The organism is Aquitalea sp. USM4 (assembly GCF_004328945.1).
Taxonomy (GTDB): domain Bacteria; phylum Pseudomonadota; class Gammaproteobacteria; order Burkholderiales; family Chromobacteriaceae; genus Aquitalea; species Aquitalea pelogenes.
In genome coordinates, this window is record NZ_CP029539.1 from 4,117,302 (window position 1) to 4,291,790 (window position 174,489).

The 174,489-nt window shown below is 58.2% G+C and carries 169 protein-coding genes, 4 tRNA genes and 1 other RNA gene (1 of these 174 cut by a window edge); 70 read left to right on the forward strand and 104 right to left on the reverse strand.

The window, feature by feature from the left end; all coding sequences use genetic code 11:
• Window positions 1-329: the 3' end of a zinc-dependent alcohol dehydrogenase family protein gene (locus tag DKK66_RS18875; RefSeq protein ID WP_131360518.1), read on the forward strand. The gene continues 712 nt to the left of window position 1, outside the view; 329 of the gene's 1,041 nt are visible here — the last part of the coding sequence; its start codon lies off the left edge, out of view; the stop codon is at window positions 327-329.
• Window positions 330-395: 66 nt separating this feature from the next.
• On the opposite strand, the gene DKK66_RS18880 is transcribed toward DKK66_RS18875, so the two are convergent.
• A complete protein-coding gene (locus tag DKK66_RS18880) occupies window positions 396-1,325 on the reverse strand; it encodes a LysR substrate-binding domain-containing protein (RefSeq protein WP_131360520.1) in 930 nt (309 codons plus the stop codon).
• Window positions 1,326-1,372: 47 nt separating this feature from the next.
• Between DKK66_RS18880 and DKK66_RS18885 the strand changes: the two genes are divergently transcribed.
• The 5 genes from DKK66_RS18885 to DKK66_RS18905 all read left to right on the forward strand — a co-directional run bounded on the left by DKK66_RS18885 (window position 1,373) and on the right by DKK66_RS18905 (window position 7,445).
• Window positions 1,373-1,777 (forward strand): nuclear transport factor 2 family protein, encoded by a 405-nt coding sequence (locus tag DKK66_RS18885; RefSeq protein WP_045848214.1) that lies wholly within the window; start codon window positions 1,373-1,375, stop codon window positions 1,775-1,777.
• Between the two features lie 326 nt (window positions 1,778-2,103).
• Window positions 2,104-3,783, forward strand: coding sequence for an ABC-F family ATP-binding cassette domain-containing protein (locus DKK66_RS18890; protein WP_131360522.1), 1,680 nt, complete (start codon window positions 2,104-2,106; stop codon window positions 3,781-3,783).
• Window positions 3,784-3,853: 70 nt separating this feature from the next.
• A complete protein-coding gene (locus DKK66_RS18895; protein ID WP_165494234.1) occupies window positions 3,854-4,360 on the forward strand; it encodes a hypothetical protein in 507 nt (168 codons plus the stop codon).
• A 458-nt stretch (window positions 4,361-4,818) separates the two neighbouring features.
• Complete coding sequence (locus DKK66_RS18900; protein ID WP_131360526.1) at window positions 4,819-6,099, forward strand: transporter; 1,281 nt, start codon at window positions 4,819-4,821, stop codon at window positions 6,097-6,099.
• A gap of 11 nt (window positions 6,100-6,110) precedes the next feature.
• A complete protein-coding gene (locus DKK66_RS18905) occupies window positions 6,111-7,445 on the forward strand; it encodes a sigma-54 dependent transcriptional regulator (RefSeq protein WP_131360528.1) in 1,335 nt (444 codons plus the stop codon).
• 74 nt (window positions 7,446-7,519) lie between these two features.
• On the opposite strand, the gene DKK66_RS18910 is transcribed toward DKK66_RS18905, so the two are convergent.
• From DKK66_RS18910 to DKK66_RS18980, 16 genes are all read right to left on the reverse strand, one after another.
• On the reverse strand, window positions 7,520-8,188 hold the full coding sequence (locus DKK66_RS18910) for a hypothetical protein (protein ID WP_131360530.1): 669 nt from the start codon (window positions 8,186-8,188) through the stop codon (window positions 7,520-7,522).
• 50 nt (window positions 8,189-8,238) lie between these two features.
• Window positions 8,239-8,943, reverse strand: a complete 705-nt coding sequence (locus tag DKK66_RS18915) for a C39 family peptidase (RefSeq protein WP_082086585.1) — start codon at window positions 8,941-8,943, stop codon at window positions 8,239-8,241.
• Between the two features lie 52 nt (window positions 8,944-8,995).
• Window positions 8,996-9,814 carry a hypothetical protein gene (locus tag DKK66_RS18920; protein ID WP_131360532.1) on the reverse strand — a complete coding sequence of 273 codons (819 nt, stop codon included), beginning with the start codon at window positions 9,812-9,814 and terminating at the stop codon, window positions 8,996-8,998.
• Window positions 9,815-9,878: 64 nt separating this feature from the next.
• The gene (locus DKK66_RS18925; protein WP_131360534.1) at window positions 9,879-10,457 is read right to left on the reverse strand and encodes an adhesin; all 579 of its coding nucleotides are present in this window, start codon (window positions 10,455-10,457) and stop codon (window positions 9,879-9,881) included.
• Window positions 10,458-10,467: 10 nt separating this feature from the next.
• On the reverse strand, window positions 10,468-10,908 hold the full coding sequence (locus DKK66_RS18930; RefSeq protein WP_131360536.1) for a hypothetical protein: 441 nt from the start codon (window positions 10,906-10,908) through the stop codon (window positions 10,468-10,470).
• A gap of 439 nt (window positions 10,909-11,347) precedes the next feature.
• Entirely contained in the window at window positions 11,348-12,595 is a 1,248-nt protein-coding gene (locus DKK66_RS18935) for an MbnH family di-heme enzyme (RefSeq protein WP_370302687.1), read from the reverse strand.
• Window positions 12,484-13,398 carry an MbnP family copper-binding protein gene (locus DKK66_RS18940; RefSeq protein WP_131360540.1) on the reverse strand — a complete coding sequence of 305 codons (915 nt, stop codon included), beginning with the start codon at window positions 13,396-13,398 and terminating at the stop codon, window positions 12,484-12,486. Before DKK66_RS18940 ends, DKK66_RS18935 begins: the two co-directional genes overlap by 112 nt.
• Window positions 13,399-13,444: 46 nt before the next feature.
• Window positions 13,445-15,814 (reverse strand): TonB-dependent receptor, encoded by a 2,370-nt coding sequence (locus DKK66_RS18945; protein WP_131360542.1) that lies wholly within the window; start codon window positions 15,812-15,814, stop codon window positions 13,445-13,447.
• 81 nt (window positions 15,815-15,895) lie between these two features.
• Entirely contained in the window at window positions 15,896-16,795 is a 900-nt protein-coding gene (locus DKK66_RS18950; RefSeq protein ID WP_131360544.1) for a FecR domain-containing protein, read from the reverse strand.
• Window positions 16,792-17,298, reverse strand: coding sequence for an RNA polymerase sigma factor (locus DKK66_RS18955; RefSeq protein ID WP_131360546.1), 507 nt, complete (start codon window positions 17,296-17,298; stop codon window positions 16,792-16,794). The genes DKK66_RS18950 and DKK66_RS18955 overlap by 4 nt, the downstream gene beginning before the upstream one ends.
• A gap of 80 nt (window positions 17,299-17,378) precedes the next feature.
• Window positions 17,379-17,960, reverse strand: coding sequence for a response regulator transcription factor (locus DKK66_RS18960; RefSeq protein ID WP_131360548.1), 582 nt, complete (start codon window positions 17,958-17,960; stop codon window positions 17,379-17,381).
• Between the two features lie 108 nt (window positions 17,961-18,068).
• The gene (gene cydX / locus DKK66_RS18965; RefSeq protein WP_082693332.1) at window positions 18,069-18,164 is read right to left on the reverse strand and encodes a cytochrome bd-I oxidase subunit CydX; all 96 of its coding nucleotides are present in this window, start codon (window positions 18,162-18,164) and stop codon (window positions 18,069-18,071) included.
• Window positions 18,165-18,181: 17 nt separating this feature from the next.
• Window positions 18,182-19,318 carry a cytochrome d ubiquinol oxidase subunit II gene (gene cydB / locus DKK66_RS18970; RefSeq protein ID WP_131360555.1) on the reverse strand — a complete coding sequence of 379 codons (1,137 nt, stop codon included), beginning with the start codon at window positions 19,316-19,318 and terminating at the stop codon, window positions 18,182-18,184.
• A 3-nt stretch (window positions 19,319-19,321) separates the two neighbouring features.
• Entirely contained in the window at window positions 19,322-20,905 is a 1,584-nt protein-coding gene (locus DKK66_RS18975; RefSeq protein WP_131360557.1) for a cytochrome ubiquinol oxidase subunit I, read from the reverse strand.
• A complete protein-coding gene (gene cydP / locus DKK66_RS20250; RefSeq protein WP_165494235.1) occupies window positions 20,902-21,063 on the reverse strand; it encodes a cytochrome oxidase putative small subunit CydP in 162 nt (53 codons plus the stop codon). The genes DKK66_RS18975 and cydP overlap by 4 nt, the downstream gene beginning before the upstream one ends.
• A 4-nt stretch (window positions 21,064-21,067) precedes the next feature.
• On the reverse strand, window positions 21,068-21,397 hold the full coding sequence (locus DKK66_RS18980) for a hypothetical protein (protein WP_131360559.1): 330 nt from the start codon (window positions 21,395-21,397) through the stop codon (window positions 21,068-21,070).
• Window positions 21,398-21,661: 264 nt separating this feature from the next.
• Between DKK66_RS18980 and DKK66_RS18985 the strand changes: the two genes are divergently transcribed.
• Genes DKK66_RS18985 through DKK66_RS18995 form a run of 3 tightly spaced genes read left to right on the forward strand, consistent with a single transcriptional unit; the run spans window position 21,662 to window position 24,580 of the window.
• Window positions 21,662-22,771, forward strand: coding sequence for an ABC transporter substrate-binding protein (locus tag DKK66_RS18985; protein ID WP_131360561.1), 1,110 nt, complete (start codon window positions 21,662-21,664; stop codon window positions 22,769-22,771).
• A complete protein-coding gene (locus tag DKK66_RS18990) occupies window positions 22,768-23,802 on the forward strand; it encodes an iron ABC transporter permease (protein ID WP_131360563.1) in 1,035 nt (344 codons plus the stop codon). The genes DKK66_RS18985 and DKK66_RS18990 overlap by 4 nt, the downstream gene beginning before the upstream one ends.
• 1 nt (window position 23,803) lies before the next feature.
• On the forward strand, window positions 23,804-24,580 hold the full coding sequence (locus DKK66_RS18995; RefSeq protein ID WP_131360565.1) for an ABC transporter ATP-binding protein: 777 nt from the start codon (window positions 23,804-23,806) through the stop codon (window positions 24,578-24,580).
• An 18-nt stretch (window positions 24,581-24,598) separates the two neighbouring features.
• Here DKK66_RS18995 and DKK66_RS19000 read toward each other — a convergent pair whose 3' ends face one another.
• On the reverse strand, window positions 24,599-25,030 hold the full coding sequence (locus tag DKK66_RS19000; protein ID WP_131360567.1) for a four-helix bundle copper-binding protein: 432 nt from the start codon (window positions 25,028-25,030) through the stop codon (window positions 24,599-24,601).
• 407 nt (window positions 25,031-25,437) lie between these two features.
• Here DKK66_RS19000 and DKK66_RS19005 point away from each other — a divergent pair, with 407 nt between their 5' ends.
• From DKK66_RS19005 to arsA, 12 genes are all read left to right on the forward strand, one after another.
• The gene (locus DKK66_RS19005) at window positions 25,438-26,112 is read left to right on the forward strand and encodes a FadR/GntR family transcriptional regulator (protein WP_062790388.1); all 675 of its coding nucleotides are present in this window, start codon (window positions 25,438-25,440) and stop codon (window positions 26,110-26,112) included.
• Window positions 26,113-26,151: 39 nt separating this feature from the next.
• Entirely contained in the window at window positions 26,152-26,946 is a 795-nt protein-coding gene (locus DKK66_RS19010) for a transporter substrate-binding domain-containing protein (RefSeq protein WP_062790348.1), read from the forward strand.
• 79 nt (window positions 26,947-27,025) lie between these two features.
• On the forward strand, window positions 27,026-27,694 hold the full coding sequence (locus tag DKK66_RS19015) for an amino acid ABC transporter permease (RefSeq protein WP_062790385.1): 669 nt from the start codon (window positions 27,026-27,028) through the stop codon (window positions 27,692-27,694).
• Complete coding sequence (locus DKK66_RS19020) at window positions 27,691-28,341, forward strand: amino acid ABC transporter permease (protein WP_131360569.1); 651 nt, start codon at window positions 27,691-27,693, stop codon at window positions 28,339-28,341. Before DKK66_RS19015 ends, DKK66_RS19020 begins: the two co-directional genes overlap by 4 nt.
• Window positions 28,328-29,059: an amino acid ABC transporter ATP-binding protein gene (locus tag DKK66_RS19025; RefSeq protein WP_131360572.1), complete on the forward strand. Its 732-nt coding sequence runs from the start codon at window positions 28,328-28,330 to the stop codon at window positions 29,057-29,059. Before DKK66_RS19020 ends, DKK66_RS19025 begins: the two co-directional genes overlap by 14 nt.
• A 28-nt stretch (window positions 29,060-29,087) precedes the next feature.
• Window positions 29,088-30,116: an allantoicase gene (alc, locus tag DKK66_RS19030; protein ID WP_131360574.1), complete on the forward strand. Its 1,029-nt coding sequence runs from the start codon at window positions 29,088-29,090 to the stop codon at window positions 30,114-30,116.
• Window positions 30,113-30,613: an ureidoglycolate lyase gene (locus DKK66_RS19035; RefSeq protein ID WP_131360576.1), complete on the forward strand. Its 501-nt coding sequence runs from the start codon at window positions 30,113-30,115 to the stop codon at window positions 30,611-30,613. Before alc ends, DKK66_RS19035 begins: the two co-directional genes overlap by 4 nt.
• Before the next feature lie 205 nt (window positions 30,614-30,818).
• Window positions 30,819-31,178 carry a helix-turn-helix transcriptional regulator gene (locus DKK66_RS19040; protein WP_131360578.1) on the forward strand — a complete coding sequence of 120 codons (360 nt, stop codon included), beginning with the start codon at window positions 30,819-30,821 and terminating at the stop codon, window positions 31,176-31,178.
• A gap of 5 nt (window positions 31,179-31,183) precedes the next feature.
• Window positions 31,184-31,597, forward strand: coding sequence for an arsenate reductase ArsC (locus DKK66_RS19045; RefSeq protein WP_131360580.1), 414 nt, complete (start codon window positions 31,184-31,186; stop codon window positions 31,595-31,597).
• 9 nt (window positions 31,598-31,606) lie between these two features.
• Window positions 31,607-32,683 carry an ACR3 family arsenite efflux transporter gene (arsB, locus tag DKK66_RS19050; RefSeq protein ID WP_207389823.1) on the forward strand — a complete coding sequence of 359 codons (1,077 nt, stop codon included), beginning with the start codon at window positions 31,607-31,609 and terminating at the stop codon, window positions 32,681-32,683.
• A 10-nt stretch (window positions 32,684-32,693) separates the two neighbouring features.
• Window positions 32,694-33,059, forward strand: coding sequence for an arsenite efflux transporter metallochaperone ArsD (gene arsD / locus DKK66_RS19055; RefSeq protein ID WP_131360582.1), 366 nt, complete (start codon window positions 32,694-32,696; stop codon window positions 33,057-33,059).
• 13 nt (window positions 33,060-33,072) lie between these two features.
• Window positions 33,073-34,824 carry an arsenical pump-driving ATPase gene (gene arsA / locus DKK66_RS19060; protein WP_131360584.1) on the forward strand — a complete coding sequence of 584 codons (1,752 nt, stop codon included), beginning with the start codon at window positions 33,073-33,075 and terminating at the stop codon, window positions 34,822-34,824.
• Between the two features lie 47 nt (window positions 34,825-34,871).
• Here arsA and DKK66_RS19065 read toward each other — a convergent pair whose 3' ends face one another.
• Window positions 34,872-35,747: a helix-turn-helix domain-containing protein gene (locus DKK66_RS19065; protein WP_131360586.1), complete on the reverse strand. Its 876-nt coding sequence runs from the start codon at window positions 35,745-35,747 to the stop codon at window positions 34,872-34,874.
• Window positions 35,748-35,967: 220 nt separating this feature from the next.
• Here DKK66_RS19065 and pobA point away from each other — a divergent pair, with 220 nt between their 5' ends.
• On the forward strand, window positions 35,968-37,140 hold the full coding sequence (pobA, locus tag DKK66_RS19070) for a 4-hydroxybenzoate 3-monooxygenase (protein ID WP_131360588.1): 1,173 nt from the start codon (window positions 35,968-35,970) through the stop codon (window positions 37,138-37,140).
• 233 nt (window positions 37,141-37,373) lie between these two features.
• Here pobA and DKK66_RS19075 read toward each other — a convergent pair whose 3' ends face one another.
• The 10 genes from DKK66_RS19075 to DKK66_RS19120 are packed head-to-tail and all read right to left on the reverse strand — an operon-like array spanning window position 37,374 to window position 46,672.
• Window positions 37,374-38,369 (reverse strand): NAD-dependent epimerase/dehydratase family protein, encoded by a 996-nt coding sequence (locus DKK66_RS19075; RefSeq protein ID WP_131360590.1) that lies wholly within the window; start codon window positions 38,367-38,369, stop codon window positions 37,374-37,376.
• Window positions 38,366-39,349 (reverse strand): fumarylacetoacetate hydrolase family protein, encoded by a 984-nt coding sequence (locus DKK66_RS19080; RefSeq protein ID WP_131360592.1) that lies wholly within the window; start codon window positions 39,347-39,349, stop codon window positions 38,366-38,368. The genes DKK66_RS19075 and DKK66_RS19080 overlap by 4 nt, the downstream gene beginning before the upstream one ends.
• Window positions 39,346-39,936 (reverse strand): cupin domain-containing protein, encoded by a 591-nt coding sequence (locus DKK66_RS19085; protein ID WP_197715523.1) that lies wholly within the window; start codon window positions 39,934-39,936, stop codon window positions 39,346-39,348. The genes DKK66_RS19080 and DKK66_RS19085 overlap by 4 nt, the downstream gene beginning before the upstream one ends.
• Before the next feature lie 54 nt (window positions 39,937-39,990).
• A complete protein-coding gene (locus tag DKK66_RS19090; RefSeq protein ID WP_131360594.1) occupies window positions 39,991-40,806 on the reverse strand; it encodes a cyclase family protein in 816 nt (271 codons plus the stop codon).
• The gene (locus DKK66_RS19095) at window positions 40,803-41,957 is read right to left on the reverse strand and encodes an MFS transporter (protein WP_131360596.1); all 1,155 of its coding nucleotides are present in this window, start codon (window positions 41,955-41,957) and stop codon (window positions 40,803-40,805) included. Before DKK66_RS19095 ends, DKK66_RS19090 begins: the two co-directional genes overlap by 4 nt.
• Window positions 41,958-42,017: 60 nt before the next feature.
• Window positions 42,018-43,148: an FAD-dependent oxidoreductase gene (locus DKK66_RS19100; protein WP_131360598.1), complete on the reverse strand. Its 1,131-nt coding sequence runs from the start codon at window positions 43,146-43,148 to the stop codon at window positions 42,018-42,020.
• 43 nt (window positions 43,149-43,191) lie between these two features.
• On the reverse strand, window positions 43,192-43,530 hold the full coding sequence (locus tag DKK66_RS19105; RefSeq protein ID WP_131360600.1) for a Rieske 2Fe-2S domain-containing protein: 339 nt from the start codon (window positions 43,528-43,530) through the stop codon (window positions 43,192-43,194).
• A 21-nt stretch (window positions 43,531-43,551) separates the two neighbouring features.
• Window positions 43,552-44,478 (reverse strand): VOC family protein, encoded by a 927-nt coding sequence (locus DKK66_RS19110; RefSeq protein WP_131360602.1) that lies wholly within the window; start codon window positions 44,476-44,478, stop codon window positions 43,552-43,554.
• 53 nt (window positions 44,479-44,531) lie between these two features.
• Window positions 44,532-45,692, reverse strand: coding sequence for a S9 family peptidase (locus DKK66_RS19115; protein WP_131360604.1), 1,161 nt, complete (start codon window positions 45,690-45,692; stop codon window positions 44,532-44,534).
• Between the two features lie 53 nt (window positions 45,693-45,745).
• Complete coding sequence (locus DKK66_RS19120; protein WP_207389824.1) at window positions 45,746-46,672, reverse strand: transporter; 927 nt, start codon at window positions 46,670-46,672, stop codon at window positions 45,746-45,748.
• Window positions 46,673-46,955: 283 nt separating this feature from the next.
• On the opposite strand from DKK66_RS19120, the gene DKK66_RS19125 reads away from it, so the two are divergent.
• Window positions 46,956-47,876, forward strand: a complete 921-nt coding sequence (locus DKK66_RS19125) for a LysR family transcriptional regulator (RefSeq protein WP_131360605.1) — start codon at window positions 46,956-46,958, stop codon at window positions 47,874-47,876.
• 320 nt (window positions 47,877-48,196) lie between these two features.
• Here DKK66_RS19125 and DKK66_RS19130 read toward each other — a convergent pair whose 3' ends face one another.
• From DKK66_RS19130 to DKK66_RS19140, 3 genes are all read right to left on the reverse strand, one after another.
• On the reverse strand, window positions 48,197-49,015 hold the full coding sequence (locus DKK66_RS19130) for a metal ABC transporter permease (protein ID WP_131360607.1): 819 nt from the start codon (window positions 49,013-49,015) through the stop codon (window positions 48,197-48,199).
• Complete coding sequence (locus DKK66_RS19135; protein ID WP_242673633.1) at window positions 49,008-49,739, reverse strand: metal ABC transporter ATP-binding protein; 732 nt, start codon at window positions 49,737-49,739, stop codon at window positions 49,008-49,010. Before DKK66_RS19135 ends, DKK66_RS19130 begins: the two co-directional genes overlap by 8 nt.
• 62 nt (window positions 49,740-49,801) lie before the next feature.
• Window positions 49,802-50,677, reverse strand: coding sequence for a metal ABC transporter solute-binding protein (locus tag DKK66_RS19140; protein ID WP_131360611.1), 876 nt, complete (start codon window positions 50,675-50,677; stop codon window positions 49,802-49,804).
• A 154-nt stretch (window positions 50,678-50,831) separates the two neighbouring features.
• On the opposite strand from DKK66_RS19140, the gene DKK66_RS19145 reads away from it, so the two are divergent.
• The 3 genes from DKK66_RS19145 (at window position 50,832) to DKK66_RS19155 (ending at window position 54,767) form a co-directional block, all read left to right on the forward strand.
• Complete coding sequence (locus DKK66_RS19145) at window positions 50,832-51,503, forward strand: DUF1826 domain-containing protein (RefSeq protein ID WP_131360613.1); 672 nt, start codon at window positions 50,832-50,834, stop codon at window positions 51,501-51,503.
• 34 nt (window positions 51,504-51,537) lie between these two features.
• A complete protein-coding gene (gene zigA, locus DKK66_RS19150; protein ID WP_131360615.1) occupies window positions 51,538-52,749 on the forward strand; it encodes a zinc metallochaperone GTPase ZigA in 1,212 nt (403 codons plus the stop codon).
• Between the two features lie 392 nt (window positions 52,750-53,141).
• Window positions 53,142-54,767 carry a methyl-accepting chemotaxis protein gene (locus DKK66_RS19155; protein ID WP_131360617.1) on the forward strand — a complete coding sequence of 542 codons (1,626 nt, stop codon included), beginning with the start codon at window positions 53,142-53,144 and terminating at the stop codon, window positions 54,765-54,767.
• A 304-nt stretch (window positions 54,768-55,071) separates the two neighbouring features.
• Here the strand turns inward: DKK66_RS19155 and DKK66_RS19160 are convergent, their stop codons facing one another.
• The 6 genes from DKK66_RS19160 to DKK66_RS19185 all read right to left on the reverse strand — a co-directional run bounded on the left by DKK66_RS19160 (window position 55,072) and on the right by DKK66_RS19185 (window position 62,022).
• Window positions 55,072-56,535: a coniferyl aldehyde dehydrogenase gene (locus tag DKK66_RS19160; protein ID WP_131360619.1), complete on the reverse strand. Its 1,464-nt coding sequence runs from the start codon at window positions 56,533-56,535 to the stop codon at window positions 55,072-55,074.
• Between the two features lie 162 nt (window positions 56,536-56,697).
• On the reverse strand, window positions 56,698-57,477 hold the full coding sequence (locus DKK66_RS19165) for an acetoacetate decarboxylase family protein (protein ID WP_131360621.1): 780 nt from the start codon (window positions 57,475-57,477) through the stop codon (window positions 56,698-56,700).
• A 2-nt stretch (window positions 57,478-57,479) separates the two neighbouring features.
• A complete protein-coding gene (locus DKK66_RS19170) occupies window positions 57,480-58,853 on the reverse strand; it encodes an acyl-CoA dehydrogenase family protein (protein WP_131360623.1) in 1,374 nt (457 codons plus the stop codon).
• Window positions 58,850-59,980: an acyl-CoA dehydrogenase family protein gene (locus DKK66_RS19175; protein WP_131360625.1), complete on the reverse strand. Its 1,131-nt coding sequence runs from the start codon at window positions 59,978-59,980 to the stop codon at window positions 58,850-58,852. Before DKK66_RS19175 ends, DKK66_RS19170 begins: the two co-directional genes overlap by 4 nt.
• Before the next feature lie 353 nt (window positions 59,981-60,333).
• Window positions 60,334-61,269 carry an electron transfer flavoprotein subunit alpha/FixB family protein gene (locus DKK66_RS19180; protein WP_131360627.1) on the reverse strand — a complete coding sequence of 312 codons (936 nt, stop codon included), beginning with the start codon at window positions 61,267-61,269 and terminating at the stop codon, window positions 60,334-60,336.
• A gap of 3 nt (window positions 61,270-61,272) precedes the next feature.
• On the reverse strand, window positions 61,273-62,022 hold the full coding sequence (locus DKK66_RS19185) for an electron transfer flavoprotein subunit beta/FixA family protein (RefSeq protein ID WP_131360629.1): 750 nt from the start codon (window positions 62,020-62,022) through the stop codon (window positions 61,273-61,275).
• Between the two features lie 283 nt (window positions 62,023-62,305).
• On the opposite strand from DKK66_RS19185, the gene DKK66_RS19190 reads away from it, so the two are divergent.
• Window positions 62,306-63,322 carry an AraC family transcriptional regulator gene (locus DKK66_RS19190; RefSeq protein ID WP_131360631.1) on the forward strand — a complete coding sequence of 339 codons (1,017 nt, stop codon included), beginning with the start codon at window positions 62,306-62,308 and terminating at the stop codon, window positions 63,320-63,322.
• A gap of 311 nt (window positions 63,323-63,633) precedes the next feature.
• Window positions 63,634-64,311: a TetR/AcrR family transcriptional regulator gene (locus tag DKK66_RS19195; RefSeq protein WP_131360633.1), complete on the forward strand. Its 678-nt coding sequence runs from the start codon at window positions 63,634-63,636 to the stop codon at window positions 64,309-64,311.
• 31 nt (window positions 64,312-64,342) lie between these two features.
• Here DKK66_RS19195 and DKK66_RS20255 read toward each other — a convergent pair whose 3' ends face one another.
• The gene (locus tag DKK66_RS20255; protein ID WP_165494236.1) at window positions 64,343-64,495 is read right to left on the reverse strand and encodes a hypothetical protein; all 153 of its coding nucleotides are present in this window, start codon (window positions 64,493-64,495) and stop codon (window positions 64,343-64,345) included.
• Between the two features lie 414 nt (window positions 64,496-64,909).
• On the opposite strand from DKK66_RS20255, the gene DKK66_RS19200 reads away from it, so the two are divergent.
• Together DKK66_RS19200 and DKK66_RS19205 are read left to right on the forward strand one after the other, a co-directional pair.
• The gene (locus tag DKK66_RS19200) at window positions 64,910-65,101 is read left to right on the forward strand and encodes a Com family DNA-binding transcriptional regulator (RefSeq protein WP_131361102.1); all 192 of its coding nucleotides are present in this window, start codon (window positions 64,910-64,912) and stop codon (window positions 65,099-65,101) included.
• Window positions 65,073-65,903, forward strand: coding sequence for a DNA cytosine methyltransferase (locus DKK66_RS19205; protein ID WP_131360635.1), 831 nt, complete (start codon window positions 65,073-65,075; stop codon window positions 65,901-65,903). The genes DKK66_RS19200 and DKK66_RS19205 overlap by 29 nt, the downstream gene beginning before the upstream one ends.
• A 195-nt stretch (window positions 65,904-66,098) precedes the next feature.
• On the opposite strand, the gene DKK66_RS19210 is transcribed toward DKK66_RS19205, so the two are convergent.
• From DKK66_RS19210 to DKK66_RS19220, 3 genes are read right to left on the reverse strand one after another with little or no spacing between them, the layout of a single operon-like run.
• Window positions 66,099-66,743 (reverse strand): FMN-binding negative transcriptional regulator, encoded by a 645-nt coding sequence (locus tag DKK66_RS19210; protein ID WP_124645559.1) that lies wholly within the window; start codon window positions 66,741-66,743, stop codon window positions 66,099-66,101.
• A 45-nt stretch (window positions 66,744-66,788) separates the two neighbouring features.
• Window positions 66,789-67,406 (reverse strand): LysE family translocator, encoded by a 618-nt coding sequence (locus DKK66_RS19215; RefSeq protein ID WP_131360637.1) that lies wholly within the window; start codon window positions 67,404-67,406, stop codon window positions 66,789-66,791.
• 23 nt (window positions 67,407-67,429) lie between these two features.
• Entirely contained in the window at window positions 67,430-68,119 is a 690-nt protein-coding gene (locus DKK66_RS19220) for a B3/4 domain-containing protein (RefSeq protein ID WP_131360639.1), read from the reverse strand.
• A gap of 43 nt (window positions 68,120-68,162) precedes the next feature.
• Between DKK66_RS19220 and DKK66_RS19225 the strand changes: the two genes are divergently transcribed.
• On the forward strand, window positions 68,163-68,765 hold the full coding sequence (locus DKK66_RS19225) for a helix-turn-helix domain-containing protein (RefSeq protein WP_131360641.1): 603 nt from the start codon (window positions 68,163-68,165) through the stop codon (window positions 68,763-68,765).
• 848 nt (window positions 68,766-69,613) lie between these two features.
• Here the strand turns inward: DKK66_RS19225 and DKK66_RS19230 are convergent.
• Window positions 69,614-69,704: transfer RNA gene (locus tag DKK66_RS19230), tRNA-Ser, on the reverse strand.
• Between the two features lie 63 nt (window positions 69,705-69,767).
• Window positions 69,768-70,898, reverse strand: a complete 1,131-nt coding sequence (locus DKK66_RS19235) for a GNAT family N-acetyltransferase (protein ID WP_242673525.1) — start codon at window positions 70,896-70,898, stop codon at window positions 69,768-69,770.
• A 73-nt stretch (window positions 70,899-70,971) separates the two neighbouring features.
• Between DKK66_RS19235 and DKK66_RS19240 the strand changes: the two genes are divergently transcribed.
• The 3 genes from DKK66_RS19240 (at window position 70,972) to lolA (ending at window position 74,415) form a co-directional block, all read left to right on the forward strand.
• The gene (locus DKK66_RS19240) at window positions 70,972-72,567 is read left to right on the forward strand and encodes an NAD+ synthase (RefSeq protein ID WP_131360643.1); all 1,596 of its coding nucleotides are present in this window, start codon (window positions 70,972-70,974) and stop codon (window positions 72,565-72,567) included.
• Between the two features lie 71 nt (window positions 72,568-72,638).
• Window positions 72,639-73,646, forward strand: coding sequence for a hypothetical protein (locus DKK66_RS19245; RefSeq protein ID WP_131360648.1), 1,008 nt, complete (start codon window positions 72,639-72,641; stop codon window positions 73,644-73,646).
• 160 nt (window positions 73,647-73,806) lie between these two features.
• Window positions 73,807-74,415, forward strand: coding sequence for an outer membrane lipoprotein chaperone LolA (lolA, locus tag DKK66_RS19250; protein WP_045848680.1), 609 nt, complete (start codon window positions 73,807-73,809; stop codon window positions 74,413-74,415).
• A gap of 30 nt (window positions 74,416-74,445) precedes the next feature.
• Here the strand turns inward: lolA and DKK66_RS19255 are convergent, their stop codons facing one another.
• Window positions 74,446-75,363 carry an alpha/beta hydrolase gene (locus DKK66_RS19255; protein ID WP_131360650.1) on the reverse strand — a complete coding sequence of 306 codons (918 nt, stop codon included), beginning with the start codon at window positions 75,361-75,363 and terminating at the stop codon, window positions 74,446-74,448.
• Between the two features lie 93 nt (window positions 75,364-75,456).
• On the opposite strand from DKK66_RS19255, the gene DKK66_RS19260 reads away from it, so the two are divergent.
• Both DKK66_RS19260 and serS read left to right on the forward strand, forming a co-directional pair.
• Window positions 75,457-76,767 carry a replication-associated recombination protein A gene (locus DKK66_RS19260; RefSeq protein WP_131360651.1) on the forward strand — a complete coding sequence of 437 codons (1,311 nt, stop codon included), beginning with the start codon at window positions 75,457-75,459 and terminating at the stop codon, window positions 76,765-76,767.
• Between the two features lie 282 nt (window positions 76,768-77,049).
• The gene (gene serS, locus DKK66_RS19265; protein ID WP_131360653.1) at window positions 77,050-78,336 is read left to right on the forward strand and encodes a serine--tRNA ligase; all 1,287 of its coding nucleotides are present in this window, start codon (window positions 77,050-77,052) and stop codon (window positions 78,334-78,336) included.
• A 102-nt stretch (window positions 78,337-78,438) separates the two neighbouring features.
• Here the strand turns inward: serS and DKK66_RS19270 are convergent, their stop codons facing one another.
• Window positions 78,439-79,350, reverse strand: a complete 912-nt coding sequence (locus DKK66_RS19270; RefSeq protein ID WP_207389826.1) for an N-acetylmuramoyl-L-alanine amidase — start codon at window positions 79,348-79,350, stop codon at window positions 78,439-78,441.
• Between the two features lie 263 nt (window positions 79,351-79,613).
• On the reverse strand, window positions 79,614-80,393 hold the full coding sequence (locus DKK66_RS19275) for an enoyl-CoA hydratase (protein ID WP_131360655.1): 780 nt from the start codon (window positions 80,391-80,393) through the stop codon (window positions 79,614-79,616).
• Window positions 80,394-80,692: 299 nt separating this feature from the next.
• On the opposite strand from DKK66_RS19275, the gene DKK66_RS19280 reads away from it, so the two are divergent.
• A complete protein-coding gene (locus tag DKK66_RS19280) occupies window positions 80,693-81,364 on the forward strand; it encodes a sulfite exporter TauE/SafE family protein (RefSeq protein ID WP_131360657.1) in 672 nt (223 codons plus the stop codon).
• 49 nt (window positions 81,365-81,413) lie between these two features.
• Here DKK66_RS19280 and DKK66_RS19285 read toward each other — a convergent pair whose 3' ends face one another.
• Genes DKK66_RS19285 through DKK66_RS19305 form a run of 6 tightly spaced genes read right to left on the reverse strand, consistent with a single transcriptional unit; the run spans window position 81,414 to window position 85,505 of the window.
• Window positions 81,414-82,301 carry a metal ABC transporter substrate-binding protein gene (locus DKK66_RS19285; protein WP_131360659.1) on the reverse strand — a complete coding sequence of 296 codons (888 nt, stop codon included), beginning with the start codon at window positions 82,299-82,301 and terminating at the stop codon, window positions 81,414-81,416.
• Between the two features lie 10 nt (window positions 82,302-82,311).
• Entirely contained in the window at window positions 82,312-83,187 is an 876-nt protein-coding gene (locus DKK66_RS19290; RefSeq protein WP_045848673.1) for a metal ABC transporter permease, read from the reverse strand.
• Window positions 83,187-83,930, reverse strand: coding sequence for a metal ABC transporter ATP-binding protein (locus DKK66_RS19295; RefSeq protein WP_045848672.1), 744 nt, complete (start codon window positions 83,928-83,930; stop codon window positions 83,187-83,189). The genes DKK66_RS19290 and DKK66_RS19295 overlap by 1 nt, the downstream gene beginning before the upstream one ends.
• Window positions 83,927-84,148, reverse strand: a complete 222-nt coding sequence (locus DKK66_RS20260; protein ID WP_165494237.1) for a hypothetical protein — start codon at window positions 84,146-84,148, stop codon at window positions 83,927-83,929. Before DKK66_RS20260 ends, DKK66_RS19295 begins: the two co-directional genes overlap by 4 nt.
• 8 nt (window positions 84,149-84,156) lie before the next feature.
• Window positions 84,157-85,083: a GTP-binding protein gene (locus DKK66_RS19300; RefSeq protein ID WP_045848670.1), complete on the reverse strand. Its 927-nt coding sequence runs from the start codon at window positions 85,081-85,083 to the stop codon at window positions 84,157-84,159.
• On the reverse strand, window positions 85,071-85,505 hold the full coding sequence (locus DKK66_RS19305; protein ID WP_045848669.1) for a Fur family transcriptional regulator: 435 nt from the start codon (window positions 85,503-85,505) through the stop codon (window positions 85,071-85,073). The genes DKK66_RS19300 and DKK66_RS19305 overlap by 13 nt, the downstream gene beginning before the upstream one ends.
• A gap of 145 nt (window positions 85,506-85,650) precedes the next feature.
• Between DKK66_RS19305 and DKK66_RS19310 the strand changes: the two genes are divergently transcribed.
• Window positions 85,651-86,091: a cytochrome c gene (locus tag DKK66_RS19310; protein ID WP_131360661.1), complete on the forward strand. Its 441-nt coding sequence runs from the start codon at window positions 85,651-85,653 to the stop codon at window positions 86,089-86,091.
• A gap of 90 nt (window positions 86,092-86,181) precedes the next feature.
• Window positions 86,182-86,619 (forward strand): cytochrome c, encoded by a 438-nt coding sequence (locus DKK66_RS19315; RefSeq protein WP_131360663.1) that lies wholly within the window; start codon window positions 86,182-86,184, stop codon window positions 86,617-86,619.
• Between the two features lie 76 nt (window positions 86,620-86,695).
• On the opposite strand, the gene DKK66_RS19320 is transcribed toward DKK66_RS19315, so the two are convergent.
• Entirely contained in the window at window positions 86,696-87,349 is a 654-nt protein-coding gene (locus DKK66_RS19320; RefSeq protein WP_131360665.1) for a cytochrome b/b6 domain-containing protein, read from the reverse strand.
• Window positions 87,350-87,626: 277 nt separating this feature from the next.
• Here DKK66_RS19320 and tyrS point away from each other — a divergent pair, with 277 nt between their 5' ends.
• The 5 genes from tyrS to DKK66_RS19345 all read left to right on the forward strand — a co-directional run bounded on the left by tyrS (window position 87,627) and on the right by DKK66_RS19345 (window position 94,398).
• Window positions 87,627-88,904 carry a tyrosine--tRNA ligase gene (gene tyrS, locus DKK66_RS19325; RefSeq protein ID WP_131360667.1) on the forward strand — a complete coding sequence of 426 codons (1,278 nt, stop codon included), beginning with the start codon at window positions 87,627-87,629 and terminating at the stop codon, window positions 88,902-88,904.
• A 10-nt stretch (window positions 88,905-88,914) separates the two neighbouring features.
• Window positions 88,915-89,943, forward strand: coding sequence for an NAD(P)-dependent oxidoreductase (locus tag DKK66_RS19330; RefSeq protein WP_131360669.1), 1,029 nt, complete (start codon window positions 88,915-88,917; stop codon window positions 89,941-89,943).
• Entirely contained in the window at window positions 89,937-90,725 is a 789-nt protein-coding gene (locus DKK66_RS19335; RefSeq protein ID WP_207389827.1) for a hydroxypyruvate isomerase family protein, read from the forward strand. Before DKK66_RS19330 ends, DKK66_RS19335 begins: the two co-directional genes overlap by 7 nt.
• A gap of 363 nt (window positions 90,726-91,088) precedes the next feature.
• Window positions 91,089-92,438, forward strand: coding sequence for a DEAD/DEAH box helicase (locus DKK66_RS19340; RefSeq protein WP_131360670.1), 1,350 nt, complete (start codon window positions 91,089-91,091; stop codon window positions 92,436-92,438).
• A gap of 172 nt (window positions 92,439-92,610) precedes the next feature.
• A complete protein-coding gene (locus DKK66_RS19345) occupies window positions 92,611-94,398 on the forward strand; it encodes an aminopeptidase P family protein (protein ID WP_370303015.1) in 1,788 nt (595 codons plus the stop codon).
• 71 nt (window positions 94,399-94,469) lie between these two features.
• On the opposite strand, the gene argS is transcribed toward DKK66_RS19345, so the two are convergent.
• The 9 genes from argS to DKK66_RS19390 form a co-directional block, all read right to left on the reverse strand.
• The gene (gene argS, locus DKK66_RS19350) at window positions 94,470-96,188 is read right to left on the reverse strand and encodes an arginine--tRNA ligase (protein ID WP_131360674.1); all 1,719 of its coding nucleotides are present in this window, start codon (window positions 96,186-96,188) and stop codon (window positions 94,470-94,472) included.
• Window positions 96,189-96,503: 315 nt separating this feature from the next.
• The gene (locus DKK66_RS19355; RefSeq protein ID WP_131360676.1) at window positions 96,504-97,976 is read right to left on the reverse strand and encodes a DUF3138 family protein; all 1,473 of its coding nucleotides are present in this window, start codon (window positions 97,974-97,976) and stop codon (window positions 96,504-96,506) included.
• A 133-nt stretch (window positions 97,977-98,109) separates the two neighbouring features.
• A complete protein-coding gene (locus DKK66_RS19360) occupies window positions 98,110-98,955 on the reverse strand; it encodes an ABC transporter permease subunit (protein WP_062790576.1) in 846 nt (281 codons plus the stop codon).
• Entirely contained in the window at window positions 98,952-99,860 is a 909-nt protein-coding gene (locus DKK66_RS19365; RefSeq protein WP_045848657.1) for an ABC transporter permease subunit, read from the reverse strand. The genes DKK66_RS19360 and DKK66_RS19365 overlap by 4 nt, the downstream gene beginning before the upstream one ends.
• Window positions 99,861-100,147: 287 nt before the next feature.
• Window positions 100,148-101,248: a polyamine ABC transporter substrate-binding protein gene (locus tag DKK66_RS19370; protein WP_131360677.1), complete on the reverse strand. Its 1,101-nt coding sequence runs from the start codon at window positions 101,246-101,248 to the stop codon at window positions 100,148-100,150.
• Window positions 101,249-102,135: 887 nt separating this feature from the next.
• Window positions 102,136-103,482, reverse strand: a complete 1,347-nt coding sequence (gene yegQ / locus DKK66_RS19375) for a tRNA 5-hydroxyuridine modification protein YegQ (RefSeq protein ID WP_131360679.1) — start codon at window positions 103,480-103,482, stop codon at window positions 102,136-102,138.
• Window positions 103,476-103,916: a hypothetical protein gene (locus DKK66_RS19380; RefSeq protein ID WP_045848654.1), complete on the reverse strand. Its 441-nt coding sequence runs from the start codon at window positions 103,914-103,916 to the stop codon at window positions 103,476-103,478. Before DKK66_RS19380 ends, yegQ begins: the two co-directional genes overlap by 7 nt.
• Window positions 103,917-104,081: 165 nt before the next feature.
• Window positions 104,082-104,294, reverse strand: a complete 213-nt coding sequence (locus DKK66_RS19385) for a hypothetical protein (RefSeq protein ID WP_045848653.1) — start codon at window positions 104,292-104,294, stop codon at window positions 104,082-104,084.
• Window positions 104,295-104,356: 62 nt separating this feature from the next.
• A complete protein-coding gene (locus DKK66_RS19390) occupies window positions 104,357-105,184 on the reverse strand; it encodes a ferritin-like domain-containing protein (RefSeq protein ID WP_197077289.1) in 828 nt (275 codons plus the stop codon).
• Window positions 105,185-105,363: 179 nt separating this feature from the next.
• Here DKK66_RS19390 and fliW point away from each other — a divergent pair, with 179 nt between their 5' ends.
• Together fliW and DKK66_RS19400 are read left to right on the forward strand one after the other, a co-directional pair.
• Window positions 105,364-105,807: a flagellar assembly protein FliW gene (gene fliW / locus DKK66_RS19395; RefSeq protein ID WP_131360681.1), complete on the forward strand. Its 444-nt coding sequence runs from the start codon at window positions 105,364-105,366 to the stop codon at window positions 105,805-105,807.
• A 39-nt stretch (window positions 105,808-105,846) separates the two neighbouring features.
• Entirely contained in the window at window positions 105,847-106,434 is a 588-nt protein-coding gene (locus tag DKK66_RS19400; protein ID WP_131360683.1) for a DNA-3-methyladenine glycosylase I, read from the forward strand.
• Here the strand turns inward: DKK66_RS19400 and DKK66_RS19405 are convergent.
• The 3 genes from DKK66_RS19405 to argE form a co-directional block, all read right to left on the reverse strand.
• On the reverse strand, window positions 106,425-106,682 hold the full coding sequence (locus DKK66_RS19405) for a hypothetical protein (RefSeq protein WP_062790574.1): 258 nt from the start codon (window positions 106,680-106,682) through the stop codon (window positions 106,425-106,427). The two genes, DKK66_RS19400 and DKK66_RS19405, sit on opposite strands and share 10 nt — an antisense overlap.
• Window positions 106,683-106,874: 192 nt before the next feature.
• Window positions 106,875-108,263 carry a sodium-dependent transporter gene (locus DKK66_RS19410; protein WP_045848649.1) on the reverse strand — a complete coding sequence of 463 codons (1,389 nt, stop codon included), beginning with the start codon at window positions 108,261-108,263 and terminating at the stop codon, window positions 106,875-106,877.
• A 123-nt stretch (window positions 108,264-108,386) separates the two neighbouring features.
• Window positions 108,387-109,568: an acetylornithine deacetylase gene (gene argE, locus DKK66_RS19415; protein WP_131360685.1), complete on the reverse strand. Its 1,182-nt coding sequence runs from the start codon at window positions 109,566-109,568 to the stop codon at window positions 108,387-108,389.
• 168 nt (window positions 109,569-109,736) lie between these two features.
• Here argE and ffs point away from each other — a divergent pair.
• Window positions 109,737-109,835: signal recognition particle sRNA small type (ffs, locus tag DKK66_RS19420), an RNA gene on the forward strand.
• A gap of 273 nt (window positions 109,836-110,108) precedes the next feature.
• Entirely contained in the window at window positions 110,109-110,432 is a 324-nt protein-coding gene (locus tag DKK66_RS19425; protein WP_131360687.1) for a DNA-binding transcriptional regulator, read from the forward strand.
• A gap of 107 nt (window positions 110,433-110,539) precedes the next feature.
• On the opposite strand, the gene DKK66_RS19430 is transcribed toward DKK66_RS19425, so the two are convergent.
• The gene (locus tag DKK66_RS19430) at window positions 110,540-110,989 is read right to left on the reverse strand and encodes a universal stress protein (RefSeq protein WP_045848646.1); all 450 of its coding nucleotides are present in this window, start codon (window positions 110,987-110,989) and stop codon (window positions 110,540-110,542) included.
• A gap of 119 nt (window positions 110,990-111,108) precedes the next feature.
• On the opposite strand from DKK66_RS19430, the gene DKK66_RS19435 reads away from it, so the two are divergent.
• From DKK66_RS19435 to xerC, 4 genes are all read left to right on the forward strand, one after another.
• On the forward strand, window positions 111,109-111,534 hold the full coding sequence (locus DKK66_RS19435; RefSeq protein ID WP_131360689.1) for a thioesterase family protein: 426 nt from the start codon (window positions 111,109-111,111) through the stop codon (window positions 111,532-111,534).
• Window positions 111,535-111,551: 17 nt separating this feature from the next.
• Window positions 111,552-111,965: a TerB family tellurite resistance protein gene (locus DKK66_RS19440; RefSeq protein ID WP_197077286.1), complete on the forward strand. Its 414-nt coding sequence runs from the start codon at window positions 111,552-111,554 to the stop codon at window positions 111,963-111,965.
• A 112-nt stretch (window positions 111,966-112,077) separates the two neighbouring features.
• Window positions 112,078-112,929 carry a MoxR family ATPase gene (locus DKK66_RS19445; protein ID WP_131360691.1) on the forward strand — a complete coding sequence of 284 codons (852 nt, stop codon included), beginning with the start codon at window positions 112,078-112,080 and terminating at the stop codon, window positions 112,927-112,929.
• Window positions 112,930-112,936: 7 nt separating this feature from the next.
• Window positions 112,937-113,809 (forward strand): tyrosine recombinase XerC, encoded by an 873-nt coding sequence (gene xerC / locus DKK66_RS19450; protein WP_131360693.1) that lies wholly within the window; start codon window positions 112,937-112,939, stop codon window positions 113,807-113,809.
• A gap of 87 nt (window positions 113,810-113,896) precedes the next feature.
• Here the strand turns inward: xerC and DKK66_RS19455 are convergent, their stop codons facing one another.
• The 5 genes from DKK66_RS19455 to apaG all read right to left on the reverse strand — a co-directional run bounded on the left by DKK66_RS19455 (window position 113,897) and on the right by apaG (window position 121,516).
• The gene (locus DKK66_RS19455) at window positions 113,897-115,354 is read right to left on the reverse strand and encodes an aminoacyl-histidine dipeptidase (protein WP_131360695.1); all 1,458 of its coding nucleotides are present in this window, start codon (window positions 115,352-115,354) and stop codon (window positions 113,897-113,899) included.
• A gap of 233 nt (window positions 115,355-115,587) precedes the next feature.
• Complete coding sequence (locus DKK66_RS19460) at window positions 115,588-116,382, reverse strand: TenA family transcriptional regulator (protein WP_045848640.1); 795 nt, start codon at window positions 116,380-116,382, stop codon at window positions 115,588-115,590.
• Window positions 116,383-116,412: 30 nt separating this feature from the next.
• Window positions 116,413-118,848 carry a bifunctional diguanylate cyclase/phosphodiesterase gene (locus DKK66_RS19465; protein ID WP_052694339.1) on the reverse strand — a complete coding sequence of 812 codons (2,436 nt, stop codon included), beginning with the start codon at window positions 118,846-118,848 and terminating at the stop codon, window positions 116,413-116,415.
• A gap of 394 nt (window positions 118,849-119,242) precedes the next feature.
• Window positions 119,243-121,039 (reverse strand): ABC transporter ATP-binding protein/permease, encoded by a 1,797-nt coding sequence (locus DKK66_RS19470; protein WP_131360697.1) that lies wholly within the window; start codon window positions 121,037-121,039, stop codon window positions 119,243-119,245.
• Window positions 121,040-121,135: 96 nt separating this feature from the next.
• The gene (gene apaG, locus DKK66_RS19475) at window positions 121,136-121,516 is read right to left on the reverse strand and encodes a Co2+/Mg2+ efflux protein ApaG (protein ID WP_045848637.1); all 381 of its coding nucleotides are present in this window, start codon (window positions 121,514-121,516) and stop codon (window positions 121,136-121,138) included.
• Between the two features lie 105 nt (window positions 121,517-121,621).
• Here apaG and rpe point away from each other — a divergent pair, with 105 nt between their 5' ends.
• The 4 genes from rpe (at window position 121,622) to trpE (ending at window position 125,349) form a co-directional block, all read left to right on the forward strand.
• Window positions 121,622-122,302: a ribulose-phosphate 3-epimerase gene (rpe, locus tag DKK66_RS19480; RefSeq protein ID WP_131360699.1), complete on the forward strand. Its 681-nt coding sequence runs from the start codon at window positions 121,622-121,624 to the stop codon at window positions 122,300-122,302.
• On the forward strand, window positions 122,302-123,063 hold the full coding sequence (locus DKK66_RS19485) for an SDR family NAD(P)-dependent oxidoreductase (RefSeq protein WP_242673527.1): 762 nt from the start codon (window positions 122,302-122,304) through the stop codon (window positions 123,061-123,063). The genes rpe and DKK66_RS19485 overlap by 1 nt, the downstream gene beginning before the upstream one ends.
• A gap of 18 nt (window positions 123,064-123,081) precedes the next feature.
• On the forward strand, window positions 123,082-123,747 hold the full coding sequence (locus DKK66_RS19490) for a phosphoglycolate phosphatase (protein WP_131360703.1): 666 nt from the start codon (window positions 123,082-123,084) through the stop codon (window positions 123,745-123,747).
• A gap of 138 nt (window positions 123,748-123,885) precedes the next feature.
• Entirely contained in the window at window positions 123,886-125,349 is a 1,464-nt protein-coding gene (gene trpE / locus DKK66_RS19495; protein WP_131360705.1) for an anthranilate synthase component I, read from the forward strand.
• A gap of 54 nt (window positions 125,350-125,403) precedes the next feature.
• Here trpE and DKK66_RS19500 read toward each other — a convergent pair whose 3' ends face one another.
• Both DKK66_RS19500 and DKK66_RS19505 read right to left on the reverse strand, forming a co-directional pair.
• A complete protein-coding gene (locus DKK66_RS19500; protein WP_165494238.1) occupies window positions 125,404-126,108 on the reverse strand; it encodes a LytS/YhcK type 5TM receptor domain-containing protein in 705 nt (234 codons plus the stop codon).
• 131 nt (window positions 126,109-126,239) lie between these two features.
• Window positions 126,240-126,935 (reverse strand): hypothetical protein, encoded by a 696-nt coding sequence (locus DKK66_RS19505; RefSeq protein ID WP_131360709.1) that lies wholly within the window; start codon window positions 126,933-126,935, stop codon window positions 126,240-126,242.
• A 362-nt stretch (window positions 126,936-127,297) separates the two neighbouring features.
• Here DKK66_RS19505 and DKK66_RS19510 point away from each other — a divergent pair, with 362 nt between their 5' ends.
• From DKK66_RS19510 to DKK66_RS19525, 4 genes are read left to right on the forward strand one after another with little or no spacing between them, the layout of a single operon-like run.
• Window positions 127,298-129,187, forward strand: coding sequence for a lytic transglycosylase domain-containing protein (locus DKK66_RS19510; RefSeq protein WP_131360711.1), 1,890 nt, complete (start codon window positions 127,298-127,300; stop codon window positions 129,185-129,187).
• A gap of 25 nt (window positions 129,188-129,212) precedes the next feature.
• Window positions 129,213-130,160, forward strand: a complete 948-nt coding sequence (locus tag DKK66_RS19515) for a complex I NDUFA9 subunit family protein (protein WP_131360713.1) — start codon at window positions 129,213-129,215, stop codon at window positions 130,158-130,160.
• Entirely contained in the window at window positions 130,160-131,392 is a 1,233-nt protein-coding gene (locus DKK66_RS19520; RefSeq protein ID WP_131360715.1) for a multifunctional CCA addition/repair protein, read from the forward strand. The genes DKK66_RS19515 and DKK66_RS19520 overlap by 1 nt, the downstream gene beginning before the upstream one ends.
• A 46-nt stretch (window positions 131,393-131,438) precedes the next feature.
• Window positions 131,439-131,813, forward strand: a complete 375-nt coding sequence (locus DKK66_RS19525; protein WP_045848627.1) for a lysozyme inhibitor LprI family protein — start codon at window positions 131,439-131,441, stop codon at window positions 131,811-131,813.
• Between the two features lie 39 nt (window positions 131,814-131,852).
• Here DKK66_RS19525 and DKK66_RS19530 read toward each other — a convergent pair whose 3' ends face one another.
• From DKK66_RS19530 to DKK66_RS19570, 9 genes are all read right to left on the reverse strand, one after another.
• A complete protein-coding gene (locus tag DKK66_RS19530) occupies window positions 131,853-132,551 on the reverse strand; it encodes an N-acetylmuramoyl-L-alanine amidase (protein WP_131360717.1) in 699 nt (232 codons plus the stop codon).
• On the reverse strand, window positions 132,545-133,348 hold the full coding sequence (locus DKK66_RS19535) for an RNA methyltransferase (protein ID WP_131360719.1): 804 nt from the start codon (window positions 133,346-133,348) through the stop codon (window positions 132,545-132,547). Before DKK66_RS19535 ends, DKK66_RS19530 begins: the two co-directional genes overlap by 7 nt.
• 3 nt (window positions 133,349-133,351) lie before the next feature.
• Window positions 133,352-134,674: an HDOD domain-containing protein gene (locus tag DKK66_RS19540; protein WP_045848625.1), complete on the reverse strand. Its 1,323-nt coding sequence runs from the start codon at window positions 134,672-134,674 to the stop codon at window positions 133,352-133,354.
• Entirely contained in the window at window positions 134,661-135,407 is a 747-nt protein-coding gene (locus tag DKK66_RS19545; RefSeq protein ID WP_131360721.1) for a class I SAM-dependent methyltransferase, read from the reverse strand. Before DKK66_RS19545 ends, DKK66_RS19540 begins: the two co-directional genes overlap by 14 nt.
• Before the next feature lie 6 nt (window positions 135,408-135,413).
• A complete protein-coding gene (motB, locus tag DKK66_RS19550; RefSeq protein ID WP_045848623.1) occupies window positions 135,414-136,316 on the reverse strand; it encodes a flagellar motor protein MotB in 903 nt (300 codons plus the stop codon).
• Between the two features lie 18 nt (window positions 136,317-136,334).
• On the reverse strand, window positions 136,335-137,192 hold the full coding sequence (gene motA / locus DKK66_RS19555) for a flagellar motor stator protein MotA (RefSeq protein WP_089085351.1): 858 nt from the start codon (window positions 137,190-137,192) through the stop codon (window positions 136,335-136,337).
• Window positions 137,193-137,507: 315 nt separating this feature from the next.
• On the reverse strand, window positions 137,508-138,887 hold the full coding sequence (locus tag DKK66_RS19560) for an aspartate aminotransferase family protein (protein WP_045848621.1): 1,380 nt from the start codon (window positions 138,885-138,887) through the stop codon (window positions 137,508-137,510).
• A gap of 224 nt (window positions 138,888-139,111) precedes the next feature.
• Window positions 139,112-140,443: a glutamine synthetase family protein gene (locus DKK66_RS19565; RefSeq protein ID WP_045848620.1), complete on the reverse strand. Its 1,332-nt coding sequence runs from the start codon at window positions 140,441-140,443 to the stop codon at window positions 139,112-139,114.
• Between the two features lie 53 nt (window positions 140,444-140,496).
• Entirely contained in the window at window positions 140,497-141,252 is a 756-nt protein-coding gene (locus DKK66_RS19570) for a gamma-glutamyl-gamma-aminobutyrate hydrolase family protein (RefSeq protein WP_131360723.1), read from the reverse strand.
• A gap of 469 nt (window positions 141,253-141,721) precedes the next feature.
• Between DKK66_RS19570 and DKK66_RS19575 the strand changes: the two genes are divergently transcribed.
• Together DKK66_RS19575 and DKK66_RS19580 are read left to right on the forward strand one after the other, a co-directional pair.
• Complete coding sequence (locus DKK66_RS19575; RefSeq protein ID WP_045848618.1) at window positions 141,722-142,267, forward strand: cupin domain-containing protein; 546 nt, start codon at window positions 141,722-141,724, stop codon at window positions 142,265-142,267.
• A 59-nt stretch (window positions 142,268-142,326) separates the two neighbouring features.
• Window positions 142,327-143,814, forward strand: coding sequence for an aldehyde dehydrogenase (locus DKK66_RS19580; RefSeq protein ID WP_131360725.1), 1,488 nt, complete (start codon window positions 142,327-142,329; stop codon window positions 143,812-143,814).
• An 80-nt stretch (window positions 143,815-143,894) separates the two neighbouring features.
• Here the strand turns inward: DKK66_RS19580 and DKK66_RS19585 are convergent, their stop codons facing one another.
• The 3 genes from DKK66_RS19585 to DKK66_RS19595 all read right to left on the reverse strand — a co-directional run bounded on the left by DKK66_RS19585 (window position 143,895) and on the right by DKK66_RS19595 (window position 148,083).
• Window positions 143,895-145,517: a methyl-accepting chemotaxis protein gene (locus DKK66_RS19585; protein ID WP_131360727.1), complete on the reverse strand. Its 1,623-nt coding sequence runs from the start codon at window positions 145,515-145,517 to the stop codon at window positions 143,895-143,897.
• 347 nt (window positions 145,518-145,864) lie between these two features.
• Window positions 145,865-147,466, reverse strand: a complete 1,602-nt coding sequence (locus DKK66_RS19590; RefSeq protein ID WP_131360729.1) for an NAD(P)/FAD-dependent oxidoreductase — start codon at window positions 147,464-147,466, stop codon at window positions 145,865-145,867.
• A gap of 116 nt (window positions 147,467-147,582) precedes the next feature.
• The gene (locus tag DKK66_RS19595) at window positions 147,583-148,083 is read right to left on the reverse strand and encodes a YajQ family cyclic di-GMP-binding protein (RefSeq protein WP_045848614.1); all 501 of its coding nucleotides are present in this window, start codon (window positions 148,081-148,083) and stop codon (window positions 147,583-147,585) included.
• A 193-nt stretch (window positions 148,084-148,276) separates the two neighbouring features.
• Here DKK66_RS19595 and DKK66_RS19600 point away from each other — a divergent pair, with 193 nt between their 5' ends.
• Window positions 148,277-148,915: a LysE family translocator gene (locus tag DKK66_RS19600; protein WP_131360731.1), complete on the forward strand. Its 639-nt coding sequence runs from the start codon at window positions 148,277-148,279 to the stop codon at window positions 148,913-148,915.
• Between the two features lie 83 nt (window positions 148,916-148,998).
• Here the strand turns inward: DKK66_RS19600 and DKK66_RS19605 are convergent, their stop codons facing one another.
• The 4 genes from DKK66_RS19605 to DKK66_RS19620 all read right to left on the reverse strand — a co-directional run bounded on the left by DKK66_RS19605 (window position 148,999) and on the right by DKK66_RS19620 (window position 153,723).
• Window positions 148,999-149,172 carry a DUF2788 domain-containing protein gene (locus DKK66_RS19605; RefSeq protein WP_233160942.1) on the reverse strand — a complete coding sequence of 58 codons (174 nt, stop codon included), beginning with the start codon at window positions 149,170-149,172 and terminating at the stop codon, window positions 148,999-149,001.
• A 206-nt stretch (window positions 149,173-149,378) separates the two neighbouring features.
• The gene (locus DKK66_RS19610) at window positions 149,379-150,605 is read right to left on the reverse strand and encodes an argininosuccinate synthase (RefSeq protein ID WP_045848611.1); all 1,227 of its coding nucleotides are present in this window, start codon (window positions 150,603-150,605) and stop codon (window positions 149,379-149,381) included.
• 44 nt (window positions 150,606-150,649) lie between these two features.
• Window positions 150,650-151,573: an ornithine carbamoyltransferase gene (gene argF / locus DKK66_RS19615; protein WP_045848610.1), complete on the reverse strand. Its 924-nt coding sequence runs from the start codon at window positions 151,571-151,573 to the stop codon at window positions 150,650-150,652.
• A 191-nt stretch (window positions 151,574-151,764) separates the two neighbouring features.
• Window positions 151,765-153,723: an aminotransferase class I/II-fold pyridoxal phosphate-dependent enzyme gene (locus DKK66_RS19620; RefSeq protein ID WP_131360733.1), complete on the reverse strand. Its 1,959-nt coding sequence runs from the start codon at window positions 153,721-153,723 to the stop codon at window positions 151,765-151,767.
• 262 nt (window positions 153,724-153,985) lie between these two features.
• On the opposite strand from DKK66_RS19620, the gene dinG reads away from it, so the two are divergent.
• The 6 genes from dinG (at window position 153,986) to rnk (ending at window position 160,263) form a co-directional block, all read left to right on the forward strand.
• Window positions 153,986-156,112: an ATP-dependent DNA helicase DinG gene (dinG, locus tag DKK66_RS19625; protein ID WP_131361110.1), complete on the forward strand. Its 2,127-nt coding sequence runs from the start codon at window positions 153,986-153,988 to the stop codon at window positions 156,110-156,112.
• A gap of 128 nt (window positions 156,113-156,240) precedes the next feature.
• Window positions 156,241-156,555: a DUF3579 domain-containing protein gene (locus DKK66_RS19630; protein WP_045848607.1), complete on the forward strand. Its 315-nt coding sequence runs from the start codon at window positions 156,241-156,243 to the stop codon at window positions 156,553-156,555.
• Between the two features lie 167 nt (window positions 156,556-156,722).
• Window positions 156,723-157,856, forward strand: a complete 1,134-nt coding sequence (locus DKK66_RS19635; protein ID WP_242673528.1) for a porin — start codon at window positions 156,723-156,725, stop codon at window positions 157,854-157,856.
• 107 nt (window positions 157,857-157,963) lie between these two features.
• On the forward strand, window positions 157,964-158,761 hold the full coding sequence (gene map, locus DKK66_RS19640) for a type I methionyl aminopeptidase (RefSeq protein ID WP_045848606.1): 798 nt from the start codon (window positions 157,964-157,966) through the stop codon (window positions 158,759-158,761).
• Window positions 158,762-158,887: 126 nt separating this feature from the next.
• Entirely contained in the window at window positions 158,888-159,742 is an 855-nt protein-coding gene (locus DKK66_RS19645) for a flagellin (protein ID WP_131360735.1), read from the forward strand.
• A gap of 110 nt (window positions 159,743-159,852) precedes the next feature.
• Entirely contained in the window at window positions 159,853-160,263 is a 411-nt protein-coding gene (gene rnk / locus DKK66_RS19650) for a nucleoside diphosphate kinase regulator (protein ID WP_045848604.1), read from the forward strand.
• 51 nt (window positions 160,264-160,314) lie between these two features.
• Here the strand turns inward: rnk and DKK66_RS19655 are convergent, their stop codons facing one another.
• The 4 genes from DKK66_RS19655 to DKK66_RS19670 form a co-directional block, all read right to left on the reverse strand.
• Complete coding sequence (locus tag DKK66_RS19655) at window positions 160,315-160,923, reverse strand: alpha/beta hydrolase (protein ID WP_131360737.1); 609 nt, start codon at window positions 160,921-160,923, stop codon at window positions 160,315-160,317.
• On the reverse strand, window positions 160,923-161,231 hold the full coding sequence (locus tag DKK66_RS19660; protein WP_131360739.1) for a ferredoxin: 309 nt from the start codon (window positions 161,229-161,231) through the stop codon (window positions 160,923-160,925). Before DKK66_RS19660 ends, DKK66_RS19655 begins: the two co-directional genes overlap by 1 nt.
• Window positions 161,232-161,293: 62 nt before the next feature.
• Window positions 161,294-162,703 carry a replicative DNA helicase gene (dnaB, locus tag DKK66_RS19665; RefSeq protein WP_045848601.1) on the reverse strand — a complete coding sequence of 470 codons (1,410 nt, stop codon included), beginning with the start codon at window positions 162,701-162,703 and terminating at the stop codon, window positions 161,294-161,296.
• 51 nt (window positions 162,704-162,754) lie between these two features.
• On the reverse strand, window positions 162,755-163,936 hold the full coding sequence (locus tag DKK66_RS19670) for an NAD(P)/FAD-dependent oxidoreductase (RefSeq protein ID WP_131360741.1): 1,182 nt from the start codon (window positions 163,934-163,936) through the stop codon (window positions 162,755-162,757).
• A gap of 129 nt (window positions 163,937-164,065) precedes the next feature.
• On the opposite strand from DKK66_RS19670, the gene sodB reads away from it, so the two are divergent.
• A complete protein-coding gene (gene sodB / locus DKK66_RS19675) occupies window positions 164,066-164,647 on the forward strand; it encodes a superoxide dismutase [Fe] (RefSeq protein ID WP_045848599.1) in 582 nt (193 codons plus the stop codon).
• 100 nt (window positions 164,648-164,747) lie between these two features.
• On the opposite strand, the gene DKK66_RS19680 is transcribed toward sodB, so the two are convergent.
• The 10 genes from DKK66_RS19680 to DKK66_RS19725 form a co-directional block, all read right to left on the reverse strand.
• Window positions 164,748-166,592 carry a SurA N-terminal domain-containing protein gene (locus DKK66_RS19680; protein WP_131360744.1) on the reverse strand — a complete coding sequence of 615 codons (1,845 nt, stop codon included), beginning with the start codon at window positions 166,590-166,592 and terminating at the stop codon, window positions 164,748-164,750.
• Window positions 166,593-166,669: 77 nt separating this feature from the next.
• Window positions 166,670-166,746 (reverse strand) — tRNA-Asp (locus tag DKK66_RS19685).
• 6 nt (window positions 166,747-166,752) lie between these two features.
• A tRNA-Val gene (locus DKK66_RS19690) sits at window positions 166,753-166,828 on the reverse strand.
• Window positions 166,829-166,870: 42 nt separating this feature from the next.
• The gene (locus tag DKK66_RS19695) at window positions 166,871-167,140 is read right to left on the reverse strand and encodes an HU family DNA-binding protein (protein WP_043572292.1); all 270 of its coding nucleotides are present in this window, start codon (window positions 167,138-167,140) and stop codon (window positions 166,871-166,873) included.
• A 176-nt stretch (window positions 167,141-167,316) separates the two neighbouring features.
• Entirely contained in the window at window positions 167,317-169,731 is a 2,415-nt protein-coding gene (lon, locus tag DKK66_RS19700) for an endopeptidase La (protein WP_131361114.1), read from the reverse strand.
• Window positions 169,732-169,874: 143 nt separating this feature from the next.
• Complete coding sequence (clpX, locus tag DKK66_RS19705; RefSeq protein WP_045848596.1) at window positions 169,875-171,155, reverse strand: ATP-dependent Clp protease ATP-binding subunit ClpX; 1,281 nt, start codon at window positions 171,153-171,155, stop codon at window positions 169,875-169,877.
• Window positions 171,156-171,171: 16 nt separating this feature from the next.
• Entirely contained in the window at window positions 171,172-171,804 is a 633-nt protein-coding gene (gene clpP, locus DKK66_RS19710) for an ATP-dependent Clp endopeptidase proteolytic subunit ClpP (protein WP_131360746.1), read from the reverse strand.
• A 24-nt stretch (window positions 171,805-171,828) separates the two neighbouring features.
• Window positions 171,829-173,136: a trigger factor gene (gene tig, locus DKK66_RS19715; RefSeq protein ID WP_131360748.1), complete on the reverse strand. Its 1,308-nt coding sequence runs from the start codon at window positions 173,134-173,136 to the stop codon at window positions 171,829-171,831.
• Between the two features lie 470 nt (window positions 173,137-173,606).
• Window positions 173,607-173,682: transfer RNA gene (locus DKK66_RS19720), tRNA-Thr, on the reverse strand.
• Window positions 173,683-173,726: 44 nt separating this feature from the next.
• Window positions 173,727-174,134: a hypothetical protein gene (locus DKK66_RS19725; RefSeq protein WP_131360750.1), complete on the reverse strand. Its 408-nt coding sequence runs from the start codon at window positions 174,132-174,134 to the stop codon at window positions 173,727-173,729.
• Window positions 174,135-174,489: the final 355 nt, after the last annotated feature.

A 174,489-nucleotide genomic window follows, 5' to 3' on the forward strand; every position in this document is an offset into this window, starting at 1 on the left:
TGGATGCGCTGGGCCATCCGGTCACCTGCTTCAACTCGATCAGCAATCTGCGCAAACGCGGCAAGCACGTGCAGGTGGGTCTGATGCTGGGCGAGCACAGCACCCCGGCCATTCCGATGAGCAAGGTGATTGCGCACGAGCTGGAAATCCTGGGCAGCCACGGCATGCAGGCGCATCGTTACGATGCCATGTTCGCCATGATGGCTGCGGGCAAGCTGGCACCGGAGCAACTGATTGGCCGCACCATCAGCCTTGAGCAGTCGATTGAAGTGCTGATGAATATGGACAGGTTCGAGGTGGCCGGGGTAACGGTGGTGACGGAGTTCTGACTCCCCGTCAGCCTGCTGCTTGCGGTCATGCAACGCATGGTGGATCGCCCCGCCGGGGCATCCACCTTATGCCAGGGCCAGCAGGGCTTCAGTCAGCTCGCGCAACTTGGGGCTGTGGCGGCCGGGCTCGGGCATCACCAGAAAATAAGCCAGCGTGCTGGTGGTCATGGCGGCAAAGGGCATCACCAGCTCGCCGCTGGCCAGCCGGTCTTGTGCCAGGCGCGGGTCTCCCAGTGCAATGCCGTAACCCAGTACCGCAGCCCCGGTGGCGGATTCCAGCGAGTCGAACTCGACATGCCGCCCTGCCATTTCCCCGCTGCCATATTGCCGCCACCAGCCCTGCCACGCTTGCTGGCCGGCATCGGCATGAATCAGGCAGTGCTGCTGCATGTCGGCCGGGCTGTGCAACTCGCGCGCCAGTGCCGGGCAGCACATCGGGGTAAGGTGTTCGGCAAACAGCCGTTCGGCATGCAAACCATGCCACTGGCCGTCGCCGCGCACCAGCATGGCGTCCAGCTCGGTGCCGGTGAAGTCGGGGGTATCGCTGATGGAAGTGCTGATGTCGACGCGGATGCCGGGCAGCAACTGTTGCAGGCTGTCCAGCCGTGGCAGGAACCAGCGCAGTGCCAGCGTGGATGGCAGGCGCAGGCGAATGACTTGCTGCTGCCGGCTGGCCAGCTGCGAAAACGCGGACAGCTCGGCCAATACCCGCCGGGCAATCTGTTGCAGTTGCTCGCCTTCCGGGCTCAGCTGCATACCGCTGGCGCTGCGCCGGAACAAGGCTAGCTGGTAGTACTGTTCCAGTTGCTGGATCTGGCGGCTCACCGCGCCCTGGGTGCGGTGCAGCTGGGTGGCGGCACGCGACAGGCTGCCCAGCTGGGCAACGGCGACAAACGCCTGCAAGCCCATGATGGATGGCAGGGGTTTGGTCAGTTCGCCAAGCAGGTATGCATCCGCTGCATATCCGGCTTCAGAATTTGTCGATATTCGGCTCATGGGCAAATGGCTAAGGTGATGACTCACACCAAACAAGGAATACAGCAATGTCCGGTATCGATACGGCGCAGTACGCAGCCAGGCTGACAGACTACCTGCAGGCACTTGAACAGAGCAATGTTGACGGGGTGGTCGCCCTGTTTGCCCCGCAGGCCACCATTTATTCTCCCCTGTTGGGATGGGTCAGCCCCGCATCGTTTTACCGCAAGCTGGCCGAGGCTTCCGGCAACAGCAAGATCACCCTGCTGGACCTCTTCCACAGCAGCCAGGGCAGCCGCCGAGCCACGGCTTATTTCCGCTATGACTGGGTGCTGAAAGACCAGAGCACTGTCAGCTTTGATTGCGTGGACGTGTTCGACTTCAATGCGGATGGCCTGATTGAAAAGCTGGTCATCATCTACGACACCCACACCATCCGTGCCGACCTGGGCGACCGCTTCAGCCCGGATTGACAGGCCACACACCACGCCATGGTGGAGCGCCCCGCCGGGGCATCCACCTTCCCCGCCGGTTACGCAGGGCGGAAGCCCCAGGATTTAGCGGGGTGTTCCGCCGCAACACGTTCATCCCGGCCCATGCCGGCTCAGTCGACAAAGCGCAGAACATGAGGCCATAGGCAGAAGCCCGCACGGCGCAGGAAGCATCTGCGTATAATCCCCACTTCGCCCTCGGCCCATGTGCTTGAGGGCGGTGTTTTTTCCTGGCACTCCGTCGCGACGAAAGTAAACGCCGGGCTACCGCTTTTCGCCACCCAAACCTTGCAGCACGGCATTCCCTCATGATCATCCTGAAAAACGTGGCCTTGCGTCGCGGCACCAAAGTCCTGCTGGACAACGCAACTGTCAGCATCAACCCCGGCGAAAAAGTCGGCCTTGTCGGGCGTAACGGCGCGGGCAAGTCATCGCTGTTTGCCGTGCTCAACGGCAATCTGCACGAAGACGGTGGCGATTTTTCCATTCCCAGCCAGTGGCGCATGGCGCAAGTGGCGCAGGACATGCCGGAAACCGCCCAAAGCGCCACGGAATTCGTGGTGGAAGGCGACCTCACCTTGCTGGCGGCACGGCGCGAAGTGGCCGAGGCCGAAGCGGGTGAAGACTACATGCGCATGGCCCACGCCTATACCGCGCTGAATGATGCCGGCGAGCATGACGCACCGGCGCGGGCACAGGCGCTGATTCTGGGCCTGGGTTTCAGCGTGGCGGAGCTGGATCAGCCGGTGAACAGCTTCTCCGGCGGCTGGCGCATGCGCCTGCAATTGGCGCGGGCGCTGATGTGCCCTTCCGACTTGCTGCTGCTGGACGAACCCACCAACCACCTGGACCTGGACGCACTGGTTTGGCTGGAAGCCTGGCTCAAGCAATACAGCGGCACCATGGTGGTCATCAGCCATGACCGCGAATTCCTGGATGCCGTCACCAACGTCACCCTGCATATCGACCACGGCAAGCTGGTGCGCTACGGCGGCAATTACAGCAAGTTCGAGGACATGCGTGCCGAACAGATGATTCTGCAGCAGGCGGCACAGGCCAAGCAGCAGGAAAAGATGGCCCACCTGCAAAAATTCATCGACCGCTTCAAGGCCAAGGCCAGCAAGGCCAAGCAGGCGCAAAGCCGGGTCAAGGCGCTGGAACGCATGGAGAAGATTGCGCCGGTACTGGCCGATGCGGAATTCCAGTTTGAATTCAAGGAACCGGGCAGCCTGCCCAACCCCATGCTGACCATGTCGCAGGCATCATTCGGCTATCCGGCAGCGGCAGATGCACCCGCAGGCACGCCGCCTACCGTGATTGTCAAAGGGGTGAACCGCTCGGTGCTGGCCGGCCAGCGCATCGGTATTTTGGGGGCCAACGGTCAGGGCAAGTCCACGCTGGTGAAAACGGTGGCCGAAGCATTGAAAGCCACCAGCGGCGAAATCATCCGCGGCAAGGGCCTGAGCATCGGCTACTTCTCGCAGCAGGAGCTGGACGTATTGCGCCCGGAAGACGACCCGTTGCAGCACATGCTGCGCCTGGTGCGGGAGACGCCAGCCCAGCTGCGTCCGCCCGCCAACGACTGCCGCGAGCAGGGCTTGCGCAACTTCCTTGGCACCTTCAATTTCAGCGGCGACATGGTCAAGCAGGCGGTGGGCAGCATGAGCGGCGGCGAAAAGGCCCGGCTGGTGCTGTGCATGATTGTCTGGCTGCGCCCCAACCTGCTGCTGCTGGATGAACCGACCAACCATCTGGACCTGGCCACCCGCGAAGCACTCAGCGTGGCACTCAACGAATTTGAAGGTTCGGTGATGCTGGTCAGCCACGACCGCGCCCTGCTGCGCGCCGTGTGTGACGAGTTCTGGATGGTGTCGCGCGGCGGTGTCAGCGACTTTGACGGCGACCTGGACGACTACCAGGTTTACCTGCTGGCAGAAGCCAAGCGCCGCCGTGAAGAAGCGGCGGGCAAACGCCAGACAGCAGCATAAGCAAGGCCTTGGCGGCTGGCCCGGCACAGGGCCATTGCCATGACCCATGCATATGAACCAGAATCGCGGCATGCAAATCATCAAGGACCGCCAGATGTCAGTCAGCAAGGGCTTTCGCCGGTATGGCACCATCGCAGTGATTACAACAGCATGTGCAGCCGGGCCTGCTGTTGCCGACAACAGCGGCATGCTGGCTGCCGGTCATTACCGGGTGGAAGGTGCGTGTTCGCAAACCTTCTATCTTGGTGCCAAAGCCCGGCCCCAATGTGACCATTATCTGGGCATCAGTGCGGATGACCCTGCCAGGCCCATTTTCATCTTTCCGCTGACCGACGGCGGCGGCGCATGGTTTTTTGTCACTACCGGGCAGCATGCAGGCAGTAGCGGCCGCACCAGTTATACGGTGGGCAAGGTTTACGACAAGGCGCTGAATGCCGAATTTGCCTACCCGGCAGGCGAATGCGAAATGACCGCTGGCCCCGGCGTACGCTGCACGGTATGGAAGGATGAAAGCCGCAGCACACCGGCACGCGAGCTGATTTTCACCGGCACAGGCAACTGGATGCGCACCCGATGAAATACCAGCGCAGCCAGCCTCATCCATCATCCGCAGGGTTCTGAACCACACCAGCCAGCAACAAGCCACTGCTGGCACCCCTCTTCGCCCGACACCACACCCCGTCCGTACGCGGGGTGTTTTCCTGTTCAGCCATCCATCGATTCATGGCCCGACCGGGCTGCACTTTACCCTGTTGCAACAGCCGGCTTTCCGCCTGAAGCATGCAGCAGGGGCAATTACCATGCGGCAAATAATGTCAATGACAACTTGGTGGGGCTTGCTTTGGCTTGGGCAGCAACTAGAATGAACAAGAAAGTAACAATTAATACAGTTTAAATTAATATCATATTAAATATCCAAGGGGCATCATCAAACTACCGATGTGGTAGCGGGGAAGTCTTCTTGCTGCATCCGGCTGCCAGTACAAGCCGGGGATACAGGTGGGCCAGCCGCACCAGCACGCCAAGGAAACCATCATGCAGCCGACTACCTTGCACTGCGCGCGAAACAGCCTGTTTCTTGCCGCACTGTCCTTGTCTTTTCCCATGCAGGTTCACGCCGATATCAGCCTGGAAAGCCTGCAACAACAGATCAGCGATCTGGCACAGACCAACCGCCAGCAGGAACAGCGCATACGCCAACTGGAACAGCAGCTGGCAGGACTAAACCGCCGTGATGGCCAGGCAGCTACCACAAGCACCGGCAATAACGGTGCTGGCAGCAGAAGCCCCGGCCCCGATACCCCGGCAAACGCCATGGCCATGGCGGGCAACAATGGCCCGGCTCTGCCGGTGGTCAGTGAAGTGCCCAAGAGTGTGGAAGACATCTATCAGGAAGCCAGCGGTTTTGCCCCCGGCAAGTTCTCCATCGAACCCAGCTTCACCTACACCCATTACGACACCCGCGAGCTGGTGCTCAATGGCTTTCTGGCGCTGGACTCCATCTTTCTGGGCAATATCAACCTGGACAAGGTGGTGAGCGACAGTCTGACGCTGGACCTCACCACCCGTTACTCGCCCAGCCCGCGCTGGCAGCTGGACATTGACGTCCCCTGGATAGCAAGGGACGCCACTTATTTTTCAGGCGGGGCTGGCGGGTCTGCCAGCACGGTTTCCCAAGGCTCGGTACGTCAGGGGCCTACCCTTGGCGATATCAGTGTCGGGCTGGGTTACAAGCTGGTGGAAGAAAACGCCGACTGGCCGGATGTGGTGTGGAGCTTGCGCGTGAAAGCCCCTACCGGGCGCAGCCCTTATGGCATCAAGCTGGTGCAATCGGCCGGTAACAACAATCTGTCCATGCCTGACCGGCTGCCCACCGGCAATGGCGTCTGGGGCATCACCACCGGCCTGTCCTTCGTCAAGACGGTGGACCCGGCCGTGCTGTTTGCCAGCGTGGGTTACACCCATTATCTGGATGGCCATTTCAGCGACATCAGCCCCACGGCAGGGGTGACCCAGCCGGGTGACGTGCGGCTGGGCGACAGCTGGAACTGGGGCGCCGGCATTGCCTTTGCGCTGAACGACAAGCTCAGCCTTGGCCTGTCCTATTCACAGCAGATCGTCGGTCAGGCGAGGGTGCGGCAGCAAGGCAGCGGCTGGAGCAGTGTGGTGGGCAGCAGCGCCAATGCCGCCAACCTGAACCTGGGCCTGACCTATGCCTACAGCAAGCGGCTGTCCATCATTCCCAATCTGTCCCTGGGCATGACACCGGACAGCCCCAACTATGCGTTTTCGGTGAAATTCCCCTACCGCTTCTGACGGAGCCGGCAATGAAATCGAGCAAAACATTGCTGGCGCTGGGGTCGGATGCCTTGCACCCCGTGCTGCAGGACTTGCACCAGCAGCACTGGCACATCACCCACCTGCACGACATACAGCAACACAAACCGCGACAGGCAGGCCCCTTCAGCGCAGGCCTGCTGTTACTGGACAACAAGCTGCAACGCAAACTGGACCTGCTGCAACAGCTGGGCAGTCAACTGGATATGGAATGGGTGCTGCTGACCGACCGTCAGCAGCTGGAGCACCCGGCGGTGCGCAGTTTCATCAATGACAGCTGTTACGACTTCCACTGCCTGCCGGTGGAGAGTGCCCGGCTGGCGGTGACGCTGGGGCGGCTGCACGGCAAGACCAGCCTCCGGCGGCATCTGCAACAGGAAGAAGCACCGGCGGAAGGCAAGCAGCTGGTGGGCGAACATGCCTGCATACGGCGTTTGCGGCAGGAAATCCGCCGCCTGGCCCGCGTCAATGTCACTGTCCTCATTACTGGCGAGTCCGGCTGTGGCAAAGAGCTGGTGGCCCGCTTGTTACATCAATACTCCGACCGGGCCGACGGCCCCTTCCAGGCAGTCAACTGCGGTGGCCTGCCGGTCAATCTGGTGCAGTCGGAATTGTTCGGCCACGAGCGCGGCGCGTTTACCGGCGCCTCGTCCGGCCGGATAGGCCGTATCGAGGCTGCCCATAACGGCACGCTGTTTCTGGATGAAATCGGTGACATGGCGATAGAAGCGCAGGTCAACCTGCTGCGCTTCCTGCAGGAGGGCACCATAGACCGGCTGGGTGACAATCGCAGCCGCAATATCGACACCCGAGTGGTGTCGGCCACCCATGTCGACCTCCCCACGGCAATCAGCAGCGGTCGTTTCCGGCAAGACCTGTACTACCGCCTGTGCGTCTGCCAACTGCATTTGCCGCCCTTGCGCGAGCGGCGTTCCGACATCCCCCTGCTGGCCAGGCACCTGCTGGCACAAAACGCCCAGCGTCTGGCTTTGCCAAATAAACGGCTGTCGTACGAGGCAATGGCCATCATGTTGCAACATGACTGGCCGGGGAATATCCGCGAAATGTCAAACCGCATCAGCCAGGGGCTGGCCATGGCCAGCGGCAAGGTCATCCGGCCCCAGGACATGGGGCTGGGCGGCATTGCCGTGCCGTCCCAGCGCAACAGCCTTTGCGCCATCCGCGACAATGCCGAGCGCGAGGCGGTGGAAATGGCGCTGGAGCTGCATGGACAGAACAGCAGCAAGGCAGCGCGCGAGCTGGGCATCTCGCGTGCCACCTTGTACCGTCTGGTCAAGAAATACGGGATAGGCCTCAGCAACTAGCCCGGGCTTGCTTCGCTCAGGAGAGATGCAGGCCGGTAATGGTCTCGCCGGTAGAAGTGTGGACCAGCACGGTTTCAGTGCAAGCCGATGCCGGACATCATGCTGCGGCTGGGCATGATGAAGTTCATCAAGCCTGCCTGTGGCTGCAACACCAGCTGGATATGCAGGGTGTTGCTGGTGACGATGCCGTTACCCGTCAGCCGCGAGAACTGCACCAGTTGGCCCTGCCCCAGCGATTGCCCCATCTGCCCGGCACTGCCCATGTCGATGCTCACGTCCAGTTGCCCGTTCACGCTACTGCTACCCTGGGCACTGGCTTGCCAGCCCGCCGGCATGCCGGCCGACGCTGCACCGTCATTGATGTCGATGGTGGTGACATTGCGTGACACATTGCCATTACCGGCTTGCTGGTTGACCTGCACCATGCCCTGCACCGAAGCCAGGCCGCCAGACAGGCTGACAGCGGCAGGATTGCCCGTACTCCCGCCCAGCGTATAGCGATTGATCACCGGTACGGCACCGGCCTGGGCGGTAAGCTGGACACCAGCCCCCTGCACCACACCGGCGGCATTTTGCCAGGTACTGAGCATCTGCACGCCAAAACGCACAATCTGCCCGGCATCCACATAACGCCCGCGCATGCTGTCGAGCACAGCGTCATCGACATAGGCCAGCATGGCCTGTGAGGGCAAGCTGCAACCCAGCAACAACAGCGCCGGCACTACCGTAGTCAAGGTACGCATGTGCTGCTCCCTGCCTTTGCCCGGCAATCCTGCAACCCTGCCGGCACAGGCTATAAGAAATCACTGTAAAGAAAACCGTATTCCACCAGATCGGCCGGCGACACCGGGGCCATGTTCACCATCAGCTGGCGGGCCGACAAGGGGCTGGGAAACTGGCGCAACGGCCCTTGCGGCCGGTAACCCGGCCCGGCCACTGCCAGCAATACGCCATTCCACTGCCGGGTGAAGTCCGCCATGGGAATGGCACGGTTACCCAGCGCAGGGTCTGCCACATACACGGTGTCGCGCGTGGCCATCTTCAATACCACAAAGTGCTTGTAGCCATTGATGTCCAACATGATCAGCGCCGGGATGCGCAATGCAGGCAGGCGTTCGGCACCACTGACAAAACCACTGGCGCGCAAGCCCAGCACATTCACGTAATGCTTCATGTCCAGCATGGAAAAACCCTGCTGGCGGACCACATCGGGATTGGCACCGGCCATCATTCCGGCAATGACCTGTTGCTCGTTCAGGTCCAGGCCGAATCCGTAGCGCAGCAAGGTGGTAAGCGCGGCGGCACCGCAACTGAAATCGGTTTTTTGTTCCACCACATAACGAAAGCGCAACTCGCGCAGGCTGTGCACCTGCTTGTATACATTACCGTCGCCGGTGTAGGCAGGCAGTGCCATGTCGGCGGCCTGGGCAAACTGCCCGCCACCGGAACAGAACAGCAAGAGCGGAATGGACAACAGCAAGCGGATGGGAAGTTTCATGGTCACAAACCGGCAGCACGGCCACAGGACTGCGCTGCCGGTCTCTCCGACGTTAGTGGGTTGCAGCAACCGACAGGCTGTTGACCTGCTGGTTGGACAAGCCTGCGGCATTGTTCAGGCCCACATTGCCACTGATGTTGTTGACCGAACCGGAAATGCCCGCCGTGCTGTTAAGCGGGAAGAAAGTGGTAACCGAAGTACCCTGATTGACCTGGGTGCCACCGGCAGAAGCCGTGGCCAGCACTGCGGCACTGGCGGACGACAGGGCAACATCGTTCTTTTGCTGGTTGCCGGCACCGGCTGCATTGTTGACACCGGCATTACCCTGGATGTTGTTCACCGAGTTGGTGACGCTGGCATCCATGCTGTTGGACGTGCCGCGCATCGGCTCGGCAAAGGTGTAGGTGTTGCCGTCATTCAGCTGCTCGAAAGAAACGGAAGCGGCTGCACCACTCTTTTTGCCGGATACCGAAGCAATGGCAACATTGTTGGCTTGCTGGTTGAAGTAGCCGGACGCATTGTTCACCCCGGCATTACCCTGGATGCCGGTGACACTACCCTTCACCGTGGCCTTGGACGGGTCAGTCACATTCAGCCTGTTATTCAGGTTCTTCTGTACATCATCCACCCGGGCCGAAGCCAGGGCATCTGCCTTGGGATCGAACACTTCGTAAACGGCAATGCCTTCCAGATAGGCGGTGCCGGTCAGGCTGACATTGGTATTGTTGTAAGTGTTGGACAGATTGTTGCTGATCTTGCTACTGGTGGAAGACGACGGGTCGTCAGGGCGGTCTGCCCCTCCGGCATAGGCTACGCCACACACACCAACAAGAGCGAGGAAAAGCACTTTTTTCTGCAGCATTGCGGTCATGATTATTCTCCAGGCGATTTGCTTGAATGCCGGTCATCACCATGCGGGTGACAGCCGGTACTGCTCACGGATTGGCCCATTGCACGGCCACTACATTGACAGCCTGATTGTGGCTGCCAGCAATCTGGTTCAGTTGCACCAGCCCCCGGCTACCCTGGAAGGCGGTTGCGGAAATATCGGTCTGGCTGTGGCTGCCATCCTTGACCACTGCCGGAGCGCTGCCGGCGGTACTGGCCAGCAGGCTGTCGGCAGCCGCCGATGGCAGCGTTGTCGCCTGCGGCCGGGGCGACAGCGCCAGGCTCAGGGCATTCAGGGACTGGTTGTCATTACCGGCGCTCTGGTTGATGGCCATCAGCCCCTGACCGCCAGAGAAAGCCGCACCGGAAATGCTGGCCGTGGCATCCGTCGTGGTGGTGGTGGTGGCCGCCGATGGCTGCCGCAACAGGGCGACACTGGCATGGCTGGCCGTGGTGGATACGGCCAGGGCCTGCAGATTGCCCTGCTGGTTGGCGTTACCGGCCGCCTGGTTCACCGCCAGTATTCCGCTGGCTGACTGTCCGCTGTTGTCGATCACAGCCTGCTCGGCGTGCGCCAGCGCATGCCCCAGGCAACTGCCAAGCCACAACAATTGCAGGATTCGCATATTGCCTCTCCTAGTGCGCCAGCCCGCTCAGGGGCTGAAAACCGGTCTGCAGCTGCTGGCTGATACCTGTTGCAGCAAGCCCGCCACCACTGCCACTCGCCCCAGCGGGCCTGGCAGCACCGGCACCGGTGACAGCGGCAAATGCCGTGACAGAAAGACCTTGCAGTTGTGCGCTCTGGCTGCCCACGCTGCCATGTACGGCACCCAGTACCATTTCGCCAGCCTGGCTGCTGATGCTGTCGACTTGCCGGGTGGCACCGACAATCACCACCGCAGGAGATGCGCTCACCTCGCTGACATCAGGACTGGGGTCGCCATGACGGATGGCACTGCGGCTGGGCACTTCCCTGCCGATGATGATGTCGCCATCCCCCGCCGCCTGTACCAGCCCATGCAGGGCTGAGCCGGCCAGAAACAGCAGAACCAGTTGCTGGATATTCCGTTTCATCATCAGCTCCCGTCGGCTTTGACCATGCCCCCTCTAGTGCAGAAAGCATGCCAGGCGCGCCAAGGTCTTATGACATAAGGGAAATTCCGCTTTCCCATGCCATCGTGCTTGGCCACTTGTGTCAGGGATGAAACAGAAACCGGCAAACAAGCCGCAATACCCGCAGCCGGGCAGCACAAGACAGCTGAAATACAGCTCTGGAGGCTGGTATTCGCTGGGCAAGACCACCCATCCCGCCTGCGCTGGCTGTATCAATCCTGAGAAATGCTGTTTGCGCCGAAATGGGAATGATGCGGCAAGGTGATCGCCCGCTGGCGGGGAACGACCACCCTGCGTCAGAGAAGGATGTGGCGCGGTGGCGAAGCTTGTGGCCTGGGCAGCCGACAGCGCTCCGGCAAGGTGGCGATGTTTTGCAGGAGGTTGGCCGTTCTGGAATGAGGGACTAGCGCCGGAACGGGTCGGCCAGCTCACGTCCATGCAAAAACTGCGGGTCGGTCAGCGTACCCAGAAACGCAATGATGTCCTGCTGTTCCTGGCGGCTCAGTTCGATATTGCCGATCAGCTCGCTCTTGTAGGGATTCAACCTGCCATCGCCCTGGTATTTTCCATGTGCAATCCTGCGGCCACCGGCGGCATAAAAGGCCAGTACGGCGGTTAAATCCGGCAGGCTGCCGTCATGCATGTAAGGTGCGGTAACGGCGATATTGCGCAGGCTGGGGGCGCGGAACTTGCCCATGTCCTCGGCCAGTCCGGTCAGCTCGTACACCCCGCGGTTACCCTCGGGAAATGCCCCCTTGCCGTCCAGGTTGTACAGCCCGGTGTTATGGAACAGCATTTCTTCCAGCCGGGTTTTGACTGATACGGTCTGGTCGCTGAAATTGAAACCGCCATGACAGTGAAAACATTCGGCCTTCTCGCCAAAGAACAGCGCCTTGCCGCGTAGCTCGGCGGCGCTCAGCCGGGCGCGACCTTGCAAGTAGCGGTCGTACCGGGCATTGCCCGACACCATGCTGCGCTCGAAGCTGGCAATCGCCCGGATGATATTGCGCCAGCTGATGGGTGCAGCATCCTGCGCAAAGGCCTGACGAAACAGACGCCGGTAGCGCTTATCCGCCTGCAAGCGTTGCAACACCCGCTGCTTGTTGCTGTCGTTTACTCCCATCTCCACCGGGTTTTCCCCGAACAAGGGCACGCTCATCTGCGTTTCCAGGCTGGTAAGTGCCGGATTGGCCCAGGTATAGCTGGCATTCCAGGCCACGTTCATCAGTGCCTGGGCACTGCGGGCGGTGTACTCGCCGGTGGAGCCGCGCGACACCGGCAGGCCATCGGTAAATGCCAGCCGCTGGATGTGGCAGCTGGCGCACATCAGCTTGCCATTGCCCGACAAGCGCTTTTCGTAGAACAGATAATGCCCCAGTTCGACTTTGGCCTGGCTCATCGGGTTATCTGCCGGCACCACCGGGGCAGCAAAACCGGCTGGCAAGCTGTCCGCCGCCTGTACGGGCGCAAGGCAAAGCAAACCCAGCAAGGCAAGCCCTCTGCATGCCCTGCGCATTCCGCACCCTCTTGCGCTCTGCTTCATGGCTTTTGTACCCGGACAAAGGCTGGCGATGTCTGTGGCAGCAGGGGCTGTCCGCGCCGATCTCCCGCCTCCAGCTGTATTTGCAACTGAGCAAACAGTGGCTTGCATTCCGGGTCGTCCATGCTGCTCATGCAGCCACTGGCCCCGCCCTTGTCCTCGGCCAGATTGCTGTCCGCCAGCAGGCGGGCCACATCCAGCACCAGATGGTCTTGTGCCGGGTCGAAATCCGGCAGCATCACGCTGACCCGGTTAGGGCTGAGGCAATGCACGGCACCGGCCTGGGCCGGGTTGCCACTACAGCCGGTGGAGCCCAGATGCAGCGTCCACACCGCTGCGCGGCCATTGCTGCGGGCCAGCCCGCCTTCCGGCAACAGTTCCAGCTTGATGAATTTGCGCCCCACCTGCCAGCTCCAGGCCATGGAGGCACGGTCCAGCGGAGCATCGGCCAGCTCGAAATTGCCATGATTGAGTGATACAGCCTGCCCTTGCGGGTCCAGACCTTGCACCGGTACACCGATGGTGAACAGCAAGCCACGGTAGTGCGCGGCAGGCACTTCTCCTTGCACGGTGTCATGCACTGGCCCGGTGGCTCCGGCGTGACAGCTGCCGCCACCGGGGACAAAGTCCAGCAAGGCAACATCATGCGACTGCCAGGCATCCGCATGCAGCTGCACTGCTTGCAGCTGGCCGTCGTCACGAATCAGGCGGATGTCCGACAGATAAAACTTGGCATCTTTCAGCCGGGTGGGCACGGCAGGCTGCCCCAGCGGCAACGCCGGGCTGGCACAGGAGAAGGCCTGCGCGCCGGCTTGCAAGGCAAAACGCAGGGCGACTTCCTGCCCGGCAGCCAGCCGTGGGACTGACAGCAAGCAGACAGTCAGCAGGCCGGTATGGAATAAACGCAGCAACATGACAGGACTCCAGCCAGGGGCCAAGGCCCCCGGCTTGCGGGCTGGCTTAGTACTTGCCGCGCAGGGTCAGCATGACATTGCGCGGTTCGCCATAGAAGTTGTAGATATTCGGCGTGCCAACCGAGGCGTAGTAGCGGGTATCAAACAGATTGTTGATATTCAGCGCCAGGCTGTAGTTCTTGTTGAACTGGTAGCCGATACGGGCATTGGCCACCACGTAGCCGCTGTTCACCACTTCGTCCGACCAACCACGCGAGCTTTGCGCACGGCTTTGGGCAATCAGCCCGCCACCCAGCGAGTAACCCTTGAGCCAGCCGGTATCGGCAAAGGTGTAGTTGCTCCACAGCTTGAACTGGTTGCGCGGGGTCTGGATCGAGTAGGTCTTGCCCTGGTTGCTGGGGTCGGACAGATACTTGGTGGTCATGTAGGTGTAGCCGGCCGTCACGTCAAAGCGGCTGTTTACCTTGCCCTGCACTTCCAGTTCCACCCCTTGCGATTCGATTTCCCCTGCATTCAGGTAGTAGTTGGAGCTGGGATAGGCCGGGTCGGCATAGGCGCGGTTCTTGTCGCGGATATTGAAGAAAGCCAGGGTTGCGCCCAGTCTGGAATCCAGAAAATCTCCCTTGGCACCCACTTCATACTGGCGGCCTACGCGCGGGTCCAGCGTGGAGCCGTCGGCCTTTTGCTGGGTTTGCGGCACAAAGATATTGGCGTAGCTGGCATACAGCGTCACTTGCTGGCTGATGTCGAACAGCAGTCCGGCATAGGGCGTAACGCGATTGCTGGCCTTGGCCCCGTCTTTCCAGTCGGTGACGGCAGACGGGGCAATATTGTGCGATTTGGCCAGGAAGGTGGTGGTGCGCGCACCCAGCAGCAGGGTGGTGGCATCGCTCAGATGCAGGCGACCCTGGGTGTAGAAGCCGCTTTGCCGGGTATTGCTTTCGCTGCCCGAGGTGTAGTTGATGACCGGCTCGGCCAGGCTGCTGCCGCTGGCATAGTTCACACCCGAATAAGTAGGCCCGCGACCGGAACGTCCCTTGCTGTTGTACTCATCCACATTGAAGCCCAGCAGCATGTCATGCTTGCGTCCCCACATTTCCAGCGGGCCGGACAGGCTTACGTCCATGCCGTCGCGGGTATAGGTGTAGTCACCGCGCATGGTGCTGTAGTTGATGGTGTTGGTCAGCGGATTAAGGCCGGACGAGGTGTAGGCATATTTGTAGTACAGCTCCTGCACCCGATGGTTCACATTCAGTTTGGCGGCCCATTCATTGCCAAACTTGTGTTCCAGCGCGGCGGACAATTCCTGCGTGTTGTAGCTGGTACGTCCCCAGTCCGGGGCATTGAAGGTGGAGGGTGATACCTTCAGCAACTGGTAGTGACCGCTGCTGTCGGTGGTGGTGTAAGTGGGCAAGCCGGACCATGGGTCCTTCACCGTCTGGTTCTGCCCGGTATAGCTGATGTCAAAGGTGGTTTGCGGGCTCAGTTCAAAACGCAACATGCCGGACAGCAGCCACTTGTTGCTGTGGGTGTGGTCGTAGAAATAGGCACGGTCTTCGCTGCTGGCAATCAAACGCCCCTGCACACTGCCGCTTTCATTCATGGCACCGGTGACATCGCCTACCAGACGGTTATTGCTCCACGAGCCGGTACTGGCTTCCCAACTGGCGGCAAAGTCCTTCTGCGGCTTTTTCTTCACCAGATTGACAATGCCACCGGGCTCGCCTACCCCGCGCAGCAAACCCGCAGGGCCGCGCAGCACTTCGATGCTTTCATACAAGGGCAGGTCAAACTGGTGCGAGGGCGACAGGCCGTTATAGGACGTCACCCCGTCATACATCACCCCTACCGAGTTGTAACCGCGGATCAGGTACTGGTTGCTCAGGGTGTCGTTGGCAATGACAGTGACACCGGTAGCCTGCTGCATGGCATCGGCCACCGTGGTCATGTGCTGGTCTTCCATTTGCTGCTTGCCTACCACCGATACCGAGTTGGCAATCTCGCGCAGGCTGACCGGCTTTTTGCCAAAAATGGCAGCCTTGTCGGCCTTGTAGCTGTCCAGTGCAGTGGCAGTCACCAGCACTTCCGGCATCAGCTGTGCATCCGTACTATTGCCAGCGTTGACAATGATGTAGCTGCCGCTGGCGGTTTTCCGGGCTTGCAAGCCACTGCCTTGCAACAGGTGGGCCAGCGCCTGTTCGGCGGACATGGAGCCATTCAGCCCGGCCGTGGTCTTGCCCTCCAGTACATTGCTGGCAAACAGCAGTTGCAAGCCGGTTTGCCCGGCCAGGCCGGTGAGCGCGGATGCCAGGCTTTGCGGCAGAATATTTACGGTCACATCCTGTGCCAGTGCGGCAGTGGTAAACAGGGCGGAAACCAGCACTGCCAGTCCCAGCGATTGATGGCCTTGTTTCATCTTCGTTTCTTTGTTTTGAGAGTTCATCACGGACAAGAAGGAAGACGAAGCAAACGGCAAAACCCTGACATGGTTCAGCAATTATTTTTTGCCAGTCAGCAATATGCCGCCATCGGCCTGCTGCTCTGCCTGCAAGGGCAGCATGGTGGTGAGCATGTTCAGCAAACCGTCACGGTCGTCGCCTTGCACGCTGCCGCTAAGCAAGAGGCTGGCCAGTGACGGGTCCGCCAGCCGCCAGACCTGGGCCGACTGCCCATTCACCGCCAGCAGCAAATCCCCCAGTGGCAGGTGGTTGAAGGTCCAGGCTTCCCCCTGCCAGTCAAAGCTGCCTGCAGACAAGGGCCCTGTCAGATGCTGGCCCTGATAACGGGCCTGTTGCCCGGCACCCAGTTGCAGCACCTGACCGGCAAGGCGCAACTCCACCTGCCCTTGCCGCACGTGGACGGCCACCTGATCCCCACTGCGCAGCACATCAAACTCGGTGCCGATGTCACGCAGTTCACCTGCTCCAGCCAGCACGCGCAGCGGGCGCGGGTTGGGTGCCACCCGGATGCTGGCCATGCCCTGCTCCACCACCAACTGCCGTTCGCCCCAGCGGTAGTCCACCCGCACCCGGCTATGGCCTCCCAGTGTCAGCTTGCTGCCATCGGCCAGGTATTGGCTGCTGCCCTGGCCATAGGCGGTGAACAGCGCAGACTGCACCGGCAAGTGCAGCAGGGTCCAGCCCCCTGCCACCAACAGCAACAGACAGGCCAAACGTCCGGCCCGGCCCCTTCGCCGTGCGCGGGTATTGGCCAGCTGGTCCATGGCACCCCACAGCCGACACTGGGCGGCGTATTCCTGGCGGTGTTCTTCCGCGGCATCATGCCAGCGCTGGAATTCGGCCTGCTGCTGCGGGCTCAGCCCTTCTTGCTGGCGCAACAACCAGCGGGCTGCCTCTTCCCGCAACTGCCGGACGACTGCATCCGGCGCAGGGCTCATGCCCACTCCACTTGCTGGCGCAAGGCCAGCATGGCGCGGATCAACAGTTTTTCCACGGCGTTGAGGCTGATGCCCAGTTCTGCTGCCAGCAGCTTTTGCGGGATGCCATCAAACCGGAAACGCATAAACGCCTGCCGACAGCGTGGCGGCAGGCTTTCAATTGCCAGCCGCAGTTGGGCCAGCTGCTGACGGGCCAGCACAATGCGTTCGGGAGAAGGCGCGGCACAGGCCTGCTGCTGGCAGGACTCCAGCGGTACCATCCACCCTGCATGGGCAGCCTTGCTGCGGTAGTGGTCAGTCAGCAGGTTACGGGCAATGTGAAACAGCAAGGCACGCGGCTGGCGCAGGCTGTCCAGCGCGTTGTCGCTTGCCAGGACACGGGCAAAGGTTTCATGGGCCAGGTCGTCGGCCAGGGCGGTACTGTCTACCTTGCCACTCAGGTAGCGGCGCAGTTCGACAATGTGGTTCAGATACAAAAAAGTGATGTCGGCAGAAAAAGGCATGGCAATAGCCAGGCTGGCAAATCCCGACATCATAGACAGCGAGCACAGGCTGCACCATGTGGCAAATTGTCACAGGGTAATCAGTTACCGTCCTCTGCCTCCAGGGGCTGTAGTGCCCCACCCCGGCCAGACAGAGCCTGCGCCACCGGAGGCGGATGCTTGGCCAGCATGCGCTGCAAGGTGCGGCGGTGCATGCCCAGCGCACGGGCGGTGGCAGAAACATTGCCGTTGTTTTCCAACAGGATGCGCTGCACGTACTCCCAACCCAGCCGCCGTACCGACACCGGCCGTGATGAAATGGGCAGCTCCGGGTCTGGCTCGGCCTGTTCGAAGGCCTGCAGAATGTCATCCACCGAAGCGGGCTTGGACAGATACTGGGTGGCACCCAGCTTGATCGACTCCACCGCCGTGGCAATGCTGGCATAACCGGTCAGCACCAGAATGCGGCTGTCACTGAAATGGTTGCGCAAGGCTGGCAGCAGGTTCAGCCCGTTCTCCCCTCCCAGGTTCAAATCCAGGATGATGCGCTGGCAACTATCCGCAGCATGACTCAGCGCCTCGCGGCCATTATGTGCCAGCAGCACATCCAGCTGACGCCGCCTGAGGGTGCGCGCCAGTACCTGGCAAAAATCGACATCATCATCCACCAGCAACACACTCATGTGTCACTCCTTCATCCATGCCTGACACACACAACACAGGCAGCAACACCAACAGCACAAAAGCGACGCAGCACATGCCGCGTCGCCCTGTACAACACTTACACTGAATCAGTCATCGTGATGCAGGTTTTCCTCGATCACCGCATTGATGACCCCCATGGCCACGGCCAGCGGCAGCCCCAACATCCAGGCGAAATACCACATGATTTTGTCCTTTCGCTTCAGTAAACACTCTTGCTGTTGGTACGGATGTGCTGCTCGGTCACCTTGCCGCGCATCACGCGGTAGCACCAGGCGGTGTAGCTCAGCACGATGGGGGTGAAGATCAGCGCGGCCCAGAACATGGTGTTCAGCGTCATCTGGCTGGAGGTGGCATCCCAGGCAGTCAGGCTGGAACGCGGGTCCGAGCTGGATGGCAGCAGGAAGGGAAACAGGCTGACACCCGCCGTGCCGATCACCCCGGCCTGCACCAGGCTGGAAGCGATAAAGGCCAGGCCCGCCTTGCGCACCAGCGCCAGCGACACTGCGGCAGCGGCACTGACAATGCCCAGCAGCGGCAGAGCCATGGTCAGCGGATAGTGCTGGTAGTTGGCCAGCCAGGCCCCGGTGGCACGCACCACGGTTTTGGCCAGCGGATTGGACTGCGCCGCCGCTTCGCCACCGGCGGTAATCACATAGCCATCCAGATGGCCCACCCACAGCCCGCCCAGCACAAACAGCACGATGGTCAGCACGCCAGACAGCATGGCCGCAGTACGGGCACGTTCCGCCATTTTCTCTTCAGTGCGCAGCATCAGGTAGGTGGCACCTTGCAGCAGGATCATGCTGGCCGATACCAGACCGCACAGCAGGGCAAACGGGTTGAGCAAGGCCCAGAAGCTGCCTTCGTAGAACACGCGCAGGGTGTCGTCAAAATGGAAAGGCACGCCTTGCAGCAGATTGCCGAATGCCACGCCAAAGATGACCGGCGGCACGAAACCACCGACAAACAGGCCCCAGTCCCAGAAGGCACGCCAGCGCGGGTCTTCCACCTTGCTGCGGTAATCAAAGCCCACCGGGCGGAAGAATAGCGACCACAACACTGCCAGCATCGCCCAGTAAAAGCCGGAAAAAGCCGTGGCATAAACAAAGGGCCAGGCAGCAAACACGGCGCCACCGGCAGTGATGAACCACACCTGATTGCCGTCCCAGTGCGGGGCGATGGTGTTGATCACCACCCGGCGTTCGGTATCGCTGCGGCCAACAAAGGGCAATAGCGCACCCACGCCCATGTCGTGACCATCCATGATGGCAAAGCCGATCAGCAACACGCCCACCAGCAACCACCAGATAAATTTGATTGTCGGGTAATCAAACATGACTCAAGCCTCCTTGCCAGCCAGTTGCGGCTTGCCGTGGGGTGCAGATTCTTGGTGATAACGACCGGTACCCAGACTGGCCGGGCCCAGACGGGCGTACTTCACCATCAGGAACATCTCGGCAACCAACAGGCCGGTGTAGAACAGCACAAAACCGGTAAGCGAAGCCACCACACTGCCCGCCGTCAGCGAGGAGGTGGACAGGTGGGTGGGCAGCAAGCCATACACCGTCCACGGCTGGCGGCCATACTCGGCCACCACCCAGCCCAGTTCGGCAGCAATCCACGGCAGCGGAATCCACAGCAGCGCCCATTTGAGCAGCCAGGTCTTGCCGGCAAAGCGGTTGCGCAGCGAGAACCAGAAGGCGCAGCCAAACAGCAGCAGGAAGCTGAAGCCCAGGCCCACCATCAGGCGGAAGCTCCAGAACATCGGTGCCACATTGGGGATGGTGCTCCAGGCCGCCTGGTCGATGATGGCCGGCGTGGCGGCGCGTACATCAGTCACATATTTTTTCAGCAGCAGGCCAAAACCCAGGTCGCCCTGATTCTTTTCGAAGGCTGCACGCAAAGCGGCATCCTGCGGTGCCTTGCGCAGTGCTTCCAGCGCAATGACTGCTTGCTGGCCATTCAGAATGCGCTGCTTGTTACGCGCCACAATCTGGTTGATGCCAGGAATTTCCTTGCTGGTGGAGCGGGTGCCAATCAGGCCCATCACATAGGGAATACGGATTTCGTAGTGATTGGTACGATTGTCCTGGTCCGGGATGGCAAACAAGGTCAGTGCGGCCGGTGCGGCTTCGGTATTCCAGATGCCTTCCATGGCGGCAATCTTGGTTTGCTGCGATTCCGCCACGGTGTAACCGGACTCATCGCCCAGCACAATCACCGACAAGGCCGACGCAAAACCGAAGGCCGCAGCAATGCGGAAGCTGCGACGGGCAAACGGCAGGTCACGGCCTTTCAGGATGTACCAGCTGGAAATACCCAGCACAAAGCAGGCGGCAGTGACATAACCGGCGCTGACGGTGTGGACGAACTTGGCCTGTGCCACCGGGTTGAACACGATGTCCCACATCGAGCTCATTTCCATGCGCATGGTCTGGTAGTTGAAATGCGCGCCTACCGGGTCCTGCATCCAGCCGTTGGCAATCAGAATCCACAAGGCGGACAGATTGGAGCCGATGGCCATCAGAATGGTCACCAGCAAATGTTTGCCGCGCGACAACCGGTCCCAGCCAAAAAAGAACAAACCGATAAAGGTGGATTCCAGAAAGAAAGCCATCAGGCCTTCAATGGCCAGCGGGGTACCGAAAATATCCCCGACATAATGCGAGTAATACGCCCAGTTGGTACCAAACTGGAATTCCATGGTAATACCGGTAGTCACCCCCAGCGCGAAATTGATACCGAACAACTTGCCCCAGAAGCGGGTCATGTCACGGTAGATTTCCTGCCTGGTAATGACATAGGTAGATTCCATGATAACCAGAATCCACACCATCCCCAGTGTTAACGGAACAAACAGAAAGTGATACAGGGCAGTTACAGCAAACTGTAGCCGCGATATATCTACCAGTGCTTCATTCATGGTGCTACCTCCTCGTGTTGCAACCAGTGCGTGGCTGCCTTGGTCGGCACAACAGCCGGCCGTTCACGGAAAAATGCCGACCACAATACGGCCAGCAGAATCAACTTCACCAGCAATACCAGGACAATATCCCGGCGATAATTTTTTTTGTCTTTCATGGCCTCATGCACCTGCAATAAAAAACAGCGACACCATGCCATATAACTGGCCCTGCCAGAATGCGACCAAATGTCGCAAGCCGCCAATACCCTTTATTTTCAAGTGGTTTTTCAAGTGCGGCATAATGTCGCAATCAGAAAAACATAGCGCATAAATAAAAAAAGCCGCCTCGGGGGAGGCGGCACTCAAAAAATGTTTGAAGTTTGTTTGAGGTAACAAAATAATATATTCATTACCGCAATATGAAAATGTGACACATTGCCGCAGGATGGCAAGCATTGAAATAATCATGAAATGAATTGCCCACCTGGTCAGGGTGGGCAATTCCTGCATGGTCAGTGCAGTTGAAACATTGGGTTAGCAAGCCTTGGAGTGCTTGTATTCCGGAATCCACTATAAATAAAAAGCCAAGCAAATAAAATGTGGCATATTGTCGCAGTTTAAAACAAACCCCTATAGAAACAGGGCCTGCATTTGAAATGCAGCCTACCAGCGCAGTACCAGCATCAGGACTGCATGCTGCGACAATTTGCCGCAGGCTCCCACACTGCCCTTTCCTTACAATGACGCGCTTGTCACCCCCATGTCGAAAGCATCATGACCAGCCGCCGCACCACTTTGCTTGCTCTTTGTCTCTCCTCCCTGCTTGCCCTGCCCGCCTTTGCCAAACCGCTCACCATCAGCGATGCCCTTAACCGCAAGGTGGTGGTGGATGTCCCGGCCAAACGCGTGGTGCTGGGTTTCAATTTCGAGGATTTCACCGCCATTGCCGGTACTGACGGCTGGAAGCGCGTGGTGGGCATCAGCAAAAACCCGTGGGCAGGCTGGCGTCCCGCCAACTGGGCGCGTTACCAGCAGGTGATTCCGGCACTCAAGACCATGCCGGACGTGGGTTATAGCGAGGACAACACCTTCAGCGCCGAAAAAGTGATTGCACTGAAGCCGGACGTGCTGATCCTGCCCGAAGGCAGCTTCAAGGTGCTGGGCACTGCCGTGCAGCAAATCACCCAGGCCGGCATTCCCATTGTGGTGATCGACTACAACGCCCAGACGCTGGAGCGGCACCTGGCCAGCACCCGTGCCATTGGCGCGGTGATGGGCAGCAATATCCGTGCTGAAGAACTGGCACAGCAATACCAGCGCAAATACCGCGACATCCTGCGCCGCGTGGCACTGGCCAAGGCCACCAGCAAGCCACGGGTGTATGTGGAACTGGGCCGCGACGGCGCAGACACGGTGGGCAATACCTACCGCGACACCATGTGGGGCAAGCTGCTGGACACGCTGGGCGCGGACAATCTGGCCAATGGCCGCATTGCCGCCAACTGGGGGCCGCTGAACCCGGAGGCCGTACTGGCCGCCCAACCGGACTACATCTTCATTGCCGGTTCGTCCTGGGTAAACCGCCCCAAGGCGGTAAAACTGGGCTATGACCATAGCGCGGCGGATGCGCGGGCCAGCCTGCAAGCCTATCTGGGCCGACCGGGCTGGAGCAGCCTGCCAGCCGTACGGCAACAGCATGTCTATGCCATCGAGCACGGCCTGTGCCGCAGCCTGAACGACTACACCGCCATGGCTTTTATCGCCAAGCAGCTGTACCCGGCCCAGTTTGCCGATGTCGACCCGCTGGCCGAATTGCGCCAGTACCACCAGCGCTATCTGCCTGTTGCCTATAGCGGCAGCTGGTTGCTGTCCCTCAAGCCATGAGCACGCTGAGCCTTTCGCTGGCTGGCCGCTGGCAGTCCCGGCTCAGCCGCAGTGGTTTGCTGCTGCTTGCCTCACTGCTGCTGGCTGGCAGCTTACTGCTGGACATTGCCAGCGGCCCGGCACAGCTGAGCATCAGCCAGGTACTGCACAGCCTGCTGCAAGGTGAAGGGGGCGATGGGGTCATCGTGTGGCAAATCCGCCTGCCGGTGGCGCTGATGGCGCTGGCAGTGGGAGCTGCGTTGGGCGTGTCCGGCCTGATCATGCAGACCGTGCTGCACAACCCGCTGGCTTGCAGTTATACGCTGGGCATTTCCGCCGGTGCCGGTTTTGGTGCAGCGCTATTCATTGTGGCGGGCAGCAGCCTGGGCCTGGCCGAGGCCTGGGGCCTGCCGCTGAGTGCGCTGGGCTTTGCCTTTGTGGCAGGCAGTGCGGTATTGCTGATTGGCCGCAGGCGCGGTGGCAATGCCGAATCCTATGTGCTGGCCGGCATTGCCTTGTTATTCCTGTTTCAGGCCTTGCTGTCCTTGCTGCAATACCTGGCCTCACCGGATGCACTTGCCCAGATCGTGTTCTGGCTGTTTGGCAGTCTGTACAAAAGCGGCTGGCATGCAGTGGGGCTGATGTGGCTTACCCTGCTGCTGGGCTGTGGCTTGCTGGCGCGCGACGCCTGGCGCTTTACCGCGCTGGGCCTGTCGGATGAGCGTGCCGCCAGCCTGGGTATTGCCGTGGCCCGCCTGCGCTGGCGGGCGCTGGCCCTGGTGTCCTTGCTGACCGGCGTGGCCGTGGCCTTTGTCGGCACCATCGGTTTTGTCGGGCTGATTGCCCCGCACATGGCGCGCATGCTGCTGGGCGAGGACCACCGGCTGTTGATTCCCGGTGCTGCGCTGTCCGGTGCCTTGTTGCTGTCGCTGGCCTCGGTGCTGGGCAAATGGCTGTCGCCCGGCGGGCTGATTCCCATCGGCATTGTGACGGCGCTGATCGGCCTGCCCTTCTTCCTGCTGTTGATCCTGCGCAGCAAAGGCGGGCAATAAGATGCTGCAACTCGAACAACTATCGGTAAGGCTGGCCGGCAAAACCGTACTGCACGGACTGAACCTTGCCAGCGGCCCGCAAGGCAGCATTACCTGCCTGCTGGGCCCCAATGGCTGTGGCAAGTCCACCCTGCTGCGCGCCCTGGCCGGGCAACTGGCCTATGGCGGCAGCATCCGGCAGGCCCATCAACCCGACTGGCAGCACCGTCACGGTACAGTGCCGGCCAGCGTGGCCTGGCTACCGCAGGACTGTGGCAGCAGCAGCCGGCTGAGTGCACTGGAAGTGGTGTTGCTGGGCAAGGTGCAAACCCTGGGCTGGCGAGTGCCGGAAAGCTTGCAGCAACAAGCGCGTCAGCAACTGGCACAGCTGGGTTTGTCTGCAGTGGAACAACAGCCGCTGGGCCAGTTGAGCGGCGGCCAGCGCCAGATGGTTTTTCTGGCGCAAGCCCTGATGCGTGAACCGTCCATCCTGCTGCTGGACGAACCCATCAGCGCGCTGGACTTGCAACACCAGCAACAGGTGCTGGCGCTGATCGAACAGCAAACCCGCCAGCGCAATATGCTGACCATCATGGTGCTGCACGACCTGAATGCCGCCCTGCGTTACAGCCAGCATTGCTGGCTGCTGCAACAGGGACGCGTGCTGGCGGCGGGCAGCAGTGCCGAGGTGCTGCACCCTGCCCTGCTAAGCCAGCTGTATGCCACGCCCATCTCCAGCATCAAGGCAGATGACGGCTTTGCGCTGTTTTACCACGGCCGTCAGGCCCTGCCGGCCTGAAAACCGTGGCATCCCCGCTCAGGCAGCAAAAGCACGGCACTGCTTGATGCAGGCAGCGCAGGACTCCATGCAGGCGCGGCACGGCGCGTGCATGCTGTGCTGTTTGCAGGCTTTTTCACATACGGTACAGGCCTCCAGCGCCACTTTGGCCATGGCCGGCAACAAGGCCGAATCCTGTGCTGCCAGGCTTTGCAAGGCAGTACAGGTCGCCAGCATCTGGTTGACAGCCTTGGAGCAATCAGCCATCGAATCATCACCATTACCCAGCAAGAACAGGCAATGAGCGAGGCAGCGCTGGCCATCCAGCACACACTGGCTGGCCGCCTCACCCAATGCCGCCGCTTTACTGACTGGCGGCTTGCCTGCAGGCATGGTTTCGGCACGCGCAGCTGCACTCATGGCAGCCAGGGTCAGGGCAGCTACCGCGCCCATGGCTTCACGACGTTCCATACATTCTCCTTTACCGGTCCGGGACATGAAGCCGTCATGCTACGCCAATTCAGCCATGCCGCACACAGCGTAAGTGGCGCAGCCCCTTTGGCAGATCAATCGCCTGACTGTTGTCGAGCGGTCACCCGGCTGTCTCCTTTCAATAAACACTCCCTGCCCTGATAGCGTCTGCCCCGCGAGATTCACTTTCACAGCGCGCCCGCTGGCTGACCATTTGGGTGCAGCCATGCCTTGCATCGGTGCATTGCAGCCCCCGGTTGCATGCCACCTGCCCGCCCCCATGAAGTTGCAATTCGCACCAAAGCCTTGTCTGGCGGGCTTCTTCAAACCTGGCACGATCATTGCAAGATGCAAGCCATACCACTGGTCAGACCAGTCTGACCGGACAGACCACCAGAGAGCACAACATGAACGTCCCACAACAAATTGCCCAAGCCTTGCAAAGAAAGCTGCAGGACGGCCACTACCGCGCCGGGGAAAACCTGCCGGGCCAGCGCGAGCTGGCCGAAGCCATGGGGGTGAGCCGCGCCTCGCTGCGCGAGGCCATTTCCATGCTGGAAGCACTGGGGCTGGTGAAGTCGCAGCCGGGCAAGGGCGTGCTGGTGACCACCGGTCAGGTGCGCCAGCACAAGGACATCCCGGCCGGGCCGTTTGCGGCCAGCCCGCAAGCCACTTTTGAATTCCGCATGGTGCTGGAACCAGCGGCGGCCGCGCTGGCCGCACGCCATATCACGCCGGAGGGCAAGGCTTTGCTGTGGCAGATCCAGTCCACGCTGGAAGACGCACTGAAAAACCAGGATCTGGTGGCCGCCGCAGAAGCCGACCTGGCGTTTCACCTGCAAGTGGCCCGCCTGTCCGGCAATGCCCTGTTTCATCAGGTAGCCCGCTCGCTGTCGGCCCCCATCGGCCACAGCCTGCGGCTGCCCTTTGCCGACCACCTGCATATCTGGGAAACCGCCCACGAGCATCAGGTGGTCACCGACGCCATTACCCAGGGCAAGCCGGAAGAAGCCCGTCTGGGAATGCTCAACCATTTGCGCAATGCCGCCGCCAGAGTGGGACTGCAGATGGACTCGCTCTAAGCCACGCCAACATCCTGTTCATTCCCTGGAGAAACCGTCATGCATCGTCGCACTTTCACCCTCGGCCTGCTGGCCGCCAGCCTGCTGGGTAGCCTGTGGGCCTTGCCGGCCAAAGCCGAACGCCTGGCCAGCATCAAACAGGCAGGCATCATCAAGATTGCCATTCCGGCGGACTTTCCGCCGTTTGGTTCCACCGGCCCGGACATGAAACCGCAAGGCTACGACATCGACACGGCAGAACTGATTGGCCGCGAACTGAAAGTGAAAGTGGAGCTGGTGCCGGTCAGCAGTGCCAACCGCATTGCCTACCTCACCACCGGCAAGGCGGATTTGTTGATTTCCAGCCTGGGCAAGAACCCGGAGCGGGAAAAGGTCATCAATTTCTCCGTCGCCTATGCGCCTTTCTTCAATGGCGTGTTCGGCACTAAGGATCTGACGCTGGACAAGCCCGAAGGGCTGGCTGGCAAGACAGTGGGCGTGACCCGCGGCTCGATCGAGGACCTGGAACTGAGCAAGGTGATTCCGGCCAGCGCCAACCTCAAGCGCTTTGAAGACAACAACGCCACCATTGCCGCCTATCTGGCCGGTCAGGTGCAAGTAGTGGCCACCGGCAATGTGGTGGCCGCCACCATCAATGCGCAAAGCAAGCGCCCGCGCCGGCTGGAGCAGAAATTCCTGATCAAGAACTCGCCATGTTACGTGGGGGTGAACAAGGACGATCCGCAACTGCTGGAACAGGTGAACCAGATCATCAACAAGGCCAAGAAGGATGGCGAGCTGAACCGCATCTCGCTCAAGTGGCTGAAAACACCGCTGGCCAGCGCACTGCTGTAAATCCAGCCTGTGGCAGCTGGCCGTGCCGCAGCATGCGGCAGGCAGGCTGCCCCTTTCCTGCCCACCCGGGAGAATGGTGATGAGTTATCAGTTTGACTTTCTGGCCGTGGCCAGAGAGGCGCCGGAACTGGCCGCAGGCCTGGCCCGCACCGTAGAGCTGACCGCAGTGGCCTGTATTGCCGGTTTGCTGATCGGCATTGTTGGTGCGGTATGCCGCGCCTGGCAGTTACGCCCGTTCAACACCCTGTTTGCCGTGTATGTGGAAATGTTCCGCAATACGCCGTTTCTGGTGCAGCTGTTTTTCCTGTTCTTCGGCCTGCCCACCCTCGGCATCGACATTGCACCGGACAGTGCGGCCATGCTGGCCATGGTGATCAACCTGGGTGCCTATGCGGTGGAAATCATCCGCTCCGGCATCGAGGCCACGCCCAAGGGGCAGATCGAAGCCGCCCAGGCGCTGGCCCTCAAGCGCTGGCAGATTTTCCTGCACGTGGTGCTGCGCCCGGCGCTGTTGCGGGTGTGGCCGGCCATGACCAGCCAGGTGGTGATCGTGATGCTGGGCTCGGCGGTGTGCGCGCAGATTTCCACCGAAGAGTTGAGCTATGCCGCCAGCCTGATCCAGTCGCGCAATTTCCGCGCCTTTGAAACCTATTTTGTCACTGCCGGGCTGTATCTGGCGCTGGCGCTACTGCTGCGCCAGACCCTGCTGCGCGGTGGCGGACGACTGTTGAAACGGGGACGACCATGAACGATTTCACCCTGGGCGACATCCTGCTGGCCTTGCTTCATGGCTTGCAGTGGACGGCCATCCTGTCGCTGACCGCTTTCGTGCTGGGCAGCTTGGGCGGGCTGATCATCCTGGCATCACGCCTGGCGCATCGTCCGGCACTGGTGTGGCTGGCCAAAACCTTTATCGAGGTATTCCAGGGCACGCCGCTGTTGATGCAGCTGTTCATCGTGTTTTTCGGCCTGTCGCTGGGCGGGGTGGAAATTCCGCCCTGGCTGGCTGCGGCACTGGGGCTCACCCTGTACACCAGCGCTTACCTGGCCGAAATCTGGCGCGGCTGCGTCAACGCCATTCCCAAAGCCCAATGGGAAGGGTCGGCCGCGCTGGCGCTCAACCGCTACCAGCAAATGCGCCATGTCATCCTGCCGCAAGCCCTGCGCATGGCCATTGCGCCCACCGTGGGCTTTCTGGTGCAGGTGGTGAAGGGCACTTCCGTTGCCTCCATCATCGGCTTTGTCGAACTCACCAAAACCGGCGGCATGCTGGCCAATGCCACCTTTGAACCCTTCCTGATTTACGGACTGGTGGCCGCAGGCTACTTCCTGCTGTGCTACCCGCTTTCGCTGTATTCGCGTCACCTGGAAAGGACACTCCATGTCGCTCGTTAACATTACCGGCCTGCACAAGCATTACGGCCCCAACCATGTACTGAAAGGCGTGGACCTGACGGTAAAGCAAGGCGATGTGGTCACCCTCATCGGCCGCAGCGGTTCGGGCAAGAGCACCTTGCTGCGCACCATCAACGGCCTGGAAAGCTTTGACCAGGGCAGCATCACCCTGGCCGGCCAGACCATTGGCAGCCGCGATGCCAAGGCCTTGCAGCAATTGCGCCTGCAAGTGGGCATGGTGTTCCAGCAGTTCAATCTGTTTCCGCATCTCACCGTGGGCGAAAACATCATGATGTCGCCGCGCGTGGTCAAGGGCGAGTCGCCCCATGTCCTGCGCGAAGAGGCCCACGCCCTGCTGGCCAAGGTGGGCCTGGCCGACAAGTTTGACGCCTGGCCGGACCAGCTCTCCGGCGGCCAGCAGCAGCGCGTGGCCATTGCCCGGGCGCTGGCGATGAAACCCCAGGTGCTGCTGTGTGACGAAATCACCTCGGCACTGGACCCGGAACTGGTCAACGAAGTGCTGTCCGTGGTGCGGCAACTGGCACAGGAAGGCATGACGCTGATCATGGTCACCCATGAGATGCGCTTTGCCCGCGATGTCAGCAACCACGTGGTGTTCATGCATCAGGGCAAGATTCACGAAGCAGGCCACCCGGCCGATTTGTTCTCCCGGCCGCAAACCCCGGAGCTGCAAAACTTCGTCAGCGCCGTGATGTGACACTGCCCGATCAAACCAAGGAAACACCATGAACCACGCTGTTTTGACTGCCCCAGCGGCCCTGCTGCCGGACTGGGCCAGCCAGGCCATCAACCTGGCCGACCCGCGCATTGGCGCACGCGGCCTGTATGCCAGCGACGAATTCTTTGCGCCGCTGGCGCGCATGCTCAACCCGGAAGCCGCCATTTTCGTGCCCGGAAAATACGACGAAAACGGCAAGTGGATGGATGGCTGGGAAACCCGCCGCAAGCGCCACCACGGTCACGACTGGAGCATCATCCGCCTGGGCAGGCCGGGGCGGATTGCCGGTTTTGATATCGACACCAGCCATTTCACCGGCAACTACGCACCGGCCATCTCGATAGAAGCCACCCATTGCGCCGACGACAGCCTGCAAGCACTGGAGCAGGCCGTGTGGCAGGAAATCCTCCCGTCCGTGGCACTGGGCGGCAACCAGCATCACCTGCTGCAAATCAGCAATGACGGTGTCTGGAGCCACTTGCGCCTGCGCATTTACCCGGATGGCGGCATTGCCCGCCTGCGCGTGTACGGCCAGCCGGATACCGCATCCGCACTGCAAGTGGTGGCAGAGCCGATTGACTTGGTGGCGATGGAAAACGGCGGCCGCCCCATTGCCTGGAACGATGCCCACTTCGGCCATCCGTCCAACCTGCTGTTACCCGGACGCGGCAGCAATATGGGGGAAGGCTGGGAAACCCGGCGGCGGCGCGAGCCAGGCCACGACTGGTGCATTCTGGCACTGGGCGTACCGGGCGTGATCGAACGCATTGTGGTGGACACCGCCCACTTCAAGGGCAATTTTGCCGATCGCTGCTCCTTGCAGGCAGCTAAGGCGCTTAGCAGCATGCCGGCCGCGCTGATTGCCGAAAGCCAGTTCTGGCCGGTGCTGCTGCCGGAAACCCCGCTCACCATGGATGCCATCCACCATTTTGCCGATACCGTGGCCAAGTTGGGGCCGGTCAGCCATGTGCGGCTCAACATCCACCCGGACGGCGGCATTTCGCGCTTGCGCCTGTTCGGCCAGGTGGCCAGATGAAGTCCGGCCCCCTGCTCCATGCCGAAACCCTGACGGCTGCAGCCTTCCAGCCCTTTGGTGAGGTGATGGAAGCCAGCCCGGATGCCCGGCAGTTTGCCATCAATGGCGGCAATACCATGCGTTTCCACGACCTGGCGCAGCTGGATGCCGGGCCGGATGGCCGCCTGATGGTCAGCATCTTTCGTGGCCAGCCACGTACCCTGCCGTTCGAGGTGCACATGATGGAGCGCCACCCGCATGGCAGCCAGGCTTTCATGCCGCTGTCCGGTCTGCCGTATCTGGTGGTGGTGGCCCCGCCCGGCGCCGCCCCCACTGCCGACACGCTGAGGGTCTTTCTTGCCGGACCGCAACAAGGGGTCAATTATGCGGCGGGTGTGTGGCATCACCCCTTGCTGGCGCTGCACCAGCCCTGCGACTTTCTGGTACTGGACCGGGACGGCAGCACCCCCAACTGCGATGAAGTGCAACTGCCATACCCGGTACTGATCAACGCCTGACAGCCCGTCAGGCTGTATTTCTTGATGATGCAGCCCAGGCGGGCTGCATCTGACACGCCTCCCAACGCAACAGCGCTGGTCCACCGCCCCGCCCGACTTGCCATGCGGTGCCAAGCAGGGAAAGGGTTTGTCCGCGAACAGGCACAGCGCCAGCGCAACAAATCCGTCATTTGACGCAATTTCATATTTCGATAAAAATGGAAATATGGAAATACTGAACGCCGCCGAAATTCTTGCCGCCCTCGGGCACGAGTCCCGTCTTGCCATCTTCCGCCTGCTGGTGCAAGCCGGCCCGGATGGCATCAACGCCTCTGCCATCGGCGAGCAACTGGGCATCCCCAATGCCACGCTGTCCTTTCATCTGTCGCACCTGAGCCGTGTTGGCCTGATCAAGGGCGAGCGCGAGAGCCGCTTCATCCACTATTCCGCCGCCTATGAAACCATGGATGAACTGATTGCCTTCCTGGCCCACAACTGCTGCCAGGGCAAGGCATGCCTGCCAAAGACCAGCGCGTGCGACAACGTCGCCAAGCGACGCAACAAGAAAACCGAACCCCAGGAATAATGACCATGAGCCAAGCAAAAACCGTCCTCGTGCTGTGTACTGGCAACTCCTGCCGCTCCCAGATGGGCGAAGCCATCCTTAACCACGAGCTGGCAGGCCTGGTGCGCGGCATTTCTGCCGGAACCAGCCCGCAAGCCAGGGTTGCCGATGGAGCCATCGAAGCCCTGCGGCTGGCGGGCCTGCCAACCGATGGCCTGTTCCCGAAAACCGTCGAAGACGTGATGGACCAGGACATCGATCTGGTGGTGAGCGTGTGCGACAACGCCAGGGAAACCTGCCCGGTCTTCCCGCGTCCGGTCAAGCGCATACACGTGGGTTTTCATGACCCGCACGGCGAGCCGCTGGAAAGTTTCCTGGCGGTGCGTGATGACATCCGTGCCCGTCTGGTGCCTGCGGTACGCGCCGCACTGGGTTTGTAAGGAGCCGCCATGTCTGTCGTGCAATGTGAAGTCAATGCCAAATCCGCCGCCGGCGCGCCCATGAGCGTGTTCGAGCGTTACCTCACGCTGTGGGTGTTCCTGTGCATCATCGCCGGCATTGCCGCCGGGCAGTTGGCACCGCACGTGTTTCAGGCTGTCGGCCAGATGCAGATCGCACAGGTGAACCTGCCGGTCGGCCTGCTGATCTGGGTGATGATCATCCCGATGCTGGTCAAGGTCGATTTCGGTGCCTTGCATGAAGTGAAGCAGCACCTTCGCGGCATAGGCGTCACGCTGTTTGTGAACTGGCTGGTCAAGCCGTTTTCCATGGCTTTTCTCGGCTGGCTGTTCGTGCGCCATCTGTTCGCCCCCATGCTGCCGGCCGAGCAGCTGGATAGCTATATCGCCGGGCTGATTCTGCTGGCAGCCGCACCCTGTACCGCCATGGTGTTTGTCTGGAGCCGCCTGTCCAGTGGCGACCCGCTGTTCACGCTATCGCAGGTAGCGCTGAACGACAGCATCATGGTGTTTGCCTTCGCCCCCATCGTGGCCTTCCTGCTGGGCATTTCGTCCATCACCGTACCCTGGGATACGCTGCTGACCTCGGTGCTGCTCTACATCGTCATTCCGGTTCTGCTGGCACAGGCGCTGCGCAAGGTCTTGCTGGCCAGGGGACAGGCCGCCTTCGATGCCGCCATGGCCAGAATCGGCCCGTGGTCCATCACGGCGCTGCTGGCCACCCTGGTGCTGCTGTTTGCCTTCCAGGGTGCCGCCATCATCAAGCAACCACTGGTCATTGCCTTGCTCGCCGTGCCCATCCTGATCCAGGTTTTCTTCAATTCGGCACTGGCCTACTGGCTGAACAAGGTGGTGGGTGAGAAGCATAACGTTGCCTGCCCGTCGGCACTGATTGGCGCATCCAACTTCTTCGAACTGGCCGTAGCGGCAGCCATCAGCCTGTTCGGGTTTGAATCAGGCGCAGCGCTGGCAACAGTCGTCGGTGTACTCATTGAAGTGCCGGTGATGCTGCTGGTGGTAAAAGTGGTCAATGCATCAAGGGACTGGTACGAGGCCCCGAACACTTAAGGAAAGAATCATGAAAAAACTTGAAGTTTTTGACCCGGCCATGTGTTGCTCCACCGGCGTGTGCGGTGTCGATGTGGACCCGGTACTGGCCCAGTTTGCAGCCGACCTGCAATGGGTGGCAGCGCATGACGTCACGGTTGAGCGCCACAACCTGGGGCAGGCACCTCAGGCCTTTGCCGCCAATCCGGCCGTGCTCAAGGAAATGGAAGCCGGCATGGACCGCCTGCCCATCCTCGCCGTTGACGGGCATATCGTCTCCACCGGCATGTACCCCTCGCGCACCCAATTGGCCCAGAAGCTGGGCATTGCGCTGACCACCGCCGAGAAACCGCGCATCAAGGCCGGCAGCTGCGGCTGCAAGCCCGGTACCTGCTGAACAGGAGTGCACCATGTCGCTGCCCATCATCCACACCCGCTACCTGTTCTTTACCGGCAAGGGTGGCGTCGGCAAGACCTCTCTGTCCTGCGCCACCGGCCTGGCGCTGGCCGAGGCCGGCAAGAAGGTGCTCATCGTCAGCACCGACCCTGCCTCCAATCTGGACGAGGTACTGGGTGTGGAGCTGAAGCAGTCACCGACAGCCATTCCCGGCGTGCCAGGCCTGTTTGCCCTGAACATCGACCCGGAAGCCGCCGCACAGGCTTACCGGGAAGGGATGGTGGCGCCCTATCGCGGTATCCTGCCCGCTGCAGCCATCCAGAGCATGGAGGAGCAATTCTCCGGTGCCTGTACCGTCGAGATTGCCGCTTTCGATGCGTTCTCGAAGCTGCTGGGCGACCCGGCGGCGACGGCCGGATTCGACCACGTCATCTTCGACACAGCACCCACCGGCCACACGCTGCGCCTGCTGACACTGCCTTCGGCCTGGGACGAGTTCATCTCCTCCTCAACCGGCGGCGCTTCCTGTCTGGGCCCGCTGGCCGGCCTGGAAAAACAGAAGGCCTTGTACGCTGCAACGGTAGCCCGGCTGTCCAGCGCCAGCGAGACCACCATCATTCTGGTCGCCCGCGCCGACACGGCCTCCTTGCGCGAGGCCAACCGCACCCGGCTTGAGCTGGCGGAACTGGGCATTGGCAAGCAGATGCTGGTCATCAACGGTGTGTTCTGCAGCGACACGAAAGGGGACGAGATTGCTGACGCAATGGCAGCGCGCGCCGCTGCAGCCATCGCCGCCATGCCAGCAGAGCTGGCAATGCTGACGCAAACCCGCATCCCCTTCCTGCCACGCGGCACGGTGGGGCTGGATGCACTGCGCGAGTTGGCACACCCGGAAACAGTCGCGGCACCACACTGCACCGCCATGCCACAAACCGCCCTGCCACCGAAGCTGCATGGTCTGATCGAGGATATCGCCGCAACAGGGCATGGCGTCATCATGACCATGGGCAAGGGTGGTGTCGGCAAAACCACGGTGGCTGCAGCCATTGCAGTTGCACTGGCAAAAAAGGGCCATCAGGTAGTGCTCTCCACCACCGACCCGGCGGCCCACACCGCAGCAACCATTGACGGTGCCCTGCCCGGACTGGTGGTGACACGCATCGACCCGGTGCAGGAAGTGAAGCAATACACAGCAGAAGTGCTGGCCAAGGCCGGACAGCATCTCGATGCAGCGGGACGCGCCTTGCTGGAAGAAGACTTGCGTTCGCCCTGCACGGAAGAAATCGCCGTCTTCCGCGCCTTCGCCCGCACGGTGGATGAAGGCAGAAACGGCTTTGTGGTGCTGGATACCGCACCAACCGGCCATACCATTCTCTTGCTTGATGCAGCCGAGGCCTACCACAGGGAAGTGATGCGCACCCAGGGCGACATGCCCGATGCCGTGCGCCAATTGCTGCCCCGGCTGCGCGACCCCGGCTATACCCGCGTGCTTATCGTGACACTGGCCGAAGCCACACCGGTCCATGAGGCAGAACGCCTGAGCGCCGACCTGGCGCGGGCAGGCATCCAGGCACATGCCTGGGTCATCAACCAATCGCTGTTGGCCAGTGGAAGCCGGCATCCCGTTCTTTGCCAGCGTGGTGCTTATGAAGTGCCATTCATCCGCCGCGTTGCAGACACGCTGGCGAGACAAACAGCACTGATACCCTGGCTGGCAGAAGCACCGGTTGGCGTGAAGGGTCTGGAGCACCTTGTCGGCACCTGACGCAAAGCAGATGAACGAGGTTTGACGTCAGGACCGAATGCATTGAGCTAGCGCAGACTGCTGCTGCGGAACAGGCCAGGTGCCATCCCTGCCTGCTTTTTGAAGAATCGGCAGAAATAGCCAGGGTCGGAAAATCCGAGTTCATAAGCCAGTTGAGAAATTGATGTACTGGTGTAAATCAGTTTCCGGCGCGCTTCCAGAAGTAGCCGTTCCTGGATGAAGCCAAAGGCGGATTTGCCGAAATTCTTCTGACTCAGGCGATTAAGCCGGCTTTCAGTCAGGTTGAGTTCTGCGGCATAACGTTCGACAGTCCAGTGCTCGGCATAGTGTGTTTCCACCAGTTCGCGAAACCGTACCGTCAGGCCAACAGTTTTTTCATCGGTGTTCTTTTCGGTTTGCAGTTGGACCCGCACCAGCAAAAGCAATAGCGCCCTCACCTGCCATACTTGCAGGCGGATGCTGGCAGGGCCGGGGTTATTGAACTCCGCGGCAATTTGTTCCAGCAAGGCCAGGATGCGTGCGGCACTGCAGTTTCCTTCATTTTCCAGAACCATCACACCGGCTTTTCCCTTGAGAATGGAAAACATCTGTGTTCCATCCTCGGATTCCGCCGCCAGCCCGGAAGCATCAAGCGTAAGGACATAGCCCCTGGTCTGTGATTCAAACTTGAAAGCATGAATCACCCCTGGCGGGATAATTACCGCAATTGCAGATTCATATTCCTGTTCTTCACTATCCAGCTGCACCCGCGCCGTGCCAGAAAAAACAAATAACAATTGCAACATGCCTTCATGGGTGTGCGTGTCTATCTGCCAGTTCCGGGCGGCACTGCGTGTCGATATTTCTTCTATATGGAGATATTCCCGGCTGATGCTGGTGGGCTCTTCTCCATACAAGGAAAATGCAGGTACAAGAATATTCATATCGGAAAAATACCAGCAAAAGAATGAATACAGTCTCAATCAGGCCAGTCTGCATAAAAAAAGTACAAGTCTTTGCACTGATTGTCCATTGGTGCAGCGGACCATGAAGACTAGTCTCTCCATTGCCAGCAACTGGCATCGCGGCAAACGGGTTCCGTGACAATTCCCGAGCTTTTGCATTTGCACAGGGAAGGCCGCGATTTTAAAAAGGAGACATGAATTGAAAACAAGTGTTTGCATTATCGGTGGCGGCCCATCCGGCCTTATGCTTTCGCAACTGTTGCATCTCAAGGGAATCGACACGATTGTCCTTGAAAGGCAAAGCCGGGAATATGTGCTGCGCCGCATTCGCGCCGGGGTTCTCGAACACGGTTTCGCAGCGTTGATGCGTGAAGCCCAGTGTGGCGAACGCATGGACCGGGAGGGCGAAATTCACGATGGCTTTATCATTGCCCATAACGGCAAACAGCGCCGTGTTGATTTGCACAAATACAGCCACGGCAGCTCGGTTGTTGTTTATGGCCAGACGGAACTTACCCGTGATTTGTACGAAGCACGTGATCGCATGAATGGCATCGTCATCCATAATGTAGAAGATGTTCAGCTTCATGATTTGCTATCCGCCAATCCGCATGTCACTTACCGGACAGGCGACGAAGTTGCACGTATTGATTGCGACTACATCATCGGTGCAGACGGTTTTCATGGTGTAAGCCGCAAGTCGATTCCCAAGACAGTACTGAAAGAATACGAAAAGGTTTATCCCTTCGGCTGGCTGGGTGTCCTGTCCCGTACCCGGCCGGTTTCGCCGGAATTGGTTTACGCCAGGCATGATCGCGGCTTTGCCCTCTGTTCACTTCGCTCGCAGGTGCTGAGTCGTTACTATATTCAGGTACCATTGACCGACAATATTGAGGACTGGCCCGACGACAAATTCTGGGATGAATTGAAACGACGTTTACCGGAGGAAATAGCAGCCCGTCTGGTTACCGGCCCTTCAATAGAAAAATCAATCGCTCCGCTACGGTCCTATGTGGCGGAACCCATGCGCTATGGCAGCCTGTTCCTTGCTGGCGATGCTGCGCATATCGTGCCACCGACCGGTGCACGTGGCCTTAATAGTGCGGCATCAGATATTTATTACCTGTATCACGCGCTGCTTGCACACTACCAAAACAATGACAATACCGGTCTGGATACCTACTCCGAGAAAGCACTTGCACGTGTATGGAAGGCGCAGCGATTTTCCTGGTGGATGACGACAATGCTGCATACTTTTCCGGAAAGTAATTTTTACGATCAGAAACTGCAACAAACCGATCTTGAATACCTGTTCTCATCCGAAATGGCTCAGGGAGCGCTGGCGGAAAACTACGTCGGATTACCGTTTTAACACCTGCCAGCTGATAATGTGGGTTTAATGGCGTGCAACACTTGCCATTAAACCCACAATTCTTTTCTGTCCTGTCATGAATCGGCTTTTCATGTTTGATCTCCATGGCTGTCTGAATCGGCACTAATATCCGGCACCACTCAATAGCGTGGCACTGGTTTATTCCCTATCCGTCGTGAAGATAAAAAGAGGGGTGGATGCGACAGCATGCCGCATCCACCCCAACTTCCCGGTCATGCTACAAAGCTGCTTGTCCGGGAAGCACAGGAGAAGGGAAACAATGCGCGCCGTACCAGCTCCTCTGCCGAGCCGTCATCGCGCAGCCCAAGACGTCGTGCAACGGCATCATCAAGGACGGGATAGCGGCCAAAGACGGCTTCCACCTGTTCTTGCGGGGCATAGCGCACCAGTGTCCGGCCATCGACGCCATACAAGGCAGAGAGGGTCTCCACCATTTGCAGCATGGACAGCCTGAGCACCGGCATCGCCCAGGTGCGCTCGCTGTGACCATCCGTGTCCAGCGCCGGGTCCATGGTTGCGGCATGCAGCAGATTCTCGGCACAGCGCCGGGCTGACATCCACCAGGCGGTGGCCTGCGGGCCGACCGGCAGCGTTACTGCTTCGCCTGCGGCCAGGGCATGCATCAGTTCGCTCATGAAGGCCGACACCAGCCCCGAGGCCACGCGCGGACGCGCCACAATGCCCGGCAGCCTTAGCGATCGGCCATCCAGCTGTCCACGGCGCGTTGCGTCGGCCAGCAGTATTTCGCAGGCGCGCTTGTGCGCGCCATAAATCAGCGCTGGCCGTGTGGGCGTGGCCGGCGTCACCGGGTCTGGCAAGGGCGTGCCATAGACGGCAATGGTGCTGGCATACACCACCACCGGTGGCCTGGCCGATGCCGCACGCTCGGCGACCAACGATGCAAACAGGTCCAGCGTGGCATCCAGATTGACGCGGCGGCTCAAGGCCGGATCGGCTTCAGCCGCGCCCCCAGGCAGGGCGGCCAGATGAAAGCAGACATCCGCTGCAAAACTGGCGATACGCGCCTGCACCTGCGCATCCTGCAATTCGCCTTCGATGCGCTCAACCGTGCCGGGCAGCGGCGGCAATTGCCGGTCCAGCGCCGCCAGAGCAGTGATGGGCTGAGCGCCCACCTGCCCTGCCTGCTGCAGCAACTGCAACAACACGGTGCCGATGAAGCCGCCTGCGCCAGTGACCAGAACCTTCATGACGCCTCCACCACGCGCTGTTGCACCACGCCGAAGGGGCCTGGGCGGCCATCCTCGTAGCAGGCCTGCATGCGGACCTCATCGCCAAAGCGCATGAAGCCGGTACGGATTTCGCCCAGGTCGATCTTTTCGATCACCCGTCGCTCCGCGATGCAGGCCGAGCCTGCCGTGCGCGCCACATTGGACACCGTACCGGAACCGATAATGCAACCGGCGGTGAGGCGGCGGCTGTGCGCAGCGTGGGCGATCAGCTGGCCGAAAGAGAAGTTCATCTCGCCACCGTGCGGCTGACCAAAACGCTCGCCATTCCACTGCACATGCAAGGGCATCTGCACGCGACCATCGCGCCAGGCCTCGCCCAGTTCATCGGGCGTGACGGCGATGGGCGCAAAAGCGGTGGACGGCTTGGCTTGCAGGAAGCCGAAACCGGTCTTCATTTCATGCGGACCAAGTGCGCGCAGGCTCCAGTCATTGAGCTGCACCACCAGACGCACGGCGCGCATGGCTTCATCCGGCGTCGCTCCCATGGCGACCGGGCCGATGACGACACCGAACTCGCCTTCGAAATCGATGCCCTCCTGCTCCGAAGGGAGCGGCACGTCCTGATGCGGGCCGAGGAAGTCATCGCTGGCGCCCTGGTACATCACCGGAACCGTGTCGAACTGCGGAATCGGCGGCGTCTTGAACGCCTCCTCCATCAGGCGGCCATGATTCAGAAAGGCCGAGGCGTCCAGCCACTGCGGCGCGCGCGGCAGTGGTGCCATGCACTGCTGCGGATCGAAGGCAATGACGCCCTCGGCGCGGCCTGCGTTGAGTGCCTGATCGTGTGCAATCAATGCCGCCAGCACCTCGTCCCAGCGCGCCATGGCATCGATCAGGCTGCGGGCGACCTGTGGCACCGGCAAGGCGCTGCGGGCATCGCGGGACACCAGCACCAGCCTGCCATCGGGGCTGCCGTCACGCAGTGTGGCGAACTTCATGCTGCATTCCCCCTGGAGAGTTGAGCGGCAATCGCCGGGTCGTATTGGCCATCAACCAGGACAAACAGCATGCGGCAAGGCTTGCCCGAGCGATTGGCCCAGGCATGGTTGGTGCCACGCTGCACCACCACGCTGCCGGGTTTCAGGGCGACTTCGCCGCGCTCCAGCACCAGCGTCATCTCGCCTTCGATGACGATGCCGTAATCCACAGATTCGGTGCGGTGCATCAGCGGATGTGGCGAGTCGGCCTGCACGGTGGAGGCGGCAGCTTCACCGATCTGGCTGAAGGCTTCGTGCATCTTGCTGTCGGCGCTGGCAAGAAACTCTGCGGTATCGGGCGGAATATCGACGAAGCGGATGCGCGTGCCTTGCTCCGGCGGCGAGAGCACCAGCGCACCCAGGGTAGGATCGGCACCGTTGTCCACGCACACCGGGGTGGTGCTGGTGCTCCATACCTCATGGAACAGCGTGCCGGGAATGGCTGCCACTTCAACGATGGTGGGCAGCGGGCCGTCGCTGCTGACGATAGACCGGCCTTGCGCGTCGTGGCCGGTGACGACGCGGTGAATGGGGGGAAAGGACATCATGAGCTCCTGTAAATGGCTTGCCTGGCGTCAGTCTGCTGCTGGTAAAGCAGGCATTCAGGGTTCGTCGAAAATCGCCACCGCCCGCGTCCAGCCGGCGCTGGCGCCACGGATCTTGTGCGGGAAGCAACTGATGGTGAAGCCATGGCCGGGCAAGGCTTCCAGGTTGTGCAGTTTTTCCAGGTGGCAATAGCCGATGTCACGGCCGGCCTTGTGCCCTTCCCAGATCAAGGCCTTGTTGCCGGTTTCGGCCACGCGCCTGGCGGTGTAGGAAAACGGCGCGTCCCAGCTCCAGGCATCGGTGCCGGTCAGGCGTACGCCGCGTTCCAGCAAATACATGGTGGCTTCGTAGCCCATGCCGCAGCCGGCACCGAGATAATCCGGCTGTCCGTAACGCGCACCGGCACGGGTGTTGACCACCACGATGTCCAGCGGCTGCAGCTGGTGGCCGATGCGCCTGAGTTCGGCTTCCACATCGGCGGCGGTAGCGACATAGCCATCGGGAAAATGGCGGAAGTCCAGCTTGACGCCAGGCTGGAAGCACCACTCCAGCGGCACTTGGTCGATGGTGATGGAGGGGCGCGCACCGCCGTTCCTGGCATCCTGGGTGGAATGAAAATGCCAGGGCGCATCCAGATGAGTGCCATTGTGTGTGGTCAGCGTTACCCACTCGGCAGCGGCGGCCTCGCCGTCGGGATAATCCTCGGGCCGGGTGCCGGGCAGCATGGCCATGAATTCCGGCAGGGTGTCGGCATGGGTCTGATAGGTGATCTTCGGCGCCAGCGGCGGCGGATCGGAGAGCACGTCGTTTTCAAGATAGATGGACAAATCGACAAAACGATGACGCCGACGGGCTTGCAAGGATGCGGTCATGCCAGTGCCTCCTGGGTTTGAACAGCGCTGCTGCGCGGCAGCCGCGAGAAACAGAACGATGCAGCCACACCCAGCACCAGCGTCACCGGCCCCAGGCTGGCATAACCCCAGCCCTGTACCAGCGTGCCACCGAGGATGGGGCCGATGGCCGCACCGGTCATCAGCATGGCGGGCGTGGCCGCCATGGCACGGCCACTGCGGTCCAGCCGGGCCATCAGGCCAAAGGCAAAGGTGTGGGTGAAGATCATCACGGCGGCAAACACCGAAGCCGCCGCCGCATAAGGCGCAAAGTGCACCGAGGACATGATCACCACCACCAGCAGGGCCTGCACCAGCGGGCCTGCCATCAGCACGGTGCGGGCCGGCAGGCGTTTTTCCAGCAGCGCAGCCAGCGGTGCCGGCAGCAGGTTGACGAAGCCCAGTGCGATCAGCACGCCGGTCACGGCGTTCAGGCCGAAACCACGATCACTGCCGACGCGTTCCAGAAAGCTGAAGGTCATGGATTGCACCAGCCCCATGCAGGCGATGCCGACAATGCCGTACCAGATCTGGCGCGGCACTGGCTGGCGAGGCTGGGTGACCCGTGGCAGACCATCCCCAGAAGGACGCGGAAAGGCCAGGGCGCAGGCCAGTGCACCCACGGCCATCACACCGGCAAACAGATAGAACAGCACCGGGCCACCCAGGCTGGCGACAATCGGCGGTGCAGCGCCGAGAAACAGGATGGCGAACACACCCAGCGCAATGCCCACCAGCGCAAAGCCGCGATGCGGATTGCTGCCCCTGGCGATGGTGCCGTGCGTAACGCTCAGCGACATCCCGGTGGTGATGCCGCATGCAGCATGCAGCGCAGCCAGCAGCAGGTAGTGGCTGGTTTGCGCCGCCACGGCAAACAGCAGGGCCGACAGGCTGAAGCCGATGGCGGCCTGCCAGCGCGCCGTGTCCGGGTTGAAGTACGGCGCCAGCATGGCGCTGGCCAGCACGGCCCCGCCCAGGAACAGCGAAGCCAGCAAGCCGGCCTGCATGGGGTCGAAATGGTAATGCGCCACCAGCGTGCCGACCCAGATCGGCAGCGCGACCAGGTCTATCATGCCGGCGCAATGCGCCAGCATCAGCGCAGCCAACGCTCGCTTGGAATTGCTCGTGATCATCTTGTCTCCTTGCGTTGCACGCAAATTGAGAAACATCAATCGTCCATGTGGTCCGGAAATTCAGATCGGCAGCGCCAGCGCGGCATGCGACTCGCGCATGATGCGGGAGTGCTCTTCCTTGTCGCCGCCTTCGACCTCGATCTCGCCCAGCCGCGCCGAGTTCTCCACCACCATGCGGCAGCGCTCCCAGCGGCGCTCTTCGAAGGCCGACAGGGCCAGCGGCACCTGGCGATGGCGCGCCAGCTCCTCGGCCAGCACCAGGGCGTCTTCAATGCCGATGCAGGCACCCGAAGCCAGGTGCGGGGTTGTGGCATGCACGGCGTCGCCGATGAGCACCACCCTGCCCCGGTACCACGGACGCGGCAAAAGCAGGCCCTCCAGTGGACGGAAGATGATGCGGGCCTTGTCGTCAATCTGCTCGCGAATGGTCTGCAACACCGGAGCGCTGAAGCCTTCCAGCAGGCCGCGCAGATGGCTGACGAAGGTCGCCGGATCAACATGCTCATTCACCGGGCGCGGCTCGGTGACGAAAAGGTACATCTCGTCCCGGGAAACCGGATTGACGCCCGGCTTGATGCGCGGCCCCAGCCACATGGTGGCCGTGACGATTTCTGGCGGGCGCGGCAGCACTGCACGCCACACCGCCTGACCGCTATAGCGCGGCTTGGGGGCGTCGGGAAAGACCTCGGCGCGCAGCTTGGAATAAAGACCGTCAGCGCCAATCACCAGGTCGTAGCGGCGGGTCTGGCCGTCGGTGAAGTCCACCTCGACTTGCTCGCCGACTTCGCGCAGTGCGGTGAAGGTGCAGCCCAGGCGCACGTCGGTACCCGCGGCGCGGGTGGCATCAGCCAGGATGCGGGCCAGTACCGGCCGCAGGATCGCGCCGCCGCCCGGTACATCGGGTGCAGCCAGGCGCGGCGTGGGCAGTTCGGCAACTTGCGGGCCATGCGGCAGATACAGGCGCACGCCGTCACCGGCTGCGCCTTCACGCAGGAAGGCGTCAAGCACACCCAGCTGCTTCAAGGCGCGCAGGGTGGCCGGTCCCAGACTGATGCCGGCGCCATAGTTGCGCCACTGGGCGTCCAGTTCGACCAGTTCGACGTGTGCGCCACGGCGGCGCAGGTCGATGGCGGCCGACATGCCGGAAAAGCCGCCGCCAATGATGAGGATGCGTTGTGCTGCTAGTGTCATGATGTGTCTCCTTTATTTTCTTGTTGAATTTTTCTTGCACGAATTAAATCTGCTCACCCCCGGCCACATGCAGGCCACCTGCGTCATCGATGCGCAATGGCACCGGGGTGAGCCTGTCGCCCAGGCAAGGGCCGAGCGTGCATAACCCGCTGAGTGGATCGAACAGCGCGCCATGGGCGGCACAGACCACGTGCTGGCCGCCAGCATCGAGATAGGCATCACGCCGCCACGGCAGCGGCGTGCCGTGGTGCGGGCAGAAGTCCCGCCAGGCGCGCAGCTGTTCGCCCTTGCGCAGCAGGAAGATGGTGGCCTGCCCTGCGCCTGCGGTATCGAAACCGCGCGCGCCGTCCTCGGGCAATTCGCTGATATGGCACAGGTACATGGCTGTCTCCGCGCGGCAAGGTCAGTGTGCCGCGCCAGGCGGCGGCGGGCTGCCCGGTGCCCACTTCTCACGGTACTGGAACAGGAACAGTTGCGAGGCATCCGCGCCCATGGGCGCTTCGCGCGCGGCCCACTGTTCATCGTGCAGGTCCATGTCGGCGTCGTATTCGACATGGCAGCCCAGCGGCGAATTGAAATACCAGAACCAGTTGCTGCCAAAGCGGTGGCGTCCCGGCCCCCAGAAGCTCTGGTAACCCTTCTCGACAAAGCGGGTCCCGGCCAGCAGCACTTCAGTAGGGCCGCCCATGTGGAAGGTGAAGTGTTCGCAGCCTTTCATGAAGGGCGGCGTCTGGATCATGAACAGGGTGTGGTGATCTTGCGTGCCGGCCGGGCGCAGGAAGGGCCCCACACCGGTGAAACGGTCAGTGCAGCTGAAACCCAGGCGCTGATAAAAAGCCTCGGCCCTGGCGACATCAGGCACGAAATACACCACATGCGACAGGGTGCGTGGCAGCGCTGGCAAGTCCGCAGGCAAACCCAGCTGATTGGGTGGGCGCTGGGTGTCGCCGGGGCTGTTGACCCGCTCGGAAGGCAGCGCCAGATCGCGCCGCACCGTCAGCTGGAAAGCCAGCGCAAAGCCCATGTCATCGACGCTGCGGACCACGCCATCGCGACGGCTGACTTCGCGGTCACGGCGCAGTTCGGCTTCGATGGCGTCCAGCGTGGCGGCATCGGCCACGCCATAGACGGTTTCGCGCAACAGGCTGGCCGTACCCATGGCCGGTGGCAGGGTGGCGTCGTCCACGGCGCGCAGCACGATGGCGGTACCATCGAGGGCTTCGAAACGGTCGCCGCCTGCATCTTTCAAGCCGTAGTCGCGCAGGTACTGGCGGCAGGCGGGCAGATCATCCACGCCGAAAACCAGGGCATCGGGGCCAATGATGTTCATCGGTATTTCCTTTGATTGACTGAGTGTTTTGGTATTGCGTAGTGCGGTGGACATCAGGCCTTGGTACGCCCGCCCAGGGTTTCGGCCACCCAGTCAGCGATGACGTGACCGGCATTGATGGAGTTGTCGAAACTGGCGTGCTGCACCCCGCCCTCACGCTCGGTGAAAATCTTCAATTCACGCTTGGGGCTGTTGACCAGTTGTTCGTAGGTGCGCTGCGCCCACTTGAGCGGAATCTGGCTGTCCTTCTCGCCGTGGGTTACCAGGAAAGGCACGCGGATTTTCTCGACCACGCCATCCAGATGCACGTCTTCGGCAATGCGCATGAAGTCGTCGATGTCCTTCGCACCCCACACCCAGCACACGTGCTGCCAGTAGTGCGGCACCGGGAAGTCGCCCTCTTTTTCCAGACGGCGCTTCTGCACATCGCGCCAGTCGTGATTGGCGCCCCACACCACGCCGCAGGCAAAGCGCGGCTCCATGGCCACCACGCGCGGGCAGTAGTAACCGCCCAGCGAGACGCCTTCGCAGCCGATGCGTGCCGGGTCCACGTCGTCGCGCTGTTCCAGCCAGTCCACCACGTGGCGCGCCCAGTGCTCGGCATCGAAACGTGCGGTCAGGCCGTGCAGGCGCAGGGCTTCGCCGGTGCCGGGCTGGTCGATCACCAGCGAGGAGACGCCCCGCTCGGCCAGCCAGCCGGGCAGGCCGACCATGTATTTCATTTCCTTGGTCGAATCCAGCCCATTGAGCTGGACCAGCACCGGTGCCGGGCCATCAACCTTGCTGGCGCGGACATACAGCCCGGAAATGACCTTGCCCTCATAAGGAATTTCCACGCGCTCGCAGTTCTCGCCCGACAAGGCAATGCCGCGCTGGAACACCTCCAGGAAGCGCCGGTACAGTTCCAGCCGGCCCGGTGCACCGTGCCCCTGCAGGCGTTCACAGGTCAGCAGATAGCTGGCTGCGCGCTTGTACTTGGCACCGGCCGAGAGCAAGCGCCCGCGCACTTCGTCCTCGGCAGCCAGGCTGCACAGCTTTTCTGCCATGTCGGCCCAGGTGGCGCGAAAGGCGGCAGTGCCTTCCGCGTCCGGCTGCCTGGCGGCATCTTGCAAAGGCGCGCACATGGCTTCGATTTCTCCGATACGCGCGCCCATCTCGATGGCGAGATCGACGGAAAGATTCCAGACATAGTTCGTCGGGAAGTAACGGAACATGGTTTTACTCCTTGGATGATGAGAGATGCCGGGGAATGCGGCGTCCAATAGGCTCAGTGCCGCCCGTCCAGCCACAGCGGCATGGCGAAGTTGATCCAGACGGCATTGCTCTTGGCCGTGTTGGCGGCATACACGCCTTGCTGGTAGTTCATGTTGATGTTGAAGCTGCCGGCGTTGTAGGCCACGGTCGGCCCGATGGCGAAGCTGCGGGCGCGGTTGCCGGTGATGGTGCTGCCGTTCTGGCTGTCGTCGGTGAACTGGTTCAGATAGGAGCCGGTCACGCCGACCTTCCACTTGCCGAAGTTCCAGCCACCAATGAAGTCGGCGACATAGGCCGAGCCAGAGCGGTAGTGGGTATCGCTGTTCTTGTCATTGAAGAGCAGGCGGTTGGAAATGCCCAGGTCCAGGCCGTCCGGGTCGTTGTGGCGGATGGCCAGTACCGGCTGGTAGGAGTTGTAACCCACGGCCACGCTGGTGCGGGCCGGGTCGTAAGCACCACTCTTGAGGGCAAAGTCGAACCCCCAGGTGACATTGGTGTTGGCCGCCACGTCCCAGCGCAGCAGCAGCGGGGTGACGGTGACGTTGGAGAGGCCATTGTGGGTCTCGCCCTGCCCCGCTACTTCGGTATGCAGTGAAACAAGCGGCAGCACCAGTTGCGAATACACCTTGGCACCGAGAAATTCCACGCCATAGGAAGCCAGCAGGCGGGTGGTGGAACTGAAAGCGTCGGACTTGAACGGAATGGGCCGCTTGTTACCCTGGTTGTCGTAGAGGCCGTTCGAACTGCTGTAGTTGAACTGTTCCACTGCGAACACCCCCGGAATGGGCGGCAAGGCGGCGATGTATTCACTGGTCGATCCGGTCGGGAATGGCGAAATGCCACTTTCAAAGGCCAGCGCGGATTGCATGCTGCCGGCACCCAGAACGCTCAAGGCAGCATAAGCGGCCAGCCGACGGGCTGGTGCGTGTTTGGTTTTCATTTTTGTCTCCTAGTCTCCTACCTTGCCTGGCTTGTTGTTTCGCCGTTGCGGCGTATTGTCTGGGCCAGGCAGAACAGCGGTGCGGGGAGCACCACCGACTTGCCGTGCCGGCCTTTTCTCGTGTTTCCCTGCGAGGCCGTGCAGCGGATGAGTCAACATTAAGAGCGAGGTTGATATTGATCAAATGGATTGTTTTGATTCATGCTATGGACGGCATCAATACCTGACCGCACCCAGCAAGCCTGCGCAAGCAGCGCTGGCCGCCCACCGTGGAGACTTGTCCATGCGCTTCAACAAGCTTGATCTGAACCTGCTGGTCGCTCTGGATGCCCTGCTCACCGAACTCAACATCAGCCGCGCCGCCGAGAAGACCAATCTCAGCCAGTCAGCCATGAGCAATGCCCTGGCGCGCCTGCGTGAATACTTCGATGACGAATTGCTGATCCAGGTTGGACGCCGCATGCAACCCACACAGCGCGCCGAGGTGCTGCGCGACGCGGTCAACGATGTGCTGCGGCGTATCGAAGGCTCCATCTCGGCCAAGCCAGCCTTTATTCCTGGCGAATCGAACCGGGAATTCCGCATCTCGGTGTCGGATTTCAGCCTGAGCGTGCTGATCCCGCGGGTAATTGCGCGTGCGCATGCCCAGGGGCCGCGTATCCGCTTTGCGCTGATCCCGCAGGTGCAGGACCCGACGCGCGCACTGGACCGCGCCGAGGTGGATTTGCTGGTGCTGCCGCAGGAATTCTGCACGCCCGACCACCCTGCCGAAGAAGTCTTTATCGAACGCCACGTGTGCGCGGTGTGGCGCGGCAGCGCCTTGTCCGAAGGCGAGCTCACGCTGGAGCGCTACATGAACGCCGGCCATGTGGTGATGGTGCCGCCCGGCACCAACTCCAGCTCGGTGGAAGCATGGATGGCCAACAAGCTGGGCTTTGCGCGACGCGTGGAGGTAACCAGTTTCAGCTTTGCCTCTTGCGTGGAACTGGTGCAGGGGACGGACCGTATCGCCACCGTACACAGCCGCCTGGCACACAAGCTGGCACCGCTGCTGCCGGTGGTATTGAAGGAAAGCCCGCTACCGCTGGCGCAGATGCATCAGATGATGCAATGGCATCGCTATCGCACCAATGACCCCGGCATTGAATGGTTGCGTCAGATCATCCTGGAGAGCGCGCGCGAGATGGAAGAGGACATGGGCTGATGAAGCCGCAGCTGCGGACAGCCCGGCCATGCCGGCAAATGAACTGGCTTGTGATAGGAAGCATTCGCCGGGGCATGACACGACAGCGGGCAAGGAAGATCTGTGCAGCACAAAAAACAGATGCCAGGCTGCCAGTACCGGGCGCAGCAAAAGAAGACCAAGTAGAGCTGCTGGCAGTGACCCAGCCTTAGCCTGGGCATACCGCAGCATCGGCTTTTACAGCGCTTACAAAGCCGATTCACGCATTGCGGGCTGCAGTGGTAGCGCGGGCTGGAACAGGGGTTGCGGTCCTGATGTCCGGCCCCCCATTCATCTCACCCTCACCCACACGATGGATGCCGCAGGCGTCTTTTGCTCTGTGCCTGCACTGCGGTCACGGCCAGGTAAGCGCCTCCACTGAGTGCGGTAATCCAGAAACTGCTTGGCCAGTCCGTATGGAAGGCCAGGGTAATGCCAAGCCACGCTTCAGCCAGTGCCAGTACCGCCGACAACACCACCCCGGCGCCGAGATGGGCGGTCAGTTTCTGCGCGGTTGCCGCAGGCCCTACCATCAGCGTGAAGACCAGCAAGACGCCAACAATCTGGATGCATTCAGCGGTGGTCAGGGCAACAATGGCCAGAAAGAGCATGGAAACATGACGCAAAGAAACGCCCTTGGCCTCTGCCAGCTCGGGTTGCAGACTGGCAAACACCAGGGGCCGGGCCATGAAGGCAAGCAAGAGCAGGCAAGCCATGCCCAGCCATCCCAATGTCCATAGCGTTTCGGTACTCACCCCGAGGACGTTGCCAAACAGCAAGGCCGTGGCTTGCGTGGCATAGGCCGTAAAGAAATGGAGAAACAGCATGCCCAGCCCCAGGGCCAATGAAAGGATGGTGCCGATCACGATGTCACTGCCCTGCAGGCGCTCGCCCAATGCCCCCATGGAAACGCCACCGAGCAAGGTAACCACAATCAGCCCCCACATGGGCGACACGCCAAGCAGCGCTGCGCCGGTTGCACCGGCAAAACCAACGTGTGACAAGGCATGGCCGGCAAAAGTCTGGCCGCGCATCACCAGAAAGAACCCCACCACACCGGCAAGCACGGACACCAGGCCCGCGGCGATGAAAGCGTTCTGCATGAAATCGTATTCAAGCATGGTGACAGTGCTCCTCTTTTTCCACTTCGCTATCGCCTGCCATCACGAAAATGCGGTTTTTCATGCGAATCACATCAATGGTGGAACCATACAAGCGCGATAACACCGGCGTGGTAATCACCTCGTCCACCTTGCCCAGCGCAGCCTGACCCCGTCCCAGATACAACACCTGGTCGATGGCACCGAGCAGCGGATTGAGTTCATGCGCGCTGAAGATCACGGTAATCCCCAACTCTTGCTGCACTTGCTTCACCAGCGTCACTACCCCGTGCTGGTGGTGCGGGTCCAGACTGATCAGGGGCTCATCCAGCAGCAGCAAGCGTGGCCGCCCCAACAAGGCTTGTGCCAGCAGCAGCCGCTGCCGCTCGCCCCCTGAGGTTTCCATGAGGGGGCGTCGTGCCAGCCCGGCAGCCCCCACCATGTCGAGCGCCCAGTGCACTTCCTGCCGCTCGGCCCTGTTCAGGATGGGCAGGCCCCATCGATGACCATTGCAAGCGCTGGCGACAAAGTCCCAGCCACGCAAACGCATGGTACCTGCCAGACTGCGCAGCTGCGGGATATAACCTATAGCAGCATTGCCGCGCGAGACCGGCTCACCCAGTACCTGGATGCTGCCACCAGCTGGCTGTATCAAGCCAAGTATCGTGCGCATCAGCGTGGTCTTGCCTGCCCCGTTGGGGCCGAGCATGCCAATAAAGAGTCCCTGGCCAATATCCAGGCTCACGTCGGACAAGACCGTCCTTCCTGCGAAAGAAACGGTCACCTGTTGCAATGAAAGTGCGTTCATCACTTGCCGGACAACAAGGCTTGATGCAGCGCGTTCAGTTGACCAAGCATCCAGTCCTGATAGTGCTTGCCTGCTGGCGTGGTTTCGGTGACGCCCACCACGGGAACTCTGGATTCCCTGGCAATCTTCTGAACCCGCTTGGCCGATTGGTCCGATGCCTGGCTGTTGTAGAACAGCACTTTCACCTGATGGGTTTTCAGGTCGTTTTCGAAGGCGGCAACGTCACTGGCACTCGGCTCGGTGTTGTTCATGACGGCCAGCTGGAATTTTTCATTACGCATCTTCAAGCCAAGTGCGCTTGCCATATACCCGAATACCGGCTCGGTGGCGGTAACAGGCGTGCCCGCGTATCTGGCATGCATCGACTTTACTTTGCTGTTGATCACCTGCAGCGAATCCAGGAAGCGTTTCAGGTTCTGTTCGTACTCGGCCTTGCTGGACGGATCCGCAGCCTCAAGCTCCAGCGCAATCGCTTTCGCCACCAGCGGCATGGTGGCCGGGTCGTACCACAGGTGGGGGTTGTCACCGGTTTTCTTTTGCATCAATTGACCGGCAACGATTTCCTTGCGACCCGGTGCTTTGGCAGCGGACAGCAGCTTGGCCATCCACGGGTCGTAATCGATGCCGTTGTACACCACCAGCCTGGCGGCACTCAGGGCCTTGGCTGTCGATGCACTGGCTTCAAACAGGTGTGGGTCCTGATCCGGGTTGCTCAGGATGCTGGTGACATGCACATGCTTGCCGCCAATTTGCTGCGCAACATCGCCATAGAAATTCTCGCCAGCCACAACGTTGATCGGCTGGCCGGATGCCTGTGCCAACAACGATGTGCAGGCCAGGGCCAGGAGTGAAGCAAGGCGGGTGATGCGATTCATGTGTATTCTCACTTTCAAATGTTATGTTATAACGCTTCGTCGATTCTATGTAATGATATAACATTGTGCAAACTATTTTGCTGCCCCCACCTGCCAGGCAAAACCGGATCGCCACGGTTGGCGGTGGGCACTGTGATGACCAGGAGCCACGACAATGACTGTCGCCCTCAAGCCAGCGCCTTGCGCTTTACCACCCACCACTTCATTCCACGATGCCGCCCGCTTGACCGATCTTGTACGCATTTTCGACGAAGATGTGCAGCTCTGCCTGTATCAGCGCAGCCCGGTGGAGTCCATCACCCGCTACTTTGCCGCAGCAGGCGAGCAAGGCTTGCTCGGGCTGGGATTCCGGCTCCTGGCCACCCCGGGCCAGCCACTGGATATTCCAGCACTTGCAGCACTGCCAGGACGTGACGCCCTGGTCCAGGACATGGCTTATCTGCTTGAAATTTATGGCGAACTGCTGGGCTGCCCACAGGTGGGCATGCGGCTTGAGGTGCTCGATCGTGCCATGTGCCCGCGCTTTCATGTCGACCGGACGGGCGTGCGTATGTTGTGCACCTACCAGGGCCAGGGTACCGAATGGCTCAGTGAGGAAGCCACCGACCGCAGCAAGCTGGGCAACCTGGCACAAGGGATGCCGGACGAGACTTCAGGGCTTATCCGTAACCCCAAGGCCATCCGGCAGGCTCCACCCTTTTCCCTGCTTCTGCTCAAGGGAACGCAATGGCAGGGCAATCATGGACGCGGAGCGATACACCGCTCCCCCACCCCGGACCCGCTTGAGCCATGCCGTGTACTACTGGCGCTGGATGCAATCTGGTAGCCCGCGCCCGATTTGAATTCCCAAGGAGAAAACCATGCAAAAACTTCCTGTCACCGTGCTGTCCGGCTTTCTTGGTGCCGGTAAAACCACCCTGCTCAATCACATCCTCAACAACCGTGAAGGCAAGCGGGTTGCCGTCATCGTCAACGACATGTCGGAAGTCAATATCGATGCCCGCCTGGTACGCGAGGGCGGCGCAGCCTTGTCCCGCGCCGAAGAAAAACTGATCGAGATGAGCAATGGCTGCATTTGCTGCACCCTGCGTGAAGACCTGTTGCTTGAAATTGGCCGACTGGCACGCTCCCGGCGCTTTGACTACTTGCTGATCGAATCGACCGGCATTGCCGAACCATTGCCGGTAGCAGAAACCTTTGTTTTCCGGGATGACGATGGAGCAAGCCTGTCGGACATTGCCCGGCTGGACACCATGGTGACGGTGGTCGATGCCTGTAATTTTTTGCGCGACTACAGTTGCCGCGACCAACTGACTGACCGAGGTGCAAGCCTGGGCGAAGAAGATGAACGCCGCGTGGTGGACTTGCTGGTTGAGCAAGTGGAATTCTGTGACGTCATCGTGCTGAACAAAACCGATCTGGTAAGCCCGCAAGAGCTGGACCGCCTCGACAGCATTCTGCGCTCGCTCAATCCGCACGCCGACATCGTGCGCAGCGCGTTTGGCACGGTCCCCCTCAAGTGCGTGCTCAATACCGGTCGCTTCGATTTCGACAAGGCATCAGAGGCCGCCGGATGGCTGGCCGAGTTGCGTGGCGAGCATGTACCGGAGAGCGAGGAATACGGCATCAGCAGTTTCGTCTACCGTGCCCGCCGGCCATTCCATCCACAACGGCTATGGGACTGGTTTTCATGCCAATGGTCCGGAGTGATACGTTCCAAAGGCTACTTCTGGCTGGCAAGTCGGCCTGATTTTGCAGGCAACTGGTCTCAGGCGGGTGCCATCTCGCGTCATTCCTGTGCCGGCCTGTGGTGGGCAGCGGTCGCCAGGGAAGACTGGCCGGAAGACCCGGAAAGTCTGGCAATGATTGAGGCGCGCTGGGAAGCACCATGGGGTGACCGCCAGCAGGAACTGGTAATGATCGGCATGAATATGGACGAAGCCGCACTGATTGCCCGGTTTGACGCCTGCCTGCTGACCGATGCCGAACTGGCAGCCACGGAAAAAAGCAGCGCCGGCCTGGCCGACCCCTTCCCAAGCTGGACCTTGAACCCGCCAGAGAACACTGCCTGAACTAGAGAGTCAGGAGTGAAATGCCTTGCTTGCTGGATACCGGCAAGATGAACGGAGCCATCTTCCGTCCGGTGTGCAAGGCAGCGCGCAGGCCAGACTGCCGCCAGACTGTTGGGCTCCGGCGGTTGGTCGTTCCAGACGGGTAGCCGCATCAATCACGCCTTCAGTCATCGTTGCCATATTGCGCTGGCTGCCCTGCCCGGCACAGACGCATGCCATGCCACAAGCCTGCACACACACTTCATTTCGTCATCAACAATAATATTCCCTTGTTCTGACCCGGGCTCTGGTCTATCAAAAGAAAGGCAATAAACCGGGTTATTTGTAAGGGATTGTTTTTTATCAATTTACCGGACAGACCCGACAAATCATAATAGTGGTGGGGAAAGATCATGTTGAGCCAACTATCCGTAAGACAAAAACTGCTCGGGGGCTTTACCCTGGTCATCATGCTGTTGTTCGTCCTGCTGGGCGTGGCGATTTTCAATATGAAAATCATCAATAGCAAAATCGTCGACATGACGCAGCACCGCTACCCCGAAATCAGCCTGGCCAATAGCATCACCACCAAATCGCTGGATATAGGCCAGCAAATCCGTAATGCCATCATATTCAGTGCTGACAATACCGAGGAGTACCTGGCAAAGGCCGACAAGCTGGACAAGAGCCTGGATGAAGACATGGCCAAGATAGAGCCGTTGCTTTCCACAGCAAAGGGCAAATCCTTGTTTGCCCAGCTGAAGCAGGAAGACCAGGCATTGAGCGCTGCGCTGGATCAGATCTACCCCTTGATTCGCAGCCACAAGTCAGCTGAAGCTGCGGCCATGGTGAAACAGAAGCTCTCTCCGGCCAACAATGCATACATTGCCAGCCTGAAGGAGTTTTCCTCCTTTCAGGAAGAGCTGATGCAAAAATCGATTCAGGATGCCACCGGCGCTTACCAGGAAGCCATGGTCAGCATGATGACGGTGGGTGGCATTGCCCTGCTACTGGCCATGACTTGCGCCCTGTTCATCGCCCGGCTGATCACCGTCCCGCTGCAAAAATCGGCACGGCTGGTAGAACAGATCCGCCAGGGAAACCTCACCGGCCAGGATGAGGACTACCCCAAGGCACGGGACGAAGCCATTCAGATTGCGCATGGTATTCAGGAAATGCGCAGTGGCCTGCGCGAGATCGTGAAGTCCATCCAGTTGAATGCACACAATGTGGCGGACTCAGCCCGAGAACTGTCCAGCATGGCAGAACAGGTAGCCAGCGGTGCCCAGCATCAGGCCGAAGCCACCTCTCAAGCCGCCGCCACCATCGAACAGCTGACAGTCAGCATCAACCACGTTGCCGACAACTCCGACGAAGCCAAGCGCCAGTCCCAGCAGACCGGCAGTCTGGCGCGTGACGGTGGCAAGGAAGTGATTGATTCGGTGGCCCGCATCAAGGATGTCAGCCATGCAGTCAGTGGCACATCTACCCAGATGAACATGCTGAGCAAGGAAGTGGAGAAAATTGACAGCATCGTCACGGTAATCCGCGATGTTGCCGACCAGACCAATCTGCTGGCACTGAACGCCGCCATCGAAGCCGCACGAGCAGGGGAAATGGGCCGAGGCTTTGCTGTGGTGGCCGACGAGGTACGCAAGCTGGCAGAACGAACCACTTCTTCCGCCAGTGAAATTACCCAGATGATCAACTCCATCCAGCATGGCGTCAGCCGCGTTGTTGGAAGCATGGATACCAGTCTGGATAGTGTGCAGGCCGTTACCAGCAGCACCGAACTGGCCTCGCAGACCATAGAACGGATTGGCAACAGCACCCACGCCATCGAGCGCAGCATTGCCAACATCACCGACGCTCTGGGTGAACAGCGTACCGCCAGTCAAAGCCTGGCTCAAAACATGGAGCGGGTGTCGCATATGGCCGAGGAGAACAGCGCCACCGTGGAGGAGTTGGCCACCACATCGGCCCAGCTAAGCTCCCTGTCCCATGATTTGCAAGGTATTACTGCGCGCTTTCAGCTATAGCATGTCAGCCCTTGGTGACACCCGTCCGGTTTACTGAAGGTATTGGTGGCCGCTTTCAATGGGAACGCGGCCATTTTCATCAGCTGTTCGCGCATCTGCATTGGCCGAGCTGCTGCCGAACAAGCCGACACAACGCCAACAGGTCGGCCAGAGCGGACACTCGACAGGTAAGTGTGGAGCGACAGGTTTACACGGAATACCAGACACATCCATTTCACGTGTCAATTAGAATCCTGGAGAGAGGTCTGTCCCGCTCTCCGAGGACAGCAGGACAGGCCACCATCCCGGTATCGACCTTGGCTTGTCACTTCAAAAGCGGGTCGGCTTTACCCAGGAAATACCGCAGCGTCAGCTTTTGCACCCATGATGCATAGGGAGGGTGAAAGAGCTGTGTCGGAAAAAATCGCCGCCGCTTGAATACAGTGCGCGCGTGTGACAACTCCCGGAAGCCTTCAATACCGTGGTAAGTACCCATACCCGAATTACCATTGCCACCGAAGGGCGCATCATGGTTCACCACATGCCAGCCCCAGTCGTTAATGGTGACCCCGCCTGAGCGCGTGCCGGCAAGCAGGATGTTCTGCTCCTGCCTGTCGTGTGAGAAGCAATACAGCGCCAGTGGACGCGGGCGCTGGGACAAATAGCGCAACACCTCATCCATGGAGTCGTAACCCAGCACCGGAAGAATGGGACCGAACAGTTCCTCCTGCATCACCCGCATGTCGGCACTGCAGTTAAGCACGATGTGCAAGGGCATGCGACGCCTCGGTTCATCGACATCACAGGGCGCACAGGGGATGACGGTTGCCCCCTTGGCACGGGCATCGGCCAGCATGTCCTGCAGGCGCTGGAACTGGCGTTCATTGATGATGGAGGTGTAGTTACGGTTGCTGGCATAACTAATGCCGACCATGGTTGCAAAGCTCTGTCGCGCCATGGTGATAAAGGCATCCATACGAGCCCGAGGTACCAGTGCATAGTCTGGTGCCACGCAAATCTGTCCGGCATTGCTGGTTTTGCCATGCACGATGCGTCTGGCTGCATCCTCAATAGGGTAGTCCACCCCTACCACTGCGGGTGACTTGCCACCAAGCTCCAGGGTAACCGGGATGAGGTTATCTGCCGCCGCCCGCATGATGGCCTTACCTACTGCAGGCGAGCCGGTAAACACGATGTGATTGAAAGGCAGTGAGGTGAACAACTCGTAGTCAGGCAGTTTTTCAAACACCACCACCACTTCGTCCTCGGCAAACACTTCTTCCAGCATGCGCGCCAGCACCCTGCCTGTTTTAGCGGCGGCCTCTGGCATTTTCAGCATTACCCTGTTTCCAGCAGCCAGTGCTGCCGCCAGCGGGCCTAGCGCCAGGTAGATCGGAAAATTCCAGGGCACGATGATGCCAACCACCCCCTTGGGTTGATATATCACCTGCAAGACATTGCTCTTGAACAACAATTCGGTCGAACGCCGTGACGGTTTCATCCAGCGACCAACATGGGAGATCAGATGGTTCAGCTCCAGCGTGGACCCCAGAAGGTCAAACAGCTTCGACTCCGTAGCAGAACGGCAGCCAAAATCGGCATTCATCGCCTCAACCAGCACATCCTGGTAACGACCGAGCTGCCGCTTGAGCAGGCCTAGCCTGGACCGTCGCTCCCTGGCATTGGAACAGGGATCGGCTTCAAATGCGGCCTGCTGGGCAGCAAAAATGCCTTGTAGCCAGCATCCCACGTCGCTTCGGGAGGCAAAATCGACATCATCACGCTTCATGCTGTTTTCCCTTTGTGCGTAAGCTCACTGGCGATGCTGCCGGATGCCCCGAAAGTAGATAACAAACAGATGGATCATTCGGCCTCATGTTTGCCAGCAAACAGCCCGCCAAGAGGACTGATGTCGCGTTGGCGGCCCCCATCAAATTCAGGCACGCGTTGCTCATGGCAGTGCTGCTCCGGCGTTCAGACGCAATTGCAGGCCGTCAGTGTGGGCAATGAAGGCTGGTCGTGCATCCTGCAGTCCCAGTGCACGCAGGTTCTCCGCCATGCGATGGTTAGTGCGGCCAATGTGCATGCGGACCGAGCCTGGCAGACACATTGGCCCTTTGGCACGGATATTGACCAGGGTTCGCAGCATTTGCCCATGGTGTGCGGAGTAGAGAATAAGATTGATCAAAGGGGCAGTTACCCCGGGACCAATCTTGCCGGACAGGCTGCATAGCGGACTACCACCCGCAGGATCATGCACCGCACCGTGGAACTGTCCCTGTTGCAGCGAGAAATCAATCGGTGTCACAAACTTCGGATAGCCCCAGATATCACGTCCGGCCGCACAAGCCGCCGGGGTGGTGACCGGCAGGTCAATCACATTGAAACCGACAATCCCCTTGTCCACCGACCTGAACAAGGAAAGCAGTGGCCTTGCCGGTTGCCGGCTTCCCTTTGGCACGCATGCAATGGCGGTACCTACCTCGTTGTAACTGCCGATGGAGGTGGTTCGGTATTGATAAAACGCCAGTACCGCCAGTGCCTTGCGGCCAAAACGGACAACATCCAGCCCATCACTCAACAAGCTTTGTGCACGCGCGCAGTCAACCCAGAAGAATGCCATGCACTGGGAACTGTCGTAATAGAGGATGGGCATCTCCACTTCGCCTTCCGAGGTGGAAACGGTGTTTCTCGGATATTGGAAAAACGCATCACTATCCCAAGGTTTCATGCTTACACCCCTACGGTAAATCGGTCATCCAGAAGATGACCCTGCCAGTCTTCAATGAGTGACAGGCGGTTGATCTGGTTTGTCCCTTCAAAAATCCGGGTCAGGCGCACATCACGGAATATCTGCTCCACACGCTGGTCGTGCAGACCGCCATGGTCGGCCAGAAGATCCATGGCCATTTCGCAGACATGCTGCGCGCGATCAGTAACATGGAACTTGCAGAGCGAGGCATGGAGCTGTCTGGGTTGCCATGCATGTCGCGCCTCCTGCCACACCAGGCTGCGTATGGCCCGGGTCTCGGCCACCATGCTGGCCAGATGCAGCTGTACATCCTGGTAGTGGATCAGGGGTTTGCCTGCCAGCGTGTACTGTCGGGCAAACCGGATGGCAGTTTCCGTTGCGGCACGGGCAAAACCCACGCCCATGGACGCCACCGGAATCCGCGAGGTATTGAGCGTAGCCCGGTTGATCAGCCACCCCTGGCGCAGCCCTCCGATGACACGGTGGTGAGGAACAAACACGTTTACAAACTCCACCTCGGCAGCACCGGACGCCCGCATGCCCATTTTCAGTTCGGTACGGGGTACCGCAACGCCCGCGCTGTGACTGTCGACATGGAAGCATGTCCAGGACTCCATCCCCTCGCCTTTCAGCGCTGCAAAGACCGTCATGCTCTTGGCAAGGTCTCCGCCGCTGATATAACACTTGCGGCCATTGAGCAAATATCCGCCCTCGGTCGGGGTGGCCACCACACCGGGCTTGTACTGCTCGGCACCATGACCTTCTTCCACATCAGAGCCGGCCTGCGGCTCGGTGATGGCAAAGGCGACAAGATGTGGCTCGCCTCGCAGGTTGCTGCGATATATCGGTAGCAGCTCGCGCATGATGGTCTTGATATTGCCGGAGAGCAGCAAGGGCATGCAGCCCAAGTGGTGGGCGGACAGCAGCAGCATGAGGCCGCCACAAGCCCGGCTGAACTCTTCTACCACCAGACTGCAAGCCCAGATGGGTGGCCGGGTAGTCGCCGCCCAAGGCAGGCTCCCCAACGGCGCGGGCAGGAAATAACTCAGCCAGCCCTCTTTACCGGCTTCAACCAGTAACGCCTGCACGGCAGGATGGCATTCCCCGGCGGCCAGGTGTGGTGCGCGGTCGATCTCGGCCGAAAGTGGCTGCAGATGCTGTTCGGCAAAGCGTCTTGCCTTCAAGCGCAGGCGGGCTAACCCACCCGGAAGGCGTGAGAAATCGGTTTCCCACAAATCGGGCAGCGGGCTATTGCTGACCAGCCGTGTCAGCAAAGGCAGATTGCGATAGTGCAGTTGGGGGGACAGCAGGTGATCAAACGGCAAATGGCCATCAAGATGAGCGATGCGTGTCATGCTTGTACCTCACCCAGCCCTGCCAGCAACAGCGGCAGCTCACGGGTGCCTCCTGCTTGCAACTTCAACATGTTCTGGTCACGCACGATTTTTTCAGCACCCAGATCGCGCATATAGCCAAGACCACCATGCGCCTGAACCGCCTGGTTGGCCGCGTGACAGAGCAAGGCATGCGTTGTGGCGCGGGCGCTTGCCACTTCCCGCATGGATAGCCTATCCAGCGGGCGTGACAGCCGCTGGATACCGGCATCAGCCTGTTGCACCGCTATCTCCAGCTCACCCAGCATCTGCTGGACGGCGGCATGCCCGGCAATCACTTTCCCGCCTTGACGGCGGACGCTGGTGAAATCGACAGTCATATCCTGCGCACGCGCCAATGCACCCGCACCGATGGCCAGCAGACCCAGCATGTCAAGCATCAACATACGGGCGTAGAACATCCCGTCATCTCTTGGCACCACGTGTACCGGCACATCCGCCATCGGCTCCAGCTGAACACGAAAGCTGCTCAGGTCATCAAAGCCATGTTGAGAGGACAATGTCTCCACCTGCATCCGGCTGCGCGGTGCCAGCTGCCATCCAATCCGCCCTTCCTGCCACACCGGCCACAATACAGACTGCCACACCGGCACTGCGGTCAGCACGCCGGGCTTGCTTTGGCGGTCCAGCCAGTCTTGCAGCTTGGGTTTGTCCTCTCCGGAGCACTCACCCGCCAGGTACTGGCCAAGACTGGCTTGCGCCAAGCCATAATGCCCGGTACTCAGCAGCGTGGTATCAAGCACCGTCGCCTTCTCCGCCCGGATTCCCAGAGCAGACATCACATGCCGGGCCAGCGCATAACGGTGCCAGGCAAAGGCAAGGCCCGCATTTGCATGGCCCACGTGGCGCAACAAGCCCATATTGAAAGCCATTGCCCCACTGCCCGTGACATCCTCCCACAGTGAAAAACCGGGCTCTTCCTGACCAAGCGGCAGCAGACCCATCTCGCTTGCTTCATTACTCAGCGCGAGCAGAACATCCAGGCTAACAGGTATTTCTGGGCGTTCAGATCCCGGAGCAATCCGTTCCCGGGCAAAGATGGCGACTTCAGCCAGCAAGCCGTCGACATCTTCCATCTCGATTGTCATCGTTTCCTCCTCCTTGTTTTGTTTTGCTGTCAACTACGTGTCATCAACTTAACAAGGAAGTCCCTTCACTCCGTATAGCGGCCACGGTCATAAAATCTTTTTTGCCGGACAATCGCCAACATGACTGGAGACAACCGCGACAGCAGCAGTGCCCGATACCTGGGCGCAGGTGGCTGGTTGCGGCCTTCTCATGCTGCAGGTTTGAATCAGGCACTTGAATCAGTGGATGGGAGGCGCTGGTCAGAACGGTTGCTGACCGAACAGGAGGAGAGATAGGGACTTAGGCTCAATTTTGGATACGTTTGCTGCACAGGCGTCAGACGTGTGACTGACACCCGTGCAGGGAGAATGGCTTATCTGGATAATTCCACCAGCAGTTCCGGCACCACGGTGAACAGGTCACCCACGATGCCGTAATCGGCCACCTGGAAGATCGGCGCTTCTTCGTCCTTGTTGATCGCCACGATCACCTTGGAGTCCTTCATGCCGGCCAGATGCTGGATGGCACCGGAAATGCCCACGGCGAAGTACAGTTGCGGCGCAACCACCTTGCCGGTCTGGCCAACCTGGTAGTCGTTCGGTGCGTAGCCAGCGTCAACCGCCGCGCGGGAAGCACCTACGGCAGCGCCCAGCTTGTCAGCCAGCGGTTCGATCACGGACTTGAACTGCTCTTCCGAACCCAGGGCACGACCACCGGATACGATGATCTTGGCAGCGCCCAGTTCCGGACGGTCAGACTTGGTCAGTTCCTGGCCGACAAAGCTGGACAGCTGTGCATCAGCCACAGCAGCCACGCTTTCCACGGCGGCAGAGCCACCCTGAGCGGCAGCAGCGTCGAAAGCGGTGGTACGTACGGTGATTACCTTGATGGCATCGGCCGATTGCACGGTGGCCAGCACGTTGCCGGCATACACCGGGCGTACGAAGGTGTCAGCGGATTCGATGGCGGTGATTTCGGAAATCTGTGCCACATCCAGCAAGGCAGCCACGCGCGGCAGCAGGTTCTTGCCAAAGGAGCTGGCCGGAGCCAGTACATGGCTGTAGCCCTTGGCCACTTCCACCACCAGGGCGGACAGTGATTCGGCCAGGCCATGGGCGTACTGGGCAGCTTCAGCAAGCAGTACCTTGCTCACACCAGCCACGCTCTTGGCCGCATCGGCAGCAGCAGCGGCGTTGTGGCCGGCCACCAGTACGTGTACTTCGCCCAGCTTGGCAGCGGCGGTTACGGTATTCAGGGTGCCTGCTTTCAGGCTCTGGTTGTCGTGTTCAGCGATAACGAGAATGGCCATGGCTTACAGCACCTTTGCGTCGTTTTTCAGTTTGGCTACCAGCTCGGCAGCGTTGGCTACCTTGATGCCGGCAGAGCGCTTGGCCGGTTCGGCCACTTTCAGCGTTTTCAGGCGCGGCGTGACGTCCACACCCAGGTCGGCCGGGCTGGTCTTGTCCAGCGGCTTCTTCTTGGCGGCCATGATGTTGGGCAGCTTGATGAAGCGCGGCTCGTTCAGGCGCAGGTCGGCGGTAACAACGGCCGGCAGACGCAGCTTGACGGTTTCCAGGCCACCGTCGATTTCGCGGATCACGTCCACGGTTTCGGCAGCGACATCCACCCTGGAGGCGAAGGTGCCTTGTGCCCAGCCCAGCAAGGCAGCAGCCATCTGGCCGGTCTGGTTGGCATCATCGTCAATGGCTTGCTTGCCGACGATCAGCAGCTGCGGCTGTTCCTTGTCAGCAACGGCTTTCAGCAGCTTGGCCACGGCCAGGGGCTGCAGTTCGGTTTCGGTTTCCACCAGGATGGCGCGGTCGGCACCCATGGCCAGGGCGGTGCGCAGGGTTTCCTCGCACTGCTTGACACCCATGGACACGACCACGATTTCGCTGGCCTTGCCGGCTTCTTTCAGACGGACGGCTTCTTCTACCGCGATTTCGTCAAAGGGGTTCATCGACATCTTGACGTTGGCGATATCCACATCAGAACCGTCGGCCTTTACGCGAACCTTCACGTTGTAATCGACAACGCGTTTGACACCTACTAGTATTTTCACAAGCATTATGTCCTCACTGGTTTCAAGTGACTGACTCAATCCTCCCGCTGGCCAAGTCATCACTCTTGTTATTACTAATGCTTCCTGCAAGCCAAGATCAGCCCAGATACAAACAGCCTGGCCGCTTGCATCAATCTAGTTGACTGAATCCACCCATGACAGGGCATGCCACATTTCTAAAAGCACGAAAATTACTATCCCTGTAAGCAGCAAATTACCACTAACTCCTTCCAACGCAACCTTGGTTAGCGGATTAAAAATTATTAAAAACGGACAGCCCACCATGAATGACTGGAATTTTGGACGCAATATCGCTGGCATAAAGCTGCTGGTGGAACTGGGAATGGATTACAGTATTGACGAAAAAAAATGCCTGAGCGGTACCGGAATAAAACATTCCAACCTGAATGATGCTGCTTTCATTGTGACCGGAGAGCAAGAATTACGTGTGATCAGAAATATCGTCACCCTGCTCCCTGGTGAGAAAAACCTGGGGCTATCAGCTGGCCAGCGCTATCATTTCACCACTTTTGGCATGCTCGGGTTTGCCATGGTAAGCAGTCCAAATCTGAAGATTGCACTTGAGCTTGCCCTGCGTTACTTCAATCTTACTTTTGCATTCTGTCAGTTCTCCATTGAAGAAACAGAACAGGAAGTTCGTGTCAAAATCAGTGCCGATCATCTGCCTGCAGAGCTGAGGAAGTTCTGCCTGGAACGCGATATCACCGCGCTGATAACCATTCAAAGGGAACTGCTGGAGGTAGACAGTATTCTGGTTCAAACCAGTCTTGCCATCCCTACCCCATCGAACCCACAGCCCTATATTGAATTTTTTGGTAGCCGGGTAGGCTTTAACAAGAAAATCACCCTGGCCCATTTTGACAAGAACAAGATGCAACAGCCCATAAGGCAGGCCAACCCGCTGACGCTGCAGCAATGCGAAGATCAATGCGCAAAGCTTATAGAAAGATATTGTTCGCGCATTGGCCTGGCGGCCAGAGTCAGGGCCAAACTGATCAATGACATTCATATGGACATGGAAAAAATGGCTGCCATGTTTTTCATGACTTCACGCACGCTACGCAGGCAGCTGGACGAAGAAGGCACTTCCTTCATCAAACTTAGGGATGAAGTACGTTGTGCCCTGGCAGAGGAATACCTGTCGGCGCTGAATTTGTCAGTAGATGAAACCTCACACCGACTGGGGTATGCCTCTTCCTCTTCCTTCATTGCGGCGTTCCGCAGAATGACGGGCAAAACACCACTATCCTTCAAAAGGACAAATGAAGGCGGCGTTTAAGACAAGGCGCGATATACACCTGACTCAGCTGAGTTCACCCGGGTTTAACAAATCATTGTAATATGACAGCCATTTTCCGGTTTTTTTTGCGAGGCTTATTGCAAGATTGTCCTCTCACAGTGATTTTTTGTCTGCCATCCATACATTCATTGCTTGCATTCTGGCCTATATTGCAAACAAACCCTCAAACAGATGCTTACTCGCATGAAGCACTGTTTGATCCATCATCATGTTTGCAAACACAGCAGATTGAGAAAATCCATCTCACCTAAGCTGCCCTTGCCGATACCTCTACGCCGGACAGTCAAGCCATGAGAAAAACCAGGAAAAATCGAAACACACCAGAGCTGATTATCAAGAAAAGTCTGGAGATGTTTAACAAGCAAGGAGAAAGAAATGTCACAACCAATCACATTGCGCAACAGCTTGACTTGAGCACAGGAAATCTTTATTACCATTATGGTAGCAAAGATGAAATCATTCTCGAATTGGCACGCAGATATACAAATGAATTTAATGAGATAATCCAGCGAAGCATTTCCAACAGCGTGGAATTTGGCAGCATTATCCAACTACTAGAAGATATCATAGGATTACGCTGGGAATATAGATTCATCATGCATGGAAAATTCGGAATGTTTCCATTCAATGAAAATATCAAATCCACATACTTTGCCACTGAGCATAGCAATATCGAATTGCCGGCCAGCAGATTTTTCCAGAAATTATATGATTTTGGAATATTCAATATTCAGCAGCAGGATCTTGATTTACTGGCCAGACAATTCAGCCTACTCCAGGAAGCATGGCTAAGTATGCAGATATTGAACATGCCCACACGCCCCAGCACTGAAATCATATCGGCTGGGCGTCATTACATGCTGAAATTCATTTATCCAACTTTAAACAAAGAATGGCAGTGCAAATGTGACTCTGTCTTTCTAGCCGAACCGCCATCAACTGCCACTCTATTTACATCACCTCAATAAATTCAGCAGCAAACATGCCATACATGATTGTCTACTGACCGGACCCGACGTTCGTTTCAGTAGATTTTTGCATCTCCAGAACATGCGGCCTGCCATCTTGCTGCTTGGCTGCATCGACATCATGCGTAATACCAAAGAACATTGCGATTGCAACAATTGCGGCCAAAGGGGCTGCCATGATCATGACTCGTTACTCCATTAACATTACCAGAAAATGGTAACATTTAGCGACGAATCATATTTCAGAGTATCGGACTTTTTATGTTTATTTCAGGAATTATGATTGGAAAATTTAGCAGCAACGTGAAAGAATTTGAATCATCCTGATTTGCCAGATACGCAGAGGGCTGCTTTCTTAACGAAAACAGCTATTCTTGATTCTGACCTGACTGATAGCCTCGACCGAAAACAATCACAAGTATCACCCCGCAGCGCGGTTTGGTCATAAGACGAGTGAATACAAAGCAACGTACCCACCCGGGTGTACCTTTATTCATATCCCTGCTTTGCTAGCTATCCGGCCAGGGCCAGCATTCATACCGCTCGCTGCCAGGCAAACGGGACAGTCCAGCAAAACGGGTCTTTGTCCACCTTGCCGATGTCACTACCCGAAATCCGCTGCGGCCATTGCGGCCGCAAACTCGCCGAGGGCCACGTGCTGGTCCTCAGCATCAAATGCCCGCGCTGCCGGGCACACAATCACCTGAAGGCCGCCGAGCCTCCTGCCAGCGCGTCATCGCACGCCACTGCAAAGGAAGCACATGCATGGCCCACACCCCACCATCGGTAGCCTGTTCGCCGGCATCGGCGGCTTCGACATCGGCTTTGAAAACGCCGGTTTCACCACCGCCTGGCAAGTCGAAATCAACCCCGTCTGCCGCGCCGTCCTCGCCGACCGTTTCCCCCACGCTCGCCAGTTCGACGACGTGCGCACCGTCGGCGCCCACAACCTTGGCGCCGTTGACGTCCTGGTCGGCGGCTTTCCCTGCCAGGACCTCTCCACCATGGGAGCCCGGCAAGGCCTGGCCGGCCAGCGCTCTGGCCTGTTCTTTGAAGTCTGCCGCCTCGCCCGCGAGTTACAGCCTCGCTGGCTGGTCCTTGAAAACGTCACGGGGCTGCTCTCTTGCCGAGATGGCCAGGACTTCCAGACAGTCATTTCCACGCTTGCCGAATGCGGGTATCTGGGATGCTGGCGGGTGCTGGATGCTTCATGCTTCGGAGTCCCCACAAAACGCCGTCGCGTATTCATTATTGCCGGTCTTCACGAGCATCCCCCCATCGAGCTGCTGGCTGACGCCAGCCCAATGGCAGCTGTTCCTGGCACGCCGCCAGCGCAACAATCCGGGCTCAAGCCTTTCCCTACACTACTTGCCGGACAGGCCCCCAGCCAGATCCCTATCCATGGTGCAGGCCTCATCGCTCAAGCCGACGGACGGGATTCGATGGCTGAGCGGGCCAGAGCGTCTGAGCATCATGGGCTTCGCCTGGGACTGGATGCGACCAACTTTGCAGAGGCTCAAGCTGCCGGCAACGCCGTTGTGCCGCAAGTCGTGGAATGGATCGCCCGGAAGCTGAGGGGGACTTATGCGTAGGGCTGGAGGGTAATCAGGATGAAGGGGGCAAAGGCCCCCTTCTGTTTGGGTGGATGTCGGCCTTAGCGGTCATTCACCGCCAGATTATTAGCTTCCGCTTTTGTAAGATTTTCAGTCGTTCTCGTGCTCTGTGAGGCGAAAGAAGAGGCAATACAAGCCAGTGGTTACAAAAAAATATCAAGATTCTAGTGTGCGCTATTTTCTTTGCCTCGCCAGTTCCAACATTGCGCTACCAATGACATGACTATCAGTGAAGCTTTCCAGCTGGAGCGCCTGCCCGGCTCCTCGCATATCTTTTAATTCCTCATCCTGTCCCAGCTTGTTTTTTCCGATTAAACGGGTAATGCCAATCTGAATACCGACAATATTTTTCAGCAGATCTTGCAGATAGTCCGGTGGCGCATCTGCCATTTTCCAAGGGACAGGCTGCTTGCCTTCATGCATTTTGGTCAGCCTACCTACCACGGCTCTCAGAAACTTGTCATCGTCGATAAAGCGGATCTGTCCATGGGCATGCACTACCATGTAGTTCCAGGTTGGAACCTGGCGCTGAGTTTCCTGTTTGCTGGGATAGTAATGGGGTGATACATAAGCATCCGCCGCCCGGAATGTCACCAGGACGTCATCTCCATCACTTACTTCACTACACAAGGGGTTTCGTCTGGCGATGTGTGCATTGAGCACCCCCAGTGTTCCCTCGTTGCGCAATAGTTCGAATGGCAAGTGATTGGCGTCCAGCCCGGATGTCCCGTGTGTGATCAGGCTACCAAATGGGTGTGCAGTAATGGTGTCATGCAGAGCTGAAATGTCCGTCTGAGCAAAGTGTTCTGGCAAGTACATAGATATCTCCATTTGCTGCCATCAGGGCAATTGCACCACATTCGTTCATGAATGACTCGCCAACGCAACCATCAAGCCCAGCACGACCATAATTGAGCCTGAGACACGTGTCATGAGTCTGGCACGAAGTGCTTTGCCACTGCTGCCGGATACCAGTTGATGAGCAAGAAAGACGGCAATCAGGTCTGCGCTGGTATTCAATAGGACACATACCGAACCCATCAAGACAAACTGGACTGTGGCTGATTGTTGTGGCTGGATGAATTGCGGGATGAAGGCCAGAAAGAACATGGCTGTCTTGATATTCATGGCTTCAACCACGATACCGTCCCGAAAAGCCTTCCATACACCATGCCCCTGGTCCGCTGCAGTATTGCTGCTACTTGCCGGTGCATTCCAGGTCTTGTAGCCCAGATAGATCAAGTAAGCTGCGCCAAGATATTTGAGCAAGCCATAGGCCAGTGGCGAACTGACAATCAGCAATGACAATCCCAGCGCCGCCGCCATGACATGCACCATGCCACCTAGCGCAGTACCAAGTGAAGAGGAAATACCTTCTGCCTTTCCCCCTGACACTGTCCTGGCTGCAACATAAGCAATGCCGGGTCCTGGGATGATGGCCAGTAATACCGCCGCCAGCAAAAATGGGAATGAAAGCAACATGGCTGTTTAATTCTCCGCTGAAATCAAGACAAGGTAATCAGATGGGAGTCAATCACCGAACCCGGCATCATGTGTGCTATACCTTGCATCAGTTCTTCACCCGCTTGGTGCAGTGCCTCGAGCGGCATTTGCGGCAGGCTTTCCAGAATGAACCACATGTGTTGATCAGTGGCGCTGAGCCTGGTTCTGACGCCTTGTCTCCAATTCCAACGCCGGCAGGTGACGCCTGCGTCATCACGCCAGATCACTTCCCCGACCTCTGGTGACTCGGTTGCCGGCTCGCCTGCCTTCATGGTGTCAAACAGCTCGCTGCCATCGGCAATAACGAGGCGGGGGGAGCCGATGTAAGCCGACAGATTTTCACCTCCAACCGGAATGGCGTAGCGCAAGCTGATGGCATTGTAGAGATCAACAACAGGGTCAATGGCAGGCAAGCCGCCATCTTTCAATACACGTTTGCGCAAGGCCTCGGCCGAACACGGCGTGCGCTGAGGCTTGGCACCAAAGGTACGGAAAACCTCGGCCCATGCTTGCAAATGCTCATCCGCCCATGTAGGACCTCCTGTCTGTACAAAGCCACAAGCCGCCTGTAACTGCTGTGTACCAAACTCGGGCACAGCCAGATCGGCTGCTGCCACACGAATGCTGACGGCTCGAAATCCTGGTGCAATTGAAGCAATTTCCGGGCTGATTGAAGGTAAAAATGCCGACATTGAGGTATCCTTTACTGACCGTTTCATTCCATATTACCGACCAATGTCCAAAATAGTCAATATACCGACCGATCCGGGTTCAGATGCGGAAACAATCAGTGCTGCCCTCGCGGCTCGACTCAAGCAGCATCGCAAAGAGCAGAAACTGTCCCTGGATGAGCTCTCGCGCCGGGCCGGGGTCAGCAAGGGCATGCTGGTGGAAATCGAAAAGGGCAATGCCAATCCCAGTATTGCCATCCTTTGCAAACTGGCAGCCGCCTTGGGCATTTCCGTTGCAGACATTGTGAATGTAGCCAGCACTCCATCGATTCATGTAATCGAACAACAGGACATTCCGGTGCTCTGGACGGGGCCAGCAGGAGGCAGCGCACGTTTGCTGGCAGGAACCAGTGGCCCGGACATGGTGGAGTTGTGGCGCTGGGAAATGCATCCTGGAGAGGTATTTACCTCCCCTGGTCACCCGCATGGCACATTTGAACTGTTCCATGTTGAACAAGGCGTATTGGAATTGTGCGTGGCAGATACGGTGACAACCATAAGCGCTGGCAATGCTGCGGTGGCCCGTACCGATGCACCGCATCATTACGCTAATCATGGCGATGGCTTGCTGATATTTACCATGACGGTTGCTGAGCCTGGTTCATGACAAGGTGTCAGGTAATCCACGGATTGCATTGTTCTTTTATGAACCGGCCAACTTGGTGGCCGGTTTCCTAATGAAAGCGGAACGCAAGACGAGCAAATGCAACTGACCGCTTAGGCCGAACTACGGACACGACACCCTGCCTTGAGGCAAGGTGTTTTCATTTGCAGGTAGTAGTAGAGAACGGAGAACCAGGACTTGACTACCCTCCTCCATCACAGGAAAGGGTAGCAGTAAGGAAGCGTTAGATTTTTGCGACCCAGTGCCAAAAAAAGCGCAAAAAGTGACAAAAACCCTGCAAATTGGCGGTGACAATAAAAGTGCAAACGAGTGCCAAAACTGCCGCAAAGTTACACCAGCATTACCAAGATCACCACAGGTCGTTACCGCGTTTACTTTACTACCAAGATGGCAAGCATCAACTACATCGTGGCCGGGTCTCCAACAGGAGCCAGCATGACTGATGCGAACGGTATCTTGCGAGCACGTGGAGGGGGAATGACTGTTGACTACGTGGAGATTGTGACCGGACCTGGCGGAACGACTTCCTTATCCGATTACGACACGATCAGTCTGGTGATCTTCGGGGGTAGAACCTAGCTTCTTTTGCAGGCCAATTTGCACATCCCTTGTGAAGTGAGCTGTGCAAAAAGTTGCGCGAAAATGTGCAAATTAGGCTGCGACGCTACAGTAACATTGGCATCGTTCATTGAGTTCCGATCCAGAGTATAGGAAGCCAAGAAAAAAACTGAACTCTTATCGCCAATGTGTAGGAGTGTTGTGTAGAACTCAGGGGCAAAAAAGCCTTGCAGAACCTGAATTTACTGTAAAAACAACACTTTAGGGGTGTTTGGCGGAGAGGGGGGGATTCGAACCCCCGTCAGGGTATTACCCTGAACACGCTTTCCAGGCGTGCGACTTAAACCACTCATCCACCTCTCCAGATGGCTGCTGAGGCTGTGTTTACTGCGTTTCGGCCTCAGAGGCTGCGCAGTATATAAGCCCTTAAGCGGCTGTGCAAGGCTTTTTGTAAGCGTCATGCAAAAAAAGCGTGGTGTGATAATCGGCGATGGCAGCGCGCTCACGTGCCAGCCAGTCGGCAATGGCACGACGAAATTGCGGGTGGGCAATCCAGTGGGCCGAGTGGGTGATGACCGGGGTAAAACCACGGGCCAGTTTGTGTTCGCCTTGCGCGCCGCCTTCGAAACATTGCAGCCCTTGCTGGATGGCGTATTCGATTCCGCTGTAATAGCACAGCTCGAAATGCAGGCAGTCCACGCTTTCCAGCGCACCCCAGTAACGGCCATAAAGCGTGCTGCCGTCTTGCAGGCACCAGCTGGCGGCAATGGGCTGATCTCCCCTTCTGGCGATGAACAGAACGCAGTGGCTGGGCAGTAAACGACCTGCCATGCGGAAGAAGTCCAGATTGAGATACGGCGGCGAGCGGTGTTCCAGATAGGTCTGGCGGTAGCAGCGTTCAAAAAACTGCCAGTGCAGATCAGTAATTTCTGCACCGCACAGTACTTGTATGCTGATGCCGGCATCACGCACCTTGCGCCGCTCCTGACGGATTTTCTTGCGCTTGCTTTGCGACAGTGCTGCCAGAAAAGCATCGAAATCGGCATAGCCCTGGTTTTGCCAGTGAAACTGCACACCGTGGCGAACCAGCCAGCCGGCCTGCTGCAATAGCATCAGTTCTTCTGCCACAGGAAACAGGACATGGGCCGATGAGAGTTGATAATCCGCCACCACTTGTTGCAGGCCGCCGATGAGCGCGGCTCTGGCTTCGCCCTGCCCCAGCAGGCGCTGACCGGTAACCGGGGTGAAGGGTGAAGCCAGCAGCAGCTTGGGATAGTAGTCCAGCCCGGCGCGTTGCCAGGCTTCGGCCCAGGCCCAGTCAAACACGTATTCGCCACGCGAATGGCTTTTGAGCCAGGCGGGTGCCAGGCCTTGCAGCTGGCCGTGCTGCTCGCTCCAGATGGGCAAGGGCTGCCAGCCGGTGGCCGCGGTGGCACAGCCGCTGTCATGCAGGGCGGTCAACCATTGCCGCTGCATGAACAGGCCGGCATTTGCGGCAAGGCGGTCCCATTCTGCCGCATCCAGGGCATTGAGTTGATCGGCCAGTTGCAGATTCACGTGGTTTCCTTTCGGGCAAGTGCGCATTCTTGGGGTAAAATCGACACTATCCAAACCCATGGTTGTGTTCAACATGCGTATTGCGCTCGCTCAGTTCAACCCCGTTGTTGGCGATATCGCCGGCAATACCCGAAAAATTCTCGATCTGGCCCAGGCTGCCATCGCCCAGGGGGCGGATGTGCTGGTGACGCCGGAGCTGGCGCTCACCGGCTACAGCCCGGAAGACCTGCTGCTGCGTGACAGCTTCTATCAGGCCTGTTCGGCCGCCATGGACCAGTTGCTGGAGCTGGATGGCATTACGCTGGTGATTGGCCATCCGGTCAAGCTGGGTCATGAACGTTTCAATGCGGCCACCGTGCTGCGCGACGGCAACCGCCTTGGCCAGTATCACAAGATGCTGCTGCCCAATAACGAAGTGTTTGACGAGTGCCGCTACTTTACTCCGGGTGCCACGCCACTGGTGTTCCAGCAGGGCGAACACAAGGTGGGCGTGCTGATTTGCGAGGATGTATGGTCGGTAGACCCTGCTGCCGAGGCCGCCGACGCCGGGGCGGATGTGGTGGTGGTACTCAATGCCTCGCCTTTCCATCGCAACAAGATTGAAACCCGGCACGAGGTGCTGCGCTACCGCAGCGAAGAAACCGGCCTGCCCTTTGCCTATGTCAACCTGGTAGGCGGTCAGGACGAGCTGGTATTTGATGGCGCGTCCTTTGCCGTCAACAAGGCTGGCGAAGTGGTTGCCCAGGCCGCCGCCTATGATGACGAATTGCTGCTGGTGGATTTTGCTGCGGGCGATCTGCAAGCCGCTCCCGCCAAGGCCACCCTGCCCGACCCGCTGGAAAGCGTGTACCGCGCGCTGGTGGTGGGTGTGCGCGACTACATCAGCAAAAACGGCTTCCCCGGCGTGCTGCTGGGGCTGTCCGGCGGCATCGACTCGGCCCTGACACTGGCCATTGCCGTGGATGCACTGGGCGCGGACAAGGTGCATGCGGTGATGATGCCCTCGCGCTATACCGCCGATATTTCCGTCATTGATTCGCGCGACATGATAGGCCGGGTGGGCGTGAAGTATGACGAAATTGAAATCTGGCCGATGTACGAAAGCTTCATGAATGCGCTGGCTGCCAATTTCAACGGCCTGGCGGAAGACACCACCGAAGAAAACCTGCAGGCACGCATTCGCGGTACCTTGCTGATGGCGCTGTCCAACAAAACCGGCAAGCTGGTGCTGACCACCGGCAACAAGTCGGAAATGACCACCGGCTACTGCACGCTGTACGGCGACATGGCTGGCGGCTTTGCCGTGCTGAAGGATGTGGCCAAGACCCTGGTATTTGCCCTGTGCCGCTGGCGCAATACCCAGGGTGAAATCATTCCGGAGCGCATCATCACCCGCCCGCCGTCTGCCGAGCTGCGTCCGGATCAGAAAGACCAGGACAGCCTGCCACCCTATGAAGTGCTGGATGCCATCATGGCGCGCTATGTGGAAGAAAACCTGTCGGCCGAACAGATCATTGCCGATGGCTTTGCCGAAGCCGATGTGCGCAAGGTGGTGCGTCTGCTGAAAATCAACGAGTACAAACGCCGCCAGGCACCGGTGGGCCCGCGTGTCACCCAGCGTGGTTTTGGCAAGGACTGGCGCTACCCCATCACCAACAAGTTCAGCTGAAGTCTGGCGGGCTGCACAGCCATGCAGCCCGTATGCACCTCCATTACATAACAAATGACTCCGGGATCACCATGAACCTTCGCCCTGCACTCGTCGCTCTTCCCCTTGCCGCCTTGTTGCTTACCGGCTGCGCCAGCCCGCTGGCCGGCAAACCGGCAGACCTCGCCACCCGTCAGGTACTGCGTGACAACCTGCAACATGCCAGTTACAACTTCAGCGGCGAGCTGGGCTTTACCTCGCTGCACGGCAGCAGCGCCGATGATGCCAAGCCGCAGCTGTCTTACACCATCAACCAGATAGCGCGTTCCACCAAGGTGGCCATCAATGGCGCGCTGGACCAGACCAGCAAGCGGATGGAACTGATTCCGTCCTTCCGCTTTGAACGGCGCAATCTGCAAGCCAGCCTCAGCCTGCCGCTGGAGCTGAACCTGCAGGATTTCTCGCTGCTGGTGGACCCATCCGCCTTCGACTTGTTCGTACCCGAGCTGTATAGCGAGCAAACACGTTTTGTCCGCTTCAAGCTGCCCAGCGACATCGCCGCCAGAATTCCGCTGGATGCCATGATAAAAGCCCTGCCCGGCCTGGTGGATGAAGGTTACGGCACGGTGGACAAGCAGGTATTTGCACTGGAGCCGCTGGATGACACCGCCCGCCAACTGGGTGCCAGCTACCAGTTGCGCATTGCCATGAATCCGCTGCAGGAAAGCCAGGTAGTGGTGCATATCGTGGATGGCCTGGTCAAGGTGATCCAGCAGGAGGCCGAGCGCCAGGGCCGTCCGGAAGATGGCAAGCAGGCTGCCGACGCCGCGCAATTGGTTCGCGCTCTGACACAGCGTTCGGCTGCCGACTTGCAAGCCACGCGCACGGTGTCGCACCTGTATGCCAACCGTCAGGGTCAGTTGCTGGGGATAAACCAGGAAATCACGCTGGACACCCCGCAGCTGCGCGGCCTGGCCTATCTCCACATGCGCTACAGCAATCACGGCAAGCCCGTGTTTGCCTACCAGCCTGCAGCGTCAGACATCATCGACTACGACAAGCTGCCCAAGCCGCAATGGCTGCAGGACCTGGCCAAGTAAGCATGGCCAACACTCTTTAACAGCATGATCCGAACCGCCGCCCCCACTTGCTGTCACACTTTGCTGCCCAGCAAGGTGAGCATGACAGGGGCGGCGTTTGCCATCCGGCGGTTGCCGGCACTGCCATGACAGTCACTTGCAATTGCCTCAAGGACCCCAGATGAAAAAATTTGCCCTGGCCATGCTGGCCACCGTGCTGACCTTGCCGGTACAGGCTGCCGCCATCGCCCAGCTCAAGGCCTTTGTCAATGACACCAAAACCCTGTCCGCCAGCTTTACCCAGGTGGTCAGCGCCAAGAACAAGAAAGAAGAAGTCTCCGGTCAGCTGGAAATCTCCCGTCCCGGCAAATTCCGCTGGAGTTACAACAAGCCGTACGAACAGCTGATTGTCGGTGATGGCAAGACACTGTGGATTTACGACAAAGACCTGGCCCAGGTCACCCGCAAGAACCTGGACGGCGCACTGGGCAGCAGCCCGGCTGCGCTGCTGGCCGGCAATAATGCCATCGAACGCGACTACATCCTGAAAGAAGCCGGCAAACAGGGCGATGTGGAGTGGCTGAGCGCCAGCCCGAAAAAACAGGACAACACCTTCAACGCCATCCGCATGGGCTTTAGCAACAAGATGCTGGTGGAAATGGAGCTGACCGACAGTTTTGGCAATAACACTCGCATCCGCTTTGCCAATCAGCAGAAAAACCCTGCCCTGGCTGCCAGCCATTTCAGTTTCACCCCGCCCAAGGGAGCGGATGTGGTCAGCGGCGACTGAACAGCCGCCAACTGACGTGCACCGGCCAGCTCAGGGTGACGGCTTCCAGCCGGACTGCTGCAAAAAGCGGTCAACCTGGCGGGTATAGTCGCCAGCCACGCCCAGCTGCTGGTTGATCTGAGCGTGGCTCAGGTCCTGCGGCATTACCTGCACCACCACCCCGGCTTGCCTGCCTTTGTCAGCCAGGCCTCGCGCCTGCTTGCAGGATTCCGCCCGCTGCAAGGAGCACACGGCCAGTAGCGGCGGCGTGCCAGCGCCCAGCAAACGGGTGGGCGACAAGCGGTCCCAACGCGCGGCATCGCTACCAAAAGCCTTGTCATACAAGGGGAAATGCGGGCCTCGCATGATGTCCGCTACCTCCAGCGCTGCACTGTCCAGCAGCACGCTGGACACCCAGGGCTGCACGCCATGGCGCTGGCGCAGCGCGGTATCGGTACTCAGCAAGCCGACAAGGTGCGCCCCAGCCGAGTGTCCCATCAATACCAGCTGCCGCCTGTCTGCACCCCATTCGGCAGCATGCGCCTGCACCCAGGCCACCGCGCGGGCCACATCATCCGCCTGATCCTCCACCGGGGCCTGCGGCAGCAGGCGATAATCCAGCGACACCAGCACCACCCCGGCAGGCAGCCAGTGCGCCAGCTTGTTATCCACCACATTGACCGCCTGCTTGCTACCCACACGCCAAGCCCCGCCATGCACCATCACCAATAATGGCCGGCCCTGCCCTTCGTCTGCCGGCAGATAGACATCCAGTCGCTGGCGCATATCAGGGCCATACGCCAAGTCCGCCAGCTTGCGTGCACCAGCAGGCAAACGGCCACTGCTGGCAACATCCTCCTCTGCCAGAGCATCGTGACTGGCCGCCCGCTGCTGCAACCAGTTCTGCAGGGGGCCAGCCTGCACCGGCAATGCCAGCAGCAGCCATAAACAGAGTACAACCGGCTTCATTCCGCACCTCCTCAATTCCAGTTCACGGTGCCTGCGGCAGGCAGAACACAGCTGATATACTAGCAGCCTGTTTCTTTTGCCGTGTCAGCCACCATGAATGATCTGTTTGCCCAGGAAGCCAAAAAACCGTTGGCCGAGGCACTGCGCCCCGCCGCACTGGATGAGGTAATTGGCCAGCAGCACCTGATCGGCCACGGCAAGCCGCTGCGGCTGGCAGTGGAATCCGGCACCTTGCACTCGATGATTCTGTGGGGCCCGCCCGGCGTGGGTAAAACCACGCTGGCGCGTATTCTGGCCGGCAGTTTCGATGCCGAGTTCATTCCGCTCTCTGCCGTGTTTTCCGGGGTAAAGGATATTCGCGACGCGGTGGAACAGGCGCATGCCGCGCTGCAACGCTCTGGCCGTCACACCATCCTGTTTGTCGATGAAGTCCACCGCTTCAACAAAAGCCAGCAGGACGCGTTTTTGCCTTTTGTCGAATCCGGCCTGCTCACCTTTATTGGTGCCACCACGGAAAACCCGTCGTTCGAAGTGAACTCCGCCCTGCTGTCACGAGCGCAAGTGTATGTGCTGAACAGCCTGGGGGAGGACGAACTGGTGCTGTTGTTCCAGCGTGCGCGCGACAAGGGCGCGCTAGACGGACTGGAATTCGACGAGCAGGCCATCGCTGCCCTCACCGGCTATGCCGATGGCGATGCACGGCGCTTTCTTAACCTGCTGGAGCAAACCCGCACCGCCGCGCTGGCACGCAAAACCGGCCAGATCACGCAGGACTTTCTGGCCGAAGTGCTCAGCGTCAACGCCCGCCGCTTCGACAAGGGCGGCGATGCTTTCTACGACCAGATTTCCGCCCTGCACAAATCGGTGCGCGGCTCCAACCCGGATGCCGCCCTGTACTGGCTCACCCGCATGCTGGATGGCGGCGCGGACCCGCGCTACCTGGCGCGCCGCCTGGTACGCATGGCCTGGGAAGACATTGGTCTCGCCGACCCGCGCGCCATGCAGATTGCCAACGACGCCGCCACCACCTACGAGCGGCTGGGCAGCCCGGAAGGCGAACTGGCTCTGGCGCAAGCCGCCATCTACCTGGCGGTGGCGGCAAAGAGCAATGCCGGCTACATGGCCTACAACCAGGCGCGCGCCTTCATCAAGCAGGACAAGAGCCGCCCGGTGCCGGTACACCTGCGCAATGCGCCCACCAAGCTGATGAAAGAGCTGGGCTATGGCCATGAATACCGCTATGCCCATGACGAACCGAATGCCTATGCCGCCGGCGAAAGCTATTTGCCGGACGACATGCCGGAACCGGGCTGGTATCAGCCGGTGCCGCGCGGGCTGGAAATCAAGATCGGGGAAAAACTGGCCCTGCTGAAAAAGTGGGATGAGGAAGCCGGCAAGAAGTAAGGCCGCAGCGACCAAGGACTAGCCAACAGGACGTCGCCTGCCAGCATCTACAAGCCCGCCAGCATTGCTTATAATGCTGTTTTTGCCAGCAACAGGCAGGACAAAGCCCGCCTGTTACCGTTACACTTGCGTTTTACAGAATGAGTGGGTGCTGCCAGCCACAGGCAGACGTGCAGCGCCACACAGCGGTTGCTTTCCCTCCGCATGCAGGATTCAGTAAGGGGCTGATGCTGTTGCACAGCCCGCTACCAGCAAGACACTTCAATACCATCAGGATTTTCCATGCTAGACATTCAATTGCTCCGTAACGATCTGGACGCTGTTGCTGCCCGCCTGGCCAGCCGTGGCTACACCCTGGACACCGCCGCTTTCACCACAATGGAAGCCGACCGCAAATCCCTGCAAACCCGCATGCAGGAACTGCAATCGCGCCGCAATGCCACTTCCAAGCAAATTGGCGAAGCCAAGCGCAAGGGTGAGGATGTGTCTGCCATCATGGCCGAAGTGGCGAACCTGGGTGATGAACTGAAAGCCGCCGAAGCCGCCTTCGAAGCCGTGCAAGCCAAGCTGGATGCCCTGCTGATGAGCATTCCCAACCTGCCGAACGAATCCGTTCCGGTAGGCAAGGACGAGAACGACAATGTGGAAGTGCGCCGTGTTGGCGTGCCGCGCCAGTTCGACTTTGAAGTAAAAGACCATGTCGACATCGGCACCCCGCTGGGCCTGGATTTCGACACCGGTGCCAAGCTGTCCGGTGCCCGCTTCACCGTACTGAAGGGCGACATTGCCCGTCTGCACCGCGCGCTGGCGCAGTTCATGCTCAACACCCATACCGGCGAGCATGGCTATACCGAGCACTACACCCCGTACATCGTCAATGACAGCGCCCTGCTGGGCACCGGCCAGCTGCCGAAATTTGCCGAAGACATGTTCAAGGTGACCAAGGGTGGTGAAGAAGGCACGGTAGACCAGTACCTGATTTCCACCTCGGAAATCACCCTGACCAATACCGTGAGCAACAGCATCCTGAAAATGGAAGAGCTGCCGCTCAAGCTGACCGCGCACTCGCCCTGCTTCCGCTCCGAAGCTGGCAGCTATGGCCGTGATACCCGTGGCATGATCCGCCAGCACCAGTTCGACAAGGTGGAAATGGTACGTATCGAGCATCCGGACCACTCCTATGCCGCGCTGGAAGAAATGGTCGGCCATGCCGAAAACATCCTGAAGGCACTGGAACTGCCCTACCGCGTGATTACCCTGTGCACGGGCGACATGGGCTTTGGCGCTGCCAAAACCTACGATCTGGAAGTATGGCTGCCGGCGCAGAACACCTACCGCGAGATTTCCAGCTGCTCCAACTGTGAAGCCTTCCAGTCGCGCCGCATGTTGGCCCGCTTCAAGGACGAAAACGGCAAGAACCAGCTGGTGCATACCCTGAATGGTTCCGGTCTGGCTGTAGGCCGTACCCTGGTGGCGGTACTGGAAAACTACCAGAACGCCGATGGCAGCGTGACCATTCCGGCCGTGCTGCGTCCTTATATGGGCGGCAAGGAAAAAATCGGCGGCTGATATCCGCCGGTTCTGCCAGACAAAAAAGCCACGACATGTCGTGGCTTTTTTGTTTGGTGAAGCAAGTCTGCTTGACGGGCCTGGGAGGAAATCAGCCAATTGTTACTGGCGGTATTTTTCCAGCAAGGCTTTGGCAATGGCCTCGGTTTGTGCATCGGCATTACCGCTGTAGTCTGCCGGGCGAAAGTGCATCTGGAATGCACTGATGGTTTTGCGGGTGTCTTCATCCAGCTCACCGCTTTGCGGAATCTGGTCATAACCATAGCGTTTCAGGCTTTGTTGCACTTCCAGCACCACGGCCGCCTGTTTGGGCGCGCGCCCTGCAAGATGTTTTTCCACCGTTTGCGGGTCCGGCCAGGCGCCGATTCCCATGCCGGCCAATTGCTCCCAGGGAAACAAGGGGCCGGGGTCGGACTTGCGCAAGGGTGCCACGTCGCTGTGACCCAACACGTTGTAAGGCTGGATCTGGTTCCGGGCAATCACATCCTTGAGCAGGATAGACACGGCCTTGATCTGTTGAGGCGTATACGGATACCACTGACGCCAGCCAGAAGGTAATTCGGTGTAGCCACGGTTGACCATTTCCACGCCCACCGAAGACGCATTCAGCGCACGCCAGCCGCCCCAGCTACTGACGCCGGCATGCCAGGCACGCTTGCTTTCCGGCACTAGCTGCATGATGACTGGCTCTCCACCACGCCATTGCGGGTTTTCCGGCACCAGATAATGTGTGCTGACCTGCGGACCGGTCAGCATGGCGAGGGAATCTGCCTGATTCAGTGCCGTGTAATGCAGGATGACAAAACGGATGCGCTCGTCCTGGCCCTGGGCGGTAAAGCTGGTATTCAGCAAGTAATGCTCGGCTATTTTTTCGTAGGCAGGCCGGCTTGCTGGCGGTTCAGCCTGCTTGGCCGACATGGTGTTGCTGCAGCCAGCCAGAACAAGCTGACTGGTGCTCAGGACAATGGTTTTATACAGATAACTGCGGGAAAGAACTGTTTTTTTGGTTTTCATGGGACTCTGGCTTTGTTGATCAATTAAAAAAGCAATCAATACTTGCTTTTTGATTGAAAATAATTATCAACAACATCAAAATCAGACGGTACTGACCAAAGTTCCAGTTTTCCTCTCTATAAATTAGGAAATTCTGAATCACAACCAGCTTGGCAAACACCTCAGCCCCGACACATCACTGCCATTCAACAGCCGCTTCGGACAATAAAACAGCCGGGACCCGCCCGGCTGTTTCATGGTCTACTTCCATCGACAAATCAGTATCAATCTTCGTCCGCCCAGCTTGGGGACCGCTTGCCCAGAAACGCTGATACCCCTTCCAGCTGTTCCTCTTCCCCGATCAGGGACAGCAAGGCCTCTCGTTCCCGTTGCAGGTGCTCTTCCAGCGTGGCACCAGCACTGGCTTCAATCAGCTGGCGCGCACGCGCCACCGCCTGCGGCGCCTGATTCGCCACCTTGCCCGCCAGGCTTACTGCCATGATCTTGGCAAAACCCGGATCGACAATTTCTTCCACCAGGCCGATTTCATAAGCCTTTTCCGCACTCAGGATTTCGCCACCCAGCAGAATGCGCTTGGCCCAGGACACACCTACCTTGTCGGCCAGCGTCTTGCTGCCACCACCGGCCGGCAACAGGCCAACCCGGGCTTCCGGCAAACCCAGCCTGGCGCCGCGTTCCACCACCATGTAGTCACACATCAGCGCGCATTCCAGCCCGCCGCCCAGGGCATAACCGTTGATGGCGGCAACCGTCACGCCGGAATAGTTGCGCAGCGCTGCAAATGCGGCGGTAAAGGCGTCCAGCATTTCGGCTACATCCTGCTTGCTGCCCTTGCTGAACAGATTCAGATCAGCGCCAGCACAGAAGAAAGCGTCTCCAGCCCCGGTGATCACCACTGCGCGCACCGAGCTGTCCGCTTGCAGCTTGGCCATTACGGTAGCCAGTTCATGCAGGCTGGCGATGGTCCACACATTGGCGGGAGGATTGTTGATCGTGATGATTGCAGACTGGCCCAGATGTTCGAGCGTCAAATACTTGGCCATGTAGTTTCCTCAGTTTCTTTGTGGGTCGTTACACATTGCAGCACCTGTCCGTTTGGCCTTTTTATTTGTGGCCTCCCCGATTACGGCAGGAAAGAATGAGCATTCTCAGGGCTTGGCGCGCCTTTTTCCAGCGCGAATGACCGTTTCCCCGTACTTTTTTTCTAGCTGGCTTTCCTCCTCAATGCCAAACAGAATTTGGCTTTTTTTTATTATTACATTGTCACAATTTGCTTAAAAATCAGGCAAGCCGAGCTAACAAGCCCTCTGGTAGAATAGGGATTTAAGCAACAGGTTGTCGCATGTTAGAAACGGGTTTCTGGGTGATTTTCCTGGCCGGCCTGCTGGGCGGCGGACATTGCATGGGGATGTGCGGCGGCATTGTGACGGCGCTGACCCTGAATCTGCCTGCCGGGCAGCAACGCTGGAAAATCATGTTGTCGTACAACAGCGGGCGCTTGCTCAGTTATGTCAGCGCAGGCGTGTTGCTGGGTGGCCTGGCTGAAGCCGGCTTGAGCCTGATTGCCACCCGACCGGCACAAATGGCCTTGCTGGTACTGGCCAACCTGATGCTGATTGCCATGGGCCTGTATCTGGCCGGGCTCTCCAGCGCCATTACCACCCTGGAAAAAATCGGCCGTCCGGTTTGGAGCAAACTGCAACCCTTGCTCGCCCGCCTGCTGCCCATCCGCAGTGCCAAAGCCGCCTTGCTGGCCGGCATGCTGTGGGGCTGGTTGCCATGCGGCCTGGTGTATAGCGCCTCGCTGTCGGCACTGGCCAGCGGCAAGGCCTTGCAAGGCGGCCTGCTGATGCTGGCATTCGGCCTGGGCACGCTGCCCAATTTGTTGCTGATGGGGGTGTTTGCCGACACGCTGCGCCAGTTCATCCAGCGCAAGCCGGTGCGTTTGCTGGCGGGCTTGCTGGTGGCAGGCATGGGGCTGACCCGCTTACTGCTACTGGCAATGCAGGCATGAAAAAAGCCGCCCGGTGTGATTGGGGCGGCTTTAGGATGCCTCGCGCAGTTTAGCGGAAGGACTGCATGATGGTTTCCACATTGTGGTGGAACAACTTGAGATAACTGCTGGCCGGGCCATTGGGCTTGGACAGGGCATCGGCATACAATTCGCCGCCAATCCTGACCTTGGCTTCGCGGGTCAGTTGTTCCAGCAGGCGCGTGTCGGTCATGTTTTCCATGAACACCGCATTCACCTTTTCCTGACGGACCTGTTTCACCAACTGCGCCACGCCCTTGGCCGATGCTTCTGCTTCGGTGCTCACGCCCTGGATAGCCAGCATCTTGATGCCATAACGCTCACCAAAGTAGCCAAAGGCATCGTGCGAGGTCAGCATCTTGCGTTTGGCGGCCGGGATGGCTGCAAACTGCTTGGCCGCCCAGTCGTCTTCCTGCTTCACCCGCGCGGCAAAGTCGGCCGCACGGCGGTTGTATTCGTCCTTGCCTTGCGGGTCGGCCTTGATCAGCGCGGCAGTGATATTGCGGATGTATACCTGCACCCGTTGCGGGTCGTGCCAGGCATGCGGATCCACCACATCGTGGCCATGCGCTTCGCCCTCTTCCTCCGGTGCCATGCGGGTCTTGATTCCCTTGCCGGCTTCCACCATCACCCCCTTGTAGGCGGATGCCTTGGTGAGCCGACCCATCCAGCCTTCCAGCCCCAGTCCGTTGGTGACAAACACGCGGGACGCCGACAGCGCCTTCACATCGGCCGGGGAAGGTTGAAACACGTGGGCGTCCTGATCCGGCCCTACCAGCGACACCACATCCACCCGCTGGCCACCGATTTCACGGGTCATGTCCGCCACAATGCTGAAACTGGCAACAACCGGCAGCTTTGCCGCCATGGCCGCCATGGGCAAACCCAGCAGCAACAGGCTCAACAGACTTTTTTTCACACCGAACTCCTCAGGATTCAAAATGCCGCGCGCGGATATAGCGCGGCAGAGCACCGCCCGCCGGAGCGAACAGCAGGGAAAAGAGGTAGAACAAGCCGGCCACCAGAATGATGGCGGGGCCGGAAGGCAGCTCGAAGTGATAGGACAGCAACAGGCCGGCCAGACCACTGCCAAAGGCCACGCTTACTGCCATCACCAGCATGCCTTCTACCGTTTCCGACCACAGCCGGGCGGTAATGGCGGGCAGCATCATCAGGCCCACCGCCATCAGCGTACCCAGTGCCTGAAAGCCGGATACCAGGTTCAGCACCACCAGCATCAGGAAGGCCATGTGCCACAGGCCACCGCGCGCGCCTACCGAGCGCAGGAACACCGGATCCAGGCTTTCCAGCAACATAGGGCGATAGATAAAGGCCAGGGTGATCAGGGTGACCGAAGCAACACCACCCACCAGATACAAGGCAGCGTCGTCCACCGCCAGCACCGAACCGAACAGGATGTGCATCAGGTCCACATTGCTGCCGCTCTTGGACACCAGCAGCACGCCGATGGCCAGTGACAACAGGTAGAACGCCGCAAAGCTGGCATCTTCCTTGATACCGGCAAAGCGCGTGGCAAGACCCGCCAGCACCGCCACCAGCACACCGGCAACAAAGCCACCCAGACTCATGGCCGGCAGGCTGAGGCCGGCCAGCATGAAGCCGACGGCAGCGCCGGGCAGCACGGCATGGCTCATGGCATCACCCATCAGGCTCATGCGGCGCATCACCAGGAACAGGCCGATGGGGCCGCTGCCCAGCGACAGGGCCAGGCAGCCGGCCAGCGCCCGGCGCATGAAGGCAAAGTCGACAAAAGGTGCAATCAGTACATCGTAAAGGTGTTGCATCAGGCATTGACTCCATCAACCTGACACACCGCGGCACGGTCTTGCCAGTGGGCGGCCGTATCCACCGCCCGTTTCAGATTGGCATCGGTCAGTACCTGCTCGGTACGACCCCAGGCCACCACTTCACGCGCCAAGAGCAGCGTGTGCGGGAAATAGGCACGTACCTGCTCGTAGTCGTGCAGAACCGCAATGATGGTGCGGCCTTCTTCCTTCCAGCGCCGCACCAGTTCCAGCAGGTCGAAGGTGGTTTTGGCATCCATGGCGGTGAACGGCTCGTCCAGCAGGATCAGCCGCGCATCCTGCAGCAGGATGCGGGCGAACAGTACGCGCTGGAATTGCCCGCTGGACAGCGCCGAAATGGAGCGGGTGGCAAAGTCGGCCAGGCCCACTTGTTCCAGTGCATCCATGGCCTGGCCAAGGCCGGCACGCCCTACCCGGCCAAACGGCCCGGTACGGTGCCACAGGCCGGTGGCCACCAGGTCGAGCACGCTGACCGGCAAGGAGCGGTCGATTTCCGACTGCTGCGGCAGGTAGGCAATGTCCTGACGGACAAAGCCATCCAGCCGGGCATGGCCGGAATCGGGCTTGAGCGCGCCGATCATGGCTTTGAGCAAGGTACTTTTACCCGCGCCATTGGGGCCGAAGATGGCCGTGGCATCGCCCGTGACAAAGCTGCCCGAGACATGATGCACGGCCGGATGGCGCTGGTAAGACACCGTCAGATTATCCAGTGCGACCTTCATGCCACCTCCTGCAATGCCCACAGCACCACCGCCCACAACACGGCCAGCACCAGCGCCACCAGGGCCAGCCGTTGCCAGGCCGACATGGCCAGCAGGCTGATGGGGGGACGCAGGTTGGCGGCAGTCAGGTGCTGGTGCGGGGCGGCACCATGCTGATGGCCATGGGCATGCTCATGCTGATGCGCATGGTCATCGGGTGAAGAATGTTGATGTTTCATTGTTTGATTTACTCGAAGCAGGCTTGCAGCGCGGCCTCGACCGCGGCGTTATCCAGGGCTGGCGCAATCAGCTCGAAGCGGCTGTCACGCCGCCAGGACACCTGACTGGCTCCCCACTGCCCTTCGGCCCAGTTCAGCCACACCCAGCTGTCCAGCACCTTGAACACGCCCTTGGCGCGCACCAGTCCGGGCACCAGCTTGGGCAGCCGGTCAAAAAAGTCGGTCAGTTGTTCGCCGCTGAAGGACTGCTCCGGCGGGAAGGTCCAGCCGGCGGAATCCCAGCCATTGCCACTATCAGCCGGAATGGCTGGCCGGTAGCGCGGCTTGACGGTGACGGCGGCATCCAGCCATTGCACATCCACCAGGCCATCCCGCACCTCGGCAATGACCGATTTGGGTGGAAACAGCTTGCCCGCCTGTGCATGGAAGGCTTGCAGGGTTTCCACGTCGGCCATGTCGATCTTGTTGGCCACCAGCACGTCGGCAATGGCCACCTGGTCGCGGTACAGGGGCTGACGCAGGTAGTCCGGGCTGACAAACTGGCGCGGGTCCACCAGCGTCAGCACCGCGCCCACTTCCAGCGCATCGCCCAAGGGCTTGGCGCGTAACTCGTCGATCACCCCGGCAGCATGGGCAAGGCCGCTGGCCTCGATCAGCAGGCGGTCCGGCCGCTCGCGTCGCAGCAAGGTAGCCACGGTGGTGGTCATTTGCGGACCGGCCACGCAGCACAGGCAGCCACCGGCGATTTCCGCCACCGGCAGGTCGTCGTTCATCAGCGCGGCACCGTCGATGCCCACTTCACCGAATTCATTGACGATGACCGCCCACTTTTCACTGGCCGGTCGGGTAGCAATCAGATGACGCAGGGCCGTGGTCTTGCCCACGCCCAGAAAGCCGGTAAACAGATTGACAATGGTTTTTTTCATATGCGGCATGCCTTGCAAAGTCCGGTCAGCGTCAGGTTCTGGCGGCTCAGGGTAAAGTCGGCGGCGTCTGCCACATCGTGCAAGCCGGCCAGTGCCGCCATCACGTCGACTTCCTGCACCTTGCCGCAGGTTTCACATACCAGAATCATGCTTTCGTGCTGACACTCGAAATGGTCACAGACAACAAAGCCGTTCAGGGCATCCACCCGGTGCAACAGGCCCTGCTCCACCAGAAAGTCCAGCGCGCGGTATACGGTAGGCGGGGCGGCAATGCCGCGTTCCTTTTGCAAATCGGCCAGCACCTGATAAGCCTTCACCACGCCCTGATGGCGCAGCACCAGCTCCAGCACCTGACGGCGCAAGGCGGTCAGCTTGCAGCCACGGCGCTCGCAATGCGCTTCGGCGGCCTGGATGTAATCCGTGCGGTTCATTGACGGCTCCTGTTAACGATGGCGAATGTTACTGTATAACATCACGACAATACAACCATTAACACTCAGTGGGTATTGTCTGTCATCCGTCCGTGTTAGCCTGCGTTATCCCCTGTAGCAGCTTGCAACCTTCAAAGGAGTTCACATGAAAAAAACCCTCATGCTCAGCCTTTGCGCCGTTCTGGCCAGCTCTGCCTTCGCCGCCACCGATCCGGTATCCGCCCGTCAGGACATTTTCAAGCAGTTCAAGAAAGACGCCGGTGCCATGGGCAAGATGGTGAAGAGCGATGCCATCAACAAGGAAGAATTCAGCAAGCTGGCTGCCCATCTGGATGAAGTGGCCCAGCAACCGTGGCAGCACTTCCCGGCTGGTACCGCCAGTGGTCAAACCGCCAAGAAGACCGAAGCCAAGGCCGAAATCTGGAGCAAGCCTGCCGAATGGACCAAGGCGACAGATGCCTTCAAGGCAGAGACCGCCAAGCTGAAGCAAGTTGCGGCAGCGGGAGACACCGCCAGCATCAAGAACCAGTTCGCCGCGGTGCAGAAGACCTGCAAGGCCTGTCACGACGCCTTCCGTAAAGACTGATAGAATTTTCACCCGCCGTTGCGGTGGTCTGGCCTTGCCGGACAGGCCGCCACAACGGCTTATCCAGCCAACCACCCCGACACAGAATCCATGAAACACACTGTTACTGCCCTGCTGCTGGCTGCCCTGGCCATTCCTGCCGCCATGGCCGACTCCCCGGCGGAAATCCGCACCCAGAGCTTCAAGAAAATCCTGCGTGCCTTCGAGCCGATGGGCATGGTGGTACGCGACCGCGACCCATACAACAAGGCAAAATTCATTGCCATGGCCGACAGCCTGAAGCAGATTTCTGCCGAACCGTTCAATCATTTCCCGGCTAACAGCATTGATGGCAAGAGCCGCGCCAAGCCGGAAATCTGGAGCCAGCCAGCCAAGTTCCAGGCTGCGCGCGACACCTTCCTGAAAGCCGTCAACGACCTGGACAGCACCGCCCACAATGGCGACCTCGCCAGCATCAAGAAGAGCTACGGCGTGGTGGCACAAAGCTGCAAAGCCTGTCACGACAGTTTCCGTGGCCCGGAAAAATGAATCTGTAGCCAGCCACACGACAGCAAAACAAAAAGCCCTGACAACTCAGGGCTTTTTCGTTAATGCAAGATCATGCTCACAAGCGGGTCAGTAGCAGATACACCCCGCCACCCGACAACAGCAGGCTCAGCAAGGCCAGCTGCCAGGCACGGAAATACGGAGCCGGTGTCTGGCCATCGGCAGCCTGATAGCCAGTCAGCATGGCGCGCACCAGGTTCTGCTTCTTGATCACACGGTAAGCCACAATGGCAGCAATGTGCAGGCCTACCAGCAGCAGGATGAGGTTGAACAACAGCTTGTGAAAGCGGGTGACGGATTCGGACAGCTCGCCCGAAATCAGCCGGGCCAGCGGGCCATCAAAAGTGTAGCTGTCCACGTCGGTGGCAAACAGGCCGCTCCCCACCTGCACCAGCAGCACCGCCAGCAAGGCCAGCACCATCAGCGCGCCCAGCGGATTATGGCCAGGACGCGGTGTCCACTTGCCTTGCAGATAGGCGCGAATGGCCGCCGGGCCTTTGACAAACTGGCTGAAACGGGCGGTTTCGCTACCGATCACGCCCCAGATCAGCCGGAACAGCAGCAGCACGGCAATCGCCTCGCCACTCCAGATGTGATATTGCAACCAGTCGCCACCCTGCTCGCCGGTGAACCACATGCCGCCAAACAGCACAACCAGGCTCCAGTGAAACAGGCGGGTTGGCCAATCCCATACCTTGATGCTCTTTTCCATGCGCAACCTCGTGCGGCAAACAGTGCAAAGAGGGCAGTTTAACCAGCTGCCCACTTACTGCCTACTGCCAAGTGTTGAAGAACTGTTGCCAAGGCCCGCCGTATGGACAATGCCGGAAAAATGCCGGAATTGGATTCTGATCAGGCCGTTTTCGGGTAGTATTACCCCTTTCGCCGTCCGTGATAGCGCAGCTTGCCCAAGCACGGCTGACCACAGACGGCCAACGCACTGACAGCCCGCTGCGGCTGTGTTTTCACGCATTGAGTTGGAGAAAGTAATGACCCAAGCTTCACTGATCGAGGATCTGGAGGCCCGCGGCCTGATCGCGCAAACCACAGACGCCGCCGCCTTGTCCGAACTACTGGCCAAGGAACAGGTAACCCTGTATTGCGGATTCGACCCGACTGCTGACAGCCTGCACATCGGCAGCCTGGTTCCCATTCTGATGCTCAAACGCTTCCAGCTGGCGGGCCATCGCCCGATCGCCCTGGTGGGCGGTGCCACCGGCATGATCGGCGACCCCAGCTTCAAGGCCACCGAACGCAAGCTGAACACCCCGGATGTGATTGAAGGCTGGGTGGACAAAATCCGCGCCCAGGTTTCGCCCTTCCTGTCCTTCGAAGGCGACAACGCCGCTGTCATGGCCAATAACTACGACTGGTTTGGCGGCATGGGCGCACTGGAATTCCTGCGCGACATCGGCAAGCACTTCTCGGTCAACGCAATGATCAAGAAAGAAGCGGTGCAACAGCGCATCAACCGCGACGACCAGGGCATTTCCTACACCGAGTTCTCCTACAGCCTGCTGCAGGGTTATGACTTTTCCGAGCTGAACCGTCGCCTGGGCTGCAAGCTGCAAATCGGTGGTTCCGACCAGTGGGGCAATATCACCGCCGGTACCGACCTCACCCGTCGCCTGAACCAGCAGCAGGTGTTCGGCCTGACCATGCCGCTGGTCACCAAGTCCGATGGCACCAAGTTCGGCAAGACCGAATCCGGCACCATCTGGCTGGATGCGCGCAAGACTTCACCCTACGCCTTCTACCAGTTCTGGCTGGGCACCGCCGATGCCGACGTGTACAAGTTCCTGCGCTACTTCAGCTTCCTGTCGGTAGCGGAAATCGCCGCCATCGAAGAAGCCGACAAGGCCCGTGATGGCAAGCCGGAAGCCCAGCGCATCCTGGCCGAACAAGTGACCGAACTGGTACACGGCAAGGCAGCCCTGGCCGCCGCCCAGCGCATTACCCACAGCCTGTTCAGCAACGACCTGTCCAGCCTGACCGAGGACGACTTCGCCCAACTGGCACAGGACGGCCTGCCGCACTTCGTGCTGAATGCGGCTGAGGACAGCCTGATCGACGCGGTGGCCAATGGCGGCCTGGCCAAGTCCAAGAGCGAGGCACGTACCTTCATCCAGAGCGGCGCGGTCAGCATCAACGGCAACAAGGCAGACAGCATCGAGCATCGCTTTACCGCCGATGACCGACTGTTCGGTCGCTTCAGCCTGCTCAAGCGCGGCAAGAAGAACTATGCGCTGATTGAATGGCAGGCCTGATACCGGCCTGATGCCCGCCTTGTCGGGCAATGCCACGGCGGCCCGCTTCTGCACATGCAGACGGGCCGTTTTTTCATGTCATCACCGCAAGGCTCGACGCGGTAACGACCAAACCAATAGAATTTCGCCATCCTCCATTGTCCGCAGGGCTAGCTTCATGGAAAGAATCGGTTTTATCGGACTGGGCCTGATGGGCCTGCCCATGTGCCGCAGGCTGCAGGCTGCCGGCTTCCCGCTCACCGTCTGGAACCGCTCGCCGGACAAGCTGGAACAGGCCCGCGCCGAGGGCATGTCCGCCTCAACATCGCTGGCGGAACTGGCGGGTGCCAGTGACATCATCATGCTGTGCATTGCCGATGCCGCTGCGGTGCAAAGTGTGGTGGCGCAATTGCACCCGCTCTTGCGCGCCGGCCAGCTCATCATTGACCTGTCCAGCATCGACCCCGACACCACCCGCCGCTGCGCAGAGCAGCTTGGCCAACAGGGTGCCAGCTGGGTGGATGCGCCGGTATCCGGCGGGGTAAGGGGGGCGGAACAAGGCACACTGGTGATCATGGCCGGTGGCAGCGAGGCGGACATCCAGCGCGCCAGCCTGCCCTTGCAAGCCTTGTCGCAGCGCATTACCCGCATGGGCGATGTCGGCAGCGGGCAGGTGACCAAAATCTGTAACCAGCTGGTTGTGGCCGCCAATGCCATGCTGATTGCCGAAGCGGTGGCGCTGGCCGAAAACAATGGCGTTGATGCCAGCCTGCTGGCACCAGCGCTGGCTGGTGGCTTTGCCGATTCGCTACCCTTGCAGATTCTCGCCCCGCGCATGGCGGCACGTCAGGCTGAGCCGGTACAGTGGAAGGTGGCCACCCTGCTGAAGGATCTGGACAACGCCGGTCAGCTATCAAAACAAAGCCAGTCCGCCACCCCGCTGGCTGCGCTGGCCAGCCAACTGATGCGCCTGCATGCCGCACAAGGCCATGCCACAGCCGACCTCAGCAGCGTCATCAATCTGTACCAGGACCATCATCAGGAAACCAGACCATGTTGAAACTCTGTGCCAACCTCAGCATGCTGTTCAGCCACCTGCCGTGGCCGGAGCGCTTTGCCGCCGCCCGCGCCGCCGGTTTTGCTGCAGTGGAAATCCAGTTCCCCTATGAACATACGGTGAAACAGCTGCAAGGCTGGCTGAATCAGCATCAACTGAAGCTGGTACTGATCAACGCTCCGGCCGGAGACCTGATGCAAGGCGGCACCGGGCTGGCTGGCCATTCAGGCAAGGAGGCGGAATTTGCCAGCGGCCTGCAGCAATGCCTGCATTACGCCACGCAACTGGGCGTGGAAGCGGTGAACATCCTGCCCGGACGGCTGGCCGAAGGCAGCAGCCGCACACAGGCCCTGGCCACACTGAATGCCAATCTGCTGATGGCTGCTGATCTGCTTGGCCAGCATCACATCCGCTGCACCGTGGAGGCCATCAACCGCCACGACATGCCCGGTTTTCTGGTGAGCACGCTGGCCGAATTGCAGCAACTGCCCGCTCACCCCAATCTTTTCTGGCAAATCGACCTTTATCACATGGCCAGCATGGGCGAAGCGCTATCCCCCTTGCTGGCACAACACTGGCAACGCATCGGCCACTTGCAGCTTGCCGACTACCCCGGCCGTGGCGCGCCGGGCAGCGGTGCGCTGGACTTTGCCAGCTTATTCAGTCAAATCAAGGCACTGCCTTATGCCTTCTGGAGTGGTGCAGAATACCGTGACAATAACGGTGACATGGGGTGGCTGGCCTCACTGCCAGGCCAGCAGGACGATGCTGCACTGCGGCACTGAAACTTGCAGCCGGCTGCAATTTTTGATTTTTTGCCACATCTCCTGACAGGGAATCAATCACTTAGCAGGCCATTTTGCAGAAAAGGCTTGCAAACGGCTATTTTTTACCGTAGAGTGCGAACCCTTCTGATTTCCAAATTCCACCGGCAGATTCAGCAGCAGCAATGCAGCAACTGCCGGCGTGATGCTTCATCGTCCCTGACCGATATTCCAGGCTTCGTCCACGTAGTGTCTCTTTTGACTGGACTGCTGTTCGCCGCTTGCACAGGTTGGTGCCGATGACCGACAGCCTCACACGAGGCTGCTAACCGCCACATCTCCTGGCCAAGCGACACCGGCTCTACTCCGGTTTGAAAGGACATTATGCATTTCTCCGACCTGGGCGTTGCCCCGACCATCCTGCGTGCACTCGAAGCTGCCGGTTACGACACCCCCACCGGCGTACAAGCCGAAGCCATTCCTGCTGCCATTGCTGGCCGCGACCTGCTGGTTTCCGCTCAAACCGGTAGCGGCAAGACCGCAGCCTTCCTGCTGCCGGCCCTGACCAAGTTGTCCGAGCGCTCCACCGGCAAGGGCCAGGGCCCGCGCGTTCTGGTGCTGTGCCCGACCCGCGAACTGGCGCAACAGGTGGAAAAGAACGCCCTGGAATACGGCAAGGACCTGCGCTGGATGCGTACCGCCTGCCTGGTGGGCGGCGCCTCCTTCGGCTACCAGACCCGCGCCCTGTCCCGCCCGATCGACCTGATCGTGGCCACGCCGGGCCGTCTGATGGACCACATGCGCTCCGGCCGTGTTGACTTCTCCCGCCTGGAAATGCTGGTGCTGGACGAAGCCGACCGCATGCTGGACATGGGCTTCATCGAAGACATCGAAACCATCGTCAAGGCCACTCCGGAAAGCCGTCAGACCGTACTGTTCTCCGCTACGCTGGATGGCACCGTTGGCCGCATGGCTGAAAAAATCACCCGCGAACCGCAGCGTATCGAAATTGCCCGTACCGAAACTTCCGGCGGCACCATCGAAGAACACCTGCTGTACGCGGACGACCTGAACCACAAGCATCGCCTGCTGGATCACATCCTGAAAGAGTCCGGCTTTGACCAGTGCGTGATCTTCTCCGCCACCAAGGCTTACAGCGAAGAACTGGCTGACAAGCTGTCCGACCAGGGCTATTCCGCTGCCTGCCTGCATGGCGACATGCCGCAAAGCTGGCGTAACCGTACCCTGAACGACCTGCGTCGCGGTCGTATCAAGATTCTGGTGGCCACCGACGTTGCTGCGCGCGGTATCGACGTTCCCACCATCACCCACGTGGTGAACTTCGACCTGCCGAAACAGGCTGAAGACTATGTACACCGTATCGGCCGTACCGGTCGTGCCGGTCGTGACGGCACAGCCATCACCCTGGCGGAATCGAAAGAATTCCACAAGGTACGCCGCATCGAGCAATACCTGAAGCGTCAGATCACCGAAGGCGTGATCGAAGGCATGGAACCGACCCGTCGTCCGCCGAAAGGCCCGCGTCGCAATGGCAAGCCGGGTGGCTACGGTGCCCAGGGTCAACGTCGCGGTGGCAGCGGCAACGGCTATGGCCGCGAACGTCGCGAAGGCGGCTACGGCCGTGGTACCGGTGGCAATGGTGGCGGCAGCTACGACCGTCGTGGCCCGCGCTCTGCCGGTCAGGGCCAGCGCAGCACCCAGCGTGCCGACTAAGCACCCAGTCGTTCAGCAATACAAGAAGGCGATCCACGGATCGCCTTTTTTGCGCCTTGCCGTCCCAGGCATGCACAAAATGCATGGCGACCCCGGCATAAACTCGCTTGTCAGCCTGCCATGCGCGCACCAGAATAGCTGTACACACAGCACTGGATAACGCATGACTACCCTGCTCACCATTCCCCAGCGCCTGGCCGCCTTGCGCCAGGCCATGCAACAACAGCATATTGCTGCCTGCCTGATTCCCTCTTCCGACCCGCATCTGTCCGAATACCTGCCCGCCTACTGGCAGGCCCGGCAGTGGTTGTCCGGTTTTCACGGCTCGATGGGCACGCTGATTGTCACGCAGGATCAGGCCGGACTGTGGGCAGACAGCCGCTACTGGGAACAGGCCGCCAGGGAGCTGGACGGCAGCGGCATCACCCTGATGAAAATCCAGACCGCCGCCAGCAGCCAGCATCTGGACTGGCTGGCTGAAAACCTGCAAGCCGGACAAACCGTAGCGGTGGCAGGCGACGTACTGAGCCTGGCCGCAGCCAATGCGCTGCACAGCAGCCTGAGCGCACGCGGCATTGCCCTGCGCACCGAGCTGGATTTACCCGCGCAGATCTGGAGCGACCGCCCCTCATTGCCACAAGCCGCCATCTACCCACACCGGCCACCGTTTGCCAGCACCAGCCGCCAGGACAAACTGACCGCAGTACGACAGGCCATGCAGCAGCACGCCGCGGATTACCACTTCATTTCCACGCTGGACGATATTGCCTGGCTGCTGAACCTGCGCGGTGCGGATGTCATTTACAACCCGGTGTTCATCAGCCACTTGCTGCTGGGCCCGGACAGCTCCACCCTGTTTGTTGATGGCAAGAAAGTGGATGCCAAGCTGCAAGCCGAACTGGCAGCTGACGGCGTGCAACTGGCCGATTACCACAGTACCAAGTCGGTACTGACTTCCCTACCCCTCAGCAGCACCATGTTGCTGGACCCGCGCCGCATCACGCTGGGTTTCCATCAGGCCATGCCACAAAGCATGCCGCGCGTGCAGGCCATCAACCCCAGCACCCTGCTGAAAGCCTGCAAGACCGCCGCCGAGGCAGAACACATCCGCCACACCATGGAGCAGGATGGCGCTGCGCTGTGCGAGTTCTTCGCCTGGTTCGAACAGGCAGTCAACCGCGAGGCCATCACCGAACTGACCATCGACGCGCAGATTACCGCCGCCCGCGCCCGCCGCCCCGGCTTTGTCTCGCCCAGCTTTGCCACCATTGCCGGCTTCAATGCCAACGGCGCCCTGCCGCACTACCGCGCCACGGAACAGGCCCATGCCAGTATTGCCGGTGACGGCCTGCTGCTGATTGACTCCGGTGGTCAGTATCATGGCGGCACCACCGACATCACCCGCGTGGTGGCGGTCGGTACGCCCAGCCCGGAACAAAAGCGCGACTTCACCCTGGTGCTCAAGGGTACGCTCAATCTGTCGATGGCCCACTTCCCGCGTGGCACCCTGTCGCCGATGCTGGATGCACTGGCCCGCGCTCCGATGTGGCAACACGATATCGACTTCGGCCACGGCACCGGCCATGGCGTGGGTTATTTCCTCAATGTGCATGAAGGCCCGCAAACCATCTCGCGCAGCCTGCCGGATGCCAGCATGGCAATGCAGGAAGGCATGATCACTTCGGTGGAACCGGGCATCTATCGCCCCGGCCAGTGGGGGGTACGCATCGAGAACTTGGTATTGAATGTACCAGCACAGAAAAACGGCTTTGGCGACTTCCTGCGCTTTGAAACACTGACGCTCTGCCCGATCGACACCCGCTGCATCGAGCACAGCCTGCTGTCCCGTCAGGAAGTAGACTGGCTGAATCACTACCACGCCGAGGTACAACGCCGTCTGCTGCCACTGGTGACAGGCGCTGCCCGTGACTGGCTGCTGCACGCCACCCAAGCCATCTGAGCAAGACAAACCACAATGAAAAACGCCCTGGAATCCAGGGCGTTTTTTCATACCAGGCCAGACAGAATGGCTTACATTGCTTCCAGCACCTTGATGCCCAGCAGGTCCAGACCGGTGCGCAGGGTCTTGGCAGTCAGCGCAGCCAGTTGCAGGCGGCTGGCACGTACCTCGCCTTCGCTCTTCAGGATCGGGCAGGCCTCGTAGAAGCGGGAGAACAGCGTGGCAATCTGGTACAGGTAGTTGGACAGGTAGTGCGGGTAGCAACCTTCCGCCACCGACAACAGCGTGTCCTCAAACTGGGCCAGTGCCGCAGCCAGATGTTTTTCTGCCGGCTCGGTAATCACGATGGGCGCATTGGCGTCCACGTTTTCTGCCTTGCGGAATACGCTCTGCACGCGGGTGTAGGCGTATTGCAGATACGGCGCGGTATTACCTTCAAAGGCCAGCATGGTGTCCCAGTTGAAGATGTAATCGCTCATGCGGTTTTTGGACAGGTCGGCATACTTCACCGCACCAATGCCCACCGCCGCAGCGATTTCGCGCTTCTCGTTCTCGGACAGCTCCGGGTTCTTTTCCGACACCAGCGCATAGGCACGCTCTTCCGCCTCGTCCAGCAGCTCGATCAGCTTGACGGTGCCGCCGGAGCGAGTCTTGAACGGCTTGCCGTCGTCGCCCATCATCACGCCAAAGCCGATATGTTCCAGCTTCATGCTTTCCGGGGCAAAACCCGCCTTGCGGCAGATGCTGAACATCTGGGCAAAGTGCTGGCTCTGGCGCGCATCCACCACATAGATGACGCGGTCCAGATTCAGCACCTTGTGACGGTAGCGCACTGCGCCCAGGTCGGTGGTGGTGTACAGGAAGCCGCCGTCTTTCTTGCGGATGATCACGCCCATCGGCTCGTCGTCCTGGGTGCGGAATTCCTCCAGGAACACCACCTCGGCGCCTTCGCTTTCGCTCAGCAAGCCTGCGGCACGCAGCTCTTCCACAATCACCGGCAGGTCGTCGTTATAGGCGGACTCACCGCGCACATGCTCGCGCTTCAGGCCGACATTCAGCTTTTGATACACCGCTTCGCAATGCTTGAGCGAGATGTCGACAAACTGCGCCCACAGCTTGAGCACTTCTTCATCGCCACCTTGCAGACGCACCACGTAGTCACGGGCGCGGTCGGCAAATTCTTCGCTTTCGTCAAAACGCACCTTGGCATTGCGGTAGAAGGTTTCCAGATCGGAAAGCTCCAGCGCGTTGTCACCCGCCTGACGGATTTCCACCAGATAGGCGGTCAGCATGCCGAACTGGGTACCCCAATCGCCCACGTGGTTGGCACGCACGACATCGTGACCCAGGAATTCCATCACCCGCGCCAGTGCATCGCCAATAATCGACGAACGCAGATGACCGACGTGCATTTCCTTGGCCAGATTGGGCGAGGAATATTCCACCATCACCCGCTGTGCTGCCACAGGGCTGATGCCCAGCTTGTCGTCCTGCAGGGCAGCTTCACTGCGACGGGCCAGGTATTCGGGGGCAAGATGAATGTTGATGAAGCCCGGACCGGCAATTTCCACCTTGTCGGCAATGCCTTGCAGGTCCAGCGCGGCCACTACTTTCTGGGCCAGCTCACGCGGATTGGTCTTGAGCGCCTTGGCCGCACCCATCACACCATTGGCCTGGTAGTCACCGAATTCCGGTTTGGAAGCCGGCTGGATCACTGCCGGCGCGTCCGGCGCACCGGCAGCTGCCAGTGCTGCCTGTACCCGTTGATTGATCAACTGCAAAATTGTCATGCTTGCCCCATATTGCCGTGAAAACGAAAAAACGCCTTCGTTTTCGAAAAATTTAACAGTGTCGATTGTATGCCCCCAGGCCTTGACGGGCAATGTTTGCATCGCAGCAAAAGTGCATCGTGCGCGCCAAAGCAGTGCAAATCACGCACCTTGCAGGCAGATCATGCCAAAGGGGTGAGCGCCCGCCGTCCGTATATTTGCACTCACCATCGCTTTGCACGCGCGAGTACCTGCCCACACGGATCCACCCCGACGGCAAGGCAATAAAAAATGGCCTCCAGCGGAGGCCATTCGTGACAACAGGACAAACCAGGATCAGAAGCTGTAAACCGCCTGAGCCGCGAAGATATCGTTGCTCTTGCGATAGTTGCCATCGCTGCGCAGGAATACATCGCGATTGGCCCAGTCGTGACGGATTTCCATCTTCAGGGTCAGCTGGTCGGTCGGGTAGAACAGCAGGGCTGCGGTCAAAGCCTGACGGGTGGCGCCGGAGCAATCAGTACCATTGACACTGCTGCTATTGAAACAAGCCTGGGAAATACCGAAGCCGTTGGTGCCATCCACACCACTGGACTGACCCAGCGCGATACCACCGCCACCACCACCGTTCTTGCTGTCATTCAGGTAGTCATAACGCAGGGTGCCCCCCATGCGGCCGAACCACTCGGAATTCCATTTCTGGTGGGCCAGCAGCGAGAAGCCATACCATACGGCATCGCCACCGTTCCAAGCTGCCTGCTTCTGCCGACCGTAGTCGATTTCGGCATTGTAGACGCTGTCAGTACCGGTCAGCGTCATGTCCAGCTCGCCAAAGTAGTAGGCCCCGTAGGCGCTGTTGGACGTGCCCTGATAACCATAAGTGCCGTCAGCATCACCATTACTATTGGTGTGCGCATACAGGCTTTGACGACCGATATTCATCGAGCCGCCAATGTCCAGATTGCTGGTCATGGTGTAATCGACACGGCCCGTCACCGTCGGCGTGCTGTTGCTGTGGGTATGCTGGTTCGCGTCGTTTGCACTGTTCGGATTGGTGTGGAACTGCTCGTTGGCAATCATGAACTTGGTGGCCCACGAACCATGCGACCAGTTGAAGCCGGCACCAACATAGCTGCCCGGGTCGCTGAAGTCATACAGCAGGCCATGGGTGATGGTGTTCATCTGGTTGGATTGCTGGACTTCATAGCCACCAAAGCTGTTCATCAAACCTGCCACCAACTGGGTAGTGTCGGACACCGGGAAGTTGATGATGGCGGTATTGATGATATTGTTGCCCGCGCTGCTGTTGCCACCGCTGGTCAGCAGGTTGTTGCCGGAACCACGGTTAGGCAGGATGCTGACTTCGGCACTGGGCGCCATCGGGCCAACACCAAAGGTTTTCTTGATGTCCAGGTAGACATCACCAAAGGTGCTGTTGGTGTAAGCATACTGGTTGCTGTGATTGACAAACTGGAAGCCGGCGCTGCGACCCAGACGGCTGGCCACATAGGTCGGGTCCATGTAACCGGTAATGCTCAGACCGGCAATCGGGCCTTCGCTGGCATCGGTGGTCAGCTTGTCGACCTTCATCTCCATGCCGGCCACGCGCTGCTTCAGTTCGGCATTGGCGTCATCGGCCTCGGGTGCCTTGGCGGCAGTTGCGGCATTCACCGCCTGTTGCAGCTGTTGCATTTGCGCCTGCAGGGCCTCTAGCTGGGCCTTGAGCTTGGCGATTTCGTCTCCCTTGGCGTCGGCCATGGCCACACCGGGAAGACCTGCGATCAGTGCGCTGATCAACAATTTCTTCATTTCATTTCTCCCTTGTACTACAGCATGAACAGCTTTGCTCCTACGCTGACAGAACAAACGGGGCAACAGCCGGACTGGTCTGACTGCCCAACCCACTGCTACCCCGTTGTCGTTACACTAATCCCCTGCTGACTCAGGCTGCCTTGAAGGCCAGCTGCATTTCACGTTCACGCTTGCGCTGCATGGAACGCATGTACAGATTGCCCGCTACCACACCCACCGACACCACCAGGATGAACAGGGTGGCCAGTGCGTTCATTTCCGGGTTCAGACCCAGACGAACCCGCGAGAACACCACCATCGGCAAGGTGGTGGAACCCGGACCGGACAGGAAGGCGGTCAGCACCAGGTCGTCCAGCGACAGGGTGAAGGACAGCAACCAGCCGGACACCAGTGCCTGGGAAATCAGCGGCAGGGTAATCACGCAGAACACCTTGAGCGGACGTGCACCCAGGTCCATGGCGGCTTCTTCCAGCGAACGGTTCAGTTCACGCACACGGGATTGCACGATGATGGCTACGTAGGACACACACAGCATCACGTGACCAATCCAGATGGTGAACACACCGCGGCCTTCCGGCCAGCCCAGGGTTTGCTCCATGGCCACAAACAGCAGCAGCAGAGAAATACCCTGGATCACTTCCGGAATCACCAGCGGGGCATTGATCATGCCGGCGAACAGCGGAAACAGACGGAAGCGGTTGAGCCGCGCCATCACGAAACCAGCCCAGGTACCCACCACCACCGATGCCGTTGCCGTCATCAGCGCAATCTTGATACTGAGCAGGGCTGCAGTGATGAGTTCGTCATCCTCCAGCAGCGCCCAGTACCACTTGGTGGAGAAACCGGACCACACCGTCACCAGCTTCGATTCGTTGAACGAATAGATGATGAGCAGCAGGATGGGCAGGTACAGGAAAGAGTAGCCGAAGCCAAGTACCGCATAAGACAGCGGCTTGCTGGGTTTCAAGGTGCTCATTTCACTTCCTCCATCACTTTTGCTTGGTAATGCTGGAACATGGCCATGGGCACCAGCAGCAGCAGCACCATCGCGCAAGTCACGGTAGCCGCCATCGGCCAGTCCATATTGTTGAAGAATTCATCCCACATCACGCGGCCGATCATCAGCGTGTCGGAACCACCCAGCAGTTCCGGAATCACGTACTCACCCACCGCCGGAATGAACACCAGCAGGCTGCCGGCGATGATGCCGTTCTTGGACAGCGGCAGGGTTACCTGCACAAAGGCCTTCCACGGACGGGCACCCAGGTCGTAGGCAGCTTCCAGCAGGCGCAGGTCCATTTTCACCAGGTGGGAATACAACGGCATGATCATGAACGGCAGGTAGGAAAACACCATGCCGATATAAACACCCCAGTTGGTGTGGTACAGGCGCAGCGGGGTATCGATGACGCCCAGCCACATCAGGAACTGATTGAGGAAACCGTCGTTCTTCAGGATGCCGATCCACGCATAGACGCGAATCAGGTAGGACGTCCAGAACGGCAGCATCACCATCATCATCAGGGTGTCACGGGCAGATTCAGACGCACGGGCAATGTAGTAAGCCATCGGGTAACCGATCAGCAGACACAAAACCGTGGACACAAAAGCCATCTTGACCGAGCTGATGTAGGTGGCGAAGTACAGATCGTCACCCAGCATGAACTTGTAATGGCCGATGTTGAGCACCAGGGTGAAGACATCGTCTTCCATCTTGGTGAGCGGTGTGTAAGGCGGAATCCCCAGTTGCTGCTGGGAGAAGCTGATGCCTACCACCAACAGGAAGGGCAACAGGAAAAAGACAAACAGGAACAAAAACGGAACACCAATCACGGTTGTCCTGCCGGACGGTAACCATCGACTGAATTTGAGACTTTTCATGATTTAGCACCACTTGGCCGGGGAACCCGGCTTGCCAAGCCCATCTTTACAGCCATCATATCAAGGCCCTGTCACGACTCGCCCTGATGTGATGACTTACGTTTCACAGCAACCCGACCCTACCGGACCGGCTTGCAACCCTCACTCCAGATACTTTTTCTAGCCAGCCACCTGCCCGTTGCCGAACGGCAGCTGACGCTTGCATCAGCCTGCGCGGAGAAAACCCCGGCATGCCGTGCTGTCTTGCAGCACCGGGGTGCAAACACCCCGGTGATTCAGGACTCGGTTTAGCGGCCGGTCTTCAGCTGGGTCCACAGACGGTTCTGCAGACGCATGATGTCAGCCGGCAGCGGCTTGAGCAGGAACAGGGTCTTCATGACCGATTCCGGCGGATAAATGGACGGATCGTTGGCGATTTCCGGCTTCACGAACTTGCGGGCAGCTGCGTTGGCCGTGGGGTAGAACACTTCATCGGTAATCGCGGCATTGACTTCCGGATTCTGGATGTAGTTGATCCACTTGTGAGCGGCTTCCACGTGCGGCGCATCTTTCGGGATCACCATCACGTCAAACCAGATCGGCGCGCCGGATTTCGGAATCACATAGCCCAGCTGATAGGTACGCTTGGCTTCAGCGGCACGGTGCTTGGCAATGTTGACGTCACCGGACCAGCCCAGCGCCAGGCAGATATCGCCATTGGCCAGGTCATTGATGTAGCCGGAAGAATTGAACTGGGTGATGTAGGGGCGGATTTTCTTCAGCAGTTCGAAGGCGGCCTGGTAGTCAGCCGGGTTCTTGCTGTTCGGGTCCTTACCCAGGTGGTGCAGTGCGACTGCGAAAACGTCGTTGGCCTGATCCAGCACCGAAACGCCGCAGCCCTTCAGTTTGGAAACATATTTCGGGTCAAACAGGATGTCCCAGCTGTCCAGCGGAGCACCAGCGCCCAGAATGGCCTTCACCTTGGTGAAGTTGTAACCCAAGCCGTCGGTACCGTAAGCCCAGGGCACACCGTGGGCATTGCCCGGGTCGGCATCCTGGATCTTGGCCATCAGGGCCTTGTCCAGATTCGCCAGGTTCGGGATCTTGGACTTGTCCAGTTTCTGGTAGATGCCCGCCTCGATCTGCTTGGCCATGAAGTTGGAGGTCGGAACCACGATGTCGTAGCCGGCACGGCCGGTCAGCATCTTGGCTTGCAAGGTGTCGTCGCTGTCGTAAACGTCATACTTCACCTTCACGCCGGTCTGTTTTTCAAAGCCGGGAATGGTGCCCTTGGCAATGTAGTCGGACCAGTTATAAACGTTCAGTACCTTGTCTTCTGCCAGAACGCCAGCACTTGGCAACAGCAGAAGCAGCGAACACAGCACTTTCTTGACAAGTTTCTTCTTCATTACAGGCTTCCTATGTATTGCAAGACCATAAATTCCCTTCGTCAGGAGACGCGAGGGACCTGATGCACTGCACCTCATGAGACCAGTCGGGGATTCTCCCTCCTATCCGGTCACGCCAAACCCGGGGCGAATGTGACACGCCTATTCACCAAGCAATAAGTGTGCACGACATTTATAACCCCATCCTATCCATTCTGGCTATTTCCAATCCAGAACGGCAGGTAACTGTCAGGCAAGAGACGAAGGACAAGGCAAACGGGTTGCCAGTCTTTTCACATTATTGTTATCGCAGGAAAGCCGTGAAACGCTGCCGGCACCAGGCCGACTGCACTTCGACAGGTTCAGGCTAACGCTCGAACCAGCCTCCTCCGTTGTAGATATCACCTCGGTTATGTTTAATAAAATCCACAAATTGTGTTGAGGTGTTACAGCTTTTTAACCACAAAGACATTCAGCCGCAACATGATTTTTTTTTGCAGCGCAAGAAAACGGCAGGCGGCAGGGGCTTGACATCTGCACAGCACGCACACGTCGACACATCTGATCATTTATCGGGCATATCCAGCGCCACAGCGCCAAATTGACTTAACATATGATCAAAAACCACGCCCCGCTTGGTGATTCAAGGGTTTAGCCACCACCTGCGCGGGCCACGCCCTGCAGCAGGGCCGGCAACGGCATACAGTACCCCTGATCGGATTAACGCGCCGATTCAGCCAGCGGTAGACAAAAAAAGTTTTTTCTTGCTTCACCTCAGAATGAGGCAGTTTTGCCACAGATCAAATCTGGCCATGCCTTGCTGTGCGTACCGACGAAATAAAAGCGGTTTGCCCCTTCAGGCAAGCCGCTTACGTTTTAGCACTGTTTGCACAGTGGCATGCATTTGATCAGATCAGGCGTGCCAGCAGCGCTTTCTCCATGCCAGCCATATCCGGAATACGCACCTGCATGCCGTTACCGGCAGCCAGATCGACCGCCACACCGTTACGGGTCATCTGGGTCAGCTGCACGATGCGGTTACCACGCGGATGGATCACCTCGATGCGATCCCCCACCGCAAAGCGGTTCTTCACCTCGACCAGCGCCCAGCCATCGGCATCCACTTGCAGCACATCGCCCACATACTGGCTTTGCTTGGCCTTGGAATGGCCGTCCAGGTAATTCTGGTAATCCTGGGTCTGGTGACGTTCCAGGAAGCCCGGGGTGTAGCCACGATTGGCCAGGCCTTCCAGCTCGGCCAGCAGGCTGTAGTCAAACGGGCGGCCGGCCACGGCGTCATCGATGGCACGGCGATACACCTGCGCGGTGCGGGCCACGTAGTACAGGCTCTTGGTACGCCCTTCAATCTTCAGCGAATCCACACCGATCTTCACCAGCTTCTCCACCTGCTCCACCGCACGCAGGTCCTTGGAGTTCATGATGTAGGTGCCATGCTCGTCTTCGATGATAGGCATCAGCTCGCCCGGACGGCTGCCCTCTTCGATCAGGTAGGTCTTGTCGGCCAGCGGATGGCGTTCGGCACCACCACAGGCGGCAAAGCTCTGGTTGGCTTCTTCCAGTGCCTTGTTGAAGTCCAGCTTGATGGTTTGCACATCCCCCGCGTCATCGCCCTGGGTGTCGTGCATCTTGTAATCCCAGCGGCAGGCATTGGTACAGGTGCCTTGGTTCGGGTCGCGGTGATTGAAATAACCGGACAACAGGCAACGGCCGGAGTAGGCAATGCACAAGGCACCGTGTACAAACACTTCCAGCTCGATATCCGGGCATTCCTGACGGATTTCGGCAATCTCGTCCAGGCTCAGCTCGCGCGACAGGATGATGCGCGACACACCCAGCTTCTGCCAGAACTTCACCCCCATGTAGTTGACGGTATTGGCCTGCACCGACAGGTGGATTGGCACTTCCGGCCAGCGCTCGCGCACCATCATGATCAGGCCGGGGTCAGCCATGATCAGCGCATCCGGCTTCATGGCAATCACCGGCTCCATGTCGGCCATGTAGGTCTTGATCTTGCTGTTGTGCGGCAACAGGTTGCTGGCCACAAAGAACAGCTTGCCGCGCGCATGCGCTTCATCAATACCGGTTTTCAGTTCTTCAAGCTTGAAGTCGTTATTGCGCGCACGCAGCGAATAGCGCGGCTGACCGGCATAGACCGCATCCGCGCCAAAATCGTAGGCTGCGCGCATCTTGTCCAGCGTGCCGGCGGGCAGCAGCAATTCCGGGGCTTTTAACATAGGGCTTCGCTTTCTTGTTGGGACAGGCAGGCAATCGGCAAGGGCATGCGATCCGGCGGCACAAACGCGCGCCGCGATACATCCTGATTCAACCTGTCATCCGAGTAATATTGGAACAACACCGCCTTGGCGTCGTGCAATACATCATCACACTGCGCCAGAAAAACCGGCCATTCCTGCACCATGGCCGGCATCTGCTGGGCACGGTGATACAGGATGGACAACAAGGACATGGTGAGGGTGTGATGGTATTTTTCTGCCGCGCCCTGCGCCATGGCATAGCGCGACAGCGCACGCGCACAGCGCACGGCTGCCTCCGGCGCCGGATACTGGCGACGGTAAGCCCAGGCAGCATACAAATGCGCCTGGTGGGTAAATTCGGATGCAGGCAGCGTGCTGGATTCCAACTGACGCAAAAACGCCTGATAGTCCATGATCCGGGGTCTCCGAAAACTGTAAAAACAAAAAGGCCCCGCCGTATCAGGGGCCTTTTTTCTATGTTGCGGCGCGATTATGCGCCGCCGGACGCGGCATCGTCAAGCTTGGCATCAGCATGGAGCAAATCCATTAAGCCCATGTTTTCAATGCCATTTTCTGCTTCATGGTTTTTTGGCCAGCATCGCCAGCAGTAGAAGCTGCACCAGCAGTGACCACACCATCAGTACGCCCCAGCACACAGTCAGTACCGGCTCCTGGGCAAAGCTCAGACTGCTCATCATTGCGGCGCTCAGCACAAAGGCCAAGGTAGCTGCCAGCAGGCACAGCACCGCCTGTTTGCGCCGCATGCGGATACGGCGAATGACATTCCACATTATCAGTCTCCTTCATCATCGTTTTCATCAGCGGGGCAAGGCCTCCGCTACATGCACCAGCGTCAGTTGGCGCTGATGCCTGGCTGTTCTGGTTTGGCCTGCTGCAACCATTGCAGCTCGGCCTCGCTAAATCCGGCGCAACGCCGGGCATCCATATTGTAGCTGCCACGATGGGCGGTCAGGTCATACTCGTCCAGCAAGGCGCAAAACGCGGTCATCGGCTCCAGGCCACGCGCGCGGCACAGCCAGTGAAACCAATGATTCCCCACCTGAACATGGCCGATTTCATCTTCAAGAATGATGTCGAGAATCGCCACGCTGGCATGGTCGCCAATATTGGCCAGTTTGCGCTTCAGCTCGGGGCTGGCATCCAGCCCCCGCGCTTCCAGCACGCGCGGCACCAGCGCCATGCGGACCAGCACATCGTGATCGGTACGATGGCAGATTTCCCACAAGCCGTTATGCGCCGGGAAATCACCATAGTCATGGCCCAGTTGCTGCAAACGCTGTTGCAGCAGGCGAAAATGTTTGGCTTCCTCCGCCGCAATGCGCAGCCAGTCGGTGACGTAGGCGTCCGGCATGTCGCGAAAGCGCCAGGCGGCATCCAGCGCCAGATTGACGGCATTGAATTCGATATGGGCAATGGCATGCAGCATGGCCGGCTGGCCCAGCGGGGAGCCGGTCCTGCGTCGTGGCACCTTGGTGGCATGCACCAGCTCCGGCCTTGCCGGATGACCAGCCAGCGGCAGGCGTGACAAGGGCGCGTCCAGCCGCTGCAAGTGGCCCGCCTGCCAGGCAGCGTGGATATGGTCGGTAGCGGCCAGTTTGGCTGCGACATCGTTACAGCACAAGGCCGCTTCAATCTGTGGATACAGGGATTCAGGCTTCATCATGGTGCTGCATTCTAACGGTTTGCACTGCATTCGTGCGCTGATGCACCCTGGCGCACCATCGCACACACGGAATTTCATGGTCTGTCTCATCCTGCAAGCGCCATCCACCCTACAAGAACATCGTCGGCACCATGGGCTTGATGCATAATGCTGTCATCTGCCACAGGGAGAACAACATGCTGTTCAATTCCAGCCAACTCGGCACCGTAGAAGTGGATGAAAGCACCATCATCAATTTTGACCAGGGTATTCCGGCTTTGGAAAACTGCACCCAGTTCAAGCTGTTCCATAATGCCGACAGCGCCAATCCGTCGGTATTCTGGATGCAGTCGCTGGACGATGCCGGCATCACCCTGAGCGTGACCCACCCGACTCAACTGGGCGTTCGCTACGAGGTGGAACTGAATGACGAGGAAGTTTCCCGCCTGGAACTGAGCAAGCCGGAAGATGCCGTGATCCTGGTATTGCTGTATCAGGAACAGTCCGAAACCGAATCCCACCCGGCACTGGGCGAACTGAAGGCAAACATCCGCAATCCGCTTATCCTCAACCTGTCCAGCCGCAAAGGCCTGCAGAAAACCGGCCTGTCCTGCGACATCCTGATGCACAACCTCGGCTAAACCCGGCCCGGCACCAGCCGGGCTGCCCCGGAGCCTTTCATGACTGTCTCTACAGTACCGCGCTGCCCCTGGTGCGGGGATGATCCTTTATATATTGCCTATCACGATGAGGAATGGGGCCGTCCGCAACACGACGACACCAGGCTGTTTGAAATGCTGATTCTCGAAGGTGCCCAGGCAGGCTTGTCCTGGATCACCATCCTGCGCAAGCGCGAAGGCTATCGCCGGGCCTTCCATGGTTTCGACCCGCAGCGGGTGGCGCAGATGACCGAAGAGGATGTCGAAAGGCTGATGCAGGACAGCGGGATTGTCCGCAATCGCCTGAAGATACGCAGTGCCATTCGCAATGCGGCGGTGTTCCTGCAATTGCAGCAAGAGCACGGCAGTTTCGACCGCTGGCTGTGGAGCCACACCCAGGGGCAGAGCGTGCTCAACCACTGGCCGACATTGCAAGATTGCCCGGCCAGCACGGCATTATCCGACCAGATCAGCAAGTCACTGAAAAAAGCCGGAATGAATTTTGTCGGCAGTACCGTGATTTATGCTTACTTGCAGGCAACCGGGGTAGTGAATGACCACTTGCTGGCTTGCCACTGCCACCCGGCCTATGGCAAGAGTCAGGCCTGAGCCGGGCTGAACACCACGGTGCGGAACATGCCGTCGGTGGAATGAAAGGGGTGAGCCTGCACCGGCTCATCCTCCTGACAAAATGCCATCATGCGCCAGCCGTGAATCAGCTCACGCACTTCCTCTTCCGACCACGGCCCTTCCATACGGTCCGGCACCAGTGCCGACAACTCCTGACACAGCGCACGCAGGCGGCCCGGAACCTCAAGCTGCTGCAGCGTAAAAACCAACTTCCGCTGATGACTCATACTTCACCTCTCACCCCTGTGGGTGTGCAGTAAGCCATCATCATTTCATGTCTTATTATTAAAATCCAGTTAAATCACCATTCGTAATTTGATTTAATAATACGCAAAACCATTTGATAGCTTTCCATGAAAACAAAAAGGGCCATCCAATCCGGATGACCCTTCTGTTCAAGCAACCACGCTACCGGGAACTCAGAACAGCTTCAGCCCCTTGAGCATCACCACCAGAATCAGCAGCGGCGAAACAAAGCGCACCACCACCAGCAGTACCCGCACCAGCGCCTCGTTGTGCAACTGGCCTTCATTGGACAAGGCCGCCTTCAAACGGTCAAAACCCCATACCCAGCCGACAAACAGGCAAAGGAAGATACCACCCAGCGGCATCAGGATATTGGATGTGACAAAGTCGAACAGGTCGAACATGGTCATGCCAAACAGCTTGAAGTCAGCCATGGTGCTGTTGGACAAGGCACAGCTTGCGCCAAACAGTGCCAGCACCAGCAGGTTCAGCACCGTTGCCTTGGGACGGCTGATGCCAAAACGCTCGCTCAACACTGATACCGGCACTTCCAGGATGGACAACATGGCACCCGTCGAGGCGATGGCAGCCAATATAAAGAAGGCCACCATGAACAGCTGGCCCATCGGCATGCTAGCAAACACGGCAGGAATGGTGATGAACAGCAGCGACGGCCCGGCTTCCGGCTTGAAGCCAAAGGCAAACACTGCCGGGAAAATGGCAATACCAGCCAGCATGGACACAAACAGGTCGGCACACATCACGCGCAAGGTGGTGGCAGGAATATTCTGATCGTCACGGAAATAGCTGCCATAGGTCATCATGGTACCCATGCCGATGGACAACTTGAAAAATGCCAGGCCAACCGCAGTCAACACCACTGCTGCAGTAATCTTGGAGAAATCCGGGGCAAACAGGAAACTGATGCCCTGCATGGCACCAGGCAGCATCAGGCTGCGCACACCAATCACCAGCAGCAGCAAGAACAGGATGGGCATCAGCTTCTTGGTGACAGCCTCAATCCCCTTGGCCACCCCCATCAGCAAGATACCGCCAATCAGCGCCAGCACCAGCCATTGCCACAGCAGCGACTGCACCGGGTCGGCAATCAGGCTGCCAAAAGCCGCCGAGGTGACTTTCGGATCGCTGGACAGAATGCCACCGCCAATCGCCTTGAACACATAGGCAAACACCCAGGCCGCCACTTCGGAATAAAAGGCCATGATCAGGAAGGCCGACAACACGCCAAAGGCACTGATCAGCCACCACGGCTGGCCGGCAGGTGCCAGTTTTTTCAGTGCCGTGACTGCATCGGACTTGGCACGGCGCCCCAGCATGATTTCGGAAATCATCACCGGCAAACCCACCAGCAAGGTGGCACACACATAAACGATCAGAAAACCGGCACCGCCATTGGTCCCGGTCAGATAGGGAAATTTCCAGATATTACCCAGCCCGACCGCCGAGCCGAGCGTGGCGGCCAGTACGCCAAAACTGGAGGTAAATCCGTCACGTGCCTTGCTGGCACCTGCGGACGCCGAGGATCTGCTGTCCTGTTTCATTTGGTCTCTCATCACGACAAAATTCAAACCCGTTCAAGCGATAACCTGAACGGATTACACGAGTTCCGGGGTCACCGGAGCGGCGATTCTGAAGTGATTTTCCAGACCATGCAAAATTATTTGTCAGTCACCACCCTGCACGCGACACAACTCGGCAGTGAGCCGTGCCAGCCAATCAAAACAGGCAGCCAGTTGACTCTCCTCAATAAATTCATCCGGGCGATGTGCCTGCTCGATCGAACCTGGTCCCAGCACGACACAAGGGATGCCGGCCGCATGGAAAACACCAGCTTCCGTGGTATACGCCACACCGTCACCACCCTGACAAGCGCACAGCTTTTCCACATAGTGCAGCACTTCACTTTGCGGTGTAGCCTCGAATGCCGGGCAATATACGCGCGGCTCAATGGAGATTTCCGCTTCCGGGGCCACCTGGCGCATTTCGAGCAACAGATTGTCAGCATAGTCACGCACCGAATCGACAAAGCGCTGCGGATCATCCCCTGGCAGCCAGCGGCACTCGAAGGTGAATTCGCAATCCTTGGGCACGATGTTGTTGGCCGTACCGCCGGAAATGGTGCCGGTTTGCAAGGTGGTAAACGGCACATCATACAATGGCTGGTGATGACCAAACGACGCCTCGGTGTCGGCCAGACGACGGACATGGGTAATCAGCCTGGCGGCATATTCAATGGCATTCACCCCTTGCGGTGTGAGCGAGGAATGCGCAGCCCGCCCCTGTACATGGCAGTGGTAATGGGCAATGCCCTTGTGCGCCACCACGGGACGCATTGAAGTCGGCTCGCCAATGATGCAACCGGCCAGCGGCACCTGCTCCTGTAACAAGGCATCAATCAGGCGTGGCACGCCCAAGCAGCCCACTTCCTCGTCATAAGACAAGGCAATACCGATGCCCTGCTGCAGGCTTCCCTCTGCTGCAAGCCTCACCCACTCCGGCACATGCGCCAGTACGCAGGCAATGAAACCCTTCATATCGCACGCACCACGCCCATACCAACGCCCGTCTCCCTTGTCGGTAAGGGTGAACGGCGGTGAAGTCCACGCCTGCCCGTCCACCGGCACCACATCGGTATGACCGGACAGCAACAGAACCGGCAGGTCTGCCGCACCTATCCGGGCAAACAGGTTGGCCTTGCTGCCATCATCATTCAAGGTCAGCTGGCTGCTCAGGCCGTAAGCCTGCAGATACTGCTCCACCCAACGGATCAGTGCGAGATTGGAATGACGGCTGGTGGTGTCAAAGCCCACCAGTGTTTGCAGCAGGGAAAGATAGGAGGAAGACATGAGGCAGTCCTGTAACAAGGCAAAACATAGGCGGAGTCTGCCCCCAGAGCGGCTACTCAGGCAATATGCCTGCCAATAAAAAGGCTGCCTGCCCCCCAGCCGGATAGCCTTTTTCTACAGCACTCTTGGCAAGCATGCCGAAACCCGCTATTATTCGCACTCTTCTGCGGCGGGTCTCCTCGCATTGTACGGTAGCAAACCTGGTCAGGTCCGGAAGGAAGCAGCCATAGTTACTTAGTGCAAGTGCCGAGGGTCAGGCTCGCCACCCTCCCCTCTTTGGTTCTACCATCATCTATATACATGTTTACGACATGTAACTACCATTTTCGTGCCAGGTGGATGACATTCCGTTGTATTTCTAGATAAGAATACGCTAACATATCATTCATGCGCATGTAATCCATGACGGAACTTTATGATTTTTTTCAAATCACATTATTCCTTATGGATTTTCTTTGCTATTTTTAGGACATAGGGCAGTGTCCTAAGCCAAAACAATAATTCAATACAATACTGTTAGCCTTTTAAGAGGAACAACCCATGAAACTCTTTGAAAAAATCACCAATCCGCGTGAAATCCGCCGCAAGCTGGGCCTGAACCAGCAAGAGTTCTGGAGTCGCATCGGCGTAACACAGTCCGGCGGCTCCCGTTACGAAAGCGGCCGCAACATGCCCAAACCGGTTCGCGAACTGCTACGTCTGGTTCATGTCGAGCAGATCGAACTGTCCAAGGTACGTCGCGAAGACTTCGAAATTGTCGAGTATCTGAAAGAAACCCACCCTGACCTGTACAAGAGCCTGCGCAAGGCCGTACGTGCCAAGATGGAAGCGCAGGAAGACAGCAGCGAAGCAACCGCTGGCTGATATTCCCGCCACCCAAAAAAAGCAGCCGTCAAACCATCTGGTTCAACGGCTGCTTTTTTCATGAGCAAACCGCTATGCAGTGGCACATAGCGGTCTGGCAAACATGCTCATTCACCGGCATTACGTACCAGCAGGACCGGCACATCTGCCTGCTTGAGCAAGCCTTCGGCAACACTACCCATCAGGATATGCATCAAGCCGCTCCAGCCATGGGTACCCATCACCACCAGATCAGCACCCCAGGTATTGGCATCATCAATCAGCACTGATGCAATCTTGTCACCCCAGCTCTCCAGGATCTTGACTTCAGGAGTCAGCCCGGCAGCCACTGCCTGTGCCTGTGCCTGTCCCAGCACTTGCTCACCGGCCTGCTTGATGGACTTTTGCAGCTCGGCAGCATCCAGGAACTCCGTACCGCCCCAGCCAAACTGCGCCAGATCAACCACATGCACCAGACGAAGGGTGCTACCCATGCTCTTGGCAAGTCGGCATGCTTCAGCCAATGCCAGGTTGGACGTATCACTATCATCCACCGGCACGAAAATGCGTTGGTACATAAGCCTCTCCTTGTGTGTGTTGGCAGCCATGCATTCAGTCTAGCAAACCACCCCGGCTTGCTGTTGATACAGATTAAGACAGTCGATTAGACTGAATGTCATTTTATTCAGGTGAAATCATGGCACGCATCAAGATTGCCCTTCCCGAGCAGTTCATCTTCCAGACCAGCGTGGATGTGCGCATCGGCGACATCAACTACGGTGGCCATATGGCCAATGATGCCATTTTGCGCCTGGCGCACGAGGTGCGACTGCGCTGGTTGAAAAGCATGGGCTACAGCGAGCTGGATGTCGAGGGCGTTGGCATCATCATGGCCGATGCAGCCGTCATGTACCGTGCCGAAGCATTTCACGGCGACCAACTGGTGTTCAATCTCGGCACCGCCGATCTCAACAAGTACGGGCTGGACATCGTCTATCAGGCGACAGATGGCAACAATGGCAAAGAAGTGGCAAGATTGAAGACAGGCATCGTATTCTTCGATTACCAGACTCGTCAGGTCGCAGCCATGCCCGCAGCCTTTGCGGCAAGGCTTCATCAATAACAACAAGGAATCTCGTGATGCGTCCATACCCGATTAACAGCCCCGAGGCCATTGCCCGTTTGCTGGCCATGTTCATGATTTCCGATGGCAACATGGACCCGCGCGAGCTGGACCTGCTGGAAAAAGTCAACGTCTACGACCTGATCGGCCTGTCGCGCAAGCAATTTGCCCAGGTTCTGACAGACTACTGTGACGACATTTCCGACGAAGCGGAGCAGGACGGCACCATTCACCTGCTGGATACCGACCGGATCGAAACCATGCTGGCCGAGGTGACCAATCCGGCCAAACGCATCCTGACCTGTGTGCTGGCCATGGATATCAGCAAATCGGACGGCACCATCAGCGACCCGGAAATTGTCTTGCTGCGCCACATGATGAAAGAATGGAACATCAGCCTGGACGACCTGGAACGCCAATTCGTGCGCTGAACCCTGAGGCGGCAACCGGGTACGAGGCCCGGCATCCGTGCTAAAGCATTGCGCAAGCCGCCCGGCCCGTCCTGGCGGCTTTGTCATTGATAACAACAAGGCGCTAACCCATATGCAAACCCGCTTTACCGGCAGCGATCAATACGTTGCCACCGACGACCTGATGATGGCGGTCAATGCTGCCATCACGCTGCAACGCCCTTTGCTGGTTAAAGGCGAGCCGGGTACTGGCAAGACCATGTTGGCCGAAGAAATTGCCGCCAGCCTGGGCCGGCAGCTGATTGTCTGGCCGATCAAATCCAGTACCAAAGCCCAGCACGGGCTATACGAATACGATGCGGTATCCCGCCTGCGTGACTCCCAGCTGGGCGATGCCAAGGTTCATGACATCAGTAATTACATCATCAAGGGGCAGCTATGGCAGGCCTTCGAGGCGGATACGGCACCGGTGTTGCTGATTGATGAAATTGACAAGGCGGACATCGAATTCCCCAACGACTTGCTGCGCGAACTGGACCAGATGGAGTTTTTTGTGCACGAGACGCAGCAATTTGTTCGTGCCCGTCAGCGGCCCATCATCATCATTACTTCCAATAACGAGAAGGAACTGCCAGACGCTTTCCTGCGCCGCTGCTTCTTCCATTACATCCGTTTTCCCGATCCGGCCACCATGCAGACCATCGTGGACGTGCACTACCCCGGCCTGCAACAGCAGCTGGTCAGCCAGGCACTGGAAGTCTTTTTTGCCATCCGTGAAATGCCCGGCCTGAAGAAAAAGCCCACCACTTCCGAACTGCTGGACTGGCTGAAGCTGCTGGGCAGTGAAGGCATAGACAGCACACAACTGGCCGCCCAGCACCAGTCGGCCAGCCCGCCACCATTGGCAGGTGCCCTGTTTAAGAACGAGCAGGACCTGTCCTTGTTCGAGCGCCTGAGCAATATGGCACGCCTGCGCCGTGGCTGAGTCTGACATGCTGGCTGCATTCCGTGACAGCTTGCGGCTGCAAGGCAAGAGCCCGCACACGCTGGATGCCTATGTGCGCGACTTGCAAGGCCTGCAACTTCTACTGGGCAACCGCGACATCCTGCAGGCGCAGGCCGATGACATCCGCAAGGCCATGGCCACCCTGCACGCACGCGGCCTGGGTAGTCGCAGCCTGGCACGCAAGCTGTCATCGTGGCGGCAGTTCTACGACTGGCTGCAACAAAAACAGACCATCGGGATCAATCCTTGCCTGGGCCTGCGCGCGCCCAAGCAGGACAAGCCCCTGCCCAAGGCGATGCCAGTGGATGGTACTGCCGCCTTGCTGGAACACATTCCGCATGATGAAACCCTCAGCCTGCGCGACCGTGCCCTGTTCGAGCTGATGTACTCCTCCGGCTTGCGCCTGTCCGAAGCGGTAGGGCTGGACCTGTCCGACATGGACCTGCAGGAACAGCTGCTACGCGTGCGCGGCAAGGGCAACAAGACACGCTTGCTGCCGATAGGTCGTACGGCACTGGATTACCTGCAGCAATGGCTGGCCGAACGGCAAGCCGAAGCGGGCTGCAATGCCGTGTTTGTCGGCCGGCACGGCCGCCGTCTCAGTGCGCGGCAAGTGCAAAAACGCCTGGCGGAATGGTCGATCCGTACCGGCATGGACCGCCATGTACACCCCCACATGCTGCGTCACTCATTTGCCAGCCATCTGCTGCAATCCTCGGGCGATTTGCGGGCAGTGCAGGAATTGCTGGGCCATGCCAACCTGTCGACAACCCAGATCTACACCGCGCTGGACTTTCAGCATCTGGCCAAGGTGTACGATGCCGCTCATCCACGGGCCAGGAAAAAGGATACTGAATAGAAAAACCCGGCAAAGCCGGGTTTTTCCAATGCAGAGCCTGTCAGTGCGGCAGGTGACTTGATCGCCGCAGCGCGCTCACCTACTGCTTTAACTGTGTGCAGGCACGGCAGCCAGTACCGCCTTGAGCAATTGCCAGGCCTTGCCGACCGACTCCACTTCCACCCGCTCACCCGGTGCATGTGCACCGCGAATGGTCGGACCGAATGACACCATGTCCATCTCCGGATACTTGGCTCCGATAATGCCGCACTCCAGACCGGCATGAATCACCTGCACGCCGGATTCGCCACCGAATTCTTGCTGATAAACCTGCTGGAACAAGGCCAGCAACGGGGACTGCGGGTTTGGTGCCCAGCCCGGATAGCCACCTTCCATTTCCACGGCAAAGCCAGCCAGCCCAAACAGGCTTTCCACTTCACGCGCCAGCATCCAGGTGCCGGAATCCAGCAAGGAGCGCACCATCAGGTTGGCAAATACCTTGCCCTGCTCCACCCGTACCACACCGAGATTGTTCGAGGTTTCCACCACGCCGCTGACACGCTGACTCATGCGCTTCACGCCATGCGGCGCGGCATGCAAGGCGGCCATAATAGCGGCCTGGTCAGCAGATTCCAGTACGCTGTCCGCATGCGAGGCTTCAGACAGCACGCTCACATCCTCGTCTACCCCCGCCAGTTCAAAGCGCAGCAGAGACTGGAAAGCATCCAGCCTGGCGGCGATGCGGGCAGCATCCTGCTCCGGATAGGCAACCGTTGCCGTCGCTTCACGGGCCAGTGCATTACGGGCGGTGCCGCCACTGAAGGAGGCCAGTTGCAGGTCGGTTTCGGCTTCCAGTTCGCGCAGCAAGCGCACCAGCAGCTTGATGGCATTGCCGCGGCCCAGATGAATGTCGGCACCCGAGTGGCCACCTTTCAGGCCCTTGATGTGCAGCTGGACAACCTGATAACCGGCAGCCAGTGGACGACTGGCATACTCACGCGTGACATTGACATCAACACCGCCGGCGCAGCCCATATAGAACTCGCCCCATTCTTCGGTATCGATATTGATCATCATGCTGCCCTGCAGCAAGCCTGGCTCCAGCCCCAGCGCCCCGCCCATGCCCGCTTCTTCATCCAGCGTCATCAGCACTTCGACCGGGCCATGCACCAGATCGTCACTGGCCAGCACAGCCAGCCCCATGGCCACGCCAATGCCGTTATCGGCACCCAGAGTGGTGTTTTCTGCCACCAGCCAGCCATCTTTCAGCACCGGGCGGATCGGGTCTTTGAAAAAGTCGTGCTCGGTACCGGCATTGGCCTGGCACACCATGTCCAGATGGCCTTGCAGTACCACGCCCACACGGTTTTCCATGCCGGGCGTGGCAGGCTTGCGCACGATCAGGTTACCGGCAGCATCCACAACACTGGTCAGACCACGCAATTCGGCCCAACCTTTCAGGTAATCACGCAACGCTTGCTCATGCTTGGATGGACGGGGAATTTCGCACAAGGTCTGGAAATGTTCCCATACTTCCGGCGGCTGCAGCTTGGCAATGTCGACCACAATGTTTCCTTATGACTATGCAAGGTGATGGGCATATTTTCATGGCATCACCCATGGATCAGGGCATGGTCTGTCACGGGCAGACCACTTTTGTACACAATCGACTTTATCATGCACAGGCGCGCTGGTCATGTGGCAGTGCGCAACAATCTACAGCGGCAGCCCGTCGCTTAAAGCAATACAGCGCGACTTGCGATACCACTTGCAAGCCGCGCTGCGACAAAGAAAACCGGTCAGGCCAGGCAGACAGAGGGCATTGGCGTGGTCGCGCGATCCACCTTGGCATTGCGCATGTAGTGATCCAGCAGCAAGCGCATGAACTGGTGGCTCTTGCAGATGGCATTTTGCAATGCGGTGACCGTGTGCTTGTCCGGATGCAGGCCAACCAGCGCCACGATGATCTCCAGCGCTTCCCACGGGTGGGCATCGTCATACTTGGCATGCAGCTTAAGCCACTTCATGGCCTTGGCACGCACCGATTCATCAAACAGCTGGGCATAGCGGTCTTCCGAGCATACGCGGGCGGACCACTCGCCGGTGGCACCTTCAATGGCATAGTTGGTGGCTGCCATGGCAACCGCCAGCGATTCCCGGTCACACACCTGCCAGCACCACTGGCTCAGGCTCAAGGTTTCCAGTGCCTGATGACCGCTGAGCATGGCCGGAATATCCACGCCGGATGCGGTGGCCCAGTTATACCAGTGGTCTGCATGGTTCTGTTCCACACGGATATTGCGGATCAGATAGCGCCGCGCCATGTCCTGACCCGGATGCTGACCGTAACGGATTTTCAGCAGATTCATCGCCATGTACTGCGGAAACTGCTCGATCACCGGCCAGCCACCGGACAGGAATGCCTTGTGGGTGGCATGGTCCAGCCTGGCCTCTTTCATGCAGGTAAACAGCTCGTGGTCCACCACCAGGCTTTTGTAGCGGTCGCAGTGGTAAACCATTTCCTGTGTCCACTCCGGATAGCTGGTGACATCCATCAAGGGACCCGTCCGGACAAATTGATGCTGGTCTAGCATGTTTTCACTCTTCCTCAAAATGTGCCTGCCTCACTCCTGCCCCGGCAAGCGATAAGCCGTCACTGCCGGCTTGCCAAAAGGCGGGGAGATGAAAGGCGCTGGCTCGCCAATGTAGTAGCCCTGGGCATAGTCCACACCGATTTCTTGCAATGCCTGCATGATTTCGGGGGCGCTGACAAACTCTGCAATGGTTTTCTTGCCTGTCACATGCCCGATGCGATTGATCATTTCCACCATTGCACGGTCTACCGAGTCCTCCACCATGTCCTTGACAAAGCTGCCGTCAATTTTCAGGTAATCCACTTGCAGATGCTTAAGATAGGCAAAGGAAGACATCCCGGCGCCAAAATCATCCAGCGAGAAATGACAGCCCATCTGGCGCAATTCGCTGATGAAGCGGGTGGCTTGCTGCAAATTGGAAATTGCACTGGTTTCGGTAACTTCAAAGCAGACCATCGCCGGGGGAATGGCATAGCTGATGAATTGGCGCCGGATGAAATCCAGGAAGTTGTCATCACACAAGGTGGCGCCGGACAGGTTGATGGCGCACACTGCGATGGAATGATCGCCATGGGCATGCATGTGCCACAGGGTCTCGAAGGTTTGGCGTACCACGATGCGGTCGATATCCGGCATCAAGCCAAAACGTTCGGCTGCCGGGATGAAAGCACCGGGCAGAATGATGGCGTTGGCCTCGTCCCGCAAACGCAGCAAGACTTCGATATGACGCCCGGTCTTTTTGCCATCCGGTCGCAGCGGGACGATTTCCTGGAAGTAAAGACTGAACCGCTCCTCTTCCATCGCGGTCCGCAAACGCTGCACCCAGGCCATTTCTACCGAGCGTACTGCCAGTTCGGTATCTTTCGAACTGTAAAGCTGAATCCGGTTTCGGCCCTTTTCCTTGGCCATGTAACAGGCGATATCCGCTGCCTGCAGGCTTTCAGCCAGGGTGGCGCCGGGCTCGCCCAGAAACACCATGCCGATACTGGCACTGATGGAAAACGGGATACCCTCCCAGTGGAACCCGGCCTGCTGCACCGCCCTGCGCAGGCGATCAGCCTTGTCCAGCGCCACGTCGATCCGGCAATCTTCCAGCAGCACACCAAACTCGTCACCACCAAGCCTTGCCAGTACATCCGACAGGCCTAGCTGCTCTTGCAGCACACGGCATACCTGACGCAGCAATTCGTCTCCTGCAGCGTGTCCGTTGGTATCGTTGACCAACTTGAACTGGTCCAGATCCACAAACAGCAGGGCATGGGAGGTATCCGTCACCATCAGACGGCTGAGAGCCCGTGTAACGCGTTGCTCGAACTCGCGCCGGTTATACAGTCCGGTCAGGGCATCATGCGCTGCCTGCCAGCTCAGATGATTGATGTACTGCTGCTCGATGGACTTGTCATGCAACACCAGCACCAGGCCGTCTATCTCGCCACGCGAATCATGAATCGGCGCAGCTACCAGGGAAATCATGTGGCTGCTGCCATCCACCCCTTGCAGGCGCAGGCTGGGATAGGTCTGCTTGTTGGCACACTGTGCGCGCAACTGGCTGCTGCCCAACTGATCCAGATTGCTGCCCGACAGGTCAATCATGGAAAATACATCTTCGAAATAGCGGCCCAGTACCTGCTCACCGCCACCAATCATGTGCAATGCCACCGCATTCAGGTAACGCAGCTTGCCGGACAGATCAATGGTAATCACCGCATCGCCAATGGAATTGAGCGTGGTCTCTGCCCTTTCCTTCTCAGCATTCAGTTCGGCTTCAAAACGGGCGGACTGACGCAGCAGCACCTGCACTTGCCGCACAGTAAGCAGCAACAGTACCAGGCCGACCAGCACATTCACCCACCACAGCAGGGCCGTGGCAAAGCGTGAGCCTTCTCCCAGCACTTCCGAAAACGCGCGTGCCGGGGCCTTGAGTTCTTCGTTGATTTCAACAATGCGGCGGCTCAAGGCCATCAGCTCGTCGTCGCTGATATAGCCATGGTTGAAACCGTCGTGCAGCCGCTCGGCAATGCTGGAGATTTCGATGACATAGCTATCGCCGATTTCCCAGTAATGAATGGCCTGGCTCAGATAACTGACATGGCGGAACCAGCGAAAAGCGGTAATGACATTATCAATGTCACCGGGATGATTGCCCCCTTGCAGCAAGCCAGCCCGTGCGGCGTCCAGATCCGGTACCGAGCGGTCCAGTGCCAGACGTGCCTGCCGGTCACCAAGCTGGATGGAGATGGCGCTTTTATAAGCATTAAAGTCCTGCTCGGAACGGCTGCCCGCATAACGGCTGAGATAGTAAATGGCGTCTTTCTGGGCTTTGGACCACAAGCCCTCCCCACCCACATAGGCACGGATGGTGGACAGCACATTCAGGCTGATGATGCTTAGCAATAGCAATGCGCCAACAATCGCCACAAAAGGCGAGACCACCCGGATCAGGCTGCGGTTGCCGTTTGCTTTCATGGCTGACATTCCCTCTCGATGACAGTGGGCTGTGATTATGTTGGCATGCGTCGGCCACCAGTTGCCCGCTGGAATAGCCCAATGGAAAATGCGGCGGCAAGCGGCATCCAGCAAGGCTGGAGAGACTAATCGCACAGCAGGACCGATACTTGCACCACGACCGTGCAAGCAAGCAGCACTCTATTGAATGACAGGACACATCTATTAGTGTTATTTAAATGTGTATCAAGCACTCTGTCAATGCCGCACGCTTTGCTGATAGCATATTTTATCTGAGCCAAGCATGCACATGCGCAAAGACTGATGACTATCTGAGAGATGATGCGGACTGGAGGAATGAAAGAGCCCGGCAGACACAGGCCAACCGGGAAACCAAAAAACGGCAGAAGAGGCCTTATGTCGTGACCGCCGCTTCCTCGCCTTGTTCTTGTTGCAAGCGCCACATCTCGGCATAGCGTCCGTTTTGCTCCAGCAACTCGCGATGCGTGCCCCGCTCCAGCACCATGCCGTCATCCAGCACAATGATCTGATCGGCATCGACAATGGTGGAGAGCCGATGGGCAATGATCAGCGTGGTACGGTTGGCAGAAATGACGGCCAGTTCATGCTGGATGGCCTTTTCGGTACGCGAATCCAGCGCGCTGGTGGCTTCATCAAAAATGAGAATGGCCGGATTCTTCAGAATGGTACGCGCAATGGCCACCCGCTGCTTTTCACCACCGGACAGTTTCAGGCCGCGCTCCCCCACCTGGGTGTCATAGCCATCGGGCAAGCTCATCACAAAGTCGTGAATATGTGCAGAACGAGCCGCCTCGATGACTTCATCCCGGCTGGCTCCCGGTCGCCCATAAGCGATGTTGTAATAAATGCTGTCATTGAACAGCACCGTGTCCTGCGGCACGATGCCGATATGTGCGCGCAGGCTATCCTGGGTAAAGCTGCGCAGATCCTGCCCATTGATGGTGATGCGCCCCGCAGTCACATCATAAAAACGGAACAGCAGCCGGGCCAGCGTGGACTTGCCCGCCCCGCTCGATCCGACCACCGCCAGCGAACTGCCTGCCGGCATGGCAAAATCCAGCCCGTGCAATATGCTGCGCTTGGCATCATAGCCAAAGTCCACCTGTTCGAAGCGGATGCTGGCATCACGGCAGGCCAGCACCTTGGCCTCAGGCGCATCGTCCACTTCCTGATGGGTGGACAACAGGCCGAACATGCGCTCGATGTCAGCCAGCGAATGCTTGATTTCACGGTAGATGAAGCCGAGGAAGTTCAGCGGGGTGTACAACTGGGTGATAAAGGTGGCCACCAGCACCACGTCACCCACTGTCATCTGATGCTGCACCACGCTGCGCGCTGCCAACACCATGATCAGGGTGACGCCGCTGGCAATGATGATGCCCTGCCCTGCATTCAGCATGGACAGGGAAACCTGGTTCTTGATGGCAGAAGCTTCCCATGCAGCCAGGTTACGGTCGTAACGCTCGGCTTCATAAGCTTCGTTATTGAAATACTTTACCGTCTCGTAATTGATGAGGGCATCAATGGCCTTGGCATTGGCGCGCGAATCCAGATCATTCATGCTGCGACGGAATACCGTGCGCCATTCGGTCACCACCAGAGTAAAGACGATATAAATGACGATGGTGCCCAGTGTCACTGCGGCAAATTCCCAGGCATAGCGATGGAACAGGATGAAAGACACCATGCCGATTTCCAGCAAAGTGGGCAGGATGTTGAACACCATGAAATTGAGCAGAAAGCCGATGCCCTTGGTGCCACGTTCGATATCACGGCTCATGCCGCCAGTCTGACGTTCCAGATGAAAGCGCAAGGACAGCCGGAACAGGTGCTGGAACACACCGCGTGCCACACTGCGCACCGCACCCTGGATTACACGGGCAAAGATGGCATCGCGCATTTCTCCCAGCACGCTGGAAGTCAGCCGCGCCAGGCCATAACCCAGCAGCGCCATCACCGGCACTGCCAGCAGGCTTGCCGGGACAGATAACTGGTCGACAATATCCTTCAGGTACAGCGGCACCGTCACTGCCGCCACCTTGGCCAGGATCATGCAAGCCAGCGCCAGCAGCACCCGCCCCTTGAACGCCCACAAATAGGGCAGCAAGGTCTTCAAGGTTTGCAGGTCGTTACGATTCTCGGGCGCCGGGCCACTATGGGTAAAACGCATGAATACATCCTGTCAGGATGACTGGCAGACGCCAGTACAGTGGAAACCAATCTTCAAGACCCGCAGGTCAACAGCACACGCATACAGTCCTGATGTCTAGTGCAGCACGCGCGGCGCCACCAGTGTCATTTCCGGGATGGTGACATCAAAACGCGTACCGTCATCGGCCAGCATCTGGTAACTGCCGCGCATGGAGCCATACGGTGTTTTCAGATGGGTGGCGCTACTGTATTCGAATGTCTGGCCAGGCTCCAGCCGTGGCTGCTCGCCTACCACCCCCATGCCGCGCACTTCCTGTTCCTGGTTATTGGCGTCGCTGATGATCCAGTGCCGACTGATCAGTTGCGCCGGCTCGCTTCCGGTATTGGTCAGGCGGATGCGATAGGCAAAGACGTAAATGTCCGTGGCCATATTGGATTGCTCGGCGACATAGTGCGGCTCGGCCTCCACTTCAATCCGGTAGGTTTTGTCAGCCATCTTCATTTCCTTGTGGTGGGTACTGCATTTTATCGCGCCATGCTCCGGTGGCGCGGTAGAATATGCGCCTGTTTGATGAATCCATCCGTGATTGCAAGGTAGACCATGCGCGACTTCCGTATTGCCCCCAGCCTCCTTTCCGCCGACTTTGCCTGTCTTGGCCAGGAGGTACGCGACGTCATCGCCGCCGGAGCCGACATCATTCATTTTGATGTCATGGACAACCATTATGTCCCTAATCTGACCGTTGGCCCGCTGGTTTGTGAAGCCATCCGTCCGCACACCACCGCGCCGATCGACGTGCACCTAATGGTCAAGCCGGTGGATAGCCTGGTGCCGATGTTTGCCAAGGCCGGCGCCGACATCATCACCTTCCACCCGGAAGCCTCCGAGCACATCGACCGCACCCTGGGCCTGATCAAGGAGTCCGGTTGCAAGGCAGGCCTGGTATTCAACCCGGGCACATCGCTGTCCTATCTGGACCACGTGATGGACAAGATCGACATGGTACTGATCATGTCGGTCAATCCGGGCTTTGGCGGCCAGTCCTTCATTCCGCATGCGCTGGAAAAAATAGCTGCTGCGCGCCAGCGTATCGACGAGTATACCGCCAAGCACGGTGGTGAAATCTGGCTGGAAGTGGATGGCGGGGTGAAAGTGGACAATATTGCTGCCGTTGCCGCGGCTGGTGCCGACACCTTCGTCGCGGGTTCCGCCATCTACGGCCAAGCGGACTACCAGGCCGTGATTGCCGCCATGCGTGCCGAACTGGCCAAGGTGGCCTGATGCAAGCCGCCATCATCAGCGGTGCCTCACGCGGCTTGGGCCTGGCCTTGACTGCCGACCTGCTGCAGCGCGGCTGCATGGTGGTGGGCCTTGCACGGGAACACAGCCCGGCGCTGCAACAACTGGCCGCGCGCCATCCGGAGCACCTGCATTTCCTGCGTGCCGACATGGCGGACAGCGACAGCCTGCACGGCATCATGGCCGAGGCCTTGCAATGCCTGCCGCTGGAGCAGATTACCCAATTGCTGCTGATCAACAATGCCGGCGTGGTCAGCCCCATTGCCAGTGCCGGTTTCTACCCCACAGCCGAAGTATCGCGTGCGCTGGCCATCAACCTGACCGCACCCATCTTGCTGACCGATGCACTCTTGCGACTGACCGACACGCTGGAATGCGAACTGCGCATTGCCTGCATTTCCTCAGGCGCTGCCGTCAAGGCCTACCCGGGCTGGGGCATCTATGGCAGCAGCAAGGCCGGGCTCGATCACTTCTGCCGCCATGTGGCAAGCGAACAGCAAGCCGGTAACGTACGCATTGCCGCCATCTACCCTGGCGTGATTGACACCGACATGCAGGCCAGCATTCGCCAGAGCGACCCGCAGCAGTTCCGCGAACTGGGGCGCTTTACCGCGCTCAAGCGTGATGGCGGCCTGAGCACGCCACAACAGGCGGCCCGCAAGATTGCCGACCACCTGTTCAGCCCCGGTTTCGGCACGGAGACCGTGCTGGATATCCGCCAATTGCCCGACCCAACCGAATAAGCACTAGCAATCCAAGTCATGAACCTGAAACACATCAAAGCCCTTGCCTTCGATCTGGATGGCACCCTGGTTGACTCCATTCCCGACCTGGCCGCTGCCGCCAATGCCATGCGTGAGCATCTGGGCCTGCCCGCTCTCAGCGACCTGCGCATTCAGGAGCATGTCGGTGACGGCATTGCCAGCCTGGTCCACCGCGCCATTACCGACGAACGCCACGGACAGGCTGATGCAGCAGTCTGGGAACAGGGCTTCAACTTCTTCGTGCGTTACTATCACGCACACCTGACTGACAACACCACGGTATATCCCGGCGTGCGTGATGGACTGGGTTTGCTGCGCGCCTTGCAACTGCCGGTGGTGGTGGTCACCAACAAGTCGGAATACCTGGCAGTCCCGCTGCTGGAACAACTGGACCTGCGGGATGCATTCAGCCTGATCATTGGCGGCGACACCCTGGCCGAGAAAAAACCTTCTGCCCTGCCCTTGCAGCATGTTTGCGATGTACTGGGTGTCCAGACCAGCGAACTGGCCATGGTGGGCGACTCGGAAAACGACATCCTGTCCGCCCGCGCAGCCGGTGCTACCGCCATTGCCGTAAATTACGGCTATGCCGATGCCAGCCAGTTGCAAGCCGACCTCGTCATCGGCAACCTTGCCGAACTATACGATTTGATGAAAAAATAAAGCTTCCACTTTTCATTCCACATGGATAAAGCCTGCATCATGACTTTCCTGCCCGCACCGGCCAGTTGGCGATGGCAACGCTAAGCCACATTCTGTCCATCCCTTTTGCTTTCAATCCGGTTTCAAGGTAGCGCACGCATGACGCATGAAGAATTCAATCAACTGGCCCAGGCCGGTTACAACCGCATTCCGGTCACCCTGGAATTGTTCGCCGACCTGGACACCCCGCTGTCCGTGTATCTCAAGCTGGCCAATCAGCCCTACTCCTATCTGCTGGAGTCGGTAGTGGGTGGAGAGCGTTTCGGGCGTTACTCCTTCATCGGCCTGCCCGCCACCACCCGCCTGCGCGTCAATGAACACAAGGTGCAAGTGGAATATGGCGACAAGGTGATCGAACAATATGAAGGTGACCCGCTGGCCTTCATCGAAACCTTCCAGCAGCGCTTTTCTGCCCCGCCGATAGAAGGCCTGCCGCGCTTTACCGGCGGCCTGGTGGGTTACTTCGGCTACGACACCATCCGCTATGTGGAAAAGCGCCTGGCCAACACCCGCAAGCCCGACCCTATCGGCACACCGGACATTCTCCTGATGGTGTCCGAAGAAATCGCCGTGGTGGACAACCTGTCCGGCAAGCTCTACCTGATTGTCTATGCCGACCCGGCCGTGCCCAATGCACTGGCCAAGGCAGAAAGCCGCCTGGCACAACTGCGTGCCCGCTTGCGTGAGCCCCAGGACATCCCCTTGTCACTGCCATCGCAAATCAGCAAGGCGGTTTCCGAATATGGTCAGGAAGAATTCAAGCAGGCAGTGGAAAAGTGCAAGCGCTACATTGTGGATGGCGACATCATGCAGGTAGTGCTGGCACAGCGCATGCAAATGCCTTATGCCGACTCGCCACTGACTTTGTACCGGGCACTGCGCAGCCTGAACCCGTCGCCCTACATGTTCTTCTACCATTTCGACGACTTCCATGTCGTAGGCTCTTCGCCGGAAATCCTGGTACGCCGCGAACAGGAAACCGTCACCGTGCGTCCGATTGCCGGCACCCGTGTGCGTGGCAAGAACCGCGAAGAAGACGAAGCACTGGCTGAAGAACTGCTGGCCGACCCCAAGGAAATTGCCGAACACGTGATGCTGATGGACCTGGGCCGCAACGATGTGGGCCGCGTTGCCAATACCGGCTCGGTCAACATTACCGACAATATGGTGATCGAACGTTATTCCCACGTGATGCACATTGTTTCCAGCGTGGAAGGCAGCGTAAAACCGGAAGTCTCCAATATCGACATTCTCAAGGCCACCTTCCCTGCCGGTACCTTGTCTGGTGCGCCCAAGGTGCGGGCGATGGAAATCATTGACGAATTCGAGCCTACCAAACGCGGCGTCTATGGTGGTGCCGTCGGCTATCTGGGCTTTAATGGCGACATGGATCTGGCCATTGCCATTCGCACTGCCGTCGTCAAGAACAAGATGCTCTATGTTCAGTCAGGTGCAGGCATCGTGGCAGACTCGGTGCCGGAATCCGAATGGCAGGAAACGCAAAACAAGGCCCGAGCGGTGATTCGCGCGGCCGAACTGGCCCAGGCCGGGCTTGATGCCTGAGCAAGCAATCATGCCTTGAAAGAAACAAAGCAAACCCCGCCACGGCGGGGTTTGTCATGTTGCATGCAGTGTTTGCTGCAAGGACTGACGTACCCCTGTTCGTAATAAAAACAGAAAAACGGTCATCATAGGGATGGTTACCATCGGCCACGCCACCAGGCGAAATAGCAAGACATTGAACCCGGAAAACCATGCATCTCCCATCATGAAGAACCATAGAGTAGCCGACACCATGGATACCGTAATTTTATTCAAACAAATAAATAAAATTTCGCTTGCCGAAATATTTTCCAAACGAGTATACAACATCGTCGAAAAAAACAAACCGGCCAAAAAATAAAACACCAGATCCAAAAACATATACAACATCCACGCCACCCCCCCCAACTCCAGATACAGCATCAAAATCCTGTATAAACACCCAATAAGCAAAATGACAATGCCTTTACGAAACCCCAGAACAACACCTGCCAAATAGACAAAGTCATTACTCATATTAAATACAACATTACTCAGAACAATACAACACACAGCCAAAATTACGCTTATAAGCATCATCAAAACAAACATCAGTAATGCATAATTGCGCCGAAAAAACCCAGGAAATACGACTGAAGAGAATGACTCCAAAACACCATTTTTTGATAGGGCAAATAAAACATACATCAACAAAAATTGTAATATTACATAAAAATATGATTGAACAATATAGCCGTAATGGTATTGGAATAGCATAATCAAATCACTTATCTGATACATGTCATCTCTCCAATATAGCATCAACATTCAGCCTCACAGGCCATTGCATACAAGTAATCAATCAGCCACTCACTTTGGCAATATCAAGAAAACTCTTTAGACACAACGCCAAACAGGATACCACCTCCCGCTTACACAAGCATAAGCCGTTGATATTTCCAGAAATCCAATCGCATGCAATAGACAAATCCAACCAATAATGGCAACGACAAGACTGGCCAACTGAATAGCCTAAACACCAGCACATGAAAAATGATATTCCACGAATCCGAAAACAAAATTACAAAAACACCTGCAGAACATATACTAGCCAACAGCTTGTTCACTGCAATAAACCAAAAATCTTCCCAGCCCATATTTTTCAAATCAACATTAAGCACCCTACGAACCAATATACCACCCAAACCGATAATCAGCATATCCAGAAGCTTTTGAAATAAAGCGATATCCAACTGCACATCACCAGCCTTGCTCAGACTAAAAACAAAGCCAAGCAACAGAACAAAAAATGTACGCACCGGTGTCAACAACACCCCTGCCAGAAAAATGAAATCATTCCTGACAAAGAAAATTCTGTCCTTATAAAAGGAAATTGAAACAAAAGAACTAATCAAAAGCATTAATACAACCAGAATGAAAACATAAGTATCAAAAAATTTAACATTGCGAGAAGGGTAAAAACTGAAAAAATCATCCAAAAATACATATCGACCGACTGACCACAATATAATAAAAACAGCAAAATGCATGAATATAAATGGCATGTTAAAAAATATCAAATTCGCATAATATAAAACCACTCCCCACAAAGAATAATCAGCAAACATATTCACTTCCACAAACCTCCACGCCCATAAAATCTGGCGTATGAAATAGTGAGACTCTATGAACGAAAAGAGCTCCATCAGATCACAAGCAGATTATGCGCACGTCCAATTACCGCTTGCGACCGAATTGATTGAATAAAATTGCAAATTTATCCTCTGTCATGGTGGTAATGAATCAGAAAATTCTTGGAATTTGTCATTCACAAGCAACGCTGGCCTGCAAGGCAGTAGCACATTCAGCATCGAAGGGGTGGCAGAAGCGGGTATAATCATCCAGTCAAGCTCGTACGCCAAGGCATGCCATTCCTTATGTGACACGGCGAGACTGAGACTGACCGACCATCAAAGAGAAGATCCGTTACATGACCCGCCCGTCCCGCACACTACAAACCCTGACCCTGATCTACGCTCTGGCGACCTCTTTGCATGCCATGGCGAACAGTAATGATGAATTGATCGCCGCCCGCGACGCTTACCGCAGCAACAATCTGGGCAAGCTCACCGCCATTGCCGGCGAACTACCCGCCAGTTACATCCTGAAAGACTATCCGTCCTACTGGCTTACCCTGAAGGCACTGGACCGGGACAATGACAGCCAGGTGATCGGCTTTCTGAACAGCGTGCGTGAAGGCTGGATGCCGGAGAAAATCCGCAATGAATGGCTGAAGAAACTGGGCAAGCGGGAGGACTGGGACGGCTTTGCCGCTGAATGGAAAAAGCTGCCGGCGGAGGGCCGGGATGAGGAGTCCACCTGCTATGGCCAGCTGCTGGACCTGCGCCAAGGCAGAAAGCCGGACGATCTGGACCGTTTTCTTGACATGCGCGCCGCACCGGATGGCTGCAATCAGCTGATTACCGCAGCAGCCGCCAAGGGCTGGCTGACACAGGACTGGCTGTGGCGGCGGGTGCGTCTGTTACTGGCCGGCAATTTTGTCTCGCAAGCCAGACAACTGGCCGATGCCACCAATCTGCCGCTGAGCAATGCGATGCTGAGCAGTCCGGCCACGGCCAGTGCCGACACCCCTGGCGGACAGGAAGCGATGGTGTTTGGCATCGTCAGCAAGTCCCGCAGCGACCTGGGCGGTGCGGCCAGTCGCCTGGCTGCCGTGGAAAGTTCGCTCAGCAAGGACCGCAGTGCCTTTGCCTGGGGTCAGCTCGCGCTGCTGTCAGCGCGCAAACAAGCCATGGGTCAGGCTTTGCAGTGGTATGCCAAGGCCGACCCGCAGCAATTGACTGCCGATCAATGGGAATGGTGGGCACGTGCAGCCCTGCGCGGCGAGCAATGGGCTCTAGTAGAACAGATTACCCGCAACATGCCGACCAACGTAGCCAGCAAGCCGGCTTGGCAGTACTGGCGCGCCCGCAGCCTGAAACAACTGGGCCGTGGCAGCGAGGCTCCGGCTCTGTTTGTCAAAGCCAGCATCGGCCACCATTACTACGCCTTGCTGTCGCTGGAGGAGCTGGGCAATACCCTGTCCACCCCAGCCAGCAAGACTGTCCCCGGCAATGCTGATATTGCAGCCATGCGCGCCAACCCGGCCATTCAGCGTGCACTTGCCTTGCTGGACATCAGCAATAACGAAGGACGTGCCGAATTGCGCAGTGACGCGCAACGTGAATGGCGCTGGGCCATGCGTGGTCGCAACGACATGGAACTGCTGGCTGCGGCAGAAATCGCCCGTCGCGCAGCGTTCTACGACATGGCCATCTACAGCGCCGAACGCACCAGGGAAGACCACGACTACTCCTTGCGCTATCTCACCCCGTATCGTGACATCACCCAGCGCTATGCACGCCAGCTGGATGTGGACGACGCCTGGGTTTACGGCCTGATCCGCCAGGAAAGCCGCTTTATTGTGGTGGCACGCTCCGGTGTGGGTGCCTCCGGCCTGATGCAGTTAATGCCCGCCACCGCAAAATGGGTGGCCAAGAAGATGGGCCTGGGCAACTTCTCGGTGAATGACATCGAAACCAATGTGCAGCTGGGCACCTGGTATTTGCGCTATGTGCGGGACAATCTGTCCGGCAATGAAGTCATGGCCACTGCTGCCTACAATGCCGGCCCGGCACGCGCCCGCGCCTGGCAGGACAGCCGCCCGCTGGATGGCACCATCTATGCAGAAACCATTCCATTCAGCGAAACCCGCGACTATGTTCAAAAGGTGATGGCCAATGCAGCCTACTATGCCAGCACCTTCGGTCATGACAATATCTCGCTCAAAGCCCGCATGGGTACCATCCCAGCTCGTTAAACCAAAGCAGAAACAGGAGAAAACAATGCATGAGCAGCGCATTTGCCTGATTGGCGGCAGTGGTTTCATTGGCAGCTACATTGCCGAGCGACTGGCAGAACAAGAAGTGTCGCTCACCATTGCCACCCGCAATCGCGATCGTCACAAGTCCTCGCTGATTGTCTTGCCCAAGACCGAACTGGTATCCACCAATGTGCATCACCCGCTGGCCTTGCAGGAACTGCTGGCCGGCCACGATGCAGTGATCAGCATGGTCGGCATTCTGCATGGCTCGCGCAAACAGTTCGAAACCGCACATGTGGACTTGCTGGACAAGATTATTGCTGCCTGCCACAAGCAAGGCGTACGGCGCATCATCCACATCAGCGCGCTGGGTGCTGACCCACATGGTCCCAGCGACTACCAGCAAACCAAGGGCATTGCCGAACAGCATTTGCGTGATAGCCGACTGGAGTGGACCATCCTGCGCCCATCGGTGGTATTTGGCCGTGGCGACAGCTTCCTTACCCTGTTTGCCGGCCTGCTGGACAAGCTGCCGCTGCTACCGCTGGCCGGTGCTGGCACCCGCTTTGCGCCGATCTGGGCGGATGACCTGGCGCGCGCAGTCGTCGCCTGCCTGCAGCAGCCACACACCATAGGCCAAAGCCTGGATCTGACCGGACCGGCCAGCTACACCCTGGCCGAACTGGTCGCTTATGTCGGCCGCCTGCGCGGCACGGTGCGTCCCGTCATCCCGCTGCCCGATACCCTTGCCATGCTGCAGGCCGGGCTGATGGAAATCCTGCCCGGCCCTACCCTGATGAGCCGTGATAATGTCCGCTCGCTGGGTGTCGACAATGTCAGCCCGCACCCCTTCCCCAGCGCAGTACTGGGCTTCAGCCCCACGCCGCTGGAAGTGGTGGCACCGCAATATCTGGGTCAGGACGAATTCAATCTCGTTTTGTCGGCGTATCGCCGGGAAGCCGCACGCTGATGCAGATTTACATGGTTGGCGGCGCGGTGCGCGACCGTTTGCTGGGACTGCCGGTAAAGGACCGTGACTGGGTGGTGGTAGGGGCCAGCGTGGAAGCCATGCTCAAACAGGGCTACAAACCGGTGGGCAAGGACTTCCCTGTTTTCCTGCATCCGCGCAGTCACGAAGAATACGCACTGGCACGCACCGAGCGCAAAACCGGCAAGGGCTATCACGGCTTTGCCTTTCATGCCGATGAAAGCGTGACGCTGGAGCAGGACCTGGCGCGGCGCGACCTCACCATCAATGCCATTGCCGAAGACGAGCAGGGTCGGCTGATTGACCCGTATCACGGCCAGCAGGACCTGCAGGCCGGCCTGTTGCGTCATGTCAGCCCGGCCTTTGCCGAAGACCCGGTGCGTATTTTGCGCCTGGCCCGCTTTGCCGCCCGTTTCGGCTTTGCCGTGGCGGATGAAACCCTGCTGCTGATGCGCAATATGGTGGCAGCCGGTGAGGTCGATGCGCTGGTGGCCGAACGGGTGTGGCAGGAAATGGCCAAGGCACTGATGGAAGACAAACCATCGCGCTTTTTTCTGGTATTGCGCGAGTGCGGTGCCCTGCAACGCATCCTGCCGGAAATCGATGCTTTGTTCGGCGTGCCGCAACGGGCAGACTACCACCCGGAAATCGACACCGGCGATCATGTGATGCGTGTCATCGACATGGCCGCCAGCATGCAGCAGCCACTGGTGGTACGGTTTGCCGCCCTGACCCACGATCTGGGCAAGGCGCTGACACCGGCCGATGTGCTGCCGCGCCATATCGGCCATGAGCAGCGTGGTGAAAAACCCTTGCTGGCACTATGCGAACGGCTGCGTGTACCGGCGGAATGCCGTGATCTGGCACGCATCACCGTGCTCAATCACACCAAGATTCACTGCACAGCTGAAATGAAGCCCGCCACCATCTTGCGGCTGTTCAAGGACTGCGACGCGCTACGCCGACCCGAACGTTTCCGCCAGATGCTGTGTGCCGTGCTGGCTGACGCCCGCGGCCGCCTGCATTTTGAAGACTGCGCTTATCCGCAAGTGGAGTGGATGGAGCATTTGCTGCAAGCCGCACTGGAAGTGGACGCCGGAACCATTGCCCGCAGTTGTGACGACCCGCGCCAGATACCGGCCATGGTGGAAAAGGCGCGTATTGCCGCCATCACCAAAGCACGCCAGGACTTGCCAGCAGCGACAGCCCGATGATGCCGATGTGCTAAACTGTGCACCTTCCCAGCCCAGGAGAACCCATATGAAATCCTTGCTCAGCCTGATTCTGCTGGCATTGAGCGCCAGTGCACTGGCCAACTCTGCCTGTGATAAGCCCAAAAACGATTTTGACGGCCTGTACTGTCTGAACAAGGTGTACAGCCAGGCAGACAAGGACCTGAACGAAAGTTATGGGGAATTGGCCAAGCAACTGGATGCGGATGGCAAGAAGCTGCTGAAGGCCGGACAGCTGAACTGGATTCGCCAGCGCAATGCCGACTGTAGCTACAGCGATTCGCGTGGCTTCTTTGTCAATCTGGATTGCGCCACCCGCACCACCATTGATCGCCTGCAGTTCATCAATGATCGCAAGCGCGAGTGCAAGAGCGCCGGCTGCATGAACAGCAAGCTGCAATAAGCCTGTGCCGCTCCACACCAGCCCTGCTGCCCTGGCGCATCAGGGCTTTTTGTTTGCCTCTGCCAGCGGGCAACGCAAGGCACCGGCTGCAATGGCACGCGCCATACGGTTGGCCACAAGGGGCGATGCCAGGCGGACTTCTTCCTGTGGATTCACAATCACACCGTGTTCAATCAGCACGGCGGGCTGGCTGGCGGTCTTGAGCACCACCAGGTCATCAAACCAGTAAATGCCCAAGGCGGCATCGGCCAGCGGGCGATTCTCACCGGCAATCGGTTCGGCGTGATGCAAGGTGGGTCGTTCACCCGCCTCTTGCAAGGACAGGGCAATCTGGCGGGCACAGGCCAGGCTTGTTTCAGCAAACGGGTTCTTGCGTGACACAAACAGGGAATAGCCCTGAAAACGCCCTGCTTCCGGCAAATACTGCGGCTGCACCGAATCGTGGTGTACCGAAAGCAATAATTGCCGTCCTTGCGCCAGCTGGGTGCGTTCGGTCAATTGCCTGATATTGCCCTGCTCGCCAATCACCGCCACATCCACACCTTGCTCACGCAGCATGCCGGCCAGCAGCAAACCGGCGCGCCGGTTGAAGCTGAACTCGGTCTGACCACTGGCGCTGCGCGCACCCGGTGCCTGCAGGGAATGGCCGATATCCACCGCCACCGATTGCAACGCGGCAGCCGTGGCCGGCACAGCGAGTGCAGCACCCAGACAGATGGCAAGCCAGGATTTCAGCATGGTTTTACCGCTTCTTGCTGTCTTACCCGCTCGAACAGGCAGACAGTCGCCGCCATCGCCACGTTCAAGGATTCGGCATGCCCCGGCATCGGAATACGAACCCGGGCATCGGCCAAGGCCAGCAAGGCCGGGCTGACACCCGCACCTTCATTGCCGAATACCAGCGCCACCGGGCCGGTCAGATCCTGGCTATACAAGGAAGAGCTGCCTTCCAGATAAGTCACCAGCTTGCGGCCGGAAAATTGTGTCAGCGACACTGCCAGATCCACCTGTTCGTGAATATGCAGCACAAAATGGGCGCCCATGCCGGCACGTAACACCTTGGGCGAGTAAACATCGACACAGCCCTTGGACAACAACACCTCACGCACGCCGGAGGCGGCAGCACAACGCAGGATGGTGCCCAGATTGCCCGGGTCCTGGATGTCCTCCAGCACCACGCGCGCGGCATCCGGCGCAGGCTGGGGCGGACACGGACGCTGGCACAGTGTCAGCAGTTCGGGCGGACTGGCCAGTGCACTCACTTTGGCCATGATGCTTTCAGGCAGCATGATGACGGTGACAGCGGCAGGCATACGGGTAAGCAAGGCTTGTACTTCGGGGTGGGCGCTGGCTGTTTCATTCAGGTACAGGCGCTGCGGCGGCTGCCCTGCATCCAGCGCCGCCGCAGTCAGATGGATGCCTTCGAGCACCATCACACCCTGCTTGCGCCGCTCCCGGCTGTTTTGCACCAGCCGGGTCAGCTGCTTGATTTCGTCGTTATGGGGCGAGCTTATGGTTTTAACGGTGTACAACATGCATCAATGGTGCGGCGTCAGCCGGGCCACCAGTTCCTTGAAGCGGTGGTAGCTGGTGTCGTCAATCACGCGTCCGCTGCGGCCATTGTCCACATAGAACACCCCGACCAGACGATGGCCAAGGTACAGACTCATGATGGCGAATTCGCTATCACCGATATGATCGAAAAAGTCATCCTGGTATTTGCGTACCAGTTGATTACGCACACTCTCCGGTGCGTGGAAGCTTTGTGCCTTGCTGGTGAGCAAGGTAAAGAAGGTGCCCGGCTCCAGCTCTACCGCCAGCTTGCGCAGGGCATGGCCCTCAGCCAGACCCACCTGGTATTTGAGGCGCAGGCTGTGGCTGTCGTGGTCGTAGCGGTAGTACAGCACGCGTTCGAACTTAAGGTCGTTCGACAGATGCCGGATCGATTCGCGGATGCCTTGCTCCAGCTGGTCCGGGCTGGTCAGCGCCACTGCCTTCTTCATTTCAGGCCGCTTGTATTCGCCTTCGATGAACAGCAAGGCCCGCGCCGGGTAGGTATACGCCGGTGCCCGCGGTTGACGCGCAACCGTCAGGCAGGCCTGGACCACACCCAGATAGACCTGCTGCTGGCTGATACCGATCAGCTTGCCCACCACGTCCAAACCCACATTCCACGGCCCGCGCCACCAGCCCTGCTCCAGAGTATTGGCCGTGGCCACCGCCAGCTTGAGCAATTGCTTGCGCTTGCTTGGCGCACCACCACCCAGCAAGGTCAGCAGGCCGACAGGCAGCGGGACGGCACGCACAAACTGCTCCAGCAACTTGGAATAGTCTGTCTCGAAATGGTCGGCCACTTCTTGCAGCAAGGGCTTGTCCGGCAACTGGTTGCGGTAAATCAGGTACAGACAAGCAGGCAGGTTGTAGATCAGCGCAGCGACAAAGCAGTCTTCCACCTTGTGCTCGCCGGAAATCGACAGCCATTCCTTGATGATGAGCGCTGCCACCCGGCTACGGCCCAGCCAGTCTTCTACCGCTTCCACCACTTCGGCATCCAGCTTGTCCGGAATGATGTGCATGGCAGTCAGTTTGCCAAAACGCCCCACCACCGCCTCCAGCCCCATCAACATCAGGGTCTGCTCGACAGAAGGAATGGATTCATTGCGCTGCAAGGCACGCGAACCGCCCACCACCCGCAGCAGATCAAACAGCAGCAGCGGGTCGGACAGGCAAAGATTGGCCAGATCAGTAAAACTGATCAGGTCGTTGTTACGGGCACAGGCGTCCCTGACACCTTCCAGCGTGCCAGGCAGAATCGGCCAGCGTCGTTCGGAGATGGACTGAAACCAGTTAGCGAGATCCATGAGGGTGGCACCAGATCAGCAATTCTTTCTGCAGCGGTCCGCCAAGCGGAATCCGGCTATCAGGTTGGACATCGGGAACCGTGAAGGTATTGCTCACCAGGACGCTGGTGGGCGCACCTTCGGTCAGGAATTTTTGCCAAACACGCGGCATGGGTGCAGGAGACAAAAAGGCATAGACCACATCGTGCCTCCCCCAGTGCTCCTTCCAGAAACTGCGGCAGCCGAACTCAAGCCTGGCCGGACGACGGGCAAGATGCCAGCGCAACCACGCCATCAACCAGCTGCCCCAGGCATTTTCCAGTGCCAGGATGTGCAGATCGGGGCGCAGCAGCGCCAGTTGCATGGCCAGTCGGCCATCTCCACAACCGGCCTCCAGCACCCGGGCATCCTGCGGCAGATAAGCAGCCAGCTTTTCAGCAACCTCGTGGGCTGAGCGATACAGCGGTACCCGTTCGGTAAGGGCGTTGCGTCCCAGCGCCAGGGTCAACAGCAGGCCGGATAGATAAACCCAGGCAGGCAAACCCAGTTGCTGCAACAAAACCACCGCAGGCACAAACAGGCCATGCGCAAACTTCTGCCAGCCCGGCAAGCGCCAGACATAAGCCAGCAACACGGCAAACATCGCCTGCAAGATGGCCCAGGCCTGCGGCTGTACCGCCGGTGCGACAAAGAACCAGGCCAGCAAAGCCGCCAGCAATTGCAGCAGCACATGGCGCAACAAGCCCAGGCGCATGCGGACTTATTCTGCCTTGGCCGGGGCGGCTTCCGCCGGGCCGATCGGACCGATGGGTTCCTGATTCAGCGGCGGCTTCACCCCGTCGTTCTGGATGGCCTGCTCGGCATCCTTGTTGAGCACCACAATGGTGATGCGCCGGTTTTCCGGGCTGAAGACATTGCTCTTGATCAGCGGATTGGCCGCAGCCACACCCACCACGCGCATCACCTTGTCGTCCTGCAGGCCACCGGCCACCAGCTCACGCCGCGCGGTATTGGCACGGTCAGCCGACAACTCCCAGTTGCTGTAACCATTCTGTCCATTGCCAAAAGGCGTGGCGTCGGTATGGCCGGAAATGCTGATGCGGTTGGGAAGCTGGTTCAGCTGCTGGGCCAGTTGCTGCAGCAGCACGCGGGTATGCGGCAACATGCGCGAACTGCCCGAGTCAAACATCGGACGGTTCTGCTCATCGACAATCTGGATTTTCAGCCCTTCCGGCGTCATTTCCAGCTTCATCTGGTTCTTGTAGTCCTTCAGCACCTGGCTTTGTTCGACACTGGACTGGATTTTCTGCTGCAGATTATCCAGCGCCTGCTTTTCCAGTACCTTGCGCTCCTGCTCCTTGCTGCTCTTGTTGACCTGACCGGCCTTCTTGGTCAGGTCGTTACCACCGCCCTTCACCACCGAGGTGGCATCACCGGCACCATCGCCACCGGACATGGCTACTTTCAAGGGCGTCTTGAAGTATTCGGCAATGCCATTGAGCGTGCCTTGCGAAGCAGAACCAAGCAGCCACATCAGCAGGAAGAACGCCATCATCGCCGTCACGAAGTCGGCATAGGCAATCTTCCAGGCACCGCCATGATGGCCGTGCCCGCCTTTTTTGATGCGTTTGACAATAATGGGGCGTTGCGATTCGTCAGCCATGATCCAACCCTGTTTCGCTTATTTTTTGGCCTGCTTGACGTGGTCTTCCAGTTCCTTGAAGGAAGGACGATCGGTCGAAGTCAGCACCTTGCGGCCAAATTCCACGGCAACCTGAGGCGCGTAGCCATTCAGACTGGCCAGCAAAGTTACCTTGATGGTCTGATAGACACGGGTGCCGTCGCCCAGCTTGTGCTCCAGAATGGTGGCCAACGGACCGACAAAGCCATAGGCCAGCAAAATACCGAGAAAGGTACCCACCAGTGCGTGAGCAATCAGCATCCCCAGCTCAGACGGCGGCGCACCTACCGATTCCATGGTATGTACCACGCCCATCACCGCGGCCACGATACCGAAGGCTGGCAGACCGTCAGCCAGGCCCTTCACTGCATTGACCGGGACTTCTCCCTCATGGTGGTGGGTCTCAATCTCCACATCCATCAGGTTCTCGATCTCAAACGCATTCAGGTTACCGCCCACCATCAGGCGCAAGTAGTCACAAATAAACTCGACCACATGGTGATCATGCAGTACTGCCGGGTATTTGGAGAACACCGGGCTGGCTTCCGGATTTTCCACATCAGCCTCAACCGACATCAGGCCTTCCTTGCGCACCTTGGACAGGATTTCAAACAGCAAGGTGAACAGCTCCATGTAGAAGGCCTTGTTGTAGGGCGAGCCTTTGAACACGGTGGGTAGTGCCTTGGTAGTAGCCTTCAGCGGTGCACCACCATTAGCGACCACAAACGCACCAATGGCTGCACCAGCAATCATGACCACTTCCAGAGGCTGCATCAGCGCCCCCAGATGCCCCCCCGCTGCGACAAAGCCCCCCAGCACAGAGCCAAGGATGATGAGATAGCCGATTCCGACAAACATTGGTTTGATCCTGTAATTGTGATTATCGCGATTCGATTTTTCCGTCACGTGCTGTCCGACTCAGGCATCCCCGCCACTACCGGCACAGACATCAGGCCCGTGAGCCTGCTTTCCTTGTCAGCCACACCAGCAGCCAAGCACCTGACAAGGCCATGACAGCACGAATAATAGCATGGCATGCCTTGCTTGCAGCGCGCCCGTCTTTATCTTTTGTAGCGCTGATTATGCCTCGCTGCCATCTTGCCATGCCTGCTGCAAATAAAAATGCAGGCTACCCGTGGGTAGCCTGCATGAGGATGGAACACTGCCGGCGGATCAGACCAGCCCGCGTTCCTTCAGTTGCTGTTCGAACTCCACCATGCACTTGGCGGCGGTTTCCAGCATCTGGTCGATTTCTTCCTTGCTGATCACCAGCGGCGGTGCGGACACAATATGGTCGCCGCAGGCACGCATGATCAGGTTGTTCTTGAAGAAGATATCGCGGCACATGGTGCCGATTTCACCAAAGTTGGGGAACAGCTCGCGCGTGGCTTTGTTCTTGACCAGGGTAAACGCCTGGATCAGGCCCACACCGCGCACATCATCCACGTGCTCGAACTGGCCGAACACTTCGCGCCAGCGTTTTTGCATGTATGGGCCAGTGTCGTTCTTGACGCGATCGACAATGCCTTCGTCACGCAGCGCCTTGACGTTGGCGTGAGCTACGGCAGCCGCCACCGGGTGACCGGAGTAGGTAAAGCCGTGGTTGAAGTCACCGCCTTCGGCCAGCGTAGTGGCCACTTTTTCATTGACGAATACCGCGCCAATCGGCTGATAGCCGGAGGACAGGCCCTTGGCGGTGGTAAAGATATCCGGCTTGAAGCCGAATACCTGCTGACCGAACCATTCACCGGTACGGCCAAAGCCACAGATGACTTCATCAGCCACCAGCAGGATGTCGTACTTCTGGCAGATACGCTGGATTTCCGGCCAGTAGGTGGACGGCGGCACAATCACGCCACCCGCGCCCTGGATAGGCTCACCCACAAAAGCGGCTACCTTGTCGGCACCCACTTCCAGAATCTTGTCTTCCACCCACTTGGCGGCGGCCAGGCCGAATTCTTCCGGCGTCATGTCCTTGCCATGCTTGTACCACCACGGCTGCTCAACATGCACAATGCCCGGAATCGGCAAATCGCCCTGCTCGTGCATGTAAGTCATGCCACCCAGGCTGGCACCACCGATGGTGGAACCGTGATAGCCGTTCCAGCGGCCGATCAGGGTTTTCTTGTCCTTCTTGCCCTTTACATCCCAGTAGCGACGCACCATGCGAATCATGGTGTCGACGGACTCAGAGCCGGAGTTGGTGTAGAAAACGTGCTTGAAACCTTCCGGTGCCACTTCGGACAACAGGTGGGACAGCTCCACCACCGCCGGATGCGTGGTCTTGAAGAAGGTATTGTAGTAAGCCAGCTGTTCCATCTGCTGCTTGGCTACTTCCGGCAGATCCTTGCGGCCATAACCGATATTGACACACCACAGGCCCGCCATGCCGTCGAGAATCTTGTTCCCTTCGGAGTCGTACAGGAAGATACCCTCTGCCTTGGTGATGACACGTGCCCCCTGCTGGTTCAGCGAGTTGGTGTCAGTAAACGGGTGCAGATGGTGTGCTGCATCCAGTTCGCGCCATTCGGTCGTAGTACGTTGGTTCTGCATAAAAGCTTCCTCTCTACTATCTCTCCAGCCCTCTGGGGGCTTATTGTTGGGCTGACCGGAATCGGCCAGCCTCAGGCTGCAACATGACGTTTTCCACGCCAAACCCGGCTTTACGGGCTGCGGAATCATCTAGTCCGTTGCAACTGCCACTACCCTGACATCCGGTGTTCCGGATGCCGGCTGCCGGTCAGCGATGACCGGCAGCACTCACCTGAAGCTTCTTCTTATACGTGCAACAGCAGGAACTTGCGCTCCCACGGGCTGATGACACGGAAGTATTCGGAGAATTCTTTCTCCTTCATGCCCAGATACATTTTCACAAAGTGCGGGCCCATGACTTCCGGAATATCCGGGCAGGCGGCCAGACGCTTGAGCGACTCTTCAGCACCATGCGGGAACTGGAAAGGCAACTCGTAAGCATCGGTGGACATCGGCTCGCGCGGCTTGATCTTGTTGACGATGCCCAGATAGCCGCAGGCCAGGGTGGCAGCCATGGCAATGTACGGGTTCACGTCCACGCCAGGCACACGGTTTTCCACGCGACGGGCGGCCGGGGAAGAATGCGGTACACGCAGGCCGACGGTACGGTTGTCGTAGCCCCACTCCACATTGGTCGGTGCCGCGGTGTACGGACTCAGACGGCGGAAGGAGTTCACGTACGGCGCGAAGAACGGCATCACTTCCGGAATGTAGTGCTGCATACCGCCGATGAAGTGGAAGAAGATGTCGGACGGGCTGCCATCTTCATTGGTGAACACGTTCTTGCCGGTGTTCTTGTCGATCAGGCTCTGGTGCATGTGCATGGCGGAGCCGGGTTCGTTTTCCATCGGCTTGGCCATGAAAGTGGCGTACATATTGTGGCGGAATGCCGCTTCGCGCACGGTACGCTTGAACAGGAATACCTGGTCGGCCAGATCCAGCGGATTGCCATGCAGGAAGTTGATTTCCATCTGGGCGGTGCCGATTTCATGAATCAGCGTATCCACTTCCAGATTCTGCGCATGGCAGTAGTCGTAGATGTCTTCGAACAGCGGGTCGAATTCGTTCACCGCGTCGATGGAGTAGGAACGGCGGCCGAATTCGGCACGACCGGTACGGCCGATCGGGGCGGACAGCGGAATGTCCGGATCCGGGTTCGGCGACATCAGGTAGAACTCCATTTCCGGTGCCAGTACCGGTTCGAAGCCCAGCTCGTCAAACAGGCCCAGTACGCGCTTGAGCACGCTACGCGGTGCCACGTCCACCAGCGAACCATCGGCGCGGTAGCAGTCGTAAATCAGCTGGGCGGTCGGGTCCACAGCCCAGGGCACGAAGCGCAGGGAGTTCGGATCCGGTGTCAGCACCATGTCCGGGTCAGTCAGGTCCAGCATGCTGTCGTCCGGATAGTCGCCGGTCACAGTCTGGATCAGCACCGCTTCCGGAAGACGCATTTCCGGGTCGGAGACGAATTTGTCTTTGGGAACAATCTTGCCGCGTGCCACACCGGTCATGTCCGGGACAATACACTCGACTTCCGTGATGCGATGTTCTCGCAGCCAATCATTGATTTGGTTCATGTTTTCCTCTACTTCCATAGTGGCCGGTAAACCGGCTCTGGATGACGTGCGTCTCAGCCCTGGCGGCTGGCACGACGCGCGCGGCAAGCGTCACCGAACGCGTTGAAAATGGCCATGGACACCGGGTTTTCCCAGTACTTCCATTCCGGATGCCACTGCGCGCCGTAGGCAAAGCCTTTGGCATCCTTGACCCGGTATGCTTCCACCAGCCCGTCATCCGCCACGCCTTCCGCAATCAGGCGGTCGGCCAGACGTTTGATACCTTGCTGATGCAGCGAGTTCACCTTGACTTCATCCTGCCCCAGCCAGCTCTTGAGCAAGCTGTCCGGTTGCAGGTGCAAGACATGTGCCAGACCATACATCTCATCCAGATTCTGAGTATCCGGCTCGCGATGATCGCGGAAGCCTGGCTCTTCCTGTACGTGCTGGAATAGTTCGCCGCCCAGTGCAACATTGATTTCCTGGAAACCGCGGCAAATACCCAGAAGCGGGATGCCTTCTTGCAGAAGAAGGTCGATGAACGGCAGCGTGGTTGCGTCACGCGCCGGATCATGAAGTGTTCCCTGGCGGCTGGCTTCTCCGCCATAACGATGCGGCTCTACATTGGACAGCGAGCCAGGCAACAGCACGCCATCCACAAACTTGAGATATTCACGCAGTGGTGCATCTTCACCCAGCGCCGGAATCAGCACGGGGATACCACCAACGCCACCTGCGGCAGCTGCAATGTATTTCTCGCCAACCGCGTGAAATGGCAAACCGCTAACCAGTTTGACGTCACACGGAATGCCGATGATCGGTTGCTGCATAAGGACCTCGTTTACTCGATTTAGGCGTCCGCCTTGCGGATGCCGACAGTTACTGCCTTGCCGCCTGCTGCTGACATACATAAGGAAGGCTGTCGTGACAGCGGAAACAGCTACGCCACCACGTCACCTTACCCCACCTGGCTATTCATACCGCATCTGAACAGCCAGGCTCGAAACCACACTGAAGGGCCGAAACAACTGGGCAGATGAAAGTATGTTGTCACCGTGCAGGATACCAGCACGAAACAGCATGCCACGGTTCTTGCAACAAGCCAAGGTTTGATCAAATATACTGTTGCGGATGTTTAAAAAAATCCACAGCGCACTTGATTCATGTAGTCGATTCTGGCTATAAACTCGAAATCTTGCAAAATAATTTGATTTTGCGACGCAACAACAGATGCAGGATACGATCAAAAACCCGTATGATGGAACGTCTAAAATTCTTAACATAGATGGAAACCGCCAGATGGATGTTGGAGCACGATTGAGAGTGGTCAGAGAGCGCTTCGGACTCTCGCAACGCGAGCTTGCCAAACGGGCAGGCGTGACAAACGGCACGATCTCGCTGATCGAGCAAAATCGCGTCAGCCCGTCGATCAGTTCCTTGAAGAAAGTGCTGGAAGGCATGCCCATGACGCTGGCCGAATTCTTTACCTTTGATGTAGAGCCGCAACAGCCACGCGTGTTCTATCAGGCCAAGGATTTACCCAATCTGGGCAATGATCAAATCAAATTGCTGCTGGTTGGCACTGCGCACGAACGTCGTGACATTGCCATCCTGAAAGAACATTACGAACCGGGTGCCGACACCGGGCCTGACATGCTGACGCATGAGGGTCAGGAAGGTGGTGTTGTCATTGCCGGTTCGATTGAACTCACGGTCAACAATGAAACCCGTGTCCTGGGCCCGGGCGACTCTTACTATTTCGACAGCAAACTGCCGCACCGCTTTCGCAATGCCGGCAAGGAAATCTGTGAAATCGTCAGCGCCAGCTCGCCGCCCACATTCTGATTGACGGTTGCCAGTCACGAGCAACCGGGATCACCGCATATAACATCAGGAGAACACCAATGGCTCGTACCCATGCACAGTGGAAACAGTTTGCTGCCGAACTCAATATCGAAGGCCGCGCTTTCATCAACGGCGCTTACACCAGCGCCGCCGATGGCAAGACCTTTGACTGCATCAACCCGGCCAACGGCCAGAAGCTGGCCGACATCGCCTGGTGTGGCGAGGCGGAAGTGGATGCAGCGGTCAAGGCAGCCCGCGCTGCTTTTGAATCGGGTACATGGTCCGAACTGGCACCGCTGGCACGCGGCAAGATCCTCAAGCGTTTTGCCGCACTGATTCGCGAGCATGGTGACGAACTGGCGCTGCTGGAAACCCTGGACATGGGCAAGCCGATTGGCGACTCCACCACAGTGGACGTGCCGGGTGCGGCGTATTGCGTGGAATGGTTTGCCGAAGCCATCGACAAGATTGGCGGCGAAGTGGCACCGGTGGACCCCAAACTGGTAGGCCTGGTCACCCGTGAAGCCATTGGCGTGGTGGCTGCAGTGGTGCCGTGGAACTTCCCCATCCTGATGGCCAGCTGGAAATTCGGCCCTGCGCTGGCGGCCGGCAATGCCGTCATCGTCAAGCCTTCGGAAAAGTCTCCGCTCACCGCCATTCGCCTGGCCCAGCTGGCCAAGGATGCCGGTATTCCGGATGGCATTTTCCAGGTATTGCCGGGTGCCGGTGAAGTCGGCAAGGCGCTGGCCCTGCACATGGACGTGGATTGCCTGGCATTCACCGGCTCCACTGGCGTGGGCAAGCTGATTGCCGGTTATGCCGCACAGTCCAACCTCAAGCGCGTGTGGCTGGAGCTGGGTGGCAAATCGCCCAATATCGTGCTGGAAGACTGCGCCGACATCGCCAAGGCAGCCCGCACTGCCGCCGGTGGCATTTTCTTCAATATGGGTGAAATGTGCACCGCCGGTTCCCGCGTGCTGGTACACAGCAAGGTGAAGGAACAATTCCTGGCTGAATTCAAGAAGGCTGCCGAAGGCTGGTATCCGGGCGATCCGCTGGACCCGGCCACCAGCATGGGTGCCATTGTGGACAAGATCCAGTACGACAAGGTGCTGTCCTACGTCGACAAGGGCATCAGCGAAGGTGCCGGCCTGATTTGTGGCGGCAAGGCGGCTCATACCGACAAGGGCCTGTTCATTGAACCGACTGCCTTTGATTGCCAGCGCCCGGACATGACCACCTGCCGTGAGGAAATCTTCGGGCCGGTATTGTCCGTCATCACTTTCGATACCATCGACGAAGCTGTCCGCATTGCCAATGACACCGAGTACGGCCTGGCCGCTGCGGTATGGACTTCCAATGTCAGCACCGCACACCAGGTTTCGCGTCGCCTGCGTGCCGGTACGGTATGGGTGAACTGCTATGACGAAGGTGGCGACATGAACTTCCCCTTCGGCGGCTTCAAGCAATCGGGTAATGGTCGCGACAAATCGCTGCACGCGCTGGAAAAGTACACCGAACTGAAGAGCACCCTGATCAAGCTGTAAATCTTTCTGCTTGCCATAAGCCTGCGGGCCTTTGCCAGTGATGGCGAAGGCCCGTTTTGCTGCAAGTGCTCTCGACAGATTTACAAGATGTACTGCTGAATGATGCCGATTTGCCGCTCCGCCAGCGTCAGCAATTGACTTGCATTACGTGCAGCATCTGCCGCACTGGCGGAAGATGCTTCTGCCATGTGCACCACCTGCTCGATGCGATGGGCAATACTGTTGGCCGACTGACCCTGCTCGGCAATGGAAATCGCCATTTCCTCCACCATTTTGACGGTACTGACCGTCGCATCACCAATCTTGTTGATTGCCTGATCCGCATCATCGGCCCTGGATACGCCCAGACGCGCCAACGTTTCGGCAACTTTCATTTGCTCGGTGGCCTGGCTGGATTTATCTCGCATGGCATGAATGGTTTGTGCGATTTCCTGCGTGGAAACCGAAGTACGTTCTGCCAGCTTGCGTACTTCATCCGCCACCACCGCGAATCCCCGTCCCAACTCTCCGGCCCGGGCCGCCTCAATTGCGGCATTCAAGGCCAGCAGATTGGTCTGGTCGGCAATATCCTTGATCACCAGCACCACCGTATTCACTGTACTGCTATAGTTTTCCAGCTCGCGGATACTAGCCCCCGACTTCTCCACTGCCTGGGAAATTTCACGGATATCCTGAATGGTCTGGCTAATGGTGGTCGAGCCCTGATGAGCCAGCGTTCCGGCTTCATGTGCGAGGTTGCGGGCATGGGTTGTTCGTTCGGCAATATGGTTCACCGCAACCGTCATTTGTTCGATCGATGCGGCCATACTGGCAGACGCTTCACTCTGCTGGCTGGAAGCCAGGGCCACCTCCTTGGCTGACTGACTGAAATCCCTGGAAGACACCATCACGGCGCGAGCACTGGTCTGCATTTCGCCAAAGTTATGATGCAGATTCTCAATCAGTGCGTTCACGGCATTCAGCACATCACTGACTTCATCCCTACCCTTTCGCACATGACGCACGGTAAGGTTTTTATCCTGGTTCAACTGGTGAATAACGGATTTCATTTCAGCCAGGCCACCAGCGATAGCCCGGTAAACATTTAAATACACAAGCGACAATATCAGAAAAGAAATTCCGGCAACAGAAGAGAGTATAAGCACATTGCGGGCCGAAGCGGATGCATCCTCACGTTGAATCCTCTCTGCAATTTTCATGTTGTAGGCAATATGCTCACGAATAGCGCGCATGAATGCCTCAGCCGCCATCTTGACATCCCCATTCAAAAATTGCGCAAGAGCAATGCTACGCCCGGTCCCGGTCGATTCCATAGCAAGTGCCGACAGCGCCACTTTATTGTAGTGTTCAAAAGCGTTCCTATCCTTAAAGAGCAATTCCTTGTCTTGCTGATCATACAGATTATTGCTTTCATATCGATCTAACGCCTGCTTCAGCAGCACTGCTGCTGCCTGAAACATTTGCAGCAGCTTTTTACGCTCATCGGCAGAATCGACCAATAATGACTTGTTGGCATCGGTCCGCATTTCTACAAATACATCAACGGCACTATTCAAACCCCTGACTGATGGCAGCAGATTATTCAAGGCATCATCCAGTCTGCGATCTGCCATTTTTTCAAAACTGATTGCCATCACAACCAGAATCAACATGGTCAATACTGATACCAGAATGGACATTAACAATCTTGATGAAAGTTTCATCACACACCCCAGTCATTTGGCGGGAAATATCTTGCTTATAGCACTCTCATCATCAGCTACAAGCATTACCAAATAACCGCGAATCGGCCTTTAGTACAGGTTGAAATATCTGCAAAATAATAGGACGTCAACTAAGACAGTTTCATCATCGCATTTTCATTACACACACACTCCCTTTGCCAGCCGTAGCAATTAATAAATAAAAATTCAAAATTTCAATAAAAAAGGCGCTTCCTCAGAAGCGCCCGGTAACAACATCGGTATTGATTGATTACTGTAAAACCATTACCCGGCCATACAGCCAGCACGCGTGAAGCAGGCTGCCTGTCAGCACATGGGACACATCATCAGGCTTGCGCTGCCATATTCAATGCCACCGCCTCGGCAACGCGGATGCCATCCACACCGGCAGACAAAATGCCACCGGCGTAGCCAGCGCCCTCACCGGCCGGATACAGCCCCTTCACGTTCAGGCTTTGCAAATCCTCACCACGAGTGATGCGTAGTGGCGAGCTGGTGCGGGTTTCCACGCCAGTCAGCACCGCATCGTACATGTCGTAACCACGGATTTTCTTGCCAAACTCCGGCAGGGCCTCGCGCATGGCGGCAATGGCGAAATCCGGCAGCGCGGTGGACAGGTCGGTCCAGTGCACACCAGGCTGATAGGAGGGTTCGACCGAACCCACCGCCGTGGAGGCACGTCCGGCCAGGAAGTCCCCCACCAGTTGGGCCGGTGCTTCGTAGGTGCTGCCACCCAGTACATAGGCGTGGCTTTCCAGCGCGCGCTGGAAGGCAATGCCAGCCAGCGCACCACCCGGATAGTCTTCCGGGTTGATACTCACCACCATGCCAGAGTTGGCATTGCGCTCGGCACGGGAATACTGGCTCATGCCATTGGTGACCACGCGCCCCTCTTCCGAAGTGGCTGCCACCACCTGACCACCCGGGCACATACAGAAGCTGTATACCGCACGGCCATTGCTGGCATGGTGTACCAGCTTGTAGTCGGCAGCACCCAGAATGGGATGACCGGCATATTTGCCCCAGCGTGCCTTGTCGATCATGGTTTGCGGGTGCTCGATGCGGAAGCCGACCGAGAACGGTTTGGCTTCCATGAACACGCCACGCTGGTGCAGCATCTCGAAGGTATCGCGCGCACTGTGCCCCAACGCCAGAATGACATGATCCGCCTCGATCTGGCTGCCATCGGCCAGCGTCACACCGCGGATATGACCGTTGTCGATGTGCAGGTCGGTGACACGCTGCTGGAAGCGGATTTCACCACCCAGCGCTTCGATTTCCGCCCGCATCTTTTCCACCATGCTCACCAGGCGGAAAGTACCGATGTGGGGCTTGGCGATAAACAGGATTTCTTCCGGCGCACCGGCCTTGACGAACTCGGTGAGCACCTTGCGGCCCAGATGGCGCGGGTCCTTGATCTGGCTGTACAGCTTGCCGTCCGAGAAAGTACCGGCTCCGCCTTCACCAAACTGCACGTTGGATTCCGGGTTCAGCACATTCTTGCGCCACAGGCCCCAGGTGTCCTTGGTACGCTCACGCACTTTCTTGCCGCGCTCCAGCACGATGGGCTTGAAACCCATCTGGGCCAGCACCAGCGCAGCCAGCAGGCCACAGGGGCCGAAGCCCACCACCAGCGGACGCTTCTGCAGCGTGGCCGGTGCCTGGGTGACAAAGTGATAGCTGGTATCCGGCGTGGGCAGCACATGGGCATTACCCTTGAAGCGGGCCAGCAACTTGGCCTCGCCTTCCACTTCCATGTCGATGATGTAGGCCAGGCTCATCACACCACGGCGCGCATCATAGCTGCGCTTGAATACGGTGTAGCTTTTCAGGTCGGCTGGCTTGATGCCCAGGAAGGCGACGATGGCATCGGTGAGTTCTGCCTCGCTATGATCCAGCGGCAGTTTCAATTCGGTAATGCGTAACATGCTGATTCCAATACTCAGGTTGCTGTCTATTCAACAAGGGCCGTATTGTAGGAGGGACGCCCGCCAAAAGCAAAACCGGCCACAGTGGGCCGGTTCTGCATATAAGGAAAACAGGCTTAGTCGCGGAAGTTGTTGAACTGCAGCGGTACGCCATTTTCCTTGTCGTCGGCAATTTCCTTGCGCAGCAGGGCAATACATTCTTGCAGCAGGTCGCGCTTGGCACCGGACACACGTACTGCCTCGCCCTGGATGCTGGCCTGCACTTTCAGTTTGGCATCCTTGATGATCTTGACGATCTTCTTGGCCATCTCGGTTTCCAGGCCTTCCTTGACGGTCAGTACTTTCTTGACCTTGTTGCCACTGACCTTCTCCAGCTTGCCATACTCCAGGCTGCGCACGTCAACGCCGCGCTTGGACAATTTATTGACTAGGATGTCGTTGACCTGATCCAGCTGGAATTCCGCGTCGGCATACAGGGTGATGTCCTTGTCGGTCTGCTCGATGCGGGAATCGCTGCCCTTGAAATCGTAGCGGGTGGACACTTCCTTGTTGGCTTGCTCAACGGCGTTGCGCACTTCTACTTTATTGACTTCGGAAACAATATCAAAAGACGGCATGGGAGATCCTGTAAGGCTGAATAGCTCAATGGCGCAATTTTAGAGACTGTATGCCGCCTTGTCACCCGCCGCCCCTTGATATCGACAGCATCCAGCCTGTCCGCACTCGCAAGACATGACACTGGCACATTCCGCTTGTCGTTTGAGCGCAAATCTTCAATCATGCTGTTTTAACCCGCGCAGGCAAGCAATCATGATTGTCACCCCCGAACAACTGGCGGCTTTCACGGCCGCCGCCATGCTGATCACTCTCTCCCCCGGACCGGACAACCTGATGGTACTGAGCCTGGGCATTGCCAAGGGCCGCCGTCAGGGCATGGCATTTGGCCTGGGCTGCGCGCTGGGCTGCATTACCCATACCCTGCTGGCCGCACTGGGCGTGAGCGCCCTGATTGCCGCCTCGCCCACGGCCTTTGGCCTGCTGAAATTTGCTGGTGGTGCCTACCTGGTTTATCTGGGTTGGCAAGCCATCCGCAGCCGGGGCAGCAGCCTGAAAGCCGACAAGGGTTCGGTTGATGACACGCCGCTGCCTGCCCACTTTCGCAAGGGCCTGATCGCCAATGCCATCAACCCCAAGGTGGTGCTGTTCTTCCTGGCTTTCCTGCCGCAATTCGTCAATCCGGCACAGGGCCATAGTGGCTGGCAAACTGCCATTCTGGGGCTGATCTTCACAGCACAAGCAGCCTTGCTGTTTGGCAGCCTGGGTTATTTTGCCGGTGCCATTGGCAGCTGGCTGAACCGTACCCCCAAGGCCAGTCAGTGGCTGGACCGCATTGCCGGCAGCATTTTCATCGCACTGGGCTTGCGCCTGATCCTGTCACCGCAGCGCTGAAACTGCTTGTCGGCTTATCTGATCCAGATGCAAAACGGGTTGGCACATGCCAACCCGTTTTATCCTGGTGCTGCCGCTCGGTCTTACTTGAGCACCAGAAACTCCACCAGCACGTTCTTGAAGATAAAGCCCACCACGCCAAAACCCAGCACCAGAAACAGGATGGCGGTACCCATCTTGCCCGCCTGGGACTTCTTGCCCAGATCCCAGATGATGAAGCCCATGAAAATGATAAGGCCGGTCAGGCACACGGCCATGGAAATATCGGTAAATTGCTCTTCAGACACCCTGATGTTCCTTGATGAATGCAGTGGTGGGCTCACATGATTTGTCGTGACATCTGTCAGTCAGACAAACAAAGTCGTTACGATACGCCGCATTGATCCGGCTCTCAACTTTTCCGCCGCTCGGCTACTGCACCAAATAAAAAACCGCCCGAAGGCGGTTTTGTTCACGGGGCCAATCAGCCGCGCTTGAGTTTGGCGTTGGCGGCAATCCGCATGCGCAGGGCATTGAGGCGGATGAAGCCGGCCGCATCGGCGTGGTTGTATGCGCCGCCGTCTTCGTCGAAGGTGGCGATGTTCGGGTCGAACAGCGAATCGGTCTTGGATTCGCGACCAACAACGATGACATTGCCCTTGTACAGCTTCAGGCGTACCCAGCCGTTAACAGTGGCTTGCGAAGCGTCGATCAGGCCTTGCAGCATCTGACGCTCCGGGCTCCACCAGTAGCCGGTGTAAATCAGCTTGGCGTACTTCGGCATCAGCTCATCCTTCAGGTGGGCCACTTCGCGGTCCAGCGTGATGGATTCGATGGCGCGGTGTGCCTTCAGCATGATGGTGCCGCCCGGGGTTTCGTAGCAGCCACGGGACTTCATGCCCACATAACGGTTTTCCACGATGTCCAGACGACCGATACCATGCTTGCCGCCCAGGCGGTTCAGCTCGGTCAGCACTTGAGCCGGGGTCATGGCCACGCCGTTGATGGCGGTGATATCGCCCTTTTCGTAGCTCAGCTCAATGTATTCGGCCTGGTCCGGGGCATTCTCCGGGCTGACCGTCCACAGCCACATATCTTCTTCCGGCTCGGCAGCCGGGTTTTCCAGCACGGTGCCTTCGTAGGAGATGTGCAGCAGGTTGGCATCCATGGAGTACGGGCTGCCACCGTTCTTTTTCTTGCTGATGTCAATGCCGTGCTTTTCAGCATAGGCCAGCAGCTTTTCACGGGACAGCAGGTCCCATTCGCGCCACGGCGCAATCACCTTGACGTCCGGTTTCAGAGCGTAGTAACCCAGCTCGAAACGCACCTGGTCGTTACCCTTGCCGGTGGCACCGTGCGATACCGCATCACCGCCCACGGCATTGGCGATTTCGATCTGGCGCTTGGAGATCAGCGGACGGGCGATGGAAGTACCCAGCAGGTACTCGCCTTCGTAGATGGCGTTGGCACGGAACATCGGGTAAACGTAGTCGCGCACGAACTCTTCGCGCAGGTCTTCGATAAAGATGTTTTCCGGCTTGATACCCAGCGCAATGGCTTTCTTGCGTGCCGGTTCCACCTCTTCACCCTGGCCGATGTCGGCGGTGAAAGTCACCACTTCACAGTGGTAGGTGTCTTGCAGCCATTTCAGGATGACGGAGGTATCCAGGCCACCGGAGTAGGCCAGCACTACTTTTTTGATGTCAGACATGATGCGTTTTCTTTCCAGCGAATCTAGTGGGTTGTCCTGCCGGTTCAGTCGTACTGATGACCAAGCAGCAGATATTCGATCAGGGCTTTCTGGGCGTGCATGCGGTTTTCCGCCTCGTCCCATACCACGCTCTGCGGGCCGTCGATGACTTCGGCGGTCACTTCCTCGCCACGGTGGGCAGGCAGGCAGTGCATGAACAATGCGTCCGGCTTGGCATGCTTCATCAGTTCGGCATTTACCTGATAGCTGGCAAATGCTTCCAGACGGGTGGCACTTTCGGCCTCGTAGCCCATGCTGGTGAACACGTCGGTGGTAACCAGATCGGCACCTTCCACGGCCTTGACGGCACTGTGGCTGGGCTCGAAGTGTTCCGGGCCGTAGTGTTCGCCATCCAGCACGGTCAGCTCGTAACCTACCGGGGTTGCCACCTTCAGCTTGAAGCCAAGAATCTTGGCTGCCTGCAGCCAGGTACGGCATACATTGTTACCATCGCCGATCCAGGCAACGGTCTTGCCCTTGATCGAGCCACGATGTTCGATGAAGGTAAAGATGTCGGCCAGAATCTGACAGGGGTGGTATTCATTGGTCAGGCCATTGATGACCGGCACTTTGGAATGCGCAGCCAGACGTTCGACCAGCGACTGCTCAAAGGTACGGATCATGATGATATCGCTCATGCGCGACAGCACCCGTGCCGTATCTTCAATCGGTTCACCGCGCCCCAGCTGGGAGGTTTTGGTGTCCAGGAACATCGCATGACCGCCAAGCTGGGCCATGCCGGCTTCAAAGGAAACCCGCGTACGCGTGGAATTCTTTTCGAAGATCATGGACATTACGCGGCCTACCAGCGGCTGATACAGCTGTTTTTCGCTGTGTCGTCGCTTCAGAACCTTGGCACGCTCGAAGATGTGACGATACTCCTCGTGATTCAGGTCGCTGAATTGCAGGTAATGTCCTACTTGCTTCATGGGTAAGATTTCCAAAAAAAAAGACCATCGCGCATAGAACACGGTGTGTGTCTTCATGCGCAATGGCACATTACTACACGCAGGTCTCAAGTCAGTTAACTGGTGTCGCAAAACCGTATCAATTGGATACTGGATTTATATATTTGCGACAATTGTTATATTTATCGGAAATTGACCATTCTGACAAGGTCTCAGCCAAACAACAATCTGTCAGGCAAATGCGAAAGCTCCCTATCTTTTAGCACTCTGACATACATTTCCCCACCATCTTCAGCGAGTCCGTGCATTTCTATGGTTTTTTGTGTCTTTTGCAGACGTGCCAGATAAGACAGGATACTGTCGTCAATCACCTGCCCCGGCACCAGAACGGGAATGCCAGGCGGGTAAGGGACGATCTGGTCGCAACATACCCGACCATTGAGCGCCGCATTGGGACGGCCATCATCATCCAGCAAGGGCAGGCGCTCGCCGGCTTCGTAAAACGCGTCACGTGGCAGGCAGGCCAGGCGGGAAAAACGCGGAATCTCCGGCATCCGCCCGACAGCACGCGGTGCGCGCTTTTCCTTGGCCAGTCGCAGCAGCGCATCATACAGCCGTGATACCTTGCTGCGCGTGGTGCCCATGGTCAGCAACAGGGTGATGGTGCTGAAGGTGGATTTCTCCACCTGGATGTTGTAACGCTCGAACAGCTCGTGTTGCAGCTCATCGGTGGTAAAGCCGGACTGGCTGATATCCACGGTCAGCTTGGTCGGATCCAGCCGGATGCCGTCCTCGCGCATCTCCTCTGGCAGCAGGTCTTCCAGCTCCAGCACGCGGAAAGCCCCGGTGGAGTTGATCTTGTCGCGCAGCTCCTCCGCCAGCTTGAGTGTACGGTCCAGCAGCCGGTAGCCCTCGGTCACCGCCTGCTTGCGTGCCACGTCCAGGCTGGCAATCAGGTTGTATTGCGGGCTGGTGGAGGTATGCATATTGAAATTCTCCCGGAACAGATGATCGTCAAATCCGGGGTCATTCACGTGAATCATGCTGGCCTGCGAGAAGGCGGACAGAATCTTGTGGGTGCTTTGCGTGACATAGTCGGCACCAGACTCCAGTGCCGTGGGGCGGAAAGCCGGGTGGAAACGGGCAAAACCGTACCAGGCCTCATCCACGATCACCTTGATGCCTTTCTCGTGCGCAGCTTCGATGATGGGCACCAGGTCATAACGCAGGCCATCATAGGTGCAGGAGGTCAGGATCAGCACCCGCGCATCCGGGTTAGCTTGGATGGCAGCAAAGATGGTGGCCTTGGGCACCGGGCCGAAAATGCCGTACTGCTTGTTGATGGAAGAATCCAGATACACCGGCAAGGCACCGGACAGAATCACCCCGTGATGCACGGATTTATGGCAGTTTCGGTCCAGCAGCAGCTTGTCACCGGGTGCCAGCAAGGTCTGGAAGATCACCTTGTTGGAGGTGGAGGTACCGTTGGTAGCGAAATAGGTCTTGCGTGCGCCAAAGGCTTTGGCGGCCAGTTTTTGCGACTCGGCAATCACCCCTGTAGGGTGCAGCAGTGAATCCAGCATCGGCACCGAAACGGACAGGTCGGCGCGCAGCATGTTCTCGCCGACAAAATCATAAAAATCCCCCACCCACGGGCTGCCTTTGAGCGAATCACCACCCGCGTGGCCAGGCGTGTGCCAGGAATCCTTGGCCATGCGCACATATTGCTTGAGCTTGTCGTAAAACGGCGTGGCAGACTTTTCCGCCAGTTCGGCAGTGAGGATACGGAACCAGCCGTTGTAGTCGGTTTCGTCGCGGTAGAAATAGCCATCCACCGCGTGACTGGCCAGATTCTCCACCAGCACGCGCTCGTCATCATCCATCAGCAATACATACAAGGATAATTCCGGGCGAAAATCACTGATCTGGTTGGCCAGCGTCACCGCCGCCTGATTCAGGCCCTTCTCTTGCAACTGCTTGTCCACCAGCACGGCCTGGATATCACCATCACGCCGGATGATGTCCATTGCCTCCTTCAGACGGGAGGCGCCAATAAAGGTGAGGCCATAAGGATTTTCCAGCCGCACGGCCACGGCACCCAGCCCGGCCAGAACGTCGGACTGCCACTTTGCATCATCGCTTACCACCAGAACGCGGCTAACGGGTGTCATCAACTCATTTCTCCTGTGTGCAGAACACTGCGTACTTGTTATTTGTCTGTCCATGCGTACGCAAAACGTCTCAGTCAATTCTTGTCACAAGCCAACCGCTTTCACGCGAAGCTTGTGCCGTTGCTGATCACGCTTGATGAATTTGGCTATCGTATCCACAAGCTGAGTGCGTCGTCATTTTGCAAAGCACCATTTGCGCACAAACGAAAATCCATGACGCTTTAGCCGCTAAATCAGCCTCAGCTTGCGGTACAATCCCGCCATGCTGACCGATGCCGAAAAAGACGCCATTCGCGACCACTACCGCACCATTGCCGACAACCTGCCGGGCTTTCGCCCGCGCGCGGCACAACGGCGCATGCTGGCCGAGATTGCTAACGCCCTGTCCCGCAGCCTGGAAAAGCAAGGCGATGCTTATCCCAACCGCGAGGGTGAAAGCATCGCGGTGATCGAAGGGCCAACCGGTGTTGGCAAAAGCCTGGCCTACCTGCTGGCCGGTGGCGTGATGGCTAGGTCGCGCGGCAAAAAACTGGTCGTCACCAGCGCCACCGTCGCCCTACAAGAGCAGCTGGTCAACCGCGACCTGCCCTTCGTAGTGGAAAACAGCGGCCTGCCGCTCACCTTCGCGCTGGCCAAGGGCCGTGGCCGTTATCTGTGCCCGCAGCGCATCTACGCCCTGACCGCTGAAAATGCCCAAGGCCAGCTGCTGGCCCCGGACCCGATGCTGGCCTTATGGGACCGCAAGCCTCAAGCGGGCGAAATAGAAGCCCTGCGCAGCATGGCCGATGAGTTCTACTACCGGCGCTGGAACGGCGACCGCGACACCTGGAAAGAAGTGATCGAGGACGGCCTGTGGAGCCGGGTCACCAACGACCGTCACGGCTGCCTGAAAGCCGCCTGCCCCAATCGCCCGGAATGCCCGTTCTACTTGGCACGCGACACGCTGGAAACCGTAGACGTCATCGTAGCCAACCACGACCTGATGCTGGCCGATGTCTCCATGGGCGGCGGCGTCATCCTGCCTGCGCCGGAAGACAGCTACTACTGCATTGACGAGGCGCACCATCTGGCCAAAAAGGCCATCAACCAGTTCTCAGCCGAACACTCGCTGGCCCAGGCTATGGGCTGGCTGGACAAGGTAGCCCCCACTGCAGCAAGGGTGGAAACGCTGACTGGCAAGGTGGAAATCACCGCACAAGCCATGGATGCTGCCAGCGCCTGCATGGAAACGCTGAATGAATGGTTATGGCTGCTCAGCGGCGAAGAAGCTCTCAGCGCGAACAGTGAAAATATGGAACCCACCTGGTTGATGGAAGACGGCCAGTTACCGGAGCGTCTGCAACAGCCGGCACGTAATATGGCCATGGCCGCCCGCGCCATCTTCAAGCACCTGGCCGCACTGAATGATGCCCTGACCGAAGCGCGCAAGGAAAAAGGCAGCGATACCACGCAAATTGACAAAGCCGCCGCCGATATCGGTTTTCTCAACGGCCGTGCCGAACAGCTGATGGCCGTGTGGGATCTGTTTGAAAAAGAAACAGAAGAAAGCGCACCGCCCATTGCCAAGTGGATCACCCGTCGCATTGAGGGCAAGGGAGACTACATATTCTCCGCCTCCCCCGTCAGCGCAGCGGCCAGCCTGGCAGCCACCTTGTGGCGTCGAGCCTCCGGAGCCGTACTCACCTCGGCCACCCTGCGCTCGCTTGGTGCCTTTGACCTGCTGCTTGGGCAAACCGGCCTGAAATGGCTGCCACAGGTGACTTGCGTGGCACTGGACTCGCCCTTCAACTTCACCGAGCAGGGTGAACTCTACCTGCCACCCATGCTGACCAGCCCCAAGGACCCGCAAGGCCATACCAGGGAAATCGTCGAATGGCTGCCCAAGCTGATTGATACCGCAGAAGCCGTCGGTACGCTGGTGCTGTTCTCCTCACGCAAGCAGATGCAGGATGTGGCGGCTGCCTTGCCGGAGAACCTGCGCAGCCAGTTGCTGATTCAGGGCGAGATTCCCAAATCCGTGCTGCTGGAAACCCACCATACCCGTCTCAAGAATAGCCAGGCCAGCGTCATCTTCGGGCTGGACTCTTTCTCCGAAGGGCTGGACTTGCCCGGAGAAAGCTGCGTCCACGTCATCATAGCCAAACTGCCATTTGCCATGCCGGACGACCCGGTTGGCAAGACACTGTCACGCTGGATAGAGAAGCGCGGCGGCAACCCCTTTGTCGAACTCACCGTTCCCGAAGCATCCATCAAGCTGATCCAGGCTGTTGGTCGCCTGATCCGCACCGAGCGCGACTATGGACGCGTCACCATTCTGGACAACCGACTGGTGAAACAAAGTTACGGAAAAAAACTGTTGTCCTCGTTACCGCCATTCAAGCGCATCTGATTTTCAGGTAAAATTGCGGGTAAACCCGCTATTGCCTTGCAACAAAGACAGTCCAATACAACAACACTGTCTTTGCTATAGATAAATACAGAGACCACACCTTAAAGAGCACACTCCGGTTAATCACCATGATTTGCAATCCATATGAAGTAGTCATCCAGGGACTCACCTCCGAAGGCCGCACCTTCCGCCCCAGCGACTGGGCAGAACGTCTGGCAGGCATCCTGGCCTCTTTCGGTGGCGATCAGAAACTTTCCTACCACGCCTTCGTCCGCCCCATGCTGCTCGAAGGTGTGCGTTGCGTTGCCGTCGACAAGAAGCTGCAGAAGATCGATCCGCAGGTCTTCCAGTTTCTGATGGATTTCGCCAAGGACAATGATTTGCGTATTGTCGATTGTCGAACACTGATCGACGAGATCTACCCCAACAAGTTTTTGGCGTAAATACAACAAATCCGGTTTGGCGAGGCTTGATCTGCATCATTACTGCAACATCAGCGTCACATTTTGTGGTTAAACTTCGACAGTACTGACGTTCTGGACGGCTCAAACATAGAGTTCCGCCACAGCCAGTACGCATAACGAAACACAAAACCCCTGATGGAGCACTGATGATGCACAAGAAAAGCTTAGCCGCACTGGTTGCAACCCTGTTCGCCGTTCCGTTCGCCGCTCACGCTGACGTAACCATTTATGGTTTCCTGAGCAGCAGCATCGAATCCACCAAAGCCACCGGCGCTACCGCCGGCTCTGCTTCCGATTACAAATCCCGCACCCGCGTCGTGGATGACAACTCCCGCATCGGCTTCAAGGGCACCGAAGACCTGGGCAATGGCACCAAGGCCATCTGGCAGGTTGAAAGCAGCTTGAAGTACTTTGAACAAGGCGGCACCAACGACAAGGGCGAAACTGCCACCTTCGCCACCCGCAACAGCTTCGTAGGCCTGGACAACGGCACTTTCGGTAAAGTACTGCTGGGTCAGAATGACTCCGCTTACAAGGCAATGACCAACATCGGCCTGAACCTGTTCGGCGACACCACCGCTGAAAACAACGGCTCCGGTCAGGTTTACAGCCGTGCAGAAACCCGTCTGAAGAACTCCATCCACTACTTCTCCCCGAACTGGTCCGGCTTCCAGATTGGTGCTTCTTACGGTGTTGATGAAACCCGTACCAATGGTACCAATGCCTCCCGCATCTCCCTGGCAACCAACTACACCAACGGTGGCCTGCAAGTTGCAGCGGGCTGGGATCGTCAGAATGACAAAGGCGATTACAAAGGCGCAACCACCTTCTCCGGCAAAAACACCAACTTCTACAAACTGGCTACCAGCTACAAATTCGCCACGGGTACTTTCGTGGGTGCCGGTTATGAATTCGGTCGTTTTGACTCCACCACCACTGGCACTACTCTGAAGCAAGATGACTGGACCCTGTCTGTTGGCCAGGATATCGGCGCTGCTACCGTGAAACTGGAATACAGCTCGCTGGGTCGCCTGAAGGGTGCTGCGGCAGGTACTGAAGACAACTACAAGGCTCATCAGTGGGCTCTGGGTGTTGACTACAACCTGAGCAAGACCACCAAGGTGTTCAGCTACTACACCAAGATCACCAACAAGAGCGCCCAAAGCGCTAACTTTGCCAACACCTCCATCTACACTTCCGGTGTAGGTACCTCCTCTGCCGCTCTGGCAGCTGGTGTTGACCCGCAAGCCTTCGGTGTTGGCCTGAAGGTAGCGTTCTAAGCTGAACATCGCTTAGCAACAAACTGTAAAACGGGCGTCCTGCGGGATGCCCGTTTTTTCATCATTTGCTAGAATGGAACATTGCCGCACACACCAAGACCACCACAATGAGCGTTGAACTGAAAACAGCCGCCGATATCGAGAAAATGCGTATCGCCGGCAAGCTTGCTTCCGAAGTACTCGACTACATCACGCCTTTCGTCAAACCCGGTGTCACCACCGAGGCCATCGACAAGCTTTGCCATGACTACATGGTCAATGTGCAAGGCTGCATTCCGGCTCCGCTCAACTACGCGCCGGACGGCCACAACCCCTACCCCAAGTCAATCTGCACCTCGATCAACAGCGTGGTGTGCCATGGTATTCCCAATGACAAGCCGCTGAAGAACGGCGACATCATGAACATCGACATTACCGTCATCAAGGATGGTTACCACGGCGACACCAGCCGCATGTTCTATGTTGGCGAAGTCAGCGAGCATGCCCGCCGTCTGTGCAAGATTACTTATGAATGCATGTGGCGCGGTATTGAAAAGGTCAAACCAGGTGCCACACTGGGTGACATCGGCTATGCGATTCAGCAATATGCCGAAGCCAGCGGCTACAGTGTGGTGCAAGAGTTCTGCGGCCACGGCATTGGCAAGCGCTTCCACGAAGAGCCGCAAGTCCTGCACTATGGCCGCCCCGGCACCGGGCTCAAACTGGAAGCCGGCATGATCTTCACCATCGAACCGATGATCAACCAGGGTAAACGTCACCTGCGCATGATGGGCGATGGCTGGACAGTCGCCACCAAGGACCGCAGCTTGTCGGCGCAGTGGGAGCACACCATTCTGGTTACCGAAACCGGCTACGAAGTGCTGACACAGTCTGCCGGCACACCTGCCAAACCTGCTTCTCGCTGAGTTTTATTAGCAATACAACAGTAAACACCCGCTCCAGGCGGGTGTTTTTGTGTAAATACTGGTTAAGCAGCAAGACTGAAACTATAGTTAAGGCCGTGATCTGACTGTACTGTAAGCGAGCATGACATGTTAACCATCGGCAGCAATTCTAGTGTTCTAAGTGCACAGGCCCAGCTGGAGAAATCGCGCAAGAAAACCGAACAGACTCTGGAACAGCTCTCGTCCGGCACACAACTGAACAATGCTGCAGTGAATGCTGCAAATACAGCCCTGTCACAATCCCTTGAGGCGCAGGTTCGCGGCGATAATCAGGCAAGCAGCAATGCACTGGACGGGATTTCCGTGGTGCAAACTGCCGACAGCGCCCTATCGCAATTGCAAAGCAATACCCAGCAGATTCAGGAACTAGCCATCCAGGCCGGCAATGCAGCCCTCAACAGCAGCAATCGCCAGGCCTTGCAACAACAGGTGGATCAGCTCACCCAAAGCAACTCGGCCATTATCCAGAACACCCAGTACAACGGCACGGCACTACTGAGCAGCAATAACAGCCTGCAATTTCAGGTTGGACCCAATGGCGGCAGTGGTAACCAGATCAACGTCAGCACCAGCAATCTGTCAGCCTCGCCTTCCAGTGGAGGCCTCAACAGCTACAATGCCAATCTGGCAGCCACCGGCACCATTGATCTGTCCAGCCCCGCTGGCGCCATTGCAGCACAATCGCAGATGCAAGCAGACCTTGCCACCATTGGCAACTCGCGCACCCAGCTGGGTGCAGCCAGCAATCAATTTGCTGCGGCCATCAGTAATTTGCAAAATGCCTCACTTAATGCCCAGGCAGCCAACAGTCGCATCAGCGACACCGACTTTGCAGCAGCCACAGCGCAATTGGTGCAGCAGCAAATCCTTGGCCAGTCAGCCATCGCCGTGCAGGCACAAGCCAATCTTTCCCAGCGTAGTGCACTCAGCCTGCTTGGCTAGACCAGTGGCAACTTTCCGTCGCCCTGACACTCCAACTCCAATACCTCATTTATCACCATGCGCACAGGCTTGAAAATGCCTGTGCTTTTTATTGCGAGAAGGAGTCAACCATGCCCAGCCAACCATCCATCATTGTTTCCAGTCTTGATTACGAAAGGCTGGCAGCCTGGATGGAGCGCATGCCAGCTCAGGACAAGACAACGTTGGCGGCGCTGGAAGCCGAGCTGGAACGTGCCGAAGTGGTAGAGCCGGAAGACATACCGGCGGGTATCATCACCATGAACAGTACGGCACGGGTACGTATTGAACAAAGCGGCGAAGAAAAACTGCTGACACTGGTCTACCCCAATCAGGCAGACGGCACTGCTGGGCATGTTTCAGTTCTGGCGCCGGTTGGTGCTGCCCTGCTAGGCCTGGCCGAAGGGCAGTCGATTGACTGGCCTACGCTGGCAGGTCAAACCCGTCTCACCGTCCTGGAAGTCACCTACCAGCCTGAAGCAGCCGGCGATCTGCACCGTTAATTAAAAATAGCCAGTCAACAGACTGGCTATTTTCGTGTTGGCAAGACGGGCTTACCAGCAGCGCTGAATCATCTGCCCCAGCTTGATCAGCTTGCCATGGAAGAAGTGTCCCGCACCCGGGAACACCATAACCGGCAAATCCTGTGGACGCGCCCAGTCCAGCACGGCTGACAGCGGAATCACCTCATCCTCTTCACCATGAATCACCAGGGTATCAGCCGGCACCGCTGGAGTCGGAATGGTGTACTTACCCACTGCCACACCCATCAGCAACAACTTGTCAGCCTCAATCACGGCACGGGTTCGCGCCGCCACAAAACCGCCGAACGAGAACCCTGCCAGTGCCAGCGGCAAGTCGCCATGCACCGTACGAGCATGCTCCACCACGGCAATGACATCCTCCACCTCGCCAACCCCATGGTCGTGCTGACCGCGGCTCTCCCCCACCCCGCGCAAGTTCGGGCAGTAACAGGCATAACCCAGCTGAGACAGCGCCTTGGCGGCCGTCTGCACCACCTTGTTGGTATTGGTGCCGCCCTGTAGCGGGTTCGGGTGGCAAATCACGGCAACTCCCTGCGGCTCGCCTTGCGGCAATACCACGATGGTCTCCAGCTCGCCAACCGGGCCGGAAATCACACACTTGTTCAGGGCTTTCAACATCAGATCTTCAACCTTTCAACAACACGACCAGCCACCATGTGCTCATCGATGATTTCGTCGATGTCCTCACGATCGACAAAGGTGTACCAGGTCTCTTGCGGATAAACCACCATCACCGGCCCATCATCACAACGGCCCAGACAGCCCGCCTTATTGATACGGATCTTGCCGTCACCCGCCAGGCCCAGCGCCTTGACACGGTCCTTCATATAGCCCAGCAGCTCACTGGAACCATGCTTATTGCAGCAATCCTCCCCGGCAGCACGCTGGTTGCAGCAGATAAATACATGTTTGTCGAAATAGCTCATGAACTACCTTTCGTGAACAGATACAGACTTGCTGCACCCGGTAACCAGATCATCAGGCGGGGTTAGCCGTCACTATCCGCCCAGCCACTGATACCCAGCGTGGCGGCATTTTCGAATTTGGCGTGCTTGCCGACAAAAGCCAGCCGCACCGCACCGGTGGGACCATTACGGTGCTTACCGATAATGGCCTCGGCCATGCCCTTCACTTCCACGTTTTCCGGGTTGTAGTACTCTTCGCGATACATGAAGATGATGATGTCAGCATCCTGCTCGATGGCACCGGATTCACGCAAGTCAGACATCATCGGGCGCTTGTTGGGACGCTGCTCCACCGCACGCGACAGCTGCGACAGTGCAATCACCGGCACCTGCAACTCTTTGGCCAGACCCTTCAGGCCACGAGAAATTTCGCCCAACTCGGCAGTACGATTATCACCACGACCAGAACCCGACATCAGCTGCAAATAGTCGATCACGATCAAGCCAAGCTTGCCGCCATGCTGACGTGCCAGACGGCGGGCACGGGCACGTAGTTCCAGTGCAGTGAGTGCCGGGGTTTCGTCGATATACATCGGCGCTTCCGACAGCTTGCCGATAGCGTAAGTGAGTTTTTGCCAGTCCTCATCGCCCAGCTTGCCGGTACGCAATACATGCTGATCAAGCCGCCCCACCGAGCCCAGCATACGCATCACCAGCTGCGCGCCCCCCATTTCCATGGAGAACACCGCCACCGGCAAATGCGCCTCCACTGCCACATGCTCGGCAATATTCATCGAAAACGCGGTTTTACCCATGGATGGACGCCCAGCCACAATCACCAGGTCCCCGGGCTGCAGACCGGATGTCTTGGCATCCAGGTCGATAAAGCCGGTAGGAATACCAGTCACTTCGTCCGGATTATCCCGGCTGTAAAGCATGTCAATCCGTTCCACCACTTCCTTCAACAGGCCTGGCATTTCCAGAAAGCCCTGCTTGGACTTGGCGGTGGATTCGGCAATCTGGAACACCTTGCCCTCAGCTTCGTCCAGCAGCTGGGCAGCATCGCGGCCTTGTGGCGTGTATGCCGATTCGGCAATCTCCGCCCCGACCACCGCCAGCTGACGCATGATGGAACGCTCGCGCACGATTTCGGCATAGCGGCGGATATTGGCAGCAGATGGAGTGTTCTGCGCCAGCGTTGCCAGGTAAGACAGACCACCTACATCCGCCAGCTCGGCGTTTTTATCCAGAACCTCGGATACCGTCACCACATCGGCAGGACGGCCCAGCTCAATCAGACGGGCAATGTGCTTGAAAATCAGCTTGTGGTCATGGCGGTAAAAATCCGCCTCGGACACTACATCAGCAATCTTGTCGAAAGCACCATTATCCAGCATCAAACCGCCAAGAACCGATTGTTCGGCCTCGGTCGAATGCGGCGGCGTGCGCAGGGATGCCATGGCACCATCAAAATTTTCGTACTGTTCGGTCATGGAGACTCAATGAAATGTGCAACAGGCAAGAACCGGGATCAGGTGGCAATTCTAGCAGTTTTTGCCGGCCACATAGCCGGATGACCACGCCCACTGGAAGTTGTACCCACCCAGCCAGCCGGTAACATCAACAACTTCGCCGATAAAAAACAGACCTGGCACATCCTTGGCTTCCATGGTTTTGGAAGACAAGGCCTTGGTGGAAACCCCACCACGCGTCACCTCAGCCTTCTTGTAGCCCTGGGTACCATTGGGCTTGATGCGCCAATGCTGAATCTGCTCCGCCAGTTGCAGCCGCTTTTTGGGCGACAAATCCTTCAGCCTGACATTGAAGCCCAACCGGCTCAACCACGCCTCGGCAAAACGCTTGGGCCAGCCCAACTCAGCCAGCGCATTACTCAACAGCTGTTCACTGCCTTGCCGCTCCTCCAGAAACGCCGCTACGTCACAATCAGGCAGCAGATTGATCACCACATCCATTCCCGGTTCCCAGTAAGAGGAAATCTGCAGGATGGCCGGGCCGGACAAGCCTTTGTGAGTAAACAGGATCTGCTCACGGAAACGCCCCTTGCCTGCACGCACTTCCACATCCAGTGACACCCCGGCCAGCGGCGCAAAGGCCTCGGCATCCTCGACATGAAACGTCAGCGGCACCAAGGCCGGACTCAGCCCTGTCACCGGCAGCCCGAACTGCTCGGCAATACGGTAGCCCAGCGGTGTTGCGCCGATTTGCGGGATGGACAAGCCACCGGTGGCCACCACAAGCGCATGCGCACTGAAGAGACCTGAGGTAGTTTCAAGCACAAACAAACCTGTTTCATCTTTGCTAACAGTACTGATGCTAACGCCCATCTGACGGAACACCCCGCCTTTTTGACACTCGGCGTCGAGCATATCGATGACCTGCTGACTGGAATCATCACAAAACAACTGCCCCAGTTTCTTTTCGTGATAAGCAATGCCATGCCGTTCAATCATGGCAATAAATTCCTGCGGACCAAACTGTGCCAGTGCCGAGCGACAAAAATGCGGGTTTTCAGATAAATAGCGCTCTGGCTTCGCATCGTAGTTGGTGAAATTACAGCGACCACCACCGGAAATACGAATTTTCTCTGCCAGCTTTTCGGCATGATCCAGCAGCAACACCTTGCGTCCACGCTGACCCGCAATAGCGGCACACATCATGCCAGCAGCCCCGGCACCCAGAACCACGACGTCGAATGACTTATTCATTTTCTTACTTTACTTATTTAGTCAACTATTGGCGATCAAGTGTTGAATCCAGTACACTTGCTGTTACAGTTATCCGCTAGATTCGGCTTTCGCAATTTCGCAAGCCCAATTCTCAACAAGGAGAGCATGATGGAACACAAACTGCCGGAACTGCCTTACGCACTGGATGCGCTGGCCCCCCACATCTCCAAGGAAACCCTGGAATTCCACTACGGCAAGCATCACCAAACCTACATCACCAACCTGAACAACCTGATCAAGGGCACCGAGTTTGAAAATGCCTCGCTGGAAGAAATCGTCAAGAAATCTTCCGGTGGCATCTTCAATAATGCCGCTCAGGTATGGAACCACACTTTCTACTGGTTTGGCCTGGCACCGAATGCTGGCGGCGAACCGACTGGCGCGCTGGCTGATGCCATCAACGCCAAGTGGGGCTCCTTCGAAGAGTTCAAGAAAGCCTTTACCCAGACTGCCGTTGGCACCTTCGGCTCCGGCTGGGCCTGGCTGGTGAAGAATAGCGATGGCTCGCTGGACCTGGTTTCCACCAGCAATGCCGCCACTCCGCTGACCACCGACAAGACCCCGATCCTGACCTGTGACGTGTGGGAGCATGCCTACTACATCGACTACCGCAATAGCCGTCCGAACTATCTGGACAGCTTCTGGAAGCTGGTAAACTGGGACTTCGCTGCCAAGAATTTTGCGGCTTAAGCATCCCGGATAAAACAAAGGGCCTTACGGCCCTTTTTTTATTGCGCAACGCAATCCAAGCAAGGGACAGGACCGGATTCCGGCCCTGCCCATCAGAATATTACTGTTCGCTTTGATCGTTCAGCTGTTGCTTGCCCATCTTGATGGGGTACTTTTGGCGCAGTGTTTCCAGGTAGCTACCCAATTGACTGCGCGCAGCCATCTGCATCATTGCCCCAGCCAGTTGAGTACGCTCTGCGTCATTGACAGCAGCACCCGCAGCAACATTGGCAATCTGGTAAATCGCATAGTCGCCATTATCATGCTTGCTACCGGCAAAGGCCGGCAAGGTGGAGGTTGCAGCAGAGAATACCGCACGCACATCACCCGCAATCATGTTGCCAGGGTTACGACGCGAAACCGTTTGCAGTTCACCCCATTTCTGACCATCAACACCCTTGCCGGCCTTAAGCTGCGCCAACAGAGCCTGGCCCTGTTTTTCTGCAAGCTTGGCGCCTTCAGTGGCAATCAGCTCATTCTTGATGACATCACGCACTTCATCCAGCTTTTGCTGACGCTCAGGCTGATGGTCAGCCACACGTACCACCACCAGATTACCGCCGCCAATATCCACCGGCTCGCTATTGTGCTTTTTCTTCAACACATCATCACTGAAGGCCGCATCCAGCACCTTGGCGTTGGACAATACCGGATCGGCAGATTTCTTGTCACGAGACACCCAGTCAGAGTGTTGAATCTGCAACTTCAGGGCATCTTGCACACCCTTGAGGGAGTCTGCTTGCTGATAGGCAACTTCTGCCAGCTTGTCGGCCATGCTGCGCAATTGTCCCGCGGCCTTCTGCTGTTTCAGCTTGGCCTCCACTGCTGCCTTGACTGCAGCGAAGTCAGGTTGCTTTATCTCGTCAAGCTTGATGATGTGGTAACCATACTCGGTTTCCACCACCTCACTGATCTTGCCAGCTTGCATGCGGAACACCACATCATCAAACGGCTTGACCATGGCTCCACGTGCAAAGAAGCCAAGATCGCCACCATTGGCGGCTGAGCCTGGGTCTTGCGATTTGGCCTTGGCCAGTTCCGCAAACTTAGCAGGGTCGGCGCGCAACTGTTTGAGCAAGGCTTCAGCTTCAGCCTTGATCTTTGCCTTCTCTGCCGGTTTGGCATCCTTGGGTACAGTCAGCAGGATATGGGAAGCACGACGCTCTTCACCTGCCAGTTCCGCCTTGTGCTGCTCATAGTATTGCTTCACTTCGGCATCCGTCACGCTCAAGGTAGCAGCAACAGACTGTGGAGACAGCAACACGTAATCAAGCTTGACGGACTCCGACGTACGGAAGCGCTTGGCATTGGCATCATAGAAAGCCTTCAGCGCCGCGTCATCGGTCTTGACCTGGGAAGCAAAGTCAGCCGGTTTCAACAAGAGCAGGCGAACCTGGCGCTCCTGCGCCATCAAACCGCCCATGCGCTCCACTACGCTGCGCGATACAAATCCAGTGCCAGCGAAATTGTTGATCTGATTTTGCAGCATGATGTCACGGCTGATTTTGGCTTCAAAAGCCTCGGGTGACATATTGCGTGCAGCAAGGAATTCTTTATAGCGCGTGGCACTGAACTGGCCGTTTTCCTGCAGCTCGGCAATGCCGGCAATCACTTTGCGCAATTGCTCCGGGCTGACGGTTGCTCCACCGTCCTGCGCCGCAGCGAGCAGCAAGTCCTGACGAATCAAGTCCTCCAGTGCCTGCTGACGGGTTGCCGCATCGGAAGGCTGGCCTTCAAGCAAGCGGTCGAGATCCCGTTTGTAAATCTTGGCAGAGCCTACCTTGACCAGGTACGGGTCTTCCACGGCAGAGGTATAACTACCCACACCAAAGCCAACAAAGGTCAGCGCAACCGCGCCCAGAATGACTTGAATGGCAATTTTATTATTCTGAACAAAATCGAACATGGCGATATCGGCGCAAGCCACCCCATTGGTAAAAAAAAAGGTGAACGACTGAATACGTTCACCTTTTCTGTAGATTCTGGCGGAGTGGACGGGACTCGAACCCGCGACCCCCGGCGTGACAGGCCGGTATTCTAACCAACTGAACTACCACTCCAAACTTTGGTGGGCGTTGACGGAGTCGAACCGCCGACATTCTGCTTGTAAGGCAGACGCTCTACCAACTGAGCTAAACGCCCGCTATAAAACCTTGCCGCTATCGCTAACGACAAGGTTAAAGATTATAGCGCGTCTTTCAGTGCTTTGCCAGCACGGAACTTCGGAGAACGTGCAGCCGGGATCTTGATGGTTTCGCCAGTTTTCGGGTTGCGACCGCTGCGTTCAGCACGCTCGCCAACATAGAAAGTACCAAAACCTACCAAAGTCACGGTGTCGCCCTTTTTCAGAGCGTCGGTAACAGCGGCAACCATACCATCCAGTGCCTTGGCAGCTGCAGCTTTGGAAATATCAGCTTCAGCGGCGATTGCATCAATCAGTTCAGACTTGTTCACGTAAGTCCCCTTTCGTCGTTCTTCGGTCTACGTAATTCGGATAAAAACCGCTTGCTTTATAGCAAGGTCAAAATCCTTGTGTCAAGCGGCTTCCAGAGGAATATTGCCTTATGGCAAGGTCATCCGGAAAGCACAAGCGGCCCGGTAATTTCACTACGGCTGCAACATACTGATTTTTAATGCGTCATTACGGATACACCGGACGCACCTTCCGGCGCGGGGTGCAACTCGTCCGGCTTCGCGTCATCAGGCAAGGGTTCGGGCTGGCGTTCCAATGCCAGGGCCAATACCTCGTCGATCCACTTAACGGGATGAATCTCCAGCTTCTGCTTGATGTTGGCAGGAATATCCACCAGATCCTTGGCGTTGCCATGCGGAATCAGCACATGCTTGATTCCACCACGATGCGCAGCCAGCAGTTTTTCTTTCAAACCACCAATGGGCAGCACTTCGCCACGCAAGGTGATTTCGCCCGTCATCGCCACGTCAGAGCGTACCGGAATTCCCGCAAGAACGGAAACAATTGCAGTCGTCATGGCAATGCCGGCACTCGGTCCGTCCTTGGGTGTTGCACCTTCCGGCACATGAATGTGCATGTCATGCTTTTCATGGAAATCCGGTTTGATTCCCAAGGCACGCGAACGACTGCGCACCACACTCATTGCCGCGGTGATGGACTCCTGCATCACCTCACCCAATTGGCCGGTACGGACAATATTACCCTTGCCAGGCAGTGATACTGCTTCGATGGTGAGCAACTCGCCACCCACCTCGGTCCAGGCAAGGCCCGTCACCTGACCAATACGGTTTTCCTGCTCAGCCACGCCATAATCAAAGCGATGAACGCCCAGATATTTGTCGAGGTTCTTCGCATTTACCGTCACCTTGGCTGCCTTGTTCTTGCCCAGCAGCGTGCTGGTGACCACCTTGCGGCAGATCTTGGCGATTTCCCGGTCCAGACTACGGACACCCGCCTCGCGGGTGTAGTAGCGAACGATGTCGCGCAAGGCACTTTCCTGCAGCACCAGCTCGCCATCCTGCACGCCGTTGGCCTTCATCTGCTTGGGCACCAGGTACTTCAGCGCGATATTGACCTTTTCGTCTTCGGTGTAGCCGGCCAATCGAATGATCTCCATGCGATCCAGCAAGGCATGGGGAATATTCAGCGAATTGGCAGTGGCTACAAACATCACGTCAGACAGGTCGTACTCAACCTCGGCGTAATGGTCAACGAAAGAGTGATTTTGCTCCGGATCCAGTACTTCCAGCAAGGCAGATGATGGGTCGCCACGGAAATCAGCCCCCATCTTGTCCACCTCATCCAACAGGAACAACGGGTTCTTCACCCCGACTTTGCTCATATTCTGCAGTACCTTGCCCGGCATGGAGCCGATATAGGTACGACGATGACCACGAATCTCGGACTCGTCGCGCACGCCACCCAGTGCCATGCGGACAAACTTGCGGTTGGTCGCACGGGCGATGGACTGACCCAGAGAGGTCTTACCCACCCCTGGCGGTCCTACCAGGCACAAAATAGGCGCTTTGAGCTTGTCGACTCGCTGCTGCACTGCCAGGTACTCCAGAATGCGCTCCTTGACCTTTTCCAGGCCAAAGTGATCCTCATCCAGTACCGCCTCGGCATTGGCCACATCCTTGTTGATCTTGGTCTTTTTCTTCCAGGGCAACTCAAGCAGGGTGTCAATGTAATTGCGCACAACCGTCGCTTCCGCTGACATCGGCGACATCATCTTGAGCTTTTTAAGCTCGGCACTGACCTTGTCCTTGGCTTCTTTTGGCATGCCAGCCAGGCGAATCTTCTTTTCCAGCTCGTCGATGTCGCTGACTTCATCCATATCACCCAGTTCTTTCTGGATGGCCTTGACCTGCTCGTTCAGGTAGTACTCGCGCTGACTCTTTTCCATCTGGCGCTTGACGCGACCACGGATGCGCTTTTCCACCTGCAGGATGTCAATTTCGCCTTCGAGCTGGGACAGCAGATGCTCAAGCCGGGCGCGGACATCAAACATCTCCAGCACTTCCTGCTTTTGCTCAAGCTTGAGCGGCAGATGGGCGACGATGGTATCTGCCATGCGGCCGGCACGCTCGATCCCCGCCAGGGATGTCATGACTTCCGGCGGAATCTTCTTGTTGAGTTTGACGTACTGTTCAAACTGGGCCAGCAAGGCACGGCGCATGGCTTCGGACTCGGTAGAGTCCTCGCCGTCCGCTGCCAGCGGCGTGATGGTGCCGACAAAGCAGCCACCATCTTCTTCAACCTGGGAAATTTGCGCGCGCTGACGGCCCTCGACCAGCACTTTAACCGTGCCATCCGGGAGCTTGAGCATTTGCAGCACCGAGGCAATTGTGCCGACGCTGTAAAGGTCATCCGCTTCCGGTTCGTCCTTGGAGGCAGAGCGCTGGGCTACCAGCAGCACCTGCTTGCCTTCGTCCATGGCGCTTTCCAGCGCCCTGATTGACTTGGCCCTGCCGACAAACAGCGGGATGACCATATGAGGAAAAACAACCACATCCCGCAACGGGAGCAGGGGCAATGTGGTTTCTTCGCGGAGTTCTGCGGGTTGGGGCATATCACCTAACCTTGCGTACGTGAAACATTGCATGAAAGATGGGGCGGTCATGCTGAAAATCAACACCCCATACTAAATCAGTTTGGCGACATTACAAAAGAAAACCGCCCATTAAGGGCGGCTTTATCTGCGACTGCACAGCCTCAGGCAGACTGAGCCTGCTCATCCTTGTCACGATAGATAAACAAAGGCTTTTCACCTTTTTCGATAACCTTTTCATCTACCACGACTTTTTCCACGTTTTCCATGGAAGGCAGCTCATACATCGTGTCCAGCAATACACGTTCAATGATGGAACGCAAACCACGCGCACCCGTCTTGCGAATCAGCGCCTGCTTGGCAATGACACGCAATGCAGACGGACGCACTTCCAGCTCGACGTTTTCCATGCGGAACAAGCGCTGATACTGCTTGATCAGTGCATTCTTGGGCTGCGTCAGAATGGTGACCATGGCCTCTTCGTCCAGCTCTTCCAGCGTAGCAACCACCGGCAGACGGCCAATCAGCTCGGGAATCAGACCAAAACGGATGAGATCTTCCGGCTCTGCCTCCTTGAACAAGGCAGAAGTGGACTTGCTGTCATCCTTGGAGCTGACTTCCGCACCAAAACCGATCCCACCCTTTTCCGAGCGGCGACGGATGATCTTTTCCAGACCATCAAATGCACCACCGCAGATGAACAGGATATTGGTGGTATCCACCTGAATGAATTCCTGGTTCGGATGCTTGCGCCCACCTTGCGGCGGAATAGAAGCAACCGTCCCTTCGATCAGCTTCAGCAAGGCTTGCTGCACACCCTCACCCGAAACATCGCGGGTAATGGACGGGTTTTCCGATTTGCGCGAAATCTTGTCGATTTCATCGATGTAAACAATGCCGCGCTGGGCCTTTTCCACATCGTAATCGCACTTTTGCAGCAGTTTCTGGATGATGTGTTCGACATCCTCACCCACATAGCCGGCCTCGGTCAGCGTGGTGGCATCTGCAATGACGAACGGCACATCCAGCAAACGTGCCAGCGACTGCGCCAGCAAAGTCTTGCCTGAGCCGGTAGGCCCTACCAGCAGGATGTTGCTCTTGGCCAGCTCGACTTCATCCTTGTCGCTTGCCGGGGTGTACAGACGCTTGTAATGGTTGTACACGGCAACAGAAAGCGTTTTCTTGGCGAAATCCTGACCAATAATGTACTGATCCAGATCGGCGCGGATTTCCTGTGGCGTGGGCAAAGCCGTTGAGGCAGTTCCTGCCTCACCAATCTCACCCACTACCTTTTCCAGCTCCTCGCGAATGATGTCATTGCAAAGCTCGACACACTCATTGCAGATAAACACCTGAGGACCGGCGATCAGACGCTGGACTTCATGCTGGCTCTTGCCGCAGAAAGAGCAATACAGAAGTTTTTCGTTGCTGCTTTTATCAGCCATTAGCTAGTTCCACTGCTTACGCCGTGACATCCTTGCGGGAGGTCAGCACTTTATCAATCAGGCCATATTCACGAGCTTCGTCGGCGGACATGAAATTGTCACGCTCGGTGTCGGCCTGCAAACGCTCAATGGTCTGGCCGGAATGCTTGGCCAGCAACTCATTCATCTTGGCCTTCACCTTCACCAGCTCACGGGCATGGATTTCAATATCGGTCACCTGGCCGCTCAGACCACCGCCATACAGCAAGGGCTGGTGGATCATCACACGGCTGTTGGTCAGCGCAAAGCGCTTGCCTTGCGTCCCTGCCGAAAGCAGGAAGGCACCCATACTGGCAGCCTGGCCAATGCACAGGGTGGAGATGTCCGGCTTGATGAAATTCATCGTGTCGTAAATGGACATGCCGGCGGTAATCGAACCACCCGGTGAATTGATATAGAAGTAGATGTCCTTGTCCGGATTTTCCGACTCAAGGAACAACATCTGCGCTACAACAAGGTTGGCCGATTCGTCAGTGACGGGCCCCACCAGGAACACGATACGTTCCTTGAGCAGGCGCGAGTAGATGTCGTAGGCACGCTCGCCACGACCACTCTGCTCCACCACCATGGGCACCAGGCCCAGCCCTTGCGGTTCAATCATCGATTTCATCGACCAACTCCGTTTGTATCGTTATCAGGCGTTGTTACCCATCAGGGCATCAAAGGACAGCTCTTCCACTTCAACCTTGGCCTTGGACAGGACAAATTCCACAACATTGTCTTCCAGCACCATGGAGGTCGGGCCTTCCAGACGATCTGCGCTGGCGTAATACCAGGTCAGCACTTCTTCCGGATGCTCGTAGCTGTCAGCAAACTCTTCGATCATGGCCTTGACTTGTTCCGGCTTGGCTTCCAGCTTGTTCGCTTCCACCACTTCAGCCAGGATCAGACCCAGTGCCACGCGGCGCTCTGCTTGCTGGGCAAACAGTTCCGGCGGGAAAGGCATGTCTTTTACGTTCATGCCGCGTTGCTGCATGTCGCGTTGCGCCTGTTCAATCAGACGACCGATTTCCAGTTGAACCAGAGCCTTCGGCAAAGTGATTTCGGTCGCATCCAGCAGGGCCTGCATCACGGCTTCCTTGGTGCGGGCTTGCAGGCGACGCTTCACTTCGCGCTCAACATTCTTGCGAATTTCAGCGCGCATCTTTTCTACGTCGCCATCAGCGATGCCCAGCAGCTTGGCGAACTCTTCATTCACTTCCGGCAGGGTTGCTTCAGCAACGTTCTTCACGGTGATTTCAAATACAGCAGTCTTGCCTGCTACATCCTTGCCATGATAGTCAGCCGGGAAGGACACTTCCACATTCTTGACTTCACCCTCCTTCAGGCCGGTCACACCAGCCTCGAAGTCAGCCAGCATCTGACCCTGACCAATTACAAAGGGGAAGTTTTCGGAAGAACCACCTTCAAACAGCACGCCATCGATGCTGCCCTTGAAGTCGATGATCACGCGATCACCTTCAGCAGCGGCACGCTCAACGCGGTTGTAGCGGGTACGTTGCTTGCGCAGGATGTCGATGGTCTTTTCGATTTCAACATCGGTAACCGGGGTGGAAGGCTTCTTGATTTCCTTGTCAGCCAGCTCGCCAACCTTCACTTCCGGATACACTTCAAAAGTAGCGGCAAACTTGAAGTTTTCAGCGTCACCTTCAGCGGCAACCGGCTCGAAGCGCGGATAGCCCGCAACACGCAATTTCTGCTCGCTGACAGCACTGTAAAAACCTTGCTGAACCTGCTCGCCCAACACCTCTTCACGCACCTGGGCACCGTAGTTGGCTTCAACAATCTTCAGCGGAGCCTTGCCCGGGCGGAAACCTTGAATCTTGGCAGTGCGAGCCACGCGCTTCAGGCGCTCGGTCACTTGGGCATCAATGGCAGCCATCGGCAGAGCGATGTTCATGCGACGCTCAAGATTGCTCAACGTTTCCAGTTGTACTTGCATGTTCAATCCTTAAACTAGTCAGCTGAATACGAGTTCGGCTCTTGCACGAACAATTCGTATCTTGGAAAACAGGTGAAACCCTCCAGGGCTTCGGCTCTATATGGGGCCTCAAGCCCCAGCTACAAGTGCAGTTCATCCACCGCCAGCACAACAGCCTTGGCAGGACAGCACTACATTGCGAAGACGCGCAGTATAGCATGTGCCCTGTTTTGTATGCAGCCGAATCACCGCTACCGGCAAGCATACTAGGCATACCAGGAGGAAAAGGGAAAAATCGGCGAGCACCTGACCAAGACTCAGTTCACAGGAACTTGCCATCACGTGACATGCGGGCAAATTCATCCTGTCGTATTGCATGGACTGCAGCCGCAGATGACGCACATCCGCAGCGGCAATCTCGCACTTGAAATGCAATTCATAGAACAACAAACGCAAAACGGGCCTTGTATCTCTACAAGGCCCGCAGTATTTGGTGCCGGCGGCAGGAATCGAACTCGCGACCCCCTGATTACAAGTCAGGTGCTCTACCAACTGAGCTACACCGGCGAAGGGCTGAAATATAGCGTTCCGCCTTCTAATTGGCAAGAGGCTCAGTGCATTTTTTTACTCTTCTTTTTTGTGCTCTTTTTTATATTATTGTTTTTACTTGGTTTATGCGATTTGTATTTCTTGGCATGTGATGAATGGGCTGGAGTGTGCTTAGCCAAAACTTTGGCCTTATGCACTTTGACGGCCCCGCCGCCCCTGTGCAGCTTCACGGCCTTTCGCTTGGCATGAGCATGGCCATTTCGTTTGACGTGTTTTGCCGACCGACGCTCTGCACCTGCGCGCTTTGCCACACCTCCCGCACGCTCATGACGAGTCGATGACTTTATCGTCTTGACTGGTGCATTTTGCACATCACCCGGCAAAGGAATATCTTCCGTTTCAGCATGCGCAACACCAGACAGCAACAACGCACCCAACAGCAGGGCACGCCCAATAATGGAATGATTCATAATCAAGTGAGAGCCCTTATGGTTTACCTAATATCTCAGTCAGGTGTAAGGAAAGGGGAACAAACGAGCGATCATAGCACGGCTTGCTGATACACACGCAGCCATGCCTTCCAAGGAAGATCTCGTCCATCAAGAGTCCAAGCCGGGAAAACATCCAACGGCCCCATCCAGCGAGACCTGTGCACGATGGGAACCATGACAGATGAATCAAGCCCCTTCAATTGATGAAGATGTACAAATGCATCCAATGGGAAAGTCGCAACTTGAATTTGAAGCAGATGGAAATATATAGAAAAAACAGAAAACAATATAAAACTGTTCATCTATCTGGTGGTGCGAGCGGAGAGACTCGAAC

Bases quoted from the DNA above. Each gene is read 5' to 3' on its own strand.
- DKK66_RS19175 (WP_131360625.1), bottom strand. From the start codon at position 59,980: ATGACAATCGAGATGGAAGATGTCGACGGCTTGCTGGCTGAAGTCGCC.
- DKK66_RS19170 (WP_131360623.1), bottom strand. From the start codon at position 58,853: ATGACACGCATCGCTCATCTTGATGGCCATTTGCCGTTTGATCACCTG.
- DKK66_RS18950 (WP_131360544.1), bottom strand. From the start codon at position 16,795: ATGAGCCCTGCGCCGGATGCAGTCGTCCGGCAGTTGCGGGAAGAGGCA.
- DKK66_RS19110 (WP_131360602.1), bottom strand. From the start codon at position 44,478: ATGAACATCATTGGCCCCGATGCCCTGGTTTTCGGCGTGGATGATCTG.
- DKK66_RS19255 (WP_131360650.1), bottom strand. From the start codon at position 75,363: ATGAAGCCGGTTGTACTCTGTTTATGGCTGCTGCTGGCATTGCCGGTG.
- DKK66_RS19335 (WP_207389827.1), top strand. From the start codon at position 89,937: ATGTTGAAACTCTGTGCCAACCTCAGCATGCTGTTCAGCCACCTGCCG.
- DKK66_RS19435 (WP_131360689.1), top strand. From the start codon at position 111,109: ATGGCACGCATCAAGATTGCCCTTCCCGAGCAGTTCATCTTCCAGACC.
- DKK66_RS19390 (WP_197077289.1), bottom strand. From the start codon at position 105,184: ATGAAGCCTGAATCCCTGTATCCACAGATTGAAGCGGCCTTGTGCTGT.
- DKK66_RS19540 (WP_045848625.1), bottom strand. From the start codon at position 134,674: ATGGATCTCGCTAACTGGTTTCAGTCCATCTCCGAACGACGCTGGCCG.
- alc (WP_131360574.1), top strand. From the start codon at position 29,088: ATGAACCACGCTGTTTTGACTGCCCCAGCGGCCCTGCTGCCGGACTGG.
- DKK66_RS19515 (WP_131360713.1), top strand. From the start codon at position 129,213: ATGCATGAGCAGCGCATTTGCCTGATTGGCGGCAGTGGTTTCATTGGC.
- yegQ (WP_131360679.1), bottom strand. From the start codon at position 103,482: ATGTTAAAAGCCCCGGAATTGCTGCTGCCCGCCGGCACGCTGGACAAG.
- zigA (WP_131360615.1), top strand. From the start codon at position 51,538: ATGCAAAAACTTCCTGTCACCGTGCTGTCCGGCTTTCTTGGTGCCGGT.
- rnk (WP_045848604.1), top strand. From the start codon at position 159,853: ATGCCCAGCCAACCATCCATCATTGTTTCCAGTCTTGATTACGAAAGG.
- arsB (WP_207389823.1), top strand. From the start codon at position 31,607: ATGTCTGTCGTGCAATGTGAAGTCAATGCCAAATCCGCCGCCGGCGCG.
- DKK66_RS19545 (WP_131360721.1), bottom strand. From the start codon at position 135,407: ATGCGCCTGGGCTTGTTGCGCCATGTGCTGCTGCAATTGCTGGCGGCT.
- DKK66_RS19240 (WP_131360643.1), top strand. From the start codon at position 70,972: ATGCGTATTGCGCTCGCTCAGTTCAACCCCGTTGTTGGCGATATCGCC.
- DKK66_RS18920 (WP_131360532.1), bottom strand. From the start codon at position 9,814: ATGACCGCAATGCTGCAGAAAAAAGTGCTTTTCCTCGCTCTTGTTGGT.
- argS (WP_131360674.1), bottom strand. From the start codon at position 96,188: ATGACAATTTTGCAGTTGATCAATCAACGGGTACAGGCAGCACTGGCA.
- DKK66_RS19160 (WP_131360619.1), bottom strand. From the start codon at position 56,535: ATGAAGCGTGATGATGTCGATTTTGCCTCCCGAAGCGACGTGGGATGC.
- DKK66_RS19140 (WP_131360611.1), bottom strand. From the start codon at position 50,677: ATGAATCGCATCACCCGCCTTGCTTCACTCCTGGCCCTGGCCTGCACA.
- rpe (WP_131360699.1), top strand. From the start codon at position 121,622: ATGCGCGACTTCCGTATTGCCCCCAGCCTCCTTTCCGCCGACTTTGCC.
- DKK66_RS19120 (WP_207389824.1), bottom strand. From the start codon at position 46,672: ATGAAAACCAAACACGCACCAGCCCGTCGGCTGGCCGCTTATGCTGCC.
- DKK66_RS18900 (WP_131360526.1), top strand. From the start codon at position 4,819: ATGCAGCCGACTACCTTGCACTGCGCGCGAAACAGCCTGTTTCTTGCC.
- DKK66_RS19355 (WP_131360676.1), bottom strand. From the start codon at position 97,976: ATGAAGAAATTGTTGATCAGCGCACTGATCGCAGGTCTTCCCGGTGTG.
- DKK66_RS19605 (WP_233160942.1), bottom strand. From the start codon at position 149,172: ATGGCCGTGTGCCTGACCGGCCTTATCATTTTCATGGGCTTCATCATC.
- DKK66_RS19655 (WP_131360737.1), bottom strand. From the start codon at position 160,923: ATGTTGAAAGCCCTGAACAAGTGTGTGATTTCCGGCCCGGTTGGCGAG.
- DKK66_RS19570 (WP_131360723.1), bottom strand. From the start codon at position 141,252: ATGCAGCAACCGATCATCGGCATTCCGTGTGACGTCAAACTGGTTAGC.
- DKK66_RS19340 (WP_131360670.1), top strand. From the start codon at position 91,089: ATGCATTTCTCCGACCTGGGCGTTGCCCCGACCATCCTGCGTGCACTC.
- DKK66_RS18955 (WP_131360546.1), bottom strand. From the start codon at position 17,298: ATGCCTTTTTCTGCCGACATCACTTTTTTGTATCTGAACCACATTGTC.
- DKK66_RS19295 (WP_045848672.1), bottom strand. From the start codon at position 83,930: ATGAAGGTCGCACTGGATAATCTGACGGTGTCTTACCAGCGCCATCCG.
- DKK66_RS19575 (WP_045848618.1), top strand. From the start codon at position 141,722: ATGGATGTTGGAGCACGATTGAGAGTGGTCAGAGAGCGCTTCGGACTC.
- DKK66_RS19275 (WP_131360655.1), bottom strand. From the start codon at position 80,393: ATGGCCAAGTATTTGACGCTCGAACATCTGGGCCAGTCTGCAATCATC.
- DKK66_RS19205 (WP_131360635.1), top strand. From the start codon at position 65,073: ATGCATGGCCCACACCCCACCATCGGTAGCCTGTTCGCCGGCATCGGC.
- DKK66_RS19365 (WP_045848657.1), bottom strand. From the start codon at position 99,860: ATGAAAAGTCTCAAATTCAGTCGATGGTTACCGTCCGGCAGGACAACC.
- DKK66_RS18895 (WP_165494234.1), top strand. From the start codon at position 3,854: ATGCAAATCATCAAGGACCGCCAGATGTCAGTCAGCAAGGGCTTTCGC.
- DKK66_RS19195 (WP_131360633.1), top strand. From the start codon at position 63,634: ATGAGAAAAACCAGGAAAAATCGAAACACACCAGAGCTGATTATCAAG.
- DKK66_RS19200 (WP_131361102.1), top strand. From the start codon at position 64,910: ATGTCACTACCCGAAATCCGCTGCGGCCATTGCGGCCGCAAACTCGCC.
- dnaB (WP_045848601.1), bottom strand. From the start codon at position 162,703: ATGACCGAACAGTACGAAAATTTTGATGGTGCCATGGCATCCCTGCGC.
- serS (WP_131360653.1), top strand. From the start codon at position 77,050: ATGCTAGACATTCAATTGCTCCGTAACGATCTGGACGCTGTTGCTGCC.
- DKK66_RS19380 (WP_045848654.1), bottom strand. From the start codon at position 103,916: ATGGACTATCAGGCGTTTTTGCGTCAGTTGGAATCCAGCACGCTGCCT.
- DKK66_RS19585 (WP_131360727.1), bottom strand. From the start codon at position 145,517: ATGAAACTTTCATCAAGATTGTTAATGTCCATTCTGGTATCAGTATTG.
- DKK66_RS19445 (WP_131360691.1), top strand. From the start codon at position 112,078: ATGCAAACCCGCTTTACCGGCAGCGATCAATACGTTGCCACCGACGAC.
- DKK66_RS19410 (WP_045848649.1), bottom strand. From the start codon at position 108,263: ATGAAACAGGACAGCAGATCCTCGGCGTCCGCAGGTGCCAGCAAGGCA.
- DKK66_RS19115 (WP_131360604.1), bottom strand. From the start codon at position 45,692: ATGTTCCGTTACTTCCCGACGAACTATGTCTGGAATCTTTCCGTCGAT.
- DKK66_RS18905 (WP_131360528.1), top strand. From the start codon at position 6,111: ATGAAATCGAGCAAAACATTGCTGGCGCTGGGGTCGGATGCCTTGCAC.
- DKK66_RS19105 (WP_131360600.1), bottom strand. From the start codon at position 43,530: ATGTACCTGTGCCATATCAGCGAATTGCCCGAGGACGGCGCGCGCGGT.
- DKK66_RS19040 (WP_131360578.1), top strand. From the start codon at position 30,819: ATGGAAATACTGAACGCCGCCGAAATTCTTGCCGCCCTCGGGCACGAG.
- fliW (WP_131360681.1), top strand. From the start codon at position 105,364: ATGCTGTTCAATTCCAGCCAACTCGGCACCGTAGAAGTGGATGAAAGC.
- DKK66_RS19510 (WP_131360711.1), top strand. From the start codon at position 127,298: ATGACCCGCCCGTCCCGCACACTACAAACCCTGACCCTGATCTACGCT.
- DKK66_RS19100 (WP_131360598.1), bottom strand. From the start codon at position 43,148: ATGACACTAGCAGCACAACGCATCCTCATCATTGGCGGCGGCTTTTCC.
- DKK66_RS19485 (WP_242673527.1), top strand. From the start codon at position 122,302: ATGCAAGCCGCCATCATCAGCGGTGCCTCACGCGGCTTGGGCCTGGCC.
- DKK66_RS19465 (WP_052694339.1), bottom strand. From the start codon at position 118,848: ATGAAAGCAAACGGCAACCGCAGCCTGATCCGGGTGGTCTCGCCTTTT.
- DKK66_RS19010 (WP_062790348.1), top strand. From the start codon at position 26,152: ATGCATCGTCGCACTTTCACCCTCGGCCTGCTGGCCGCCAGCCTGCTG.
- DKK66_RS19025 (WP_131360572.1), top strand. From the start codon at position 28,328: ATGTCGCTCGTTAACATTACCGGCCTGCACAAGCATTACGGCCCCAAC.
- DKK66_RS19180 (WP_131360627.1), bottom strand. From the start codon at position 61,269: ATGGCCATTCTCGTTATCGCTGAACACGACAACCAGAGCCTGAAAGCA.
- DKK66_RS18960 (WP_131360548.1), bottom strand. From the start codon at position 17,960: ATGAGTGTGTTGCTGGTGGATGATGATGTCGATTTTTGCCAGGTACTG.
- DKK66_RS19220 (WP_131360639.1), bottom strand. From the start codon at position 68,119: ATGTCGGCATTTTTACCTTCAATCAGCCCGGAAATTGCTTCAATTGCA.
- motB (WP_045848623.1), bottom strand. From the start codon at position 136,316: ATGGCTGACGAATCGCAACGCCCCATTATTGTCAAACGCATCAAAAAA.
- DKK66_RS19460 (WP_045848640.1), bottom strand. From the start codon at position 116,382: ATGCTAGACCAGCATCAATTTGTCCGGACGGGTCCCTTGATGGATGTC.
- DKK66_RS19280 (WP_131360657.1), top strand. From the start codon at position 80,693: ATGTTAGAAACGGGTTTCTGGGTGATTTTCCTGGCCGGCCTGCTGGGC.
- DKK66_RS19645 (WP_131360735.1), top strand. From the start codon at position 158,888: ATGTTAACCATCGGCAGCAATTCTAGTGTTCTAAGTGCACAGGCCCAG.
- DKK66_RS19425 (WP_131360687.1), top strand. From the start codon at position 110,109: ATGAAACTCTTTGAAAAAATCACCAATCCGCGTGAAATCCGCCGCAAG.
- cydP (WP_165494235.1), bottom strand. From the start codon at position 21,063: ATGAAAGACAAAAAAAATTATCGCCGGGATATTGTCCTGGTATTGCTG.
- DKK66_RS18880 (WP_131360520.1), bottom strand. From the start codon at position 1,325: ATGAGCCGAATATCGACAAATTCTGAAGCCGGATATGCAGCGGATGCA.
- DKK66_RS19520 (WP_131360715.1), top strand. From the start codon at position 130,160: ATGCAGATTTACATGGTTGGCGGCGCGGTGCGCGACCGTTTGCTGGGA.
- DKK66_RS18985 (WP_131360561.1), top strand. From the start codon at position 21,662: ATGACCAGCCGCCGCACCACTTTGCTTGCTCTTTGTCTCTCCTCCCTG.
- DKK66_RS19075 (WP_131360590.1), bottom strand. From the start codon at position 38,369: ATGAAGGTTCTGGTCACTGGCGCAGGCGGCTTCATCGGCACCGTGTTG.
- arsD (WP_131360582.1), top strand. From the start codon at position 32,694: ATGAAAAAACTTGAAGTTTTTGACCCGGCCATGTGTTGCTCCACCGGC.
- DKK66_RS19300 (WP_045848670.1), bottom strand. From the start codon at position 85,083: ATGCCGCATATGAAAAAAACCATTGTCAATCTGTTTACCGGCTTTCTG.
- DKK66_RS19330 (WP_131360669.1), top strand. From the start codon at position 88,915: ATGCCCGCCTTGTCGGGCAATGCCACGGCGGCCCGCTTCTGCACATGC.
- dinG (WP_131361110.1), top strand. From the start codon at position 153,986: ATGCTGACCGATGCCGAAAAAGACGCCATTCGCGACCACTACCGCACC.
- DKK66_RS19080 (WP_131360592.1), bottom strand. From the start codon at position 39,349: ATGAAGTTCGCCACACTGCGTGACGGCAGCCCCGATGGCAGGCTGGTG.
- DKK66_RS18935 (WP_370302687.1), bottom strand. From the start codon at position 12,595: ATGCAAGCCACTGTTTGCTCAGTTGCAAATACAGCTGGAGGCGGGAGA.
- DKK66_RS19595 (WP_045848614.1), bottom strand. From the start codon at position 148,083: ATGCCGTCTTTTGATATTGTTTCCGAAGTCAATAAAGTAGAAGTGCGC.
- DKK66_RS19210 (WP_124645559.1), bottom strand. From the start codon at position 66,743: ATGTACTTGCCAGAACACTTTGCTCAGACGGACATTTCAGCTCTGCAT.
- DKK66_RS19385 (WP_045848653.1), bottom strand. From the start codon at position 104,294: ATGTGGAATGTCATTCGCCGTATCCGCATGCGGCGCAAACAGGCGGTG.
- DKK66_RS19270 (WP_207389826.1), bottom strand. From the start codon at position 79,350: ATGAAAACCAAAAAAACAGTTCTTTCCCGCAGTTATCTGTATAAAACC.
- DKK66_RS18990 (WP_131360563.1), top strand. From the start codon at position 22,768: ATGAGCACGCTGAGCCTTTCGCTGGCTGGCCGCTGGCAGTCCCGGCTC.
- DKK66_RS19470 (WP_131360697.1), bottom strand. From the start codon at position 121,039: ATGCGTTTTACCCATAGTGGCCCGGCGCCCGAGAATCGTAACGACCTG.
- cydB (WP_131360555.1), bottom strand. From the start codon at position 19,318: ATGTTTGATTACCCGACAATCAAATTTATCTGGTGGTTGCTGGTGGGC.
- DKK66_RS19680 (WP_131360744.1), bottom strand. From the start codon at position 166,592: ATGTTCGATTTTGTTCAGAATAATAAAATTGCCATTCAAGTCATTCTG.
- DKK66_RS19405 (WP_062790574.1), bottom strand. From the start codon at position 106,682: ATGAGTCATCAGCGGAAGTTGGTTTTTACGCTGCAGCAGCTTGAGGTT.
- DKK66_RS19370 (WP_131360677.1), bottom strand. From the start codon at position 101,248: ATGAAGAAGAAACTTGTCAAGAAAGTGCTGTGTTCGCTGCTTCTGCTG.
- argF (WP_045848610.1), bottom strand. From the start codon at position 151,573: ATGAAGCAAGTAGGACATTACCTGCAATTCAGCGACCTGAATCACGAG.
- arsA (WP_131360584.1), top strand. From the start codon at position 33,073: ATGTCGCTGCCCATCATCCACACCCGCTACCTGTTCTTTACCGGCAAG.
- DKK66_RS19620 (WP_131360733.1), bottom strand. From the start codon at position 153,723: ATGACACCCGTTAGCCGCGTTCTGGTGGTAAGCGATGATGCAAAGTGG.
- clpX (WP_045848596.1), bottom strand. From the start codon at position 171,155: ATGGCTGATAAAAGCAGCAACGAAAAACTTCTGTATTGCTCTTTCTGC.
- DKK66_RS19670 (WP_131360741.1), bottom strand. From the start codon at position 163,936: ATGAATAAGTCATTCGACGTCGTGGTTCTGGGTGCCGGGGCTGCTGGC.
- DKK66_RS19360 (WP_062790576.1), bottom strand. From the start codon at position 98,955: ATGAGCACCTTGAAACCCAGCAAGCCGCTGTCTTATGCGGTACTTGGC.
- DKK66_RS19155 (WP_131360617.1), top strand. From the start codon at position 53,142: ATGTTGAGCCAACTATCCGTAAGACAAAAACTGCTCGGGGGCTTTACC.
- DKK66_RS18940 (WP_131360540.1), bottom strand. From the start codon at position 13,398: ATGTTGCTGCGTTTATTCCATACCGGCCTGCTGACTGTCTGCTTGCTG.
- DKK66_RS20260 (WP_165494237.1), bottom strand. From the start codon at position 84,148: ATGAAACATCAACATTCTTCACCCGATGACCATGCGCATCAGCATGAG.
- DKK66_RS18975 (WP_131360557.1), bottom strand. From the start codon at position 20,905: ATGAATGAAGCACTGGTAGATATATCGCGGCTACAGTTTGCTGTAACT.
- DKK66_RS18980 (WP_131360559.1), bottom strand. From the start codon at position 21,397: ATGCAGGAATTGCCCACCCTGACCAGGTGGGCAATTCATTTCATGATT.
- clpP (WP_131360746.1), bottom strand. From the start codon at position 171,804: ATGAAATCGATGATTGAACCGCAAGGGCTGGGCCTGGTGCCCATGGTG.
- DKK66_RS19580 (WP_131360725.1), top strand. From the start codon at position 142,327: ATGGCTCGTACCCATGCACAGTGGAAACAGTTTGCTGCCGAACTCAAT.
- argE (WP_131360685.1), bottom strand. From the start codon at position 109,568: ATGTCTTCCTCCTATCTTTCCCTGCTGCAAACACTGGTGGGCTTTGAC.
- tig (WP_131360748.1), bottom strand. From the start codon at position 173,136: ATGCAAGTACAACTGGAAACGTTGAGCAATCTTGAGCGTCGCATGAAC.
- DKK66_RS19190 (WP_131360631.1), top strand. From the start codon at position 62,306: ATGAATGACTGGAATTTTGGACGCAATATCGCTGGCATAAAGCTGCTG.
- DKK66_RS18890 (WP_131360522.1), top strand. From the start codon at position 2,104: ATGATCATCCTGAAAAACGTGGCCTTGCGTCGCGGCACCAAAGTCCTG.
- DKK66_RS19020 (WP_131360569.1), top strand. From the start codon at position 27,691: ATGAACGATTTCACCCTGGGCGACATCCTGCTGGCCTTGCTTCATGGC.
- DKK66_RS19600 (WP_131360731.1), top strand. From the start codon at position 148,277: ATGATTGTCACCCCCGAACAACTGGCGGCTTTCACGGCCGCCGCCATG.
- DKK66_RS19125 (WP_131360605.1), top strand. From the start codon at position 46,956: ATGCGCTTCAACAAGCTTGATCTGAACCTGCTGGTCGCTCTGGATGCC.
- DKK66_RS19660 (WP_131360739.1), bottom strand. From the start codon at position 161,231: ATGAGCTATTTCGACAAACATGTATTTATCTGCTGCAACCAGCGTGCT.
- DKK66_RS19610 (WP_045848611.1), bottom strand. From the start codon at position 150,605: ATGTCTGACATCAAAAAAGTAGTGCTGGCCTACTCCGGTGGCCTGGAT.
- DKK66_RS19725 (WP_131360750.1), bottom strand. From the start codon at position 174,134: ATGAATCATTCCATTATTGGGCGTGCCCTGCTGTTGGGTGCGTTGTTG.
- DKK66_RS19215 (WP_131360637.1), bottom strand. From the start codon at position 67,406: ATGTTGCTTTCATTCCCATTTTTGCTGGCGGCGGTATTACTGGCCATC.
- DKK66_RS19095 (WP_131360596.1), bottom strand. From the start codon at position 41,957: ATGATCACGAGCAATTCCAAGCGAGCGTTGGCTGCGCTGATGCTGGCG.
- DKK66_RS20255 (WP_165494236.1), bottom strand. From the start codon at position 64,495: ATGATCATGGCAGCCCCTTTGGCCGCAATTGTTGCAATCGCAATGTTC.
- DKK66_RS19635 (WP_242673528.1), top strand. From the start codon at position 156,723: ATGATGCACAAGAAAAGCTTAGCCGCACTGGTTGCAACCCTGTTCGCC.
- DKK66_RS18915 (WP_082086585.1), bottom strand. From the start codon at position 8,943: ATGAAACTTCCCATCCGCTTGCTGTTGTCCATTCCGCTCTTGCTGTTC.
- DKK66_RS19015 (WP_062790385.1), top strand. From the start codon at position 27,026: ATGAGTTATCAGTTTGACTTTCTGGCCGTGGCCAGAGAGGCGCCGGAA.
- DKK66_RS19505 (WP_131360709.1), bottom strand. From the start codon at position 126,935: ATGTTTGCTGATTATTCTTTGTGGGGAGTGGTTTTATATTATGCGAAT.
- DKK66_RS19440 (WP_197077286.1), top strand. From the start codon at position 111,552: ATGCGTCCATACCCGATTAACAGCCCCGAGGCCATTGCCCGTTTGCTG.
- DKK66_RS19320 (WP_131360665.1), bottom strand. From the start codon at position 87,349: ATGGAAAAGAGCATCAAGGTATGGGATTGGCCAACCCGCCTGTTTCAC.
- DKK66_RS19065 (WP_131360586.1), bottom strand. From the start codon at position 35,747: ATGAATATTCTTGTACCTGCATTTTCCTTGTATGGAGAAGAGCCCACC.
- DKK66_RS19590 (WP_131360729.1), bottom strand. From the start codon at position 147,466: ATGTTACGCATTACCGAATTGAAACTGCCGCTGGATCATAGCGAGGCA.
- DKK66_RS18995 (WP_131360565.1), top strand. From the start codon at position 23,804: ATGCTGCAACTCGAACAACTATCGGTAAGGCTGGCCGGCAAAACCGTA.
- DKK66_RS18910 (WP_131360530.1), bottom strand. From the start codon at position 8,188: ATGCGTACCTTGACTACGGTAGTGCCGGCGCTGTTGTTGCTGGGTTGC.
- DKK66_RS18945 (WP_131360542.1), bottom strand. From the start codon at position 15,814: ATGAAACAAGGCCATCAATCGCTGGGACTGGCAGTGCTGGTTTCCGCC.
- DKK66_RS19500 (WP_165494238.1), bottom strand. From the start codon at position 126,108: ATGTATCAGATAAGTGATTTGATTATGCTATTCCAATACCATTACGGC.
- DKK66_RS19310 (WP_131360661.1), top strand. From the start codon at position 85,651: ATGAAAAAAACCCTCATGCTCAGCCTTTGCGCCGTTCTGGCCAGCTCT.
- lon (WP_131361114.1), bottom strand. From the start codon at position 169,731: ATGCCCCAACCCGCAGAACTCCGCGAAGAAACCACATTGCCCCTGCTC.
- DKK66_RS19630 (WP_045848607.1), top strand. From the start codon at position 156,241: ATGATTTGCAATCCATATGAAGTAGTCATCCAGGGACTCACCTCCGAA.
- DKK66_RS19535 (WP_131360719.1), bottom strand. From the start codon at position 133,348: ATGTTGTACACCGTTAAAACCATAAGCTCGCCCCATAACGACGAAATC.
- DKK66_RS19430 (WP_045848646.1), bottom strand. From the start codon at position 110,989: ATGTACCAACGCATTTTCGTGCCGGTGGATGATAGTGATACGTCCAAC.
- DKK66_RS19045 (WP_131360580.1), top strand. From the start codon at position 31,184: ATGAGCCAAGCAAAAACCGTCCTCGTGCTGTGTACTGGCAACTCCTGC.
- DKK66_RS19245 (WP_131360648.1), top strand. From the start codon at position 72,639: ATGAACCTTCGCCCTGCACTCGTCGCTCTTCCCCTTGCCGCCTTGTTG.
- sodB (WP_045848599.1), top strand. From the start codon at position 164,066: ATGGAACACAAACTGCCGGAACTGCCTTACGCACTGGATGCGCTGGCC.
- DKK66_RS18930 (WP_131360536.1), bottom strand. From the start codon at position 10,908: ATGATGAAACGGAATATCCAGCAACTGGTTCTGCTGTTTCTGGCCGGC.
- DKK66_RS19290 (WP_045848673.1), bottom strand. From the start codon at position 83,187: ATGCAACACCTTTACGATGTACTGATTGCACCTTTTGTCGACTTTGCC.
- DKK66_RS19305 (WP_045848669.1), bottom strand. From the start codon at position 85,505: ATGAACCGCACGGATTACATCCAGGCCGCCGAAGCGCATTGCGAGCGC.
- trpE (WP_131360705.1), top strand. From the start codon at position 123,886: ATGACGCATGAAGAATTCAATCAACTGGCCCAGGCCGGTTACAACCGC.
- DKK66_RS19165 (WP_131360621.1), bottom strand. From the start codon at position 57,477: ATGAAACCTTGGGATAGTGATGCGTTTTTCCAATATCCGAGAAACACC.
- xerC (WP_131360693.1), top strand. From the start codon at position 112,937: ATGCTGGCTGCATTCCGTGACAGCTTGCGGCTGCAAGGCAAGAGCCCG.
- DKK66_RS19130 (WP_131360607.1), bottom strand. From the start codon at position 49,015: ATGCTTGAATACGATTTCATGCAGAACGCTTTCATCGCCGCGGGCCTG.
- DKK66_RS19560 (WP_045848621.1), bottom strand. From the start codon at position 138,887: ATGCAGAACCAACGTACTACGACCGAATGGCGCGAACTGGATGCAGCA.
- DKK66_RS19000 (WP_131360567.1), bottom strand. From the start codon at position 25,030: ATGGAACGTCGTGAAGCCATGGGCGCGGTAGCTGCCCTGACCCTGGCT.
- DKK66_RS19035 (WP_131360576.1), top strand. From the start codon at position 30,113: ATGAAGTCCGGCCCCCTGCTCCATGCCGAAACCCTGACGGCTGCAGCC.
- apaG (WP_045848637.1), bottom strand. From the start codon at position 121,516: ATGGCTGACAAAACCTACCGGATTGAAGTGGAGGCCGAGCCGCACTAT.
- DKK66_RS19260 (WP_131360651.1), top strand. From the start codon at position 75,457: ATGAATGATCTGTTTGCCCAGGAAGCCAAAAAACCGTTGGCCGAGGCA.
- DKK66_RS18885 (WP_045848214.1), top strand. From the start codon at position 1,373: ATGTCCGGTATCGATACGGCGCAGTACGCAGCCAGGCTGACAGACTAC.
- cydX (WP_082693332.1), bottom strand. From the start codon at position 18,164: ATGTGGTATTTCGCCTGGATGTTGGGGCTGCCGCTGGCCGTGGCCATG.
- DKK66_RS19565 (WP_045848620.1), bottom strand. From the start codon at position 140,443: ATGAACCAAATCAATGATTGGCTGCGAGAACATCGCATCACGGAAGTC.
- lolA (WP_045848680.1), top strand. From the start codon at position 73,807: ATGAAAAAATTTGCCCTGGCCATGCTGGCCACCGTGCTGACCTTGCCG.
- DKK66_RS19530 (WP_131360717.1), bottom strand. From the start codon at position 132,551: ATGCTGAAATCCTGGCTTGCCATCTGTCTGGGTGCTGCACTCGCTGTG.
- DKK66_RS19525 (WP_045848627.1), top strand. From the start codon at position 131,439: ATGAAATCCTTGCTCAGCCTGATTCTGCTGGCATTGAGCGCCAGTGCA.
- DKK66_RS19315 (WP_131360663.1), top strand. From the start codon at position 86,182: ATGAAACACACTGTTACTGCCCTGCTGCTGGCTGCCCTGGCCATTCCT.
- DKK66_RS19090 (WP_131360594.1), bottom strand. From the start codon at position 40,806: ATGACCGCATCCTTGCAAGCCCGTCGGCGTCATCGTTTTGTCGATTTG.
- DKK66_RS19145 (WP_131360613.1), top strand. From the start codon at position 50,832: ATGACTGTCGCCCTCAAGCCAGCGCCTTGCGCTTTACCACCCACCACT.
- DKK66_RS18925 (WP_131360534.1), bottom strand. From the start codon at position 10,457: ATGCGAATCCTGCAATTGTTGTGGCTTGGCAGTTGCCTGGGGCATGCG.
- DKK66_RS19085 (WP_197715523.1), bottom strand. From the start codon at position 39,936: ATGATGTCCTTTCCCCCCATTCACCGCGTCGTCACCGGCCACGACGCG.
- DKK66_RS19400 (WP_131360683.1), top strand. From the start codon at position 105,847: ATGACTGTCTCTACAGTACCGCGCTGCCCCTGGTGCGGGGATGATCCT.
- DKK66_RS19005 (WP_062790388.1), top strand. From the start codon at position 25,438: ATGAACGTCCCACAACAAATTGCCCAAGCCTTGCAAAGAAAGCTGCAG.
- motA (WP_089085351.1), bottom strand. From the start codon at position 137,192: ATGTTTGTCGGAATCGGCTATCTCATCATCCTTGGCTCTGTGCTGGGG.
- DKK66_RS19490 (WP_131360703.1), top strand. From the start codon at position 123,082: ATGAACCTGAAACACATCAAAGCCCTTGCCTTCGATCTGGATGGCACC.
- tyrS (WP_131360667.1), top strand. From the start codon at position 87,627: ATGACCCAAGCTTCACTGATCGAGGATCTGGAGGCCCGCGGCCTGATC.
- DKK66_RS19225 (WP_131360641.1), top strand. From the start codon at position 68,163: ATGTCCAAAATAGTCAATATACCGACCGATCCGGGTTCAGATGCGGAA.
- map (WP_045848606.1), top strand. From the start codon at position 157,964: ATGAGCGTTGAACTGAAAACAGCCGCCGATATCGAGAAAATGCGTATC.